206 protein-coding genes and 10 pseudogenes (1 of these 216 cut by a window edge) are annotated in these 230,686 nt (G+C 62.0%); 115 read left to right on the top strand and 101 right to left on the bottom strand.

The features are described 5' to 3' along the window. Positions 1-391: 391 nt before the first annotated feature. Both V1279_RS31835 and V1279_RS31830 read right to left on the bottom strand, forming a co-directional pair. A complete protein-coding gene (locus V1279_RS31835) occupies positions 392-766 on the bottom strand; it encodes a DUF2934 domain-containing protein (protein ID WP_334444261.1) in 375 nt (124 codons plus the stop codon). A 1,310-nt stretch (positions 767-2,076) separates the two neighbouring features. After that, the gene (locus V1279_RS31830; RefSeq protein ID WP_334444258.1) at positions 2,077-2,664 is read right to left on the bottom strand and encodes a hypothetical protein; all 588 of its coding nucleotides are present in this window, start codon (positions 2,662-2,664) and stop codon (positions 2,077-2,079) included. A gap of 504 nt (positions 2,665-3,168) precedes the next feature. Here V1279_RS31830 and V1279_RS31825 point away from each other — a divergent pair. Continuing rightward, the gene (locus V1279_RS31825; protein WP_334444255.1) at positions 3,169-4,230 is read left to right on the top strand and encodes a DMT family transporter; all 1,062 of its coding nucleotides are present in this window, start codon (positions 3,169-3,171) and stop codon (positions 4,228-4,230) included. Positions 4,231-4,332: 102 nt separating this feature from the next. Here the strand turns inward: V1279_RS31825 and V1279_RS31820 are convergent, their stop codons facing one another. The 6 genes from V1279_RS31820 to V1279_RS31795 form a co-directional block, all read right to left on the bottom strand. Further along, on the bottom strand, positions 4,333-4,908 hold the full coding sequence (locus V1279_RS31820; protein WP_334444252.1) for a hypothetical protein: 576 nt from the start codon (positions 4,906-4,908) through the stop codon (positions 4,333-4,335). 119 nt (positions 4,909-5,027) lie between these two features. Beyond that, positions 5,028-5,288, bottom strand: a complete 261-nt coding sequence (locus tag V1279_RS31815; protein ID WP_334444249.1) for a DUF1127 domain-containing protein — start codon at positions 5,286-5,288, stop codon at positions 5,028-5,030. 123 nt (positions 5,289-5,411) lie between these two features. Then, the gene (locus V1279_RS31810; protein ID WP_334444246.1) at positions 5,412-5,876 is read right to left on the bottom strand and encodes a chromate resistance protein ChrB domain-containing protein; all 465 of its coding nucleotides are present in this window, start codon (positions 5,874-5,876) and stop codon (positions 5,412-5,414) included. A 38-nt stretch (positions 5,877-5,914) separates the two neighbouring features. Continuing rightward, positions 5,915-6,811: a hypothetical protein gene (locus tag V1279_RS31805; RefSeq protein ID WP_334444244.1), complete on the bottom strand. Its 897-nt coding sequence runs from the start codon at positions 6,809-6,811 to the stop codon at positions 5,915-5,917. 193 nt (positions 6,812-7,004) lie between these two features. Next, the gene (locus V1279_RS31800) at positions 7,005-7,694 is read right to left on the bottom strand and encodes a glutathione S-transferase family protein (RefSeq protein WP_334444241.1); all 690 of its coding nucleotides are present in this window, start codon (positions 7,692-7,694) and stop codon (positions 7,005-7,007) included. 28 nt (positions 7,695-7,722) lie between these two features. After that, positions 7,723-7,971 carry a DUF1127 domain-containing protein gene (locus V1279_RS31795; RefSeq protein WP_334444239.1) on the bottom strand — a complete coding sequence of 83 codons (249 nt, stop codon included), beginning with the start codon at positions 7,969-7,971 and terminating at the stop codon, positions 7,723-7,725. Positions 7,972-8,089: 118 nt separating this feature from the next. Here V1279_RS31795 and V1279_RS31790 point away from each other — a divergent pair, with 118 nt between their 5' ends. The 7 genes from V1279_RS31790 to V1279_RS31760 all read left to right on the top strand — a co-directional run bounded on the left by V1279_RS31790 (position 8,090) and on the right by V1279_RS31760 (position 14,001). Beyond that, positions 8,090-9,019, top strand: a complete 930-nt coding sequence (locus V1279_RS31790; RefSeq protein ID WP_334444237.1) for a transcriptional regulator GcvA — start codon at positions 8,090-8,092, stop codon at positions 9,017-9,019. Between the two features lie 199 nt (positions 9,020-9,218). Further along, on the top strand, positions 9,219-9,473 hold the full coding sequence (locus V1279_RS31785; protein WP_334444235.1) for a hypothetical protein: 255 nt from the start codon (positions 9,219-9,221) through the stop codon (positions 9,471-9,473). Further along, positions 9,474-10,361: a DUF1259 domain-containing protein gene (locus tag V1279_RS31780; RefSeq protein WP_334444233.1), complete on the top strand. Its 888-nt coding sequence runs from the start codon at positions 9,474-9,476 to the stop codon at positions 10,359-10,361. Between the two features lie 35 nt (positions 10,362-10,396). Continuing rightward, positions 10,397-10,891, top strand: a complete 495-nt coding sequence (locus V1279_RS31775; protein ID WP_334444230.1) for a hypothetical protein — start codon at positions 10,397-10,399, stop codon at positions 10,889-10,891. 326 nt (positions 10,892-11,217) lie between these two features. Further along, positions 11,218-11,913, top strand: coding sequence for an ABC transporter ATP-binding protein (locus V1279_RS31770; protein WP_334444228.1), 696 nt, complete (start codon positions 11,218-11,220; stop codon positions 11,911-11,913). After that, complete coding sequence (locus tag V1279_RS31765; RefSeq protein WP_334446650.1) at positions 11,900-13,279, top strand: ABC transporter permease subunit; 1,380 nt, start codon at positions 11,900-11,902, stop codon at positions 13,277-13,279. The genes V1279_RS31770 and V1279_RS31765 overlap by 14 nt, the downstream gene beginning before the upstream one ends. Next, positions 13,276-14,001, top strand: coding sequence for a hypothetical protein (locus V1279_RS31760; protein ID WP_334444226.1), 726 nt, complete (start codon positions 13,276-13,278; stop codon positions 13,999-14,001). The genes V1279_RS31765 and V1279_RS31760 overlap by 4 nt, the downstream gene beginning before the upstream one ends. Before the next feature lie 168 nt (positions 14,002-14,169). Here the strand turns inward: V1279_RS31760 and V1279_RS31755 are convergent, their stop codons facing one another. Together V1279_RS31755 and V1279_RS31750 are read right to left on the bottom strand one after the other, a co-directional pair. Further along, complete coding sequence (locus V1279_RS31755) at positions 14,170-15,147, bottom strand: cytochrome-c peroxidase (RefSeq protein ID WP_334444225.1); 978 nt, start codon at positions 15,145-15,147, stop codon at positions 14,170-14,172. Between the two features lie 90 nt (positions 15,148-15,237). Further along, positions 15,238-15,675: a cupin domain-containing protein gene (locus tag V1279_RS31750; RefSeq protein ID WP_334444223.1), complete on the bottom strand. Its 438-nt coding sequence runs from the start codon at positions 15,673-15,675 to the stop codon at positions 15,238-15,240. Positions 15,676-15,878: 203 nt separating this feature from the next. Here V1279_RS31750 and V1279_RS31745 point away from each other — a divergent pair, with 203 nt between their 5' ends. From V1279_RS31745 to V1279_RS31735, 3 genes are all read left to right on the top strand, one after another. Next, entirely contained in the window at positions 15,879-16,556 is a 678-nt protein-coding gene (locus V1279_RS31745; RefSeq protein WP_334444220.1) for a response regulator, read from the top strand. After that, positions 16,553-17,944, top strand: a complete 1,392-nt coding sequence (locus tag V1279_RS31740; protein WP_334444217.1) for a sensor histidine kinase — start codon at positions 16,553-16,555, stop codon at positions 17,942-17,944. The genes V1279_RS31745 and V1279_RS31740 overlap by 4 nt, the downstream gene beginning before the upstream one ends. A 707-nt stretch (positions 17,945-18,651) precedes the next feature. Then, positions 18,652-19,125, top strand: coding sequence for a hypothetical protein (locus V1279_RS31735; RefSeq protein ID WP_334444214.1), 474 nt, complete (start codon positions 18,652-18,654; stop codon positions 19,123-19,125). Positions 19,126-19,508: 383 nt separating this feature from the next. Here the strand turns inward: V1279_RS31735 and V1279_RS31730 are convergent, their stop codons facing one another. Further along, entirely contained in the window at positions 19,509-19,709 is a 201-nt protein-coding gene (locus V1279_RS31730; RefSeq protein ID WP_334444212.1) for a hypothetical protein, read from the bottom strand. A 108-nt stretch (positions 19,710-19,817) separates the two neighbouring features. After that, positions 19,818-20,189 carry an SPW repeat protein gene (locus V1279_RS31725; protein WP_334444210.1) on the bottom strand — a complete coding sequence of 124 codons (372 nt, stop codon included), beginning with the start codon at positions 20,187-20,189 and terminating at the stop codon, positions 19,818-19,820. Positions 20,190-20,876: 687 nt separating this feature from the next. Here V1279_RS31725 and V1279_RS31720 point away from each other — a divergent pair. After that, positions 20,877-21,851, top strand: a complete 975-nt coding sequence (locus V1279_RS31720) for a dienelactone hydrolase family protein (protein ID WP_334444208.1) — start codon at positions 20,877-20,879, stop codon at positions 21,849-21,851. Positions 21,852-22,460: 609 nt separating this feature from the next. Here V1279_RS31720 and V1279_RS31715 read toward each other — a convergent pair. After that, positions 22,461-23,525: an IS110 family transposase gene (locus tag V1279_RS31715; protein WP_334444206.1), complete on the bottom strand. Its 1,065-nt coding sequence runs from the start codon at positions 23,523-23,525 to the stop codon at positions 22,461-22,463. A gap of 1,027 nt (positions 23,526-24,552) precedes the next feature. Beyond that, entirely contained in the window at positions 24,553-25,017 is a 465-nt protein-coding gene (locus V1279_RS31710; RefSeq protein WP_334444203.1) for a metallophosphoesterase family protein, read from the bottom strand. A 433-nt stretch (positions 25,018-25,450) separates the two neighbouring features. Between V1279_RS31710 and V1279_RS31705 the strand changes: the two genes are divergently transcribed. The 6 genes from V1279_RS31705 to V1279_RS31680 all read left to right on the top strand — a co-directional run bounded on the left by V1279_RS31705 (position 25,451) and on the right by V1279_RS31680 (position 30,596). Beyond that, positions 25,451-26,227 carry a bestrophin-like domain gene (locus V1279_RS31705; RefSeq protein WP_334444201.1) on the top strand — a complete coding sequence of 259 codons (777 nt, stop codon included), beginning with the start codon at positions 25,451-25,453 and terminating at the stop codon, positions 26,225-26,227. 542 nt (positions 26,228-26,769) lie between these two features. Beyond that, positions 26,770-27,432, top strand: a complete 663-nt coding sequence (locus V1279_RS31700) for a ParA family protein (RefSeq protein ID WP_334444199.1) — start codon at positions 26,770-26,772, stop codon at positions 27,430-27,432. Beyond that, a complete protein-coding gene (locus V1279_RS31695) occupies positions 27,401-28,432 on the top strand; it encodes a hypothetical protein (RefSeq protein WP_334444197.1) in 1,032 nt (343 codons plus the stop codon). The genes V1279_RS31700 and V1279_RS31695 overlap by 32 nt, the downstream gene beginning before the upstream one ends. A gap of 84 nt (positions 28,433-28,516) precedes the next feature. After that, positions 28,517-28,741, top strand: coding sequence for an ABC transporter substrate binding protein (locus V1279_RS31690; RefSeq protein WP_334444194.1), 225 nt, complete (start codon positions 28,517-28,519; stop codon positions 28,739-28,741). 177 nt (positions 28,742-28,918) lie between these two features. Then, a complete protein-coding gene (locus tag V1279_RS31685) occupies positions 28,919-29,341 on the top strand; it encodes a hypothetical protein (protein ID WP_011087400.1) in 423 nt (140 codons plus the stop codon). Positions 29,342-29,564: 223 nt separating this feature from the next. Next, positions 29,565-30,596, top strand: a complete 1,032-nt coding sequence (locus V1279_RS31680) for an IS110 family transposase (RefSeq protein WP_334444144.1) — start codon at positions 29,565-29,567, stop codon at positions 30,594-30,596. A gap of 500 nt (positions 30,597-31,096) precedes the next feature. Here the strand turns inward: V1279_RS31680 and V1279_RS31675 are convergent, their stop codons facing one another. The 7 genes and pseudogenes from V1279_RS31675 to V1279_RS31650 form a co-directional block, all read right to left on the bottom strand. Beyond that, the gene (locus tag V1279_RS31675; RefSeq protein WP_334444191.1) at positions 31,097-32,797 is read right to left on the bottom strand and encodes an IucA/IucC family protein; all 1,701 of its coding nucleotides are present in this window, start codon (positions 32,795-32,797) and stop codon (positions 31,097-31,099) included. Beyond that, a complete protein-coding gene (locus tag V1279_RS31670) occupies positions 32,760-33,509 on the bottom strand; it encodes a hypothetical protein (protein WP_334444188.1) in 750 nt (249 codons plus the stop codon). Before V1279_RS31670 ends, V1279_RS31675 begins: the two co-directional genes overlap by 38 nt. Before the next feature lie 25 nt (positions 33,510-33,534). Then, entirely contained in the window at positions 33,535-33,792 is a 258-nt protein-coding gene (locus V1279_RS31665) for a hypothetical protein (protein WP_334444186.1), read from the bottom strand. Between the two features lie 90 nt (positions 33,793-33,882). After that, entirely contained in the window at positions 33,883-37,128 is a 3,246-nt protein-coding gene (locus V1279_RS31660) for an ATP-binding protein (protein ID WP_334444184.1), read from the bottom strand. A gap of 6 nt (positions 37,129-37,134) precedes the next feature. Then, a pseudogene (locus V1279_RS38030) lies at positions 37,135-37,275 on the bottom strand (zinc-ribbon domain-containing protein); the annotation flags it as partial. Positions 37,276-38,343: 1,068 nt separating this feature from the next. Then, positions 38,344-38,577, bottom strand: a pseudogene (locus V1279_RS31655) (sigma factor-like helix-turn-helix DNA-binding protein); the annotation flags it as partial. Between the two features lie 218 nt (positions 38,578-38,795). Further along, positions 38,796-39,998: a PQQ-dependent sugar dehydrogenase gene (locus V1279_RS31650; protein WP_334367004.1), complete on the bottom strand. Its 1,203-nt coding sequence runs from the start codon at positions 39,996-39,998 to the stop codon at positions 38,796-38,798. Between the two features lie 426 nt (positions 39,999-40,424). Between V1279_RS31650 and V1279_RS31645 the strand changes: the two genes are divergently transcribed. Continuing rightward, on the top strand, positions 40,425-40,604 hold the full coding sequence (locus V1279_RS31645) for a hypothetical protein (protein ID WP_334444181.1): 180 nt from the start codon (positions 40,425-40,427) through the stop codon (positions 40,602-40,604). Positions 40,605-40,840: 236 nt separating this feature from the next. On the opposite strand, the gene V1279_RS31640 is transcribed toward V1279_RS31645, so the two are convergent. Beyond that, positions 40,841-42,007 (bottom strand): mannosyltransferase family protein, encoded by a 1,167-nt coding sequence (locus V1279_RS31640; RefSeq protein WP_334444178.1) that lies wholly within the window; start codon positions 42,005-42,007, stop codon positions 40,841-40,843. Between the two features lie 400 nt (positions 42,008-42,407). Then, on the bottom strand, positions 42,408-43,214 hold the full coding sequence (locus V1279_RS31635; RefSeq protein WP_334444176.1) for an LON peptidase substrate-binding domain-containing protein: 807 nt from the start codon (positions 43,212-43,214) through the stop codon (positions 42,408-42,410). A 1,168-nt stretch (positions 43,215-44,382) separates the two neighbouring features. Between V1279_RS31635 and V1279_RS31630 the strand changes: the two genes are divergently transcribed. Continuing rightward, positions 44,383-45,672 carry a hemolysin family protein gene (locus tag V1279_RS31630; RefSeq protein WP_334446649.1) on the top strand — a complete coding sequence of 430 codons (1,290 nt, stop codon included), beginning with the start codon at positions 44,383-44,385 and terminating at the stop codon, positions 45,670-45,672. Positions 45,673-45,942: 270 nt separating this feature from the next. Here V1279_RS31630 and nhaD read toward each other — a convergent pair whose 3' ends face one another. Next, a complete protein-coding gene (gene nhaD / locus V1279_RS31625) occupies positions 45,943-47,373 on the bottom strand; it encodes a sodium:proton antiporter NhaD (RefSeq protein ID WP_334444174.1) in 1,431 nt (476 codons plus the stop codon). A gap of 207 nt (positions 47,374-47,580) precedes the next feature. Here nhaD and V1279_RS31620 point away from each other — a divergent pair, with 207 nt between their 5' ends. Together V1279_RS31620 and V1279_RS31615 are read left to right on the top strand one after the other, a co-directional pair. Beyond that, positions 47,581-49,290, top strand: a complete 1,710-nt coding sequence (locus tag V1279_RS31620) for an ATP-binding protein (protein ID WP_334444172.1) — start codon at positions 47,581-47,583, stop codon at positions 49,288-49,290. Beyond that, complete coding sequence (locus V1279_RS31615) at positions 49,280-49,909, top strand: response regulator transcription factor (protein ID WP_334444170.1); 630 nt, start codon at positions 49,280-49,282, stop codon at positions 49,907-49,909. The genes V1279_RS31620 and V1279_RS31615 overlap by 11 nt, the downstream gene beginning before the upstream one ends. Before the next feature lie 59 nt (positions 49,910-49,968). Here the strand turns inward: V1279_RS31615 and V1279_RS31610 are convergent, their stop codons facing one another. Beyond that, the gene (locus V1279_RS31610) at positions 49,969-50,847 is read right to left on the bottom strand and encodes a universal stress protein (RefSeq protein WP_334446647.1); all 879 of its coding nucleotides are present in this window, start codon (positions 50,845-50,847) and stop codon (positions 49,969-49,971) included. A gap of 248 nt (positions 50,848-51,095) precedes the next feature. Between V1279_RS31610 and V1279_RS38025 the strand changes: the two are divergent. The 3 genes and pseudogenes from V1279_RS38025 to V1279_RS31600 all read left to right on the top strand — a co-directional run. After that, a pseudogene (locus tag V1279_RS38025) lies at positions 51,096-51,230 on the top strand (IS5/IS1182 family transposase); the annotation flags it as partial. Next, positions 51,173-51,474, top strand: a pseudogene (locus V1279_RS31605) (substrate-binding domain-containing protein); the annotation flags it as partial. The pseudogenes V1279_RS38025 and V1279_RS31605, both read left to right, overlap by 58 nt. Before the next feature lie 214 nt (positions 51,475-51,688). Continuing rightward, positions 51,689-52,477, top strand: a complete 789-nt coding sequence (locus tag V1279_RS31600) for a Crp/Fnr family transcriptional regulator (protein WP_442894842.1) — start codon at positions 51,689-51,691, stop codon at positions 52,475-52,477. A gap of 418 nt (positions 52,478-52,895) precedes the next feature. On the opposite strand, the pseudogene V1279_RS31595 reads toward V1279_RS31600, so the two are convergent. From V1279_RS31595 to V1279_RS31570, 6 genes and pseudogenes are all read right to left on the bottom strand, one after another. After that, positions 52,896-54,292 (bottom strand): annotated as a pseudogene (locus V1279_RS31595) (IS1182 family transposase). Positions 54,293-54,582: 290 nt separating this feature from the next. Beyond that, entirely contained in the window at positions 54,583-54,900 is a 318-nt protein-coding gene (locus V1279_RS31590; protein WP_334444164.1) for a hypothetical protein, read from the bottom strand. A gap of 383 nt (positions 54,901-55,283) precedes the next feature. Next, positions 55,284-55,478 (bottom strand): hypothetical protein, encoded by a 195-nt coding sequence (locus V1279_RS31585; RefSeq protein ID WP_334444161.1) that lies wholly within the window; start codon positions 55,476-55,478, stop codon positions 55,284-55,286. 819 nt (positions 55,479-56,297) lie between these two features. Beyond that, the gene (locus V1279_RS31580) at positions 56,298-57,362 is read right to left on the bottom strand and encodes an IS110 family transposase (RefSeq protein WP_334444159.1); all 1,065 of its coding nucleotides are present in this window, start codon (positions 57,360-57,362) and stop codon (positions 56,298-56,300) included. 118 nt (positions 57,363-57,480) lie between these two features. Further along, on the bottom strand, positions 57,481-58,641 hold the full coding sequence (locus V1279_RS31575) for a mandelate racemase/muconate lactonizing enzyme family protein (RefSeq protein WP_334444157.1): 1,161 nt from the start codon (positions 58,639-58,641) through the stop codon (positions 57,481-57,483). Between the two features lie 38 nt (positions 58,642-58,679). Beyond that, positions 58,680-59,642 (bottom strand): tripartite tricarboxylate transporter substrate-binding protein, encoded by a 963-nt coding sequence (locus V1279_RS31570; RefSeq protein WP_334444154.1) that lies wholly within the window; start codon positions 59,640-59,642, stop codon positions 58,680-58,682. A gap of 135 nt (positions 59,643-59,777) precedes the next feature. Here V1279_RS31570 and V1279_RS31565 point away from each other — a divergent pair, with 135 nt between their 5' ends. Next, positions 59,778-60,698 (top strand): LysR family transcriptional regulator, encoded by a 921-nt coding sequence (locus V1279_RS31565; protein ID WP_334444151.1) that lies wholly within the window; start codon positions 59,778-59,780, stop codon positions 60,696-60,698. 148 nt (positions 60,699-60,846) lie between these two features. On the opposite strand, the gene V1279_RS31560 is transcribed toward V1279_RS31565, so the two are convergent. The 3 genes and pseudogenes from V1279_RS31560 to V1279_RS31550 form a co-directional block, all read right to left on the bottom strand. Then, positions 60,847-62,208 carry an IS1182 family transposase gene (locus V1279_RS31560; RefSeq protein ID WP_334444148.1) on the bottom strand — a complete coding sequence of 454 codons (1,362 nt, stop codon included), beginning with the start codon at positions 62,206-62,208 and terminating at the stop codon, positions 60,847-60,849. Between the two features lie 218 nt (positions 62,209-62,426). Continuing rightward, positions 62,427-62,720, bottom strand: a complete 294-nt coding sequence (locus tag V1279_RS31555; protein WP_334444146.1) for a putative quinol monooxygenase — start codon at positions 62,718-62,720, stop codon at positions 62,427-62,429. A 185-nt stretch (positions 62,721-62,905) separates the two neighbouring features. Next, positions 62,906-63,164, bottom strand: a pseudogene (locus V1279_RS31550) (ATP dependent DNA ligase); the annotation flags it as partial. Positions 63,165-63,857: 693 nt separating this feature from the next. Between V1279_RS31550 and V1279_RS31545 the strand changes: the two are divergent. From V1279_RS31545 to V1279_RS31535, 3 genes are all read left to right on the top strand, one after another. Then, positions 63,858-64,274: a response regulator gene (locus V1279_RS31545; RefSeq protein WP_334446645.1), complete on the top strand. Its 417-nt coding sequence runs from the start codon at positions 63,858-63,860 to the stop codon at positions 64,272-64,274. Between the two features lie 435 nt (positions 64,275-64,709). Then, the gene (locus tag V1279_RS31540; RefSeq protein ID WP_334440626.1) at positions 64,710-64,955 is read left to right on the top strand and encodes a DUF6894 family protein; all 246 of its coding nucleotides are present in this window, start codon (positions 64,710-64,712) and stop codon (positions 64,953-64,955) included. Between the two features lie 344 nt (positions 64,956-65,299). After that, complete coding sequence (locus V1279_RS31535) at positions 65,300-66,331, top strand: IS110 family transposase (RefSeq protein ID WP_334444144.1); 1,032 nt, start codon at positions 65,300-65,302, stop codon at positions 66,329-66,331. A 392-nt stretch (positions 66,332-66,723) separates the two neighbouring features. Here the strand turns inward: V1279_RS31535 and V1279_RS31530 are convergent, their stop codons facing one another. Next, positions 66,724-67,242: a septal ring lytic transglycosylase RlpA family protein gene (locus tag V1279_RS31530; protein WP_334444142.1), complete on the bottom strand. Its 519-nt coding sequence runs from the start codon at positions 67,240-67,242 to the stop codon at positions 66,724-66,726. Between the two features lie 481 nt (positions 67,243-67,723). Here V1279_RS31530 and V1279_RS31525 point away from each other — a divergent pair, with 481 nt between their 5' ends. Continuing rightward, the gene (locus V1279_RS31525) at positions 67,724-68,161 is read left to right on the top strand and encodes a hypothetical protein (RefSeq protein WP_161855475.1); all 438 of its coding nucleotides are present in this window, start codon (positions 67,724-67,726) and stop codon (positions 68,159-68,161) included. Positions 68,162-68,262: 101 nt separating this feature from the next. On the opposite strand, the gene tnpC is transcribed toward V1279_RS31525, so the two are convergent. The 3 genes from tnpC to tnpA form a co-directional block, all read right to left on the bottom strand. After that, positions 68,263-69,879: an IS66 family transposase gene (gene tnpC / locus V1279_RS31520; protein ID WP_334446238.1), complete on the bottom strand. Its 1,617-nt coding sequence runs from the start codon at positions 69,877-69,879 to the stop codon at positions 68,263-68,265. A 95-nt stretch (positions 69,880-69,974) separates the two neighbouring features. Then, complete coding sequence (gene tnpB / locus V1279_RS31515; RefSeq protein WP_334433644.1) at positions 69,975-70,322, bottom strand: IS66 family insertion sequence element accessory protein TnpB; 348 nt, start codon at positions 70,320-70,322, stop codon at positions 69,975-69,977. Then, positions 70,319-70,693, bottom strand: coding sequence for an IS66-like element accessory protein TnpA (tnpA, locus tag V1279_RS31510; RefSeq protein ID WP_334433643.1), 375 nt, complete (start codon positions 70,691-70,693; stop codon positions 70,319-70,321). The genes tnpB and tnpA overlap by 4 nt, the downstream gene beginning before the upstream one ends. A 1,716-nt stretch (positions 70,694-72,409) precedes the next feature. On the opposite strand from tnpA, the gene V1279_RS31505 reads away from it, so the two are divergent. The 3 genes and pseudogenes from V1279_RS31505 (at position 72,410) to V1279_RS31495 (ending at position 75,881) form a co-directional block, all read left to right on the top strand. Beyond that, a complete protein-coding gene (locus tag V1279_RS31505) occupies positions 72,410-73,222 on the top strand; it encodes a nickel-binding protein (RefSeq protein WP_334444140.1) in 813 nt (270 codons plus the stop codon). Positions 73,223-73,868: 646 nt separating this feature from the next. Next, positions 73,869-75,265, top strand: a pseudogene (locus V1279_RS31500) (IS1182 family transposase). A 370-nt stretch (positions 75,266-75,635) separates the two neighbouring features. Further along, a complete protein-coding gene (locus tag V1279_RS31495; RefSeq protein ID WP_334444138.1) occupies positions 75,636-75,881 on the top strand; it encodes a hypothetical protein in 246 nt (81 codons plus the stop codon). Between the two features lie 652 nt (positions 75,882-76,533). On the opposite strand, the gene V1279_RS31490 is transcribed toward V1279_RS31495, so the two are convergent. Together V1279_RS31490 and V1279_RS31485 are read right to left on the bottom strand one after the other, a co-directional pair. Further along, positions 76,534-77,898 (bottom strand): integrase family protein, encoded by a 1,365-nt coding sequence (locus V1279_RS31490; protein ID WP_334444136.1) that lies wholly within the window; start codon positions 77,896-77,898, stop codon positions 76,534-76,536. 460 nt (positions 77,899-78,358) lie between these two features. Continuing rightward, entirely contained in the window at positions 78,359-79,702 is a 1,344-nt protein-coding gene (locus tag V1279_RS31485) for an aminotransferase class I/II-fold pyridoxal phosphate-dependent enzyme (RefSeq protein WP_334444134.1), read from the bottom strand. 270 nt (positions 79,703-79,972) lie between these two features. Between V1279_RS31485 and V1279_RS31480 the strand changes: the two genes are divergently transcribed. Then, the gene (locus V1279_RS31480; protein WP_334444131.1) at positions 79,973-80,764 is read left to right on the top strand and encodes an outer membrane protein; all 792 of its coding nucleotides are present in this window, start codon (positions 79,973-79,975) and stop codon (positions 80,762-80,764) included. A gap of 98 nt (positions 80,765-80,862) precedes the next feature. Here the strand turns inward: V1279_RS31480 and V1279_RS31475 are convergent, their stop codons facing one another. Continuing rightward, the gene (locus V1279_RS31475; protein ID WP_334444129.1) at positions 80,863-81,252 is read right to left on the bottom strand and encodes a response regulator; all 390 of its coding nucleotides are present in this window, start codon (positions 81,250-81,252) and stop codon (positions 80,863-80,865) included. Beyond that, positions 81,245-82,723, bottom strand: a complete 1,479-nt coding sequence (locus V1279_RS31470; protein ID WP_334444127.1) for a sensor histidine kinase — start codon at positions 82,721-82,723, stop codon at positions 81,245-81,247. Before V1279_RS31470 ends, V1279_RS31475 begins: the two co-directional genes overlap by 8 nt. Positions 82,724-82,930: 207 nt before the next feature. Between V1279_RS31470 and V1279_RS31465 the strand changes: the two genes are divergently transcribed. Together V1279_RS31465 and V1279_RS31460 are read left to right on the top strand one after the other, a co-directional pair. Then, positions 82,931-84,361 (top strand): sensor histidine kinase, encoded by a 1,431-nt coding sequence (locus V1279_RS31465; protein WP_334444126.1) that lies wholly within the window; start codon positions 82,931-82,933, stop codon positions 84,359-84,361. 2 nt (positions 84,362-84,363) lie between these two features. Then, positions 84,364-86,277, top strand: coding sequence for a putative bifunctional diguanylate cyclase/phosphodiesterase (locus tag V1279_RS31460; RefSeq protein WP_334444123.1), 1,914 nt, complete (start codon positions 84,364-84,366; stop codon positions 86,275-86,277). Positions 86,278-86,521: 244 nt separating this feature from the next. Here the strand turns inward: V1279_RS31460 and V1279_RS31455 are convergent, their stop codons facing one another. The 14 genes and pseudogenes from V1279_RS31455 to V1279_RS31390 form a co-directional block, all read right to left on the bottom strand. Next, positions 86,522-86,995, bottom strand: coding sequence for a BrnA antitoxin family protein (locus V1279_RS31455; protein ID WP_334444120.1), 474 nt, complete (start codon positions 86,993-86,995; stop codon positions 86,522-86,524). Positions 86,996-87,117: 122 nt separating this feature from the next. Continuing rightward, positions 87,118-87,447: a type II toxin-antitoxin system PemK/MazF family toxin gene (locus V1279_RS31450; RefSeq protein WP_334444117.1), complete on the bottom strand. Its 330-nt coding sequence runs from the start codon at positions 87,445-87,447 to the stop codon at positions 87,118-87,120. Further along, complete coding sequence (locus tag V1279_RS31445; RefSeq protein WP_334444114.1) at positions 87,434-87,646, bottom strand: antitoxin MazE-like protein; 213 nt, start codon at positions 87,644-87,646, stop codon at positions 87,434-87,436. Before V1279_RS31445 ends, V1279_RS31450 begins: the two co-directional genes overlap by 14 nt. 473 nt (positions 87,647-88,119) lie before the next feature. After that, positions 88,120-88,857 (bottom strand): SDR family oxidoreductase, encoded by a 738-nt coding sequence (locus V1279_RS31440; protein WP_334444111.1) that lies wholly within the window; start codon positions 88,855-88,857, stop codon positions 88,120-88,122. A gap of 57 nt (positions 88,858-88,914) precedes the next feature. Next, positions 88,915-89,346, bottom strand: a complete 432-nt coding sequence (locus V1279_RS31435) for a nuclear transport factor 2 family protein (protein WP_334444108.1) — start codon at positions 89,344-89,346, stop codon at positions 88,915-88,917. Positions 89,347-89,412: 66 nt separating this feature from the next. Next, positions 89,413-89,874: a hypothetical protein gene (locus V1279_RS31430; RefSeq protein WP_334444105.1), complete on the bottom strand. Its 462-nt coding sequence runs from the start codon at positions 89,872-89,874 to the stop codon at positions 89,413-89,415. Between the two features lie 121 nt (positions 89,875-89,995). Beyond that, on the bottom strand, positions 89,996-90,280 hold the full coding sequence (locus V1279_RS31425; protein ID WP_108512575.1) for a GYD domain-containing protein: 285 nt from the start codon (positions 90,278-90,280) through the stop codon (positions 89,996-89,998). 135 nt (positions 90,281-90,415) lie between these two features. Further along, positions 90,416-90,886 carry a methyltransferase family protein gene (locus V1279_RS31420; RefSeq protein ID WP_334444100.1) on the bottom strand — a complete coding sequence of 157 codons (471 nt, stop codon included), beginning with the start codon at positions 90,884-90,886 and terminating at the stop codon, positions 90,416-90,418. 824 nt (positions 90,887-91,710) lie between these two features. Further along, positions 91,711-92,133, bottom strand: a pseudogene (locus V1279_RS31415) (SRPBCC family protein); the annotation flags it as partial. A gap of 84 nt (positions 92,134-92,217) precedes the next feature. Next, positions 92,218-92,511: pseudogene (locus V1279_RS31410) on the bottom strand (ArsR/SmtB family transcription factor); the annotation flags it as partial. Between the two features lie 138 nt (positions 92,512-92,649). Then, on the bottom strand, positions 92,650-93,567 hold the full coding sequence (locus tag V1279_RS31405) for a hypothetical protein (protein WP_334444098.1): 918 nt from the start codon (positions 93,565-93,567) through the stop codon (positions 92,650-92,652). A gap of 13 nt (positions 93,568-93,580) precedes the next feature. After that, positions 93,581-94,909, bottom strand: a complete 1,329-nt coding sequence (locus V1279_RS31400; RefSeq protein ID WP_334444094.1) for an HlyD family type I secretion periplasmic adaptor subunit — start codon at positions 94,907-94,909, stop codon at positions 93,581-93,583. Then, positions 94,906-96,639, bottom strand: a complete 1,734-nt coding sequence (locus V1279_RS31395; RefSeq protein WP_334444092.1) for a type I secretion system permease/ATPase — start codon at positions 96,637-96,639, stop codon at positions 94,906-94,908. The genes V1279_RS31400 and V1279_RS31395 overlap by 4 nt, the downstream gene beginning before the upstream one ends. A gap of 131 nt (positions 96,640-96,770) precedes the next feature. After that, positions 96,771-97,061 (bottom strand): hypothetical protein, encoded by a 291-nt coding sequence (locus V1279_RS31390; protein WP_334444089.1) that lies wholly within the window; start codon positions 97,059-97,061, stop codon positions 96,771-96,773. A gap of 196 nt (positions 97,062-97,257) precedes the next feature. Between V1279_RS31390 and V1279_RS31385 the strand changes: the two genes are divergently transcribed. The 12 genes from V1279_RS31385 (at position 97,258) to V1279_RS31330 (ending at position 109,317) form a co-directional block, all read left to right on the top strand. After that, on the top strand, positions 97,258-98,502 hold the full coding sequence (locus tag V1279_RS31385) for an NAD(P)/FAD-dependent oxidoreductase (protein WP_334444086.1): 1,245 nt from the start codon (positions 97,258-97,260) through the stop codon (positions 98,500-98,502). 10 nt (positions 98,503-98,512) lie between these two features. Next, entirely contained in the window at positions 98,513-99,082 is a 570-nt protein-coding gene (locus V1279_RS31380; protein WP_334444083.1) for a CBS domain-containing protein, read from the top strand. Between the two features lie 186 nt (positions 99,083-99,268). After that, positions 99,269-100,147, top strand: coding sequence for an SDR family NAD(P)-dependent oxidoreductase (locus V1279_RS31375; RefSeq protein ID WP_334444081.1), 879 nt, complete (start codon positions 99,269-99,271; stop codon positions 100,145-100,147). 435 nt (positions 100,148-100,582) lie between these two features. Continuing rightward, positions 100,583-101,254: a phosphoribosyltransferase gene (locus V1279_RS31370; protein WP_334444079.1), complete on the top strand. Its 672-nt coding sequence runs from the start codon at positions 100,583-100,585 to the stop codon at positions 101,252-101,254. 198 nt (positions 101,255-101,452) lie between these two features. Then, positions 101,453-101,641 (top strand): hypothetical protein, encoded by a 189-nt coding sequence (locus tag V1279_RS31365; protein ID WP_334444077.1) that lies wholly within the window; start codon positions 101,453-101,455, stop codon positions 101,639-101,641. A 265-nt stretch (positions 101,642-101,906) separates the two neighbouring features. Further along, complete coding sequence (locus V1279_RS31360) at positions 101,907-102,995, top strand: sensor histidine kinase (RefSeq protein ID WP_334444074.1); 1,089 nt, start codon at positions 101,907-101,909, stop codon at positions 102,993-102,995. A gap of 511 nt (positions 102,996-103,506) precedes the next feature. Continuing rightward, positions 103,507-104,424 carry an ABC transporter permease gene (locus V1279_RS31355; RefSeq protein WP_334444071.1) on the top strand — a complete coding sequence of 306 codons (918 nt, stop codon included), beginning with the start codon at positions 103,507-103,509 and terminating at the stop codon, positions 104,422-104,424. Further along, positions 104,421-105,302: an ABC transporter permease gene (locus tag V1279_RS31350; RefSeq protein WP_334444067.1), complete on the top strand. Its 882-nt coding sequence runs from the start codon at positions 104,421-104,423 to the stop codon at positions 105,300-105,302. Before V1279_RS31355 ends, V1279_RS31350 begins: the two co-directional genes overlap by 4 nt. Further along, positions 105,299-106,279, top strand: coding sequence for an ABC transporter ATP-binding protein (locus V1279_RS31345; RefSeq protein WP_334444065.1), 981 nt, complete (start codon positions 105,299-105,301; stop codon positions 106,277-106,279). The genes V1279_RS31350 and V1279_RS31345 overlap by 4 nt, the downstream gene beginning before the upstream one ends. Beyond that, a complete protein-coding gene (locus tag V1279_RS31340; protein WP_334444063.1) occupies positions 106,276-107,226 on the top strand; it encodes an ABC transporter ATP-binding protein in 951 nt (316 codons plus the stop codon). Before V1279_RS31345 ends, V1279_RS31340 begins: the two co-directional genes overlap by 4 nt. A gap of 46 nt (positions 107,227-107,272) precedes the next feature. Continuing rightward, positions 107,273-108,802, top strand: coding sequence for an ABC transporter substrate-binding protein (locus V1279_RS31335; protein WP_334444060.1), 1,530 nt, complete (start codon positions 107,273-107,275; stop codon positions 108,800-108,802). 275 nt (positions 108,803-109,077) lie between these two features. Then, positions 109,078-109,317 carry a PilZ domain-containing protein gene (locus tag V1279_RS31330; protein ID WP_334444057.1) on the top strand — a complete coding sequence of 80 codons (240 nt, stop codon included), beginning with the start codon at positions 109,078-109,080 and terminating at the stop codon, positions 109,315-109,317. A gap of 92 nt (positions 109,318-109,409) precedes the next feature. On the opposite strand, the gene V1279_RS31325 is transcribed toward V1279_RS31330, so the two are convergent. Continuing rightward, on the bottom strand, positions 109,410-110,114 hold the full coding sequence (locus V1279_RS31325) for a glutathione S-transferase family protein (RefSeq protein WP_334444054.1): 705 nt from the start codon (positions 110,112-110,114) through the stop codon (positions 109,410-109,412). Positions 110,115-110,223: 109 nt separating this feature from the next. Here V1279_RS31325 and V1279_RS31320 point away from each other — a divergent pair, with 109 nt between their 5' ends. After that, positions 110,224-110,583 carry a winged helix-turn-helix transcriptional regulator gene (locus V1279_RS31320; RefSeq protein WP_334444051.1) on the top strand — a complete coding sequence of 120 codons (360 nt, stop codon included), beginning with the start codon at positions 110,224-110,226 and terminating at the stop codon, positions 110,581-110,583. Positions 110,584-110,600: 17 nt separating this feature from the next. On the opposite strand, the gene V1279_RS31315 is transcribed toward V1279_RS31320, so the two are convergent. Beyond that, complete coding sequence (locus tag V1279_RS31315; RefSeq protein WP_334444048.1) at positions 110,601-112,274, bottom strand: tetratricopeptide repeat protein; 1,674 nt, start codon at positions 112,272-112,274, stop codon at positions 110,601-110,603. A 295-nt stretch (positions 112,275-112,569) separates the two neighbouring features. Here V1279_RS31315 and V1279_RS31310 point away from each other — a divergent pair, with 295 nt between their 5' ends. Then, positions 112,570-112,821 carry a hypothetical protein gene (locus V1279_RS31310; RefSeq protein ID WP_334444046.1) on the top strand — a complete coding sequence of 84 codons (252 nt, stop codon included), beginning with the start codon at positions 112,570-112,572 and terminating at the stop codon, positions 112,819-112,821. A 68-nt stretch (positions 112,822-112,889) separates the two neighbouring features. Here the strand turns inward: V1279_RS31310 and V1279_RS31305 are convergent, their stop codons facing one another. The 7 genes from V1279_RS31305 to V1279_RS31275 form a co-directional block, all read right to left on the bottom strand. Further along, on the bottom strand, positions 112,890-114,293 hold the full coding sequence (locus V1279_RS31305) for a hypothetical protein (RefSeq protein ID WP_334444044.1): 1,404 nt from the start codon (positions 114,291-114,293) through the stop codon (positions 112,890-112,892). 101 nt (positions 114,294-114,394) lie between these two features. Further along, a complete protein-coding gene (locus V1279_RS31300; RefSeq protein ID WP_334444043.1) occupies positions 114,395-114,853 on the bottom strand; it encodes a hypothetical protein in 459 nt (152 codons plus the stop codon). 79 nt (positions 114,854-114,932) lie between these two features. After that, positions 114,933-116,408, bottom strand: a complete 1,476-nt coding sequence (locus tag V1279_RS31295; RefSeq protein WP_334444040.1) for an amidase — start codon at positions 116,406-116,408, stop codon at positions 114,933-114,935. Positions 116,409-116,534: 126 nt separating this feature from the next. After that, positions 116,535-116,813, bottom strand: coding sequence for a DUF1488 domain-containing protein (locus tag V1279_RS31290; protein WP_334444037.1), 279 nt, complete (start codon positions 116,811-116,813; stop codon positions 116,535-116,537). Positions 116,814-116,844: 31 nt separating this feature from the next. Next, positions 116,845-117,033, bottom strand: a complete 189-nt coding sequence (locus tag V1279_RS31285; RefSeq protein WP_334444034.1) for a hypothetical protein — start codon at positions 117,031-117,033, stop codon at positions 116,845-116,847. A gap of 85 nt (positions 117,034-117,118) precedes the next feature. Further along, positions 117,119-117,418 (bottom strand): hypothetical protein, encoded by a 300-nt coding sequence (locus V1279_RS31280; protein ID WP_334444032.1) that lies wholly within the window; start codon positions 117,416-117,418, stop codon positions 117,119-117,121. After that, entirely contained in the window at positions 117,411-117,680 is a 270-nt protein-coding gene (locus tag V1279_RS31275) for a hypothetical protein (protein ID WP_334444029.1), read from the bottom strand. Before V1279_RS31275 ends, V1279_RS31280 begins: the two co-directional genes overlap by 8 nt. A gap of 194 nt (positions 117,681-117,874) precedes the next feature. On the opposite strand from V1279_RS31275, the gene V1279_RS31270 reads away from it, so the two are divergent. Beyond that, entirely contained in the window at positions 117,875-118,681 is an 807-nt protein-coding gene (locus V1279_RS31270; RefSeq protein WP_334444027.1) for a transglutaminase-like domain-containing protein, read from the top strand. Positions 118,682-119,067: 386 nt separating this feature from the next. Here the strand turns inward: V1279_RS31270 and V1279_RS31265 are convergent, their stop codons facing one another. After that, positions 119,068-119,298 (bottom strand): hypothetical protein, encoded by a 231-nt coding sequence (locus V1279_RS31265; protein ID WP_334444024.1) that lies wholly within the window; start codon positions 119,296-119,298, stop codon positions 119,068-119,070. Positions 119,299-119,927: 629 nt separating this feature from the next. On the opposite strand from V1279_RS31265, the gene V1279_RS31260 reads away from it, so the two are divergent. From V1279_RS31260 to V1279_RS31235, 6 genes are all read left to right on the top strand, one after another. Further along, the gene (locus tag V1279_RS31260; RefSeq protein WP_334444022.1) at positions 119,928-120,863 is read left to right on the top strand and encodes a class I mannose-6-phosphate isomerase; all 936 of its coding nucleotides are present in this window, start codon (positions 119,928-119,930) and stop codon (positions 120,861-120,863) included. Further along, positions 120,860-123,145, top strand: coding sequence for a glycosyltransferase family 4 protein (locus tag V1279_RS31255; protein WP_334444020.1), 2,286 nt, complete (start codon positions 120,860-120,862; stop codon positions 123,143-123,145). Before V1279_RS31260 ends, V1279_RS31255 begins: the two co-directional genes overlap by 4 nt. A 39-nt stretch (positions 123,146-123,184) precedes the next feature. Further along, on the top strand, positions 123,185-124,480 hold the full coding sequence (locus V1279_RS31250) for a glycoside hydrolase family 130 protein (protein ID WP_334444017.1): 1,296 nt from the start codon (positions 123,185-123,187) through the stop codon (positions 124,478-124,480). 45 nt (positions 124,481-124,525) lie between these two features. Continuing rightward, on the top strand, positions 124,526-124,768 hold the full coding sequence (locus V1279_RS31245; RefSeq protein WP_334444015.1) for a hypothetical protein: 243 nt from the start codon (positions 124,526-124,528) through the stop codon (positions 124,766-124,768). A gap of 618 nt (positions 124,769-125,386) precedes the next feature. Continuing rightward, positions 125,387-125,626, top strand: coding sequence for a hypothetical protein (locus V1279_RS31240; RefSeq protein WP_334444013.1), 240 nt, complete (start codon positions 125,387-125,389; stop codon positions 125,624-125,626). Positions 125,627-125,686: 60 nt separating this feature from the next. Then, positions 125,687-125,821: a hypothetical protein gene (locus V1279_RS31235; protein WP_256467394.1), complete on the top strand. Its 135-nt coding sequence runs from the start codon at positions 125,687-125,689 to the stop codon at positions 125,819-125,821. Between the two features lie 104 nt (positions 125,822-125,925). On the opposite strand, the gene V1279_RS31230 is transcribed toward V1279_RS31235, so the two are convergent. Further along, on the bottom strand, positions 125,926-126,885 hold the full coding sequence (locus V1279_RS31230) for a VOC family protein (protein ID WP_334444009.1): 960 nt from the start codon (positions 126,883-126,885) through the stop codon (positions 125,926-125,928). Between the two features lie 888 nt (positions 126,886-127,773). On the opposite strand from V1279_RS31230, the gene V1279_RS31225 reads away from it, so the two are divergent. Beyond that, positions 127,774-128,340, top strand: a complete 567-nt coding sequence (locus tag V1279_RS31225; protein ID WP_334444007.1) for a thiamine pyrophosphate-binding protein — start codon at positions 127,774-127,776, stop codon at positions 128,338-128,340. Then, on the top strand, positions 128,337-128,936 hold the full coding sequence (locus V1279_RS31220; RefSeq protein ID WP_334444005.1) for a thiamine pyrophosphate-dependent enzyme: 600 nt from the start codon (positions 128,337-128,339) through the stop codon (positions 128,934-128,936). Before V1279_RS31225 ends, V1279_RS31220 begins: the two co-directional genes overlap by 4 nt. Positions 128,937-129,043: 107 nt before the next feature. On the opposite strand, the gene V1279_RS31215 is transcribed toward V1279_RS31220, so the two are convergent. Then, entirely contained in the window at positions 129,044-129,967 is a 924-nt protein-coding gene (locus V1279_RS31215) for a LysR family transcriptional regulator (protein ID WP_334444002.1), read from the bottom strand. A 182-nt stretch (positions 129,968-130,149) separates the two neighbouring features. Between V1279_RS31215 and V1279_RS31210 the strand changes: the two genes are divergently transcribed. Then, entirely contained in the window at positions 130,150-131,382 is a 1,233-nt protein-coding gene (locus tag V1279_RS31210; protein WP_334443999.1) for a rhodanese-like domain-containing protein, read from the top strand. Between the two features lie 72 nt (positions 131,383-131,454). Here the strand turns inward: V1279_RS31210 and V1279_RS31205 are convergent, their stop codons facing one another. Further along, positions 131,455-132,174 (bottom strand): DNA-3-methyladenine glycosylase I, encoded by a 720-nt coding sequence (locus V1279_RS31205; protein ID WP_334443997.1) that lies wholly within the window; start codon positions 132,172-132,174, stop codon positions 131,455-131,457. A 321-nt stretch (positions 132,175-132,495) separates the two neighbouring features. On the opposite strand from V1279_RS31205, the gene V1279_RS31200 reads away from it, so the two are divergent. The 3 genes from V1279_RS31200 (at position 132,496) to V1279_RS31190 (ending at position 136,353) form a co-directional block, all read left to right on the top strand. Next, positions 132,496-134,388, top strand: a complete 1,893-nt coding sequence (locus tag V1279_RS31200) for a DEAD/DEAH box helicase (RefSeq protein ID WP_334443995.1) — start codon at positions 132,496-132,498, stop codon at positions 134,386-134,388. Positions 134,389-134,442: 54 nt separating this feature from the next. Next, a complete protein-coding gene (locus tag V1279_RS31195) occupies positions 134,443-134,733 on the top strand; it encodes a DUF1330 domain-containing protein (RefSeq protein ID WP_334443993.1) in 291 nt (96 codons plus the stop codon). A gap of 363 nt (positions 134,734-135,096) precedes the next feature. Then, positions 135,097-136,353: an aminopeptidase gene (locus V1279_RS31190; RefSeq protein WP_334443990.1), complete on the top strand. Its 1,257-nt coding sequence runs from the start codon at positions 135,097-135,099 to the stop codon at positions 136,351-136,353. Here V1279_RS31190 and V1279_RS31185 read toward each other — a convergent pair whose 3' ends face one another. The 3 genes from V1279_RS31185 to V1279_RS31175 are packed head-to-tail and all read right to left on the bottom strand — an operon-like array spanning position 136,354 to position 139,336. After that, complete coding sequence (locus V1279_RS31185; RefSeq protein WP_334443987.1) at positions 136,354-137,406, bottom strand: amidohydrolase family protein; 1,053 nt, start codon at positions 137,404-137,406, stop codon at positions 136,354-136,356. A gap of 51 nt (positions 137,407-137,457) precedes the next feature. Continuing rightward, positions 137,458-138,447, bottom strand: coding sequence for an alpha/beta fold hydrolase (locus V1279_RS31180; protein WP_334443984.1), 990 nt, complete (start codon positions 138,445-138,447; stop codon positions 137,458-137,460). A gap of 58 nt (positions 138,448-138,505) precedes the next feature. Continuing rightward, on the bottom strand, positions 138,506-139,336 hold the full coding sequence (locus tag V1279_RS31175) for an MBL fold metallo-hydrolase (RefSeq protein WP_334443981.1): 831 nt from the start codon (positions 139,334-139,336) through the stop codon (positions 138,506-138,508). 211 nt (positions 139,337-139,547) lie between these two features. On the opposite strand from V1279_RS31175, the gene V1279_RS31170 reads away from it, so the two are divergent. Together V1279_RS31170 and V1279_RS31165 are read left to right on the top strand one after the other, a co-directional pair. Then, complete coding sequence (locus V1279_RS31170) at positions 139,548-140,432, top strand: alpha/beta fold hydrolase (RefSeq protein WP_442894925.1); 885 nt, start codon at positions 139,548-139,550, stop codon at positions 140,430-140,432. Between the two features lie 94 nt (positions 140,433-140,526). Further along, entirely contained in the window at positions 140,527-141,498 is a 972-nt protein-coding gene (locus tag V1279_RS31165; RefSeq protein WP_334443977.1) for a Bug family tripartite tricarboxylate transporter substrate binding protein, read from the top strand. A 35-nt stretch (positions 141,499-141,533) separates the two neighbouring features. On the opposite strand, the gene V1279_RS31160 is transcribed toward V1279_RS31165, so the two are convergent. After that, a complete protein-coding gene (locus tag V1279_RS31160) occupies positions 141,534-142,445 on the bottom strand; it encodes a LysR family transcriptional regulator (RefSeq protein ID WP_334443974.1) in 912 nt (303 codons plus the stop codon). A 70-nt stretch (positions 142,446-142,515) separates the two neighbouring features. On the opposite strand from V1279_RS31160, the gene V1279_RS31155 reads away from it, so the two are divergent. The 4 genes from V1279_RS31155 to V1279_RS31140 are packed head-to-tail and all read left to right on the top strand — an operon-like array spanning position 142,516 to position 145,631. After that, positions 142,516-143,145, top strand: a complete 630-nt coding sequence (locus tag V1279_RS31155; protein WP_334443971.1) for an HAD-IA family hydrolase — start codon at positions 142,516-142,518, stop codon at positions 143,143-143,145. 8 nt (positions 143,146-143,153) lie between these two features. Further along, a complete protein-coding gene (locus tag V1279_RS31150; protein ID WP_334443969.1) occupies positions 143,154-144,116 on the top strand; it encodes a tripartite tricarboxylate transporter substrate-binding protein in 963 nt (320 codons plus the stop codon). A 2-nt stretch (positions 144,117-144,118) separates the two neighbouring features. Further along, a complete protein-coding gene (locus V1279_RS31145) occupies positions 144,119-145,249 on the top strand; it encodes a DSD1 family PLP-dependent enzyme (RefSeq protein WP_334443967.1) in 1,131 nt (376 codons plus the stop codon). Continuing rightward, complete coding sequence (locus tag V1279_RS31140; RefSeq protein WP_334443965.1) at positions 145,239-145,631, top strand: RidA family protein; 393 nt, start codon at positions 145,239-145,241, stop codon at positions 145,629-145,631. Before V1279_RS31145 ends, V1279_RS31140 begins: the two co-directional genes overlap by 11 nt. A gap of 126 nt (positions 145,632-145,757) precedes the next feature. Here the strand turns inward: V1279_RS31140 and V1279_RS31135 are convergent, their stop codons facing one another. Together V1279_RS31135 and V1279_RS31130 are read right to left on the bottom strand one after the other, a co-directional pair. Then, positions 145,758-147,281, bottom strand: coding sequence for a permease (locus tag V1279_RS31135; protein WP_334443962.1), 1,524 nt, complete (start codon positions 147,279-147,281; stop codon positions 145,758-145,760). Further along, the gene (locus tag V1279_RS31130; RefSeq protein ID WP_334443959.1) at positions 147,278-148,030 is read right to left on the bottom strand and encodes an ABC transporter ATP-binding protein; all 753 of its coding nucleotides are present in this window, start codon (positions 148,028-148,030) and stop codon (positions 147,278-147,280) included. The genes V1279_RS31135 and V1279_RS31130 overlap by 4 nt, the downstream gene beginning before the upstream one ends. Positions 148,031-148,318: 288 nt before the next feature. On the opposite strand from V1279_RS31130, the gene V1279_RS31125 reads away from it, so the two are divergent. The 6 genes from V1279_RS31125 to V1279_RS31100 all read left to right on the top strand — a co-directional run bounded on the left by V1279_RS31125 (position 148,319) and on the right by V1279_RS31100 (position 155,150). After that, positions 148,319-149,194, top strand: coding sequence for a branched-chain amino acid ABC transporter permease (locus V1279_RS31125; protein ID WP_334443956.1), 876 nt, complete (start codon positions 148,319-148,321; stop codon positions 149,192-149,194). Between the two features lie 8 nt (positions 149,195-149,202). Beyond that, a complete protein-coding gene (locus V1279_RS31120) occupies positions 149,203-150,354 on the top strand; it encodes a branched-chain amino acid ABC transporter permease (RefSeq protein ID WP_334443955.1) in 1,152 nt (383 codons plus the stop codon). After that, positions 150,351-151,109: an ABC transporter ATP-binding protein gene (locus tag V1279_RS31115; protein WP_334443953.1), complete on the top strand. Its 759-nt coding sequence runs from the start codon at positions 150,351-150,353 to the stop codon at positions 151,107-151,109. Before V1279_RS31120 ends, V1279_RS31115 begins: the two co-directional genes overlap by 4 nt. Before the next feature lie 10 nt (positions 151,110-151,119). Next, positions 151,120-151,899, top strand: a complete 780-nt coding sequence (locus tag V1279_RS31110; RefSeq protein WP_334443951.1) for an ABC transporter ATP-binding protein — start codon at positions 151,120-151,122, stop codon at positions 151,897-151,899. 119 nt (positions 151,900-152,018) lie between these two features. Further along, complete coding sequence (locus tag V1279_RS31105; RefSeq protein ID WP_334443949.1) at positions 152,019-153,857, top strand: AMP-dependent synthetase/ligase; 1,839 nt, start codon at positions 152,019-152,021, stop codon at positions 153,855-153,857. Between the two features lie 93 nt (positions 153,858-153,950). Beyond that, positions 153,951-155,150, top strand: coding sequence for an ABC transporter substrate-binding protein (locus V1279_RS31100; RefSeq protein ID WP_334443947.1), 1,200 nt, complete (start codon positions 153,951-153,953; stop codon positions 155,148-155,150). 214 nt (positions 155,151-155,364) lie between these two features. Here V1279_RS31100 and V1279_RS31095 read toward each other — a convergent pair whose 3' ends face one another. Then, positions 155,365-157,545: a PQQ-dependent dehydrogenase, methanol/ethanol family gene (locus V1279_RS31095; RefSeq protein ID WP_334443944.1), complete on the bottom strand. Its 2,181-nt coding sequence runs from the start codon at positions 157,543-157,545 to the stop codon at positions 155,365-155,367. Positions 157,546-157,790: 245 nt separating this feature from the next. Then, positions 157,791-158,591 carry a transglutaminase-like cysteine peptidase gene (locus V1279_RS31090; protein ID WP_334443941.1) on the bottom strand — a complete coding sequence of 267 codons (801 nt, stop codon included), beginning with the start codon at positions 158,589-158,591 and terminating at the stop codon, positions 157,791-157,793. A gap of 678 nt (positions 158,592-159,269) precedes the next feature. Here V1279_RS31090 and V1279_RS31085 point away from each other — a divergent pair. Both V1279_RS31085 and V1279_RS31080 read left to right on the top strand, forming a co-directional pair. Next, positions 159,270-164,987: a VCBS domain-containing protein gene (locus V1279_RS31085; RefSeq protein WP_334443938.1), complete on the top strand. Its 5,718-nt coding sequence runs from the start codon at positions 159,270-159,272 to the stop codon at positions 164,985-164,987. A 77-nt stretch (positions 164,988-165,064) separates the two neighbouring features. Further along, positions 165,065-167,293, top strand: coding sequence for a CHASE2 domain-containing protein (locus V1279_RS31080; protein WP_334443935.1), 2,229 nt, complete (start codon positions 165,065-165,067; stop codon positions 167,291-167,293). A 137-nt stretch (positions 167,294-167,430) separates the two neighbouring features. Here the strand turns inward: V1279_RS31080 and V1279_RS31075 are convergent, their stop codons facing one another. Next, the gene (locus V1279_RS31075; protein WP_334443932.1) at positions 167,431-169,044 is read right to left on the bottom strand and encodes an ABC transporter substrate-binding protein; all 1,614 of its coding nucleotides are present in this window, start codon (positions 169,042-169,044) and stop codon (positions 167,431-167,433) included. A gap of 204 nt (positions 169,045-169,248) precedes the next feature. Here V1279_RS31075 and V1279_RS31070 point away from each other — a divergent pair, with 204 nt between their 5' ends. The 7 genes and pseudogenes from V1279_RS31070 to V1279_RS31040 all read left to right on the top strand — a co-directional run bounded on the left by V1279_RS31070 (position 169,249) and on the right by V1279_RS31040 (position 176,595). Beyond that, the gene (locus V1279_RS31070; protein WP_334443930.1) at positions 169,249-170,907 is read left to right on the top strand and encodes an ABC transporter substrate-binding protein; all 1,659 of its coding nucleotides are present in this window, start codon (positions 169,249-169,251) and stop codon (positions 170,905-170,907) included. Between the two features lie 168 nt (positions 170,908-171,075). Next, entirely contained in the window at positions 171,076-172,029 is a 954-nt protein-coding gene (locus V1279_RS31065; RefSeq protein ID WP_334443928.1) for an ABC transporter permease, read from the top strand. Positions 172,030-172,041: 12 nt separating this feature from the next. Next, the gene (locus tag V1279_RS31060) at positions 172,042-172,920 is read left to right on the top strand and encodes an ABC transporter permease (protein ID WP_374207519.1); all 879 of its coding nucleotides are present in this window, start codon (positions 172,042-172,044) and stop codon (positions 172,918-172,920) included. Between the two features lie 2 nt (positions 172,921-172,922). Further along, on the top strand, positions 172,923-174,011 hold the full coding sequence (locus tag V1279_RS31055; RefSeq protein ID WP_334443924.1) for an ABC transporter ATP-binding protein: 1,089 nt from the start codon (positions 172,923-172,925) through the stop codon (positions 174,009-174,011). Then, complete coding sequence (locus tag V1279_RS31050) at positions 174,008-174,205, top strand: hypothetical protein (RefSeq protein ID WP_334443922.1); 198 nt, start codon at positions 174,008-174,010, stop codon at positions 174,203-174,205. Before V1279_RS31055 ends, V1279_RS31050 begins: the two co-directional genes overlap by 4 nt. Continuing rightward, positions 174,202-175,615 (top strand): annotated as a pseudogene (locus V1279_RS31045) (amidase). Before V1279_RS31050 ends, V1279_RS31045 begins: the two are co-directional and overlap by 4 nt. Further along, a complete protein-coding gene (locus tag V1279_RS31040) occupies positions 175,612-176,595 on the top strand; it encodes an ABC transporter ATP-binding protein (RefSeq protein WP_334443920.1) in 984 nt (327 codons plus the stop codon). Before V1279_RS31045 ends, V1279_RS31040 begins: the two are co-directional and overlap by 4 nt. Before the next feature lie 111 nt (positions 176,596-176,706). On the opposite strand, the gene V1279_RS31035 is transcribed toward V1279_RS31040, so the two are convergent. Next, positions 176,707-177,033: a hypothetical protein gene (locus V1279_RS31035; RefSeq protein WP_334443918.1), complete on the bottom strand. Its 327-nt coding sequence runs from the start codon at positions 177,031-177,033 to the stop codon at positions 176,707-176,709. Positions 177,034-177,084: 51 nt separating this feature from the next. Between V1279_RS31035 and V1279_RS31030 the strand changes: the two genes are divergently transcribed. From V1279_RS31030 to V1279_RS31015, 4 genes are all read left to right on the top strand, one after another. Beyond that, a complete protein-coding gene (locus V1279_RS31030) occupies positions 177,085-177,354 on the top strand; it encodes a GlsB/YeaQ/YmgE family stress response membrane protein (protein WP_214493972.1) in 270 nt (89 codons plus the stop codon). 119 nt (positions 177,355-177,473) lie between these two features. After that, positions 177,474-177,848 (top strand): hypothetical protein, encoded by a 375-nt coding sequence (locus V1279_RS31025; RefSeq protein WP_334443913.1) that lies wholly within the window; start codon positions 177,474-177,476, stop codon positions 177,846-177,848. Positions 177,849-177,990: 142 nt separating this feature from the next. Continuing rightward, positions 177,991-179,733, top strand: coding sequence for a type I secretion system permease/ATPase (locus V1279_RS31020; protein WP_334443910.1), 1,743 nt, complete (start codon positions 177,991-177,993; stop codon positions 179,731-179,733). Further along, a complete protein-coding gene (locus tag V1279_RS31015) occupies positions 179,730-181,040 on the top strand; it encodes an HlyD family type I secretion periplasmic adaptor subunit (RefSeq protein ID WP_334443908.1) in 1,311 nt (436 codons plus the stop codon). Before V1279_RS31020 ends, V1279_RS31015 begins: the two co-directional genes overlap by 4 nt. Before the next feature lie 199 nt (positions 181,041-181,239). On the opposite strand, the gene V1279_RS31010 is transcribed toward V1279_RS31015, so the two are convergent. Both V1279_RS31010 and V1279_RS31005 read right to left on the bottom strand, forming a co-directional pair. Next, positions 181,240-182,130 carry a hypothetical protein gene (locus V1279_RS31010; RefSeq protein ID WP_334443905.1) on the bottom strand — a complete coding sequence of 297 codons (891 nt, stop codon included), beginning with the start codon at positions 182,128-182,130 and terminating at the stop codon, positions 181,240-181,242. 119 nt (positions 182,131-182,249) lie between these two features. Further along, on the bottom strand, positions 182,250-182,732 hold the full coding sequence (locus V1279_RS31005) for a CinA family protein (protein ID WP_334443902.1): 483 nt from the start codon (positions 182,730-182,732) through the stop codon (positions 182,250-182,252). A 131-nt stretch (positions 182,733-182,863) separates the two neighbouring features. On the opposite strand from V1279_RS31005, the gene V1279_RS31000 reads away from it, so the two are divergent. From V1279_RS31000 to V1279_RS30980, 5 genes are all read left to right on the top strand, one after another. Continuing rightward, positions 182,864-183,949 carry an amidohydrolase family protein gene (locus V1279_RS31000; RefSeq protein ID WP_334443899.1) on the top strand — a complete coding sequence of 362 codons (1,086 nt, stop codon included), beginning with the start codon at positions 182,864-182,866 and terminating at the stop codon, positions 183,947-183,949. After that, a complete protein-coding gene (locus V1279_RS30995) occupies positions 183,946-185,055 on the top strand; it encodes an amidohydrolase family protein (RefSeq protein WP_334443896.1) in 1,110 nt (369 codons plus the stop codon). The genes V1279_RS31000 and V1279_RS30995 overlap by 4 nt, the downstream gene beginning before the upstream one ends. Then, complete coding sequence (locus V1279_RS30990; RefSeq protein ID WP_334443894.1) at positions 185,055-185,468, top strand: Rieske (2Fe-2S) protein; 414 nt, start codon at positions 185,055-185,057, stop codon at positions 185,466-185,468. The genes V1279_RS30995 and V1279_RS30990 overlap by 1 nt, the downstream gene beginning before the upstream one ends. Before the next feature lie 1,118 nt (positions 185,469-186,586). Further along, entirely contained in the window at positions 186,587-187,738 is a 1,152-nt protein-coding gene (locus tag V1279_RS30985; protein WP_334443892.1) for an OpgC domain-containing protein, read from the top strand. Positions 187,739-188,085: 347 nt separating this feature from the next. Further along, positions 188,086-188,676, top strand: a complete 591-nt coding sequence (locus V1279_RS30980) for a DedA family protein (RefSeq protein WP_334443890.1) — start codon at positions 188,086-188,088, stop codon at positions 188,674-188,676. 231 nt (positions 188,677-188,907) lie between these two features. On the opposite strand, the gene V1279_RS30975 is transcribed toward V1279_RS30980, so the two are convergent. From V1279_RS30975 to V1279_RS30955, 5 genes are all read right to left on the bottom strand, one after another. Beyond that, positions 188,908-189,123, bottom strand: coding sequence for a hypothetical protein (locus V1279_RS30975; RefSeq protein WP_334443887.1), 216 nt, complete (start codon positions 189,121-189,123; stop codon positions 188,908-188,910). A gap of 960 nt (positions 189,124-190,083) precedes the next feature. Beyond that, positions 190,084-191,199 (bottom strand): tricarballylate utilization 4Fe-4S protein TcuB, encoded by a 1,116-nt coding sequence (gene tcuB, locus V1279_RS30970; RefSeq protein ID WP_334443885.1) that lies wholly within the window; start codon positions 191,197-191,199, stop codon positions 190,084-190,086. Between the two features lie 31 nt (positions 191,200-191,230). Beyond that, complete coding sequence (locus tag V1279_RS30965; RefSeq protein ID WP_334443883.1) at positions 191,231-192,256, bottom strand: esterase; 1,026 nt, start codon at positions 192,254-192,256, stop codon at positions 191,231-191,233. Between the two features lie 51 nt (positions 192,257-192,307). Then, positions 192,308-193,699 carry an FAD-dependent tricarballylate dehydrogenase TcuA gene (tcuA, locus tag V1279_RS30960; RefSeq protein ID WP_334446641.1) on the bottom strand — a complete coding sequence of 464 codons (1,392 nt, stop codon included), beginning with the start codon at positions 193,697-193,699 and terminating at the stop codon, positions 192,308-192,310. A gap of 195 nt (positions 193,700-193,894) precedes the next feature. Next, positions 193,895-194,794, bottom strand: coding sequence for a transcriptional regulator GcvA (locus V1279_RS30955; protein ID WP_334443881.1), 900 nt, complete (start codon positions 194,792-194,794; stop codon positions 193,895-193,897). Positions 194,795-194,908: 114 nt separating this feature from the next. On the opposite strand from V1279_RS30955, the gene V1279_RS30950 reads away from it, so the two are divergent. Both V1279_RS30950 and V1279_RS30945 read left to right on the top strand, forming a co-directional pair. Continuing rightward, the gene (locus V1279_RS30950; protein WP_334443879.1) at positions 194,909-195,112 is read left to right on the top strand and encodes a DUF1127 domain-containing protein; all 204 of its coding nucleotides are present in this window, start codon (positions 194,909-194,911) and stop codon (positions 195,110-195,112) included. A gap of 69 nt (positions 195,113-195,181) precedes the next feature. Next, the gene (locus V1279_RS30945; protein WP_334443877.1) at positions 195,182-195,802 is read left to right on the top strand and encodes a GNAT family N-acetyltransferase; all 621 of its coding nucleotides are present in this window, start codon (positions 195,182-195,184) and stop codon (positions 195,800-195,802) included. A 43-nt stretch (positions 195,803-195,845) separates the two neighbouring features. Here the strand turns inward: V1279_RS30945 and V1279_RS30940 are convergent, their stop codons facing one another. Further along, entirely contained in the window at positions 195,846-196,676 is an 831-nt protein-coding gene (locus V1279_RS30940) for an enoyl-CoA hydratase (RefSeq protein WP_334443871.1), read from the bottom strand. A 45-nt stretch (positions 196,677-196,721) separates the two neighbouring features. Beyond that, entirely contained in the window at positions 196,722-197,423 is a 702-nt protein-coding gene (locus V1279_RS30935) for an SDR family NAD(P)-dependent oxidoreductase (protein ID WP_334443868.1), read from the bottom strand. A 284-nt stretch (positions 197,424-197,707) separates the two neighbouring features. On the opposite strand from V1279_RS30935, the gene V1279_RS30930 reads away from it, so the two are divergent. Further along, positions 197,708-199,477, top strand: coding sequence for an acyl-CoA dehydrogenase family protein (locus V1279_RS30930; protein WP_334443866.1), 1,770 nt, complete (start codon positions 197,708-197,710; stop codon positions 199,475-199,477). Positions 199,478-199,528: 51 nt separating this feature from the next. After that, entirely contained in the window at positions 199,529-200,617 is a 1,089-nt protein-coding gene (locus tag V1279_RS30925) for a Zn-dependent alcohol dehydrogenase (RefSeq protein WP_334443863.1), read from the top strand. Between the two features lie 115 nt (positions 200,618-200,732). On the opposite strand, the gene V1279_RS30920 is transcribed toward V1279_RS30925, so the two are convergent. The 6 genes from V1279_RS30920 to V1279_RS30895 form a co-directional block, all read right to left on the bottom strand. Continuing rightward, positions 200,733-201,086 carry a nuclear transport factor 2 family protein gene (locus V1279_RS30920; protein ID WP_334443861.1) on the bottom strand — a complete coding sequence of 118 codons (354 nt, stop codon included), beginning with the start codon at positions 201,084-201,086 and terminating at the stop codon, positions 200,733-200,735. Positions 201,087-201,214: 128 nt separating this feature from the next. Further along, positions 201,215-202,687: an amidase gene (locus V1279_RS30915; protein ID WP_334443859.1), complete on the bottom strand. Its 1,473-nt coding sequence runs from the start codon at positions 202,685-202,687 to the stop codon at positions 201,215-201,217. A 97-nt stretch (positions 202,688-202,784) separates the two neighbouring features. Continuing rightward, entirely contained in the window at positions 202,785-203,756 is a 972-nt protein-coding gene (gene mbfA / locus V1279_RS30910) for an iron exporter MbfA (RefSeq protein ID WP_334443857.1), read from the bottom strand. Between the two features lie 88 nt (positions 203,757-203,844). Then, complete coding sequence (locus tag V1279_RS30905) at positions 203,845-204,999, bottom strand: alpha/beta fold hydrolase (protein WP_334443855.1); 1,155 nt, start codon at positions 204,997-204,999, stop codon at positions 203,845-203,847. Between the two features lie 150 nt (positions 205,000-205,149). After that, on the bottom strand, positions 205,150-206,688 hold the full coding sequence (locus tag V1279_RS30900; RefSeq protein WP_334443853.1) for an acyl-CoA synthetase: 1,539 nt from the start codon (positions 206,686-206,688) through the stop codon (positions 205,150-205,152). A gap of 223 nt (positions 206,689-206,911) precedes the next feature. After that, on the bottom strand, positions 206,912-208,084 hold the full coding sequence (locus tag V1279_RS30895; RefSeq protein WP_334443850.1) for an acetyl-CoA C-acetyltransferase: 1,173 nt from the start codon (positions 208,082-208,084) through the stop codon (positions 206,912-206,914). A 149-nt stretch (positions 208,085-208,233) separates the two neighbouring features. Here V1279_RS30895 and V1279_RS30890 point away from each other — a divergent pair, with 149 nt between their 5' ends. From V1279_RS30890 to V1279_RS30820, 15 genes are all read left to right on the top strand, one after another. After that, complete coding sequence (locus tag V1279_RS30890) at positions 208,234-208,899, top strand: TetR family transcriptional regulator (RefSeq protein WP_334443848.1); 666 nt, start codon at positions 208,234-208,236, stop codon at positions 208,897-208,899. Positions 208,900-208,983: 84 nt separating this feature from the next. Further along, on the top strand, positions 208,984-209,742 hold the full coding sequence (locus V1279_RS30885) for an SDR family NAD(P)-dependent oxidoreductase (protein WP_334443846.1): 759 nt from the start codon (positions 208,984-208,986) through the stop codon (positions 209,740-209,742). A 147-nt stretch (positions 209,743-209,889) separates the two neighbouring features. Next, positions 209,890-210,696, top strand: a complete 807-nt coding sequence (locus tag V1279_RS30880; RefSeq protein WP_334443843.1) for an enoyl-CoA hydratase/isomerase family protein — start codon at positions 209,890-209,892, stop codon at positions 210,694-210,696. Positions 210,697-210,737: 41 nt separating this feature from the next. Further along, positions 210,738-212,609 (top strand): AMP-binding protein, encoded by a 1,872-nt coding sequence (locus V1279_RS30875; RefSeq protein WP_334443840.1) that lies wholly within the window; start codon positions 210,738-210,740, stop codon positions 212,607-212,609. Positions 212,610-212,719: 110 nt separating this feature from the next. Continuing rightward, positions 212,720-213,847: an acyl-CoA dehydrogenase family protein gene (locus tag V1279_RS30870; RefSeq protein ID WP_334443838.1), complete on the top strand. Its 1,128-nt coding sequence runs from the start codon at positions 212,720-212,722 to the stop codon at positions 213,845-213,847. 112 nt (positions 213,848-213,959) lie between these two features. Next, positions 213,960-215,204 carry an acyl-CoA dehydrogenase gene (locus tag V1279_RS30865; RefSeq protein ID WP_334443836.1) on the top strand — a complete coding sequence of 415 codons (1,245 nt, stop codon included), beginning with the start codon at positions 213,960-213,962 and terminating at the stop codon, positions 215,202-215,204. Positions 215,205-215,358: 154 nt separating this feature from the next. Next, positions 215,359-216,603 (top strand): acyl-CoA dehydrogenase, encoded by a 1,245-nt coding sequence (locus V1279_RS30860; RefSeq protein ID WP_334443833.1) that lies wholly within the window; start codon positions 215,359-215,361, stop codon positions 216,601-216,603. Positions 216,604-216,733: 130 nt separating this feature from the next. Then, positions 216,734-217,429, top strand: coding sequence for a nitroreductase (locus V1279_RS30855; protein WP_334443831.1), 696 nt, complete (start codon positions 216,734-216,736; stop codon positions 217,427-217,429). Positions 217,430-217,630: 201 nt separating this feature from the next. Continuing rightward, on the top strand, positions 217,631-217,900 hold the full coding sequence (locus V1279_RS30850; RefSeq protein WP_442894841.1) for a hypothetical protein: 270 nt from the start codon (positions 217,631-217,633) through the stop codon (positions 217,898-217,900). A gap of 13 nt (positions 217,901-217,913) precedes the next feature. Then, positions 217,914-218,120 (top strand): DUF6494 family protein, encoded by a 207-nt coding sequence (locus V1279_RS30845; protein ID WP_334443829.1) that lies wholly within the window; start codon positions 217,914-217,916, stop codon positions 218,118-218,120. Positions 218,121-218,230: 110 nt separating this feature from the next. Then, a complete protein-coding gene (locus V1279_RS30840; RefSeq protein ID WP_334439521.1) occupies positions 218,231-219,403 on the top strand; it encodes an IS110 family transposase in 1,173 nt (390 codons plus the stop codon). An 836-nt stretch (positions 219,404-220,239) separates the two neighbouring features. Then, positions 220,240-221,658 carry a threonine synthase gene (thrC, locus tag V1279_RS30835; RefSeq protein WP_334443827.1) on the top strand — a complete coding sequence of 473 codons (1,419 nt, stop codon included), beginning with the start codon at positions 220,240-220,242 and terminating at the stop codon, positions 221,656-221,658. Further along, positions 221,655-222,944 (top strand): M16 family metallopeptidase, encoded by a 1,290-nt coding sequence (locus tag V1279_RS30830; protein WP_334443824.1) that lies wholly within the window; start codon positions 221,655-221,657, stop codon positions 222,942-222,944. The genes thrC and V1279_RS30830 overlap by 4 nt, the downstream gene beginning before the upstream one ends. Positions 222,945-223,042: 98 nt before the next feature. Continuing rightward, the gene (locus V1279_RS30825; protein WP_334443822.1) at positions 223,043-223,630 is read left to right on the top strand and encodes a GNAT family N-acetyltransferase; all 588 of its coding nucleotides are present in this window, start codon (positions 223,043-223,045) and stop codon (positions 223,628-223,630) included. A gap of 131 nt (positions 223,631-223,761) precedes the next feature. Then, positions 223,762-224,373, top strand: coding sequence for a hypothetical protein (locus V1279_RS30820; protein WP_334446637.1), 612 nt, complete (start codon positions 223,762-223,764; stop codon positions 224,371-224,373). A 52-nt stretch (positions 224,374-224,425) separates the two neighbouring features. On the opposite strand, the gene V1279_RS30815 is transcribed toward V1279_RS30820, so the two are convergent. The 5 genes from V1279_RS30815 to V1279_RS30795 all read right to left on the bottom strand — a co-directional run bounded on the left by V1279_RS30815 (position 224,426) and on the right by V1279_RS30795 (position 227,005). After that, complete coding sequence (locus V1279_RS30815) at positions 224,426-224,911, bottom strand: F0F1 ATP synthase subunit B family protein (protein WP_334443820.1); 486 nt, start codon at positions 224,909-224,911, stop codon at positions 224,426-224,428. A 4-nt stretch (positions 224,912-224,915) separates the two neighbouring features. Further along, positions 224,916-225,464: a F0F1 ATP synthase subunit B family protein gene (locus tag V1279_RS30810; RefSeq protein ID WP_334443817.1), complete on the bottom strand. Its 549-nt coding sequence runs from the start codon at positions 225,462-225,464 to the stop codon at positions 224,916-224,918. A 59-nt stretch (positions 225,465-225,523) separates the two neighbouring features. Continuing rightward, positions 225,524-225,754 carry a F0F1 ATP synthase subunit C gene (locus V1279_RS30805; RefSeq protein ID WP_016847054.1) on the bottom strand — a complete coding sequence of 77 codons (231 nt, stop codon included), beginning with the start codon at positions 225,752-225,754 and terminating at the stop codon, positions 225,524-225,526. A gap of 54 nt (positions 225,755-225,808) precedes the next feature. Next, positions 225,809-226,564: a F0F1 ATP synthase subunit A gene (locus V1279_RS30800; RefSeq protein WP_334443815.1), complete on the bottom strand. Its 756-nt coding sequence runs from the start codon at positions 226,562-226,564 to the stop codon at positions 225,809-225,811. A 69-nt stretch (positions 226,565-226,633) separates the two neighbouring features. Next, positions 226,634-227,005 carry an AtpZ/AtpI family protein gene (locus V1279_RS30795; RefSeq protein WP_334446635.1) on the bottom strand — a complete coding sequence of 124 codons (372 nt, stop codon included), beginning with the start codon at positions 227,003-227,005 and terminating at the stop codon, positions 226,634-226,636. 275 nt (positions 227,006-227,280) lie between these two features. Between V1279_RS30795 and V1279_RS30790 the strand changes: the two genes are divergently transcribed. The 3 genes from V1279_RS30790 to V1279_RS30780 all read left to right on the top strand — a co-directional run bounded on the left by V1279_RS30790 (position 227,281) and on the right by V1279_RS30780 (position 229,007). Continuing rightward, on the top strand, positions 227,281-227,904 hold the full coding sequence (locus V1279_RS30790; protein ID WP_334443813.1) for a 2-hydroxychromene-2-carboxylate isomerase: 624 nt from the start codon (positions 227,281-227,283) through the stop codon (positions 227,902-227,904). 64 nt (positions 227,905-227,968) lie between these two features. Next, entirely contained in the window at positions 227,969-228,508 is a 540-nt protein-coding gene (locus V1279_RS30785; RefSeq protein ID WP_442894840.1) for a hypothetical protein, read from the top strand. A gap of 25 nt (positions 228,509-228,533) precedes the next feature. Then, complete coding sequence (locus V1279_RS30780; protein WP_334443810.1) at positions 228,534-229,007, top strand: secondary thiamine-phosphate synthase enzyme YjbQ; 474 nt, start codon at positions 228,534-228,536, stop codon at positions 229,005-229,007. A 112-nt stretch (positions 229,008-229,119) separates the two neighbouring features. On the opposite strand, the gene V1279_RS30775 is transcribed toward V1279_RS30780, so the two are convergent. Continuing rightward, positions 229,120-229,284 carry a hypothetical protein gene (locus V1279_RS30775; RefSeq protein WP_213246392.1) on the bottom strand — a complete coding sequence of 55 codons (165 nt, stop codon included), beginning with the start codon at positions 229,282-229,284 and terminating at the stop codon, positions 229,120-229,122. A gap of 289 nt (positions 229,285-229,573) precedes the next feature. Next, positions 229,574-230,686, bottom strand: the 3' portion of a protein-coding gene (locus tag V1279_RS30770) for an MFS transporter (RefSeq protein ID WP_442894924.1). 510 nt of this gene lie beyond the right edge of the window; 1,113 of the gene's 1,623 nt are visible here — the last part of the coding sequence; its start codon lies beyond the right edge, outside the window; its stop codon occupies positions 229,574-229,576.

Below are 230,686 nucleotides of genomic sequence, written 5' to 3'. Positions count from 1 at the left end.
TCTATGGCAGATTCGATCGGCTGCTCGCGCAAAGGCACATTAAAACTGGTGCCTGGATCGAGAATGTCAGGAAAAGCCCGTCAGGCCGTGGCGGCAGACCTTTATGGCATTTGGGCGGCCAGCAGCCGGGCCAAGTCGTTATCGAGGGGGAGCGAACGAGGGAAGGGCGCTACTTAGCTTGCGTTAATGACCCAAGGCAAATTGGATTTGCGGCTAAATCGTCAGAAGCTTCTGAATGACTTCCATAGTAGTCATGCACAGCAACCCCGCGGCGTCCTGTAACCGCCGTGTACGGCTTCAAAGTACCAGCGACGCGCTGGACGCTCTCGGGAATTTCATCGCAATCGAGGTCAAATGCAGTTGTGGCAACAAATTCAGTAGCAGGGTAAAGTTAGAGACGTCCTTGAGACGGTGCCGGCGAGATTTTTGCAGTGATTGCATTTTCTGAAGCCTCGTTCAATTCTCGCTCAGCCTGAAGGTAAAACTCTTCGTCTCTATCTTTCGGCTCGCCTGCCTGCTGCCACAGTTCGTAAGCGCGCCTTGTGATCTTCATCTTCTGGGAATCTGCCACTGTGACCTCCTTCGAGCTGAGTCGGCACGACCAAAAGTATGGGTATTTCCCAAGTAGGCGCTCAACCACAGAGTTTCCGAGCAGGCGAAGTTTTACGGCTTGCACCTGAAACCAAAAATATCCTCTTCGACAACTGCCGTAGTTGCTATCAGCGGTGTAATTTCTCAGCACCGCAGACTGAATCTTTGTCGTCATGCCTTACTCGATGACTGTCACACATCATAACCACAGCGGATTGCGCATGGTAGTAAACACGAACAAAGAAGAGCTTAGAATTCGCCACAAATGGCATTGCGGGACATGTCAGGAATTTCCTTACACGAAGAGCAGCCCGCCTCCCAACCGGGACTGCTTAAACGTCGAACGGTCTGTCACGCATCAACACCGCTGGAAGCCTTACAGGGGCGCACACCCTTGTTTGTCGGGGATATCCTGACACAAGCGGAGGCCAAGGTCGGGTACAACACGGAACGATTCGATTGGTGGGATCTCGGGACAGGGCGATCGAATGGAAGAATGCGCGAGAAAGGCGTGGGTCGTAAGCATCGGCCGGCGCCAAAGAGGTGGTGTATTCTTTGAGTACTGCTTTTTCTACGTGGGGCATCCGACCAGGCAATCGGCAGTGGACGCAGTGCGCCGCAGTCTGAGTTCGCAAATCGATCTTCGGCGGGTGAAAGCAGAGCGGGAGTTGAGTTCATACGAAATCGCCAAGGAAGGCTTGCGATACCGGCAAGTGAAGTATGCTGCGAAAGGCTCCGCCCCGCCGTGAAGAAGCTTGGAGGATCGATTCCTCTCCTCCGGCCGGAGCGGCCATGGTTCGTCGTTTAGCCCCTTGTGCGACAGCCGTGGTCGCGTCTGGTCGCGGCTCGGTGCAAGCGCTTCTTTTGTGAACAGGAAAGCGGCGCTAAGGATAATCGCCGCGTTCTCACACCAACTTCTCACTGCGGCAGGCGATATCGTGATTGTGTCGGCTCTCGATCGTCTCACGCGGGGGGCGGCCCCCCTTCAAGATGCCGAGCGTCCTCGCCGAGATCACATCGCGTGGTGCAGCTAAATCCCTGGCGGAGCCGTGGGCGGACACCACGCACGAATTGGGCGAAGTGCTAGCCGCACTGGTCGGGTACATCGCTCAAAAGACACGAGAGGGCATTCTTAGGCGGACCGCCGCCGGCCGCGAGCGAGCCCGGCTGCGCGGTGTGAAGTTTGGCGCAGCCCAAGCTCTCGCCGGAGCAACAAAGTTAGGCGCTTCGCCGACGCCAATCCGGAGAGCACCTGAAGTCAATAGCGGCCTGTTTCAAGGTCAGCTCGACGATGATATCCAGGCTCAAGCCGAAAGCGTCTAGAAATGCCTCCTAGCGCGGTTTCCGGGTTAAGCCACGGGCAATGCCCGGACCTGGGCATTGCCGATGACCGGCCCATTGCGCCGTCACGGCGGCACGTCAGGGGCGGCTTGCCGCTCGTATCACCTTTGATGTGGCGACGGGACGGAACTGCCCCGGCAAGGATCACTCGGCGGAGTTCACGCGGATTTCGGATTGGACGAGCCTGCAACCCTTAGCTTCGGCGCAGCGGTCCATCGGAACAACAAGCATCTCCCTCAACCTGCGTTGCTTCTCTCCTTGGGAAAAAGCTGGCGCTAACTGGTCGGCTCTTCTCCGAATCTCACTTTCCAAAGCGGCTCGCTGGTCAGGAGTAAGTGCCTTCCCAGCCGTCATTAAAAGGAAACCAACTAGGTCATGCCGCTGTAAGTCCAAATCCAGAATGATGAGCCCGAAAGGACCATCGGGGATGCTCACCCGCTTGAAAATGCAATCATAGCTGTTCTGGCACAGCGAATATTGTTTCAAGTTCACATACCGCATGCTGCATTCCGGAGGCGTTTCCAAACGAACAACGCAGACCGCCAGATCCGGCGCATTTTTGTTGGGGATGGGAATGGCCGTCGGACCGCGCCCCCCGCCAAGGCCTGGAATGCCGTCCCAGGGTTCTCCGTTGGCCTTCGTGTGGTCGGCCGCCACGGTGATGCTGATGGGTTTCCCTTCACCGGCTAGGCAGTAGGCGGGGAACACCAAAATAAACAAAATGGCCCACAAGGACCGTCGGCTTATGCGCGAATGCCAACTAGCGACTCGGTAAGAGCGCCTGAACAAGCACAACTGGTGTATTTGCATATTGCGCATCCGACAGGTTTTTCCTGACCCGGGCTCGCGATTCATTGATGATCCCTTTGCGAGATCAACATATTCTCGCGTACGGATGCGTCAATGCCTGAGCGACAAGCTCTATGGCAGAGCGCCTGGGAGAGGTACTTGTGAATTAAGCGGGTTTTGATTCCGATCGCGTTTGTCCGGAAGGGTTTGGATACCGTATGTGGGAGACGACGATGGTTCGCCGCTTTCGACCAAAGGACATGCGCGGGCGCGCAACGGTTCAGGACAGTGGCAAGACGGTGACCGTTCCGCTTACCCCGCCAGCCCGAACATGATGACCGGAAAACTTCAGGCGGAGCTTACGCCAAAGGCCGTCGTCGTATTCTCAGCCAGCCTGCATGGTCATTCTCTGACGGCGAGATATACAGCGGAGTAAGGTCAAGCCCCATGCAGCTCAATCAATCAGCGGTCCAATTGCCGGGGGTCCCATTGGCCCTCGGCTCGGCCGTACTGTTTGGTGCTGCCGCGCCGTTATCTAAATTGCTGCTCGCCAGCATTGATCCTCAGATGCTCGCAGGCCTGCTCTACCTCGGAGCAGGCCTGGGCCTGGTCGCCGTGCACATCGCGCGCGCCGCGATTGGACTCTCGGCGCCTGAGGCCTCCTTAAGACGACACGACCTGCCCCGGCTCGCAGCCGTAGTTATCTCTGGGGGTATCCTTGGTCCAGTGTTTTTGATGCTTGGACTTGGCAAGACATCTGCCTCCTCCGGATCATTGATGCTAAATCTCGAGAGCCTTGCAACAATGGGAATTGCGTGGCTCGTCTTTCGCGAAAACGTCGACAGGCGTTTGTTGGTGGGCGCCTTGGCGATCGTCCTCGGCGCAATGGTCTTGTCGTGGGAAGGACAGGGCCTTTCGCTTGACGTAGGCGCGGCACTAATTGCTGCCGCTTGCCTGTGTTGGGGCATCGACAACAACCTGACCCGAAACCTGTCGTCGGCCGACCCGGTTACCATTGCAATGGTCAAAGGCTTGGTGGCCGGAGCGGCGAACATCGCCGGCGGATTTTGGCTTGGCGACGCCTTGCCTTCGGCCGGCGTCGCGACCATGGCTGCAGTTTTGGGATTCGTTGGGATCGGCGTGAGCCTTGTTCTTTTCGTGCTCGCCCTTCGTCATCTCGGCACCGCTCGTACCGGCGCCTACTTCTCGCTCGCTCCCTTTATCGGCGCACTGATCGCCTTGGGCTTGGGAGATCCATTTACGCTCAAGCTTGCCGTCGCCGCGCTGCTGATGGGGTTAGGTCTATGGCTGCACCTAACGGAAAGACACGAACACGAGCATGTTCACGACGCTCTGGCGCATGAACACCGGCATGTTCACGATGAGCATCACCAGCATCATCACGACGGGCCGTTTACTGATGAACCACATTCGCATTGGCACGATCACAAGCCGCTCCGACATAAGCACCCGCATTGTCCCGACCTGCATCATCGGCATCCGCACTAATTTACTCCGGGAGCAGGGCATTGGGAGCAGGGAATCAGCGACGTTATCCTCGGCCGCTTGGGCTAGGGTAAGCTTTGTCGTGTCTCCCTTGCGGAATGACGGTTACGGCAGCGGCGTGATCGCGATCTGGTTGAAGCGGGTCACGCTGTCGGCCTTGGTCCAGAGTGCCACTCCGCCTGGTTCGGCAAAGGTGCGGTCGGTCGCGCTGAACAGCGTCTTGCCGTCATAGGATACAGTGAACCGCTCACCCTCGGCGCGCAGGCCAAGACTGTGCCATTCGTTCGCCGTGACCGGCAAATCGACGCCTTTCAGCTGCTCGCGCCGGCCTTGGATGATGCGATAGAAGCGGACATTGTTCTCCAACGCGTTGGCGCGGACCACATAATAATTGTCCGCGTCCCGCAGCCGCACAGCGATGCCGGCGGCCTGATCGATCTTGCCGGCGACCGCCTTGAAGCGGAGCTCGACGGCGACATTGGCGGCCGAAAAACTTTGATGAATGGCGAGCGGAAAGCGGTAGTCGGTGCGATCCGTGTTGGTCTGCTCGATGGCGCGGCCCGTCGTCGCTGTCGGATCGGCGGTCACGGTCCATTCGCCCTCGGCACCCCGTCCGGTCCGTGCGAAGGTGAATCCTGAAGGCGGTGATCCCAGCGTCATGCGATCAATAGCAATCATCATGGCGGCTCCTGTTTGTGCGGACGCGAACAATCCCGCGTCCGCGAGGAAGCACGCGGCGAGAAATGCGCGAAGAACTGGTCTGAAGGGACAAGCCCGATGTCCGCTTTTGCCTTGGACTGTCATTTGCTGTCGCGCCACGCACGCTCGTACAAAGAAGACTTGCGTATTTCTTCGACGACCGTCCTAGAAATGCCGATGTCGGCGAGCAGCCGGTCATCAAGTTCGAGAAGTTCTCCGTACTGGTATCGTCGTCCCCACCACCGGGCTATTTCGACAAGCCACGTAAGAGGAACTTTCCAGGACCATCTAAGATCCGGGAAAATGGGTGAAGCTGCGCCGAGAGTGTTGGTTGAATTGCAGGTCGTGCTGCCGCAAGACATGTTTCACCTCCGTAATGGAGCGAAACAACGCTTGGCTGCGGGAGCTCATCGGGCGGTTGTCAATGGCCCGAGTGATTTCTCTATCATACCCACCCTTGGTGCTCAAGCGATTGTAAGCGAGCATCAACTCATGAAGTCGCCGTGCGGCTTGCCGCGCCTTATCATCTCCTGGCAATACGCATAGAGCGCGTCGTAGACGATCCACTCCGCCGCGTTTTGTGAGTGGTCATCCTTGAAGCCGAGATGCCGGAAGCCTTCGGCGACAGCTTCCAGGCCCGGTCCTTCCGGCTGATGGTACAACGTGTTGTCGGTGTCGGCGCCGTTAACAATCCGCCCCAGCAACACCAGAGCGGGGTCGCCGGTGAGTTTGTACTTCTTCAGGATGGCTTCGAACGAGCATTCCTTGCCGTGATGGCCAAGCTCGACGTCTTTGACGTCGTAGGGAATGGCATCGAGGCGCGTTGCCTCCATCATCACCTTCTCCGCAGGCACAAAGACGAACTCGGCGTCCTTATCGACGAACTTCTTGATGAGCCATGGGCAGGCGACGCGATCTACCTTGACCTTTTCGCGGGTGATCCATTTCATGCTGAGTCTCCTTTACGGTGCTTGTGTCCGCACGAACATCAGGTGTCCGAAAGGACGAGAATTCCGCTATGCGCGGGTGAGATCACGTACAATTGGTCCGGCGGCACCAGCACAGTCGTATGAGCGCCGGCGCCGGTAGTGGTCTGCATGCCTTGACCGGTGCGAGGATCGACGGTTTCGACAAGCCCAGGCTCCCCGATCGCGACGTGAACCAGGCCGGTCGCGGGGTTGAAGAACGTCACGTCCGGCGGGCCAGCGATCGGCCAGACGTTGGTGACCTCGCCCGAGCGGCTATCGACTTCGACCAGCGCGCCGTCGTCGCAGGCCGCGTAGAGGCGGCCGGCTGCATGGTCGATGTCGAGACCATGCGCGCCTCCCGAAGGCAGCCGCCATTGAGCGATCGGGCTCAAATCTGGCAGGCTCGTGACGAGAATCAACGAAGGTTCGCGAATGCAGAGGAACAGCCGTTCGGCCGCGGCATCGGTGACACACCAGCGCGGACGCCCCGGCAGATTCATTGTTTTCCCGCTGCCATCATTCAGATGGAACGCTTGCAGGGTCGGCGGGTGGCGCTCGTCCCCGATACAGGCGGCGATGCCGAGCGACAGCGATTTGACGATCGCCGCGCCATTCGGTCTCGGGCCGGTCTTGAGCACGGCCTTCGTTTGGAGCGTCGAGGCATCCAGCCAGGCAAGGGACGCTGAGCCGCGGTTGGTGACGAGGATTTCCCCATCGTCGGAAACGGCGCCGGCCGCGCCGGGAAAGCCCGGCAGTGTTGCAATGTGACGCCCGGCGTCGTGATCGATTACCTCGATCGTGCTGCGCGCGGTGTGCGCAATAAAGACGCGGCGGCTCTTGGCATCAAAGACGCCGTGATCGAACGCGCTGCCGGTCGCGTCCGGTATTTCGATCACTCTCACGGCTTTCAGCGACATGACAACCTCATGTCGCGACGCAGCGTTTGTCTGATAGCTGGCAGGGGTCCGTCCACGTGCAATCTCCTCCAAAATGCGGAGCGTTGCACAGGGCTTGGACGGCGGGCCGTCTGGCGGGGAGCCTGTGTTTCCCCGTATTCTCAAACCTAGCGGGGACAGTCGTCGGCCGCAAGGTTCCCCAGTCCTGGTACGTTCAATATTTCGGGCGGTGCGAATTCGCCCATTCGCGGGCGTGTTCGATCGGCAGGCGCGGCACGGCGGCGCGCACCTTTTGCGTCGCCGGCAGATTATCCATCCGTTCCCGCCAGCGGCAGAATGCCGGGAATTTCGGATACATCGACTGCCCCTCGGCGGTCAGGCTGAACGCAAAGGTGGCCGGCAGCAGATAGAAGTCCGCGATGGTGAGTTCCGGGCCGAGCAGGAAGTTTTCTCCATGCCCAAGCTGGCGTTCGGCGACCGCAAGCGCGTTCTCGACCTTGGGCAGCGCATGCGCAACGACCTCCTCGTCGGACGCAATGCCAAGTTCGGGGTAGACCAGGCGCTCGTGCGTCACGTGGTAGATCATATAGGGGTAGTAATAGGAATTGACCGCGCTGATCCACTGGTTCATGCGCGCCCGCGCGCGGGCATCCTTCGGCGTCAGGCGCGCACCGTCGAAGGCTTCATCGACATAGGTGGCGATCGCACTCGTTTCGTAGACCGTGAGATCGCCATGCTTGAAGATCGGGACGCGGTTGAATGGGTGCAGTGCCAGATGGTCAGGCTTGCCCATCACCGGCTCGAGGTCGTGGAAGCTGTAGGCCACGTCCTTGTGTGTCAAGATCAGGCGAATGATGTTGACGAAGGTGCTGCGCGGAAAACCGTAGACGATTGGATCGGACATCCGTTTTCTCCCCCTGTGATTTTGATGGTCAGCGCCAGAACGGTTTGTTGGCTTCGTCCAGCGCCTGCTCGCGCGTCAGGCCGAGGTCGTCGAGAAAGTGCTTGTCATCGGCAAGCTCCCGCAGCGCGAGGCGCTGCCGGCGGCGTTCGGCCCAGTCGAACCAGCGACCCCATCGAATGGCCGGGCTTGGTCCGGAATTTGATTGATGAACTCGGGCGGGTCGGTCACCCGCCTGACTGGTCGGGAATGAGAGGGGATCGGTAATGAAAGTTGACATCGACAAGTCCAAATCTCGTGAAATGCTGCATTGGAGCCGTCCAAATAGAGTGAGCGGGCCACTGCCCGCAAAGCATCCTTTCTCTTGCCTGACCTAATTTTTCTCATGAAGTCGTGCGATGCGCCCGCGCCTGCCATCACTGAACGCCCTGAAAGCCTTCGAAGCCGCGGCCCGGCATGAGAGTTTTACCCGCGCCGCGGAGGAGCTTTGCGTCACGCAGGGCGCGGTCAGCCATCAGGTCAAGGCGTTAGAGGCCGAGCTTGCCATCAAGCTGTTCAACCGGGAGCGCCAGCGTCTCATCATCACCGAGGCCGGCCGCGAGTATCTTGCAATCGTGCGCGATGCGCTGGATCGCATCGCGATCGGCACGGAGCGGCTGATCGAGCGGAAGAATGCCGGGGTCCTGACCGTAAGCACATCGCCGGATTTTGCCGCCAAATGGCTGGTGCATCGGCTCGGTCACTTTGCCGAGGCGCATTCCGGCATCGATCTGCGGGTGTCTGCGACGCTGCATCATGTCGACTTCGCGCGCGAGGAAGTCGACCTCGCGGTGCGGCACGGCGACGGCAACTGGCCGGGCTTCGATACGGTAAGGTTGAGTCCGGAAAAGCTGTTCGCCGTATGCAGTCCAACGCTGCTTTCCGGCCGCCGCCGCCTGAGCAAGCCCGCCGACATCCTCAAATTTCCGCTGATCCATATGGACAGCCGGGCCGACTGGAAGAACTGGTTGCAGGAGGCAGGCATCGACGATGCGGTCGTCACGCATGGCCCGGTGCTGAACCGCGCCAGCATGGTGATCGACGCCGCCATCAACGGACAAGGCATTGCGCTTGCGCGCACGACGCTGGCGGCGTGGGATCTCATCAATGGCCGGCTGGTACGGCCATTTCCGCATTCGCTGCCGCTCTCCCGGACGTACTGGATCATCTGCCCGAAGGCGACCGCGGCGCTGCCAAAAATCGTGACCTTTCGCGACTGGTTGCTGAGAGAGGCCGCAAGCGATCTGCGCCAGCTTCAGAAGAAAGGGCGGGCGGCCCGCTCGGCATAGTGATGTCGCGCGGGCTTCCTGCAGCCGAGAGTTCCCATTGTAACAAACAGATACGCACGGCCTTGTGATTTCCGCTGCGGCCGATTTCTTGCGCAAGCAGCGCGCTCCGCGGTAGAAAAGCCGTGGGGATACGCAGGCTCCCCAATAGACGGTGATCGTCCAAGCTCTGCGCAGCACTCGCTTGTCGAGGAGATTGCGCATGGACGAACGAACCCCACCCACTTCGGTCGCGACGGCGAGCTTCGATACAGAACTTGCTTCTGCGTCACCATCCGGTCAACTCAGCCACCAACCCGCAACCGCCGATGCCGACTCGACCGTCGTCTACTACGGCGATGCCGAAAGCGTTCGCGCAGGGTTCACGCTGGCGCTGAGCCTGATGCAGGCGAGCAGCAACCTGCTCCTGTCGGACATCGCGCCGCTTGCCGGCCGTCTCACGCAGGAGGACAATTAGATGCGCATCCTCAAATATCTCGCCGCGTCGCTCGTCGCACTTTCACTCAGCACGGCAGCAAGGTCGCAGGACATCGACTGGCAGAAGGTCGATGACGCCATGGGCAGAAAAGCGGCGGTGTCCGGCGACGTGCACCGCTACGGATTCCCGCGCAGTGACCTGTCGGTCACGCTGGACGGGGTGACGATCAAGCCCGCGCTCGCGCTCGGCGGCTGGGTCGCGTTCAAGCCGGCCCATGGCGGGGTGATGGCAATGGGAGATCTCGTCTTGCTGGAGACCGAGATCAATCCGGTCATGCTGAAGCTGATCGAAGGCGGGTTGGAGATCACGGCCGTGCATAATCATCTGCTGCGCGCCAGCCCGGCGACCTACTACATGCATGTCGGCGGCCACGGCGATGCTGTGAAGATGGCAACGGTGATCAGCGAAGCACTGGCGGTCAGCAAGACCCCGCTGACCGCAGCCGTCGGCGGCGCCCCGCCTCCGATCGATCTCGATACGGCGCAGCTCGATCAGATCATCGGAATCAAGGGGCAGAACAATGGCGGCGTCTACCAGTTTGCAGTGCCGCGCCGCGATCCGATCAGTGAGGGCGGCATGCAGCTTGTCCCTGTCGGTCCCATGGGAGTCGCGCAGGCGATCGGTTTTCAGCCGACGGGCGGCGGCAAGGCAGCGATAACAGGCGATTTCGTCCTCACCGGTAACGAGGTCAATCCGGTGATCAGGGCGCTGCGCAGCAACGGGATCGAGGTGACCGCGCTGCACAGCCACATGCTCGACGAGCAGCCACGCCTGTTCTTCTGCCATTTCTGGGCAAACGACGATGCCCTAAAGCTGGCGAAAGGCCTGCGTGCGGCGCTCGACAAGAGCGCAGTTGCGTTGCATTGACGAAAAAACGACCATTCACGTGGGATAGTAAAGCGATGCAACGATCTCTTCGCTGCCTGTGGGCGCTCCTTGTCACCCTGATGGCATTGATCCCCTTACCTTTCGCGCGGGCGGAGGGTGCGGCGAGCGAGAGCAAGACCATTGTCTTCGTCTGCCGGCACGGCGTCGTGAACAGCCAGATGGCGGCGGCCTATTTCAACAAGGTAGCGAAAGAGCGCGGGCTTCCCTTTACGGCCGTTTCGCGAGGCATCGACACGTACCGGTCGATTCCGGTTCGTATCCAGGATGGCCTCGCACTCGACGGCCTTGAACCGGCGAATGCGCCAGGTGCCTTGACCGCGGACGAAGCCGGCCGCGCAAGCCGGGTGCTGGCGTTCGATACGATCCCGGCCGAGCGAAAGGGCGATGCAAACGTCACCTACTGGTCCGGCATAGCCCTCGGTATCGACAACTATGAAGCCGCGCGGGACGAGATTGCCTGGCGTGTCGGCGAACTCATTCCGACGCTTGCCAAGGAGACAGCCAAGTGAGGTTGATTGTGCGAATCGCTGCAACTCCTTCGATGCTGGGCGGCTTTCTTGCTGCTGGGCGGTCGGCTTCAGCCACCGAACTGCAAGGTTTGCGCCGAGCAGCGCAAAGCATCATGAATAACTATGCGGGCCCCGCCTGCTCGACCGAATATCAATGTGCATGAAATCCTGCAGGGCAAAGCAGTGAGCGGAATTGCAGAACGCGACGATCAATTACGCCAAAAGAGGTGAACTGTGACTGATCTTCCAGCAAGCAAGACCGCCGCGCCGGACTTTGCGCAACTGCTGCCCCGGACCAACGTCTTGAGGAAGACGCACGGGTCCTGATGCAAGTCACCGATTTGACCAAAATGTATGGCGATCAGACTGCGCTCGCCGACGTATCTTTCTCCGTATCCGCCGGCGAAATTCTCGGCCTCATCGGGCCAAATGGAGCCGGAAAGACGACCCTGCTGGAGGCGATTGCCGGTCTTCTGCCGGCTGACCGCGGCCGCATTGTTTGGCGCGGAACGGTCCTGCCATTGGGGCAACGCCGAGAGTTCATCTTCTATCTGCCGGACGGACTTCGGCCCTGGGAGGACCAATACGTCGCGCGAGTGCTTGCGTTATTCGCGGGCGTCTACAGGCGTCCGGAAAGCCAGGTGGCAGGGACGGTGCGCGCCGTTGGACTGTCGCCGGTGCTGGAAAAACCCGTCTTCGCGTTGTCGAAAGGGTTTGGCCGCCGCCTGATGCTTGCGCTCGCGCTCCTCACGCCTCATCCGATGATTGTCATGGATGAGCCGTTCGATGGCTTCGACCTCAGACAGACCCGCGAGATTATGAATCTGCTCCGCCGCGTGGCGGCCACGGGTCGCACGCTTGTTCTCGCGATCCATCAACTCGTCGATGCCGAACGCGTCTGCGACCGCTTTGTGCTGCTCGCCGATGGCCGCGTCCGCGGCATCGGCACGCTCGACGAGCTTCGCGCGCACACAGAGCGGCCGTCGGCAGGACTGGAGGAGGTGTTTCTTGCACTCACCTGACACAGCGACGATCCGGTGGGCTCCCTTTCATCCCTTGGTCAACAAGGAGATGTGGGAAGTGTTGAGCGGTCGGGCGCTATGGACGATGCTGCTCATCCTTTGCCCGTTGGTCGGCTACAGCTTCGTTCAGGCCGTTTCGCTCTACAGCGAGGCCAGCTCGGCTGCGCGCGAATCAGCGGCGCTTGCAAGCGGGCTGTCGCCACTCGATGGCATTCTAGTGCCGACGTTCGGGGCTTTCTACGTCGCCGTCACGCTGCTGTTTCCTTTTGTTGCCATCCGCGTCCTTGGTCGCGAAAAGGAATCGGGTGCGCTGCGCTTGCTGGTTCAGTTGCCCTATCGGGCATCGACATTGATCGCCAGCAAGATCGTGGCTGTGGCATCAGCGTGGGCGGTCGCGACGATTCCTGTGATTTCCGCGCTCGTAGTTTGGGCAGTGCTCGATGGCCATCTCTATGCTGCGGAAACCATCAATTTGCTGTTGGGCCACCTGTTATATGGTCTGCTCATCGGCGCCATTGCGTTGTTCGCCGCATCCATCTCCGAGAGCTCGGCGACTGCGGCCATTATTACGCTTGCATTCACGATCGGCTCGTGGGTCCTGGATTTCGCCCTGGCTGGCCAGCCCGGTCTCCTCGAATGGATTTCCCGGCTGTCACTGACCCAGACGCTCCGTCCGTTCGAGCAAGGACTGCTTTCGGCAGGCCTTGTGTTTGGCATTGCGGGTACGATCGGCGGGTTTGCCGGGCTTGCCACCATCTGGCTGCATCCCGGTGTGGCGCTCCTGGCGAAGCTCGTTCGATCGCTTTTCTGCGTAGCGGTAGCGGGCGGCATAGTCGTTCTCGCGACGCAGGTCAGGACTTCGTTCGATCTCACCGAAGACCGGCGCAACTCGTTTCCTGCCGCCGACGAAAGCGCGTTGGCGACGTTGCGCGAGCCGCTCGTCATCACTGTTCGCTTGGCTCCCGAAGATCCGCGCTATGCCGATCTGCGGCGAAACGTTATCGCCAAACTCGAGCGCACGCTTGCGAACGTCAGCGTCAGGCTTGCCGCGAGCGGGCAAAGCGTCATCGGCAGCGCCAGCGAGGAGGCTTACGGAGAAGTCGAATATTCGTACGCAGGCCGCTCGGCCACCAGTCGATCAACCAGCCATCGCGAAGTCCTGCCGCTGCTCTACGAACTGGCTGGCATGCCTGTTCCGGCCCCTATCCCTGGCCAGGACTACCCTGGCTACCCGCTGGTCGCGAACGGGCAGACGGCGCTGCCGTGGTTCTTCGGCGTGCTTCCGCTCCTGATCGGCATTTTCTGGTGGTGGAGCTGCCGTACTCCGCGCGTCCTGCAGCTCTTCAACGACGGAGGTCAATCATGAAAATCAGCAAGGCCATGAAAGCGATCGCGGTTGCGAGTCTTGTCCTGGCGGTGTTGCTGCCACATGCGGATGCCGAGCAACCGAAAAAGATCGACTTTTCGGATGAAACGGTTGGCGCCGACCCGAAATCGTTCCTGGGCGTCGTCGGCGTCTGGCGGATCGAGGCGGAGGACAACAACAAGGTCCTGGTCGTCGATGGACGGCAATGGAAGGAGGGTCAGGCGTCGGCCGGCCTCGCGGACAAGGCAAGGGCGCTCTACGGGGACCGCTATGCCGAGTTCCTCGACCGCGTGCAGGCCTTTGCGTATTTTCCGTACGCGGTTGCCAACGACGTGTCGGACTTTCGCAATGGAGAGATTACCATTCGCTTCAAAGGGGTTTCCGGCCGCATCGACCAGGCTGCCGGCATCCTGTTCAATCTAAAACCGAATGGCGACTATTTGACGGTACGGGCCAACCCGCTCGAAAACAATCTCGTGCTTTGGAAATTCGAAAAGGGCAAGCGATCCTCGGTGAAATGGATTCGAAACACGCCGACACCGAGCCGCCAATGGCATGAACTCAAGGTTCGCATCGCCGGCAGCAAGGTTGAAGGCTATCTCAACGGCAAACGCTACCTGGAGCACGAGCTGCCCGGGCCTGTCTCGGGACGCATCGGGCTGTGGTCCAAGGCGGACAGCTACATGTACATCGACGATTTCGTGGTGGCACCGACCGATTGACCGCAGATCCGCAAAGCGGACAGCCGGCCTTTTCATCTCGGAACGGATGGCGACAGTGTGAAATCTCTTCGAAACGCCAGCGGAGTGGTGCTCGGAGGTGCCGCGGCGATTTTGGTCGCGATTATGTCACCCGGCCAAACGAAGTCGTAGTGCGTATCGGAGGAGAACCTAACGCGCCCCGCCAGCAGGCAACGTGGGCATGGTCGAAAAGTCCTTGGGGAGTTCGCCGGTGAGCGATTTCAAGAACGCCACGATTCCGTTAACTTCCTGGTCGGCGAGCGTCCTGCCGAGTTGCACCCTCGCCATCACGCGTACGGCTTCCGGAAGCGTGGCGACCGATCCATCATGGAAATACGGTGGCGTCATCGCGACGTTCCGCAGCCCGGGCACTTTGAACACGTACAGGTCCGCGTCGTCCTTCGTCACGTCGAAACGGCCCTTGTCGATGTCCTTGCTTCCGGTCGCAAGCCAGTAATCCATTTGCGCGCCGAATTTCTGGAAGATCGCGCCGCCGACACCGGCACCGTTGTGGCACGCGGCACACCCGACATCGACGAAGGTGCGCAGCCCCAAACGCGCCTGCGACGTCAACGCCAAGATGTTGCCGTCCAGGTACGCATCGAACGGTCCGGGTGTCGCGAGCGTCCGTTCATAGGCGCCGATCGCCAGACTGAGGTTGGTCGGAGTGATCGGGTCGTCGTCGTCGGGGAACGCGCGTCGGAACATCGCGAGATAGCCGCCGATCGATTTGATCTGCGCAATCCACGCGACGTGATCCGTATGTCCAGTGCTGAGCGCGCCGATCGCCGCTGTGATGGCTTGATCTTCGACGTCCTTGCGGTCGCCCCGCCAATTCGCAGCGAAGTCGCCGGCGATGTTCAATGCCGACGGCGCGTTGCGGGCGTGACGTCGGCCGCGCACGCCGATCGATTTTGTGAGCGCATCCGAGCCGTAGAGCGCGGGATTGTGGCAGCTGGAACAACTCACATTCTGATCGACCGACCAGCGCGGATCGAAGAACAACATTTTGCCGAGCACAACTCGTTCGGGCGCAAGCGGGCGCTCCGAGTCAGCAAAGTCGTGCGGCAGTTTCTTGAAGAGCGAACGAGCTTCCTGCAGCAGGGCCCGGTCGAGGTCTTGCGCCATCAAGGAAGCGGAGGTGAGCACGGCAATCGCGCATGCCGCGACCACGCCTGGCATCCAGAACTGCATGCCGACCTCCTGTTTGCGCCGCTCCTACGACTTCTTTCCGAGGATGATGAGCGGCTTGTCCTTGTTGCTTCGACTGTGAACCACTAAGACCTTTGCCGTAGCGTTCGTGCTCTCGTTTCGCGCCGTATGAAAGACGTCGCCGGGGATCACGCCAGTGTCGCCGATGTTGATGGTCTTGAGTTCCTGTCCGTTAACCTCGACCGTCAATGTGCCTTCGATTCCGAACAGGAGTTCTTGTGCGCCCGGATGTGCATGCCAAGGCGCAGCCGCGCCCGGCGGAAATTCAACGACCGTGACCACGGTCTCCTGAACCTTCTGGCCCTGGCCTTCCAGATCACTGCGCAAGATCTGGTTGGCCTTCGGTCCTCCTGTCGGCGTCTGCGGCCATGCCGCAGGCGCCACGGCGGAGGCGGTAAGAGCGGCACCGGCGATCTGCAGGAAGCGGCGGCGGACCTGCTGCATGGCGATCTCCTCGAGCGCAGTCTGTTCACGCGTACCACCGGACCTTATGGCTGTCCGTTTAAGGCAGTTTTATCGCCAGAACCCGGTGCGGCTGCCCACGCACACGAACGGGTGATCGAGCCCGCCTTAAATCTGCGTTAAAAGTCGCATGTTCGGCTGGCCCAGCTCCGGCGACTGCAATCCTGTCTACGCGCAGGTGACACTTGCGGCTGTTGCTGATCGAGGATGAAGCCCGCATCGTGCAGCTGCTCACGGCAGCTTTGGCGCACGCGAACTTTGTTGTCGACGCTGTCAGTACCGGTGTCGATGGCCGTGCGGCGCTCGCCGCCGCGCCGTATGACGCGGCGATCCTCGATCTCGGCCTGCCTGACGGCGACGGGCTCGCACTGCTTCTCGCGACGAGAGCGAGCGGAAATCAAATTCCGGTCCTCATCCTCACCGCCCGGGACGCCGTGGAGGACCGGGTCCGCGGGCTCGACAGCGGAGCGGACGATTATCTCGTGAAGCCCTTCGCCACGACCGAGCTGATCGCACGCCTCAAAGCGCTCCTGCGTCGCCCCGGAGGCGCTCTCGGTACCATCCTGCAGGCAGGCAACGTCGCCTTGGACACGATCGGACGCGATGTCACCGTCGGTCTGGTGCGCATCGTTCTGCCCCGACGCGAGAGTGCGACGCTCGAGCTCATGATGCGCCGAGTCGGGCGGGTCGTGCCCAAGACGATTCTCGAGGAAAAGCTCTACGGAATCGATTACGAGCTCGAATCGAATGCCGTTCCTGTGCACGTCCATCACCTACGCCGCAAGCTGCAGCGGGCGGGGGCGACCGTCGAAATCCATACCGTTCGCGGTGTCGGCTATCTGCTCGAAGAAACTAGGTCATGAGGCTGTTCCGCGTTCAATCGCTTCAACTCCAGCTCGCGCTGAGCCTCGCCGCGCTGTACGTCGCAGCGACTGCCATCGCGGTCGCCGGGCTCGTGTATCAGGCCTACTCGACCGCCGACGCGCTGAGCACGGAGGATTTAAACCGCCGGGCACGCCACTTGGCGAACCTCGTCACCGTCGACACAGCCGGAGAATACAAGGTCGAGCTTCCGGACTGGCTAGCATCGCTCTATCGGTCGGGGAGCTTTCTTTATGCCGCTCGGCACCCCGAAGGCAAAGTTGTCGCCGCATCGAACGCCGAGGTCGCCGATCTTGTATCCCGCTTGCCCGTACCCGGCGATCAGCCGGCCTATTTCCGCTTGCGGCACTTCGGCGCCAGCGAGCGGGACTATTTCGGCCTGACCGCAGGCATCGAAAGCCGTGTCGGGCCCCTGTGGATCACCATCGCGCGCGCGGCCGATGACGACGTCCTGGTTCAGTCGCTGCTCCGGGAGTTCATGTTCAACGTCGCTTGGCTGGTCCCGCTCGTCGTGGCCGCGACGCTCGCCATCGGCGTGGTGGCGATTCGGCGGGGGCTGCGACCGCTGCGGCAAGCATCGGCCAAGGCGGCGACCATAGAGCCGGGAAGCATATCCATACGATTGCCAGAGGAGAACGTTCCAAGCGAAGTTCGACCTCTCGTCGCGGCGGTAAATCAGGCACTGGACCGCCTAGAAAAGGGATTTGCGATGCAGCGCCAGTTCACGGCCAACGCGGCGCACGAACTGCGCACCCCTCTCGCGATCCTCACGACCGCCATCGAACAGCTCGCCGGCAGCCACGACGTCACCATGCTCAAGTCGGATGTCGCACGCATGAACCGCTTGGTAGAGCAGCTCCTCAGAGTGGCCCGCTTGGATGCGATCGCGCTCGATGTCTCGACCCCGGTCGATCTCTGCGGCATTGCCAAGGACGTGGTTGCGTACATGGCGCCCGTCGCGTTGGCGAACAGGCGCGTGCTCGCCGCGCAGGGCACGGAGCGACAGGTTCTCGTCAAGGGTAATCGATATGCGATCGAGGACGCGATTCGTAACCTCATAGAGAACGCTATCACTTACGCGCCGCCCGCCAGCGAAATCGTCGTCGAGGTCGATCCGAATGGCGCCGTCAAAGTCGCCGACCGGGGTCCCGGAATCGCCGTCGATGAGCGAAACCGCATTTTCGATCGATTCTGGCGCGGCAAGGGCAGCCAGGGGCAGGGCTCGGGGCTCGGGCTCGCCATCGTGTGTGAAATCATGAAGGCCCACCACGGGAGCATCGAAGTCGGCGACAATCCGGGTGGCGGAGCCGTCTTCACCCTTGTCTTTCAAGAGTTGCACCAGACAACCACTGTATGGCAAAGCGGGTGACAATTGCGCCGGGCTAATCGTGCTGAAACGCTGGTCCTGGCAGCGCGTGCCCGCTGGCCTGGACACTGCCTGACAAAGCCGTACTCGATCCGGGCCTACGCCTTCATAGCATCGAGTACCGTCTCCCGCATAAGCAGCCCGAAATCCTGCTCTGCGCAAAGCCGGACTACCGGAACAATCAGCGCATCGTTGACCCGTGTTGCACGGCGGAAGAAGTACTTACCGCGCCGTCGGCTGCTGATGGCACCTTTGAGACATGGCGACCGACCCTGACGATGTCCGTTTCCAGGGGAAGAACTGAAGTAGTCGGCCAACGACCAAAATGACGCGTTTGACCCACCCCGGACATCCGACCGCTTGCACAACGCGAGCCGCTCTGCAGGCAATAGTTCGCAAAAGTAGCTTGTCAGGTGCCACCGGCGATTGTGTCCGAGGATGTTGGACAAGAGGCGCGCGCTCAAACGCTCGGCCCCCACGACCTCGATCGGACGCACCAGCCGCTCACCAAGATCATCTCCAAGACCGAGGAACGCCGACTGTTTTGGATGATGCTACGGGGTTACTTGCAAACACGCGCGGCAACGCAAATACTCTCGCTAAAATCGGAGCACGCTATGATTACAACTCTTAGTCGGCGGACATTGATTTTCTTGGTCCTATCTCTCCTATCTCCGATACCAACCGTTCTGCGGGCCGCAGAATTGAGCTTGGGTGAAATAGCCACAGCGATAAAAGATCTCGTAATTTTCATGATCAAAAGGGGCGATCTAGAGACGAGGGAAAAGCGCAAAGTCAGTGCTGCTCTAATAGGCGCGCGGATGATTCGTATCGCTGCAATGAAACGCATTTTTGCGGATTACTTGCAGGGCAAGCCCGCAACGATGAGTGAATTTTCGCCCCACGATCAAATGTTAGTCGATCAGGAGCTCAGACGCATCGATCGCGAAATTGCGAATTTTGCGGAGGACCTACGCGAGATAGATCCTGCATGGGCAACTAAAAATCCGAAGCTCTACAATGAACTATTCGCGATCGGTCACGGAAAGGGATTGTGGTGGGCCGTTAGATTCGAACGCTACGGCGCAAACCAGGACGTTGGTCGGTTGCGAGCTTGGATGAATGCCGAAGCTAAGGAGCTCGAGATCGCAGCTGCCGGAATCCAATCAGGGCTAACTCCCTAACTGGCAACAACACGCACCCACCGGCCTTCAAATTTTTTCGGCCGCCCCTCGCCCGCTCCGCCACCCCCTTGCGCGCGCCGCCAGTGAAGGCTGACGCGCTGGGCGATTGAGCCGAAGCCGCGCTGCCGGCGGGGGGGCGCTGATAATGGGGGCGGCCCAATACATCCCGCCTAGCGGACCCACAGGGCTACGACGGCACAGGCGAAGCCCAACACCAAGATGCTGGCGGCCGTGACGGTGACTAGGTCAACTGACCAGTGCTGACCGATGAGATCGAGGTGCCTTGAGCGGTTTTCGTCCCGGTATGTGTGAAGGTGCATGGCAGCCTCCTGCGCGGTGGGGACGTTATTCAATCGTCTGCCGCTAGAACAGTTCACACCAGATTAGACGCCCGGCTTCGCCGATTTTTTTTGGGCGCGATTTTCGACCCCATCGATCAGCCGGTATCGGCCGCGGCCCACGTGCTTTACGCGCCCGGAGGCGAGCAGCATTTTGCGCGTCTTACTCGTCGACTTCAGTTTCTTGCCGAGCACTTCGAGCGCGTGGCACCACTGCGCAAATTGCAGGACTTTGCCGCGCTTCATCGCATCTCTCCTCGGCGGTCGACACCCGCACGCATCCCCGCCCGCCCAATTTTTCGCGCCGCGCTTTTGCCGCGCCGGGCAGGGACGACCTCAAACGACCTCAGCCTCTCAGCTGCCGGTGGTCAGCCGCGGCGGGATCTGGGACATCATCCAGAGCTCGATCGCTGCCAGGATCGCGACCGCCGCGCCGATGATCACATGCACCGTCATCGCGGTGGTTCCCTGGAAGCCCAATACCCAGGGCGATACCAACGCCCACAAGCCGACGATGAGGTTCAGCCATTCCTCCCACACCGCGAATGCCGCCAGCGCCGCGATCGCAAGGATCGCGATGGCGATACCGGTGATATAGGCGTTTTGAGAGACCGTCCCGGCATCGAAACCGAATATCGAGGGCGAAACGAACAGAATCGCGCCGAGGATCAGGTTCGCGACGTCACAAAATTTTGCGTTCGTCCAATTCTCTAGCCAATTCTGCATGACACCCTCCATTGGAGGTCTTCCCTGCCAAATCACCGTATGATCGCCGCGCCGGTTCCATCGCGGCCCGCGGCATAATGGCAAGGGAGCGGTGGACCTGCCGCGCCTGCCGCTGTCGCTGCTCGGCCGCGCCGACGTGATCGAATAGCGATGCAGTTTGTTGCAGTGCACGAGTCTCTTCCTGGCACGTTTGAGACATGCCGACCTGCACTGACGATGTCCGTTTCCAGCGGAAGACCGGAAGTAGTCGGCCGACAGCCAAAATGACGCGATTGACCCAAAGCCGCACTTAACCGGCCGCTTGGATCAAGGCGTCGATCGGAATTCCATGCTCGATCGAAGTCGAGCATGACCGTACCGCGCTTAATTCGGAATTTCGAGGTTTGAGGCGATATCGTATTCCGGCGCCTTTGCGTTTGCCCTTGCTGGTGCCCGTATCGGAAATGGGCTATTCTATGATGAGCTGCTCAAGACGAGATTGCCGAGACCTCGAAGAAGCCGGGCAGCGTGAATGCCGTCGGCAGGCTTTTCACTCGATAGCACACGACGTCCTTTTGACCGGTGCGAACGTGGATTTCGCGCGTGCCTACGCGCGCGTCGAAGGCCGCCACTAGCTCGGGGTGTCGCGAACCTCACAGCGTTGCCGCTATTGGGGGTCGCCTAGCCTCAAGATTTGGGAGGAAAGCTATGAAGAGTCCACTGCTGATCGCGTTGCCAATTGTCCTCTTCATTGGGGCTCAGGCGCAGGCGCAACTGGCCCGCCAAGAGTTTCACGCCTTGCAGTCAATCACGCTGTCAGATGCTGATTTCTTGAACGGCAAGAAGGATGGGGTCCCGGTCACCCTGGCAGGAGTACTGCGACTTCCGAAGTTGGGCCCCGAAAAGCTGCCGGCCGCCATCTTGCTTCAGGGCTCCGGCGGCGTCGGCGGTTCCGGTAGCATGATCGATGAGTGGACGAGAGAACTCAACGAGATCGGCATTGCGACATTTGCCGTTGATAGCTTTTCTGGCCGCGGAATCATCGAGACAGTGACCGACCAGACTCGGCTGGGTCGGCTAAGTATGATCGTCGATGCGTATCGCGCGCTGGAGCTCGTCTCCAAGCACAGGCAAATCGATCCCGTTCGCGTTGCTGTGATGGGGTTCTCGCGGGGCGGTCAATCTGCCCTCTATTCGAGCGTTGTGCGCTTCCGCAAGATGCATGGTCCGCCGGGAGAGCTCAACTTCGCAGCGCACATTGCTATGTATCCCACGTGTAACACAACGTTCCGAGACGACGACGATGTTGTTGCAAGGCCGATACGGCTTCTGCACGGCACTGCAGACGATTACGCTCCGATCGCTCCTTGCCGAGCCTATGTTGAGCGCCTCTCAAAGGCCGGAAAGGACATTCGATTAGTTGAGTATCCTGATGCACATCACGTGTTTGATGCGCCGGCCTTCAGGGAGCCAAGAAAGCTAGCAGCAGCGGCCACGGTCCGTCGTTGTCTGATGGCGGAAGCTGACAATGGTGTGATTCTGAACCAGGAGACGAAGCAGCCATTCAGCTATGGTGACGCCTGTGTCGAAAAAGGACCGACGGTCGCATTTAATGAGGTCGCCAGCGCTCAAGCGAGAGCTTTTGTTCGTGACTTCCTGAAGGAGGTCTTCGCTTCGAAGTGATCTTTTCCGACCTTTCGATCGCGCAGTTCATCTGGTATCGAGGCGGCGTTCGTCTGCCACCGGACCGAAATGTCGCCTCCTGGGCACTTTTCGGACCTCATAGGCCCGGCTCATGATGTCTGTTTTTGAAGGTCAAGCGGACTGCCGAGTTGAACGCCCGGACTTCCGAATTTGACCCAATGTATGGTCCGGCCGCGCGTTGCAAGAGGTTTCGTCAACCTGGCAGATGCGGTCTTGCATCAATGTATCCGGCCTCTGATTGGAGCATGTGGTGCTCCGGGCCATCATGGATATCAGCGCGCATGCGAGCTGATTAGCGGACAGGCCTCGAATGGGCCATTTGGGTCACCAGTGTTCGAATGCGCCGGGAAGACCGATCCTCCATCGTCGTCTCATCCTCTCGCAGACCTCGGATGTTGGTTACGTCATCGATAGCTCCTCACTTCGCGCTGTTCCTTTGTTCGTGCCTGGCGGTCGTTCCTTCGTCCCGGCCTGCGCGCGCAGACGCGCCGCGCGCAAGGGCCGTCAAGGCCGGCCGTCGTGCTGTCCTGACGTCTTGCTCTGCCACGGCCAGGCTGCGCCTTGACGGCCCCGAGCACGGCGCGACGATCAGGCAGGTCGGCACGCCGTCTCCTCCGTCTTGACGCATTCGAAGGCGCGTCCCTTGTTGAGAACCGCCCACGCGATCCGGGCGAGCTTGTTGGCGAGCGCAATCGCCAGCACGTTGTGGTGCAATCGTTTCTTGGCGGCTTCGATCCAAGATTTGAGGCCATAGCGCTCCAAACACTTGACCCTCACCAGCACGACCCACGCGGCTTGCACGAACAGCGCGCGCAGGTAGCGATTGCCGCGCCTTGATATCTTGCCGAGGATCGTGCGGTCGCCGGTGGAGATCTGCTTCGGCACCAGTCCAAGCCAGGCGCCGAAGTCGCGGCCTTTCGAGAACACCTCTCCGGTGCCGATCGCGGCCACCATTGCGCTCGAGATAAGCGGGCCAATGCCGGGCACCGTCATCAGTCGCTTGCAGGCCTGATCTTGACGGGCCAGCGTTTCGATCTCGCTAGATAGCCCCTCGATCCGCGCATCGAGCCGACGCCAGTCGCCCGCCAGATCCTCGACGATGCGCAACATGCGAGGCGAGAGCACATCGGTGCGCGTCGCGAGGATACCCCGCAACTCGGATCGCAGGGAATGCAGGCCTTGCCGCACGGCGATGCCCCGCTCCAGCAGGAACGCACGGATCTGATTGATGACGCCAGTCCGCTGACCGACCAACCGCTCTCGGACGCGGTGCAGCGCCTGAAGGTCGAGCTGATCGGCGGTCTTGGTCGCGACGAATTTCATGGTCGGGCGTTGCACCGCCTCGGCGATGGCTTCTGCATCTCGGAAGTCATTCTTCTGTCCCTTCGAATAGGGGCGCACGTATTTCGCCGGCATCAGGCGGGCGTCGTGGCCAAGCATTTGGAGCCTGCGACTGAGATGATGTGCGCCGACGCAGGCTTCCATACCGATCAGGCACGGCGGCAGGTTGGCGAGCCGCGTTTCCACCTGGCCGCGTAACCGCTTCTGCCGCAGCACGATGGCGCCGCGGTCATCATGACCCACGAGGTGGAACGAGTTCTTGCCGATATCGATGCCGATCACGGCGATCGCTGCGTTGAGTTTCTGAGACATGACGTGCTCCTCGTCTTGAGCGCCCCTTGCTAGTTTCTCGTACTGGCAGGGCCGGAGCACGGCCGGACCATTCCATTAGTGGATCTCGACAGCACATTACGCGGATCAGAGGGCCTCGAAATTCCGAGGAAGCAGCGGCGGCGCCTTCACCAAGACCGGCACCGTAACCGACTACACGCCGGGGCCTTAGCGCGCCAGGGGTAGGGCCGCCGGACGAAAAGCGGATTGAGGCCAGCGGCCCCCCGTCACGTAAGATAGGGACGCCCACGGGGATTTCAGGCGGCCAACCTTGACACGACATACGCAAAAGAGCGCAGCGCGATGAAGTTGCGGAGTGAGCCGCGCACCGGGGATTTATTTGAGACCAGACTTGTTACCGACGCGACGCCGGAGCTGTGTGAGGCACGAGGAGTGGGGCCGCCGGCGGAGGTAGAGGCCGGCGGCCCCCGCCGCGCCATAACTGAGACCCCGTGGGAGTGGGGACGCTCAGCGGCACGACCCTAGCCAACGAGCGCGACGAAGCGGAGTTGCGGAGTGTGCGGCGCACGCGGGGGATTTGTTTGATGGACGAATTCACAAAGACCGGTCCAGTTGCGGCGCTGTGCGAATGACTAGCGCCACACAACGTACTTTCCAAATGGTCAGGCGACTATTGCGGGAAGAGCAGACATAACCCAGTCGGTCAATTTAGGCCGGCTTTTGACCCCGAAGGAGACATTCCGCCAGGTGGCTGCCGAAAACTCGCAGAACTCATGATGGTGGGGTCATGTGAAGCGCCGCGTATTGATACAAGAATATACGCGCTCTCCCGTGAGCGCGCCGGCGCCCGCCCCGTCGCATAAGCACGAGGGCGTATCCGCAGCGCCGCTTGGCAAGGAAACTGTTTGTCGCCGAGGCGTTCGAATAAATGTGGCCGACTTCCGGTCTTGGCAGATTTTGTTGCAAAAGTCGCTTGAGACAGGCCGCGAACCGTGATTCCGTTGTGTTGATGGGCACTGCTCAGTGCTCCGTCGAAGGCACGTCCACATCACTCGGCGCGAGTAAGGTCGTGAATGACCGGCCGAAGGACGCTTGCGGTCAGTTCCAGAGTAGCCAGTGTGATAGGCAGCTTGAAACGCCGTGGCCCGGCGCTTCCAGGATTTAAATAGAGCACACCGTCAATAGTTTCGATCCGGGATCGATGCGAGTGGCCGGAAACGACCACGTCAATTCCGCAAGCTGCTGGATCGATCTGCAGTTCCTGAAGGTCGTGCAAGACATAGAAGGACCGCTCGCCGAGCTGTACCATCTGGGTGTCGGGATACTGTTCCGCCCAATCGCAGGTGTCGATGTTTCCTCTGATCGCAGTGACGGGCGCAATCCGACGCAGCCCAACGAGAACGTCCGCCCGACCGATATCGCCGGCGTGGATGATATGCGCAACCCCAGCGAGCCATCGCTCAGCCTCGGGCCGCAGGAGGCCGTGCGTGTCGGATATGATTCCAATCCTCATCACTGCGCCAGCATTCCTCGATGCCGCCGAACGGCGGGTCCGGATTAATTTTGATCACGCCGGAAACGCTTCCTGAACCAACAGATCCCCATTCTATGCGGCCCCGCAAATTCGTCATGCTGCCTCGGCAGTGCAATAGCTTCGCTTCCTGCATCCTGGCTCGCTGTGGATCAATGTAGCATCGCCATTGGCGCGAGCGGTATCTCCAACTAGTTGCGTGGGCCACCTTGGTCCCGAAGATGGTCCGTTGCTAGCAGAAAACGGACAACCACGGCCGCTGGAAGCCGTTCGTCAAACCGCTTGAACTGATCTACAACAAGGCGGCCATGTAGGTCACGCTCACCGGCAACTGCCGCGGGATTTAGCGCCATTCTGCTGCGGCCGGAGCGGATCATTTGAGATATTCCGCAGCAGGAACAGCACGGAGGCAGTGATGAGCGACTGGTTACACAATCTGCCGGTGCCATTGATGGCAATGGCTATTTTCGCCTTTACCTATCTGCTTGCCATAATAATTTTCGCAGCCGTTTCGGCGCTCGCGAGGGGAGAGCGAGCAAAATCGTTGCAGGCGATTTCTCCCGGTATGCTGCCGGTGCTAGGTATCCTATTCGGCCTGTTTGTAGCTTTCACGGCTGCACAGGTCTGGAGTGACAGCGATCGCGCTAATGCGGCGGTCAGCCGTGAAGCCAGCGCGTTGAGAGCCGTGATGCTTCTGGCGGCTGGCCTGCCGTCGGAACAGGAAAGCCGGTTGCGTGACCTGATTCGTGGCTACATTGAGCAAGCCGCAACGGTGGAATGGCCGATGATGGCGCGCCAAACGGCTTCACTGAAGGCGGCTCCCATTGCTCTAGCGGAGGCGCTGCAGTTCGTTGTCTCGATTGCCCCGCAGAATCCCGGCCAGCAGAGCGCGCAGCGAGAAATAATCAGCGCGCTGGGATCTGCGCTGGATGCGCGCAGGCAACGGATCATCGTCAGCCAAGCAGAAGTCAATTCGGTCAAATGGTGGAGCCTGTACCTGCAAGCAGTATGCGAGTTACTCGTGATTGCCGTCGTTCACTGCGGCAATCGACTGGCATCGGGGATAGCGATGGGGCTGTTCGCCACAGGAGTAGCTACTTCGGTACTGCTGATCGCCGCTCATGATCGGCCATTCACCGGTCAAATCTCGATCGGGCCAGAGCCACTTCTGCAAGTCATGCCAGGTAAGTAGGTGAGCCGGTGAGCGAGGGCCCTCCGCCAGTGCGATGAGATCGGAGGAGGCACTTTTGAGACATGACGACCGGCCCTGACGATGTCCGTTCACCGGGGTACACCGGAAGTCTTCGTCGGACGGTGAAAACGACGCTTTTGACCCAGAAGAGACATCACCCGGACGAGGGACGAGCCGCGGGGAGATCCGCGATCCCCTGTTATCCGACGCCGATCGATCGTATCGAGGAGGCTCGCCCTTTTCCGCGAAGAGTTCTCCGATCTCCATCCGGTGGTCCCCTCAACCTCGAGCGGAGCTTGCGCCATCTTTAAACGCACGGGCTTGGCCGTGCGATGTCCGCGAGTGGCCCAAATGTATGGACCGGCCGGCGTTGGGCAACGTATAGCGCGGTATATCGTTAGTGGCTGGGCCTTGATTTGGTTGTGAGTTCCACGCTCGCTCTTGATGCGATTCACGAAGGGGAGTGGTAGGTCACCGATTGGTAGGCCCAATTTTTTCGACGACTCGTGCGTTTCACGTCGTTGTCACCCGGGACGCGCGATATGTATGTCCTTGCTCTGGTCACCCAAAAAGGCGGAAGCGGCAAGAGCACGCTGGCGGTCGGAATTGCAGTCGCAGCGATGGGGAACGGGGAGCGCGTCGCAATTGTCGAGGCGGATCCACAAGGCACGATTTCAAAATGGATAGAGCGGCGCGGCCATCCCTATCCGCGGGTCGTTCGGGTCGCCGATCCCGCCGAAATAGAAGGGGCGCTCGTCAGCCTTGAAGCTGAGGGGATCTGGCTTACGGTCATCGATACCGCCGCCACGAACAATGCACTGGCCATGCGCGCCATCGCGAGGGCCGATCTTTGCCTGATCCCGGTGCGTCCGAGTCCGGCGGACATCGAAGCTGCGATACCGACGCTGATTGCTATTCGTAGGCTCAACCGCCGATTTGCTTTCGTCCTCAATCAGACGCCACCGCGGGGCTGCCGCTTGAGTGAAGCTGCAACGTCGCTCAATTCGCTCGGGGTGCTTGCGCTTCCCTATGTCGGACAGCGCAATGACCACCAGGACGCGCTTGGGGCAGGATTAGGCGTGACCGAGTTTGCACAAGAGGGAAGAGCCTCGGAGGAAGTTCGTGAGCTGTGGCGCTGGGTCTTGAAAAAGCTTGTCGAGGGGTCGTTAGATCATGAGCCACACGCAAAAAAGGCAGCGTGCTAGCCATACGCGCTGTGCGCGACGCTCGCTGGTGGAGCTTACCGCGGCGGCGAGCCGAGCCGTTGACGATGGCCTGTTTGTGTTGTCCAGCGGGCTTGCTGCTTCCAATCCGCGATCGGAGCACACAGGCGAGAAGACGTCTGATCAAACAATCCTTGCAAGGCAAGCGACGGCTCCGAGTCCCGTTGCGGTGCTTGAATCTCGGAATGCGGCGGCGCCGCGCAAGGACGAACTCCTAGATTCCGACACTACCACCGAGATGATGGTGAAGATTGCAAAGGACTATCAAAACAGAGCTTTTGAAAACATCAAAGCCAGCCTGAATGCTGCGTTGGACCATGCAAAGGACCTCGTAGAGACACGGGTGGGAGGCGAAGCGGCGTCGAAAGACATCGGCGGTTCCAGTCTTGAAAGCAATTTTTTGACCGTTCTCAAAGAAGCCGCAACGGAGTTCCGCGCGGATGCGGCCGAGTTGATTGTGCAGAAGGAACCAGCCGACAGCGCGGGGCAGCCGCAACTGCGATACATGCGGCGGCTCACTGACGAGGCGGTCAGATTGCTGGACGATCTTCGGAGCGGCAAGCTGGAGAATCAGGCGAACTTCATCCTGAGCGAATGCTTCAGAGAAGCCGCCAGCGCGTTCTCTATGATCAATCAGCAGCTCAAGAGCGACGGCTATGCCGCGAGCATTGATCCATCAATCTTCATCTGGCTTGCCAATATCACCGAACCGGAGACGCGCGACACCGGGACCATGCGGCTTGAGATCGTACCCAACCACCGAGGTCGTCCGAGCACGTACGCGCGCCAGGTCGCTCAATTCATCTGGCACCTTGTCGAGGGGCAGGGCTGCCGGCGACAGGCCGCCTATCGGGGGGCGCTCACGAAGTTCACCATAAGCGCGAGTTTCGCCGAGACGGCCTATTCCTTTTGGGAGCCGATCTTCAAACGGGCGGGACCGCACGTGAAGATGCTGACCCGCATTTCAGATCCAGAAATGTAAAGCTAAGCAGCGCGGGCACTTGGCGTCCGATTTGACTGAGGCCGAGGCCCGTGCGAGGACCGCCCCGGCAACTTCGTCCGAGCTTTGGACGAAGAAGACGCTGACGTTGGGGCCGCTCCTGCATGGCCCATGATTGCGCTGATAAGGGCCGGAGCGAAGCCGGCTGATCTGCCGGTGCAAACGCCGACCAAGTACGAGCTGGTGGTCAATCTGAAAACCGCCAAGGCGTTCGGCCGCGATCTGCCGGCATCGGTGCTCGCCCGCGCGGACGAAGTGATCGAACAGGGTTTGCTTTGTTGCGATGCATAAGTCCGGAAATGGCCCTTCGCGTCGACTGGCGCGGTGCCTCTCAGGCAATAGTCGCGCGGGTGTTGCAGCCGCACTTCCGATTATACGATCGTGCAGCGTTATATACACGGTAGCGAATCTCATATTGGTTTTGCAGGCCCGCCGCCCTAGAATTGCGGCGATCGCAGGACGGGCGAAATGCAGTATGTTTGCGACGCGCCGAAGGGTAAGACCTGGTTCCGTATCGAGACGGAAGGTGAAGCGGCGCATGAGTCGCGCCTGATGAGCCACACAGTCGAGAAATATTTCTGCCGCGAGCGGGAGAAGGCAGTCCAGTCCTGGCGTCCGGAGCGGCCCAACGCGATCGAGCGCGACATCGGCCTCGAGGCCCATGTACAGCGAGAGATGCCGCTTTTCCTCACGTTGCGCGACAGGGAGGGCAATGCACTGACTACAGCGATGCTGCCACCGGGTGGCAAGGATCGCGGCGGGTTCCGGATCATCATCGTTGCCGCATCCAATGCCGATCCTTATCCTCAGCAGGAAGCGGCCATCGCTGCGCTGGGAGCGCATTTCGGTCTCACACTCGATCGCAACCGCTGCTTCCCCTACGGCCGCTAAGGAGCCTGACAAGTATCGCTGCTTGATTGGAGCGATGTCGGCTCATGGGCACGAAACGGACCAACCGGGCCGGTCTAGAAATGTCCGTTGACGGGGGAAGATCGGAAGTGGCTGGCCGACCGTCAAACCGACGCGAATGATGTGGTGGACGACGCCCGCTCCCGGCATCGAATGTGCCAAAGGGTGATCGTTCAACAACGAATCACCGGAGGGGGTCGTCCACATGCAGGTTAGCACCATCGGCGTTGATCTCGCCAAGAACGTGTTCCAAGTGCACGGCGTGGATAGTGCGGGCAAGATCGTCATCACTCGTCAGTTGCGGCGCAAGCAGGTCATTGACTTCTTTAGCAAGATTCCCCCTTGCCTGGTCGGCATGGAAGCCTGCGGAACCGCTCATTATTGGGCGCGTGAAGTCTCCAAGCTCGGTCACACCGTGCGTCTGATGCCGCCGAGTTACGTGAAGGGCTATGTCAAACGGTCGAAAAACGATGCTGCCGACGCAGCCGCCATCTGTGAGGCCGTGACACGCCCATCAATGCGGTTCGTGCCGATCAAGTCGGCCGATCAGCAAGCCTTGCTGATGTTGCATCGAACGCGGGATCTTTTAATCCGTCAGCGCACGCAGCTGATCAATGCGCTCCGAGCCCACCTTGCCGAGTTCGGCCTCGTTGCGGAGACGGGGCGCGATGGTCTCGCGCAGCTCGCCGCGATCATCACGGACGAAAGTAACCGCGAAGCTCTTCCATCTGCGATGAAACAGGCGCTGCAGGCCATCGTCGATCAACTCGCTGCTCTGGAATTGCAAATCGGGACTCTGGATCGCGCCATTCACGCCCATCATCGTGCCAATGACATGAGCTGCCGCCTCGAGACCGTGCCCGGGATAGGCGTGATCGGGGCCACGGCCATTGCTTCTACTGTCACAGACCCGAGTGACTTCAAATCCGGTCGGGATTTTGCGGCATGGATCGGACTTGTGCCGCGGCAGCATTCGACGGGGGGCAAGGAGCGGCTCGGCGGCATCTCCAAGCAAGGAGATCGCTATCTCCGACGGTTGCTCGTCATCGGTGCAACAGCCGTTGTTCGACACGCCCGGCAGCAGCCGCAAAAGCATCCTTGGGTCATGAGGCTGCTGGCCAAGAAGCCGGCCAAGCTCGTCGCCGTTGCGGTTGCCAACAAGATGGCGCGCATCGCTTGGGCGATCATGGCCAAGGGAGGATACTATCGAGCGCCGGAGCTTGCTGCAGCCGCCTGAAGAGGCTTGGCAATGGGAGCCTGAGGCGACGGCGGAGCAAGACAACCGAATTGCGAGGGTGATGATGGCGTGATGCGAAACGGTCGAGCCGTCGATTGGGACAACCCGCTTCTGGGTCATGGGCGTCAAAGCCCGTGCGAATGATTGGGACCCGATCCGCGGACTACATCAGGGCCAGCGGTCATGGTGCCGCGCAAACAGGCCGGACACATGACTTGCACCCGACCGCAAGCCGAACGTCAGATTCTTCTTGCAACGCGGGCGTCGTCCACACATGACCCCAAAGCCGACGTTCATACGCGCCGGCCCCGCACCTCCGCCCGCCGTGCGCCTGAGCGTCGTTTGCCGCACGACGTATTGAATCCGCCTGCCAAAGCGGATTTTGAGGGGTTGTTGTCGAAACACCGCGAACCCAAGAAGTCCAGTGTAGAGTCGTACGCCTCGGCAGCGGGGGGCGCGATGTCAGCCTCTACTTGCCCCGCTACCTTCTTTGGTCATGATCAGCGGAACGTCGTGTGGTCTGCCCTCATGATCCGGCGCCATAGGACAGCCCCGACGGTGTCCGCCTGCTTGCGCAAGTTGCACACGCGCTTCCGGCACGCTGCCGACGGCGCTTGGGCGACCAGCTCGTCCCACGTCTCTTCCACCGCAACACTCAACTTGGCCAGATCGGCCTGCGCGGCGCGGGCCAGATAGGACATCACCTCGCCGAGGTGCCCATACATCATGGCGTGAGCCAGTCGCCGACCACCATAGGCAAAGTCCGGCATGTGTTTCCACGTTCCGCGCGCAAGCCGCACCCCGTTCGCCTGCGCTACTGGGCGGATCCGGAGAGGATCGAGGATTGTGCTGTCGAGGTCGCGCAGGATCATGCGCGACGGCATGCCGTTACGCAGCGCGACGTACACGTTCTGCAGGTGCGGCTCGAACGCCATGCCCCAGCGCGCATAAAAGTCGACCATACCGTGCAAGAGCACACGGCAGTAGACGCGGAAGAATGCGTAGGCGTGCTCTCGATCGCGGAGGTCCAACATCGTGCGCGCCTGCTGCGGCCCGCACCAGAGATTTAGCGCCGGGACCACCATCTCCGAGGCATCCGCCCATACCGGCGCCCGGACGATCATGGCGAGATGCGTGCCGACAAATGGATCGGCATGGGCAACTGAGGCCACGTCGCACTGGAAGTCTATATAGCTTTCTCCACTCTGCCGCAAAAGGATGCGGGCGAGCGACGAGAAAGCGGTCGCATTCGCGCGATTCAAGGGATAGAGCAGCCGGTCTTCCCCCGTCAGTATGACGGTCATCGGCAGCTTGACGTCGAAGCCGGATCGCAAAATGCGGCACGTCCGCTGCGACGCGAGGGGAATCGCCTTGAGGCGGGTGTCGAGGACCGCAATCCATCGCCGTTTTAAAAGCTCGCGGATTACTGGCGAGAGCTCGAGTTGCCACGGGTGCAGTGGGATCACGACGTCGACGTTTCGAGGAAGGGGAATGCCGGCCCAGGCGCGAAAGCACGTCCGATAATCCGCGTACGCGGTGGAATCGAACAGGCACGGCCGAGCGGCGACCAACGTCAGATCGATCGCCTCTCGGCAGAGATTCGAACACTCAGCCACCTGTCGGGGCGACGGTCCGAGCCGGAGCGCCGGAAACGGATAGTAATGATGGCCCTCATATGCGGGCTCGATGGCCTGCGCACCGGCATCGAGCCCCTGGGCCATGAGACGGTTCATCACCAGATTGGCGAAGCTGTTGTCGAAATCTGCGATGACCCGATCGAAATGCTGGGCGAGTTCCGAGGGCTCCACGCAGAGGCGAAGGGCGTTCAGGAAGGCCCGGGTGCTGCGTAGCGCGCGCCGTCTGCCCGCGACAATCTTCCATGGAAATCCGTTCAGTTCGAGCCGTCGGAAGGGCAGCGGGCCACCCACCGGCGCCCGCAGCATCGGCTCGTGGCCGAGATCGAGAAACCACTTGCCAGCCTCGCTCTGCCACAGCCGCGCGTGCGGCGCGTGGCCCTCCCGGAATATCCCCTGGAGCAGCCGCGACACAGCGACGAAAAACGCGGCCTTGTAGGCGCGCGCGAGTCGCGCCCCGCCGATCCGGCGCTCGCAGGCCCACTGTCTCACAGCGTGAAGCGTCATGCCACGCCGGATGCGGCGATGATCAGAGAGGCTCGAAGGCGCCTCTTCCAAGGTCTTCATTCGTGATCGCGTTGAAGTCGCTCATTCGCTCTTGCATGAGCCGCTTCACCGCGTCGGCCTTGCCCCGCTGCGCAAATTCCTCGATCAGCGTGGCGGTGTACCCGATGTGGCGGGCCTCGTCGACCCGCAGGCGGTCGTGCAGAAGGGCCAGGCGACGCCGCCGCTCGGGCGCGCAATATGCCAGCAACATCGGCCGTTGAATGATGTGGTGCACCAGCGTGCGGATCTCGGCGATGTTCATCTGGATGAGATCGTCGAGCGTGATCGCGCTCGCGTACGGAGAACTCGCGTGCGCCTCGAGCGGACTTCGCTGCGTGTAGCCGGGGGACAGCGAAACAAGCTGAGCACGGGATCCGTTGTCGACGACGTCCGGGAAAGTGATATCCAGCATCGCGACATAGGCCTTGGCGTGTCTGGACTCGTCGATCGCGTGCGCCTTGATCTGGGCGGCCACGTGGGCATCCGGTGTGGAGGCCGCGAGGTCCCACAGGTGCCCGGAGCCTTCGCCTTCCCCCTGCGCGTTCTGGATGAGCGACAGAGCCATCCAGTTCGGGTCCCTAGCCACGTCGCGGTAGGTCTTTTCGTAGTTCTTGGTCCCAAACGGTGGCGGTGCCTTGCGGCAGGCGGTGACCAGCGCGTCGCGATAATGAGGTCCCGCTGCCCGGTGGTGCGAGCGAAGGGATTTCAGGGTGAGCTCGGCGGCGATGTTCACAGGCCGGCCCTCATAGCGCGAGCGTCTAGCCCAGGGGGACTGCGGATCGCCTCTTGAACGGCGCATTTAGCGCCACGAAGCGGACCTTTCCCACGGCCGCTTTTCCCAACTTCTTTTTCAATGCTTCGAGGCTGTCCAGGTCGATTTCGGCAGTGCCATCCTTGTTTAACCTACCGAACTCCTGCTGAGGGACCCCCACACCTTTCAGCGCCTGCATGGCTTGACCGAACTTGCCCCCCTTGGCCTTCGCCTTTCTTGCTTTGGACTTCGGACTTTTCGCCATCGGTGAATCCTCCTCGAGGGACACATCAACGATTGCGCGCCATATGTCAGGCGCCGAGCATATGGAGCCTATGGTCGCGACAGGGTAGTGTCAACGGCGAGAGAGCGAAAAGGCGCCCGGGGTGGCCATGGCGACCTCAAGCGCCTGCATCTCAGCCTCGGCCTTCTCGAGCCAGAACCCCATGCCCATCTCGCGAAATAGGTTCATCGCCGTCGTGAGATGTTCTGTGGCACGCCAATCGCCAGCTCGCCCGAGGAGCTTGCCGACGCTGAAGCGACAATGAGCGACGAGCGGTCGCATACCGAGCTCTGAGGCCAAAGCTGTGGCGGTAACATAATGAGCTTCGGCTGCAGCAACGTCTGGGCAGTCACGATGTGACGCCGTCTCGCCGAGGAGCAGGTGGGCCCACGCTTCGTGACCGCGTTCTCCGCGCTCGCGGGCAAGCACCACGGCTCGGGTGCCAAACTCCCACGCCTCCTCCACGCGACCTGCGAGGAGATGCGCCTCGCCGAGCTGCAGAGTGCTCATCGAGTGCAGGTATCCGATCCCGGCGGATCCATAGCCGGCCAAGGCTTGCCGCAGCCAGGAGACGCCTTCCTCGATGCGTCCCGAGCGCGCGTAGACGTGCCCCAGGGCCGCCTGCGCGATCGGAGTCAAGTACGCTATGTCCCACTCCTGGGACAGAGCGACCGCACGCTCGAGCGGCATGATCGCCCGGGTGAAATCTCCGCGGAGGCCTTCGAGGCGTCCGAGGTTCAAGGAGGCCCAGATGAGGCTGAAGGGGTGATCGAGCACTTCAGCGAGCCGGACAGCCTCCTGTCCATGGTTGCGTCCCTCGTCGAACACTCCGAGTTCGGCGAGGGCGCGCGCCAGGAAGGCGCGCGCCACCACCGCCGGATACGCAACGAGTCCAAGACGCTTCCGCGACAGATCGCCGGGCAGCGCCTCTATCAATGTCCGGCAGAGGCGTTCGGTTTCGCGATAGTCGCCCGAGAGAGCCCCCAGCCAGACGCGGTAGTACCGGCCGGCAACCTGGAGCGAGACATCGTGGAGAGACGCGCCGATGGCCTCGACCTCTTCGGCGAACGCGCGCACGTCGCTCGCGCGACCACCCGTGTTCAGGTGAAGGCCGCTCATGTAGCCCGACACCGATGCCAGTCGGTGCCGATCATTGAACTTCTTGGCGAGAGCTTCAGCTTCCCGGAGGTACTCTTTGATCTTTCCCCATTCCACCAGCGGGAGCAGGGCGTTTCGAAGGTCGAAGCGAAGATCGATCCCCTGCTCCAGGGTCTCGCGAGTCACGGGTAGGTGGGTCAACGCCATCAGCGCTTCCTCGAAGCACCTGACAGCTTCCCGGTGGACCGAGCGGGCGAGAGCCTTGGCACCGGCTTGCTGAAGGTAGGTGACCGCCTTCGCCCAGTCCTGGCCCAGAAACGCATGATGGGACAGCCGGTCGACATATTCGACCAACCGGGTCGGATAGGTCCGCTCGATGGTCTCCACGATTCGCACGTGGAGGGCGCGCCGCCGGTTCTGGAGCAGGCTGCCGTAGGCAACTTCGTGCGTCAGCGCGTGCGCGAAGGCGTACTCCATGTCCGGCAAGAAGCCGACCTCGTACAGGAATCCCGCCGCCTGGAGGCGTCCGATCGCGGCATGCAACTCATCTTCGGCGACCTTGGCAATACCTTGCAGCAAGCCAAGCGGCACGTCCCTCCCGAGCACCGAAGCGGTCTGCAGGAGCGTCTTATCGGTGGAGGAGAGCCGGTCGATGCGGGCGGCGATCACGGCTTGGACCGTCGCGGGGACCTGGATGGATGGCTGCGGCCGCGCCAACCGGTAGGCCCCACGTTCGCCGAGCAGGGCCCCGGTCTCCGCGAGCGACCGCACGCTCTCCTCCAGGAAGAACGGATTGCCCTCCGTCCGCGCGATCAGTGTGTCCTTGAGCGGTTCGAGGCTGGCATCGGACCCGAGGAGGACGCCGAGAAGCTGCTCAGCGGTGTCCGATGGCAGAGGATCCAACCGGAGCTGCGTGTAATAGGTGCGGCTGCCCCACCGGTGCTGATACTCCGGGCGGTAGTTAACAAGCAACAGCAGCCGGGCAGCCGGCAGGCTCTCGATGAGAACATCGAGCAGTGCCTGGGTCTCGGAGTCGATCCAGTGGAGATCTTCGAAGACGACCAGCAGAGGCTGTTTGTGGCTTTCGCGCAGCAGCAACCGCTTCAGCGCGTCCAGTGTTCGGCGGCGGCGCTGGGGTGGATCGAGCTTGTCCCATTGCGCATCATCGGATGGCACGTTCAGCAAAGATAACAGGGCTGGCAAACTTCCTTCCTGTACGCGATCCTGTGTCGAGAGCTTCTCTCGCACGGTCTGCGGGTCGTCGCAGTCCACGATCGCGAAGTAGCCCTTGAGGAGGTCGATCACAGGCAAATAACTCGTTCCTTTGCCATACGAGACCGAGGCGCTCTCGAGGACCCGCCAGCCCAGCAAGTGATGCGAGTGGGTGAACTCGTAGAGTAGGCGCGACTTGCCGACCCCCGCTTCGCCGACGATCGCCGCGACCTGCCCGTGTCCGGCGGCAGCGAGTAGCAGCGCGCGGCGGAGTTGCTCCAGCTCAGCGTCGCGGCCAACGAACCGCGTGAGCCCCCTCCGTGCGCTCGCTTGCAATCTGTTCCGCGCCGGCCCAGCCTCCGTCACCTCGTAGACCTCGACCAGGTTGGCGAGCCCCTTCACTGGCACGGGACCGAGGGGCTTCACGCCGACATAGCCTTCCGCCAACCGGAAGGTATCGGCCGTTGCGAGCACGGAGCCGGGATTTGCCATCTGCTCCATGCGAGCCGCCAAGTGTACGGTCTGCCCCACGACGGTGTAATGCGTGTGGAGGTCGTTGCCGATGTCACAGACAACGATCTCCCCTGAGTTCAATCCGACGCGGATTGTGATGGACAATCCGTGAGAGCGCTGGAGATTTTCTGCATACCGTTTGACCGTCTCTTGCATCCTGAGCGCCGCATGACACGCGCGCACAGCATGATCCTCATGAGCGAGCGGTGCGCCGAAGAGGGCCATGATGCCGTCGCCCATGACCCTATTTACGGTACCCTCGTAGTGGTGCACAGCCTCAATCATGCATTCGAGCACCGGATCGATGAGTTTCTGTGCGTCCTCCGGATCGCGGTCGGCAATCAACTCCGTCGAACCCTTGATATCAGCGAAGAGAACCGTGACCTGCTTCCGCTCGCCATCTAGGTTTGCCTTGGCCGCGAGAATCCTGTTGGCGAGGTGCTGTGGTGTGTAATCTTTGGGCGAGGCAAAACGAGGCTCGGCCGCAACTGGCATCAGGGGATGGGCGCATTCTGGGCAGAACTTGGCTGTGGCAGAAACCCGACTCCCACAATTGGGACAGCCTATTATTAGACGTGCCGCGCACTCCTCACAGAACGTGGCTGTGGCGGGGTTTTCGTGCTGGCACTTCGGACACTTCATCACCGGCCCTCAGCGGGGCATAGGCTGGAAGCGGAGGGCAAGGCACGCAGCGCTCTCCGGTCCTGGATATGCTGTCAACTGAACTTACTGGAAGTGCGTCGGTCGCGATAGTCGAGTGTGAAAGCTTTCATTTGCAGCACTCTAGGGAATCCGTCAGTCGCGACAGTTTCGGAGCGTCCGGCGACCGACCTCCACCATCGGCAACGCCCAAGGCTCCACTTCCGCTGATGGCACTCTTGCGACATGCCGACGGACACCGAGAATGTCCGCTCATTGGGGAAGACCGGAAGTAGCCGGCGCCCAATGAAATCGACGCGAATGACCCGACCCGGAGTGCGCCAGGAAAGCTGGCAAAGAATAGGAGGTGAAAGTCCCCCATGGGGTAAGGACTAGCCATCCGCCCCGACCTCGAGTGATGCGCGGCGTCCCGCGAGGGCCGACGTGAAGCGTTCACAGGGGAGACCACGGGCCAAGTATTGAGCTGCGAAACGGGTCTAATTCCGAGGTGCCGATCTCCTTCCGTTGAAGAGAAGGCAACATCGTCCCATGGCGAATGGCTTGCATGGGAAGAACCTCGCGCAGTCGGAGATCTTGTGCACGTGGAGAAGTTCTTTGCACGGAACCTGGGAAGTCTCATCCGTGTCCGGACAGGCAAGCCGGGCCGGTTCATGAAGGCAACAGCCGAACGATGATCATGCACGCGGATGAGAATTCGGACGGGGTCATAGTACCCGAGAAGCGGCCGAACAAAGAGGGCTTGCCCTCGGCGGAGGCCGTGGAGGGAAGGACCCCGCCCAAGGGGAACGGCGACGAGACGGCCGCGGCCCGGACACTGCGTCGGGACAACGCGTCGAACGGACTCATCGCCGTGCGCCGAGCGGCGCGACAGAGCAAGAGTGTACGGTTCACTGCACTGCTGCATCACATCACCATTGATCTCCTGAAGCGGAGCTACCTGTCGCTTGAACAGGACTCCGCGCCGTGGCAGACCTACGGAGAGAACCTCGAAGAAGCTAGAGGACCTGCACGACAAGGTGCATCGGGGCAGTTACCGAGCGCGTTTCCGAAGGCCTGCGAGGCCGCCCGCGGCGCGGAGAAAAGCAAGAGTTCAAGATCTTCATCAGTCAGGCCATCTGGCAGCGGCCAACTGAGCCCGGCAGCGCCGGCCCGGCGCAGATAACCATGCACGACGCCGTTGCTGATGCCGATCGTGCGGGCAATCGCCCGTTCCGGTAGGCCTTGAACATGCTTGAGACGAAGAACTTCTCTGTTCCGGCGCATCGACAATCTCTGGGTAGGCATTGGGCTTCCTCGTTAAACGACGAGGCTGTCCTAAGCCGCTTGAGATGTCGGCCGAAGCGGGCGCGCGGGGCTGCTCACGATCCCGCGAAATCGGTGCTCACGATCGTCTGAAATCTATGCTCATGAAGCTGTGAAATCCGTGCTCACGATCCCGCGAAACGCGCACTTGATGGGATTTTTAAACTCGCGGAGTCTGGACTAGAGGCGCCCCTTGCTCCTCACCTCCGACGCCTTTCCTCTTGGTGTGCCTGTTCGACGACCGGCTCGAGCCGGTACACCTCCCCAGCAAGACCATCGGTAACAAAGTATACAAGGTTGTTGGAGTCGACGCGCACGTCACGAATGCGACCAAGTTCGCCACGGAGGAAACGCCGTTCGGAAGCGATCCGCCCCTCCTTCATGTCCAGGTTGACCAACGCTTCTCCAGCGAGCGCGCCAATCCAGAATCCGGTGATACGGTCGAGACCTTCGAGAGCCAATCCCGACGGAGCAATCGAGGGTGTCCAATGATAAACGGGCTGCTCCATACCGTGCTTGGCAGCACCCTCGCCAATCGGCTCGTCCGCATATCCGATACCGTGCGTAATGACGGGCCAACCGTAATTGCGGCCGGAGATGATCAAATTGAGCTCATCGCCGCCCTTCGGTCCGTGCTCATGCGACCACAACTGGCCGCTACGCGCATGAAAAGCGAGGCCTTGCGGGTTGCGATGACCATAGCTCCAGATCTCCGGCTTCGCCTCCGGCAGCGAAACAAACGGGTTGTCCCACGGAACCGAGCCGTCGGTGCGGATGCGAATGATTGACCCGGCGTGATCAGCAAGGTCCTGCGCGCGCTCACCCTCCCAGCGGTCACCAAGCGTCAAAAATAGGTATCCATCGCCGGTCACAGCGATCCGGCCTCCGAGTTGGTTCGGGCTCGGCGCGGGCGGCGAGCTCTCAAAGATGACCTGCTTGTGCTTAAGCTTCGAGCGCGGCTCATCGAGCTTGGCCCGGAGCACGCGGATCGTGGAGGATGACCCGGTTCCGTGCACATAAGACAGGTAGATAATGCCATTTTCGCCGAAACCTGGATCAACGGAAACGTCGAGAAGTCCGGAGTGCCCGCTGAACAGGACGGGAGGGACGCCGGTTATTTCGCGAGCACTTGACCCCGGCCGGATGAGTTGAAGGCGGCCAACACGTTCCGTGAGGAGAATGGAGCCGTTTGGCAGAACAGCGATGGACCAAGGGAACTCGAACGGACCCGCAATTTGCACGGCCCCGAAATCCGCGGGCACTTCGGGAGCGCTGAGTTCTCCGTTTTCGGGAGCGCGAGCAAGGGTGCTGTCGAGCGGGGCGCTAACACAGAGAGCGAGTGCCACCATAACGCTGAACGGCCCGCTCCGGCGCGCGCCGCGATGATTCGCGTTCCGGATCATTCCCCTATTCCCCCAATCTCAGACTTGGCGACCGGTAAGGTGGTGCGGCGTGATTGACTCCTCGCACCGCTGGTGTCGCGCCGCAGACGGCCGTTGATCTAGCCGACGGGCGGCGCCTCTCTGCTCCTGTTGGCAGCGATCCCGATGTTGCATCGGCCAAGCCGCGCGGTCAATTTGGAATCTCGGATTGAGACTCTTCGTTTTCTGTTGCGGTTGCTGTGGGCATGTGGGCAACGCGGCGGCGTTGTCCAAGCCTAAACTGAAATACCGGGTCGGTGGCAACCATGAAGGGGCTCGCGAAAATCTCGGCCGCGTCACGGCGGCGGCCGCGCTGAAGAAGGCCAGGCAGTTCGTGCAAGAAGGCTACCTCGACGTGAGGATCTGCACCCCGCGCGGGCAGGTCCTGTTGTCAGCGGGCAGGTCCTGTTGTCAGATGAATTCAATCATCTTGAAAAACAGGAGGAGACTGCCATGGTCAAAAGCCAGCAACGAGGCAACCGCGAAGCCAAGAAGCCCAAGAAAGAAAAGGTCAAGGTCATCGCCGCGGCGCCCAGCCAAAAGGCCGCGACCTGGCAGCCGAACTTCATGCCAGGGAGGAAGAAATAGCTCCGGTTGAACCGGCCAATCTCTCAACGATCGGCTCCTATTGGCACGAAACGGACCCGCCGGGCCGAGCTGACGATGTCCGTTGACGGGGGTAGAGCGGAAGTCGGCGGTACGCAGTCAAACCGACGCGATTGACCCGAAGCCCACATTCGGTCTGAACGATCTATAGCGGGGTATGCAGTGTGAAACTGGGTCGCTGCGGCTAGGGAAATGTCGCCGTGAGCGCTTTGTAGCGATCAACCAATCCAAATTCTCCGAGCAAACAGGGCGGTGTTCATGAACAAAGACGCACCGAAAAGTCCTATAACTCCTGCTAAAAGCCACTTCGCTCGCAATCCCAAATCAGCCAACACTACAAACAGAGGAAATGAAAGGAGATTAAATCGGCTCATTGAGACGAAGCCTGCTGGCCCACCGCTGAGTGTTAGATATGGCAACAACAGCACACCCATGGCAAACAGTGTCCAAGTTGAGGGCAGTCGAGACCAGCCCACAACAATCAGGACAACGAACAATAATGTAAACCAGCTAGCTTGCCCCCATGGATTCCAATCATTGAGGATCATTCGGGTGAAGGGCTCAAATTTGAGTGCCGCAACTAATCTTGTAGCTAGGGTCGTTCCTTGATGGAAAGCCACCTGCCCATCCGAAAAAGCAAACGGTGTTCCGAAAGAGCTCCAGAGATAGATCATGAATAGCCAGATGCCCGATGTCGCGAGAAGGATGCATGGCAAGAGAGCAGGAAGGAACGGCCTCTGATCGCGATTGAGCCACATCTCCCAGAGAAGGACGGGTAATAGGACAATGCCCGTTGATCGGTCAGAAATTACCAAGCCTGCAAGCAGTGCTGCTAACAAATAGCATTTTCGCTTCAAAGCAAGAAAAAACGAAACGATTAGAAGCAGTGCCAAGGGTTCGGTATACCCGGCCGATAGCAAAACCGAAGCCGGAAAAAAGCTGAGCAGCGCGGTTGTGGCGAGAGCGAGTTGATCACCAAATTCCTCGCGAACTAGCTTGAAAAGAACGCCGATGGCGAACAATCCCGCGAGATTCGATATCAACAGCAAAGCATCCGCAGGCGTGAGGCCGCTAAACGTCACCAGGCCCCGTGCGAGCATCGGATACAGCGGGTAAAACACGATATTCTGTTGAATAGTCGGATCGCCGTTATACCGATAGCCTTCTGTGACGATCTTGAAATACCATTCCGAATCCCATTGCAGCAATTGGTGGTACCAGAGCGGTCCCGCCGACCAGCGTTCGATCGAGCTGGGCACATATTTTTGCGAGAATACCAGTCCGAGCGCGACCACCACCCGCGAACAAGAGAATATCAAGATGGCCCAACAATAGGGAAGCCAAGAATGACCTTTCCAGTTCGGACACCGCATCTCCATGTCCATACTGTCGCTTGGTATAAGCCTAAGATCAATCGCCCTAGGCGTACCGAAAACCATTCCACTTCCGGTTTTGGTACTTTTCGGACATGGTAGGCCCGGCTGATCATGTCTGTTCTTGAGGGGATATTGTTGCAAAAGTCTTTTTGGGGGGGACGAACGAAATTTTTTAGAGCCGCTGATGCGTTTTACGAGCGGCGACGTGAGGGACCATATCGTTTCATCCAAAATCGACCAGGGATCTCCGTAGTGGCGCTGAAAAGCAACGCAGCGGCGGAGAAGTCCAAAGATCAACTTTCGCGAGATTTTCCGGGTCGCTCGATTTTCGACTTCTGCAACAATATCGAGGGTAAAGCGGACTGCCCAGTTGCGCGCCCTGATTTCCGAATTTGACCCTTAGCTGACCTCAAGCGTTACCCTGCAGGAGGTCCCCAACCCTTTCGAGCCGCCTTACGGGATCGAGGGTCGCGAGCAGCGCCTGCTTATCCGGGATCGAAAGCTCGATATGCGACGCAATCATATCGGCGAGCCGGCCAGGATCGCGGATCCGTTCAAACGGCGGCTTGATTTGCGGCACACGCGGATAACCTTGCTTTATTGCATCCCGAAATGAATGGGCAATGAAATACGCTTTGGTTTTCATCAGGATCAGGTCCGGCACATCCGGAGCAGGTTGTTCGTCGAGAACTTCGACATCGGCGACATAGCCGTCCGCCTCGCCGACGAAGTCTTTGATCATGACGCGCCGATGGATTTGGGTCAGCGCCTTCCATCTGCCGTCGGCCAGCTGGTCTAGGGTGAGGACGCTACCAAGAACACCGACGTCATAGACATCAGCAAGTCCGGGCTCGTCGACGTCGGAGCTTCTTTGGATCGCGACTATAATCTGCCGCGCGCCTTGAAAGGCCCGCCCAAGCGCCTGAATGGTTTTGGCGCGGTCGGTGTAAAACGGCACGATCCCGCCGGGGAACGGCGCGAAATCCCGGATCGGCATGGCGGGATGGCGTCCCGCCTCCGTGGCGTGTGTTGCGGCTGCGACCAACGGTCCCTCACGGCCCGCCTGGATCTGCGCCGACAGCGTGTTCCAGTCGGCGACGCCGAACATTTTTGAGACCAGCTCCAGGCTCTCGCTGTGGCTGATGGTGACCGTTTTGGCAGTCAGGGAGGCGCGCAGGGTCTGCGCCATGGCCTTTGCATCGCGAAAATCGCGCATGACTTCGTCCTTTGACTAGAGCGAACCAGGCATGTCAGGCGGTTGCGTTGCTGACCCGGTCGCTCGGGCAAAGGAAAGCCAATAAAGGGCTCGATACGTTCACCGTTCCCGTGAGGGTGCAACCAGCAGGTCGTATCAACCGCCACAAAATCTGGCCTGGAGGCGGCTTGGTGTCAATCACCTATCGCGCTGCAGTGAAGGAATTGCACTAGGTCGCCTGTTGGCACGAAACGGACATCGATCCGGCGATGGTCGATGTCCGCCATCGGGGGTAAAGCGGAAAATGCGGTAGCGGTGCCGTCAGACCTCTGAACGTCGTCGGCGCGCCGATTGGCACAAACGCGAGCTGTCTGCCCGCAGCTTTCGGGCGGAATAAGATCACGCTGGTGACGCACCGCTGCCATCCAATAAATGAGCGATAGTGATGCGGCGATCCAGCAGTCGCGTCTTTTTCGGCGCGATTCGAAACAGATGACGACTACGACAGCAGCGCTGTCTTGAAGTTGCCTCGCGACCAGCCACCTTACCTTAGTCGATGGGACGCGTAGGACTTATCGACATCACGGTTGGCAACGCGGCGCGCCTCGGCGCATCGCAACGTTCCACCACGCGACGCTGCGCGTCGCACCACATCGCTACGCAACGCGCGAGCCGCTGGGGACATCCCGGCGGCTCTCGCGCGTTTAGCGCGGACGGTCTCTAAGTTGCCGATCTGTTTCCTGTGCGCCCCAGGGGAAGATCGGAAGTAGTCGGCCGACGACCAAAATGACGCGATTGACCGACCCGAAGCGGACATTCGGACCGAGGGACCTGTAACGCTGTCCTCCAAGCTCCTATTAAGAAGCCGTCAGCGCACCGTTCCTGTGGTTGTCTCTACGGCTGGCGGTGGGGTCTGGTCTCGCACCGTGGATCCCGGTGTTCCGCTTGGTCCGGGATTGCTGGGAACATGCGTAGTATCGTCCCATGCGAGGGCGGCAATCGCCAGAATGATCGCTGCAGCGATAACGGCGAGAGTGCGAATACTGGTCGAGCCTTTCCGATCTTGATTATCTCGCATGCGACCCTCTCGGGTGACGGTTCCATTGCGTGCTCAAGGCAGGACATTACATATGTGCTGCGGCGATGTTGTGGTGGCGGTACGGCTGCGCGCCCAGAAGAAGGTTCCAGCGTGTTATATCTAGACCTCGGGATCGTCACGATCCTGATTGTCATCAATGGCCTACTCGCAATGTCGGAGTTGGCCATCGTATCATCGCGCCCGGCAAGGTTGGCCGGTCTTGTCGAAAAGGGCGTCAAAGGGTCTCGCCGTGCCCTCGCACTGGCATCCGATCCCGGCAAATTCCTGTCTACAGTTCAAATCGGCATCACGCTGATTGGCGTGCTATCCGGCGCTTTCTCGGGCGCTACGCTAGGGCTGCGCCTTGCATCTTGGCTGATCGAGGCCGGATTTTCGCCCGTCGTCGCAGAGACGATCGGTGTCGGCGTTGTCGTGACCGTCATCACCTATGCCTCATTGATTATCGGCGAGCTTGTTCCAAAGCAGATTGCGCTACGCGATCCCGAGGCGGTGGCGGCCAGGGTTGCGCCTGCGATGGTAGTGCTGGCCAAGATATCGTTGCCTCTGGTCTGGCTGTTGGATCGTTCCGGCAAGGCGCTGCTGTGGCTTCTGGGCCATCGTGGTGAAGCGGAAGAGAAAATCAGCGAAGATGAAATTCGCTCGCTTGTCGTCGAGGCCGAAAATGCCGGTGTGCTGGAGCCGGGCGAGAAAGAGATGATCGCAGGCGTGATGCGATTGGGTGATCTTCCGGTAGGGGCCGTCATGACGCCTCGCCGTGAAGTAAGCACGATCGATTTGACCGATCCGGCTCCGACGATTTACAGGGCTTTGCGAAGTAGCGATCACTCCTGTTTTGCGGTTTTCGAAGGCAATCGGGAACATGCGCTTGGAATCGTGCAAGCCAAGGATATACTCGATGTCTATTTATCCGGGCACAAGCCGAACATTCGGAAGCTGGTTCGGGACGCTCCTGTCATTCCTGAATCTCTCGACGCGCGAGACGTTATCGCGATATTGAGGGAGTCTCCTGTGCACATTGGGCTCGTGCACGACGAGTATGGCGTTTTCCAAGGTGTCGTGACGACCGCAGATATTCTTGAAGCGATTGTCGGCTCCTTCCATACGAAAGACGGGCCTGCTGAGCCTGCTGCCGTAAGGCGCGAGGATGGCTCTTATCTAATCTCGGGGTGGATGCCCGCGGTCGAATTTGCAAAATTGCTCGGGATCACCCTTCCTCCATCGCGGCCATATCAGACGGTTGCGGGGTTTTTGCTTCAGGAGTTCGGCACGATTCCTAGCATTGGCGATAGAATTGAAACTGAAGGATGGCGATTTGAAATTGTCGATCTGGACGGCAGGCGCATAGACAAGATGCTGGCCAGCCGATTGGAAGCCGCATGAATGTCAAAGCCCGCTTCTGGCACTTTTCGGACCTGACCGGTTGGGCTGACGATGTCCGATTATAGGGCAAAGTGTACTTCCCGGTTGCCCTTGGTCGTGGTCCGCCACCCAAAGCGGACAATTGAGGGTTCGCTCGTTCAACCAAAGCAGCGGCTAAAGGGCCGCCGCTCTCGCATGCATCGCAAACTATTCGCTTGTTTGGGGCTAAACCGCAACAAGCGCCTTTAGCGCACCGGTTCTCGCGACGACTGAGGCTTCTGTCTCGCCGCGCTACATGAGCGCGGCGTTGATCCACAGATGGGTGAGGATGCTTGCCATGTAGCCAAGCGCAATGGCCCAGGTCCATCGAAGATGGTTGATAAACGTGTAGTGGTTGCGCAGCAGTCCCATCAGCGCCACGCCCGCCGCCGTGCCGATAGACACGAGGCTCCCCCCGACACCGGTGCTCAGCGTGACGAGCATCCACTGGCCGCTCGACATATCCGGGTTCATGGTGAGCACCGCGAACATCAGCGGGATGTTGTCGAACGCCGCGCCCAGCACGCCGATGGCGATGTTGGCGGCGGTCGGTCCGAGGTCGCCATAGAGATAAGTCGACAACTGCGCGAGGTAGCCGGCAACGCCTAGTCCGGCGACGGCGAAGATGACGCCGAAGAAGAACAGCAGCGTGTCCCACTCCAGGCGCCTGATCTCCCGCAAGGAGTCGAACGCCATGTCCTGGTCGTCACGGCGGCGACCGATCTGCTGGAGGATGTAGCTGTACATTTGCAGGTATCCGAGACCCAGCATCATCCCGAGCGCGGGCGGCAAACTGAAAAAGGTCTTGAACGAAACGGCGGTCGCGATGGTGGCCGCGAACAGCCCGACTACAACGGCCGCGCCGTGCTTGAGTCTCCTCGTTTCGCTTACCGGCTCCGGCATTCCTTTCGGCAAGCTGAAATGCATGAGCGCCGCCGGCACGAGGAAGTTCGCCAGCGCCGGGAGGAAGAGATGGAAGAACTCCAGGAATTCCAGCTTGCCTTTCTGCCAGACCATCAGCGAGGTGATGTCGCCGAATGGCGAGATGACGCCGCCGGCATTGGCGGCCACCACGATGACAATGCAACCCATAACGATGAACTGGTAGCTGCCGACCCCGACGGCCACCACCACGGCGCCCATGACGAGCGCTGTTGTCAGGTTGTCGATGATGGGGCCGAAGACAAACGCAAGCCCCCCGATCAGCCAGAAAAGCTGCCGATAAGAAAGTTTTCTGCTGGCGAGCTTGGCCCTCACCGCGGCGAAGACGCGCCGCTCCTGCATCGTGTTCACATACGTGATCGCCACCACGAGGAACAGCATCAACTCGCCATAGTCGAGGATCACATGCTTGGCGGCAACTTCGAGCGCGGCGCTCTGACCACGCGCGGCGTAGACAACGCCGAGAAGCGCCCAGATGAGGCCCGCCGCCAGCATGACGGGTTTCGACTTGCGCAATTGAATGACTTCCTCGACGGCCACGAATCCGTAGGCGACGAAGAAGATCAGGAGCGACAGATAGCCGACGGGATGCTGCGTCAGGTCGATGCGCGCGCCCGCCTCCATGGCATGGAGCGGCGCGGGAGCGGACAGGAGCAAGACAAATACCGGAACGGCCAGCATCCACAGCCGTCCGGCAAAACGCACCATCGTCAGCCCCTGTCGACGAGAGTTGAACGTCATTACCTTGCGGCTTTCCACTATTGGGTTTGAGTAAGGCAGGCCCTGTTCCTGTCGCGAGGATCGTGCCTGCTGGAGACTAGGCGTAGCACGCCACGGCGCGACATGCGCCCAGTGCTACGTAGGGAATAGTGCCCACGGACTTATGGTGAGTACTACCTACGCGCTTGCGTACGAAGTTAGGGGGGCGCATTCTCGCTGGAGAAAAAATTGTCGCTTGGCGACGGAGGAACTGCATTGGGCGACGTCGTCCGCAGATCAAATAGCGCGGCTGCGGGCTTGTTGCGCTGGAGTGGCAGCTGGCCGCGCGAACTTGCGCCGGCGCAGTACGCCCTGATCGGCGGCATCTTCACTGCCGCCTATCTCGGGCTCGAATGGCTCACGCGCGTCCATGAACTCGAAGGCCTCGGCATCACGCTGTGGAATCCGGTGAAGGCGCTGAGCCTCGGCCTGTTGCTGCTCAAAGGCGTCGCTTATGCGCCGGTGCTGTTCCTGGCAGCGTTGCTGGTCGATCTCTTCATCTACGGGGCGGCTAAGAGCGTCGCTTCTACTGTTGCCACGAGCGCGGTTGTTGCGCTCGGTTATGCGGCGCTCGCCGCAGGTCTCACGCGAGGCCTCGGCTTTGCGGTTGGACGGTCCGACCTGCGCAGTGTGATTGCGCTGCTGGTGACGGTGCCGGCAGGGACATTCGTCATAGCCTGCCTCTATTGCGGCTTTCTCGTGTGGTTCGACGATCTGCCGGCGAGGCAGTATTGGGAAGCGGTGCAGCATCTTTGGGTCGGAGACACCGTCGGTGTCATCATCATCCTCCCCGTTGCCATGGCCGCGTCCGGGTCAGTTCAGCGTCTGGCTGAGACAAGACCCGCGGTACTGCTGATCGACTCAGGGGCCTTTCTGGCGGGGGTCCTGATCGCGTTGTGGCTGATCTTCTCCTTCGAGGGAGCCCACGAATACCATTTCTTCTATCTGCTGTTCCTCCCGGTGAGCTGGATCGCGATGCGCACCGGGTTCGTGGGAGCGGCAGCTGGCGTATGTGTCGTCCATCTGCTGCTGTTGGCTCTCATCAGTTGGGGTGGCTATCCCGCGAGCACTTTCATGGGCTACCAGCTCTTGGTGCTGGCGCTCGTGTTCAACGGGTTGTTGCTCGGCGCCGTCGTCGACGAGCGCCGCAGATCGGATGAGCTCCTGCGCGAGCAGCATGCCGAGGTGGTGCGCATGACAAGGCATGCGACGGCCGGTGCGATGGGCGTTTCATTGGCGCACCAAATCAGCCAGCCGCTGTCGAACGTGGCCATGTACCTTCACGTCGGCCGGCAGCTTTTGGCCGACAAGCCTGCCGACCCGACGTCGATTGCGGAGTCGCTTGAAAAGGCAACAAGTCAGCTGCGGCACGCGAAAGACATCCTCGAGCGTCTGCGGGATTTCGTCTCGCGTGGGACGCTTAGGCCAGCTCCCACTGACCTCGGTGCCCTGACGCGGAAGGTGGTGGCCCTAGCCGGGGATGATGCAAGGGCGCACGGCGTATCGGTGCGGCTTGAGGCTGCGTCCGTCCCGCCGGTCACCGTTGACGCGCTTCAGCTCGAGCAAAGCCTGATCAACGTGATCAACAACGCCATCGACGCCGCCGCGGAAGCGGGCCGATTGCCCGGCTGCGTCACCGTTCGCGTGGCGGCCCTAGACAAAGGGGTGCGGATCGAGATCGAGGACAATGGGCCAGGCGTGTCCGATGTTGTGGCCAAACACCTGTTCGAGCCGTTCGTCACGACAAAGCCGAGCGGTATGGGGCTCGGCTTGGCGCTATCGCGCGAGCTGATTGGCGCGCATGGAGGGACGATCGATTGGGAGCGCATCCGGCCAGATGGGGGCGCGCGGTTCACGATCGAGCTTCCCTTGAGCCCAGAGGTTGGCCATGGGGCATAAGCGCGTCGTGCACGTCATCGACGATGAATCCGATGTCTGCGAAGCCCTCAAAGTGCTGTTGCATACGGCGGGGATGGAAGCGCGCACCTATGCCTCGGCCGAAGAGTTCCTCGCGGAAGTCAGGTTGACCAAGCCAATATGCCTGCTCGTCGATGTGCGCCTGCCCGGAATGAGCGGGCTTGAATTGGTGCGCCAACTGCAACTGGGGCCGGTCCGGCCGGTCGTAGTCATGATCACTGGCCACGGCGATGTGCCGCTTGCCGTCAAGGCCATGCGAGCGGGCGCATTGCACTTTCTTGAGAAGCCGTTCGAGCCGGCGGAACTCCTTCAGACCCTAGAGGAAGCACACCACCGCGTCTGCGAAATCGCTGCCGAGGAAGCAACGTATGCGGCTATTGAAGCCAGCTATCGGTCGCTCACGGCGCGCGAACAGGAGGTGATGGCGCTTCTGGCTGAAGGAATGCCGACGAAGCTGCTCGCTACAAAGCTCGGGATCAGCACAAGGACAGCCGAGCATCATCGCGCAGCTGTCCTGCAGAAGATGGGCGCGCGGACGCTGTCGCACCTGGCGCGCATGAGCATGAGCCTGCAGGGGCGGAGTGCACCTATGCGGCCGTAGTAATCATCGCAATTCAGGGCGAGGCGGTCGCCGTGAAATGCAACTCCGAGCATACTCTGTTAGGTCTCGACTGCTGCGCGCGGTTCTCGGATAACGAGGGCATCGCAAGGTACGTCATCCACAATTGCTTTGGCGGCGCTCCCTAGAAACATCTCGAAGAGGGCACTCCGCCCGTGCGTACCAAGCACTAACAGGTCTACCTCTTTGTCTCGCACATAGTCGCGCAACAGAAAATTTGGTGCGCCATCCTCGATCAGCACATGCGGCTGTTGCCAACCGGGCGCCGATTTGTCCACTCCTGCCAAAAACGCCCGCACCTCCAGCTCGACTTCCATACGATATTGCCGATGCAATGCCGATTCAGTTATCAGTTCGGACGGTGGGCGGTACGCATGAAAAATTGTTAGCCTTTGTCCAGAGAAAAAGCGTGCGGTAGTTTCCAGGGCATAACGTGAGGAATCGGAGAGGTCGGTAGCGAAAACAATATTTTCGTACGGCTTGCGAGGACGGTCCTTCACAACAAGGAGCGGCACTCGAGACCGACGAAATAGCCGATCCGCGGTCCGGCCCAATATGAAATGTCCGAGCGACTCGTCTCTTCCGAGGCCGATCGCAATCAGGTCGCAATTTTCAGCGTCGGCACTGCACAGAATGGCTTCTACCGGATTTCCTTCGGCGATTCGCACGGTCGGCCGCGCTGGAAGTGCGTCGACATCGGCTAGGAGGTGTTTTCTGGCAACATCAAGCGGATCGGACGAGCGCCTCCACGACGGCAGTCCTGCTGCATCCGGGATGCTCAGGTCGCGATCTTCAACTACATGCAAGACTGTCAGCGACGATTGCCACTGCCATGCAAGCATGGCGGCTCGGCAAAGCGCGCGGTCACAGCGCGCACTAAGATCCGTCGCTAAGAGAATCTTTCTAGCTGGCCCGCTCATCCGGCTTGGCGCGTTCACACCGCACTGCTCCTGTCGTTCGGGACGTGCCTGCTGGGGATAGTACGTAGCACGCCGTGGCGCGAAATGCGCCCCGTTCCGCGTAGGGATTAATGCTTGCGGGCTTATGGTGAGAACTACCTACGCGCTTGCGTACGAAGTGAAGGAGGACGAATTCTCGCTGGAGCAAGAAATTGTCCGCCCGGAAATGGAATCCGGGAGCTCGTTACGGACACCCTGCCTAAGATCTGGTGGAGAGGTTCTTCAATCGGATCAAGCATTGCCGACGCATCGCCACTCGCTACGACAAGCTTGCAGCCAACTACCTCGCGTGCAAGCGGCTGAATCGAGATTTGCGATGGCCGACAGCATGCGCGCCGCGCTGACGCTGGTGGCACGCGGCGAGGCGTCGCTCGGCATCGTCTATTCGACCGACGCCAAGGTCGAGCCCGGCGTCAAGGTCGTCGGCATCTTCCCGCCCGATTCCCTCCGGCGATCATCTATCCCGTCGCGGCGACGACGACGGCGAAACCGGAGACCTCCGACTATCTTACCTTCCTGCGCTCGACCGCAGCGAAGAACATCCTTGAGAAATACGGCTTCAAGTTCCTAGTCAGCCCGTTGACCTGATGGTCGGTTCGCTCCTCGCTTGGGATGTCGCCTGTTGGCACTTTTGAGACATGCTCACTGGCCAGACGACGTCCGTTTACAGGGGAAGACCGGAAGTAGTCGGCCGACGGCCAAAGTGACGCGATTGACCCATCTCGGAAGTCGGGCGGCCAAGTTTGCTGCGCTGTGATAAAGTCACTTCCGGTAAGCTGGCCTCACCGGCTCCAAAGGAGATATGTCCATCATGCTGGACCGCATTCTCGATGCAGCAACCGACAACCTCAGGTTCGCGAAGATTCTGGTCCAAATGGGTCTCGATCCGAACAACGTGACCTGGGACGCCATCTTCAACCGCCTGCTGGAAATCTTTCTGCACAACATCACGCTTGCCAATATGTTCGCCCTGGTCGGCGCGATCTTCTTTGTCGCTACATTGCTGACGCACACGATGGTGCCGCTGCGGGTCGCGAACATGATCGGTTGCGCATTCTTCGCCATCTTCGGTGCGCTCACCGGAGCCGTCACGATCTTTCTTCTTTATCTCCTGATGATTCCCATCAATGCCTACCGTCTCCGTCAAATGCTCGCGCTGGTGAAGAAGGCGCGCACCGCAACACAGGGCGACATGTCGATGGAGTGGCTCAAGCCGTTCATGACCGACCGCAAGTATCGCAAGGGCGATATCTTGATGAAGAAGGGTGACGCAGCCAACGAAATGCTGCTGACCGTTACCGGCAAATTCCGGGTCATCGAAATCAACGTCGAACTTCCGCCGGGGCGTTTGATGGGCGAGCTTGGTTTCCTCACGCTCGACAACCGCCGGACCGCGACGATCGAATGTATCGAGGATGGCCGCGTCCTGACTATCAGCTATGAAAAGCTGCTTGAGATCTACTTCCAAAACCCGCAGTTCGGCTATTACTTCCTTGTCTTGACCAGCCAGCGCCTCCTGGAAAATCTCGCGCGGGCCGAAGCCATCATCGCGCAGAACAAGATCGCGCCGCAGACGCCTTTCGCCAACTGACAGCGGTCCGAGGAGATTGATCCCGGCCGTCGCCTGCTCCGCCGCCGTCCTAATTCCCACTGGCTTCGCGCGCACGGCGCAGAACTCGAATTCGGGGATCTTTCCAAACGGATCGAGCGCCAGATTGGTGAGCAGATTGGCAACAGTCCTCCCGCTCATCCTTCGCTTGGCAGGGCTTGAAGTACCGATCATTGCACGCTGCCTGCGGCCATCGCCTCCAAAGCGAAGCCGAAAACAAGAGCGTCTTGCTGCAGTGCCTGAGTCCGCTTGTGGCACTTTTCGGACCTGACAGGCCCGGCTGACGATGTCTGTTCTTGAGGGGATTGTGTTGCAAAACTCGTTTCTGTCTTTGGACAAGCTTGGCTTTTGAGTTTTGGCGATCTTTTGGCTCGGATGGTTCCGCGTTGGTTGTGGGTGTTCAGTAGGCGACTTCCAGAGGTGGCGGGGGACAGCAGGTTAGCTTGACCAGTCGCCTCAGGTTTTGCGCGATGGCTGTAAGCAGTACTTCGTCCCGGACGCCATTCAGGCCTCGCAGCCGAAGCCGGTCGAGCCTGAGAATGCGTTTCATATGAGCAAACCGCATCTCGACCTTTTTGCGCTCACGGTGCGACTGCTGGAAAGCTTCCGTATTGGCCAGCGCACGGACACGATCGCGCACATCCTCGTTGAGGTCGCGGGTAATTTTGCGCACGACCGCTGTCGTGCATTTGGGCTTCAAGGCGCAGCCAGAGCAGTCGCTCTTGCTGGCCCTGTAGTAGACGATGTGACCTTGATCGATGTTGCCAGTGCTGGTCAGCTCTGCGCCACCCGGACAAGCGTAAACATTGCGCTTCCGGTCGAAGGCGAAGTCGGCTCGGCTAAAGGTGCCATCGGGGCGGGCTGATTTGTCCCACACCGGAACGTGCGGCGTGATGTTGCGATCCACCAGCCATTTGAGCAGCCTGACCGCGCCGTAAGCCGTGTCACCTGCGAGCCTTTGGGGCCGCAGATCGAAGCGACGTTCAACACGGTCCACCATGGTCTGGGTGACAGCAATCTCCACTGCCCGGTTCGCGCGCGTGCCTACCGCATCGAGGATGATCCCGGCCTTGTTGTCGATCAGATAGTTCGCATCATAAGCAAAGAATGGGTCCACGCCCGGCCTGGTTACCCAAGTTGCTTGCGGGTCGGTGAGCGAGACTTCCTTGGGAGGCTTGCGTCGATGGCCGCCTTCATTTGAACCGCCGCCGTGTTCACCACCGTGCTCATCGCCACTTGCATCTAGGGCAGCGATGTACTCGCGAACCGCATGGGAGGCCTCTTCCGCCTTGGGCCATGCGATCGGCTGGTCGCCGGGGAGCCGCTTCATCTTGTCCACATCCGCCTTGATCAGGCTCGCGTCGATCGAGAACGCTTCGCCTCCGACGAGCCCCGCCGAAATGCACATTGCCACCACGCCCTCGAATACCCGGCGCAAGGCATCGCTCTCACGGAAGCGTTCGCGCAGCGCCCGGCAGAACACCGAATGATCAGGGATCTTGTCTTCGATCCCGAGCTTGCAAAACCACCGGTAGGCCAGATTGACCTGAACTTCAGCGCAGAGCCGCCGCTCGGACGAAGCGCAAATACGTAGCCCACAATCAGCATCCGGATCATGAGCACTGGATCAATCGAAGGCCGACCAGTGTGCGAGTAGAATATGGCGAGCTCGTCATGCACCCAGCTCAGGTCGAGCAAACCGTCGATTTGCCGTACCAGGTGATCCGGCGGCACGACCTTGTCGAGATCAAAGGAATAAAAGAACTGGCCCTGACCGCTCTCCTGCCGCCCTAACATCCGCCGCTCCCGCAAATGCCGTCTCATCAGACGGAATCACGGTTCGCGAGTCGCCTCAAGCGGAGTTTTGCAACACAATCGAGGGTAAAGCGGACTGCCAGTTGCGCGCCCGGACTTCCGAATGACCCCATACCGGAAGTCGTGCCTTTTGATGAACGGTCGCTGTTCCGTCGCAAAACATTGGGTCGCAAAATCTATACTGCACTAAACCGCTATCGCGGCAGCGCCCCATCTCATTGGGTGACAAAAGAAAAGCCGCCCCGAGGAGCGGCTAATCGTTCTCTATTCTATTACCAGCCACGGCTGCCGAAACTGAACCCAATGCTCGGGCCGCCGCCATAATAACCGTAACCCGGACCGCCCTCGTAGTATCCAGGGCCGCCGCCGTGGTAGCCATAGCTACGACGCACATAATAGCCGTCGTCGCCATAAATATAACGGGGACCGCGAACTCGGTAGCAGCGTCCGTATTCGTTACACACAAGTCGAACCTGATCGATATTCAATCCCTCAGCCGATTGGATTGCAGCGGGGTTCATGGGAGCCGCAACCGCCGCGGTCGACAGCAGGGCGGTTGCTCCAAGAACTGAAAGGACAATTTTCTTCATGGTGCTCTCCTATGCTAGAGTTGTAGATTAGTGCCATCCGCGAACCACCCGTAATGTCTCCAGTGGGGTAAGTCGGGCAAGACGATGCTGCGCCTGATCATGCGCCGCGGTATCGCGTCCGCGGGAGCGCCAGCCAAAGGCATGGCTGAAAATAATCCGGCAAAACTGGCGCTCACTTAACTCCGAGGGTGTCCTTGAGTTCTGCCACTTTTTTTCATGCACCCTTGTTCGCCGCCAGCCTCGGACATCTTGCGGGCTTCGGCCATCAGTTGGCTGGCATGTGCGGCACTCTGAGTGCTGCGTTTGCCGGTAACCTGCTCCTGATGCGGTGAAGCGGTGAAGTGGGCTCCACAGCTCCCGCCGTTGATCCGGTGGTTTCAGGCTCACCGCTCTTTTGCTTGCCGGCCAGAAGCTCCTCTTGGTGCTTCGTCGCCGGCACCCGCTTCGCTCGTGCTCGCGCCCGACCCCGCGGAAACAACATTCTGTTCGAGCGCCTTCAGTTCTTGGTTGCAATCAGCAAGCGCCGGCGAAGCGAAGGTAAGGGCGAATGCTGCTGCCGTCGCTATGCGTATGGACATCTGAACCTCCTGCTTGAGGTTGTCCCTCGCTCGAAATGAGGGATGCAGGGAAACGTCCACAGACACGAGGTGGTTCCTCCCGATCGGATTTGCAAACGTCGAACAGTCTTAGCAACGATGCCAGAGCGGCGCCGGTGCTCAGGCCCATTGGCTTCAGGCGCTGTTCTCGACCGCTCGATCCGGTATCTGGGCGGAGCGTAAGCGCTGCTCCATAGCCTAAGTCAATGACCGCCTCAGGTCGCAAGGCGACTACTCTCCCCACTCGTCCGACGATCGCTCATGGCACTTTTGCGAAGTGCCTACCGGCTCTGAGATTGTCTGCTTAGCTGCGTAGACCGGAAGTCGTCGGCCTAGCGTCAGGACAGCGCGATTGACCCAAATGTATGGTCCGGCCGCGCGTTGCAAGAGGTTTCGTCAACCTGGCAGATGCGGTCTTGCATCAATGTATCCGGCCTCTGATTGGAGCATGTGGTGCTCCGGGCCATCATGGATATCAGCGCGCATGCGAGCTGATTAGCGGACAGGCCTCGAATGGGCCATTTGGGTCACCAGTGTTCGCATGCGCCGGGAAGACCGATCCTCCATCGTCGTCTCATCCTCTCGCAGACCTCGGCGGGTAAGGGATGTTGGTTACGTCATCGATAGCTCCTCACTTCGCGCTGTTCCTTTGTTCGTGCCTGGCGGTCGTTCCTTCGTCCCGGCCTGCGCGCGCAGACGCGCCGCGCGCAAGGGCCGTCAAGGCCGGCCGTCGTGCTGTCCTGACGTCTTGCTCTGCCACGGCCAGGCTGCGCCTTGACGGCCCCGAGCACGGCGCGACGATCAGGCAGGTCGGCACGCCGTCTCCTCCGTCTTGACGCATTCGAAGGCGCGTCCCTTGTTGAGAACCGCCCACGCGATCCGGGCGAGCTTGTTGGCGAGCGCAATCGCCAGCACGTTGTGGTGCAATCGTTTCTTGGCGGCTTCGATCCAAGATTTGAGGCCATAGCGCTCCAAACACTTGACCCTCACCAGCACGACCCACGCGGCTTGCACGAACAGCGCGCGCAGGTAGCGATTGCCGCGCCTTGATATCTTGCCGAGGATCGTGCGGTCGCCGGTGGAGATCTGCTTCGGCACCAGTCCAAGCCAGGCGCCGAAGTCGCGGCCTTTCGAGAACACCTCTCCGGTGCCGATCGCGGCCACCATTGCGCTCGAGATAAGCGGGCCAATGCCGGGCACCGTCATCAGTCGCTTGCAGGCCTGATCTTGACGGGCCAGCGTTTCGATCTCGCTAGATAGCCCCTCGATCCGCGCATCGAGCCGACGCCAGTCGCCCGCCAGATCCTCGACGATGCGCAACATGCGAGGCGAGAGCACATCGGTGCGCGTCGCGAGGATACCCCGCAACTCGGATCGCAGGGAATGCAGGCCTTGCCGCACGGCGATGCCCCGCTCCAGCAGGAACGCACGGATCTGATTGATGACGCCAGTCCGCTGACCGACCAACCGCTCTCGGACGCGGTGCAGCGCCTGAAGGTCGAGCTGATCGGCGGTCTTGGTCGCGACGAATTTCATGGTCGGGCGTTGCACCGCCTCGGCGATGGCTTCTGCATCTCGGAAGTCATTCTTCTGTCCCTTCGAATAGGGGCGCACGTATTTCGCCGGCATCAGGCGGGCGTCGTGGCCAAGCATTTGGAGCCTGCGACTGAGATGATGTGCGCCGACGCAGGCTTCCATACCGATCAAGCACGGCGGCAGGTTGGCGAGCCGCGTTTCCACCTGGCCGCGTGACCACTTCTGCCGCAGCACGATGGCGCCGCGGTCATCATGACCCACGAGGTGGAACGAGTTCTTGCCGATATCGATGCCGATCACGGCGATCGCTGCGTTGAGTTTCTGAGACATGGCGTGCTCCTCGTCTTGAGCGCCCCTTGCCAGTTTCTCGTACTGGCAGGGGCCGGAGCACGGCCGGACCATTCCATTAGCGGACCAAGGGCGCGGGCTACATATTTCGCGGGGCTCCTTACGACGCTAGGCTTCGCATTTCGGTAATCAGGTCGGACTTGCCTTCGAAGCCGATGCCAGGAAGCTCCGGCATGGTGATATGCCCGGCTTCCACCCGTACCCCATCCGGGAATCCCCCATACGGTTGGAACAGATCGGGATATGATTCATTACCGCCGAGCCCGAGCCCCGCTGCGATGTTGAGCGACATTTGGTGTCCGCCGTGTGGAATGCAGCGGCTCCACGACCAGCCGTAGCTCTTCAACATTTCCAGCGTGCGCAAATACTCGACCAGCCCGTAGCTCAGCGCGCAGTCGAACTGCAGCCAGTCCCGATCTGGCCGCATGCCGCCGTAGCGGATCAGGTTGCGGGCATCCTGCATCGAGAACAAGTTTTCGCCGGTGGCCATCGGGCCGGGATAGTGCTCGGCCAGCTTCGCTTGCAACTCATAATCCAGCGGATCGCCAGCTTCCTCGTACCAAAACAGATCGTATTGGCGCAGCGCCTTCGCATAAGCCACCGCAGTATCGAGATCGAAGCGGCCGTTGGCGTCGACGGCGAGCTTGCAGCCCGCAGGTAACATTTTCAAAACGGTTTCGATGCGCTTGCAGTCGTCAGCCAGCGGCGCACCGCCGATCTTCATCTTCACGACCGTGTAGCCGCGGTCGAGATACCCTTTCATCTCCGCTGCCAGGCCTTCGAGGCCCTTGCCTGGATAGTAGTAACCGCCGGCCGCATAGACGAAGACACGCGGGTTGGCCTGCACTTTGGCGCGTTCCGCCAAGAGTCGAAACAGGGGCTTGCTCGCAATCTTGGCGACGGCGTCCCACACCGCCATATCGATCGTGCCGATGGCGACCGAACGCTCGCCATGTCCGCCCGGCTTCTCGTTAGTGAACATGGCCGCCCAGATTTTGCTGGGATCCAGAAGGCCACCTTCGTCAAGCAGGCTGTCCGGCGCAGCCGTCAGCACGCGCGGCGCGAAACGCTCGCGGATCAACCCTCCCTGCCCGTAGCGACCGTTCGAGTTGAAACCGTAGCCGATGACTGGCCGGCCATCGCGGATGACGTCGGTGACCACGGCAACCAGACTCAGCGTCATCTTCGAAAAGTCGATGAAGGCGTTGGCGATGGGAGAAGATATCGGAGCGGTACGCTCCCGGATGTCGACAATGCGCATGAGAAGGATGTCCGTATCGGAGGATGGAGGGCGGAAGCTTAATCGGCGTATTGGCCGACTGCGGTGATCATCGGACGCCAGCGGTCAATCTCGCTCTTCAGCGTTTCACGAAGGATTTGCGGCGTTGCCTTATCCGGCGTCGGATCGGTCGCGATATCCGCGAACCTGCCGGCCAGCGCCGGACTTTTGAGCGCCTCGGCCAAGGCTTTGGTTAGCACCTGCACGATAGGATCGGGCGTTTTCGCCGGCACATAGATACCGTGCCAAACGCTGATCTCCATGCCAGTCAGGCCGGCCTCGGCCGAGGTGGGCACGTTAGGCATCGATGGCAGCCGCTTGGCGCTGGTGACGGCGTAAGACTTCACGCTGTTGGCCTGGACCAGCGGCGCGGCGGTCGTGGCTTGTTCGCACCCAAGATCTATCTGCTTCCCCATCAGCGCCTGAAGAACCGGGCCGCCTCCGCGGAATGGAACGACGTTCATCTGCTTCTGAACAGCCGCCATGAATAGCATACCGCAAAGCTGCGACGCCGCACCCAGGCCCGAATGCGCGAAGGTGACGTGATCGCCTCGGGCCTTGATGTCTGCAATGACTTCGGCCAGCGTATTCGGGGCGTAGTCCGGGCGCGCAATGATTGCCATGTTGGCATCGGACACGACGCCGACAGGCTTCAGGTCGGTGGTCGGATCGAACGGAAGCTTCCGATACAGCGTGACGGCTGTGGCCAGTCCGAGATGATGAAGTAGAAGCGTATAGCCGTCAGGCTCAGCACGGACGACCCGATTGCTGCCCAGAGTGCCGCCCGCGCCGGCGACGTTCTCGACAATCACCTGCTGCCCGAGCAGACGGCCCATGTTCTCGGCCGTCACGCGCGCCACGGTGTCGGTAGGGCCTCCGGCGGCAAAAGGCACGATCATGGTGATGGGCCGCTTGGGGAAATCCTGGGCGATCGCCGCAGACGCCGTCAAGAACAGCAAAGAAGCACACACAACCGCACGCATGAATATCTCCCAGGATCATTTTTTGATCCACGCAATGTAGATGAAACGGCCGACTTGTCAGCCATCTCAGAAATGGTAAATTCTCACCTCAGCTATTCCCATAAAAGATGTCTAAATCTGACGGCAGGACAGATCATGCGAAATTTCGATCCCGTTTCGTTGCGGCTGTTCATCGCGGTCTGCGAGGAACGCAACATCGCCGTAGCCGCCCGGCGCGAGGCGATCGTGCCGTCCGCGGTGAGCAAGCGCATCAGCCAGATGGAGGAAGCCGCAGGCGTCACCTTGCTCGAACGCGGCAGGCGCGGCGTTGCGGTGACGGCGGCGGGGGAGGTGCTGTGCCGCTATGCGCGGGAATCGCTGCAATTGCTCGACCGGATGCAGGCAGAACTGGGAGCGTTTGCCGAGGGAGTGCAAGGTCACGTGCGTGTCTTCGGCAGTAAATCGGCGGTGGCGCAATTCCTGCCGGAAGATATCAGCCTGTTCGCGCAACGCTATCTCGACGTACGCGTCAGCCTGGAGGAGCGCGAAATCTGGGAAGTGGTGCGCGGCGTTGAGGAAGGGCGCGCCGATATCGGAGTGTGTTGGGACGCCGTCGACATGCGCGGCCTGCGGACCTTGCCATATCACCGCGACCATCTTGCGGTAGTCGTCCATCCCGCCCATCCATTGGCGAGAAAACGTTCTGTCTCCTTCGTCGACACGATTGACTACGAGCATGTCGACATCGTCGCTCGCAGCATCATGCAGACGACCCAGCGCAGTGCTGCGGCCGCCGCCGGCAAGCAGATGCGCTACCGCATCCAGGTCTCGACCGTGGACGCCGCTTACCGGATCGTGGCGGCCCAATTGGCAGTGGCGATTGTACCCGCTGAGGAGGCGAGCGCGATTCAGCAGGCGCTAGGGCTCAAGGTGATCCCCCTCAGCGATAAATGGGCCAAGCGCCAGTTCGTCGTTTTAGTGCGTGAGAAAGGCCTGAGCCTACCGGCGCAATTGTTGGTTCAGAGTCTGTCTTCTTCCGAAGGCATTCAACCGCGTCGGTCGGGTCGCTCTAAATAGTCTCGTATCGCGCACGCCGTTCGGAGCACATTCCAACGGGTAAAGAAGCGGTCCAGCGTCCGCTTCTGGCAGATTGTGTTGAAAAAGTCGGCCAATAGGCCGTTCGCAACGATGCCGAGAGGCAGGCGCGCGCGGGCTCTACTGTGCTTTAGGCGGGCTGCAACGCAGGGCTCGGGATCAGCTTTGCGAGCTTCCGGAGATTTTGGGCGGTGGCCGCCAGGAGGAACTCGTCTCGAGCACCCAATGGGCCTTTCAGCCTGAGGCGGTCGAGGCGCAGGATGCGCTTGAGGTGCGCGAAGAGCATTTCGATCTTCTTCCGTTCGCGCCGCGACGTCACGTAGGCATTGGTCTTGGCGATTTCGCGCGCAACGTCTCGAGCCTTTTCGTGGATTGAACGTGGGACCTTGCGGGAGGGCATCTTCGGACAACACCGGGGCTTGAGTTCGCAAGTGTCGCAGTCATGTTTGCTGGCCCGGTAGAGCAGCGTTGTCCCATCGTTCACAAGGGTGCCGGTGGAAGTCAGCACCTTGCCAGCTGGGCAGATGTAAACGTCGCTCTGTTGATCGTAGGCGAAGTCTTCCCGAGAGAACGTCCCGTCGGCACGCCCTGATTTATCGAAGACCGGAATGTGCGGCTCGATCGCGCGCTCGTTGACCAACCACCCCAGCATCTCCGCTGTCCCGTAGGCAGTGTCGGCTACAACGCGCTCGGGACGGAGTTCAAGGCGCTCTTCGGTACGCTCAATCATGGTGCGCGCCGCACCGACCTCGGCCTGCCGGATCGCTCGCGTCGCCTCGACGTCGACGATGATCGCGACCTTCAGGTCGATCAGATAGTTGTTGGCGTAGGCAAAGAAGGCATGTCCTTTGTGAGCGCCGGTCCATTGCGCGGCTGGGTCCGACTTGGCAATGAACTTCGGTACTGTGTCGCTCGCCGCGCCCCAGGCCGCTTCATCCAACGTATCGAGATACTCCCGGACGGATCGGCGCGTCCTCGCAATGGTCTCCCAGTCAACCTCATCAGTTCCAGCAACAGCGCGCTGCTTGTTAGCGTCGGCGGCAATCAAGCTGGCATCGACCGCAAAGGCGACGCCGTCGACTAATCCTTCTGCGATGCAGCGCTGGACCACCGTCTCGAACAGCTTTCGCAGCAGATCGCAGTCCCGGAAGCGGCCATGCCTGTTCTTGGAGAAGGTCGAGTGGTCCGGCACCTCGCCCTCAAGACCGAGCCGACAGAACCACCGGTAAGCGAGGTTCAAGTGCACTTCCTCGCACAAGCGTCGTTCGGAGCGGATGCCGTAGCAGTAGCCAACTAACAGCATCCGCACGAGCAGTTCGGGATCAATCGAAGGCCGGCCAGTGCAGCTGTAGAATGGCTCCAGGTGCCGTCGGATGTCCGATAAATCGACGAACCGGTCGATCGATCTCAGCAGGTGGCTAACAGGAACGTGTCGCTCAAGCGAGAACTCGTAGAACAGCGCCGCCTGATCAATCTGCCGCTGACCCATCATCGATTCGGCTCTCCCGCCCAACGGACGGAGTGAATCAGCGAGTCCGCTCGGCTTCAACGGCCGAGTTTTTCAACACAATCGGCACAAAACGGACATCGATCCGGCGATGGTCGATGTCCGCCATCGGGGTAAAGCGGAAATGCGGTAGCGGTGCCGTTACGATGTTCTTTGCCAAAGTATCGATGTGATGCTCAGCCTCCTAGTCTAGGAATTGTCGCTCATTCGACGAAATCGCAAGGCACGCCGCTGAGGCTAACCTGCAGGTCGGTCGTGTCCTGCTTGGCCTGCTGCATGGACAGGCCCTTCCAGTGCATCTCAAATGCTTCCGGGCTGGCATAGACCTCGTACAGCATGATCGTGTCGGCTTCCTTCTGCGGCACGAGGATTTCGAACTTCAAGGTGCCGGGTTCGGTCGCCAAGCAACGCTGAGCGTGAGCCTTTAGGTGTTTCAGGTATTCGTTCCGCTTGCCCGGGGTGGTCTTGATGGTTGCCACGATTGCTAGTTTGGCCATATGTTCATCCCCTTCTCGCTAGGCGATGCGCCACTTATGTAGTGTGCGCTCAAAGCGGACGTCAGCCAATGCCAGAGGTTCTTACGTCTCGAAAACGACGAGCCGGGCCGCCAAATAAAATACCGCGGCTGCGGCGCATGCCCCGCCTATCGTAGCGGCTGTGCGTCTAATTGTCCGGCCCCAGTTCATAGATCGTCCCTTAGGCCCTTGAAGAACGGATGCCGCACCGTGCCTTCTGCGGACTTCGCCCGGTACTCGATTTCGGCCAACAACTCCGGCTCCATCCCAGATGCCCTTGTGTGCAATCCTCTTTGCGTAGGGCTGTGTCTTGCGGATCAGCGGCGTCAGTCGTTTGCGCAGATCGGCAGCGGATGCCTTGTCGAAGCCGTGATCGACCTTACCCGCATAGATCAGGTCGTTGCCCTTGCGGCGGGCGAGATAGATGATCCCCGAATGCCGCTGCGAGCCGCTCCTTAAGGGATTGTTACTGGTTGTTTGTCAGCATACCGCCATTGCAGATAGAGCGCGACGAGCGACAGCGAATTCCGAAATGCTTTAACCCGACCAGCGTCTCTCATAGGAGGCCCACTTTGCTCAGGGGCTTCGTGATTGCAGCCTTGGTGCTGCTTGGTGCATCGCAGCTAGATCAGTATCTCACCCATGGTCGGTATACCGACGCGGCCATGTCGATGCTGCGACAGATCAGGCACTCGTTTGGCGTTTGAGGGTGGACGCCGTTTGCCAAAAGGGCGCTTCCCCCGCGCGCGTTGCATCGTAGCCGTTCCGGAATTGGCAATGAGATCGATTTTGCCGCTGCCTGACGCCTCCCGCGTTCGGAACCGCAACCTTTTTTGCCTAGGTGAATTTAGTTCATGGGTCTCGGGGCTTCGCAAAACTGCGAGGCGAGCCATGTTCCTACGGCCAATTGATGCTTTTCTTGCCGTTGTCACTCTAGGAACCGCAGTCCTGATCGAGATCGCTGCATTCATCGTCATAGGACTGATCTAGGGCGCACTGGCTCGCAACGCGGGGCACGCAATCGTCAGCGTGCCCGTTTTGTTCAACATTTCTATGGAACCAAAGGGGCTGGCGTTGGTAACCCCGTGTCAAGCGATCCCTCCAGCACCCGAGCGAAACGTGTCCAAGCCCCTAATCCTCGTCATCGAGGACGAGTATCCGGTGCAAGACATTGTCGAAGATGCGCTAACCGAAGGCGGTTTTGAAACCGATATTCTCTCCTCAGCGGAAGAAGCCCTGACCTTGTTCAAGAGCGGGAGCAAGAACTATAAGGCGCTCGTCACCGACGTTAGCTTGAAGGGCAGATTGAGCGGTTGGGAGGTGGCGAGACAGATCAGGGAAAAAGACCCTGCCTTTCCGGTCGTCTACATGACGGGCGCGGCTGCGGACGATTGGGCGTCGCAAGGCGTCCCCAACAGCATCCTGCTGCAAAAGCCGTTTGCGCCCGCGCAGCTTGTCACCGCCGCTTCCCAGCTTCTAAATAGCGCAAGCCAAAATCAAAGCATGGCCCCACCCTCGGCTTCCGAGGCCAAATGAGCAAGGCCCGCTGCGTGCACGGTCCCGCCTCGGATAGTGGGGCTGGGGGCTTTGGGACGGAACCGTGCCAGGCCGCTCGGGGTTGGCGGCCCGATCTGATAACGCGGCGCTGTTGGCTGTCGTTCCTGCGCAAATGCGCGCGAGGCCCGGATGAGGGTATCCGGGCCTCTGGCAAAAACCTCAACAGCACCCCTCCGTGCCGCTCGGTCGATGCTCGAATGAACGCTAGAGCATAGATCGGCGGGCGCGTATTGATCTGGGGCAAGCCACGGCCCGCGTTGATGTATGCGGACATCGCGCGCCGCGCGGCGGGGACCTTAGCGCCGCGCCCGCCGATGTCCGTGGTTCTCACAAATTTGGCAGGCTTGTCGGCGGCCAGACAGACGAACCGGACGACATTGATTAGTCTTTTGCCTGATCAATGTGAGGCTCGCCATGGGACGATTTTATTTTCACCTCCGTGCGGGCGACGAACTAACATCCGATGACGAAGGAATGGATTTACCGGATCTTTCTGCGGCTAAGCGCGAGGCTATGCTAACTGCCCGTGAACTTTTGGTCGAAGCAATCAAGAGCGGTAAGCAAACGGTTCCGGAGGCTTTCGTTATCGCAGATGATGAAGGTCGAGCGCTCGACACCATATCGCTCGCAGCGGTTCTGCCCGCGCCGTTCAACAAGTAAGCGCGTTCAGCGCCCTTTCGGGATATCTCGCTCACAGTATGCGGGCAATTCGCGCTCGGCCTTCGGCAATTTGATGATGTACTGCGCGGCGTCGCGGAGCGTGACCAGCGGCTTCCGACCCGGCACCATGATTGGATCGAAGAACCGCTGATCCCGTGATCACAGCTCACATCCCATTGCGTGGACAACCTCGGTGCGAACCATGTCCGAGATTTGCCATAACCGGACATGTGGCGGATATGTCAAAATCGACGCGAATGATGTGGTGGACGACGCCCGCTCCCGGCATCGAATGTGCCAAAGGGTGATCGTTCAACAACGAATCACCGGAGGGGGTCGTCCACATGCAGGTTAGCACCATCGGCGTTGATCTCGCCAAGAACGTGTTCCAAGTGCACGGCGTGGATAGTGCGGGCAAGATCGTCATCACTCGTCAGTTGCGGCGCAAGCAGGTCATTGACTTCTTTAGCAAGATTCCCCCTTGCCTGGTCGGCATGGAAGCCTGCGGAACCGCTCATTATTGGGCGCGTGAAGTCTCCAAGCTCGGTCACACCGTGCGTCTGATGCCGCCGAGTTACGTGAAGGGCTATGTCAAACGGTCGAAAAACGATGCTGCCGACGCAGCCGCCATCTGTGAGGCCGTGACACGCCCATCAATGCGGTTCGTGCCGATCAAGTCGGCCGATCAGCAAGCCTTGCTGATGTTGCATCGAACGCGGGATCTTTTAATCCGTCAGCGCACGCAGCTGATCAATGCGCTCCGAGCCCACCTTGCCGAGTTCGGCCTCGTTGCGGAGACGGGGCGCGATGGTCTCGCGCAGCTCGCCGCGATCATCACGGACGAAAGTAACCGCGAAGCTCTTCCATCTGCGATGAAACAGGCGCTGCAGGCCATCGTCGATCAACTCGCTGCTCTGGAATTGCAAATCGGGACTCTGGATCGCGCCATTCACGCCCATCATCGTGCCAATGACATGAGCTGCCGCCTCGAGACCGTGCCCGGGATAGGCGTGATCGGGGCCACGGCCATTGCTTCTACTGTCACAGACCCGAGTGACTTCAAATCCGGTCGGGATTTTGCGGCATGGATCGGACTTGTGCCGCGGCAGCATTCGACGGGGGGCAAGGAGCGGCTCGGCGGCATCTCCAAGCAAGGAGATCGCTATCTCCGACGGTTGCTCGTCATCGGTGCAACAGCCGTTGTTCGACACGCCCGGCAGCAGCCGCAAAAGCATCCTTGGGTCATGAGGCTGCTGGCCAAGAAGCCGGCCAAGCTCGTCGCCGTTGCGGTTGCCAACAAGATGGCGCGCATCGCTTGGGCGATCATGGCCAAGGGAGGATACTATCGAGCGCCGGAGCTTGCTGCAGCCGCCTGAAGAGGCTTGGCAATGGGAGCCTGAGGCGACGGCGGAGCAAGACAACCGAATTGCGAGGGTGATGATGGCGTGATGCGAAACGGTCGAGCCGTCGATTGGGACAACCCGCTTCTGGGTCATGGGCGTCAAAGCCCGTGCGAATGATTGGGACCCGATCCGCGGACTACATCAGGGCCAGCGGTCATGGTGCCGCGCAAACAGGCCGGACACATGACTTGCACCCGACCGCAAGCCGAACGTCAGATTCTTCTTGCAACGCGGGCGTCGTCCACACATGACCCATAAGAGACATGGTGGAGACTACTATCGAAGGGATGACGCACCCGCGGCTCATCTCCTGATACTTTGTCTCTCCATTCCTTGCTACGAGACTTCCCCTAGCAGACCACAAGCTAAAGTACCTGAGCGCGAACCTGGGCCACGCCGCGGTCCGTAATTCCCAAACTGCGCGCAGCGCCGAGCGAAAGGTCAAGGACGCGGCCGCGAACCCATGGCCCCCGGTCGGTTATACGAACTACTACGGACTTGCTGCTCGCAAGATCAGTTACACGAACTCTTGTGCCGAACGGCAGGTTGCGGTGGGCAGCGGTCAGTGAATCCCGAATGAACGACGTACCACTCGCTGTTTTTCCTGTCGGATATGAATAGTAAGAGGCTTTTCCGGAAAAAACCCGGTTTGAAGATCGAGGGGCTGAGCGATCTTCCGGACGACGAGTGGTCTCTCCTCCAGTCGAAGGTTGCTCTAGCGGATTTTGCCTGGTCTGGTCGAGTACCTCGGGAACCGGTTCTGCGTGCGCTTTTGGAATGATAGACCATCTATCATTGAAAGTCTGTGCTGCAGCAGAATCTACATGTACGCACAACCAAGCCGGGACTGTCGCAATCGCGACTATTCCAAAAATAAGACGCATGGACGGCCTCGCAAACGAATGGAAAACAAATGAACAATGCAAACTCTTGAGGCTCTGTTCCTACACATGCAGCAATTCTCGTGGCGGTAAAAGGTGAATAGATACCAATGCTTCCCGACTATCATATAGTTTGATGCTTAGGCGCACCGCAGCAAGAAACGCCTATTTCACTCGGTATTGTAAGTTGAGAGTTTGTTGCTCCTGATGCGACGCGGAGACAGCTGCGCATCGCACTCCCAAAGAGAAGCGCAGATTTAGATCAACCACGACACGGCGCAGCGCGACACCCTAGATGGCGCCCCATGTATTACGCATTACTCCTGGCCTCACTGCACGCGCGACATCGTAAGCATCCGCCCAAGGCCGCGGGAGACTCTGGTCCGAACTCCAGGCCGGCCGTGCAATGATGTGTGGACGGCGTATTTTCCGCGATTGACGGCCGGTTCGTGCGATGGCCTCGTTTCTATCAAGGAGCGAGGTTATGCTGATCGAAGAGCAGCTTCGGGAGCGGCTAAAGAAGGTGGAAGCGCTATATTTCGGCGCGACCACTGCGGGAGAACGTGATGCCGCCGAAGCCGCGGCAGAGCGGCTGAAGGCCAAGCTCGAGGAGGCCTGCCGCCGCGATCCCGCCGTCGAGATGAAGTTCAGCTTGCCGGACCAATGGTCGGTCCGATTGTTCATCGCCTTGTGCCGGCGTTATGGCATTCGGCCGTTCCGATATCCGCGGCAGCGCTCGACGACGATCATGGTCAGGGCACCGCGCCGCTTTTTCGACACCGTGGTGTGGCGGCAGTTTTCTGACCTGCACACGGACCTCTGGCTCTATTTCGAGCAGACGACGGAGCGGCTGATCCGGGAGGCTATCCACGCCGATACTGCGGACGCCGAGACCGCAGTCGAGCCGGCCAGCCTGCGATGATGCGCATCATGCCGCCATCCCAGTTCGTTCGGGTGCGACACTCCAATTCCACGCCAGAAGATCGCGCAGCCCGTCGATGCCGTTTTGACCCGACGTGATAGTTAGGCTGCCTGAGCGGCGGCGGGATTTGACGCCGTGCGTTTCCATTCCCAGGGCAGCAGCTCATGGAGCCGCCCCTGCGGGATGCCGGCGATGCGGCCGAGTACGTCGGCAAGCCAGGCCAGCGGATCGATATCGTTGAGCTTCGCCGTCATGATTAGCGTGGCCATGGCAGCGGCACGATCGGCACCGCGTTCGGAGCCGGCGAACAGCCAGGATTTGCGTCCCAGAGCAAAGCCGCGCAGCGCGCGTTCGGCCGCGTTGTTGGTGAGGCAGATCCGGCCGTCGTCGATGAATCGCGCAAACCGGTCCCAACGCTTGAGCATGTAGTCGATCGGCTCGACAACGGAGGCCGAGCGCGACAGGCGGGCACGCTCCTCCCGCAGCCAGGCTTCCAGGGCCGTCACAAGAGGGGCGCTCTGCTCCTTGCGGACGCGCCGCCGCTCGTCAGCGACAAGGCCATTGATGCCGCGCTCGATATCAAACAGCATATCGATGCGCCTGACGGCCTCCAGCGCGACAGGCGAGATCGCGGCTGCCTTCTTGCCACGCCGGGCATTGGCGGCAATATCAGCCAACTCGAAGAACTGCCGCCTTGCGTGCGCCCAACACAGCGCCGATGTGATCGGCCCCGGCAAGCGGAACGCCGCGTAAAGCTCGTTGTACCCGTCATAAGCGTCGGCCTGCAGAATGCCGGCGAAGTCGCGAAGATGCCGGACGGGATGTTCGTGCCGTCGGTCGCGCGAGGCGTAATACAGCGCCGCCGGCGGTGCCCGACTGCCGAAGGAACGATCGTCACGGACGTAGGTCCAGATGTGCCCCTTGACCGTCTTGCCCTTCGCCAGGATCGGGATCGTGGTGTCGTCACCGTGCAACCGTTCCGCGGCCAGGACATGGGCCTCGATCAGCGCGTGGAGTGGCTGCAGCACCGTCGTGCAGGCGCCCACCTGGTCGGCCAGTGTCGATACGCTCAGATCGATCCCCTCGCGGGCATATCGCTCGCTCTGCCGGTTCAGCGGCTGGTGCTGGCCGAACTTCTCGAACAGGATCATGGCCAGAAGGTTCGGCCCAGCGAAGCCGCGCGGCGTCACATGGAACGGTGCCGGTGGCTGCGCGATCGTCTCGCAGCTCCGGCAGGAGAATCTCTCCCGCACCGTCTGGATCACCTTCCAGGACCTGGGAACGACCTCCAGCGTCTCAGTGACGTCCTCGCCGAGCTTCGACAGCTTCGCCGAGCCGCAGCAGGGACAATTCTCGGGCGCAGCAATCACCACGCGCTCACGCGGCAAATGCTCGGGAAAGGGTTTGCGCGAAGGTCGCCTGCGCTCGAACGACTTGACCGTCTCCGTTCGCGCCGCCGCTTTCTCCGCTGCCAGTTCATCCTCGGTTGCGGCGGCCTCCAGGTCTTCCAGTTGCAGTTCCATCTGTTCGAGAAGCCGCGCCGTGCGTTCCGAGCGGCTGCCGTAGAGTTCGCGCCGCAGCTTCTCGATCTGGAGTTTCAGATGGGCGATCAGCGCTTCATGGCTGGAGAGGTCCGCCTGAGCGGTGGCCGCCTCGGCTTTGGCGCCCGCCGCAACAGCTTCCGCTTCCACTCGCGCGGCGCGCTCCGCGAGGATCATCGCGTGGGCGGCAGCAAGATCGGACGGAAGCGATTCAGACGCGGGTTTCACAAGGCGATGGAATCACATCCATCATCGCCTGCAAGCCAAATCCATCATCCCACCGACGTCGGACGCCAACTTTCCTGCGGATGGCGCCAATCGATCCCCGACAGCAGATAGCCGAGCTGCGCCGGAGAGATCGTTATCGCGCCGTCCGCCACGCTCGGCCACAAAAAGCGGCCTCGCTCCAGCCGCTTCGTGAACAGGCACGCGCCTTGGCCGTCGTGCCAGATCACCTTCAACAGATCGCCCCGACGTCCCCGGAAGCAGAACAGATGACCGCTCAGCGGATCGCGCCGCAGCACCTCCTGCACCAGCAACGACAGGCTCGCAAACCCCTTCCTCATATCGGTGTGGCCGGTCGCGAGCCAGACCCGCACCCCCTGCGGAAGTGGGATCATGGGCGCTCCAACACATCGAGAACCCGGCGAAGCGCCGCCGCATCGACACCAGTGTCGACGATCACGCGAGGCCCGTGCATCAGCACGATCTCGATCCGGCCTGATGCCGTGGTCAGACAGGACGGAGATGGCACGTTCTCCGCAGGGACGACATGTTCCGGCACCGACGTCTGACTGCCCGCCAGGGATTCGCCTCGGATAATCGCCGGTGCAAACACTGTGGTCTCATCCGCCTCGACAAGCCGGCCTTCCCGAGCCAGCCGGCGCCACGTGAACAATTGGCTCGCGGACAGCCCGTTTCGCCGCGCCGTCACCGACACAAGCCGTGGCCCGCTATAGCTCTCCGCCACGATCCGGTGCTTCGCGTCCAATGTCCAACGGCGCCGGGCTCCCGTCGAGATAACGTCAAGCCGAGAGGTCTTCGGAATAGGCGTATGCTCAGTCATACGCCTATGTCTTCACCGTCACATCATTTCAGGCAAGGCGGCCTTCGCCGGAGGAATACGCGACATCTGCTGTTGGCACAAACAGACATGGGCACGTCCCACGGTAGTCCGTTCTTATGGGTAAGGCAGACTTCGCCTACACCCGCTCGACCAGCTGAGGGTAGTTCGCGATGTGGCTGCTCCGCCAGAGCGCTTAGTGGCAAAGAAAAAGCCGCCCGGAGGCGGCTAGTTCTTGGTCAGCCCTATTGCGTTCGCCCGAACGTCCCAAACGGCAGCCGGGCTTTTGCGATGCTGCCGTGTCGCTGATTGAGCAGGATCGAATGCCACTAACGCCTCTTGTTCGGATTGGCGCAATCGTTCGATTTGCATTTTGAAATTCGCGGGCAACTCTCGATCTTCCTTTAATGATGACCTTAGTCTCTCGCCAATCTCTCGAACGATCGCGCGACTATGCCGGGTGTTAATGTCAACAGGGTTTCGCACAACAGTTCTCCGACACCAAGGTCAGTTCTAGCAACCTTGCAGGATTGAATGGAGACCGCCGCCTTTGGCTATCGTGCGCGAGCGCTTGCTCTTGAACAGCGGGTCCAAAGACCTTTGGCTATCCGCGACATGCGCCGTTTCGTAACGGCGGGCGACGGTCTCGCAACAACAATTCCGCGCTGAGGACTTTCGTTCCGGTTCCATTAACGGCTGTTCAGAGTTTTCTTCAGTGGACTTCCGACGAGCGTGTAGAGGCTCGTCACGTCACGCCGAGACAAACGTCGGGCCATAACGCGCTCGGACGGAAGCTTGATCGGTCTGGCGGGAACCGCACTTCTCATCGTAAGATTGCAACGTCTGCCCAATACTGAACAAAGGGCTTAATTGGAAGCAATCGGAGCGCCAAGAGCGCAGTTGCGGGATTGCTTTTTCGAGGACGATGCCGGCAGGGCCGAAGACAAAAGAACTGGCCTGAGCTGCCCTGATCATCAAGCCGCGCTGGCTAAGCAGTCTCTCAAACGCTGCGCCAACTACGCATACGATACGACCCATTTGGTGTGCACCGGCAGCTATCCGAACACCGTCTGGCATATCTCCTTTGGAGATATCTCGGGCGACACTGGCAGTTCCGCGCGTGTAGACCTCTGCGGGCCTTCGCTAAGAAGCATCTTCGCGAAAAGGCCGTCACCGGGTTGAGTGTGATGTCCGAAGGCGCAAGGGGAACAACCTAGCCTATGCCGGCAAGGTCGACGATGGCTTTCAACAAGTAGTCCGCCGCCGACTTGCGCAAGCGCCAAAGCCCAGCGCGGCGAGATCAAGCTCATCGACAAACACATCGATCGCCCGGACCGGATTGTCCTCGCCCAATTAGTCATCTAACCGCTCGGGAAACAATGTGCTCTAACTGCGGTCATCGCCAGCGAAAAGGCGCGTCATCGAATCCTCCGGCAAATCGCGGGAGAATCATATCATTGACGGCGTTTTCACACAGCCTGGACCCACAACGGACATCGGGCTGAAGGAATTGTCCCGGCTCGACCTTCCTGGACTTCCAAAGCTTTACCAAGCTGTTACATTAAATGGCGCTTGCGGCGAAAACACCATGCTTAGTGCAGATTTCAATCGAGTCCGTCTGAAGAAACGGGTGGAGCAACGCCAGTGCCAATTTTCCTCGACCGACACGATCTCTCGGGCCTAACAGCTTCCGATATCGCCGAGGCGCATCGAAAAGACCTGGAAGTGCAAGATCAATACGGAGTTCGTTTCTTGACCTATTGGTTTGATGAATCGCGCGGCACGGGCTTCTGTCTCATTGACGCACCGGATATCCAAACTGCGATGCGGGTTCATGACGAAGCTCATGGCGAAGTGGCGAAAGATGTGATCGAAGTGGACCTCTCAGCCGTCCAGGCGTTTCTGGGGCGAGTGTCCGATCCGGAACCGAGCGGCGAGGCAAACAACGTCACAATCGATTCGGCGCTGCGGGCCATTATGTTCACCGACATCGTTGGCTCTACCAGCATGACAGAGCGTCTTGGCGATGCTCGATCTGTGGAGATGGTTCGGGCACATGACGCGCTGGTTCGCCGCGCATTGAAGGACAAGGGTGGGCATGTGGTGAAGCACACTGGCGACGGCATCATGGCATCCTTCGCCGACGCGGCCGCCTCCGTGCAATGCGCCCGCGCCATCCAGCAAGCGTTTGAAGCCTTCAATCTGGCAAGCAAGGAGAAGCTTCAGGTGCGAATTGGTATTGACGTCGGAGAACCGATTGCGGACAGCAATGACCTTTTTGGTGCGACCGTTCAACTGGCTGCTCGTTTGTGTCAGTTGGCCGAGCCCGATGCCATTCTTGTATCAAGTGCCGTTCAGGATCGCATCCGGGATCGCTCGCATGTCACAAACATTGGTCCCTGCCATCTCAAAGGCTTCCTGCAGCCTGTTGACGTATACGGAATCGAATGGCGTTAACTGTCGCGACTGCGACGACGTGTCGAATGAGGCGACGACGTCCGCTGTTGGCACCTTTGAGACATGCCCGCCTATCCTGAGAATGTCCGTTCACCGGGGTAGACCGGAAGTCACGGTGGTCCGGCCAAACCGACGCCAAAGCGGGCATTACCCCTCCGGCACCCCGGCCATTCGCACCTCATAGGTGCGCTCGCGCCAGAGAAGCTGGTTCGGATTGTCACTCATCAATGCGCCAGCGAAATTGTTGTGCTGACGGCCCCTGCAACACTGTTCAAAACAGAAAAAAGCTCCCGATCAGCAGGCCCGCAGAAAAGGACCAAAGCCCCAAGGTGCAAGCTGACACGAGGCGCACGAGGTTGCGAACCTGCACCTCGAACTCCGCTTCTGTTGTCTCATGGAACTGAGCTGTCATTGGCGTGGCCCTGCCCAGTAGGCGCGGTCGGATGTACGCACAAATCATGGTGAAGGTGGGGCATTTGCGCCCCGCAGTGATGGCAATGGTGCTCAGGCTTGAGGGCTCCCAAGCGGACATGCGGCATCATTCCTCCGATGTCTGCTGTCGAGGGGATTGTGTTGCAAAACTCCGCTTGAGGCGACTCGCGAACCGTGATTCCGTCTGATGAGACGGCATTTGCGGGAGCGGCGGATGTTAGGGCGGCAGGAGAGCGGTCAGGGCCAGTTCTTTTATTCCTTTGATCTCGACAAGGTCGTGCCGCCGGATCACCTGGTACGGCAAATCGACGGTTTGCTCGACCTGAGCTGGGTGCATGACGAGCTCGCCATATTCTACTCGCACACTGGTCGGCCTTCGATTGATCCAGTGCTCATGATCCGGATGCTGATTGTGGGCTACGTATTTGCGCTTCGTCCGAGCGGCGGCTCTGCGCTGAAGTTCAGGTCAATCTGGCCTACCGGTGGTTTTGCAAGCTCGGGATCGAAGACAAGATCCCTGATCATTCGGTGTTCTGCCGGGCGCTGCGCGAACGCTTCCGTGAGAGCGATGCCTTGCGCCGGGTATTCGAGGGCGTGGTGGCAATGTGCATTTCGGCGGGGCTCGTCGGAGGCGAAGCGTTCTCGATCGACGCGAGCCTGATCAAGGCGGATGTGGACAAGATGAAGCGGCTCCCCGGCGACCAGCCGATCGCATGGCCCAAGGCGGAAGAGGCCTCCCATGCGGTTCGCGAGTACATCGCTGCCCTAGATGCAAGTGGCGATGAGCACGGTGGTGAACACGGCGGCGGTTCAAATGAAGGCGGCCATCGACGCAAGCCTCCCAAGGAAGTCTCGCTCACCGACCCGCAAGCAACTTGGGTAACCAGGCCGGGCGTGGACCCATTCTTTGCTTATGATGCGAACTATCTGATCGACAACAAGGCCGGGATCATCCTCGATGCGGTAGGCACGCGCGCGAACCGGGCAGTGGAGATTGCTGTCACCCAGACCATGGTGGACCGTGTTGAACGTCGCTTCGATCTGCGGCCCCAAAGGCTCGCAGGTGACACGGCTTACGGCGCGGTCAGGCTGCTCAAATGGCTGGTGGATCGCAACATCACGCCGCACGTTCCGGTGTGGGACAAATCAGCCCGCCCCGATGGCACCTTTAGCCGAGCCGACTTCGCCTTCGACCGGAAGCGCAATGTTTACGCTTGTCCGGGTGGCGCAGAGCTGACCAGCACTGGCAACATCGATCAAGGTCACATCGTCTACTACAGGGCCAGCAAGAGCGACTGCTCTGGCTGCGCCTTGAAGCCCAAATGCACGACAGCGGTCGTGCGCAAAATTACCCGCGACCTCAACGAGGATGTGCGCGATCGTGTCCGTGCGCTGGCCAATACGGAAGCTTTCCAGCAGTCGCACCGTGAGCGCAAAAAGGTCGAGATGCGGTTTGCTCATATGAAACGCATTCTCAGGCTCGACCGGCTTCGGCTGCGAGGCCTGAATGGCGTCCGGGACGAAGTACTGCTTACAGCCATCGCGCAAAACCTGAGGCGACTGGTCAAGCTAACCTGCTGTCCCCCGCCACCTCTGGAAGTCGCCTACTGAACACCCACAACCAACGCGGAACCATCCGAGCCAAAAGATCGCCAAAACTCAAAAGCCAAGCTTGTCCAAAGACAGAAACGAGTTTTGCAACACAATCGAGGGTAGAACGGACATGCTGTTCAGTTGGGCCAGCTTCCGCTTTTGTGAAGGTTTTCGGATGCCGGCCCCATGAAGGTGGCGCCGCGCACGGGGCCGGCGTCCGCAAACCTCCAACGGAGGAAGCAGAAATGACGGTGTTAAGCTGACATTTACGCTGGGAGTTTGGGCTTTCTAGTTTGCCACCATCGATGTGTTAGCCTAGGCGCTAGTTCCGCGATGATGGGGGTGATCGGTCACCCAATATGCGGTTGCGGTTTGGCTGGAGGCGTAGGTGATTTTCTTAGATTTCATTCTTGACGTCGTAGGGTACACGACAGCGCGTCTATTGCTTCCAACCTTAACCTTTCAGAAAGTCAAAGTTGACGTTCTTTCTTCAGACGAAGTCGGCTTCAACTGGTTGGGCTTCAAACGCTTACCCAACGGCGCATTGCTGTGCGACGCAGATTCGGCCGGATGGATAGGCGCGCTTTCTTGGCTGATCGTCCTCGCCGTAGCGATCACCGTCGCCCTGCGATAGACCGCCTCTTTTGGTGTCCTCTTTATCACGTCGGCTATTGACCCTTCGGAACTCGGCATCAGGGCCGTGCTAAACCCACTGCACCCTAAAATGTGGTACCGTCCTAGCTGAAATCGCGGAGGAGCTGCAATGAAGGCCCTTGATTCGCGATCTACGTTACGCCTTTCTTGATCATTGCGGTGGCCATCAAGCTTTTGATGAAACGATACGCCGTCGATCTGACCGATGTCCAAAAGCAGGGCTCCAAACCGAGGCGCAGGTTTCTGCTCGGAGCTTGGTATAGAGACGAATAGGGCGCCCCTTAGTTGATGGCTCCTTCCAATTCCAATGTCGCATGCTGGCACTTTTGAGACATGCCCGCCTGTCATGAGAATGTCCGTTCACCGGGGTAGACCGGAAGTCGGCAGTTCGCAGCCAATCCTGCAACGCATGATCTTGGTAGTTGATGCGCCCAGCGTGCAAATACTTGCACGGCTTATTGCTTGCTGCTGGTTCGGTAGATGGTCCTCGAGAAGCTTGTGTCGCGTGATTTGGCCCGCGTTCACGCCGGCGATGGCATAGTTCATCAGGAGTTTGGCGTCGATTTCTGAAACTCCCTTGCTTTGAACCTATTTCCGATTGCCTGGCTTGGAGCTCGCTCCGACCGCTAACTTCAGGCGGCCTTGCGGCCGAATGCCCTATCAGTCATCACGCGCGTGTTGGCTTTGATCTTAAGAGCTCGGCGTGAGGCTCTGTGACCAAGCCAATTACGAACTGCGGTCTGTCGGACAAGCGTTTCTCCCAGAGCCGCAAATACAGCCCCACTGATTGCTTGCTGTTGGCCGCGCAGATGATCTTCGAGGAGTTTGTGCCGGGTGATGTAGCCAGCATTCACGCCGGGAATAGCATGGTTCATCAGCAGCTTTGCATCGAACTCCGACACGCCGGCCGCGGTCGCAATAGTTCGGAAGCTCTGGCGAAGATCGTTGCCCCACTTCGAGAGCGTGCCTCGATCCTCCTTTTGCTCGACGAGGTGCCCTGATGCGCTGTCGGCGGGGAATATCCATTCTGCAGCCTGCGACGGGTACATCTGCCGCCCGAAACGCATTGCCCGAACCAGGCACAGGACCATTTCGCGTGAGAGCGGGATATCGAAAGCCCGCTTGGCGCCACCTTTGGGCTTGGGGATATGCACCATGCGCCGTCCAAAATTGACGTGGCTGGGTTGGATCTCCTGCAGAGCGGTAGGCCGACACCCGGAGAGCAACGTGAACAGGTGGAACTCACGACGAATCGGATTGTCGAGAGCCGCCAATTCGGCAAACCATCCTTTCAGGTCGCCTGTCCCCATCCCCGTGTCGCGGCGCTTCTCCCCGTTCCAATCAATCGCATTGACGGGATTGTCGGCGGGCAATGACTTGTTGGATTTGCGAGCGTGATTGTAGATGGCGCGCAAGGTCCGCATGCTGCCGTTAGCGATATAGGGCCCGTTCTCCTTCGTAATGTCGTCGTGCTTCGTCACCACTTTGGCTGGATCCAAACCAAGCTCCTGCAGCGGCGAATCGAGCCATTCCACGAATATGCGTTCAACGTGATCCCTATAGCTTTCGATGGTGCGTTCGCTGCGGCCCTTCCGGATCATGTGGGCGTCCCGGTATCGCCACCAGGCCTGCCGGAGGGTGATCCCTCCCGACGGAGCCGTAGCATTTCCCTCAGTGGTTGTTGGCTCACCCGTTGCCGAGTCGAGCTTGTTGGCTTTCGGGTGCTGTCCTCGGCTGATTTGAGCCAAATAGTCCTTGGCGGTAGCGCGTGCCGTGCGCGTCGATATTTCGCTAGCGTCGCCTATCGCCACCCGGATCGACGAAGCGCGCTTGCCTCCCTGCCGCAGGTCGCCCTGGACCGTAAACGTCCTCTTCCGCTTTCCGACGACAACGAAGAAGCCCTTCAGCTCGGTATCTCTGGCCAGGTACCAGCCCTCTTTCGGAGCGGGCAGTCGAGCGATTGCCTTGTCAGTGAGCAGAATCCGGACATCAGCCATGGGGTGATCCAGGGGCTAAAACGGTTTTCAAACGGTTTTGGCGAAGCGGGGGGTCCGGAGGTTTGGGCGCGACGGAGTGCGAAGATATGCGAGAAAGGCCCTAAAATAAAGGGTTACTTGCACTATCGTCGTACTGCGGCGTACACTTGAAAAGTGCAGCGAAGGGATATTTTTGAACTACGAATCTGGGGGTCAGGAGTTCGAATCTCTTCGGGCGCGCCAAATTGCCATTTGATACAAAACCACGAACAAGGAAGCCCTGACCGCCGTGGGTGCGAATTAGCGGCCATTCGACCGTCCCTCGCGCGGGCGAAGAGCGGCAAACATGTCAGCTTTCACCGAGTACCCGACGGAAGAGGGATGGTGCTGCAGGTCCGAGTCGGGGTACGAGCGCCTATTCTGCATCGCGCGAACCTGTCGGATCTGCTCCTGACGACCGACCTGACTGGGAGTCGCGGTGTCAAGCTGCGACGCTCTTTGCGTGTTTGATCCGCCGCAGCTCGTCGAATTCCAGTTCCGCTTCCGTCTTTGCAATGGTCAGCATTCGCGCAGCGTCGGCGATGTTTTCCTCGGAGTGATTGGCCATCACCTGCATGCGAATTCGGGCTGCACCCTTGGGAACGGCGGGAAACTCTACGAGGTTGGCGACCAATCCGAGTTCGATCAGGCGTCTGGAAACGAGACGTGCAAGGCCTTCCGAGCCCATTTTTACGCAAACGATTGCTGACGGGTCGCCGTAATAGTCGAGGCCCGCCTGCTTCAACTCGCGTCGCAACGACAGGACGTTGGCTAGCATCTTGCGCCGTAGCGCATCCCCCTCGGCGGACCCGATGATCTCGAACGCTTTGAGGACCGTCGCCGCCTGCGCCGGCGAGAGGGCATTGGAGAAAGTGGCAGGCGCGCTGTAAAAGCGCAGATATTCCTGCACCGCTCGGCTCTTGCAGGCGACAAACCCGCCGTTTGACGCAAAAGTCTTGGAAAAGCTCCCCATCACAAGGTCGACCTTGCCGAGCATGTTCTGCAGGCCGATGTGGCCGCGGCCGTCCTCGCCGAGACAACCAAGATCATGTGCGACGTCGACGACGAGCGTCGCATTGAATTCGTGGCAAAGCGCCTGCAGCGCAGCAAGATCGGGCGTGTCCGAATCCATCGAGAACAACCCCTCGGTGATCACGAGGATTCCGTTCTCATTGTCCTTGGCTCGGATTTTGGCGAGGATATTCCGGCAATAATCGTTGTCCAGATGCCGGAACAGATGAAGGTTTTGGGTTGCGGCGTGAGCGCCTTCCTGCAGGCAGGAGTGTGCCAGCATGTCCATCACGATATGGTCGGCCGACCTGACGAGACCCTTCACGACGCCGAAGCCCGCGGCCCAACCCGTCGGGTACAGCACCACATGGTCCATCGCAAGAAACTCGGCGATCTTGCGTTCGAGTGCAACCGAGTACGACGTGTTGCCGACGAGCGCCGGAGAACCTGCGCTATGTACCCCGCAGCGCTCGATCGTCTCGATGGCCGTTGCCTTGATGGCCGGATGCGATGCCAGGCTGAGATAGTCCTGCGAAGCAAAGTTGACGCCGAGCATCCTGTTGCCCCGGTCGTCCTGAGCTGAGCAAACGGTCTTGGGACCGTCCTCCGTGGCACGAGAGAAGGGCCAGAGGCCGTGATGCCGGCGCAGATCCTGCCAGCGGAAGAAACCTTCGGTGCGTCCCAAAAGGTCTGCCCCACCGGGGACGCGGAAGTCCCTCATGCTGCCCGTCAAGGCGGCCGGCGCAATACCGGTGTATGAATCGTTTGAAGCCATCCCGAACTCGTATTTTTTGGTTATTCTATTGAGCGTGCAGGATGCCCGGGACGAGATTAATTCCTGGTTGGATATTGGGAAGTTTTTTGGCCTTTTCCGGCGAAATTTGTGTTTGGTTTTCTGTACCTTAAGAGCTGCACAGAAAGTCATGCCGGACGCCAGAAAGGGCCGCGGGGGTCTTGGGCGCCCGCGCGCGTAAAGGCGGCGTTAACCATAGATGGCGCAATGTGTCTTCACGTTTCAAGGCCATCCGGAGCAAGCGAGGAATTCATGATCGGCGTCCTGAAAGGCCAGCCATTCCACAAAATTTCAAGCCGGGTCGCGGCGGCAGCGATGGTTGTCTGTGCGCTTTCCGCGCCCGCATTCGCTGCGGATTTGCGACTGCCTGTGAAGGCGGCCCAGCCCATCCCGCCTGTCCCGGAATTCTCATGGGCCGGCTTTTATATCGGCGCGAACGGCGGCTGGGGCTCTAGTCGCAACTGCTGGGATCTTGTTCCGCCCACGCCGGTGCCCCCTGCGCTGCTCGGCCCCGAAGGCTGCCACGATGCGACAGGCGCGGTAGCCGGCGGCCAGATCGGTTATCGCTGGCTGGCAGGCGCCGCCGTCTTTGGTCTGGAAGCGCAGGGTAACTGGGCTGACCTCAACGGCAGCAAGATCAGCCCGCCGTTCCCGACCACGACCAACCGGTCACGGATCGAAGCGTTCGGCCTGTTCACCGGCCAGATCGGCTGGGCCGTCCAAAATACGCTGTTCTATGTCAAGGGCGGCGGCGCCGTCACCGATAGCCGGTTTCGGTACACCGACAACGCGACCGGCATCGTTCTCGGCGCTGCGAACGACACGCGATGGGGAGCTACTGTAGGCGTCGGCCTCGAATTCGGCTTCGCCTCGAACTGGTCCGTCGCTGTGGAGTACGATCATCTGTTCATGCAGGACCGTACGTTTGACTTTACCAGCCCGGCTGGCGCTTACGCCGGCACGGTTGCCACCCGTCAAGATGTTGATCTCGTCACGGCCCGCGTGAACTACAGGTTTGGCGGCCCCGTGGTTGCGAAATACTGACCGCGCTGAAGTTCGACGCATAAAGAAAGGCAGGCCGAAAGCCCGCCTTTTTTTGTGGGCAATGTAAGCCGCTCGGCAGAATGCTTTTTAGCGCGGGCCTAGGCGGCCGGACTCTCACGAGCGACCGACGGCAGATGCGACCGCATCTTGCCAAGCAGCCGCTGCAGGTCGACGGGCTTCGTATCAAAATCGGAGCAGCCAACTTCGACGCTCTTGTCGCGATCGCTGGCGAGCGCATGGGCGGTCAGCGCAATGATCGGAATGGAGGATGTCGCCGGATTGGCCTTGATCCGCTGTGTTGCTTCCCAACCGTCCATTTCGCCGAGCGCCACATCCATCAGGATCAGATCGGGCAATTCGCTCGCTGCCATGTCCACGCCCGTTGGACCGTCACAGGCACAGCAGACAGAGAAGCCGTTGCGCTCGAGACGGCGCGTGAGCATGTCCCGGTTCATCTCGTTGTCTTCGACCAGCAGGATCCTATGCATGGGCAATCCCGGCTGACGCAGGCAGAGCCGTGTCGGAGAGGTCGGGGACGAGCGTCGCCGTGGCGTAACGGTCGGTCTTTCGCCGGCCTTCGACGAGCGGTATGCTGACCGTGAAGCGGCTGCCTTTCCCGGGCTCACTTTCCACGGTGACTTCGCCGCCCATCAACTTGCAGAGCCTTTGGCTGAGCGCCAGCCCAAGCCCCGTACCGCCATACTTGCTGGTGCTGGAGTCGTCGGCGACGGTGAATTTCTCGAACAGTTTCGCCATTTGATCCTGCGCGATGCCGATTCCCGTGTCCACAACGTCAACGACGAGTTGATCTCCCGCCGCGCTCTTCAGGCGTCGTGCGGCAATCACCACCTTCCCGTTGTGGGTGAATTTCGCGGCGTTATCGGTCAACTGTCCGACGATGTTGCGAAACTTGCCGGCGTCGCAGAGCCCGATCCCGAGATCGGGGGAGATCGAGCAGGCGAACCCGTTCCCGCTTGCTTCGACCGAGGTCATCGCCTTCTCAGCGATCTCGTGGAGCAAGGCGCAGAAATCCGTCTCTTCCAGGTGCAGCTCCATCTTGCCGGCTTCGATCTTCGAAAGATCGAGCACCTCGTTGACGAGCTTCAGGAGGTGTTGCCCAGCCATGTGGATCTTGGTCAGGTCGGCAATACCCTCGCGGTCGCCGTCGAGTTCGGCGTCTTCGAGCAGCATTTGGCTGTAGCCGATCACTGCGTTGAGCGGCGTGCGCAACTCGTGACTCATCTTGGCCAGAAATTCCGATTTCGCAGCTCCCGCGCGCTCGGCTTCTTCGGTAGCCGCGCGCAGCGCCGACGCCGTTGCCATGTGCTGGCGCATCTCGCTTTCAAGCTCGCTCTGCGATGCTTGGATCTTCGCGTAGTAGAGCGCCATCATCGCCACATAGATCGACGCTGCCGTCGTCGAGACGAGCCCGAGCCCCTGCATCGCAGCAACCGGCAGCTTGCTGTTGATTTCGAATGCATGGAAATAGAAAAAGCTGAAGATCGCGACATTGACTGCGAACATGATCATGACGATCAGTCGAAGCTTGCTCGAGGAGCCCAGATAGAAGAAAGCGAGCAACGGTATGACGAGCACCCAGGCGAGCGTGGGGGACGTCACGCCGCCATAGAAGAAGCAGCTCCAGAGGATACAGAAGATCAGGTTTTCGATCGAGACCAGCGCGAGCGTGTCGTAGGTCGCACCGGCGCGCAGGATGAACGGAAATACCCAGAACAACGTGATCGACGCCGCGAGCACTGCCACGTCATATCCGGGCGCGGGGTCAAGCAGATAGATCGAAATCGGAACGACGTTTCCGATGAAGGGACCCAGGATGTGACTGACGAGAAACACGTGAGCACGGTTTCGCGTATCGCGATCGGCGGCGATGCTGGGCGGAATGAAGTAGTTGACCAGCTTATCGAGGGCAGCAATCGCCCTTGCAAATTTTTCTTTCATGAAACTGAGCCAGCTTCTGCGCGTTGGTTTTTCGGTATTCCGGTCCGTCGTGCTTGCGCTCGTGCAAGCAGAAAATATGCAATTTCCGGGAGCTAACCTTTTCAGAGCTCAATTAAAACCCCGTTAATCGGCCAGACTTCCTGACTAAACCAAATTTTAAAGGGCCGGGGACTAGCCTGCGCCCAATTTGAATTGACGGGTGGCGACATGCCCTTTTTGCAAGAAGTCGTTAGGCTTATCGATTGGTTTATTCCGACACGGTCAAAGCTCGAGCGCTCGGAGCGGGGACTCGCGCAGAATTTCATATTCACTCATCTGTTCGGACCGCTGCTTTCGCAGCCCATCGGTATCTTTCTCTATCTCAGCGACCCGCACCGGGGCGCTGCCTGCTGGACCGTAATCGTCTGTATCTGGCTGTTCTGGACTCTCCCGTTCGTCTACAGGGCGAGCGGCAATCTGCAGCTCTCGGCGCTGATTTCCGTCGAGCTGCTTGCTTTCACCTCGCTGTTCGGCGCCTATTTTTACGGCGGAGTCAGTTCGCCATTTCTCCCGTGGTTGCTCGTCAGCCTGCTGCTCGGCTTCTTCTATATTTCGGAACGGCCGATCCTCATCGTTGGCCTGTTCACCTTCAACATTCTTGGCTTCGTTTTCGCCTACCTGCTGTGGGGCTTTCCGACGCTTCTGTCGCACGAGCAGCTTTCGATGGTCGGGTGGATCTCGATCCTGTCCGCCACGATCTACATGTCGTGGATGGCAATTTATTACGCCAACATGATCACCGTCGGGTCCGAGCTCGAGCGCGAGGCCGAAAGGCATCGGGAGACGGCGGTGCGCCTGCGCGAAGCCAAGGACATGGCCGATGAGGCGAACCGCGCGAAGTCGATCTTCCTGGCCAAGATGAGCCACGAGCTTCGGACGCCGCTGAACGCGGTGATCGGCTTCAGCGAGATCTTGCTCGAGGGTGTGGAATTCGAGGGCAAGAACAGCCGAAGGAAGCCGGATCTCGAACGGATCAACTCGGCAGGAAAGCATCTGTTGTCGCTGGTGACTGACGTCCTCGATCTGTCCAAGATCGAGTCCAACCATGTCGAGCTGAAGATCGAACAGTTTGATCTGAATGACATGGTTCACGAGGTTGTCGCCACGATTGAGCCGGCGGTGGCCGAAAAGAAGAACAAGCTCGTCGTCAGGTGCCCCTCCAACCTGGGCATCGTGTCCACGGACCAGACGAAGCTGCGGCAAGCTGCGCTCAATCTGTTGAGCAATGCGGCGAAGTTCACGGAAGGGGGCACGATCATCCTGTCCGCGCAGCGCCGCAAGCATCAGGCGGGCGACTGGATCGAGATCCAGGTGCAGGATACCGGAATAGGCATCAGCGAGTCCGAAATCGGACGACTCTTCCAGAATTTTGGTCAGGCCAACCAGGCGACATCTAGCAAGTATGGCGGAACGGGCCTCGGTCTTGCGCTGAGCCAGAAGCTCTGTGCCTTGATGGGCGGAGGCATCTCGGCAACCAGCGAGCCGGGGCGGGGATCCTGCTTCACGATACGCGTGCTGGCCTGGATGACCGAGCAGCGGCCGGCCGACGAACCATCCATCATGCCCGCGTTTGCGGCTGTCAGTCCATCGGCGGTGTAACGATGTCCATCCAGAACACGAATGTGACGCGTCTCGAGGACTTTGCGTCACAGGAGTCGAGCACCACCGACAGTAATGCTGAGGTGCGTCCACACTTGCTGATCGTCGACGACATCGGCGACAATCGCGCGATCCTTTCGCGGCGCTTCGAACGGCGCGGCTTTGCCGTCACGGAGGCGGAATCCGGGCTGGCCGCCATTGAACTCATCGAGAAGGAGGCGTTCGACCTCGTCCTTCTCGATGTCATGATGCCTGGAATTGACGGAATAGAAACCCTGAAACGGATTCGCGGTCGAAAATCGTCGTCCGCACTTCCCGTCATCATGGTTACCGCCAAGTCGGAAAGCGCCAACATCGTCGATGCCCTCGAGTGCGGCGCCAATGACTACGTCACGAAGCCGGTGGATTTTGCGGTCGCATTGGCGCGGGTGAATACGCAGATCAGCCGCAGACGCGCGGAGCAGCAGGTGGAGGTTGCGAATGACCAGCTTCGCCGGACGAACGAGGCATTGGAGGCGCGCGTGGAAGAGCGCACAAAGCGCCTCGCCGACGCCAATCAAAGGCTCAAGGAAGAGATCGCAGATCGCGAGGAACTGCAGGCGCAATCCCAGTACCTCGCTTATCATGATTCGCTGACCGGGCTCGGCAATCGGCTGCTGTTCAAGGAACAGCTCGAGGAGGCGCTTACAGACGAATCGGTGACACCGCATCCGCTTGCCGTTCTGTTCGTGGACCTCGATGGGTTCAAGGCGGTCAACGACACCGGCGGCCACTCGGTTGGCGATTTGCTTCTGAAGTCCCTTGCCGCCAAGCTTCGCGACCTGCTGCCGCCGACGGACCGCATTGCGCGACTTGGCGGCGACGAGTTCGCGATCCTGCAGGTATCAAGTGCCCAACCATCGTCGTCGATCACGCTTGCGGAACGGATCATCGAGGTTGCGGCACATCCGCAGACCATCGAAGGGCACGATGTGACTGTGGGCGCGAGCGTCGGAATCGCGATTCTGCAGCCGGGCGAAATGAACGCGGAAACCGCCCTCAAATGTGCAGATCTCGCGATGTACAGCGCGAAGTCCGGCGGCCGCGGCACTTTTCGCATGTTCGACCCGCAGATGGATGCCGCCGTCCAGACCCGGCGGTCGCTGGAGCGGGATATGCGCACCGCGCTCGCCCAAGGCGACTTCAGTCTGTTCTATCAACCGCTGGTCAACTTGCAGACCAGGAAAGTCACCGTCTTTGAAGCCTTGATGCGCTGGCATCACCCCGAGCGGGGCCCGGTGGCGCCGTCGGAATTCATTCCGGTCGCTGAGGAGATCGGCCTGATCCTGCCGCTGGGCGAGTGGGCCTTGAGACAAGCATGCATGGAGGCGATCCGCTGGCCGGACGAAATCAACCTCTCGGTCAATCTGTCTCCCTTGCAGTTCGCCAAGGGAAACCTTGTTTCCACGGTCATGAGCGCGCTGGCTTCATCGGGACTGCCGGCGAGCCGCCTCGAACTGGAGATCACGGAATCGGTCTTGCTCGAGAAATCCGACAGAAACATCGGGATCTTGAACCATCTGCGCTCGCTGGGCGTGCGGATCTCGATGGATGATTTTGGCACGGGCTATTCCAGCATCGGTTATCTGCGCAGTTTCCCTTTCGACAAGATCAAGATCGATCAATCCTTCGTCCGGGACGTGCTCGTCGACGAGGGAAGCCTAGCCATCGTTCGGGCGATCGCTGGGCTCGGTGTGAGCTTCGGCATGACGACAACCGCAGAGGGAGTCGAGACGGAAGAGCAAATGCGTTGCCTGAGCCGGGAGGGCTGTATCGAAGTTCAGGGATACCTGCTCAGTAGACCGGTGCCACCGGCTGAAGTGCCAGGATTGCTGGAGCGGCTTAAAGCCGGCGGAGCGCCAGCTTCCGATTCTTGAGGTGTGCGCTTCCACGGCTACATGGCGCCGTCTAACATCTCATGAATTGCTGGCGACACGGTAGCACCGGGCCAAGGTGGTGCCACCAAAGTTGACGATTTGCCTGCAGCCTTCCTGAGGGTTGTCTTAGCTGGACAGGCCAGTCCGCATAGGTCGATCCGCCAAGCGGGGAAATCGCAGCTGAAAATTATAAAGATATTTCAATAGTATACGAGTTCGTTGTTCTATTCTGAATGGCGCGCCACTATGCGATTTTGCGCGATGCAGTGCGATTTCGCCGCCATCGACCTACGAACACCGCCGAATCGTCTCCGCATCGCGAGTGTGCAGAAATGGCGCGTTTCGCGAGGTTAGGTCCTGGATCGCCGAGTTCGCTTGCCTGCCCCTGCACGTACTCACGCAGCGCTCGATTGATGCGTGTTTGATACCCCTCATTGGACGTCATGCGGCTCTTGAACCAAGCCACGACATCGGCATCGAGCCGAAGGGGCAGTCGCTGCTTGACGGGCCGATAGAAGAGGCCGCGCTTGGCGTCGGACCAATCGAGGATTTCCGGCGCGTCCGAGGTATCGATGGCATCATCGCGGAGCGCCGCCAGCGACTTCAGTTCCGCCCGCTGTTCACGCGTCAACGAAGGCGAGCGCTGCGTTGGTGACCGGACCGTGTGCCCAGCCACCACATCATAGCGCCACGGCGAAGCAATAGTGCCCATCTTCATCGGCCGTGGCGCGCCATTTACGATTTTGTGCGATATCGTTGTAGGGCGTCGGAAAATACCGCATTGAGCCGCCGGCAGCCGCGCTCGAGTCTTGCTGTCCGTCGCCCGGACCAAAAGCATCGCTAGTCCGCGAGCCCCAAGACAAACGCCAAAGCAATTCCGAGCCGCGCCATGTCCTGGTTGTTGAGACGCCCGATCTTCTGCCCGATCCGTTCGCGTCTGATGGTGACCGGCTTGTCGGCCATTATCTGCGATTTGAGCCGCAATCCATTTTCAGGGCTTGGCTCGATTGTGACGCGAAAATCCGGAGCGTCCGCCAGATCGGGCGTCAACTGGCAGATCACCACTGAAGCATGGCTCTCCGGAAAAGCGTCAGTCTGCACGATGACTGCCGAACGGGGCTTGCCATAATCACCAGCCGCGGCGACCGTCACCAGTTCACCGCGTCGCATCTGCGTCGAATTCGGAGACAGATTCGATCCATTGCAGCGCGTCGCGCTCGCGATCTGGGTCAAGGCCGGCGACCTGCTTCGCCACCCGTCGACGCACCGCCCGCGAGCGGGCGTCGGCGACAACGAGACGCAACTCGCGCAGGCCCCTGGCGCGCCGCCGCTGTCGCATCATCTTCATCCTCTCGGCAGGCGCTGCCATCCGGACTTCTCCTCTGTAACGCGTGACAATGTAACGCGTTACAGGCCGAAAGGCAGGGGGCGGGGCTCGCAAATCACAAGCCCGCAGAGTGCCTCGGGCGAAGCCGAAGCGTGCAGCAAGCTCGGATACTGTCTGGCTCTGGGCTGCGCTCGCGCGTTCCATCGCATTTCATCATAGTGCTACCGCGAAGCAGTAGTGCCCACCCTTCATCGGCCGTGGCGCGCCACTCTCCGCCGAAGCTGCGATTTCCTCCGATCGGCTGCGCGAGTTACGCCGGAAGGAATGGGGTGCCGTGGCGCGGGCAGTGTTCGGCGGCCTTCGGAGTTCTCATCAGTACATTGCTTTTCGGCTGGCAATGCAGCTTTGGGGAGGCTTACCACGGCGCTGTTCCCAAAGCGGTCGCAAGGAACAGTCCTTCGATATCGATGGCCCGGTAGCCGCGGTTGTGGACGCATCATCATCGCGACCGCTCCTCATTGTTGTGATGCAGCTTCGTGGCAGTCTGGCTTGAGCCGCTCTAAGAGCTGGTTCCAGGTCTGCTGTCTGGGGCCACTGCCCCACACGATTTCAAAGGTTGCCCTTGAGACGCGAGGATGTTCCATCGCCTCGACGAACGCTTCGGCGGCATCTGCGCGGGCAATGCGATGGCTGAGCACTAGCGGCAGGGCACCTTGGCTGACACTGACTGCATGCATGCCGCCACGCCGATCGAGAAGGAAGCCGACGCGGATGATTGTGTAGTCCAGTCCGCTGCCGCGGATTCTGTCTTCGACGCGCCGACGCCACAGGAGCGTATTCCTCTTTAGCAAGTTAATGAGAAGGGCCGCATACGAGGGCGTCTTGATCCCGATTGTGTTAAGATAGACAAAGCGGCCCTGGAACCCAGCGCTTTGCGCGGCTGCAAGGGTATCGATGACGCCGTCGTAGTCTGTCGCCTTGACCAGCGCTTCTGAAGCATACCGCCCGCTCGGTGCGCCGGCGGTGAAGATTATGTGGCCCACACCTTGTACCGCGGGACGAAGTGTGTCCGCTTTCGTGAGATCTCCAGCGACCACCTCAAACGCCGAGCCCAGCTGGGTTGAAGCTTTAGCAGGATCGCGCGCCAGTACGCGGACCCTGTAGCGTCGTTGATGCAGCAACCGCGCGATCTGGAGTCCGACACCGCGCGTGCCTCCGATAACCAGGACACGCTTCTGTCCGGCCTCGCTCATAGAACCTCCGGCTCAAGCACTCTCTGCCCCGGGGGCTGCAAATGCAGGAAGTGGGAATCAGATAATCCCGTGTTGCTTCAGAACGGCTTGCTCATCCCCCGATACCCATCCAAAGATCTTTGGCGCGTCTTCAAGCTGCTGCACCAGGTAATGGACCTCAAAATCAATGGAAATATCCGGCTCGCTGCCTCGGTCGTAGATGGCGGTCCAAGCGACGTGCGCCAGGCAGTGGTGCTCATCGATAGGTGCGATGCGGACATTACGAAGTCGCATGTCCTTCGTACCGATTCGGCGATAGTTTTCGAATCCCTGCTGCATCACTTGCTTCAGGTGCTCGTCATTCTGGCCGACACTGACGCCAGCCGGAGACGCCGCGACAAACGCAGCGGCGTATGAAGATGCCACCTTGTCCATGTCCACTTCATCCGTGAGCGCCATTCGGAACAGCTTCTCGTAGCGCTCAAACAACTCCTTTACGCTATTCTCCATATGGCGCCTCCCGAAGATCGCAGTCGTAATCCACGCTGGCGCGCCATTCTTCGACGGCATGCACTTTCAGGGGCGCTCGGCGCGGGGTTGTTCTCCCGGGCCAAACTCCCGCGTGATGAAGTCCTCAAGCCATAGCGACTCATTCCCCTCGGCGGGAACGCGCGTCGACTGCAACGGCCTCGTCCAGTTGCACGCTTGCGGGTGATAAAAGACTTCTCGACCGCCCTTCGCCAGGATCGCGAAAAAAACATAGCGCTGTCCAGGTTGAAAAAAGAACTCGCAGTCCAGCGTTGCGTAGACGTCCATCAGCTTGACAGTGCGAGTGAGCCTTTCATGGCCCTTCCACACGCGCTCGACCTCAATGAGCCAGGCATGGTTTTCTGCTCGGGCGACCTTGCCGGTGAACACGTACTGGGCGCGGTCGAAGCCGGCTTCGGGAGAGATGGGATCGCATTGACATGCGTGTGCAGCACCAGCGCCCCACATCCAACAGATCGCCGATATGAGGAGCCTCTCCAGCTTCTTCATTCTTCCCCACGATCTTCGCCGGTGCCGCTCCGTGCTACTGCGCCTGAGAAGAATGCCGCACCTCGCGCAAGCGAAGTGGCACAGGTGGCTGGCAGCAAATGCTGTGAGCCAGCACCCGCGCCTAGCTCGCCGCATCCTTGATGGCGGTTTCGAAGGTCTTTGCGTCGAAGGCCGGCATACTCTGGATCCGCCCCAGGCCCTGGGTTGCGTACCAGACGGAGAACGCGAGCATCGCCGCCTCATTCGGGGCATCGACGATGTCGACGAAATCGTAATAGCCCTGCGTGTAGTGGATCGACTCGATCTTGATGCCCAGCTTGTCGAGTTTTGCCTTGGCCTTGCTGGTCCGATCCGATTGCTTGCTTGCCCACTCCGGGCTCAGATTACCAAGCAGCACATATTTCATGGCTACCTCCATGTCATGTTGATCATGCGCGAAGGACCACAGGATTATACGCCTTCCGGGGACCCGTGCCATGCCGTTGTGCGTAGCGGGAACCGCAAAATACGGGCTCCGCAGCCCATATTTGTCCGACAAGCCCTACAGCCAGCGTCGTACCCGCGCGCGGTAGCGGCGATAGACGTCCCCGAACTTGCGCTCGAGATAGGCTTCCTCGCGGGTGATCACACCGTAGCGGATGACAAGTGCGAAGGGCACCAGCGTCATCAGCAGCCAGAGGCCGTTGAAGGCAACAGCCAAGCCGATGAGCCCCAGCACCATGCCGAGATAGATGGGGTTGCGCGTGAAGCGGTAGGGGCCCGTCTCCACGATGGTCTTGGTCGGCAGGTTGGTGGGCACGTTCGAACCGGCCCGGGTCATGGTAGAGATCGCCCACGCGACCAGCGCCAGCGCAAGGACGAACACCATTGCGCCGAGCCGGCCTGCAGATACCGCGGCCGGCACGAACGGCCAGGGCATGAGCCAGTTGAGCGCGAGCCCGGCCAGCACCGCGAGCGCCCACGCGATCGGCGGCCGGACAATGACGTCAGCGGTATCTGCCGGGTTAGCCATGACGGGACCGGTGAACCTGCGCTCCTTTTGATGTGGCCAGCCCGAAAACTATCTGCAAGCGTCGCGCAAAATCGGAGGCAGTCCAAGACTTGCCGGTTGGAGCGCGTGGCGCGCTGCAGCATCATCGCGCCACGGCGAAGCAGTGGTGCCGATCTTTATCGGCCGGGGCGGTGCGCGATCGCTTTCTGAAAGGGGCGGTACTCGGATGCCCAGACGTGGCCCGGCGCGCCATCCCTCGATCCTGGGATCAAGGCCGACCAGCAGCGATCGGAACGATTCAGTAGATGCCAACTTGAATCGCGGAGCTGTTGTGTGGGGCGGCACCTTCGCCCGACCTGGGGCGGTAGTCCAAACACGAAGTCCGTGCTTGCGCATCAAACCGGACCGAACAAGGGAGGAGTACGATGAGTTGGAATTGGGGCGAGCTGCTTGGGCTGAGCTTCGCTGTGTTGCTGTTCGGCGCTGCGTTAATTGCCAATGTCAGTGAAGGCCCTATGCAAGAAGTGCGTGGGGCTTGGGTGGCCAAGGTCCTGCGATAGGCTGGCCTGGCCTCTTGGCTGAGGTCAAAAGGCCGCGCTTGCGCCACGCTCGCTATTTCAACGTCTACTGCCGAAGCCTGATCTCCGACGCGCTCGTGCAAACGAACGCCACGGCGAGGTCGTCTACGATTGCAGCCGTACCTGTAGGCTTCGGCGGCATCGAGGAATTGCATTGTAATTTCAAATACATAAAAGCTTGTATCGCGGACTCCTCGCGCCCGATCCAGGACGGTGTGTGGCCGAGGCGATACGCCGTCGCCTCGACCAGCCGGGCTGACGCAGTCGTCAGCTCTCCTCGGCAAACAGCTTGGCGTAGCGCTCCAAATAGAGCGGCCAACCCCGATCTCCGGCCACGCCCTCGCGGACGCCCTGCCAGCCCTCGCCGTGGCGGTCGAGATTGCGGTGCTCGATCTCGACCCGCGTGCGTTGCGGGGTTTCGGCGATGAACCGTACTTCCCACTCGCTGGTTTTCTCCGGGTCGCCCTCGATCTGCCACCGCGGGCTGATGTCCCAGCTCAGCAATACCCGGCTGGGCGGCTCGTAGGCCAGCACCCGCGCCCAGCGGCATACGCTGCCGTCAACCCCGCGGTCGTAGAGAAAGCCGCCGACCTTCGGCTCGAACACGGTCTCGGCGATCGCGACGTTGAGCAGGTTGTGCTCGGCAGGCTTGAAGCTGCCGAAGTCCTCCGTGAAGACCTTGAATGCGCGCGCGATCGGAGCCTCGACCACGATCGACGTGCGCACGGATGTGTCTGCTGCCTGGATACTCATCGGATCTCCCTCTTTCGGTTGCTCGACGACCGTTTTGTAGGTCGCGAGCGTCTTGGTCCAGAAACGGTCGAGTTCGGCCCGAAGCGCTGCCAGCCCATTGCGGTCGACCTCGTAGATGCGCTGCTTGCCGGCTCGTCTGTCGACAACCAGACCGGCGTCCTTGAGCACCTTCAGATGCTGCGAGACCGCCGGCCGGCTGACGGGCAGCGCGCGGGCCAGCTCGCTGACCGCGCTGGGGTGCTCGATCAGCCGCTCAAAGATCGTCCGCCGGGTCGGATCACCCAGCGCCGTCCAGCCATTCGTTGCGTAAGTCATCACTTACGCGTAAGTATATACTTACGCGTTTCGCGGAGTCAACCCAGTCTGCTGGCTTCTTGAACACGTCCCAGTGGGCAGAGGCACGTTGGACGCGCCAGCTCGAGCCCTCTTGCCAGCGTAGTGCCGACTTCTTCTTCAGAAATGATGCACGCCCAGCGCCGAGAATGCGCCGTCATGCGGCTCGTGGCCGTCCATGGTCGGCTGACCGAGGAAGCCGAGCTGCAGCGGCATCGGATGCAACAGCGACGTCGGTATCGCGCCCGCGGTGTCGAGCAGCGGTATGTCATGCGGCGTGGCGCCGGAAATATCGGTGGCGCTGGATGTCAGCCCTGAAAGGTCCGTCGTCAGCGGCGCAAGCAGGCCGGTGGCGGGTGTGTCGTGGATCAGGCCGCTTACCGTGCCGGTAAGGCCGTCGACGAGGTGACTGACGGTATCCGTTAGCGTCGACGTCAGTTGCCCGACTGTGGCGCTCAGGCTCGATATCGTGCTCGATACTGTTGCGAGCGCGGTGTCGACGATGCCGGTGACGGTATCTGCGAGAGTGTGAACGGATGCGCCGAGATCGAACGAGGATGACGTGATGCTGCCGCCATGCGAGGCCGTGCTTACCGCTGTTGATGGCGCGTGATCGATGGAGGTGCTGAAGCTCGACAGTGCAGGCGACGATGTAAGAACGTTCGTGGCAAGCACGTCGCCCGCCGGCGTGTGGTCGATGGTCGCGCCCGCGTCCTGCGCCGGGATCGCCGCCGCATCGGCGTGGATCGTCGGCGAAAGATCTGTGGCCGGCGTTTCCGCTGCGCCGGCATGCTGGTCGTTATGTCCCGGTCCGGGATCGGCCGGCGCCAGCGCCGCTGGAGCGGTCGCTGCCGGGTGCGCGGCCGCCGGCGCTGCCGCGCGTGCCTCCCCCTCGTGCTCCAGCCGATGCAGCACTGCATCGGCGTCGTTGAGAAGGCCGAGCAGCATGGTCGCGAAAGCGACGGATTCGCTTGCCGAGATATGGCGGCTGCGTTCGGCTTCGTCGGAGCGGCGGGCGTTCTTTTCGGATTCGGCCATGGCCATCTCCTCGTCAGCGTTCGCGGAACGCACGGGTGATCTCGTCGCGCAACGGGCCGAGCAGATATTCGAACAGGGTGCGCGGCCGGGTCGGCACGATCACCTCGGCCGGCATGCCGGCCTGCAGATCGATGCGCGACTTCTTGACGTCGTTCGGATCGAGCGCGACCTCGACGGCGTAATAGCCCTGTCCGGACTTGTCGTCGGTCAGGCGGTCGGCGGACACCGTGTGCACGGTGCCATAGAGCCGGGGCCGCTCGATATAATTGACGCCGATGAGCTGCACTTCGGCGCGGTGGCCGACGGCGACGTCATTGATGTCGGACAGCTTTAGCTTCGCGGCGGCGATCAGCGGATTGTCGGTCGGCACGATGTCCATCAGCCGCGCGCCGGGCTGGATCACGCCGCCCTCGGTGAAGACGTCGAGGCCGACCACGGAGCCGGTCGCCGGCGCGGTAATCCGCGTGCGGGTCATCACGTCAGTGGCGGCGTCGATCCTGGGCGCCAGCTCGGCGAGCTTGTTTTCGGTCGCGCGCAACTGGTCCGTGATCTCGCTCATCCGCGCGCGCTCCACCCGGGCGATCTCGAGATCGTTCTGCGCGATCTGCTGCTGCATGCCGGCGATGCTGGCCTGCTGCGCGCCGATATCGGCCTGCAGCCTGGCGTCTTCGCGCTGCAAAGCGAGAATGCGGGTCTTCGGCGTATACCCTTGCGCGAACAGATGCTGCGCGCCGTTCATCTCGTCCGTCAGCAGCTCGCGCTGCTTCTCGGTGCCGGCAAGCTGCGCCTGCGTGCCCGCGATCTGCGATTCCAGTTCCTTGATCTTGCCGCGCAGCACCGCCGTCTCGGCCGCGAACTGGTGTTTTCGCGCCGCCATCATCGCCGTCTCGTTGGCCATCGCCTGGCGCACGGCTGATAGCTCGCTGCGCGCGCGGAGACCTTCGTCGAAATCCGGCGCATCGCTCTTGTCACGCTCCGCCATCAACCGCGCACGGGCGGCCAATGCAGCGTCGCGATCGGCGGTGAGCACGTCGAGCTTGGCGCGCGGGTCGCTGTCGTCGAGCCGGATCAGGAGCTGACCCTTTTCGACGCGCGCGCCGTCGCGCACCATAAGCTGGCGCACGACGCCGCCATAGGGGTGCTGCACGCTCTGGCGGCGGCCTTCGACCTGGAGGTTGCCGTTGGCGATGGCCGCGCCGGAAATCGGCGCGAGCGTTCCCCACATCGTCATCGCGGCCGCGAACGCCGCGACCACGCCACCGCCGAGCAACGCCGGCCGCCCGGGCAGCGCATAGCGCGCGCGGTCGCGCATCGGGCTGAGGCCATTGTCGATTGCGGTCATGACGCGCGCCCCGCCGCGGCCTGCTGCAAGGCGTGATAGACCTCACCCGGAGGCCCGAGCATGTCGAGCATGCCACCCCGCAGCACCATCATGACGTCGACGATGTCGAGGATGGTGGTCCGGTGCGTGATCACGATGACGGTCGCGCCCTCGCTCTTGGCCTGCAGCAGCGCCACCTTCAGCGCCTCTTCGCCGGGGGCATCGAGGTTGGCGTTGGGCTCGTCGAGCACGAGCAGCGGCGGACGTCCGAGCAGCGCACGCGCCAGCGCCAGACGCTGGCGCTGCCCGCCCGACAGGCCGACGCCGCCGGGACCCAACCGTGTGTCGTATTGCTTCGGCAGATCGAGCACCATCTCGTGAATGCCGGCGCGCTTGGCGGCGTCGATGATCTCCTCCGTCGAGGCGTCGCCGAAGCGGGCGATGTTCTCGCGCACGGTGCCGGCGAACAGGCCGACGTCCTGCGGCAGGTAGCCGACATGGCGGCCGAACTCGAGCGGATCCCAATGGCTATAGTCGAGCCCGCCGAAGCGCAATCGTCCGTCGGCCGGTGCGATGGCGCCGACCAAAAGGCGGGCCAGCGTGCTTTTGCCGGAGCCGCTCGGGCCGACGATGCCGAGCGCCTGGCCGCCGCCAAGCTCGAACGTCAGGTCCCTGATGACGGGCTCCTTGCGCGCCGGCAGCAGGCAGCGCAATTCACGCACCTCGATCGTATTGCGCGCGCGCGGCACGATGGTGTGCGGCGGCGTCAGGTCGATCTCGGCGAGCAGCTCGCGGACTTCCGCATAGGCCTCGCGCGCGCCGATGAATTGCTTCCAGGTGCCGACTGCCTGTTCCACCGGGACCAGCGCGCGGCCCATCACGATGCTGGCGGCGAAGATGGTTGCCGGCGTGATGGCGTGGTCGATCGCAAGCCAGGCGCCGGTGCCGAGCATCAGCGATTGCAGCAAAAGGCGGAAGAAGCGGATGGACGAGGTCATCACCGCGTTCTTGTCGCTGGCCTGCGCCTGCTGCACCAGCATCGACGAGCGCTGGCTCTGCCAGTTGCGCTCCACCGCCGGCTGCATGCCCATCGCGCGGATGACGTCGGCGTGGCGCAGGATGTTTTCGGTGAACACGTAGGACTGGTTGCCGGCGGCCTCCGCTTGCTTCATCGGCTCGCGGGTCATCACCTCGTTGAGGCCGGCGAGCCCGAGCAGCAGCACGGCGCCGATGGTCGCGACGATGCCGAGCAGCGGATGGATGAAGAACAACAGCATGAGATAGATCGGGATCCACGGCAGGTCGAACGCGAAATATATGCCTGGACCGGTCACGAAGGTGCGGAACTGATCGAGATTGCGCAATTGCTGCGCGCCGCGCGAGGCGCCGCGCTGCGCCGAGTGCACCACCAGCGCCTCGAACACGCGTGCCGACAGCTCCATGTCGAGGCGGATGCCGCAGCGGATCAGGATGCAGGAGCGCACCGCGTCCAGCGCCGCCATGGTGAGCAGCGCAATCGCGAGAATCAGGGTGAGGAGGACGAGCGTGGAAACATTCTCGTTGAGCAGGACACGGTTGTAGACCTGCATCAGATAGAGCGGCGAGCTCAGATAGAGCAGGTTGATGCCGCTGGAGAACAGCCCGGCCCAGAGGAAGTGCGGCCACAGCGCGACCAGCGCCTGGCGAACGTCATCGATCCGCCGCGCCGGCGCGACGGAGTCGTCGGGAACGGTCAACGAGCCTGCCGGCATTCGGCGATCACCTTAAGCGAGTTGATATGACGCTGCGCGATCTACTCGTGCAGTGCAGGCGGCCATGACGTGGCGTGGGGATGCGTTCCCCACGCCGCGCGTTTTCGAAAATGTCTGGACTCAAATTGGAGTTAGACGAGGCCGTTGAGCAGGCCGCCGGCATCGAGCTGGCCGACATCTGCGCTGGCACCGACCAGGGTCGGCGCGGAAACCGAGGCATCGATACCGTCGAGCCCGGCGGAGAGGTCGATGCTCGGGCTGGTTTCAATCAACGCGCCGAGATGGAGCGTGTTGGACAGATCCGCCGTGCCGCTGGCGCTGGCAGAGGCGCTACCGCTTGCGCTTGCGCCGCCAAGGACGCCGGTGGCGGTTCCAAGCAGGCCATCGACGGTACCAAGCAGGTTTCCGAGTAGTGCAGCCATATAGTCAACTCCTATGAAGGTTGGCTGGAATGCGACGAACGTCGCGGTGCACAAAGCCACGGCAACCAAAAAGGTTGCGGACTCACATGCGGCCTTTTGGTGATCATTTGTTGGGAAAGGAACTTTCTAGTGTTGCCGGTCGGCGGCGGGCCGACCATGATGTGAAATCTCCTTGGCGAAAATATTCGGAAAATCGATGTCGGAAGACAAAGCGGATGTCGTGGTGCTCGGCGCGGGCATCGTCGGCGTATCGACAGCCTACGCCGCACGGCAGCGCGGAATGTCGGTCGTTCTGATCGACCGCCGCGAGCCGGGCAGCGAGACCTCTTATGGCAACGCCGGCATCATCAGCAGTGGCTCGATCACACCGCTCAACAATCCGTCGCTATGGAAGTCGCTCCCGAAATACCTGACCAACCGCCACGCGGCATTGCGGTGGAATCCGCTTTGGGCGGTGCAGAACGCGAGCTGGGTCGCGCGCTTTCTGGCCGATTCGACCGCGTCGCGTTTCAGGCCGCGGGCGACCGCGCTGCACGGATTGATCGGCGCATCGGCAAAATTGCATCGGGAATGGATCGTGAAAGCGGAAGCGGGGCATCGCATCCGCGAGACCGGCTGGCTGAAGGCGTGGCGCAGCGATGCCGCCGCGGTGGCGAAGCAGGAGCAGGCCCTGCTGGCCGAATACGGCATCGCCAGCGAGTTGCTCGACCGCCAGGCCATCTCCGCACTCGAGTCTGATATCGTGCCTGTCTATAAAACGGGTCTGCTGCACACGCAGACCGCCTCGGTCGATTCGCCGGGCGCGGTGGTCAAGGCCTATGCGCGGATGTTCGCGAGTGCGGGCGGCGATGTCAGGCAGTCGGATATCAGGGCGATCGTGCCTGAGGGCGACCACTGGCGGGTGCTGCTGACCGCCGACGAGATTTCGGCGCGCCATGTCGTGGTCGCACTGGGACCCTGGTCCGCGGAAATTTTGCGGCCGCTCGGCTATCGCGTGCCGCTGGCGTTTGAACGCGGCTATCATCGCGAATTCAAGCCGAACCCGGCACGTGCTTTACAGCGTCCTATCTATGACATCGACGGCGGTTTCATCATGACGCCGATGGAGCAGGGCATTCGCGTCACCTCAGGCGTCGAACTGACCGGCCGCGATGCGCCTTCCTCATTCGCCCAGCTCGATCAGGTCGTTCCGCTCGCGCGCGGCGTAGTCGAATTCGGCGATGCCGTCGGCGAAACGTGGCGCGGCTCGCGTCCGACGCTGCCCGACAGCCTGCCGATGATCGGTGCGGCGTCCCGGCATGCCGGCCTGTGGCTTGCCTTCGGCAATCAGCACATCGGCTTCACGACGGGGCCTGCGACCGGCGCCGCCATCGCCGCCATGATCGGCGGCACGCCGCCTCCTTTCGACGTCGCACCGTTCGCGCCGGATCGCTACCTTTGACCTGAGCAGAGTGGAACAGTTTCGGCTCGGATCGCCGGAAAGACGTGTTGCCGCGCCCGACCCGCGCCTTCAGCGGTTCCCCGAGTATCCGCGAAACAAGCCCAAACTGCCGGCGTTAGCTTGCAGGTTCGTCAGCTTCAGGAGACCAGCCATGCAGGTCCGGGAAATCATGACGCCGGCGGTACGCATCGCGGATCCCAACATGACCATTCGTGATGCTGCAAAGTGCATGAAGGCCGACAATATCGGTGCCCTCCCGGTCGGCGAAAACAACCGTCTGATCGGTATGGTCACCGACCGGGATATCGCGGTGCGAGCGGTCGCCGAGGAGCGGTCGCCCGGCAACACGACGGTTCGAGAGGTGATGTCCGAAGGTATCTGCTACTGCTTCGGCGACGACGATGCCGAAGCCGCCGCGCAGATCATGGCCAAGCATCAGGTGCGGCGCCTGCCTGTTCTCAACCGAGACAAGCGGCTCGTCGGGGTCGTCGCGCTGGCCGACCTCGGCCGCTCGGAGGACGAAGCGGCGCGGGGCGCGTTGAAGTACATCTCGCAACCGACTGCGAAGGCGCGTCGATAAAATATCTGCCCCCGCAGCTGCAGTGGAGAGGTCGAATCGAGTGTTGGCCGAACAACCTGCCAGCTCGTCCGGGGGCCGTTTCTTGAGCCACAGCATCCGCCCGCCGTCGGCGCCGCGGCCGAAACGGTGGAACACTGCTTGTACGACGGCGTTCAACGCTCGGATCAACGCAATCGGAGACAACAGATGGCGGGTCGGCTGGACGGCAAGATAGCGATCGTGACGGGGGCGGGGACCGGTATTGGCGAAGCCATCGCGCACAAGTTCGCAAGAGAAGGCGCGAAAGTCGTGGCCGCCGGATTGTCCGAGGATCCCGTGGATGACGTCGTCCGGGCGATCCGGGCGCGCGGCGGCGCGGCCGAATCATTTCTCGGCGATCTCTCGGACGAAGTAGACGCCCAGGCCTGCGTCGCTCTGGCGGCGGATGCGTTTGGCAAGATCGACATTCTGATCAACAATGCCGGCGTGTTTCCCGAAATCGCCGAATGTCAGGATCATTCCGTCGAGATGTTCGATTACATCGTTCGGAACAACGTCCGTTCCGCGTTCCTGATGACCAAGTTCGCGCTGCCGCAGCTTCAACGTTCGCGCGGTGTCGTGATCTCGACCGGTTCGGAAGCCGGCGAGATGGGTGAGCCGACGGCTGCGCCCTACGGCGGCTCCAAGGGTTTTCTGCACGCTTTCATGCGGGGCGTCGCCTACGAGCAGGGCAAGTACGGCGTGCGTGCGCTGTGCGTGTGCCCGGGCCCGATCGACACGGCCTGGACGCACAAGGAGACGGGACCAATGGATGCGCAAATGGAAAAGCAGACCGTTGCCGGCACGGTGCTCGGCCGGCGCGGCACGCCCGAGGAGATGGCCAATGTATTCGCCTTCGCAGCCTCGGATGAAGCGAGTTTCCTGACGGGAGCGCTGATATTCGCCGATGGCGGAACCACGATTGCAAAAGGCGGCCCGGGAGAGATGGCAAAGAGCTTTGTGAGAGAGCAGCCAAAGCCGACGCTCGACCTCAGGCACTCGCACGACGGCCTGAAAGGCAAACCTGTCGGGAATCGCATGCACTAGAGCATGCACTAGACATGCACCAGAGAGGACTTACGCGCGACGTGTTCCGTTCCGGGTTCCGACCTCTATTCGTTCGGGACAGCCATTTTTTTGAATTCTTCGGAACGTAACCGCGTCCTGAGAGTTATCGAGACAAGGAGCAGGTAACCTTCAATCAATAAGAAGGTGAATGCTCCGAAAGCCCCGTCATCTCGCTAGAATGCGGATGGCGGGGTTTTTTTTGACGCTCGGTTTCGTCGATGAAGCACTGTATCCGCCAGTCCAATCTCTGGAACGCTCAACGGAAATCCCGGTTGTTTCGGTGCTGCAGGCAAGCCGGATCGGCAGCGCCTGCGGCGCAGCCGACCGGCTGCGGGCTCACAACGAGAAGCTCCCGCCCCGGCATTCGGGCTCTGGACATAGCAGATGCAGTCTGTCGCTCGCAAAGGAGCGCCCATGACGATTGGACAGGACAGCTTCAGCGATCGACGTGAGGCCGGGCGCCAGCTCGCGGCGGCGCTTGCGCACTTGCGTGACGCCAATCCGTTGGTTCTCGCGCTGCCGCGCGGCGGCGTTCCCGTCGCTTTCGAGGTCGCGAAGTCGCTCGCCGCGCCGCTCGACCTCCTGCTGGTGTGCAAGATCGGGGCACCCGGGCATGAGGAGCTTGGCATCGGTGCCGTGGTCGACGGCCGGAATCCGCAACTCGTGCTCAATTGGGAGGTCGTCGACATGGTCGCTCCGCCGCCGGGCTACATCGCCGCGGAACAGAAGCGGCAACTCGCCGAAATCGAACGCCGTCGACTTCTCTATCGCAGCGAGCAACTCGCCGCCGATACCAGCGGGCACACCGTTATCGTGGTCGACGATGGCATCGCCACCGGCGGAACAGTAAAGGCGGCGCTGCGAGGCGTGCGACAAAGCCGGCCGCGGCGCCTCGTTCTCGCCGTGCCGGTCGCTCCGCGGGACAGTCTCGATGAAGTCGCGACGGAATGTGACGAGGTCGTGTGTCTCCTGACCCCCGATCCGTTCTACGCCGTCGGTGCTTACTATGCCGACTTTGCCCAGACGACCGACGGAGAGGTGATCCGCCTGCTCAAGCAAGCGCAGCAGCAGCTGAGCCATTCATAGCTCGCCGCAAATCGACCAAGATCGGCAGGGGCGGCCGCTCGCCCCGCTTGCCTTTGAGCGCGGCTACCATCGCGAATTCAAGCCGAACCCGGCACGTTCTGGACGTCCCTCGATCTGCCGGCCGGCGGAAGAAAGCCTCGCTTGGCTGCTATACTCAAGTATGACGGAACGTGCGTCGTTGCCGTTCATTGACCGTTCATGGAACGGATCTTCCTCGCCGTTATCGTCTCAGCCCTGATGTTGCTCATCGGGTCGGCGACGATGCTCGTGTACGGCACGAGGGAATCGGCAGCTCTGCTGCGTCTTCCGGCACAGGAGCAAACGCCGGTTAAGCAGTCACCGCTCGCGGCTTTGCCGCTCGGCATCGCGGCGGCGGGCCGCCGGTAGAGATTTGCATGGTCCGCGGCTCCGGCTGCTTCGACCGCGGTGGTCCGGGAACCGAGAGATATCTCGATATCGCGACAAATGTCGCCCCGAAGCAGCTTCGGCAGACGACCTTTCCACGACCCTTCCCTTGGCCCCAAGGTGCGGTCGCGCGCCGCCGCACCGGATTTGACTGGCGTTGATGCGCCAGAGCCTTATTATTCTCCACGTGCGGTCTACATGGATAGCGGGACAGGAGCGAATCCCGGCCGCAATCAGGACAGGTAAAATGGGTGACCCAGAACAGGGTTCCGCGTCCGCTTCGCAGCAGGTCAATGACCTGTTCGATGCGCTCGATATCACAGAAGCGATCAACTCCCACGAATTCAGACTGTTCCTCGATCGCTTACCGATCGCGGTCGTCATCTCCAAAATAATCAGTGGAGACCAGCGCATAATTTTTGCGAACAAGTCCTATGAGGCGCTGACGGGACAAACCGCCTCGGAAATCAAGGGAAGCGGTTGGTCGGTCCTGGAGTCGTTCACGCTCGAAGGACAGCCTGATGTCACCTTCACGAAGTCGCTACTCAACTGCGATGACTTTATCGGGACATTTCAACGCGAGCAGCCGAAGCACCTATTGGTAGATGCATTTGCTGGCGTGATCCAAAACGAGGATGGAACGGAGGACTACCGCATTGTCGCGCTGATTGACATTACCGAGCGCGCAAAATCGCAGCGTGAGGAATTTGAGCGGCAATTGCGCGATAAGGATCTTTTGCTGAAGGAGTTGCAGCATCGAGTAAAGAACAATCTGCAACTGATCGCCGCCCTCATTCGCCTTGATATTCGCAATCAAGACAGCGCTGACCGGGCGGCGCTGGATCGTCTGGCTGGACGCATCGAATCATTGGCCATTCTCTACCGAGAACTTTCCGGCGACGGTCTTGGTCAAACCGTCGATCTTGGCCAGTATCTTACGCAAATTGCGTCCGCAGTGACGCGTACTCACGGTCTTGACGGCGTCAGACTGGACCTCAAAGCCGACCAAGCTCCGATTTCAATCAACGTGGCGATGCCCGTGGGGCTTCTCGTCAATGAACTGCTGACGAATGCATTCAAGTACGCCTTTGATGGACATGAATCTGGCACATTGACAGTCAGATGCCTGCAGGAGCGCGACAACTACTATCGGGTCGTGGTGGCAGACGACGGGAACGGACTTGCTGAAGGCGCTAAGTGGCCTGTGCCCGGGAAGCTTTCAGCACTCATGCTCAGTACATTGACGGAGAACGTCAAAGCGGATTTCTATGTCGACAGCGCCCCCGGCAAGGGAATGCGCGTGAGCATCGGATTATTCAAGGGCCTCGCACGTTGAGCTGAAACCCGCTCCATGCTGAGCTGGATGCTGCTTCACTACGCCGATTTCGTCCAGACAACGGACGGGGATCTGATCCGGCTAAATCAAGCGCAGCAGCAGATGAGCCATTGATCGCTCGCCGCTCTTCGTGCCCCCAATTGCTCCGGGAGGGCCGCCGCTCCGAAGCAAGGCCATTGATTTCGTTTGATTTTTTGGGCGCGAGGGCGTTGCGCTAATCTGGCGTCAGAACTCCTGCGATGGCATGCACATTGCATTCGCCTCCATGGCGTGTACGGGCGCAACGCTCGCACCACGTTTCTCAAACGCCTCGATCGGAACGCGGCAGGCAGCGAGCCGCGGCCCGAATCGATCTTAGGTGAGGCCAACATTACAAGACGTGCACACCCTGCACGAATATCGCCGCCTCTCTTGCAAGGGACAACTGTTTGATGACACCGTTACGTTCGCCTTGTTGTATGGCGGCCGATCTGAGAATGCGCGTCCCGGGTCGGTCGTGGAGTCCTGATATATGTTGCGTCTGATTGCCCGGCGTCTTGTTCTCGGTGTGCTGGTTGCGCTCACCGTGATGACGCTTGCGTTCCTGCTGACGCGGCTGTCCGGCGACCTCGCGGTGTCGATCGCGGGTCCGCAGGCGACGCAGGCCGACGTCGAGATCATCCGCAAGGCCTACGGCCTCGACCGCCCGCTCTACGTCCAGTTCTTCGCCTGGACCGGCCGCGCCATGGTCGGCGATTTCGGCCAGAGCTATTTCTTCAAGGACAGCGTGGCGAACCTGATCCAGAAGCGCCTGCCGATCACGGTCACGCTCGGCCTGGTGGGCCTCAGCCTCGCCTTGATTATCTCGCTGCCGCTCGGCATCCTGGCGGCGCTTCGCGAGAACACCTGGCTCGATCGCGGCGTGACCTTATTCACGATGGTGGGACAGGCAGTCCCGAGCTTCTGGCTGGCGCTGATCCTGATGATCGTGCTCGGCCTGCAGCTCGGCATCCTGCCCATATCGGGCACCGGCACCTGGCAGCATTTCGTGATGCCGGGGATCGTGCTCGCCTTCACGGCGATCCCGGCGCTGACGCGGCTGACGCGCTCGGGAATGATCGAGGCGATGGCCTCGGACTATATCCGCACCGCGCGCGCCAAAGGCCTGTCGCGGGCGCGCATCGTCTTCAAGCACGCGCTGCGCAACGCCGCCATTCCCGTCGTATCGATTGCCGCGGTCCAGCTCGGCTTCATGCTGGGCGGCTCGATCGTCATCGAGACGGTATTCGCGCTGCATGGCGTCGGCTATCTCGGTTGGGAGAGCATCGCCAAGAATGATTTTCCCGTCGTGCAGGCGGTGGTGCTGGTGCTCGCCGTGTTCTATATCGGCCTCACGCTGCTGGCCGACATCCTCAATGCGCTGCTTGACCCGAGGCTGCGGACCGGATGAGCGAACCGATTGCCATTCAGGCGCCGCAGCCTTCGAGCACAGGTAGCTCGCGCATCGGCACCGCCGGCTTTGCGATCGGGATCGCCATCGTCGCGATCGTCCTGGCCGCCGCGCTCGTCGGCAATGCGCTGGTGCCGCAGGATCCATTCACGCAGGACCTCGGCAACCGTCTCAAGCCGCCGTTCTGGATGGAAGGCAGCCAGGCGGGGCATCTGCTCGGCACCGACCAGCTCGGGCGGGATTATCTGGCGCGGCTGGTCTATGGCGCACGCATTTCATTGTTGATCGGCATCATGACGGTGATCACGTCGGGGTTGATCGGCATCACGCTCGGCGTGCTCGGCGGATTCTTCGGCGGCCGCGTCGATGATGTCGTGCTGTTTGCCATCACGACGCGATTATCGATTCCCGTCGTGCTGGTCGCGCTCGCGGTGGTCGGGCTGATGGGATCGGGCCTCGGGCTCGTCGTCGCGACCCTTGGGCTGCTGTTATGGGATCGCTTCGCCGTCGTGGCCCGCGCCACCACCATGCAGGTCCGTAACCACGATTATGTCAGCGCCGCCTGGTGCGCCGGCGCCTCGACGTCGCATATCCTCATCAAGGAGATCCTGCCGAACATCGCCAGTCATCTCGCCGTCGTGGCAACGCTGGAGATGGCGCTGGCGATCCTGCTCGAAGCCGCCTTGTCGTTCCTCGGACTCGGCGTGCCGCCGCCGCTGCCGTCCTGGGGGCTGATGATCGCCGAGGGCAAGGACTACATGTTCTTTTCGCCCTGGGTGATCATGATCCCCGGCGTCGCGCTGCTGGTTTTGGTGCTCGGCATCAATCTAGTCGGCGACGGACTGCGCAATCTGCTCGGTGCGGAGCGGCTACGATGAGCGCGCTATTGGAAGTCGATGAGCTCCAGGTGACGTTCGGCGGCCGCACCGCGGCGGTGCGCGGCGCCTCGTTCCGGGTCGAGAAGGGCGAGACCCATTGCCTGGTCGGTGAATCCGGTTGCGGCAAGTCGGTCACCGCGCTGGCGGTAATGAGCCTGCTCGCGCGCGGCGGCCACCGTTCGGCGAAACGGATGAGCTTTGCCGGCACTGACCTCACCTCGCTATCGGACCGCGAGATGGCGCGCCTGCGCGGCAATCGCATGGCGATGATCTTCCAGGAGCCGATGACCAGCCTCAACCCCGCCTTCACGATCGGCTCGCAGATGGCGGAAGTGCTGACGCGCCACAAGGGAGGCTCGCGGGCAGCGGCGCTGGACCGCGCCGCCGAACTGATGGGCCGCGTCGGCATCACCGCGCCCGGCATGCGGCTCGGCCAGTTCCCGCACCAGCTCTCGGGCGGCTTGCGCCAGCGCGTGATGATCGCGATGGCGCTGATGTGCGATCCCGAATTGCTGATCGCCGACGAGCCGACCACGGCGCTCGACGTCACGGTGCAGGCGCAGATCCTGCGGCTGCTCGCCAACCTCAAGCGCGAGTTCGGTCTGTCCATCCTTTTGATTACCCACGACCTCGGCATCGTCGCGCGCGTCGCCGATCATGTGTCTGTCATGTATGCCGGCGAGGTGGTCGAGCGCGCGACGACCGCGGAACTGTTCCGCGCGCCGCAACACCCCTATACGCGCGGTCTCCTATCCTGCGTGCCGGTGCCGGGCCGCGTGCAGCGCGACCGGCCGCTTGGTTCGATCCCCGGCGTGGTGCCGGCGATCGGGGCGGGCTTTGCCGGCTGCGCCTTTCGCTCGCGCTGCGCCCATGCCGACGAGACATGCGCGCGTGCAATTCCGCGGCGGCAGGCGGGCGACGCGCACGACTATCTTTGCCGGCTCGAGCCGGACTGGGCGGAGCTGCAACCCGCATGACCGCCGCGATCGAGGTTGAGAACCTGCGGTGTGAATTCCGCGTCAACACCGGGTTGATGTCGGCGGAAAAGCGCGTGGTCGCGGTCGACGATGTCACCTTCAGCGTACCGGCCGGCAGCGTGCTCGGCGTCGTCGGCGAGTCCGGCTGCGGCAAATCCACGCTCGCGCGCATGATCCTCGGGTTGCTCAAGCCGACGGCAGGGACCGTTCTGGTCGACGGCAAGCGCCTGTTCGACCTCGACCGCAAGGCGCGCGCCCGGCTGATCCAGCCGGTGTTCCAGGATCCGTTCGCTTCGCTCAATCCGCGCCGGCGCATCAAGGACATCGTCGCCCTGCCGCTGGCCGCCCAGGGCACGTTCTCGCGCGGCGAGATCGAGCGCCGGGTCGCAGGCATTCTCGAGCGTGTCGGCCTGTCGGCCGCGATGGGCGAGCGCATGCCGGCGCAACTCTCCGGCGGGCAACGCCAGCGCGCCGCGATTGCGCGCGCACTGGTGCTGGAGCCGCGGATCGTGATCTGCGACGAGCCGACCAGCGCGCTCGACGTCTCGGTGCAGGCGCAAATCCTCAATCTGCTGGCCGATCTGCGTCGCGATCTCGGGCTGACCTACCTCTTCATCAGCCACAATCTCGCCGTCGTGGAACACGTCGCGAGCGAGGTCGCGGTGATGTATCTCGGCCGGATCGTCGAGCGCAACGAAACCGACGCGCTATTTCGCGAGCCCCGGCATCCCTATACGCAGGTGCTGCTGGAAAGTGTGCTGACACCGGAGCCGGGCAAGGGTGTGCCGGACATCGGCCTCGGCGACGCCATGCCGGATCCGGCCAATATTCCGCCGGGCTGCCGGTTCAATCCCCGCTGCCGCATCGCGGTCGAACGCTGCCGCCATGAGGCACCAACACGCATGGTCCGGCCGCCCCTGGGAATGGTAGAGTGTCATCTGGCATAAGGCGTGCTTCACGCCACTTCACAAAACACTGATAATGGAGGGCGATATGCGTATGCAAAACAAACTCGGTGCTGCCATTCTGGCGGCAGCTCTGCTCGGCGCCGGTGCGGTGCCCGCGACAGCTCAGAAATCCGCCGACACGCTGCGGATCGTGATGCGCGACGCGCTTCCCAACGTCGATCCCTTCTACAACAATTTGCGCACCGGCGTGGTGATGCACCATCAGGGCTGGGACGCGCTGGTCTACCGCAACCCGGATACCTTCAAGCTCGAGCCGCTGCTCGCAACCGAGTGGAAGTTTCCGGATCCGACCACGATCGAGTTCACGCTGCGGCCGGGCGTAAAATTCCATGACGGCAGCGCGTTCACTGCCGACGACGTCGTCTACACCATCAACATCGTGGCCGATCCGGCGAGCCGCGTGTCGACGCCGTCGAACTACAACTGGATCGACAAGGCGGAGAAGACCGGTGACCTATCGGTGCGCGTCAAGCTGAAGCGGCCGAACCCCGCGGCGCTGGAATATTTCGCGCTGGTGCTGCCGATCTATCCCAAGGCCTATCGTGAGAAGGTCGGTGCCGAAGGCTACGCCAAGGCGCCGGTCGGCGCGGGTCCCTACAAGATCACCAAGGTCGAGTCCGGCGTCTCCATCGATTTCGAGCGGTTCGAGGATTACTGGGCCGGCAGCCCCAAGGGCAAGCCTGCGATCAAGAAGATGAGCGTGCGCTTCGTACCGGATGCCGGCACCGAGATGACGGAATTGCTCGCCGGCCGTGCCGACTGGATCTGGAACATGAACCCGGATCAGCTCGAGCCTGTGAACCGGATGCCGCATCTGCAGGCGGTGCGCAAGGAATCGATGCGGATCGGCTTTCTCTCGATGGATGCTGGCGGCCGCACCGGGGCCGACAATCCGCTGACCAAGCTCAAGGTGCGTCAGGCGATCTGGCACGCGATCGACCGCAAGGCGATCGCCGACAAGCTGGTCACCGGCGGCAGCCGCGTTCCTGCAGCGCCGTGTTTCCCGTCGCAATTCGGCTGCGATGCCGAAGCAGCCGTGACCTACGACTACAATCCGGCGAAGTCGAAGCAGCTTCTGGCCGAGGCCGGTTATCCCGATGGCTTCGATGTCGAGCTTGCCAGTTACGTGCTGCCGCAATGGGGCTCGTCGGTCCAGAACTACCTGCATGCGGTCGGTATCCGCGCCAAGCTCAATCAGCTCCAGACGGCGGCGCTGATCCAGCGTGCCAAAGCGGGTGAGCTGCGCGCGTATCTCGGAAGCTGGGGCAGCTACTCGATCAACGACGTCTCGGCTATCCTGCCGAACTACTTCGACGGCGGCGCCGACGACTATGCGCGCGATCCCGACGTGCAGAAGTGGCTGCTGCAAGGCGGATCATCCATTAACCCCGAGGTGCGCAAGGAGGCCTATTCGGCGGCAATCAAGAAGATCACCGAGCAGGCCTACTGGGCGCCGCTGCATACCTATGTGACGACCTATGGCCATTCCAAGCAGCTTGATTTCACGCCGTATCCGGACGAACTGCCGCGGTTTTATCTGGCGAAGTGGAAGTAAAGCCGGACCTCACTTGCGGTCGTTCGTCACGGGTGCACTGCGCGGGGCTTCGGCCCCGCGACCGAATGCCGTGGGCTCACCTCTCCGGCAGCCCCGCCGCCGCCATCGGCTCGGCGCCACCTAATCCCGGCCTGCGCTCGCGATTTGCGTCACATGAAGACTATTTCGGCGACCAGCCGGGCCGGCAGCCCGGAAATTCCCGAATATTTAATCTTTCGGCTGCATAGTACCCTTTTTGGATACTGTCTCCTTTGATGTCTCGCGGAGTTTTCGCGATGGTCGAAACCCGGATTGCGCCACGTGTGCGTGTTATGAAGGCCGCCAAAATCGAGTATGGCGGCGACAAGTATGCTTGTACCGTTCGCGATCTATCCGCTACGGGCGCGGCGCTGGATTTTCCGGACCTGATCCGTATTCCCAATGAATTCGCATTGATCCTCCCTGAGGACGGATTGAAGCTGCTTTGCCATGTCGTTTGGCGCAGGGAGTACAGGGTCGGCGTAGCATTCGACTAGCCCGGCGAGCATCGCGTGCCCGTTCGTCGACGGTTCGCCCTGTTTGTTTTTACCAACACCGAGGATGATGCTGCCGGGCCGTGCTCGTGACCTCAGTCGCCGAACCGCTCGATAACATCCGCGAGTGGGATGTGGCCGGCACAAGCGCCCGTTCCCGAACCGATGCCGCCATTCTCCAACGACGTTGCATAGATCACGGCGGGGTCGGCCTCAATGCGCCGGCGCAGGGCGGCGAGTTTTGGCCAGCGTGAGGGATCAGTGACCTGATGGAAATCGAGCCATCGCGCGACGCCGACCAGAAGTCCATCGGCCAGCGTCGGGCGCTCACCCATGAGAAAAGGCTGATCCCCGATCATGGCCTCGAGCCTGTCATGCCGCTCGATCACCCGCGCGGCGCCGAACTCACGCAGCGATGCCTGCATTTGCGGGTTCGGTTTCGCCATCTCCATCGCTGCCCATAGCGGCGAGAACGCGCTGGTGAATCCCGAGTTAACAAAGCCCATCAGCTGGTGCATCCGGTCTGCTTCCGGCGAAAGCGGTGCGAAGCTGATGCGCCGCTCGCTGTCTCTTGCCTCGAGCCATCCGGCGATCGCCATCGTCTCGGTCAGCACCCGCCCTGCATCCGTGATCAGGACCGGCGTTTCATGCCGGGCATTGATGCGGGCATAGGAAGGGTCGCGCATCTCGCCGAGCATATCGACCCGGCACAATCGATAGGGTTTGCCAAGCCATTCGAGGGCGGCGACAAGCCCCATCGAGCTTCCGGCCGGGAAGCCATAAACAAGAATCGGTTCCACTGTTATGTTCTCCGTGATTTCTGCTGATCACGCTGCGCAGCGTGACTGGAATCTACGGATCGCGCTGCCCAAGTAAATGACGCACCTTTTTGTAACCACGAGTAATCGGATGAAAGATCTCGTCTCCCGCTGCCCCATCGAAGAAGTGATGCAGGTCATGAGCGGCCGCTGGCCCACGCTGCTGATCTACTATCTGAAGCAGGGCACGAAACGCTTCAGCGACCTGCGCAGGGACAACCCCACCATCTCGCACAAGATGCTCACTTTGGAGCTTCGCAAGCTGGAGCGGGACGCCGGCATTGTCGCGCGCACTGAATTCGGGGGATATCCGTTGCGCGTCGAGTATGATCTGACGCCGGCCGGTCTCAAGCTCGTGCCGTTGCTTGACGCTCTCGGCGGTTGGTGGGAGACGACTGAAGCCGTCGGCCGCGGTCAGGCCGGCACGTTGCCGGTCGAGGCCACCAAATAATCACAGGGTGCGCTACCTCAGTTCTCCGGCAACCCCGCCGCCGCCATCGACCGCATGATGCGGTCGGAGGCTTCGAGATAGGCCTGGCTGGAATTCTTCGTGGGCGGCGGCACGTTGCCCATGGTCGAGCCGGGGCGCAATTCGCGCGCCTTTTCCATCGCCTCTCTGGCTTCCTCGGTCTTGCCGAGTTGCTGATAGGCCGCCGCCAGCAGCATATGCGTGCGTCCGCTGGCGGAGGTGATCGCGATCGACTTCTGCAGCCACGGGACGGCGTCTTCGGCGCGGCCCATCAACATGTTGGCCCAGCCCGCGCCGATCATCCATGTCCAGCGCGACACCTGCGGCGTGTCGAACCGGTCCGCCTGTTTGAACGTTGCCAGCGCATCCTCGAAACGTCCGGTTCGGATTTGGGCAAGGCCGATATGATACAGCGCGATCCCGTTCCACGGATCGAAGCTGAGGGCTCGCGCGCACGCGACAAGACTCGCGCGGAACTGGTTGGTGGCGCTGAGGAAGCGGCAATAGGCCTCGTGCGCCGGGATATGATTTGGTTTTGCGCGCAGCGTCTGCTGCAGCAGCACCTCGGCCTTGCTCTCCGACGCTTCGCGCTCGGCCGGGGTCAACCAGACCATCTGCACGCCGCGCATCAGCAGCGCGGCGAGCGCGATCTGAACCTCGACATTATCAGGATCTTCGGCGAGCGCCTTCTCCAGCATGGCCTGCGCCGCCTGAAAACGTTCCGGCGAGGTCTGGTTGATATGGGCGGTCGCCTGCTCGATCACGACCTTGCTCTTCGTAGACGACGGCGTATCGGCATTCAGCAATTCGTTGATGCGCAGCGCGAGAGCGTGGCCGACGCCCGCCGCGAGCCGGGACTGCTGCATCTGAAGGTCCGCATCCGCAGGGTTGACCGAGTATGACGCGGTCCACTTGACCTCACCGGTCGCCGCTTCCGTCATGCGCGTCCGTATGGTCCAGGCCTGCTCGCTTTTCTGCAGTTCGCCCTTCACCACGAAGTCGGCTTTCGGTGCGGCTGTATCCGAGGCCAGCACGCGAATGTTTTCGATCTTCGCCAGCCCGTCGGTCAGACGTCCGCTCACATTGGCGGCCATCCGGGTGACGGGGGGATCGCTGCTTAGGTCCGCGATCGGCATCACGGCGATGGTCGCGGGCCCGCGCGCAAGGATCAGGCCGGGGCGTAACACCCACACGGCGAGAGCGGTGCCCAGGATCGCCAGCCCCGCGATTGAAGCGAACGCGATGCGACGCCGGCTGAAGTCGAAAAAGCGCTTCCCGGGATCGCTGTTCGTTTCGGCTGTCGCCGTCGTGTTTGATGCGGCGGGCACAGGCTGGCCGGGCGGGGTTACTTTCGGCGCCGCCGGGACGGGGACCTCCGTCACCTCGGCCTGAAACAGATAGCCGCGGCCGGAGACCACCCGGACCACCTGGCGCTTGTCGTCGCCGAGCGCGGTGCGGATTTCGCGGATGCACTGGAACAGGCTGTCCTCGCCGACATGGACGTTCGGCCAGACCGCTTCCATCAACTGCTGCTTGCTCAGGACGCGCCCGGCATTGCCCGCGAGCAGCCGCAGTATCTCCAGCGTTTTGGGCCGGAGCCTGATCGTCCCGCCATCGGGCCGGCGCAGCTCGGCGCGCTCAGAATCGAGCTCAAAACCGGAAAAGCGCAGCACCCGTCCCCTCCCACCGGCAACTGTCCCCATTTGGTCCCCGGATCGGCCGAAAAAATGTGCCCAAACGCACAGGCGCGCCGAATATCAGAAAAATTTCAGAATGTCTCAACAGCCGCATCAGGACACCGCTGCCTCCCAGTGCGATGTTTGCCGGTGCCACTGAGGGCGGGGACGGGGGAGTTTCGGGTGAGATCAAAGGGCCTTCGAAGGCGAATTCTCCATGTCACCCGCAGCTAGGCAGGCAAGGGCGTCGTGCGCCATGTGTGGTAAATTTCACAATCGGACCAGCATTTTCATGCTCAAATCAATTCGCCCCGCCCACGACAGCGCCTTTGAAGAAGCCGATCAGCCCGCAGAGCAAGGATCGAACAGCATGGACGACGCCCTGAACTTTGCCCAGGTCAAGGCCGAGCTGTCCTATCTCAATCGTCTGGAGGAAAGACGCGGGACCAATGTGGCGAGTTTGAAGCGCCTGAAGGAAGCCCGTGACGCTCTTCTTGGCAAGGGAAGCGAAGTCGCGGAGATCTCGACCTCACGAAGATTATAGAGCAGCCGATTGCTTCGCAGAGCCCGTCATTGGGCGTTGGTTCGCAATGACGAAGCATGGTGGGCGATCTATCGTCTCAGGTCGGCGATGCCCAGTTCCGTCCACATCCAGTCGAAGCTGTAACTCGCCATCGCCCCGTCGGACTTGGCCGTCCGGTTTTCCATCATTTTGAGCCAGTCAGCGACCTTCGCGCGTCCGCTTTTGGTTTTGACCGCGGCGCGCGGCGATTTGTTTCCGAGCGACGGGACGGGCTGATCGAGCGTGTCGCGATAATGCCGGTCCAGGTAATCGTGGACGATGGCGCGCTGCTCTTCCTCCGAAAGGTCGACCGGTCGAGGCGCATCCGCATCGCGTGACGCCAACATTTGCTCGACGGTTTCCGTCACGACCAAGGGCTGCCCGATGCGCTCTCCGAGCATCGTGGACAATAGCTCGCTCCCCCGTTCCGAACGCTCCAGCGAATTGACCGATAGCACCAGGGTTCTGGCGTCAAGTTTCACGCTGCCGAGCACCAGCGCGCCGTCATCGCCCGTGGTTTCGATGGTCAGCGATTTCGACGGCAGGGCCCGGGCGGCCGATGCCGCGGCGCGTTTCTCCCGACGGATCCAGTTCCAATGCGTCGCGGTTGCCGGCCGGAGATCGGCGCATGAATCCAGTGCCGTGCGGACGTCGTCGTCCGCCGTGCCGTCGGCGAGCGGATAGCTGACCGTGCATTGAAGGATCTCATCGCCGTCGGCGTTGCGCAAATCGGGCATTTCCGGCTGTTCGGCTCGATCGATCGCGTCGATGAGCCAGCAGGTCGTGAATGTCGAGCTTACCGCGCGCAGCCTCTCGGTTTCCGAAAGGTTGGCGATGAGGGCCGCGTCGAAGTCTTCTCCGAACATTTTGGCCAACTCCTTCTTTTCCTTTCGGCTGAGATTGCCGATGCTGCGAAAGCCCTCGATGAGATTTTCCGATGTCTCGTACTCGTACGGCAACACGGCGCCGCTGATCTGCGTCCGTTGCTCCACCTGAACGATGCGCCCGGCGAAACGGTCCCATTGCTTGAGGGTGCGGGTTGCCGACCGCTCGCTGATCAGCACCGGCTCGCCGCCGCGCACGAGATCGCGCGCGCGGAACGATTTGTCGAGCACGACGTCGCTCACCTCATAGAGGCTGACCACCGAATTTCGCAAAGCGGCTATATAGGCGCGAACGGATGCCGTTTCCTTCCATCCTCGGCGCTTCAGATAGTCGTCGACGATGTTGCTGCCGTCGCCGAACTCGCGCGTCAGCATGTCCTCGAAGGCGCAGGCCCAGACCGTGCTCATGAACAGATCCTCGCCGAGGATCGAGACGACCTCGTCGGTCTCGAGGCCGGTCTCGTCGCAGGTCGGAAGCACGTGATCTTCGAGGACCGCTTCAAACCGGTCGCGCCATGGCTCGCGCGTCGTCCATTTCATCAGTCCTTCGAGCAGATGCTTGCGCGCCATACTCCAACTCCACCACGGGACCGCCGATCGCGGTCCGTGGCGTTATTTTATCGTTCCGATGATGGTGTGCAATCGCTCGCGGCGAAATCAACAGGGTCTTGTCAACGCCGGTCCGGTTCCGGCGCCGGGGTGGCTCCATGCTCGATCGTTATGCCGTTGACTTCGCACCATTCCCTCAGAGCCGCTTCGGTCGCCTTGGCCTCGAAATCGTACCATCGATCGAGCGCCTTTTTTCGTTGCAGCAGATCCTTGAACCGCGCATAGGCGCCCCTCCTATCGAATATCCGCCTGATTTCATTGAATTCGTCCGGAAGAAATTGTCTGGCGAACTCGAACACCAGCGGCTTGCCGAGATCGAGCTCCTTCTTGTGAGGGATCGAGAGATATTTTTTCTCGTCGTCGGCATCGTCCGGCCACGCTTCGATGTCCTCCTCCAGGTCGGTATGCCAGAGAAACTCGCCGGATTTCCGGCAGAGGACGGCCTCATGCTCGTGCGGCTGCCCGAGACTGACGAATTCGAACGTATGTAGCAGCTCCGTCCAATCAACAGACACCGGCATCGGTGTTCTCCCGCTTTCCGCCCGCAGCATCTCCGATCCAATGGCGCTTATATGGTCATTGCTTTGATTCGCGTGCCGCTCACTCCTTCGTCACATGCACGCCCGGCTTCTGCCCCGCATTCCACTTGCCGCCGATTGCCCGCTCGATCTGCGCCGCCAGTTGCAACAGCAGCCCGTCATTGGCCTGCTTGGCGATTGCCTGGATGCCGAGCGGCAGGCCGTGCTCGTGGGTCGCGAGCGGCAGCGAGATCGCGGGGATGCCGCAGAGATTGGCGAGCGGCGTAAAGGCAAAATTGCGCCAGAGATTGCCGAACCAGTCGAGCACGTCAGGATTGTCGCTGATGGTCAGATACTCCGTGGTGCCGACCTTCGGCGTCGGCAATGCCGTGATCGGCGTCAGGATGATGTCCCAATCCTCGAAGAACGCGCCGAAGCCGCGCGAGGTCGTGTTGAACACCGCCTGCATCCGTGCCCGGTCGGCATAGCTCGTGTTCCGGCCATGCTCCCAGATCTTGACGTTGATGGGCTCGATCAGATCTTCCAGTGGCCGCTCCAGGCCGCGCGCGGCCAGCATGTTACCGATGACGACGGCAAAATTGCTGATGTAGCAGGTGGTCTGCGCCGCAAAGGCTTCGCGATAGTCCAGCTCCGGCAGGGCGTAGTCGACGTGATGGCCGAGGCCTTCGAGGAAGCGTCCGACCTTCTGCAGCTCGGCTGCGATATGCGGCGTCGCGCGGTATTCGCCCCACTGGTACGACAGCGCGATTTTCAGCCGCGCCGGATCGCGCGTGATCATCCGCGTGTAGGGCTCGGGCGGACTCCAGAACGGCATGAATTCGCCTGGCGCCGGACCGCGACAGGCGTCGACGAAGGCGGCGGTGTCGCGCACCGTGCGCGACTGGCAGCCCTGAATGGAGACCAGCCCGCTCAGATCGGACAGAAGCGGCGACAGCGAGAACACACCGCGTGATACTTTCAGCCCGATATTGCCGTTGACCCCTGCGGGAATCCGGATCGAGCCGCCTCCATCGGTGGCATGCGCGATCGGGACAGTGCCTGCGGCGACCATCGCGGCGCTGCCGGCGGATGAGCCACAGGTGGTGTAGTCGGTATTCCAGGGATTGCGCGTGACGTAGACGGCGGGATTGTCCGCCGAGCTGCAGACCCCGAATTCCGGCGTGGTGGTGCGGCCGATCAAATTGAGTCCGGCCCCGCGCATCTTCGTCGTCATGAACGTGTCGGCCGTGGCGCGGTTGCCGCGCATGTAGAGCGAGCCCATTTCCTGGAGGCGCCCCTTCATCGTCGGACCGAGGTCCTTCATCAGGAACGGAAGTCCGGCAAACGGCCCGTCGAGATTGGTGCCGTCGGTGCCGGGGTCCGTGACCGTATCCGCGAAGATTTCGACGACGGCTGAAAGCGCGGGATCGACCTTGGCGATGCCGGCGGCCGCCTGCGCGGCCAGTTCCGCGGCCGTCAGTTCACCCTTCGCGACGCGCGCAGCCAGCGCAACGCCGTCGTGGTCAGCCCATTCGTCCCAGCTCATCGGCAAGTTCATGCAATCGGTCCCCTCGGAAAATAGCTCGGACCTTAAAACATGATCGGGGAAAGGCGGAACTTTTTTTCACCGGTCCGCAGGCCGGTTCACCACCACCTTTGCGACGGCCGCTGAGCGGCAGCGCCTTCAGGAACGGAAATCTATGCTGCGCACGATAATGCCGGGGGGAGTGCCTTCGAACTCCCGCGCCTCGAATTTGCGGGACGCGCACGCCTCGATCCGGTCCCGCAGCCGCGCGAACTGTTCCTCGCGCCGGTTGGCCGGCGTCCGCGGCACGTGTTCCAGATCATCCATGGCCGAAGCGCTGACGGCGCAGGGCACTTCCCTGCCGCCGTCCATCATGGAGAACAGCAGGACCATCCGGTCGTCGTCATAGCCTCGGATGTTGCCGCGCGCGAACGTCATCAGGCATTTCTCCCGGAGCGAAACGATCTTCTCATCCGGCTACCCTCTTTTTTACTACCGGCGGCGGATTGATTTCTGCGATCCTGCGCAGGCAGTCCGCTTCGGAAGAATGCGGGCCCGAGACGAAGGTTCCACTGACCTTGGTCGAGTACCAGCCGGACTCCACCCCGAGACGAAGCGATTCTTCCGTCATGACATGACGTGGCGAGAGATTTTGCATCAGTTGCTTTCGGTTTGCGCCGTTCGATCCTGGTCGGGACGGCTGGATGAAGTGTACAGTTCTTTTAGGCCGAACATCGGCTTGTTCAGGTCTCTTCTTTCGAGAGCCGGGTGAGGTCCGCAAGCACCGCGGACACGAGGTCGCGGTGATGGGTGTCGGTCGCCGGCAGACCGGCGGAATACAGATTGAGCACGTAACGCGCCTTGGCCACCGCCTCGGGCCACGAGGTGGCTGGCGCGGCGAGGATCTCGATTTCGACAACGCCCTGCTTGTCACGCAGCAGTTTTGCGTTGGCCTCGACGTCGGCAATCACACGACGGATATCGGTGGCCTTCTGCGCCGCCATGCCGCGATGTTTGTCGAGCTCGATCGGGGTCTCAGTCACGCGGCGCGCTCGCATCGATGCGTTGCGCGTCGGACAGATCAATCGAGCTGATCGAGATCATCTCCATCGCGGAACGTTGCGGCGGCGCACCGGGCACCATGATCATGGTGGCGACGCGCCGGAAGCACGGAAACGAAAGGCCCTCGATCATCTCCTCGTCGGTGACGATTTCGTAAGCCCCCGGCGCGAGCTGCCGGTCGATACCCCTGATGCGGAAGGGATGCCTGAAATGAACCGTTTCCCGTCGTGTGCGTGTGGTCATGCCGGCAGCCCAGCGCATCTGCGCTCGAAGTCATGAAGTTTTGCGGACATCGTCACAGCGTGCGCGCTTTTGCGGCAATTAGCTATCGTTTTCTCCGCTGCCGGCCGCATTTGGTCGAATGAGGCAGCCGGCGCCTTGTATTCGCCGGTTTCATCGCCACTTCGATCAGTCAGCACATGGAGAAGGGCTTTCGAGTGAAGATTCGCGTCGGATTCGAAATGCTCTACGATTTCCCGCAGCCGACGCCGATGATCATGGTGCTGGGCACACACTTCACCCGTGCGTCCGATGTCATCGTGCCGGATTTCCTCACCACCGACCCGGCGGTTGAAATCACGCCCTATCGCGACATGTTCGGCAATTGGTGCAGCCGCATGGTGGCGCCCGCCGGGCGCGTGTGTCTTGCCGCCGACGGCGTCGTTCGCGACAGCGGTCTGCCCGATCCGGTGTTTGCTTCGGCGGTTCAGCATGCGGTCGAGGACCTGCCCGCGGACACCCTGGTCTATCTGCTCGGCAGCCGCTATTGCGAGACCGACCGGCTTTCGGAAATCGCCTGGCAATTGTTTGCGAACACGGCGCCGGGCTGGGCGCGGGTCCAGGCGATCTGCGATTTCGTTCACCGTCACATCGCGTTCGGATATGAGCACGCGCGCGCTACCAGGACGGCGTGGGAGGCTTACGAGGAAGGCAAGGGCGTCTGCCGCGATTACGCCCATCTCGCCGTCGCGTTCTGCCGCTGCATGAACATTCCCGCGCGCTATTGCACGGGCTATCTCAGCGACATCGGCACGCCAAAGCCCTGGGCCGCAGGCGATTTCGCCGGCTGGTTCGAAGCCTATATCGGCGGGCACTGGCGTACCTTCGATCCGCGCAACAACGTGCCGAGGATCGGCCGCATCCTGATCGCGCAGGGACGCGACGCCTCCGATGTGCCGATCACCCAGACCTTCGGACCCAACACGTTGGCCGGCTTCAAAGTCTGGACCGACGAGGTTGCGTGACGACGACGCGTGCCGCGTCGACCTGCTTGAATTTGAAACTGAGACCCATCGGGAAGGAACTTCGGATGAAAACGACTCTCGCCGTGCTGGCATTGTGCGTGTGTGCGACGGGTGCTCTTGCGGCAGCACCAGAGTGCCGCGCGATCGAAAACGCCAATGCGCGCCTGTCGTGCTACGACGCTGCGTATCCTCCGAAAATGGAAAAGTCCGCAGTCCCCGAAAAGGACCCGTCGCGATCCGCCTACAAGGATCCTTTCAGCGCAGAAGACGCCAGGACCAGCGCCAAGCTGAATAATATCTGCCGCGGTTGCTGAGATCGAGGAGAGGAGCCTGCCTAGTCGGGGCCTTTCTCCGCCCGGACGATAACGGCGCGACAGCCGGCCTTGCTAGCTCAACAAGGTGCGCACCTTCATGGCGGCATCGTAGACCTGGACCTGAAGCATCGGATAAGCGGTCTTCAGCTTTCGGCCGGAGACTTCAGCGGCCTCGGCCGTGTCAAACTCCGACTTGAAATGGCCGTCGACAATCGTCGCGAACCCTTCGGTCGGAGGCCTGTCGGCCCGCACCGCCTTCTTCTTCGGCTCCGGCTCTTCAATGGAAAGCAGGGGTTTCTTCATCGTCATTCCTTTTCTTGTTCACCGCGATTTTTCGATCTGCGCGGAAGCTGGTTTCAAAAGCCGCGGCTGGCGCATCGTGATGCGCGTCCTTCATCACTGCAGAGTTACCACTGGACGATAACTGCTGCAGCGATCAGGAGACCAAGAACAACTGGCACCAGGATTGGAGGTACCAGCCACTCTCGCAGATTGAAGGGTTGGCTGGTGGACATGTTGACCGCCCGTCGTGTGGCGGGAGTACAAGTCCCTCAGTCACCGATAGCAGCCAATGAAGGGCGGTGATGCGCACAGCAGACGCTCTTTTCGTCACGATGTCGAGGGAAATCCCCAAAGCGAAGGCAAGGGTCGGCGTTCATGCCGCTTCTGATCCGATCGCGACGTGATCTGGAACCGGGATCGATTTCCAGCCCGCCGCCCAGGCTGTGCTCGGCGCGCCGTCGCGCACGATATCGACGGCGCGCGAAGCAAATGGTTGCTATTGGGTATGGCCGTATCCATATGACCAACAGCGTACCCGGTTCCGCAACAAGGCGTGTCCGGCAGACGCGACGCTTAGCCACACAATCCTGCAGACGATATCGACCAACGGCATGTCGCTTCGGCGTGCGCGTTACGGGTCAGGAGATCCCATGCCTATCGAACTCGCATCCGTGCGGGCCATGTACAAGCCTTGGGGCGTCAGCGATCTCCAGCCATGGAGCAGCATCGACGGTACCGGGGATGCGGTGGGCGAGCTCTGGTTCGAGCGCGCCGACAATAATGCTCCGATCCCTGCGTTGCTCCTCAAGCTGCTCTTCACGAGCGCGCCATTGTCGATCCAGGTTCATCCGGACGATACGTTTGCGCGCGCGATGGGGATGCCGAATGGCAAAAGCGAAGCATGGTACATCATCTCGGCGGAACCGGGCGCGCAGATCGGCGTCGGCCTGAATCGACGGATCACGCCACAGGAATTACGCGCGGCGATCACGAATGGCTCGATTGTTGATCTGGTTCAATGGCGCCCGGTTGCGAAAGGCGATGTCATCTTCATTCCGGCCGGCACCATCCACGCGCTCGGCGCCGGCATCGTGCTTGCCGAGATTCAGCAGCGCAGCGACACGACATTCCGCCTGTTCGACTACGGCCGAGCGCGCGAACTGCACATCGACAATGGCGTAGCCGTTGCCGACGTCTTCCCGCTTCGGCCGTCCCGTCATCCCACTCGCCTGACCCTTGAGCGGACGGTTCTGGTCGCGAGCCAGCATTTTGTGATCGAGCGGCTTGAGCTGCCCGAGGGTTCAAGCTGGGCGCTGCTCGCCGATTCGGAAACCTGGATTCTCGCTCTCGACGGCCATGCGGCGATCGGATTGGCCGCCCTATCCATCGGGCAGGCGATCTTCGTCGGGGGCGATCGCGCCAGCATCGAAGTCGGTGCCAACGGATTGACCGCCCTGGTCGCGTATCCCGCAAGCGCTCCGATCGGCCCCCTTTTGCACAGGCTTTCCGGGCGATCGACCAGGCCTGTTCAGGCCGTTACTGCCGACCTGACGGAACTCACCGGCCTGGCCGAGGCGCACGCATGACGCCGCTTCGCAAGATCGCCGTGATCGGCAATTCGCTGCCTCGCCGCTGTGGGATCGCAACATTTTCGACCGACCTGCAACGGGCGATCTCGAATTCACGGCCAGGCCTGCAAACCTGCATCGTGGCGATGACCGACCACGATCAGACCTATGATTATCCTGCTTCGGTCACATTGCAGATCAAGGACGCCAGCATCGAGGAGTATGTCGGCGCCGCGGCGTTTCTCAACGCCGGCCGCTTCGACATCGTCTGTCTGCAGCACGAATTCGGAATTTTCGGCGGCGACGCCGGGGCTCATATCCTGGAGCTGCTGTCGCGCCTGACCATGCCGGTCGTCACGACACTGCACACGGTGCTGGCTGCACCGTCGGCGGCTCAGCGCGCGGTGATGGAGCGCATCGTCGAGATGTCCTCGAAGGTCGTCGTGATGGCCAACAAGGGCCGTGAACTGCTGCGCAGCGTCTATCGGGTGCCGGACGACAAGATCGAGGTCATAGCCCATGGCATCCCCGACTTTCCGTTTGTCGCGCCGGACGCGGCAAAGGCCAAGCTCGGATTCAGCAACCGGTCGGTCATTCTGACGTTCGGCCTGCTGTCCCCGAGCAAGGGCATCGAGGTCATGATCGACGCCATGCCCTCGATCCTGAAAAGACGACCGGACGCGGTCTATGTGGTACTTGGTGCGACGCATCCCAATCTGGTTCGCGACCAGGGCGAAGCCTATCGCGGCAGCCTGATGGAGCGCGTGCGAAAACTTGGCGTCGAGGATCACGTCGTATTCCTCGACCAGTTCGTGGATCAGGCCACGCTGCTCGAATTCATTTCAATGTGCGACGTCTATGTCACGCCCTATCTCAACGAGGCGCAGATGACGTCGGGCACGCTGGCCTACAGCTTCGGCCTCGGCAAACCGGTGGTCTCAACGCCTTACTGGCATGCGCGCGAGCTGTTGGCCGACGGCCGCGGCGTGCTCGTTTCCTTTGGCGACGCGATGGAGGCCGGCGACGAAATAGCGTCATTGCTTACCGACGGTCCTCGCCGGCAGGCGATGCGCGAGCGTGCCTACGCTGCAAGCCGGTCGATGACATGGGAACGCACGGCCGAGCGTTACATGACCGCCTTCGAAAATGCGCGGCACGGCCACCGGCTGAAGGTGATCGCGCGTGCCGGGCCGGACGCGATCGCGCCGCACGGCCGCGCGGTGCCCGATATGCAATTGGGCCATTTCCTGTCGATGTGCGACGACACCGGCCTGTTCCAGCACGCCGTACATTCGGTGCCTGATCGTGCGCACGGTTACTGCGTGGACGACAACGCCCGCGCGTTGCTGTTGGCTTGCGCGCTCAATGAGCCGGGCGAGCACCCGCTTTCGGAAAGCCAGACCGGCCGCTTTGCCGCCTTTGTGCAGCATGCGTGGAATCCCGATACCAGGCGCTTTCGCAACTTCATGGGTTTCAACCGGACATGGCTCGAAGATGAAGGCTCCGAGGACAGCCACGGGCGAACTCTGTGGGCCCTTGGTGAGTGCGCGCGGAAGGATACCAGCCGGTCACGGCGTCGATGGGCGGCGGCCCTATTTGCCGAAGCCCTGTCGACCGCTGCGGCCTTTCGCTCGCCTCGCGCAATGGCCTTCACGCTTCTCGGTCTGGACGCCTATTGCGCCGTAGCTCCGGAGGATCGGCGCGCCCGTGAGATCAGGCATTCTCTTGCCGACACGCTGGTGTCCGCTCTCGCTTTGGTCGAGACGCCGGACTGGGTGTGGTTCGAGGAAGGCCTGGCGTATGACAATGCGCGCCTGCCGCAGGCCCTGATTGCGACAGGCCTCGCAACGCAAACGCCCGCCTATGTCGATGCCGGCTTGAGAACCCTGCGGTGGTTGATGACGCTGCAAACGACGTCGACCGGGCATTTCCGCCCGGTGGGTACGACGAGCTTCGGCGAACTTCGAAAGCCTCCCGGGGCCTTCGATCAGCAGCCAGTGGAAGCCACCGCCACGATTGCGGCGTGCCTGACCGCGTGGCGCGCTGACGGCGATGCCGCATGGAAGGCCATCGCGGCCGGGGTTTTCTTCTGGTTCTTCGGCGGCAACGACCTGTCGGTTCCGCTCGTCGATTCCGAGACCGGCAGTTGTCGCGATGGACTGCATCCCGATCGTGCCAATGAAAATCGCGGCGGCGAGTCAGTCGTATCCTATCTGCTGGCGCTGGCCGAGATGCGCCAGCTTGCGCGCGCCAATATCAATCCGACGAATCCCGTGGCGCTTCGCGCCATCGGCGCTTGAGTTAAGCGTCTACTCACGCAAACGCGAACAGAGGGCACCTTGTTACAAGCCACTTTTATCAATCGGCGGGCGCTTTATCTGCGTCCCGATCCCGCGCGCGTGATCGTGCGTCCGTTCAAGCCGACGACCGAACCGCGCGATCTCAACCCGACCGACAAGACCCGCGCCAACCATATTGTCGAGCGCGTTCTCAATCTCGATCCACAGGCCGCGGCCGGCCAGCTGGCCGACGTGCTGGAGAATTTCCAGGGCCGGCACCGCAACCTGCTGAAGACGTTTGAGCACCGGGCCGACGAAATGGAGGATGCGCTGCTGGCGCACTGTACGTTTTCCGAGGTACAGCGCCAGCTCATCGGCGCCTACTTCCTGAACGAATATTCCTTCGAAGCGTCGGCACTGTTCAATCCAAGCATCGTGCCGCACCCCGACCAGTCGGGAATCCCGAACGGCAGCCTGCGCTTCATTCTGAGCCTCCGAGCCGTCGGCGAGGGGCACGTATCGTCGCTGACGTTTCGCGCCGGCGCCATCGCGGCGGACGGCAGCATTACAGTGGATCCGACCGCCCGGCTCGCCACAAGTCCCCGCATCACGCATCGGACGGCCGGACCGGTCGGCGACGAAGTCGAATTCGCTTTCGAGCCGGCACCGGACATCAGCGAACGCGTGATCTTTCCGGTGACGGAATCGCAATCGAACGGCATCGAAGACGCACGCTTCGTCCAATTCAGCGATGGCGGCCGGACGACCTATTACGCAACCTATACCGCCTACAAGGGCACTGCGATCCGATCGGAGTTGATCGAGACCACTGACTTCCTCTCGTTTCGGATGACGCCGCTGCAGGGCGCAGCCGCGCGCAACAAGGGCATGGCGCTCTTCCCGCGCAAAATCGACGGCAGGTACGCCATGATTGCGCGACAAGACAACGAGAATCTCTACCTGATCTATTCGAACGATCTCTACAGATGGGAAGGCGGTCAGCCGATCCTGAAGCCGCAGTTTCCCTGGGAGTTCGTGCAGATCGGTAACTGTGGATCACCGATCGAACTGGAGGAAGGCTGGCTGATGTTGACGCACGGTGTCGGCCCGGTTCGAAAATATTCGATCGGCGCGGCACTGCTCGACAAACGCGATCCCTCCAGGGTGCTGGCGCGTTCGAGCGAACCGTTGCTGCGACCCGAACCATCCGAACGCGAAGGCTACGTTCCCAATGTGGTCTATACCTGCGGGGCGATGATGCACAATGATCAGCTCATTTTGCCCTACGCCGTATCGGATACGTACTCCAACTTTGCGACAATCCAGATTTCCGCGCTGATGCGATCGATGTCCTGAATCGGAAATCGCGCGGTGCGGCCTGCGTCCTCAAAGGAGAGACCCATGGCTCGCGAAACATGCTATTTCGTTCAGGCCTTCGACGCCGGCCGGGGAGGAAGCCTGAAAGCTGGCGCTCCAATCGCCTGCAAAACGGCAACGGGCGCGCTTCGCACCGCGGAGCGGCTGGCCTTGAGCAAGCTCGGGGTTGTTGCCTTTTCATCCACCGGCGACCCTGAAATGGGCGACTATGATGACGAGCCGACGGTCATCTTCCGCAAGGGAGAGCTGCCATCGGCCTTTGATTGAGGTAGGCCCGGCAAACTTTCCGCGGATCGGGCCTGCCTCCGGACCGAACACGTCGGCCTGCTTCGGGTTGGAAGCGACAGGATTGCGTCAGCAACCCTTCCGTAGTCGCGATTGCGGTCGGGACAGGTTAAGTGCGAGCATTGCCGCCGGAGGGGCGCTAGCGATTGTCGCCGCGGCGTTTTAGCGCTCGCTATTCCCGCGACGCGAGCCTAGGTTGGTCATCACCGCGTTTCCCACGGCGTCGATCGGTGACTGAGGGTTAGGAACGCTCCCGCCGCGACGGACGGAGCTTCTGTTGTCCCAGTTTTGCTTAGCCGGCCGGATCGTCCCGCCGCTAATCGTCCCACGGTTTCTTCCTTTGTCGGTGGTGGCCGTGGCATTCCTGCATGGATAGGAACGACCGAACTGCATTACCTGATCAGCGGCAACAATCAATTTGGCCGGGTCAATCTTAGCCGTGCGGCGGCGGGGGCGGCCGTCAGGAAGGCAAAGGAGCTTTTGCAGGAAGGCTATTTGGACGTGAGAATATCGACGCCCCGGGGCCGGATCCTGCTGTCTGATGAGTTCGATCAGCTTGAAGGATAGCGGAGCACCCACAAGAGGTCCGGCAGGCAAGCCATGAGCGCGAGAGCCTTCAAGACCGCCGATGAGCTCCAGGATATGATTGTCGAGCAGGCAAGTATTCTCCATGGTCCCTGGCCTCCGGGGATGACGATGTTTGTGTTCGACGATGCTTACGGGTGGAGCGCGAGCATCAGCCGGCCGATGTCGGAGGCCGACAATTTCTATCGCACCTGCACGCTCGATCTGATCGGGACGTTGAAAGTCAGATATGATCTGGACGCGCCTCACATCTAGTCGACGATATCAGCCGGCAGCATTAAGTTCCGACGTCACCATCAACCCAGGGAGATCGACATGGCCAAAGGCGAGCAAAGAGGCAATCGGGAAACCAAGAAACCCAAGAAAGAGAAGATCAAGGTGATCGCCGCGGCGCCAAGCCAGAAGGGTGCGGGCTGGCAGCCGACCTTGGGTTCCGGCAAAAAGAAATAATGACGGGATGCCCCTTGGTCGGGGCGGGCCCTCATTTCCGCCCCGCGGTCGCATGGCCTATCGGGCCATGCTGGGCGGGGGCAATCGACGATCGCTGCCCAGCATCAGACTTTGATCAGCCGCACCTTGGTGCCCCAGGGATCGGTGGTCTCGATGCCATCAGCGATCGCCGCAGCCGGCGCACCCGCCTGCCGCAGGCGCAGCGTTTGGGCCTGCAGGACTTCCTGCGCCGCGACCTCCAGCGAAAACCACGCAAGCCCCGTGGCTGTGTCGTCGCGCGGGCCGGCGCCGGCGCTCTGCCAGACGTTGATGCCGAGATGATGGTGATAGCGCCCCGAGGAAAGGAACGCGGCGCCGCTTCGTTTGCGGGTCGGATCGAAGCCGATGGCACCGCCATAGAAGCGGTCGGCCTGTTCGAGGTCGCCGACGCGCAGGTGCATGTGGCCGATCCGCAAGTCGTCGGGGGCCTTGGCATAGTTGGTCGTGCGCGTATCCGTCAGCGCCAGGAGGCCGTCGATGTCGAGCTGGTCGGTTGCCATCGCGACCGAGCCGCCATCCCATTTCCAGGTTTCCGGCGCGCGATCGGCATAGACCTCGATGCCGTTGCCTTCGGGGTCGTCGAGATAGACGGACTCGCTGACGAGGTGATCGGCGAAGCCGGAGAGCGGGACCTTGTTCTTCGCCGCGTGCACCAGCCAGCGCGCGAGATCCTTGCGCGTCGGCATCAGGAACGCGGTGTGATAGAGCCCCGCCGCGTTGCGCGCCGCGCGCGCCGCGCTTTCGCGCCGTTCGAGGTCGAGCAGCGCGACGCCGCCCGAGCCGAGACGCGCGTTTGTGGCCGAGCGCTGCATCACAGTCAGGCCGATCGCGTCACGATAATAGTCGGTGACCTTGTCGAGATCGCGCACGCGCAGCGTCACCATGCCGATCCGCATCGGCGTCCGGTTGGCAAAGGTCGGGCCGCCGCCGGTCCCCTCCGCCCGCGCCGCCGCGACGGCCGCCGCCGACAGCGAGGAAGCGCCGGCGAGATGCAGCAGCGTGCGGCGGGTGAGGTCGATGGTCATGAAAGCTCCTCCAACGATCGCTACAGCGAAGCAAATCTTGCGCCGGATTCCAAGCCGCAGCAATCCGCTCCCGTCATCATTCTCAGGTGCGCAATTGCGCACCTGAGGGCTTGATGCTGCGTATCGCCCGGAATGACAGCGGCTCACTGCGACAAAACCACTTGTCGGGCAAATCACCAAAAGTCTGTCCAGCCCCCTTTGCAAAAATATTCCGCTTAACTTGTCGGGCAAATCAGCGGCATAACTCCGCCCGTCTCACCCAATTGAGGGGCGGCTCGCGATCGTCACGAACGTGCGGTGAGATGCGATGGACGCAAATGGCGCGCTAGACGTACGCGCCTTAAGCGTACGGCGAAGTCGTGTGGTCCTGACGCCGCGGTGCTGGCGCTAAGCTGCGTGAAGTTTCCGCGCAGCGATGGTGGCAAGAAAGCCGTTCACCAGGGAGAGCACGAAGTAAGCCGTAAGGCCATTGCGCAGGGAAGGCCGGAATGCTCCCGCTGCCCTGTATGCTCGTGTGCACTTTTGTTTGCGCAAATCGCACGCGAGACCGCGGGTGCAGCAAGCACCCGGTCTTTCCTGCGCCCTCTGTTTTCGAGGAGGGCAAACGAAGATGCAAACCTCGGGCGATCAGCGCCGCGAGATCGCGAAATCGTTTTTTCGTAGGATGGGTGGAGCGAAGCGATACCCATCGCCACACGCACCGGCGTTGATGGGTATCGCTGCGCTCCACCCATCCTACGGTACCGCCGTCGCCCAAATTCCACGCCTCCCACCCCAGCCTTTCAATTTTGCGATAGAAGCCATGTCCACATTCAAATTCCTTAGGCTGCGGCCGCGCTCTATTGTCCGCCCCAATTACCTTAGGAATCGCAGAGGAAACTGAGCCCGATGGCGGAAGCAGCAAAATCACGGAGCGAGGCGCCAGTGGCGCTGCCGACGTGGCCGGACGAGATCTATCGCGTGCTCAAGGACGCCGGCATTCGCCAGGTCGCGATGGTGCCGGACGCCGGCCACAGCCGCCTGATCCGTTCCTTCGAGGCCGATCCCGAAACCCGCGTCGTGACGCTGACGACGGAAGAGGAAGGCGTGGCGATGCTGGCGGGCGCATGGCTCGGCGGCGAGCGCGGCGTTCTGCTGTTGCAATCGAGCGGCGTCGGCAACTGCATCAACATGCTGTCGCTGCCCGTCATCTGCCATATGCCGCTGTTGATGATCGTCACCATGCGCGGCGATTGGGGCGAGTTCAATCCGTGGCAGATCCCGATGGGGCAGGGGACGCGCCCCTCGCTGGAGGCCATGGGCGTGATCGTGAACAAGGTGGACGAGCCTGATCTCGTCGCTTCCACGGTGCAGGGCGCGGCGCACCTCGCCTTCAACACCTGGAAGCCGGTGGCGGTCCTGATCGGCCAGCGCGTGCTCGGCGCCAAGAATTTCAAGGAGCTTGCCCGCAGATGACCAACCCGAACGCGCTCCTGCATCGCCGCGACGTCGTCAACGAATTGTTACGCGACCGCGCCGATCTCCTCGTCATCGCCGGCCTCGGTGCGCCGAACTGGGATGTCTCGGCCGCCGGCGATCATCCCAACAACTTCCCGCTCTGGGGCGCGATGGGCGCCGCCGCCATGATCGGGCTTGGGCTGGCGCTGGCGCAGCCGAAGCGAAAAGTGCTCGTCGTCACCGGCGACGGCGAAATGCTGATGAATGTCGGCTCGCTCGCGTCAATCGCGGTGGAAGCGCCGAAGAATCTGACGATCGCCGTCCTCGACAATGAGCGTTTTGGCGAAACCGGCATGCAGAAAACCCCGACCGCCTCCGGCGTCGACCTTGCCGCCATCGCAACTGCCTGCGGCATTCGCACCTCGCGGATCGTCCGCACGATGGCCGAAGTCACCGAGCTCCGCGACCTCGCGCATTCGGGAAGGGGAACGGCGTTTGCGCAGATCAAGATCAATCCCGAGGCGCTGGTGTTCGTGATGCCGCCGGCCGACGGTGTCATCCTGACGACGCGCTTCCGACAATCGGTGTTGGGAGACGAGGCGCTGTTTAATTGAGGGCTTGGAAAACTGGTAGCTTGTCTCTCCGTCATGCCCGGGCCAAAGCGCGAAGACGCGCTTCGCGCTTTGGCCCGGCCATGACGGAGAGAGAAGGCTCGGCCGCGCTACGCCGTCATGTTGATCTTCCACACTCCTTCCCGGGAGAGCTGCTGAATCTCCGACACGATCAGCGTCGCAATCGTCGTCGTTGCAATCGACGGCGGATGGGCGATCGGCGATGCGAGAATCAGTTCGCGCGACACCGAGGGGCTGACGGCCGCCATCTCCAGGCGCTTCGCTGCCACCTCGGTGCGGATGGCGGAGGGCGGCAACAGCGTGTAGCCGAGCCCTTCCTCCATCAGGCTGATCTGCGCGCGGTAGGAATCGACCTCGATCATGGCGTCGAGCTTCAACTTCTCGCGCGCCAGCGCCTTCTCCAGCAGCGCCCGCAAGCCATGCGAGATGCTGGGCAGGATCAGCCTCTGCTTCACCAGCCACTTGAGGTCGACCTGCTTCCGCTTGCTGAGGCCCGATCCCGGCGGCCCGACCGCGACGATATCCTCGCGGCCAATGGACTGGACCTGAAGATGCAGATCGACCGCGGGGCCGTAGATGATCGCGAGATCCATTTCGCCGCGGTGCAGCCATTCCACCAGATGCCCGCCATAGCTTTCCACGATGCGCAGCGAGACGTCGGGAAATTCGGTAATGACGCGGCGGGCGAACCGTCCGGACAGCACCGCGCTCACCGTCGGCACCAGCCCGAGGATGACGCGGCCCGACGGATTGCCGTTTGCCGATTTGAGGTCGTCGCTGACCTGCTCGATCTGGCGGATCAGCCCGGTGGTGCGGTCGAGCAGCAACCGGCCGGCGCTGGTCAGGAGCATGCCGCGGCCGTTGCGGACGAACAGTTCGACGCGCAATTCATGTTCGAGCAGCTTGATGTGCCGGCTGAGCGCGGGCTGGGCGGCGCGCAGCCGGTCCGCCGCCTTGCTGAGGCTGCCCAGCTCGGCCACGGCGCGGAAGGTGCGCAATTGTTTGAGGTCCATCGGATGCCTAGGTGCTTAATTGTCAGGCATCATATGCCGTTTTCAGCGAAGTCGGTGCAATCAGTTCAATGTTCGATGACATGAGAGTTAATGGCCTCGCAGAGCTATTGGCCTGTCTGGCGTGACGCACGTCGCTCGATGCTGTTAATGGGGGAACGATCCCTATCCGGAATTCACGATCCATGACCATACCCTCCGTCACCCCTTCGCAAGTCCGCACCGCGCTGCTGCTGCGGGACGAAATCGCGCTGCTCGATGTCAGGCACGAGGCCGTCTTCGCCACCGGCCATCCCCTGTTTGCCGCCAACATGGCGGCCAACCGGATCGAACTCGAAGCGGAGGTGCGGCTGCCGCGCAAGGATGTGCCGGTCGTTATCTATGATGACGGCGAAGGCCTCGTCGTCGCAGCGGCGGATCGCTTGAAAGCCGTGGGCTACACCGATGTCCGCCAGCTCGATGGTGGGCTGCAGGGCTGGAAACAGGCCGGCTTTGAGCTATTCCAGGATGTCAATTCTTACGCCAAGGCGTTCGGCGAGCTGGTCGAGGCGCGGCGGCACACGCCTTCGCTGGCCGCCGAGGAAGTCAGCGCCCTGATTGCAAGCGGCGCCGACATTCAAATCCTCGATGTCCGCCGGTTCGACGAATACGCGACCATGAATATCCCGGGCTCGATCAGCGTGCCGGGCGCGGAGCTGGTGCTGCGCGCGGGCCGCGCTGCGCCGGATTCCGAAACCACCATCATCGTCAATTGCGCCGGCCGCACCCGCTCGATCATCGGCACCCAGTCGCTGATCAACGCCGGCATCACCAACAAGGTGCGGGCACTTCGCAACGGGACGATCGGCTGGACCTTGGCCAAACAGAATCTCGAACATGGCTCCAACCGGCGCGGCGGGATCGGCGCCATCGCGGGCGGTGAGGCCAATGCGCGCGACGTCGCCTATCGCGCCGGCGTCCGGCACGTCGGGCTTGCGGAGATGGCGGCGCTGCAGGAGCAGACCGATCGTACGCTCTATCGCTTCGATGTGCGCTCGGAAGAGGAATACACGGCCGGCCATCTCGCGGGCTTCCGCCATTATGCCGGTGGGCAACTGGTGCAGGAGATCGACATGGCAGCGCCGGTGCGCGGCGCGCGCATCGTGCTGACGGACAATAGAAGCGTCCGCGCCGACATGACCGCATCCTGGCTCGCGCAGATGGGATGGGAAACTTATGTGCTCGAAGGCGGCTATGACGGCACGCTCGAGATCGGCCCGCCGCTTGTGATCCCAAAGCCCGACCCGTCGCATCGCTACCGCCGTCCCTATGAGGGCACCGATATCAAGGAAAGCGCGATGCAGGCCTATCTCGACTGGGAGTACGGCCTCGTCGAACAACTCCGACGCGACGCCACGCATGGATTTTTCGTCATATAGTTCCAAACCGACGAATCCAACCGGATGGGGTGGGCAGGCTTGTCTCGCCGAAGCTCAAAGAGCGAAGGCGGATCATTCATCCCCGCCGAGCATGCTCTCAAGCTTCTCGGCGGCGTAATTCTCGCCAATCGACAACGCACAAATCCGCGAGAGCTGCACGTAAGCAAGCCCTGTCTCCTCGGCCCATGCGTTGAACTGCGCCTGCACCTTGGCGAGGTCGCGCTTCGAAGTCACCGCCTCCGCGATGTCGAGCCCGGCATCGCGCAGGCACAGCACGACGTCCCTTGAGGTGACGAAGCCGTCCCAGCCGAGGAAGCGCAGCATCATCTGTCCCGTATTGCCGCCGAGCCGGCTGCCGCGCTTGGCCAGCAGTTCCAGCAAGCCGGCCTCGTCGGATGAGGGCCAGTTCGCGAGGAACTTGCCGAAGCTGCCATGCTCCCTGGCGATGTCTCTCACGAAGCTTGCATTGGCGCGCACCGACATGATCTTGGCGCCGTTGCGGACGATGCGCGTGTCCTTCATCAGATCGTCCCAGAACTCGTCCGGCTTCAGCGACAGTGGGCCCGGCTTGAAGCCGAGAAACGCCTTCTCAAAGCCCGGCCATTTGCTCTCGATCACGCTCCAGGCAAACCCCGCGCAAAACACTCGCCTGGTCATTTCGGCGAGAATCCGATCGTCGCTGAGCCTGGCGAGCGCCTTTGGGTCGGGCTTCGCCGGCAGCAACTTGGCGAGTGCCTTGGGGCCGCCCTTGCGCTTCTCGGCCCGGGCGCGAATGGTCTTGAACGCGGTCACGGTACACGGCCCCCTTGAGCGACGGCTGATGTGAAAAACAGGCGCGAAACGCCTCAAAACCGCAGTGTAGCCGATCGTTCCGGGATTCCCAGCGTCGCGGTGCATGCCGCGTGAAGGTTAACCGCCGCAGAAGTGATCGGCTGATCTGCAAAGAATGGATGGCGTATTGGCTGGTTTTCGCCTAAAGCATCCCCACCTCAGTGAAATCGGTCAGGCCGTACGGCTGCGCTTCGTGAACCGCGCAAGCTTCGAGCCATTTTCGGTTCGGGGCAGTATTCAACATTTTCCGGCTGATAGAGCCAACCTAAGGTCTGACATCTCGTGACATTCTTGACCACAAGTCCGCCGCTCGCCCGAGCTTTGGCGGAACGCAACTTCGATCGGCTTACGCAGGTCCAGACCGCGGTGCTGGCCGACGCCGCCGCCGGCCGCGATCTCCTGGTTTCGGCGCAGACCGGTTCCGGCAAAACGGTCGCCTATGGTCTGGCGATCGCCAAGAATCTGCTTGATGGCGCCGAGCGGTTCGAACGGGCCGCTGCCCCCTTGGCCTTGATCGTTGCGCCGACCCGCGAATTGGCGCTTCAGGTGCATCGCGAACTGGCCTGGCTCTATCAATATGCCGATGCGCGCGTGGTATCCTGCGTCGGCGGCATGGACCCGCGCCGCGAGCAGCGTGAGCTGGCCGCGGGTGCGCATATCGTGGTCGGCACGCCCGGACGGCTCTGCGATCATCTGCGGCGAGGCCGGCTCGACGTTTCGGAGTTGAAGGCGATCGTACTCGACGAGGCCGACGAGATGCTCGATCTCGGCTTCCGCGAGGACATGGAATTCATCCTTGAGGCGACGCCGGAGGATCGGCGCACGCTGTTGTTTTCGGCGACATTGCCGCGCGGCATCGTCGCGCTGGCGAAAGAGTACCAGCAGCAGGCCTTTCGCGTCGAAGTCGCTGGCGACGAGGGCGGACACGCCGACATCGAGTACCGCGCGATCCGGATCGCCGCCGGCGATGTCGAGCACGCCGTCGTCAACACTTTGCGATTCTACGAATCGCCGAGTGCGCTGGTATTTTGCAACACGCGGGAAGCCGTTCGGCATCTGCAGGCGACGCTGCTGGAGCGCGGCTTCTCCGTGGTCGCGCTGTCAGGCGAATTGACGCAGAACGAGCGAACGATGGCGCTGCAGGCGTTGCGGGATGGGCGCGCCCGTGTCTGCGTCGCCACCGACGTGGCGGCGCGCGGCATCGACTTGCCGAACCTCGATCTCGTCATCCACGCCGACATTCCGAACGATCCGGAAGTCATGCAGCATCGCTCCGGCCGTACCGGCCGCGCGGGCCGCAAGGGTGTCAGCGTGCTGCTGGTGCCGCCGGCGCGCAGGCGACGCGCCGAGGTGCTGCTGAACCTGGCCGGCATCGATACGGTCTGGGGCACGGCGCCCCAGCCGGATGAAATTCGCAAGCTCGATCAGGAGCGCATGCTGAAAGATGCGCTGTTTTCGGAGGAGACGACCGCCGAGGATCTGACGCTGGCGCAGGCCTTGCTCGCCGAGCGGTCGGCGGAGGACATTGCCGCGGCGCTGGCGCGGCTCTATCGCGCACGGCTGCCGTCGCCCGAGGATATTCTCGATCCCGGCCAGGGCAGTGGCCGGTCCCGCGAGGATCGCGGCCGGGAAAGGGAAGGCCGTCCGCCGCGCGGCGACGATCGCAGCGCTGGGCCGCGATCGAAGAAGGGGAAATCATCGCCGCGTCACGGCATGGGCGAAGGCAGCGTCTGGTTCAGCGCCTCCATCGGCAGCCGTAAGAATGCGGAAGCGCGCTGGCTGTTGCCGATGATCTGCCGCCGCGGCGGCATCGACAAATCCGACATCGGCGCCATCCGCATCATGGACACCACCAGCGAATTCGAGATTTCCGCCCGCGCCGCGGAATCCTTTGCCGTCAAGATCCGACGTCCCGACAAGGAAGACAACATCCGCATCGAGGCGATGAAAGATGCGCCGCCGCGTGAGGAGGTTCGCAAGCAGGAGTGGACACCGAAGCCGCACGGCAAAAAGACTGGGAGTTCTGACCGAGCAGGGTTTGACAAGAAGGCGCGTTACGATGCGAAGAAGCCGCATCGGGACAAGCCGGCTCACGCCGGAAAGCCGCGGCACGAAACTGCAGCGCCTGCGAAGGCTGCCTTCGGAAAGAAGAAAAAGAAGAAGTTTCGCGCTTGACCAGCGGGGCCGTGACCTGAAGGCGCTGCCTGACACGCGAGGTGAGGAGCCGTCATGAGCGTCTACATTATCGCCCAGTTGAAATTCACCCGCCGCGAGCTTTATGATCGCTATCAGTCCCGCTTCATGAGCGTGTTCAGCAAATTCAAGGGCAAGCTCCTGGTGGCGGACGCGCATCCGGTCGTGCTGGAAGGCGAGTGGCCGCGCGACAAGATCGTGATCATGGAATTTCCTGATGATGCCGCGGCGAAAGAATTTCAGAATTCGCCGGAGTATCAGGAGATATCAGTCGATCGCAAGGCGGGCGCCGACGCCATTGTGCTGACGGTGAGGGGCTTGCGCTGACCGGCTCAGAAAGAGCAGCCGAAATACCCACGGAAATAACACACCCATCCGCGCCGACCGGAAGCCGGGCCACGACGCCGGGGCTCGATTCGCCTGAGGTGACGCCACTCAGCCTCACCGCGCTCGCTGCTGCTCGGGCGCCAGAGCCTGTTTTCCAAGCTCGTGATCGACCTCGCCGTCAGCCCTGTTTGCGGGTTCCCTGCTAAGCATTTGTTGCATTCCGGAACATCAACGAGGTCGGGTTTCGCCGGACTAATCTTGTGCTATTGCTGTTATCAGGCGCTTCGCTCGCCTTGGCTTGATGGTGTGATCACGCCGAAGGCTGCGAAGCTGGAAAATCCAAGAGCATCGGCCCAAAGAATCATGACTGCACATCAGCGCAACGTTTCCGTCTCGATCGATCCCGTGAAACTCGACCGCCTCGCCGAAGTCGCGGTCAAGGTCGGCTTGCGGCTGCAGCCGGGACAGGACCTGCTGCTGACCGCGCCCTCGGTCGCGCTGCCGCTGGTGCGCCGGATTGCCGAACATGCCTACAAGGCCGGCGCTGGAATCGTGACCCCGTTCCTGTCGGATGAGGCGATCACGCTGGCGCGCTATCGCTACGGCCATAACGAGAGTTTTGATCGCGCCGCCGGCTGGCTCTATGAGGGCATGGCGAAGGCGTTCACCGCCAACACCGCGCGGCTGGCCATCGTCGGCGACAATCCGATGCTGCTGTCGGGCGAGGATCCGGTGAAGGTGGCGCGCGCCAGCAAGGCCAATTCGGTCGCCTATCAGCCGGCGCTGGAGAAGATCGTCAATTTCGAAACCAACTGGAACATCATCGCCTATCCGAGTCCGTCCTGGGCCAAGCAGGTTTTCCCCGACGTCCCGGAGGATGTCGCGGTGGCGAAGCTGGCGGATGCGATCTTCGCAGCGTCCCGCGTCGATCAGGACGGCGCCGTCGCGGCATGGGAAAAGCACAACGCCGTGCTGCGCGAGCGGACCGACTGGCTGAACGGCCAGCGCTTCCACGCGCTGAAATATTCCGGCCCGGGCACGGATCTGACGATCGGTCTTGCCGATGGCCATGAATGGGAAGGCGGCGCATCGACCGCCAGGAACGGCATCACCTGCAACGCCAACATCCCGACCGAGGAAGTCTTCACCACGCCGCATTGCCGGCGGGTGAGCGGCCATGTCGTTTCCTCCAAGCCGCTGTCCTATCAGGGCACGCTGATCGACAACATCGCTGTCAGGTTCGAGGAGGGGCGCATCGTCGAGGCAAAAGCCTCGCGCGGCGAGGAGGTGTTGAAGAAGGTGCTCGACACTGATGAGGGCGCGGCCCGTCTCGGCGAAGTGGCGCTGGTGCCGCATTCCTCGCCGATTTCCAAGAGCGGGCTGTTGTTCTTCAACACCCTGTTCGACGAGAACGCCGCTTCCCATATCGCGCTCGGCCAGTGCTACTCGAAATGCTTCGTCGGCGGCGACAAGCTGAACCCGGAGCAGATCGCGGCGCAGGGCGGCAACAAGAGCCTGATACACATCGACTGGATGATCGGATCGGCCGAAACCGATATCGATGGCATTCACGCCGACGGAAGCCGCGTGCCGGTGTTCCGCAAGGGCGAGTGGGCGTAATCAGTCCAGCTTGAGCTTGTAGAATTCCGTCGCCGTCCCGGAGAGCAGCGCCGCCTTCTCCGCCTCGCTATATTGCGCGGCCAACCGCTTGAAGGCGTTGAAGATCACCTGATAGCTGCACTGGCCTTTATCCGGCGGAAAGTTGCTTTCGAACATGCATCGATCGGGTCCAAACGCCTCGATGCAGGTTTCGACATAGGGCCGCCACGCGGCGGCGGCTTCCTCGGAAGACGGCGGCTTCGGGCGCAGATGAAAATCGTAGCCGAGCAGGCGCATCGCGAGTCCGCCGAGCTTGACGACGACGTTTTCACATTTGGCGATTTCCTGGATCGAGGCTTTCCACACCGGAAAGATCTCCTCGCGCCGGCCGGCGTAGCGGCCGATGCCGACAGGGCCGCCGCAATGATCGAGCACGATTTTGGTGTCGGGGAAGGCGCGGGCGAGATCGGTGAGTTCGCCGATCTGCGGATGAAACAGCCAGGCGTCGAAGCTCAAGTCCAGTGGTGCGAGGCAGGCGAAGCCCTTGCGGAAGCTGCTGTCGAGCAGCAACCCTTTCGGCCGCGTCGCATACATGCCCGCCACGTCGGGATCGGCATCCCAGGCCGAGGAATGCCGGATGCCGCGGAAGCGGCCGTTGCCGGCAACGATCTCTGCCTCCAGCACCGGCTTCGCGCCATCGCCGAGCAGCAGATTGACGTGGCTGACGATGCCGGCGCAGATCGCGGCCTTGCCATAGCCACCGCTCGCCGCCATCGCCGCCACGCCATTGGCAAACTCGACCTCGCCGACGGGCCGGAACGCCTCAGGGCCGCGCGCACGGTACATCGAGCGGCAGTCGACATAGACGGTTGCAATAATATTGTGGCCGGAAGCGATGTCGGCCGCCATCTCCTCGATCATGTAGCGCAAGCCGCCGCGGTCCCAGAGATGGTGATGCGGATCGACGACGGGGCGGGCAGGGTCGATGATCTCCTCGGTGTACTGCGCCAGCCAGTCCTCGCGCGGATCGGCGTAGAGCCCGCTTCTGGAGGCGAGTGCAGTGCTGGCGGCCATGAGTTTCGCTCCTTTGATCTTTGTTTCTTGGCGGCCGCTGCCGTGAACACTTCAGTCCGGCAGGCCACGGATGAAATCGATGATCGCCGCGCTGACCTCGCTCGGGCGCTCCTGCTGGGTCCAGTGGCCGCAGCCGGGCAGAATTCGCACGTCACGCAGCGTGGTAACGAATTGCCTGAGGTTGGCGAGATGCTGGTCGATGCCAGGGGGAGCAGCCATCACCATGTCATGGTCGCCGGCGATAAAGAGTGCAGGGACCTTCACTGTGACGTCTGCAAACGCCGCCATCAGCTCCCAATTGCGGTCGAGGTTGCGATAATAGTTGAGCGGACCGCGGAAGCCGGTGCGTTTGAATTCGCCGGCATAGAAATCGATGTCCGCGTCGGTGAGCCACGCAGGCAACGTCGGTGGCGTCCCCGAGCCCTGCAACATGCCTCCGTCGCGCGGAACCATGCCGGGCGTTCGCGTGATGTCGCCGCGCGCTGTGGCGGCACGGAATGCAGCAGCGCCTTCGCCCGACGCGCCGTAGAGCATGCTGAGCACGGTGATCCGCGGATCTCGCTCCAGCTCCGCCTCGGCCACGCCGGGTTCCTGGAAGTACAGCTGGTAGAATTGCGCGTCCGCGGTCTGCGGCATCATGCTGGTCGGGCGCGCCGGGCCACGCGGCCGAAGTGGTACGCTGAGGCTTGCAACGGCGCGGAAACGGTCAGGGCGCAGGCGTGCCGCTTGCCAAGCGATAGCCGCGCCCCAGTCGTGGCCGACGATAACAGCGGTTGGCGCTTCGAGGGCATCGAGCAGCTCCACCAGGTCACCGATCAGATGGAAGATCGTGTATTGATCGATTGCCTCCGGCCGGTCGCTTTTGCCGTAGCCGCGCATATCGGGAGCCACCGCGCGGAAGCCCGCCGCGGCGAGTGCTGAGATCTGATGACGCCAGGAATACCAGGACTCCGGGAATCCGTGACACAGGATCACCGGGGGCCCGTTGCCTTGCTCGGCGACGTTGAGGCGTATGCCATTGCTCTCAATGATTCGCTGCATAGGTCCGCTCAAACTTCCCTCCCTCTGCACTTGTCCGCGCTGCGAAATTCCGGCGCGGTCACACCCCCTCCAGAATGATTACCGTGGGTGTGCCCGGCAGCGTCTCCCGCGAAATCTTCAGGGTGCGCTCGCTCCGCTGATCAATGACGAATTGCTGGCCGATCAGGCGCATGAATTCGTCGAGCGGGGTGGCGAAGCGATGCATCGGCAGCACCACGGAGGAGCGCAGGCGCCGCGTGATCTCGGAGACGCCGTCGAGCGACATCGTATAGGTGCCGTCGATCGGCACCATCAGGATGTCGAGCCGGCCGATCGCCGCGAAATGCGTATCGTCGAGCTCGTGGTGCAGATGGCCGAGATGGCCGATGCAGAGGCCGGCGACCTCGAAGATGAAGATCGAGTTGCCGTCCTTGAGCATCGCCCCGCCGGAGCCCTCGCCATAGTAGCGGCGGATGTCGGTGGGCACGTTGCGGATATAGACGTCGCCGACGCGCGTTGAGACCTGCGCGGCCTGTCCGTTCTCACCCCAGCCATGCAGGACGTGTGGAATTTTTGGATCGGGAAACAGCGTGTAGTGCGTCGAGTGCGCCCGGTTCATGGTGACGACATCGGGCAGCCTACCGGTCCGGTAGGCGCCGTTGAAATCGGTCGCGATCCGCACGCCGCCGGGTGTGTCGATGTAATAGGTGGAATGCCCGACATAGGTGATCGCGACCTCTTCGGCCTTGGCAGCCGTAAGGCGAAGGCTGACCGGCACGGCGCGGGGCGTGGCGTTCGCCATCGCCAGGCACTCGCTGCGCAACGGCTGCTGCTGAGCGGTTGCCGGGATGATCAGCGAACCGAGGAAAGTAAGGGCTGTGGCAAGGGATACGGTAAGCGATCGCAACATGGCATGACCCGTCTGCGGCAAAGACCACTAGCGACACTGTATCGCCGAATTCGGGGACGTCATGATGACATTCGCGCACGGCAGCGCGCCGGATTTGCTTCATCAGGAGCGGGCCATGCCATATTGTTAGAACAGACCTAAGGAGTTCGCCGTGACTGAAAAGACCGCCGCCCCGGCCCCGCGTGCCCCGTCATCGAAGCGGCTGGAGCCGCTGCGCCAGGTCGATGCCGGCGTCCTCAGCATCGCCTATTACGAGGCCGGTCCCGCCGACGGACCGGCGGTGATGCTCATGCACGGTTTCCCTTACGACATTCACTCCTATGTCGACGTCGCGCCGCAACTGGCTGCCCAGGGTTGCCGCGTCATCGTTCCCTATTTGCGCGGCTACGGCCCGACCCGGTTTCGTGATGCGAACACGCTGCGCTCGGGCGAGCAGGCGGCGGTTGGCGCGGACATGATGGCGCTGATGGATGCGCTTGGCATCCGCGGTGCGGTGTTCGCGGGCTATGACTGGGGTGGCCGCGCGGCCTGTGTCGGCGCCGCGTTGTGGCCGGAACGCTGCATCGGCCTCGTCTGCGTCAATTCCTACCTGATCCAGGATATCGCCAACGCCATGGCGCCAATGCGCCCCGAACGCGAGCTGGCGCTGTGGTATCAGCACTACTTCCAGCTCGAGCGCGGCCGCGCGGGCCTTGCCGCCAACCGGCGCGAGATCGCCAGGATATTGTGGACGCAATGGTCGCCGAACTGGCCGTTCGACGATGCCTGTTTCGAACGAACTGCAATCGCCCACGACAATCCCGATTACGTCGATGTGGTGATCCACAGCTATCGCCATCGCTTCGGCCTCGCTGACGGCGATCCGCAATATGCGGAGATCCAGCGCAGGCTGGCGGCGCTGCCTCCCATCATCGTGCCGTCAATGACGCTGGACGGCGCAGACGATGGCGTTGCCCCCGCGACCGATGGTGCTGCCAGCGCGTCGAAATTCACCGGGCGCCGCGTCCACCGTGTCGTGCCGGGCGCCGGGCACAATCTGCCGCAGGAAGCGCCCGAAGCGTTCGCCGCGGCGGTGATGGAGCTGATCAAAGCGTAGGTCGACTTTGCCGCATGGCAAGCCGTGCCGAAAGCCGTCATCCTCGCCGCGCAAGTCCTCTTCAGAAGGACAGAATTTTGCGGGGCGGAATTCCATGGCGAAGCGTCACGTCTTGTCCGCGATCCTGATCGCGTCCATCGCTATCATCACGTCGGCCTCGGCCGAGGAATTCCCCAACCGCCCGATCACCTGGGTCGTACCGTTCGCGCCGGGCGGCATCACCGACACGACATCGCGCATCGTCGCCGAGGAAATGTCGAGAACGCTTGGCCAGTCGGTCGTGATCGACAACCGTGGTGGCGGTGGCGGGACCGTCGGCACCGAACAGGTCGCGCGCGCCAAGCCCGATGGCTACACGATGATCTACGGCACGCAGGGCACGATGGCAGCCAATGTCACGTTGCGCAAGAACCTGTCCTACGATCCGCTGACGAGTTTCCTGCCGGTGCATCTGGTCGGCGAAAGCCCGAATCTGTTCGTGGCCTATCACGGCGCGCCATATAATTCGGTGTCCGAGTTCATCGCCTACGCCAAGCAGCATCCGGGCAAGGTGACGTTCTCCTCCTCGGGCGTCGGCACTGCGACGCATCTGGTCGCCGAACTGTTCAAGACGGTCGCCGGCATCGAGATGCTGCATGTGCCCTACAAGGGCAGCGCGCCGGCATTGAACGACCTGATCGCAGGGCGCGTCGATGTGATGTTCGATTACCCGGTTTCCGTCGGCCCGCATGTTGAGGCCGGCAAGTTGAAGGTGCTGGTGACGACCGCGCCGGAACGCCTGCGTGCATTCCCGAACGTACCAACGATGGCCGAGCTTGGCATGAAGGAGATGACGACCCAGAGCTGGTCGGGCCTCATGGTGCCGGCAGGAACGCCCGCGCCCATCGTCGACCGGCTGGCGGAAGCCGCGCATGCGGCGCTGACGTCCGAGCGCGTGCGCACGCATTTCGAAAAATTCGGCACCCGCCCGATGCTGCTGCAGAAAGCCGAGATAATCCCGTTCATCGAGAAGGAGATCAAGCGCTGGGGCGACGTGATCGAGCGGGCAGGGCTGGAGAAGCAGTAGCTTCCGTGCGGTCCGAGTAGCGGTTGGTCACACTGTCAAGTACTTCGCCAAGGCGGCTTCGGTTGAAAGCGGGTCTTCAGGCTTTCGACAAAATGCGAAAGACGAGCTGAGACCCCGCGACGCGTTGGCACCAAGGCCAGAATGTCGGCGCCTTCGAACTCATATTCAGCAAACAGCCGACGCAGTTCGCCCCGTTTGACGGATGGTGCCACGTCCCATTCGGACCTGAGAACTATACCCAACCCCGCGACGGCCCACTCGCGAACAACCTCGCCATTGTTGCTCGTGAGTGCCGGACTTATTCGAAGCGCCTCTGATCGCCGGGATGATGTGTGGCCGTTTTTGTAGCGCCACAGCGTCACGTCCTCTTCGTTTTCGCGAACGGAGAGACAGGCATGCTGCGCCAGCTCTCGAGGGTGTGACGGCGTTCCGCATCGTCGAAGATAGCTGGGACTGGCGCATACCCAGCGCGCGTTGCGGGCAAGAAGATGAGCAACCCACGAGGAATCCCGGACAGTTCCAATATGGATGACGACGTCAGCGTCGACATTGCTGTTCCAGGGCGCTTCGGAAAGATCCAACGTCGCACGCACTTGCGGGTGGTCGCGAATGAATGCCGCCATGACGGGCGCGACATGGATCCTGCCGAAACCAAACGGCGCGACAACCCGCAGGGGGCCGGCAAATACGCCACCGCTGAGACTGTCCGCCAGCCCATCGACACGCGCCAACAGCGACTGGGCTTCATGGACAAGTTGTTCGCCTTCCGGCGTGAAGCGCAGCCCTCGGGAGTTGCGAACGACAAGGTTGACCCCGAGAACAGCCTCCAGCTTCTTCAATCGCATGGAAAGAGCCGGCGGCGTGACATCGAGCGCCCTAGCCGCCGCGCTTAGCGAGCCGGTTCGGCTCAGGGCCACCACAAACCGCAAATCCTCAAGCGCGATCATTCAATTTTCCTGAAGGGGAGAGATAATCCTACTTAAACACAACTGATCACCGGGATGATAGAGGTTTGGCATGACCATGCCACGCGCCGTTCTTTTCGACCTTCTCACCGCGCTCCTCGATTCCTGGAGCGTCTGGAATGCCTCCGCCGGATCCGAAGCATCGGGCCGAACCTGGAGGGCCGAGTATCTCCGCTTGACATATGGTTGCGGGAGTTATGTCCCGTATGAGGATCTGGTCCGCCAGGCTGCGCGCACCACCGGTCTCGCTCCGTCGGTGGCAGACGCCCTCGAAGCAAATTGGCAGTCCCTCCCGGTCTGGAGCGGCGCGCAGGCTGCGCTCGACCGGTTGGCCGGACGAACGCGCCTGGCAGTCGTCACCAATTGCTCGACGCGCCTTGGACGAATGGCCGCCGCCCGCCTGCGCACGCAATGGGATGTCGTGATCACCGCGGAGGAGGCCGGCTTCTATAAGCCCGATCCCCGCCCCTATCGTCTGGCCCTGGACATGCTGGGCGTGTCGGCCGCGGACGCAGCGTTTGTCGCGGGCTCCGGCTACGACCTCATCGGCACCTCAGCCGTCGGACTGCGCACCTACTGGCACAACCGCGTGGGCCTGGCGCGTCCCGATGGCGCACCGGTAGCCGAGAAAGAGTCTGCGAACCTCGATGACCTCATTCCATGGCTGGAGGACTTTTCGTGATATCTCGCATGTTGGCGACCTTGCTCGCGGTCGGATTGAACATCTCTGCGGCAACGGCTCAGGGGTTTCCCGAGAAGCAATTGACGCTGATCGTTCCGTTTCCCGCCGGTGGCCCGAGCGATGCGCTTGGCCGGGCAGTGGCTCAGGCCATGGCGGCCCACTTGAAGCAATCCATCGTCGTGGAAAATATCGGCGGCGCCAGCGGCACCATCGGCCTGACCAAGTTGCTAAAGGCGCCTGCGGATGGATACTCGCTCGGCTTTGGCACTATCGGCACACATGTCGCGAATGTCGCGCTCTTCAAGCGGCTGCCTTACGATCCCGTCGCCGACTTCGAGCCTGTGGGCCTCGCTGGGATGGCCTCCACGCTTCTTGTCGCGAAGTTGGACTTGCCGGCGTCCAATCTACAAGACTTCGTCACCTATGCCCGTGCCAACCGCGAGAAACTCACCTATGGCAGCGCCGGCGTCGGATCGATTTCGCATTATGCCTGCGTTCTGCTGCTGTCGAACCTGAAACTGAACATCACCCATGTGCCATATCGGGGCGTTGCCCCAGCGATGAACGATCTCATGGGTGGTCACGTCGACTTCATGTGCGACCAGACCACCACCGCGCTACCCCAAGTGCTCGGCGGAACGATCAAGGCAATCGCAGCGCTGAGTGATCAGCCCCCGCCGCAGGCGCCTCAAGTATCCACTGCGGCAGCGGCCGGCTATCCGGGCGTGAACCTCCGCTCCTGGAACGCAATCTTCGTGCGGAAGGGAACGCCCGCGCCGGTGCGTCAGAAATTGAATGACGCCTTGCGTGCAGCACTCGCCGACCCGGACGTCATGCGGCAAATGACGGCGGTTGGTGTCGAACTGCCACGGGGAACGGATCTCGAGCCCGGCGCCGTCAGTGCGCTGATCGCTCAAGGGCTGGAGCACGACGTACCAGTGCTGCGCACCAAGGGCGAATATCTGGATTAAGCATGACATCTCTTTCGGATATCGAAACACCCGCTGCCGTCGTCGACGTCGCGCGCACGCAGCGTAATATCGCCCGCATGCAGGACCGGATGAACGCCTTGGGCGTCAGTTTCCGTCCCCACGTCAAGACGACCAAATGCGTCGCAGTTGCCGACAGGCAGCGCGCCGCAGGCGCGAACGGCATCACAGTCTCGACTCTCCGCGAGGCTGAGGAGTTTTTTGCCGCGGGCTACGACGATATTCTCTACGCGGTCTGCATCGCTCCGCACAGGCTCAGCCGGGCCCAGGGACTGCGTGATCAGGGTTGCCGTCTCAGAATTCTGGTCGACTCGGTCGAGGCCGCGCAAGCCGTCGTCGAGGCGCAGTCGCATCGCGATCCTTTCGAAGTCCTGATCGAAGTCGACACTGATGGGCACCGCTCGGGTGTAGGCCCCGAGGATGAGCGTCTCATCGATATCGGTCGCATTCTTCACACCGGTGGCGCCACACTTTGCGGCGTGCTGACTCATGCCGGAAACTCCTATGAACTCGACGATCCCGATGCCCTGGAGCGTTTGGCGGAGCAGGAGTGTGCCTTGAGCGTGCGCGCGGGCGAACGGCTTCGCGCTGTCGGCCTTCCCTGTCCGGTAGTGAGCGTCGGATCGACCCCGACAGCGCTGTCCGCCCGTGCCCTGGACGGCGTCACGGAAGTGCGCTGCGGCGTGTACGTGTTCTTCGATCTTTTCATGACGAATGTCGGCGTCTGCACGATCGACGATATTGCCCTTTCCGTGCTGACGACCGTGGTCGGCCATCAGTCGGAAAAAGGCTGGATCATCGTCGACGCCGGTTGGATGGCGATGAGCCGAGACCGCGGCACTGCTCGTCAGCACCATGATTATGGATACGGAATCGCATGCGACTCAGGAGGGCACCCGCTCGAGGAAGACCTGGTCATGATCGCGGCAAATCAGGAGCACGGGATCCTCGCCGCGACGAACGGACGTCTCGTCTCTCCTGAAAATCGCTTTCCGATCGGCACACGACTTCGAATACTCCCGAATCATGCCTGTGCAACCGGAGCGCAATTCTCCGAATATCAGGCAGCCACGGACAACGGCATCGAAACATGGCGGAGGTTTAATGGCTGGTGACATTGACTACTTGGAACCTCAGGGAATGGCGGCTCCTGGTGGGCACTACAGTCATGCTGTGAGAGCCGGTGCTTTTGTTTTTGTGTCTGGACAATTGCCGATCTCTGCCAATGGCGCGAGGCTTGCTGACGAGGACTTTCAGACCCAGGTGCGTCAGGCATTGGCCAACCTCGCGGCGGCCTTGGAGGCGGCAAACAGCGCTGTCGACAAGCTCATTCATGTTCGCGTCTACGTCACGGACATCAATGACTGGCCGGTCTTCGACAAACTCTATTCCGAATGGATCGGCGCCGTCCGACCGGCCCGTGCGGTCGTTCCCGTCCCGACGTTGCACTACGGCTTTCGTGTCGAGATCGAAGCAGTGGCGGGCATGGTTCAATAAAAGCGAGATCAGCGCACTACCTCGCCTGTAATGACTCGGTCGACACTACGCGGCTGATTCAACCGGATTTCTCGCGAGGATTGCCATCTGGTTCGTCATGCCCGGCCATGACGAAGGAGAGGGCGCTCAGTCCCGCCGCGGGCTGATCTTCCATGTCGTAACCAGGATCGCCACAGTGAACGCGCCGCTGATCACGGCGGCGATCGGGATCGTGACGGCGAGGGCTGCGGTAGCGGCCCAGCCGATCGAGCAGAAGGCTTCTGCGAATGTCGCCAGCCGCGACGAGGTCTGGCGGCGGCGGAACTGGCTGCGCTTGGCCTGCACGCGGAACCAGAGCTGGATCGCAGCCGCCGAGACGGTTGCGACGATGACGCCGAGCGCGGTGACGATCGCCTGCGTCACGGAGGCAAAGGCGAGTGCTGTAATCAGCGGCGCGAAGATGACGCCGATTGCGATCAGCATCACCTCGATCTTGGCGCGGATCACGCGCGACGGCGGCAGCGGCGCGGTCGCGACCAGGTCGGCGGCGTCCTCGCCCGATATTGTCAGCCAGGCGAGGCCGCCGGCAAGCTGGCCCGCCGCCATCACGATCACGGGCGTGATCAAAACGATCGCGGTCGAGCTTTCGGAAAAACTTCGCCACAGCAGCAAGGCCGGCGGCACCAGGTACAGCAGTTGCATCAGGCTTTGCGATAACAGCCATGGGTCGCGCCGCAGCAGCAAAAACTCCTTGGTGCGCAGCGCCTTTTGTCGCGTACCGCCGCGAAATGCCGTCGTGCGCGGTCCGCAACGGACAGGTCGGGCGGTTGCGGCGACACTGACGACGGTATCGGCAAATCTCGGCGAGAAGACTGCCATCACGACGCCGAGCAGCACGAGCCCGCCGGAGAGGAGCCACGACAGCACCATGCCATCGCCGATCGCCGCGCGCGCCGGCCACCACAGCGGACTGTCGAGATCAGGCGCATAGGCTGAAGCGGCATCGGATGTCAGCACCGTAAAGCGAGACAATGTACCGTAGGAAAGGATGGCTACGACCTGGAGCGCGATGACGAAGCCGGCGCCGATAACGGCGGCCACGACCTGCGCGACGAGGCGGGTGCGGCTCGGGCCGATCCACCTGAACAGCGCGACCGTGATCGCGATCGCCACGGCGGCAGCCGTGAGGCCAATGGCGACAACGACGCCGAACGCTGAGAGCCATCTAACGCCGCCGCCGATCACGAGAACGTCGACAAAGGGCGTCGACAGCAACAGCGCCATCCCGGTGACGGAGAGCGCAATTGCCGCGATCCGCACCGAGAATACGTTGGCGAGGTTCGCCGGCGACGACATGATAAGGTCGAGATCGGCGCGGGCGTAAAACACCCGCGTCACGGATTCGATGGCTTGCGACAGCATCAGGGCCCAGGCGAGGAAGATGGTCGCCGTGATGACGATCAGCTCGGGCTTGCCGAGCGGAGATTGCAAATCGGCGAAGCGGCCGATCACCGCATAGGCCGGCAGGTGCAGGATGGCGGCAAACACGATCAGGGCGATGATGGCGCGCTTTCGCTTTCCGCGGCTGCCGGTCATCATCGCCAGCCATTCGCGCCAGGCCAGACGGATCTCGTGCCGGGCAAACCAGCTGAGCGCCGCGGCCGAACTCATGCGGCGGCCGCCTCAGTGTCGACGAGCACGATGAACATGTCTTCGAGGCTGGTGTCGTTGCGGCCGTTCTGCTGGCGCAGCTCAGTGAGCGTACCCTCGGCCACCAGCCGGCCCGCGGCGATGACGCCGATGCGGTCGGCCATCCGCTCGGCGACTTCGAGAATATGCGTCGTCATGATCACGGTGCAGCCGGCACGGACGCGGTCCTGCAGCAGTCCCTTGACGTGACGCGCCGACAGCACATCGAGGCCGGTCAACGGCTCATCCAGGATGATCAGCCGGGGATCGTGAACCAGCGCGCCGGCCAGCGCGACCTTCTGGCGCATGCCCTTGGAGAATCCCTCGCAGCGTTCGTGCAGGTGCGGCTCCAGTCCGAGCGACACCAGAAGCTGCTGCGCCGAGGGGTCGGAAACCGCGGGATCGATGCCCCAGAGGCCGGCGACGAATTCGAGATATTCCAGCGGCGTCAGCTTGTCATAGATCATCGGCTCGTCGGAGACCCATGCCATGATCTGCTTGGCGGCGACGGGATCGGCGAGCGCATCGATGCCCAAAATTGAGACAGAGCCGGCGTCGGGCTTGAGCAGACCGGCGACCATGCGCAAGGTCGTGGTCTTGCCGGCGCCGTTGGGGCCGAGCAGGGCGTAGAACTCGCCGGTCCGAACGGTGAGGTCGAGCGCGTCGACCGCCGGGCGGTCAAAACGCTTCGTTAACTCTCGCACTTCGAGCGCCGATACATCTGACTTCATGACTTCAGGGCGGTCCCGTTGTTCATTGCGGACCATGGACCGAAGAACTTTCGGCGCGGTGAATCTTGCACGCCAAATCGCAGCAAACCCCGCAACTTCCCGGGCTGCGGCATTTCTCCGCAATTGTTAACGGCGTGGCACGCAGCGCTTTGTTGACAGGGGTCGGCGCTTTGGGCTCAATGCAGCGGGACATGTGCGGCTGCAGGCATCGTGGATGCCAGGCAGCGTGTAGACACAAGATGCGGAAAAGGCGATCGACAGAATCGCCTGGCATCGGGGAGGGAAATGATGCTGGACTTCGTTCAGCAGCTGGTGAGTGGCATCGCGCTCGGCTGCGTCTATGGCTTGATCGCGCTCGGCTTTGTGCTCGTTTACAAGGCAACCGAGGTCGTCAATTTCGCCCAGGGCGATTTGATGATGCTGGGCGGGTTCTTCGCCTTCACGTTCATCGGCATGCTCGGTCTCAATTACTGGCTCGGATTCGCCGGCGCGGTCGCGGCGATGGCGCTGTTCGGCATGCTGGCGGAACGCGTCGTGGTGCGTCCGATTCTCGGCTATCCGCAGTTTTCCATCATCATGGCGACGATCGGGCTTGGATACTTCCTACGCTCTGTGGTCGGCATGATCTGGGGCACCGACGATTTCAAGATCGAGACGCCGTTCAGCGACGGCGTGCTGCGGATCGGCTCGCTGGTCTTGGCATACGACAAGCTGTCGGTGATCGCAGCGACGATCATCCTTTGCGCGCTGCTGTATCTGTTCTTCAACCGCACCACGCTCGGCACCGCGATGCGCGCCAGTTCGGAGAACATGCTGGCCGCCTACTACATGGGCATTCCGGTCAAGCGCGTGGTGTCGATCGTGTGGGCGATCAGTGCGGCGGTCGCGACCGCTGCCGGCGTGCTGCTGGCGCCGATCACCTTCATTCACTCCAATGTCGGTCTTGTGCTGGGCCTGAAGGCGTTTCCCGCTGCCGTGCTCGGTGGCTTCGGCTCCATACCCGGCGCCGTGGTGGGCGGCGTGCTGATCGGCGTGATCGAGAGCATGGCCGGCTTCTATCTGCCGCAAGGCTGGAAGGACGTCGCGCCCTACATCGTTCTGCTGGCGGTATTGCTGCTCAAGCCCGAAGGCCTGTTCGGCGTTCACATGCGCAAGAAGGTCTAGGGGCAGTCATGCGCTTTATGTTCAAGACGGATTATGAAGACGACATCAAGCTGTTTCCGCACAGCGGCTACATCGTCACCTACGGCGTTCTGCTTGCGTTTCTGCTGATCGCGCCGTTCGTGCTGTCCAGTTATATCGTCAGCCAGCTGGTTTTCGTCTTCATCTACGCCACCGTCGGTGTCGGGCTGATGATCCTGACCGGCTTCACCGGGCAGGCGTCGCTCGGCCATGCCGCCTTTCTCGCCATCGGCGCCTATTCCGCGGCGTACTTGCAGCAGTTCAACGTACCTTTCCCGGTATATTTTCTCGTCGGCGGATTGTTGACAGGCGTCGTCGGCGCGATGGTCGGATTCCCGGCGCTGCGGCTGCAGGGCATCTATCTCGTGATCGCGACGATTTCCTTCGCCTTCATCGTCGAGGAAATCCTGGCGCGCTGGGAGAGCGTGACCCACGGCAACGAGGGCATGCGTGTCAAGGCCCTGCAACTGCTCGGCACCACGGTGTCGCGCGACAGCCCCTCGTTCTACTTCCTCTGTCTTGCAGTGCTGTTCCTGACCATCCTAGGCACGCTCAACCTGTTGCGCTCGCCGACCGGCCGCGCCTTCGTCGCGATTCGGGACAGCGAGACCGCGGCCCGCAGCATGGGCGTCAACGTATCGCTCTACAAGGTCAAGTCGTTTGCGATCAGCGCCGCCATCACCGGATTCGCCGGTGTCCTGTTCGCCCACAAGCTGTCGTTCATCAGCCCGGAAATGTTCACGCTGCAGCTCTCGATCGAGTTCATCATCGTGATCCTGATCGGCGGCGCGTTCAGCCCGCACGGCGCCGTGCTGGGCGCGATCTTCATCGTCATGATCGATCCGTTCCTGACCTACCTGAAGGACGACCTGCCGGGCATCATCGCGGGCATCTTCGCAACGTTCGGCGCGGACAGCGTGACCGCGTCGAAGATTTACAGCAACGTCGCCGCCATTGCCTCCGCCAACGGCCTCAAGGGCGCGATCTACGGGGTGATCATCGTGCTGTTCGTGCTGTTCGAGCCGCTCGGTCTGTACGGGCGCTGGCTGAAGATAAAACTCTTCTTCCAGCTGTTCCCGCTCTACAAGCGCGCCACCTTCAAGCGCCAGAAGATCTACGTGAAATCGGAGCGGAACCGATGAGCTATTTCCGCGCGGAAAACCTGTCCCTGCATTTCGGCGGCCTGAAAGCGGTCGATTCCGTCAGCTTCGCTGTTGAGAAGGGCGAGATCCTCTCGATCATCGGCCCCAACGGCGCAGGCAAAAGCTCGATCTTCAACCTGATCTCGCGGATCTACCCGCCCACGTCAGGCAGGATCTTTTTCGAGGATCAGGACATCACCGATCAGCCGGCCTACGAGATCGCCGGGCACGGCATTGCGCGCACCTTCCAGAACATCGAACTGTTCGAGAATGCGACCATGCTGAGCAATCTATTGGTCGGCCGTCACAGGCACTCCACCACGCAACTGTGGCAGGAACTGCTGTTCCTGCCGAGCGTGCGCGCGGGCGAAAAGCTGCATCGCCGCCGTGTCGAGCAGGTGATCGAATTCCTCGATCTCGAAGCCTATCGCGACAAGCTGATCTCGGGGCTGCCCTACGGCGTCCGCAAGGTGATCGAGCTGGCGCGTGCGCTGTGCTCGGAGCCGAAACTGATCCTGCTCGACGAGCCGTCGTCCGGGCTGAACGTCGAGGAGACCGACGACATGTCGTTCTGGATCCGCGACATGAAGACCGAGCTCGGTATCACCGTGCTGATGGTCGAACACGACATGACGCTGGTCAATCGCGTCTCCGACCGCGTGATTGCGCTCAACTACGGCCGCGTGCTCGCGATGGGGTCGCCGTCCGAGGTGCAGCGCCATCCCGACGTCGTCGCTGCCTATCTCGGCGCATGAGGATGATGCCATGAGCGCTTCCGACATCATCCTCAAGCTCAGCAATATCGAGAGCTATTACGGGCCGATCATGGCCATCCGGGGCATCAGCATCGAGGTGCCGCGCGGCCGTATCGTCACGTTGCTCGGCGCCAACGGCGCCGGCAAGACCACCGTGCTCAAGACCATCTCCGGCATTCTCGATCCCCAGAAGGGCTCGATCGAATTTCTGGGCAAGCCGATCCAGCGCATGGAGGCCGACAAGATCGTGCGGCTGGGCTTAAGCCACGTGCCGGAGGGGCGCGAGGTGTTTCCGTTCCTCTCGGTGCGCGAAAACCTGATGATGGGCGCCTATCCGCGCAAAGATCGCGACGGCGTCGCCGAGGATCTGGAGCGCGTCTACGGCTATTTCCCGCGCCTGAGAGAACGGATCAACCAGCCGGCCGGGCAGCTTTCCGGCGGCGAGCAGCAGATGCTGGCGATCGGGCGGGCGCTGATGAACCGGCCGACCCTGCTACTTTTGGATGAGCCATCGCTCGGGCTGTCGCCGATCCTGGTGAAGGAGATATTTACCATCATCAAGCGCGTTAACGAAGAGCAGGGCATGTCGATCCTGCTGGTCGAGCAGAACGCGAAAGTCGCGCTGGAGACCGCCCATTACGGCTATGTGCTGGAAATCGGCCGGGTCGTGATGAACGACACCTGCGAGCGGCTGATGAACTCAAAGGACATCCAGGAATTCTATCTCGGCGCCAAGGAAGAAGGCGCCCGCGGCGAGCGGCGCTGGAAAAAGAAGAAGACATGGCGTTAACCTTCGCAGTCAAAAGCATGGCGTTCAGAACGAGTTAGAGCTAGATTCAGGCCCTGCTTCAAGAAGCAAGACCGGCTGACAAGACCGGCGAAGCAGGCGACGAGAGGGAGGAAGAGAGCATGGCCAGACCGGCAGTGCTGACGGTCGCCGACACGATCGCGAAGAGTTTTCTGAAGTCCGTGGAAACCCGCGGCGACCGGCCGGCGATCCGCGAAAAGAAATTCGGCATCTGGCAGCCGACCAGTTGGCGCGAGTGGCTGCAGATATCCAGGGATATCGCCTACGGCCTGCATGCCACGGGTTTTCGTCCCGGCGACGTCGCCTCGATCATCGCGAATGCGGTGCCGGAATGGGTGTTCGCCGACATGGGCATCCTGTGCGCCGGCGGCGTTTCATCGGGGATCTATCCGACCGACTCATCCGTGCAGGTCGAATATCTGATCAACGATTCCTCGACCAGGGTGATCTTCGCCGAGGACGAAGAGCAGCTCGACAAGATCCTGTCGTGCCGTTCGCGTTGCCCGACGCTGCAGAAGATCATCGTGTTCGACATGGAAGGCCTGAGCGGCTTCAACGACCCGATGGTGTTGTCGCTGGCCGAATTCATGGCGCTCGGGCGCAACCACGAGCAGGGCAACGAGGCACTGTGGGACGAAATGATCGGAAGCCGAGCGGCCTCCGATCTCGCCATCCTCGTTTACACGTCCGGCACCACGGGCCCGCCAAAGGGCGCGATGCATTCCAATCGCAGCGTGACGCATCAGATGCGTCATGCCAACGACCTGTTTCCGTCCACCGATAATGAAGAGCGGCTGGTGTTCCTTCCGCTCTGCCACGTCGCCGAGCGGATCGGCGGTTATTACATCTCGCTGGCGCTGGGATCGGTGATGAATTTCGCCGAAAGTCCGGAAACGGTGCCGGACAATCTGCGCGAGGTGCAGCCGACGGCCTTCCTCGCGGTGCCCAGGGTCTGGGAAAAATTCTATTCCGGAATCACGATCGCACTAAAGGACGCGACCAATTTCCAGAAATGGATGTACCGCAACACGCTCGCCGTCGGCAATCGCGTGACGGAGTACAAGCTGCAGGGCGATACACCGCCATTGTCGCTGCGGCTCGCCAATAGCGCCGCCTACTATCTGGTGTTCCGCAACATCCGCCGCATGCTTGGTCTCGACCGTTGCCGGCTGGCCTTTACCGGTGCGGCGCCGATCGCGCCGGACCTGATCCGCTGGTATCTCGCGCTTGGCATCGATATGCGCGAGGTCTACGGCCAGACCGAAAATTGCGGCGTCGCCACCGTGATGCCGCCCGATCGCATCAAGCTCGGTTCGGTCGGAAAGGCCGCGCCCTGGGGCGAGGTAGCGATTTCACCGCAGGGCGAAATCCTGATCCGGGGTGACTTCCTGTTCATGGGCTATCTGAACCAGCCGGAGAAAACGGCCGAGACCATCGATGCCAAGGGATGGCTGCATACCGGCGACGTCGGCTCGATCGACAACGAAGGTTTCGTCAAGATCACCGACCGGATGAAGGACATCATCATCACCTCCGGCGGCAAGAACATCACGCCGTCGGAGATCGAGAACCAGCTGAAGTTCTCGCCTTACGTCTCCGACGCCGTGGTGATCGGCGATAAGCGGCCTTATCTGACGTGTCTGCTCATGATCGACCAGGAGAATGTCGAGAAGTTCGCGCAGGACCACGACATTCCCTTCACCAACTACGCCAGCCTGTGCCGCGCGCCCGAGATCCAGGACCTGATCCAGCGCGAGATCGAGGCCGTCAACGTCAACTTTGCGCGCGTCGAAACCATCAAGAAGTTCTACCTGATCGAACGTCAGCTCACGCCTGAGGACGAGGAACTGACGCCGACCATGAAGCTGAAGCGCAGTTTCGTGAACAAGCGCTATGCTGCCGAAATCAACGCCATGTATGGCGAGCGGGCGGTGGCGTAGCCGGACGGATACCTGAAGCGAAATTAACGAAGCGGCGAAGGACAAGAAGGCCCTACCCTTCGCTCAACACGGGCCAACAAGGAGGATATTGCAATGTCGAAATCGTTTAGGGCGTTGGGCCTTGCGGTGAGCGCCCTTGCGCTGACCCAACTGCCGGCCGCAGCCCAAACCAAGGTCACCAATGATGGCATCTCGGCAGCCGAGATCGTCATCGGCACCCATCAGGACCTGTCCGGCCCGATCAAGGTCTGGGGCGTTCCGGTTTCCAACGGCATGAAGATGGCGGTGGAAGAGGTCAACGCGGCCGGCGGCATCAACGGCCGCAAGATCAAGCTGATCCTGGAGGACAGCGGCTACGATCCGAAGCGCGCCGTGCTGGCGTCGCAGAAGATGGTCGAGCGCGACAAGGTCTTCGCCATGGTCGGGCCGATGGGCTCGCCGACGGTGCTCGCCTCGCAAGATATTCTGTTTGACGCTGGGGTGCTGCAGCTGTTTCCGCTGACGGCGGCTGAATTTACCTTCAAGTTCGATCCGGCGAAGCCGCAGGAGCGGCTGAAATTCAGCAACCTGCTGCCCTATGTCGAGAGCACGCGCGCCGTGGTCAAGTACATGATCGAAGCGAAGAACTTCAAGAAGCCCTGCATCCTGCATCAGGACGACGAGTACGGAAAGAACGTGCTCGATGGTTTCACCCAGCAGGTCAAGGCGATGAAGCTGGAGCCCGCTTCCGTCACCAGCTACAAGCGCGGTGCCTCCGACTTCAGCGCGCAGGTGGCCAAGATGAAATCCGACGGCTGCGATGTGGTCGTGCTCGGCACCGTGATCCGCGAGACCATCGGTGCGATGGGCGAAGCCAAGAAGCTCGGATGGGACGTCACCTTCCTCGGCGCTACGCCGACCAACGTGCTTGAAGTGCCGGCGCTCGGCAAGGAAGCCGTGGAAGGGCTTTACGCCGCGGCCGCTTTCGAGATCCCGTACGAGGATACGGCCAAAGGCAAGGTCAAGGAGTGGCTGGCCAACTACAAGAAGATGTTCGGCTCCGACGCCAACACCCAGGCCATCATCGGCTACAACTCCGTTATGACTTTCGCCCACTACGCCAAAAAGGCCGGCAAGGACCTGACAGGACAGAAAATGCTCGAGGCATTGGAGTCGGGCGACAAGTTCATGGACATCTTCAACTCGCCGCCCACCGTGTTCTCGAAGACCAATCATCTCGCCAGCACGATTACCCAGGTCCAGCAGATCAAGAACGGCCGCTGGGTGCTGGTGAAGGATAATTTGATGTTCTGACGGAGACGTCTTCTCCAGCGTTCAAAGGCCTCAACGACAACGGGCTGCGCGAGATACTCGCGCAGCCCGTTTGCTTTGAGGCCTGTTCTCCGTCATGGCCGGGCTTGTCCCGGCCATCCACGTCTTCCTTCGCCAAGCCCAAGAACGTGGATGCCCGGGACGTCTAGCGCGAAGACGCGCTTCGCGCTTCTGCCCGGGCATGACGGCAGCCCCGTCACTTCGGCCGGATCGCGTCGGCGGTGCCCTGGATGAAGGCCTGCAGCTTCGGGATATCCGCTTCCTTCAGCTTGCCGGTGAAGTCGGGCATGCCGCGGTCGCGGAACGGGCCCTTGAACACGATGTCCTTCAGGTTGGTGATGGTTTCGGGCGCGACATAGCCGAGGTTCCGGATGTTGCCGCCGTTGTCGACGCCGGGCACGCTGTGGCAGGCGGCGCAGGCGGCGACATAGATGGCGGTGCCTTCAGGGATATCCTTCGGGTCATACTTCACGCCTTTCAACAGCCCCTCGGTCTGGTACTTCACGAAGGCCGGCAGCGGCGCCTTGCCGTCGATCGCGAAGGTGTAGACCGTGCCGGGGCTCTGCAGTTCGGTGGCGCGAATCCACTGGCCGATCACGCCGCCCCAGCCGACCGCGATCGAGACATACTGCTTGCCGTCGAGCATGTAGGTCGAAGCCGCCGCGACCACGCCGGTGCCGGTCGGGCTTTCCCAGAGCTTCTCGCCCGATGTGGCGTTGTAGGCGACGAAGCGGCCGTCGGCCGTACCCTGGAACACCAGGTTGCCCGCGGTGGTAAGGGTGCCGCCATTCCACGGCGCCACGTGCTCGACGCGCCAGGCTTCCTTCTGCTTGACCGGATCCCAGGCTACCAGACGTCCGAAGGCCGGGTTCTTGGGAGGCGTAGCGTTCAGCAGGAAGCCGATATTCCAGCCCGTCGCACTGGCGAATTTGCCGGGTTCAACGGCATTGTGTTTGAAGGCCTTTTCCGGCGTGAGGTTGGTGGGGATGCCCTGCGCCGGAATGTAGACAAGACCTGTTTGCGGATTGAACGACATCGGATGCCAGTTGTGGGCACCGGCCGGACCCGGAATGCTGTCATAGGCTTCGTCGCTGCGCGCCTCCTTTATCTCAATGGGCCGGCCGTTGGCGTCGTAGCCGGTCGCCCAGTTCACGTCGACGAAGTTCTTTGCCGAGATGAACTTGCCGTTGGTGCGGTCGATGACGAAGAAGAAGCCGTTCTTCGGCGCATGCAGGATCACCTTGCGCGGCGCGCCGTCGATGTTGATGTCCGCCAGGATCATCGGCTGGGTAGCCGTGTAGTCCCAATGGTCGCCGGGCGTTTCCTGATAGTGCCAGGCATACTTTCCGGTATCGGCATTGAGCGCGACGATCGAGGACAGATACAGGTTGTCGCCGCCGGACGGACTGCGGACTTTCTGATTCCACGGCGCACCGTTGCCGGTGCCGATATAGACGAGGTTCAGGTCGGGATCGAAGGTGATGGTATCCCAGGCCGTGCCACCGCCGCCATTGATCCAGTATTTGCCGGCCGGATCCCAGGTCTTGGCTGCGGCCGCCATCGATTCATCCTCGAATGGCTTGGACGGATCGCCGGGCACGGTGAACCAGCGCCATGCCTGGTTGCCGGTCTTGGCGTCATAGGCGGTGACGTAGCCGCGCGCGCCGAATTCGGCGCCGCCATTGCCGATCACCACCTTGCCGTTGAACACGCGCGGCGCACCGGTGATGGTGTAGGAGTGCTCCTTGCTGGCGATGGTGTCCTTTTCCCAGACCACCTTGCCGGTGGCGGCGTCGAGCGCGAACAGCCGCCCGTCATAGGCGCCGAAATAAACCTTGCCCTTCCAGAGCGCGACGCCGCGGTTGACCACGTCGCAGCAGCCCTTGTAGCCCTTCTCGCGGTCGACCTTGGGATCGAAGGTCCAGAGCCGCTTGCCGGTGCGGGCGTCGATGGCGTGCACCACGCTCCATGATGCGGTCTGGTACATGATGCCGTCGACCACGACCGGCGTCGCCTCGACGCCGCGGGAGGATTCGAGCGGATAGCTCCACACCAGCCCAAGTTTCTTGACGTTGTCGGCGTTGATCTGGTTGAGCTTGGAAAAGCGCGTCTCGGCATAGTCGAGGCCGATGGTCGGCCAGTCGTTCGAGGTCGCGGTATTGGCCTTGATCGATGCGCCGTCGACCGCCGAGGTGACGGCCTTGATGTGCTCGGGCGATCCCTTGGCAGGGCTCTGCGCCAGTGCAGCGCTGCAGGATAGCGTCAGGCCCAGCCCGATTGCGATCGCGGTCTGTGCAAGGCGCGCCGATCGACGGGAAGTAACGGCAATTTCAGGAAACAAACGGCAAGCAGAATCAACGCGCGGCAAACGTGTCATCTCATTCACCTCCCAGTGATCTCTAGCGGATCTGCCGGAATGCTATGCCGGTGAGAAGGATCGCGTCAATCAATGCGGGGCGCGAAATGAAAAAGAGAAAATTTGTCTCGTCATGTTTTCACCGAACGAATGCAAGCTGGCATAGCGGCTGCGGCGCACCATCGGCCGCGAGGACAAGGAAGATCAGGCAAGGAAAGCAGATTGTTGTCAGTCGTCGCCGCGCAATATTTGCGCGCCGTCATTCGTCAGTCGACGCGTTCGAATGGCCGGGTCGCGGAGCCGGCCAGAGAACTCACGACGAGCGAAGCCACAGAATTATTGTCCGAGGTGTCGGCGAGCAGAGGGCCATCGGCGTATCGCATCACGCCGTGCTGGCCGATCACGAATGTCGGCCGGAAATTTCTGACGTCGGTATCCTCGATCATCGCCATGTGGCGGTTGTCGAGCGTCAGCCAGCGCCCGTCCAGCCGCGCGGCAGCCACCGCATGGTCCTCGCCATGGATGGTATCGTGCAGCACCACGATCCTGAGATCGTCGGGCGCTAGGCCGGCGCGGCGCAAGGCGATGAATTTCGCAATCGCATAATCCTCGCAGTCGCCGCCGCCACGCGCGAGCGTTGCGAGCGGCGGCGTCCAGGCGTCGATCTGGCCGTGTTGGGCGAGGTCGCTCATTGGCCGGATGGTGAGATTGATGGCGCGGTTGATTTCGCCGAGGCGGGCGCGGCCTTCGCGCAACCGGGCGTCGTCGACGATGTCGAGGAATTTCAGCGCGGCCGGAGACACGCAGCCGTCACGGTCGCCTTCGCAGAGCGCAAGCTGCACCATTTCGTCGTCGAGCCGGCGTTGCACGCCGAGCCATTTGTCGCGCAGGCCGCCGCTGGAGAGAGAGGATGCGGCAAGCCCGAACGGTTCGGCCGATTGCTGAATCAGCTCCGCCGGCGTGGACGGCTTCGCTGTCTCGGCCCGCAGGTCGGCTGGCCCGAACCATGCCAGGCCACACGCGACAATGCCCGCACGCCATGCGCGTGCATAGACTAACAATCCCATCTGACACCCCTTGTCCGGGTATCGGCGGGCTTGCTCTGCCTGCTCGCGCCCAGATCATTTCAGAATGGGCAGGATGGGCAACGGCACTTTTGATCCGTTTAAAACGAGGGGAGGCCTATCGGAAGTTTGCGAGGCAGCGTGAACGCGGCCTTGCCAGTTGCAGCTAATTTTATCGATCCACTCAGATCGGCGCTCATCAAAGCCGCTCGGATATCCCGGAAGGGCTGGGGACACCGCGCAGAGCTTACGGTTGCGAAAGGGTCACAGTGTCACCGAATTAACCTTGCTCGCAGGATCGCTCCGGTGGCGCGATTGCGCCCTGTCCTGGATGCTTCGAAGGGATGACGGCTTCCAGTGGACGGGAAGTGATCAGCCTTCAGGCGGCTGTCGCGTCCCTCAGGAAGCGTCACACGCTGCGCTGCGGCAAAGGTAAAGTATTATGACTGCTCATCTTTATGCCGCGGGAAGGCCGTGCCCATTTTTCGATCAGTCCGAGTTAAGGCCGGCCTTTTCCCTGCCACACTTTCGCCCGACACTTTTCCGGACCTTTTCGGTCCTGTTGCAGACTTACCCATATTAAGGGTGTGTGCGGCGCGCGTACTTTTTTGTTCCCTACCTGCGTGGTATGAAACCCTGCAGGGAAATTTCATACTTCTTAACCATTTAGATTGGTGCCCATTGAATTACGCCGGCAAATTCGGATCGGGTGACCTCGACCCTTTTTCCGGCGCGGATATTGGCCTCGGGCCTCTGCTGTCGCCGCACGGCCATCTTTCGTCTCCCGGCAAGTTCCATGTCGACCAGGTTTCGACACACGCGCCGACAGACGCGATCATTATTTCTGATGCCCATCTGCTGTTCCACGGGAACTTCAAGCGGTCGGGCGTCGACCTGATCCTCGCCGATGGCGATCGCGAACTCGTCCTGAATGATTACTTCAGGGGCGAGAAGCGCGCCGCGCTGGCTTCGCCCGACGGCGCCCACCTCACCGGTGACATCGTCAACGCGCTGGCCGGGCACATCCAGTTCGCGCAGGCCGACGGCAGCGCCAGCGTCGCGCCTGCGGTCATCGGCCATGTCACCAAGCTCGCGGGTAACGCGACCGCGATCCGCAACGGCGTCTCGATCATCCTGAACCAGGGCGACACCGTCCATAAAGGCGACGTGGTCCAGTCCGGCTCCGATTCGACGCTCGGCATCACCTTCATCGACGGCACCGTGTTCGGCCTCGCCTCGAACGCCAAGATGGTGCTGAACGAAATGGTCTACGACCCCAACGGGTCGGACAACAAATCGCTGCTCAGCCTGGTGCAGGGCACCATCTCGTTCGTCGCCGGCGCCACCGCCAAGAAGGGCGACATGAAGGTCGACACGCCAGTCGCGACCATGGGCATCCGCGGCACCGCGGTGCTGGTCGAGATCGATTTCGAGGTGCCGTCGCAGGGCGGTGCGCCGCCGGCGAAATTCCAGGTGCTGGTCGAGCCCGACGGCACCACCGGTTCCTACATCCTGTTCGACAAGACCACGCTGACGCCGATCGCAACCGTCAACCGGGCCGGCACCCAGACGATCATCAATGGCCAGGGCACGGTCAGCTTCCAGTCATCAGTGCAACTGTCGCCCGACGCGCAGAAGATCATCAGCGATGTGTTCTCGCTGAAGTTCACCGACCTGAACAACCCGAATACCAAGCTCACGAACAACTCGAACGGCTCGATCGATCCGCAAACGTCGTTCCTCAAGCTGGCCAGCAACGACTTCGTCCCGGTCACGCTTCAGTTCGTCAACGTCCCGGACAAGCCTGCGGCTCTTCCGAGCAGAGATCCCGGTCCCTCGGCTATTCACATTGCCGGGCCGCCGAAGGCTGACGCGAACGGCGGCGCCGTTGCGGAGCGGATCGATGTGACCGCGAGCCCGACGCTCGCCAGTATCTCCGGCACCGTCAGCTATGCCGACATCAACCCCGACGACGTTCCGAGCGTCCAGGCCGCGTTTTCCTCCTTTGTCTACGCGAATTCGCAGAAGGTCGACGTCACCGCGACGCTGACAGCGGCGCAACTGGCCGCGATCAAGGCGGTCGAAGTGCCGCTGGCCGTGGTGCAGGACCCCAACGGCAAGAACACCGGCAAGGCGACCTGGACCTACTCCATTGCCGATGGCGCGTTCGACTTTCTTGCCTCCGGCGAGACGCTGACGCTGACCTACATGGCGCGGGTCGACAACAATTACGCGCCCAGCAACGAGACGACGTTCGTGCCGTTTTCGATCGTCGTTACCGGCACCAACGACAAGCCGACGCTGTCCGCGACAGGTGGCACGATCACGGAGCGGATCGGCACCGGCAATGCGGCGGTCGATACCGTGACCGGCACCGTCACCTTCGCCGACGTTGACCTGACCGACCGTCCCGTCGTCAGCGCGGCGATCTCCACGACCGATCCGTTCCGGTACTACGATGCGGAGGGCAATGACGTCACCGCGACGCTGACGCCGGCCCAGCTGGCAGCGATCCTGGCCGTCGAGGTGCCGCTGAGCGTGGTGCAGGCGGCCGGAAACACTCACAACGGCTCGGCGACCTGGACCTACAGCATCGAGGACAGCGCATTCGACTTCATCGCCAAGGGCGAGACGCTGACCCTCAATTACGTCGCCCAGGTTGACGATGGCCACGGCGGCGTCATCTCCACGCCGATCACCGTCTCGATCAAGGGCGCCGACGTCGTCGTCATCGGCACCAACGACGTGCCGAGCATCGACACCACCAGCGATGCCTTCGCCGAACTTTCGAACGTCAACCAGCCGAACCCGACGGGGTCCACCGCGCTCGATACGGCGTCCGGCACGATCAGCTTCATCGACGTCGACCTGACCGACCGGCCGGTGGCGAGCGCCGCCTTCACTGCGTTCACCTACCTGAACCCCTACGACGTCGACGTCACCTCACAGCTCACCGCCACGCAACTTGCTGCGATCGCCGCGGTTGATGAGCCGCTGGCCGTGGTGCAGGCTCCCGGCAATACCAATAACGGTTCGGCGAGCTGGAGCTACAGCGTCGCCGACGGTGCGTTCGATTTCCTTGCCGATGGCGAAATCCTGACGCTGACCTACACCGCAACCGTCGATGACGGGCATGGCGGCGTGGTGGCCAAGCCGATCACCGTCACCGTCACCGGCAGCAATGATACGGCTGAAATTACCAGCGACCCACAGACCGCAGCCATCACCGAACGTGCCGACACCCACGATTCGGCGACGCCGGATACCGCAAGCGGTGCGATCACGTTCAGCGATGCCGATCTGACCGATACGCATGACGTCAAGGTCGCCAGCGTCAATGCCTCCGGCGTGATGATGACGGGCCTCGCCAACGGCACGGTCCAGCTCAGTTGGCTGTCGCTGGGGGCGCTTACCGATTCCACCGATGGCGTGCCGGGCTCGAAGAGCTGGTCGTTCTCGGCGCCGGACAGTTATTTCGACTACCTCGCCGATGGCGAGACGGTCACGCTGACCTACACCGTAGAGGTCGACGACGATCATGGCGGCGTCACGTCGCAGGACGTTGTCGTTACCATCGACGGCAGCAACGACGCGCCACTGATCGCGGCTATCGGGCAGCAGGGCCTCTCCGAGCAAACCGATACCGCGCCGTTGACAACGACAATATCTGTCACTTTCACCGATCTCGACCTTTCTGATGTCGGCCACAGCGCTGATATCACCGGCGCGGTGGCGTCCGGGACCACCACGGGCCTTGCGCTCGACCAGGCCGCGCTGATCGCGCTGGTGACGCCAGGCGCGGTGACGAAGAATTCCGGCTCATCCTCCGGCTCGGTCGCGCTGTCGTTCTCCGCCACTTCGACGGCGTTCGACTATCTGGCGAAGGGCGAGGTCCTGACGCTGACCTACACGGTCGCGATCGACGACGGCGATGGTGGCGTGACGCCGCAGACCTTCGTCGTCACCGTCACTGGCAGCGACGACGCGCCTGTTATGGCCGATATCGCGCAAAAGAACCTGACCGAGCAGGCCGACACCGCGGCGCTGACTGCGACGATCCCCGTGACGTTCGCCGACGTCGACCTGACCGACGTCGGCCACAGTGCTACGGTCACCCTAGCGGTCGCGACCGGCACCACCACGGGCCTTGCACTCGACGAAGCGGCGCTGAAAGCCCTGGTGACGCCGGGTGCGGTGACCAAGAATTCCGGCTCGTCGTCCGGTTCTGTCGAGCTGGCGTTCTCCGCTGGTTCGACGGTGTTCGACTATCTCGCAAAGGACGAGGTCCTGACGCTCACCTACACCGTTGCGATCGACGATGGCGACGGCGGCGTGACGACGCAGACCTTCGTCGTCACCATCACGGGCACCAATGATAACCCTGTGGTTGCAACGGCGGACGTAACCAGCGCGGTGACCGAGCTGGTTGTGCCGGTGGGCGATCTCACCGACAGCGGCACCATTGCGCTGGCGGACGTCGATCTCACGGATACCCACAATGTCGGTCCGACCGTCACGGCTTCCGCGGGTGCGCTCGGGGCGCTGACCGCCCTGGTGACCCCGGACACCGTCGATGGCGTGGGCGACACCATTAACTGGAATTACAGCGTAGCGGCTTCCGCCGTCGAGTATCTCGCAAAGGGCCAGACCAAGGTCGAGCAGTTCACGATTACGCTCGAGGACGGCAATGGAGGCACCGTCGATCGCACGATCGAGGTCACCATTACCGGCACCGAGGACGCACCTGTTATCGCCAATATCGCGCAAAAGAATCTGACCGAGCAGACCAATAGCTCAGCGCTGACCGCGACCATCCCGGTGACGTTTACAGACGTCGACCTGGCCGATGTCGGCCACAGCGCTGACATCACCGGCGTGGTGGTGACCGGTGCCACTACGGGCCTTGCACTCGGCCAGGCGGCGCTGATGGCGCTGGTCACGCCGGGCGGGGTGACCAAGAACTCCGGTTCGTCGTCCGGCTCGGTCGAACTGTCATTCGCCGCAGCCTCGACAGCGTTCGATTATCTGGCCGTGAGCGAAACGCTAACGCTGACCTACACGATTTCGATCGACGATGGCGACGGCGGCGCGACGTCGAAGACCTTCGCCGTCACCATCACCGGCACCAACGACGCGCCGGTGGTGACCGTATCGAACCCGACGCTGGCGACGGTTATGGAGGACGACGCTACGAATGCCGGCCAGACCGTTGCTTCGTTCGTCGGAACGAGCATTGCCGATGTTGATAAAGGCGCGGTGCAAGGCATCGCGATCACTTCCACGACCGGCACCAACGGTCACTGGGAATATTCGGCGGACGGAAACACCTTTTTTGCTTTCCCTGCGGTATCGACGACATCGGCCTTGCTGTTGGCTGCAACCGACGTGGTCAAGTTCGTCCCGGACGGAACGGACGGGGGAGCGGCCACGCTCACTTACGTGGCGTGGGATCAGACGACGGGAACCAGCGGGACGACGGCTGATGTATCGTCATCGGGCGGCTCCACGGCTTTTTCCTCGACCTCGGATACCGCAAGTCTGACGGTACTGGGCGCCAACCACGCGCCGGTCGTGCAATCGGGTGTATCCGCAAAACAGGCACAGTTGGCGAACACCAATGGGATCGCCGTCTTCGACGGTCAGTTCTTCTTCGGCAACGTCAAGCTCACGGTTAGCGATCCCGACGGCGACCCGCCTGGCATCGCTATCACCGGAGTCGACAACGGTAGCGCAGGGGGAAGTTGGCAATATGAGATCTCGGCCGGCGAGTGGATCGCGATCGAACTGGCCCCCGGCGAGGCATTGTTGCTATCCGCAGGCGACAACGTGCGCTTCAGCGGCTCCGGAAGCGGCGATACCGAGCACCTGACCTTCGTTGCCTGGGATGGCACCGATGGCTCGACCTCCCGCTCGATCATTGCAATGCCGTCGACGACAGGCGGTACGACGGCATTCAGTAGTGGGGTGTACAGCGTAGGCGCCAAGAACGACGCGCCGATTATCAACACCATCCAGTTCACCGTGGTCGAAGACCAGTTCAACGGGACGATGAACCTTTCGTCGTTTGCGACCTCGGGCAACGACGTGATCTTCTCGACCGCGCACGACGATATCCTGAAGGGCGGGGTTGGCGCCGACCAATTCGTGTTCGCCGAGCACATGGGCAACGACACGATCGCTGATTTCCTGCCCGGGCAGGACAAGATCGATCTTCTAACGAATCTCCCGTTCACTCCCGACAATGCGGCTTCCTTCCAATCCTGGCTCACCAGCAGCGCGGTCGCGCAGACCGGCGTGGACACGTTGATACAGTTCGATGGCCTGCTGTCGAACGTCGCCAAGGCGAACCTGCATATGAGTGACTTCATTCTTCACCCGGGCGGCAGCGGTAATATCTGATCCGCGGCAGTCGGGTAGAGCAGCCTTGCGCGCGAATCTAGCATGCCTGATCCGTCGATGCGTGATATCCAGACAGCATGAAACGACTGCGGGTATTGCGAAGGTGGTTCAAGCGGCGCATCGGCTATGCCCGGCTGCTGTGCCTTGCGCTGCTGATCGGGTTCGCCGCCCTTCGCGTCGCCGATCCGGCCCCGGTCGAGGAAATTCGTGTCAGGACTTTTGACGCTTTCCAGCGCATCGACCCGCGCAAGAAGACCGCGCGGCCGGTCACCATCGTCGATATCGACGACAAGAGCCTGGAGAAGCTCGGGCAGTGGCCATGGCCGCGCACCCGCATCGCCGATCTCATCACCGAACTGACGCGGCTCGGCGCGGTGGTGATCGCGTTCGACGCGGTGTTTTCGGAGCCCGACCGTCTCAACCCTGCCTTTGCTGCCGACACCTTCCGCAATCTCGACCCGGAAACCCGCGCCAAGCTGCGCGCGCTTCCGAGCAACGACCAGGTCTTTGCTGACGCCATAAAGGCTTCCCGCGTCGTGCTCGGCGAATCCGGGCTGCCGGCGGAAATCACGGCGCTCGACAAGACGCTGCCGGTCACCGGGCTTGCGATGCTGGGCGAGGAGCCGCAGCGCTTCATGTTCGATTTCCCCGGCCTGTTGCGCAATGTGCCGGTGCTGGAGCACGCCGCCGCCGGGCGGGGCCTGTTCACGATCAAGCCCGAGCGCGACGGCATCGTCCGGCGGGTGCCGATGATGATGCAGGCGCAGGGCCAGACCATGCCGTCGCTCACGTTCGAGATGCTGCGGGTCGCCAGCGGCTCGGGCACGATCCTGATCAAGGCCGAAAAGGCCGGCATCAAGAGCATCGGCGTCAAGGGGTTTCAGATTCCAACCGACCACAATGGCCAGATCTGGGTTCATTATGCCCGCAACGACGCCTCCATCTATGTCCCCGCGATCAATGTGCTGGAGAAAAATGTCGCGCCCGACATGATCGCCGGCAAGCTGGTGCTGATCGGCACCTCGGCGGTCGGCCTCAATGACATCAAGACCACGCCGGTATCGCGCGCCATGCCTGGTGTGGAGATCCACGCCCAGGTGCTCGAGACCACCTTGACCGGCGAGGTGATCTCGACGCCGATCTACGGCATCGCCATCGAGTTCGCGACCGCGCTTCTGTTCGGGCTTCTCGTGATCGCGTTTGCGCCGCTGTTCGGACCGGTCACGCTGGTTGCCCTCGGTGCAGCGTTTGCGACCGCCCTGATCGGAACGTCGGTGTATTTCTACACACAGCACCGGCTCTTGATCGACTTCACCTACCCCCTGATGTCGACGACGGCGATCTATCTCACGCTGATCTTTGCGAGCTTCGTGCGCGAGCAGGCGCAGCGCAAGCAGATCCGTGGCGCCTTCTCGCAATACATGTCGCCAGTGCTGGTCGAACAGCTCGCGCAGTCGCCTGAAAAGCTGGTGCTCGGCGGCGAGGAGCGCGAGATGACCATCATGTTCTCCGACATGCGCGGCTTCACCTCGATCTCGGAGACCTACAAGAACGATCCACAGGGCCTCACCGCGCTGATGAATCGCTTCCTGACACCGCTCACCAACGCGATCCTCGCGCGTAAGGGCTATATCGACAAATATATGGGCGACGCCATCATGGCGTTCTGGAACGCGCCGCTCGATGACAAGGATCACGAGCTCAACGCCTGCGAGGCGGCGCTCGACATGCTGGAGCACGTCGACCAACTCAATCAGGTGCGGGAGCAGGAGGCAAAGGAAGAGGGGCGCCCGTTCATTCCGCTCAATGCCGGCATCGGGCTCAATACCGGCATCTGCGTGGTCGGCAACATGGGATCCGATCTCAAGTTCAACTATTCGGTGTTCGGCGATAGCGTTAATCTGGCCTCGCGCCTCGAAGGGCAGTCCAAGGAATACGGATTCCCGATCATCGTCGGCTCCAGGACCGCGCTGGCGGTCAAGGAAAAGTTCGCGATCCTCGAACTCGACTTCATCATGGTGAAGGGCAAGAAGGAGCCCGAGGTGATCTATGCCATCGCCGGCCGCGAGGACACCGCGCAGTCCGGCCGCTTCCAGCGCCTGCGGAATCTAACGATCGAGATGCTCGCCTGTTATCGCAACCGCGACTGGGAAGGCGCGCTCGCGGCAATCGCGCGCGGCCGCAAGACCGACGACGCAAATTCGCTGGAGCTGCTCTACAATTTGTACGAGGCGCGAATCCGCGGCTACCTCGAAAACCCGCCGCCGGAAGATTGGAACGGCGCCTTCGCGCTGCTGACGAAGTAGCGTCAAATGCGGGATTTGGAGGGTGGGCAAAGCACAGCGTGCCCACCATCACGAGCAGGGCGTTAAATGGTGGGCACGGCGCTGCGCGCCTTTGCCCACCCTACGGGACTTTCGCAGGGACGACGGCGAGTTGTGTCCTACTCCAGCCCGATCGTCGTCAGGTCCTGAAACCAGTGCTGCGCCTGCACGAACTTCTTCACCTTCGGCGACAGCGCGTGTGGGTTGGTGTCGTGCACCACCCACACCAGCGTGGCGTCGTCGACGATCTCTGCGTGTGCCTGCGCCAACAGCTCGTCCTGCTTGGCGACATCGAACGTTTGCTTGGCCTCGTCGATCAGTGCATCGACCTTCGGGTTCTTGTAGCCGCCCCAGTTGACGCCGACCGGCGCGATCTGGCCGGAGTGGAAGAAGCGGACGATCGCGTAGAGCGGGTCTGACGTGACATAGGCGATGTTGTTCGAGGTGATGCCGGCATTCATCTCGTCGGCTGCGCCCTTGCGCCATGCCGTGTACAACGTCTCAAGCTCGACCACCTTGAAGTCGATCTCGATGCCGATTTCCTTAAAGCTCTGCTGCAAAAATTCGTTCATCGGCAGCGACAACATCTGCCCGGTGCCGCCTTGCGCGATGATGAAGGTCGTCTTCAGCGGCTTTTCCTTCGAGTAGCCGGCTTCCTGCACCAGCTTCTTCGCGGCCGCGACATCGTACTTGAGTTCGAAGGAGGGCTTGCCGAACCACGGGCTCGACGGGTCGACCTGGCCCTTGGCGGGTTTTGCGAGGCCGTTCATCAGGCCGACCACGGCCTCGCGGTCGATCGCAAGGTTCAGCGCCTTGCGCAGGCGGATGTCGGTCCAGGGCGAGCCGGGCAGCACGCTCAGATGATAGTTCCAGACATGCGGCGTGACGTTGTCGACGATCTTCATGCCGGCGGATTTGAGCTGCGGCACCGCATCCGGCGCCGGCGTCTCGATCAGATCGACCTGGCCCGCCAACAGCGCATTGGTCCGCGTCAGCGCTTCCGGCATCGGAATCAGTACGATCTTGTCGGCCTTCGCTATCCGCTTCTTGTCCCAATAGTCGGCGTTCTTGGTCAGCTCGGCCAGTTCGCGCGGGACCAGTTTGGTCAGCCTGAACGGCCCGGTGCCGGAGGGCTGGCTGGCGAACTTGTCCCAGTCCCTGCCGAGCTTTTCATACTGCGCCGGGCTGGACACCAGAAACCACAGCATCTGGTATGGGAAGAAGGAATCGACAGCCTTGGTCGTGATCTCGATGGTCGCATCGTCGATCTTGGCGTAGCTCGCCACTGAAGGCAGGCGGGTTTTCACCTGCGCGCTCTGGCGCTTGTCGAACTGCGGTGCCTTGTCATTGAGCACCTTGTCGAGATTCCAGATCACCGCGTCGGCATTGAAGCTGCTGCCGTCATGGAACTTGACGCCCTTGCGCAAGGCAAAGCGCCATTTCTTCTTGTCCGCCTCGTCGATCTTCCACTCGGTGGCCAAGCCCGGCACCAGTTTGCCGGGCCGGTCTGATACGTCCATCTCCCAGGCGACCAGGGGATCGTAGATCGTGTAAGCCGAGAACTGGTAGGCCCCGGCGCCGCGGTCCGGCTGGCCGGTGGTCAGCGGGATGTCCGCCATCGAAATGCCGTAGCGCACAACGGTTTCCGCCTGCGCCGAAATCGCGGACAGGCCAAGAGCCAGGCCGACTGCCAGAGTTGCGGCAGGAAGAAGCATCGAATTTCGGGTGCGCATGAATTAAGCTCCATCGGGGCAGGTTGGAGCTGGAAAATGCAAGCTTGGTGCCAGACCAGGCATCTGACATGCTCCTGTATGCGCGCTCACAAGGAGTTGCGCGCGCAAACGCATAGCCTCGAAGGAAGCGCGTCCTTTGGCACAGGCGTTGCATAAGTTTGCATAAGAATTAGTCACCCCAAGTTGAAAAAGGGATTGCTGCATATGCGTAACGAGAAATCCAAGAAGACGGCCACCGCGTGGCTGCTGGCGACGGCGCTGGTGGTCGGATTGCCGCAACTCGCAAGCGCCGAAACGGTGCTGCGGATCGGCATGACGGCTGCGGATATTCCGCGCACCCTCGGCCAGCCCGATCAGGGGTTCGAGGGCAACCGCTTCACCGGCCTCACCATGTACGACGCCCTGACGCTGTGGGACCTTTCCTCGGCCGACAAGGCGAGCGTCATGATCCCCGGGCTCGCAACCGAATGGAAGGTCGACGAGGCCGACAAGAAGAAATGGACGTTCAAGCTTCGTCCCGGCGTCACCTTCCACGACGGCTCGCCGTTCAACGCCGACGCCGTGGTCTGGAACGTCGAAAAGGTGCTGAAGCAGGATGCGCCGCAGTTCGACGCCAGCCAGGTCGGCGTCACCGCCTCGCGCATGCCAACGCTGGCCTCCGCCCGCAAGATCGACGACATGACGGTGGAATTGACCACCAAGGAGCCGGACAGTTTCCTGCCGATCAACCTGACCAATCTGTTCATGGCGAGCCCGACCAAGTGGCAGGCGTTTTATGACAAGGCTGAAGGCGCCGACGCCAAGGCAAAATCGCAGGCCGCGTGGGCTGCGTTCGCCCGGGACGCCTCGGGCACCGGCCCCTGGAAGATGTCGAAATTCACGCCGCGCGAACGGCTCGAACTCGTGAAGAACGAGGGCTATTGGGACAAGGCCCGCGTGCCCAAGGTCGACCGGATGGTGCTGCTGCCGATGCCGGAGGCCAATGCCCGCACTGCAGCATTGCTCTCCGGCCAGGTCGACTGGGTGGAAGCACCGGCACCCGATGCGGTCAAGGAAATCAAGCAGCGCGGCTTCCAGCTCAAGGCCAACGAATCCCCGCATGTCTGGCCGTGGCAGTTCTCGCGCGTCGAAGGCTCGCCGTGGAACGATATCCGCGTCCGCAAGGCCGCCAATCTCTGCGTCGATCGTGAAGGCCTCAAGGAGGGCCTGCTTGCCGGCCTGATGGTGCCGGCGACCGGCACCTTCGAGCCCGGCCATCCCTGGCGGGGAAAACCGACCTTCGAGATCAAGTATGACCTGAAGGCAGCCCAAAAGCTGATGCAGGAAGCAGGCTACGGCCCGAACAAGAAGCTGACGGTGAAGACCCAGACCTCGGCGTCGGGATCGGGCCAGATGCAGCCTTTGCCGATGAACGAATATCTGCAGCAGGCGCTGGCGGAATGCTACTTCGACGTCCAGCTCGACGTCATCGAGTGGAACACGCTGTTCACCAACTGGCGCCGCGGCGCCAAGGATCCGACCGCCAACGGCGCCAACGCCACCAACGTCACTTACGCGGCGATGGATCCGTTCTTCGCGCTGGTGCGCTTCCTGCAGTCGTCGATGGCGCCGCCGGTCTCGAACAATTGGGGCTATATCAACAATCCCAAGTTCGACGAACTGGTGACGAAAGCGCGCCAGACCTTCGATCCCGCAGCGCGTGACGCGGCGCTCGCCGATCTGCACGCGGCCTCGGTGGACGATGCGGCGTTTCTCTACGTCGCCCATGACGTCTCGCCGCGCGCGATGAGCCCGAAGGTCAAGGGTTTTGTGCAGCCGAAGAGCTGGTTCGTCGACTTCTCGCCGGTGTCGATGGCGCCGTAGCATCTATCTCAGTCGTCATGCCCGGGCAGAAGCGCGAAGCGCGTCTTCGCGCTAGATGACCCGGGTATCCACGTCTTACTTTTTGCTCGCGGCCAAGACGTGGATGGCCGGGTCAAGCCCGGCCATGACGGATGAGAGTTGGTTGTAGCTACCATTACTAGGTGATCTGTGCTCGTCTACATCGCCCGACGTATCGTCTATGTCATCCCGATCGTGATCAGCGTGGCGCTGGTGTGCTTCCTGCTGGTGCACATCACGCCCGGGGATCCCCTGGTCGCGGTGCTGCCGGCGGATGCGTCGCAGGAACTCGCGGCGCAACTGCGCACCGCCTACGGTTTCGACCGGCCGCTGCCGGTGCAGTTCGGCCTCTGGCTGTGGCGGGCGCTCCATGGCGATCTCGGCAGTTCGATTGCCACCGGCCGCCCGGTGCTGACGGAAGTTTTGCGCGCGGTCGGCAACACGGTCACGCTTGCGATTGCTGCAGCCCTGATCGGCTTCACGCTCGGGCTGCTGTTCGGCCTGATCGCCGGCTATTTCCGCGACACCTGGGTCGACAAGGTCGCAACCTCGATCGCGATTGCCGGCGTCTCGGTGCCGCATTACTGGCTCGGCATGGTGATGGTCATCATCTTCTCGGTGCAGCTCAACTGGTTGCCCGCGGTCGGCGCCGGTCCCGGCGGCTCCGGCGCCTGGGGCTGGGATTGGGAGCACATGAAATATCTGATCCTGCCGGCAATCACGACCTCTGTGATTCCGATGGGCATCGTCACCCGCACCGTGCGCGCGCTGACCGGCGACATCCTTTCGCAGGATTTCGTCGAGGCGCTGCGCGCCAAGGGTCTGCGCGAACTCGACGTGTTCAAACACGTTATCAAGAACGCCGCGCCGACTGCGCTCGCGGTGATGGGCCTGCAACTCGGCTACATGCTCGGCGGCTCGATCCTGATCGAGACTGTGTTCTCATGGCCGGGCTCGGGATTGTTGCTCAATTCGGCGATCTTCCAGCGCGACCTGCCGCTGCTACAGGGCACGATCCTGGTGCTGGCGCTGTTCTTCGTGGCCCTCAATCTGCTGGTCGATATCGCGCAAGCCGCGATCGATCCGCGCATCAAGCGGGGCTGATTCATGACTGTGATGTCGGATACCGCGCTGCAAGCCGCGCCCGCCACCAAGGCGCGCGGCTATTGGGCCACCGTCGGCCGCCGCATCGCGCGCGACAAGGTCAGCATGGTCTGCGCTTTCGTGCTGGTGCTGATCTTTCTTTCCGCGCTGTGCGCGCCGTGGCTGGGGCTGGCCGATCCCTACCAGGGGTCGATGATCCGCAGGCTTCGCCACATCGGCACGCCGAATTATCCGCTTGGCACCGACGAACTCGGTCGCGATATGCTGGCGCGGTTGATCTATGGCGGCCGGCTGTCGCTGATAATAGGCATTCTGCCCGTGATCCTTGCCTTCATGATCGGCACGTCGCTCGGACTCGTCGCTGGCTACGTCGGCGGCAGGCTCAACACCGCGATCATGCGCACCATCGACGTGTTCTACGCCTTTCCGTCGGTCTTGCTGGCGATTGCGATCTCGGGCGCGCTCGGCGCGGGCATCGTCAACTCCATCGTCTCACTGACCATCGTGTTCGTGCCGCAGATCACCCGCGTGGCGGAAAGCGTCACCACCGGTGTACGTAACATGGATTTCGTCGAGGCCGCGCGCGCCTCCGGCGCCGGGCCCTTCACCATCATGCGCGTACATATGCTCGGCAACGTGCTCGGGCCGATCTTCGTCTACGCTACGGGATTGATCTCGGTATCGATGATCCTCGCCGCCGGCCTGTCGTTCCTTGGCCTCGGCACCAAGCCGCCGGAGCCGGAATGGGGCTTGATGCTGAACACGCTGCGCACCGCGATCTATGTCAACCCATGGGTGGCGGCGCTGCCGGGCGTCATGATCTTTGCGGTGTCGATCTGCTTCAACCTGCTCAGCGACGGCATGCGCAGCGCCATGGACATCAGGAACTGACCATGAGTAAGACAAGCCCGTCAGTGGAATTATTGGAACCGGTCGAGGACGTCGGCGGCGCGGCGCAGCCGCTGTTGCAGGTCGTGGGCTTGACCAAACATTTCCCGGTGCGGGGTGACTTGTTCAGCCCTCGTAAAACCGTGCGCGCGGTCGATGATGTGTCCTTCTCCATCGCCAAGGGCGAAACCGTCGGCATCGTCGGCGAGTCCGGCTGCGGCAAGTCGACCACCGCTCGGTTGTTGATGCACCTGATGAAACGCGATGCCGGAGATATCATCTATGACGGTCTGCAGGTCGGCCGTGCGCTGTCGCTGCGCGAATTGCGCCGCGGCATGCAGATGGTGTTTCAGGACAGCTATGCCTCGCTCAACCCGCGCCTCACCATCGAGGACTCTATCGCGTTCGGCCCCAAGGTTCACGGCATGGCGGATGGCGCCGCGCGGATGCTGGCGCGCGAGCTGCTCGGCAAGGTGGGCTTAAGGCCCGAAACCTTCGCCAACCGCTACCCGCACGAGATTTCCGGCGGCCAGCGCCAGCGCGTGAACATCGCACGCGCGCTGGCGCTGTCGCCGCGGCTCGTGATCCTCGACGAGGCAGTGTCGGCGCTGGACAAATCGGTCGAGGCCCAGGTGCTCAACCTGCTCGCTGATCTCAAGCGCGAGTTCGGCCTCACGTACCTATTCATCAGCCACGATCTAAACGTGGTGCGCTACATCAGTGATCGCGTGCTGGTGATGTATCTGGGCGAAGTCGTCGAGCTCGGTCCGGTCGACAAGGTCTGGGATGCGCCGGCGCATCCCTATACCCAGGCGCTGCTGGCGGCCATGCCGTCGTCCGATCCTGATAATCGCACCGAGACGCCGCCGATCTCGGGCGATCCGCCCAATCCGATCGATCCGCCGTCCGGCTGCCGGTTTCACACCCGTTGTCCGTTTGCGGAGCCGCTCTGCGCAAATGCGACGCCAAAACTCAGCGATCTCGATACAATGGGCCATCAGGCGGCGTGCTACATGGCCATTGCCGGTTCCGGGCACAGCCGCGCACCGGCCAAAGAAAACAACAAGGATGAAAAGGGAGCAACTGCCGCATGACAAGACCCGATCCCAAGCAGGTCAAGGTAATGACCGATGTCGCCGGCGTGCCGCAGGATTCTGAAGTCTCCGCGCGCATCGCCAATTCCATCGGTCCGGCCTTCGACGGGTTTGCGCCCATTGCCGGCACGCTGCCGATGGATCTCGAGCCCGCGAGCTTTCTGCTGGTGCAAACCGCCAAGGTGTCGAAATGAGCGGCGAACCTGCCCTGATGTCGCTGGTGTCGGTCGCGAAAGCGATCGCCGGCAAGAAACTCTCCTCGCGCGAAGTGACGCAATCCTGTCTTGACCGGATCGCGCAATGGCAGCCGCGCGTCAACGCCTTCATGGCGATCGAGGCGGAGGGGGCACTCGCCGCCGCCGATGCTGCCGACGCCGCGCTCGCCAAGGGCACAAAATCTGGGCGTGCTGCACGGCGTGCCGATGGCGCACAAGGACATGTATTACGAGGCCGGCAAGGTCGTAACCTGCGGCTCGAAAATCCGGCGCGAATTCGTGGCTACGACGACCTCGACCGCGCTGCAGCGCCTGAAGGATGCAGGCTCGGTCAGGCTCGGCTCGCTGCAGATGGTCGAGTTCGCCTATGGGCCGACCGGCCACAACGTGCATTACGGCGCGGTGCGTAATCCCTGGAATGTCGATCACATCACCGGCGGCTCGTCGTCCGGCTCCGGTTCGGCGGTCGCGGCCCGGCTGACCTTCGCCGCGCTGGGCTCCGATACCGGCGGCTCGATCCGGATGCCCGCGCATTTCTGCGGCGTCACCGGTTTCAAGACGACGGTTGGCCTGATCAGCCGTGCCGGCGCAATGCCATTGTCGCAATCGCTTGATACGGTCGGCCCGCTCGCACAAACCGTCGAAGACTGCGCGCTCCTGATCGGGCTGATGGCAGGCGCAGATCCCGAAGATCCCACCGCCTCGACGCTCCCAGTGCCGAACTATATGGCCGCGACCACGGGCTCGCTCAAAGGCATGAGGATCGGCGTGCCGACCGCGTTTTATGTCGACGATCTCGATTCCGAAGTGGCGCGGGTGCTCGACGAGACCATTGCCACGCTCAAGAATGAAGGCGCCGAGATCGTCAAGGTCGAGCTGCCGGATCAGCGCCAGCTCACCGCCGCCTGCCAGATCGTGCTCGCCACCGAAGCCGCCGCCTTCCACAAGCGCTGGATGATCGAGCGTCCCCAGGATTACGGCGCGCAGGTTTTGATGCGGCTGCAGAACGGGCTCGCGATTCCGGCTGTCACCTATCTCGAAGCCATGCGTTGGCGCGGGCCAGCGCTTGCGGCGTACCTCGCGGCGGTCGAAGGCACCGATGCCGTGATCGCACCGGTGGCGCCGATGCCGGCGGTGACGATCGCCGAGAGCGATGTCGGCAACAGTCTCGACGCGGAAGCCGTGATCCAGCGGATCACGCGCTTCACCCGGCCGATCAACTATCTCGGCCTGCCGTCGCTTTCGATTCCCGCCGGCTTCACCGGAAAGGGTCTGCCGGTCGGCATGCAGTTGATCGGCCGCGCCTTCGATGAGGCCGGGCTCGTGCGGATCGGCGCCGCGTTCCAGCGCGCGACGGACTATCACCAAAGGGCACCCAAGTTGGCATGAGCAATCTCGTCGAAATCCACGACCTCAACATCCGCTTCACCGGCGAGCGCACGGTTCATGCCGTCAACGATATCTCGCTCTCGCTTGGCGAGGGCGAGGTGCTCGGCCTGCTTGGCGAATCCGGCTCCGGCAAGAGCGTGACCTTGCGCGCGCTGATGCGGCTGTTGCCGAAGAAGCGGACGCAGATTTCAGGGACTGTGAAGGTATTGGGCCGCGACGTGCTGGCGATGAACGACGAACAGCTTTCGGCGTTCCGCGGCCAGACCGTTTCCATGATCTTCCAGGAGCCCGCGCTGGCGCTCGATCCGGTCTACACGATCGGCCATCAGATCGCGGAAAGTGTGATGCGCCACGAAGGCAAGAGCCAGAAGGAGGCGATGGCGCGCGCGCTGGAAATGCTGGAGGTGGTGCGTATACCTTCCGCGAAGCGCCGTCTCGATGCCTATCCGCACGAAATGAGTGGCGGCATGCGGCAGCGTGCCATGATCGCGCTGGCGCTGGCCTGCAAGCCCAAAATCCTGCTGGCCGACGAGCCCACCACGGCGCTGGACGCCACCGTGCAGATCCAGATCCTGCTGCTGTTACGCGAATTGCAGCGCGAGTTCGGCATGTCGGTGATTTTCGTGACCCACGATATCGGCGTCGCCATCGAAATCTGCGACCGTGTCGCCGTCATGTATGCCGGCCAGATCGTGGAGCAGGGCAAACTGCGCGACATCGTTCGCACGCCGGTCCATCCCTATGCCAAGGGTTTGCTCGCTTCGACCGTCCATGGCGCCAAACGCGGCCAGCGGCTGGAAACCATCCCCGGCACGCCGCCGTCGCTCGACAAGGCGCCTGCCAGTTGCTCGTTCGCGCCGCGCTGCACGGTGGCAGAGCCGCGCTGCAGTGAGCGCTTGCCGCCGAATGTGCAGGTGTCGCCGGATCGAACCGCGCGCTGCGTGCTGGCGGAGCGGGCCGAAATTTCTGCGGCTACTTGAGGGGCGCTCCCCGGAACGCGCCGCGCTTCGCGGCGTGGTGCGCTGCTGATCCGGGGTCCAGACGTAGGTCCCGGCTCTGCGGTGCACCGCGTCCGGGACACGAGAGAGCAGTTATCCACCCAGCCCCGGATCGGCCCAGCGTTCGATCTGCGCCGGTCCCACGACCTGCTTCGGTTGATGGGGGTTGAGTGTGCCCGCGCTGGCGGACCAGCCCTTGGACAGGATCTGCATCGCAAAAAGCTTGGCGTCGATTTCCGATTTGAAGGTGCGGGTCGAGCGGGCCATGCTCTCCGCAGTCTCGTCCGTCTTGTCCGGACCAAAAGTCACATACCAAATGTCGCCTTGCTTCATGCCGACATAACGCGGGTGACGCAAAAAAGTTTCACTTCGCAGGCGAAGTTGAATGGTGCGCGGATTGCGGGTCGTCACGTCGGACAATAGTGGATAGGCTGTCATCCGGCCTGCGCTGCAAACCCGGGGGGACTTCAAATGCAGATTTCCAACGAAGGCATTCTCGTTATCCTTTTCGTCGGCCTGGTCGCCGGCTGGCTGGCCGGCAAGATCGTGCGCGGCACCGGCTTTGGCATCATCGGCGATATCCTGGTCGGCATCGCCGGCGCGCTGCTCGCAAGCCTGCTGTTTCCCAAGCTCGGCATCCGTATCGGCACCGGGCTGGTGTCCGAGATCGTCTACTCCACGATCGGCGCCATCATTCTGTTGCTGATCGTGCGGCTGGTCCGCACCGGTGGGCGGTTGTAGTCGCGCGCTATTTCGTCTGCGCCACTGCGTCAACAATCCAGCGCCGCACCGTGGCAATCCGGCCGCCAGCAAGGCTGTCAAGGGCGGGATCGCGCGCAGCGGCGAGGGCGCCGCCTCCAATGGGTGACGGCGTCGCCTGGTTTCGCATGAACCAGGCGATCATCGACGGCACAGGATCCTTGTCGAAGGTGCCGCTGTCCTCGGTCCTGGGACCGGCGGACTGGACCCATGGCATCGCCCGGCCGTTCCAGGACATGGTGGCGGATCCGAACCCCAATCTGACGGTTCAGTTGTTCCACCGGCCGGCCGGCGAATGGGTCGGCATTCGCGCGCAAGCCAGGTGGCGGTCGGCGGGCGGGGTGGGCGCCGGAAGCGGCGTCCTGCTCGATATCAACGGCAAGATCGGCCGGGTCTCGATGTCCGTGATTCTGGTGCCGTTTCCGCACCAAACGAAGCCGGAACCCGCCGAGGGGCCGGCGCCGGCGTCAAATTAACCGGCCAAAGGCGCGGCTTCCATCTCCGCCCGTTTCGTGGCGGGTGAATTGGATGCAGGTTAACGTGACTAAAAATAGACGGTGTCCCAAAACATCGCTAAAACCCGCACGTCACCTGATCCTTTTGAAGAGACACGCATTAATGGCAGCCGCTCCCGTCCGGCGTTCCGAGCTCGGTGAAGCGCTGCGCGCCTGTCGCAACGCCTTTATCGGCGTTGGCGTCATGAGTTGCATGATCAATCTTTTGTACCTCACCGGCTCGATTTTCATGCTGGAGGTCTACGACCGCGTGCTGCCGAGCCGCAGCGTGCCGACCCTGGTCGGTCTGGTGATTCTCGCCGGCGGCCTCTACATCGCGCAAGGCGGCCTCGATCTGATCCGCGGTCGCGTTCTCGGCCGCATTGGGACCGCGCTCGACGAAGCCCTCAACACGCGCGTGTTCGAAACCGTGGTGCGGTTGCCGCTGATGGTAGGCAGCCGCAACGAGGGTCTGCAGCCGCTGCGCGATCTCGACAATGTCAGGTCGTTTCTCGGCAGCATGGGGCCGGGCGCGTTCTTCGATCTGCCGTGGCTGCCGTTCTACCTCTTGATCTGCTTCGCCTTCCACTGGCTGCTCGGCGTCACCGCTCTGGCCGGCGCCATCATTCTGGTGACGCTGACGCTGATCACCGAGTTCCTGTCTCGCACGCCGGCGAAGGAGGCGATGACGCTGGCGGCGCGCCGTAACGATCTGGCCGCCACCAGCCGGCGCAACGCCGAGGTGCTGGTCGCGATGGGCATGTCCGGACGCCTGATGAAGCGCTGGAGCGAGGCCAACGAGACCTATCTGGCGGGCAATCAGCGCGCCAGCGATATCGCCGGCGGCCTAGGGGCGGTCGCAAAAGTCTTGCGCATGATGCTGCAATCGGCGGTGCTCGCGGTCGGCGCTTACCTCGTGATCCACCAGGAGGCCACCGCCGGCATCATCATCGCGGGTTCGATCCTCAGCGCGCGCGCGCTGGCGCCGGTCGATCTCGCCATCGCCCACTGGAAGGGTTTTGTCGCCGCGCGCCAGAGCTGGCATCGCCTGGCCAAGCTCCTGCAGCAAATGCCGGCGGCGAATGAACAGACGCTTTTGCAGGCGCCGTCGAAGCGGCTGTCGGTCGAGGCCGTCAGCATCGTGCCGCCGGGCGATCAGCGCGTCATCGTGCAGGACGTCAATTTCGCCGTCGAGGCCGGCACCGGCGTCGGCGTCATCGGTCCGAGCGGATCGGGCAAGTCGTCGCTGGTTCGCGCGCTGGTCGGCGTCTGGATGCCGGCCCGCGGCAAGGTGCGGCTCGATGGTGCGGCGCTCGACCAGTGGTCGTCGGACGTGCTCGGCCGCCACATTGGCTATCTGCCGCAGGACGTCGAATTGTTCGCCGGCACCGTGGCGCAGAACATCAGCCGGTTCGATTCCGAAGCGAAGTCGGACACGATCATCGCCGCCGCCAAGGAAGCCGGCGTGCACGAGATGATCATCAAGATGCGCGAGGGCTACGATACCCAGATCGGCGAGCAGGGCGCAGCACTTTCGGCAGGGCAAGCCCAGCGCGTGGCGCTGGCGCGCGCGCTCTACGGCAATCCGTTCCTGATCGTGCTCGACGAGCCGAACTCCAATCTCGACAGCGAGGGCGACGAGGCGCTGACCCGCGCGGTGCGCAGCGCGCGCGAGCGCGGCGCGATCGTGGTCGTGGTGGCGCACCGGCCGATCGGCATCGAGGCGGTCGATCAATTGCTGGTCCTGAAGGACGGCCGCATGCAGGCGTTCGGTCCGAAGGAAACCGTGCTCGGCCAGGTGCTGCAGCGGGTGCCGTCGCCGCCGCCGATCAAGATCGTTTCCGACGCAGGGGTAGCGAAATCATGACCGGGGAGCTGAACGCCGCGCACCGCTCGATACGCGCGCACCTGATCGTCGGCCTCTCGCTGATGCTGGTTCTGGCCGGCGGGTTCGGCGGCTGGGCGTCGACCGTGCAGATTTCGGGCGCGCTGATCGCGCCGGGTTCAGTGGTGGTCGATTCCAACGTCAAGAAGGTGCAGCACCCGACCGGCGGCGTGGTCGGCGAGGTCAGGGTGCGCGACGGCGATATCGTCAAGGCCGGCGACATCGTGGTGCGGCTCGACGAAACCGTGGTCAAGGCTGGCCTCGCCATCGTCGTCAAGACGCTGAACGGATTGTGGGCGCGCGCGGCGCGGCTGGAGGCCGAGCAGCGCGGCCTCGACAAGATCAAGTTTCCCCCACAGCTGACCGATCGCGCCGACGACCCTGATGTCCGCGACGTCATGGCGAGCGAAACCAAGCTGTTCGAGGTGCGCGTGTTCGGGCGTGCGGGGCAGAAATCGCAGTTGCGCGAGCGGGTGGCGCAGCTCAACGAGGAAATCGCAGGGCTGACCGCGCAGGAACAGGCCAAGGAAAAGGAAGTCGCGCTGGTCGAGAAGGAACTGGTCGGCGTCCGCCAGCTCTACGAGCAGCGCCTGATCCAGATCTCGCGCCTGACGGTGCTGGAGCGCGACCTCGCCCGGCTGTCGGGCGAGCGCGCGCAATACATTGCCGCCCGTGCGCAGGCGAGGGGCAAGATCACCGAGACCGAGCTGCAGATCATCCAGGTCGACAAGGACGTGGTCAGCGAGGTCTCCAAGGATCTGCGCGAGACCAACGACAAGCTCGGCGAGTTCGTCGAGCGCAAGGTCACCGCCGAGGATCAATTGCGCCGCATCGACATCCGCGCGCCGCAGGACGGCGTCGTGCTGCAGTCGACGGTGCACACCGTGGGCGGCGTCATCACCGCCGGCGACGCCATCATGATGGTGGTGCCGCGGGCCGACGATCTCTCGGTCGAGGCCAAGGTCAATCCGCAGGACATCGACAAGCTGCAGATCGGCCAGAAGACGCTGCTCAGGCTATCCGCCTTCAACCAGCGCACCACGCCGGAACTCAATGGTGTGGTGGCCCGCGTCTCCGCCGACGTCACCACCGACCAGCGCACCGGCCAGAGCTACTACACCATCCGCGTCTCATTGCCGCCGGCCGAAGTCGCCCGCCTCGGCGACAACGTCAAGATCATCCCGGGCATGCCGGTGGAAGCCTTCGTCCAGACCGGCGACCGCACCATGTTCTCCTATTTGATGAAGCCGTTCAGCGACCAGTTGATGCGCTCGTTCAGGGAGCGGTGAGGCGTAGTGCAGCCCCCGCTGTCGGCATTACCGGGAGCATGTCGGGCGGTGGTGGGTCCCGGCTCTGCGTCGCGTCACTGTGTGCCGCGCCGCGTCCGGGACACGAGCAATCGGCCTTCGTTCCCCGGACGCAGCGTAGCGCGCAGCGGTGCGCTGCAGAGCCGGGGCCCATGCGTGCGTGCGCAGCGCCGTGCGGCCGCTACCTCCTGTCATATTCATCCGGCCCCATCGCCCAAGCCCATTGCTCATGGCCCGGCGCGTAGGTGCGGTTGGTCTCTGCCGGGTTGCGGTTGACCAGCGGACGCATGAACATCGGGTGTGTGGCGCTGCGCACCTCGTGCTCGACGGTGAACAGGTGCCTGCCGCCGTCGAGATCGACGATGTCGCGAAAGCGGTATTGGTACTGGTTGTCTTCCTGCGAGATCAGGCCGCGCTCCCGCAGGCGGCGGTACGGGCCGGAGAAATCCGTGATGTAGATCTGCACGTGATGACCGTCGTATGCCGGCGGTGCGCGCTCAGTCTCGCGGAATTGCAGGTACTGATCCTTGCCGGCCTTGACCCGCGCCACGGCGCCGTCGCCGTTCAGGAGTTCGGCCGGCATCCCCATGATCTCGGGATAGAAGGCGCAGATCGCTTTCGCGGTCCCGGCCGGCACGTCGAACTCGACATGGGGAATGCCGAGCGCGATGCGCCCGAAGCGCGCGGCGTCCGGCTCATAGCAGCGCACGCGATTGCCCCAGGGACAGACGGCCTCGACATGGTCGTTATGCTCGGTGAATGCGAACGACGTTCCTTCCAGCTTCTTCGCGACCGCCGCCAGCCGTTTCAGCAACGCCTCACGGCCGGCGATGACGATGCCGGTATGGCCGCGAAGCACCTGCGGCGCGCCATCAGGCAGATGAAACTGGCTCCTGCCGACATTGACCCACATGTTGGTGTCCGACACCATCAGATAGGGATCGCGGGTCAGCCCGAGGCCGGCGATGTAGAACAGTGTCGCCAGCCGCTGATCGGGGATGGTGACGTTGACATGCTCGAAATGGATCGAGTTGCCGAGATCCTCTGCGGCGCGGTCGAACTGTTGTGGCATGGATGCGATCCTCGATAAGGGTGCCGTAGCCTGGATGGAGCGCAGCGCAATCCGGGAAACTTTCACGCGGCGGGCACTTGCCCCGGATTTCGCTGCGCTTCATCCGGGCTACAATCGTCTTACTTCGACAAATTCTCCAGCAGCAGATTCAGCGCCGTGCTGGCAAACTTCTGCATGTTGGCTTGCCGGTCTGCGCTGCCGGTCTCGAGCGTGAACACCGATTGCGCCGGCCCCGCCACCGCCATGCAGCTATGCCCGGCGGCATCGCCGTAACGGTTGCCGGTAGGCCCCGTCGCGCCGGTTTCCGACAAGCCCCAATCGGTCGCAAATCGCTGGCGGACCTGGCTCGCCAGCAGTTTCGCGTAGGGCTCCGACGCCGAGCGAATGCCCTTCATCGCCTCATCGGGAATATCCATCAGCAGCCGCCGCGCGTCACGCGTATAAACCACCGCGCCGCCGAGGAAATAGCCGGACGCGCCCGGCACCGACAGCAGCGCCGCCGAGATCAGGCCGCCGGTTGAAGATTCCGCAACCGCAATCGTCTGTTTCCGCGCGATCAGTTGAGCGGCAATCTTTTCGGCTATCGTTACGAGTTCTTTCATCTCAACTCCCAAAATCCCGCCAGTCATGTCTTCCTAGCACAGGAGGTCCACATTTGCCGAGTTGCGGGGTAGCGGCCGCCCTGATTGAATACCTCAAACGACCGCACTGATGCGGCACGCGAGGAAACACCATGACGTTGCCGCTTCCCGGCGGCGTGGATTGTGATCTGCATCCCGCCGTTCCTCATCTGACCAGCCTGTTGCCCTACATGAACGACTACTGGCGCGACCAGGTGACGACGCGCGGCATGACCGACCTGGTCTCGCAATCCTATCCGACCAATTCGCCGATCTCGTCGCGGCCGGACTGGCGGCCGGCGCAGGGCAAGCCGGGCGCGGATCTGGCCGACATGCAGAAGCAGGCGCTCGACCGGTTCGGGGTCGCCCACGGCATCTGCAATCCGCTCTACGGCGTACAGATGGTGTTCTCCGAAGACATGCAGGACGCGTTCTGCTGCGCCCTGAACGACTGGCTGGCCAAGGAATGGCTCGACAGGGACGAGCGGCTGCGCGGCTCGATCGTGATCCCTGTGCAAAGCGTCGAAAAATCAGTCGCCGAGATCGAGCGCTGCGCCAAGGACAAGCGCTTCGTCCAGGTGCTGATGCTGGTCATGGGCGACATGCCCTTGGGCAAGCGCGTCTACTGGCCGATCTACGCCGCCGCCGAACGGCTGGGGTTGGCTGTCGGCATCCACGCCGGCAGCGCCTATCACAACCCGCCGACCTCGATCGGCTGGGGCTCCTACCACATCGAGGATTACGTCGCGCAGGCGACCGCGTTCCAGACGCAACTCACCAGCCTGATCGTGGAGGGCGTGTTCGCCCGGCATCCGAATCTGAAGATGGTGATGCTGGAAAGTGGCTTCACCTGGCTGCCGGCCTATCTGTGGCGGCTGCACAAGTTCTGGCGCGGCATACGGATGGAAACGCCGTGGGTCGATCGCGCGCCGCTGGAGATTGTGCGCAGCAACATCCGTTTCTCGCTGCAGCCGGTCGATGCGCCGCCGGATCCCGCAACCCTGAACCGCCTGTTTGACCATATGCAGTCGGACGAATTGCTCCTATTCTCGACCGACTATCCGCACTGGCAGTTCGACGGCGACGAGGTGCTGCCGCCGGGGTTGTCGCCCGATCTTGTTCGCAAGATCATGATCGACAATCCGCTCGCGACCTACGGCCGCCTCGGTCAGGCGGCGATGAAGGAGACGACGCCATGAACGTCCAGTTCCGCGACCGTCCGGATCCATCAGCGCCTGTCGGCGTCAAGACCGCGATCGCCGATTGCGACATCCATCCGGCCCGCGCGACCGCGGACGAACTCTACCCGTACCTCGCAAAGCGTTGGCACGCGCATATCGAGGCCTACGGCAAGCAGGCCTATCACGGCATGATGGAAGGCCCGCCCTATCCGAAGGCGCAGCCGAATGCCTCGCGCCGCGACGCCTGGCCGCCGGAAGGCGGCCCGCAAGGCTCCTCGCTGTCCTTCATGCAGAAGCAACTTCTCGATCCCTACAATGTCGCGCTGGGCGTGCTCAATCCGCTCGCCAGCGGTCAGGGCCTGCGCAACCAGGATCTGGCCGGCGCAATCTGCACCGCGATCAACGACTGGCAGATCGAGAAATGGACCAGCAAGGACAAGCGGCTGAAAGCTTCGATCATCGTCGCCAATGAGGACGGCCCGACCGCCGCCACTGAGATCCGCAAGCGCGCGGGCGATCCGAATTTCGTCCAGGTGCTGCTGCTCTCGCGCAACGTCGAGCCGCTCGGCCAGCGCCGCTACTGGCCGATCTACGAGGCGGCGCAGGAGATCGGCCTGCCGGTCGGCGTCCATGCCTTCGGCTTCGGCGGCAATCCGCTCACCCCGTCCGGCTGGCCGAGCTTCTATATCGAGGAAATGGTCGGCCATGCGCAGTGCCAGCAGACCGCACTCGCAAGCCTCGTGCTCGAAGGCGTGTTTGAGCGTTATCCTGACCTGAAGATGGTCATGATCGAGGCCGGCTTCGGCTGGGCGCCGTCGCTTGGCTGGCGGTTAGATAAGAATTTCGAGCGGCTGTACAGCGAGGTGCCGCATCTGAAACGAAAGCCGTCGGAATACATCCGCGACCACATCTGGTGGACCACGCAGCCGATGGAAGATCCGGAGCGCCGCGACCATCTGTTCCAGGTGATCGAATGGATCGGCTGGGACAAGCTGTTGTTCGCGACCGATTACCCGCATTGGGATTTCGACGAGCCGTCGCGCGTGTTGCCGGCCGGTGTCAGCGACGCCAACCGCGAAGCCTTCTATCTCGGCAACGCGAAGAAGCTGTACGGAATCTCTTGATGGCGCGACATGTGATTGCCCCGGTGGACGAATTGCCGCCGGGTACGCGAAAATTCCTCGATATCGACGGGCGGCCGATCGCGATCTTCAACATCAAGGGCGAGTTCTTCGGCCTGTTGAACCGCTGCCCGCATCAGGGCGCGGCCTTGTGCGAGGGCCCGCTGATCGGGCTCGCGCAATCCTCCGATCCCGGCGAGATCGAATACACCAAGCTCGGCGAGATCATCCGCTGCCCCTGGCATGGCTGGGAATTCGACATCCGCACCGGGCAGTCCTATTGCGACCCCAAACGCTTTCGCGCCCGCGCCTATCCGGTCAATGTCGAGCCGGGATCGGCGGTGGTGAAGGGGCCGTATGTGGCAGAGACCATCGCCGTGTCGGTCGAAAGCGACTACGTGGTGGTGGATTTGTAGCGGTCGTCATTCCGGCGCGTCGCAAATGAAACCTGGATGTGTAATTGCACGACGGGCAATTCCCAAGATTCCTTCTCAGGCCCTCGAAACTCCTGGCTCGTTGCTGATGCCATAGAGTATGCGTCATTGTAATCAGCGTTGCGCCAGCAATTCCTGCTTGCGCACCCCGACGAGATACATGCCCTGGCTTGGAGCAGGGGACTGGATTGAGCCAGCGCGGGTTTCTCGCCGGAGCGCGCACACCTGTGCTTGGAGCCCTCCTTTGGTTGCGATACTATGAAAATTGAAGCGTTCGGAAAGCCGGCAGTCTGGATGTGCCAATTTTGGTGGTGTGGGTAGCGGCTGTCAGAACTGTTCTGTGATGTGGCTGTAAGCCGGGTGCGCGCCGGGTTTTTCACCTTGATCTCGCGGCTCCTGGATCGGATCGCTCGGCAGCGGTGCGGCATGAGAACGAGGAAGTCCACAATACGGTTATCCAAAGTCGCCGCTTTGGCGCTTGGCGTTGGTGCTACAGGCTCAATGTCCGCGTCTTTAGCGTTGGCCGCTTCTGACTGTCCAAAATTAGCGGAACTGGCGGATTGGGGCGAGAATTCGACCGGCGACATTAGCGTTCCGGAGTCAGGAATAGGTTGGATCCAAAGCGCATCATTGCTGCACCCGTGCGCATCGCCCGCGGCCCGTTGCAACGCTTCGTTGAGTCGTTAGGCGATTTGGTGGCGTGGCGGTGCGATCCGGCGTTCGTTCTCTTGTGCACCCTCTTGTGCGCTACCCAGCCGGAGCGCTCGCACGGTTAGGACGGTGCCGGGGTAGGCGACGTTCACAAAATCAAATTGAGCGCGGATGCCACCGGTGAATGAAGGCAAGCGCTTTCAAAGGAAGTTGATCGCGCTGATGCGAAACAGATCACATCAGCTGTCCGGCAGCCGGAATAGGGTTGCCGAGTAATCGCCGTTTACGCTCAGTGCGCCACGAACACATTCGCTCCCGTGACAGGCACTTTGTCACAACCCATCGGGGATGGGCGTCCCGTTATCACGATCCGGCCGCGCGGCGGTGATGCTTCCTGGTCATATGCAGTCCCTCTTAAGGCGTGCTTACACACGGGACGGGGCAAGCAGATGCATGATCGAACTGTCACCCCAAAACCATCGGTGGGCGAGCCCACGGAGCTGAAAGGCGTTGGCCGCGACCTGCGCATCGATGCCTGCCGCGGCATCGCGCTATGGTGCATCTTTCTTGACCATGTCCCCAACAACGTCGGAAGCTGGCTGACGCTGCGGAACTACGGCTTCTGCGATACCGCGGAAGTATTCATGTTCGTCTCGGGTGTGACCTGCGCGCTGGCCTACGGCAAGGCTCACTGGTGCGAGGGCTGGAGCGGCGTAATCAGCCGTACGCTGTGGCGGAGCTGGGACATCTATGTCGCATTTCTGCTGCTCACTCTCGCTTGCGCCATTATGGTTCACCTCGCAGGCGGCGGTAGGTTTGCCGACGACAGCAATACGCGCATTCTGTTGGAACATCCCGGCGCGACGCTCGCACATGCGGTGATCCTGCAATACCGTCCCGTCAACACCGACGTCCTGCCGATCTTTGTGGTTTATCACTTTTCGTTCGCGCTGCTGCTGTGGCTGCTGCTCCGAGTGCCGAACCTGGCGCTCGGCGCCTCGTTCTTGCTTTATGCGCTGGTGCACGTCTTCGGCTGGACTGTCCCGGCATGGCCGAACAATCACTGGTTCTTCAATCCGCTGGCCTGGCAGTTGCTGGTTGTGCTCGGCGCGTGGTGGATCACGGAGGGCAGGAAATTCTGGCCGTGGGTGACCTCGCGCCCGGCGCTTGTGCTTGCCGTTCTCTATCTGGTTTTCAGCCTGATCATCGCATTGAGTTGCAGCGTCAAACCACTGGAAGCGCTGGTCCCGCAGACGCTGGCAAGGTTGATCTATCCGCTGGACAAATCGAATCTCGATCCTTTGCGACTGTTGCATTTTCTTGCCCTTGCGATTTTGGCGACATGGCTCGTGCCTCGCGATTGGCGAGGGCTGACGACGCCGGTGATGCGCGGCGCGATCCGCTGTGGCGAGAACTCGCTGGCAATCTATTGCCTCGGTGTTCTACTGGCGCTCGCCAGCCAAATGGCGCTGGTCAACATCTCGGATGGGCTTGCGATGCAGATCGCGCTCAGCGTCGCTGGTACCCTGGTGATGGTCGCGGCCGCAACGCTGCTGAACTTGATCAGGATCAAACCGAAGCGGCAGCCGGACTTATTGTGATGGCCGCAATCCCGAGAAATGGCCGCGCGTCGAAGTGATCTTGCTGATAGTTGCGGCCCAGAAACTGAATGACTGCTGCTGGCACATCGCGTCATTTCGCTGCGCTCCGGAATTTGGTCGCTATCGGGGTATGGCGGACATCGATCAAGCCGCACCGATCAGGCTCGATTAGTGGGTCAGCGTCCTAACCCGTTGTGCGGCCCAGCTCACTCGCAACACGCTCGGCGTGCAAAGCTGGCGGCCGTAGGCCTTTCTATTGGCTTCCGTGGCCTTCCGCGGAGTGCTAGCGTCGATCCCGAACCCACTCGTCTGGGGGAACATTCCATGAGCGAGTGGGTGGGCTTACATTGCTGTTTCCGACGGATCTGACCTCGTTCCTCGACCTCATACGCCAGCACGGCGATGCGGCCTACAGCTTCATGTTTGCCTATGCGGCCTCGCATAGCCTGCTGCTTGCGCTGTTCGCGGGCTATGCGGCGCATTCGGGCGCGCTGGGTCTTGGCACGCTCATCGTGGTCTGCTGGTTCGGCAGTTTCGCCGGCGACGTCATTCGCTTCTGGATCGGGCGGCGCTATGGCGCCCGCTTGCTCGATCGCTTTCCGCGGTTCGAGCGTCCCGTACAGACCGTCGTCCGCCTGACGGACCGTCACTATGTCTGGATGATCCTGTTTCATCGTTTCCCGCATGGCATCCGCGGGCTCGCGGGGTTTGCTTACGGGATATCGCGGCTGCCCTGGTCCACATTCCTTGCGCTCAACTTCGTCGCGGCGGGCCTTTGGTCCGGCGCCGTTGTCTCTGCCGGCTATGCCTTCGGTCAATTCTCGGAGACGTCCATCAACAATGCCTCTTCGGGCCTGGGCATCGTGATGCTGGTCGCGTTCCTCGGCTTGTCCTGGTTACTCAGCAGGAAGCTCGAACAGATCGTGGAGCGATACTGACTCGAGTAGGGTGGGCAAAGGCGCTCTTGCCGTGCCCACCATGGCTCCAGCATATCCAGCGTGTTTGGTGGGCACGCTTCGCTTTGCCCACCCTACGATGCTGCGGTTTTAGCTACTCCTCGATCGGGCCGGCAAGGGTGCGACGAAGGCGCTGCGTTTCGCGCCATGTCTCACGAACCTCGTTCCAAAATCGAGCGAGCCTGGTTGCTACGTGGATGATGATGAGTGTGATCATGGCTGCTGGCTCGCCTTGGTAAGCAAACGACTGATTTGACGCTCTGCATCATCAGACAGCTCTTGCAGCCCGTGGGTAGCAATGTAGTTCTCGACAACGCGGTCAGCCCGTCGCTGATTGGATTCAACGCGAGCGCGCAACAATCGTGCAAAAAATGAGGGTTTTTTAGTCGGAGCAGAAAGCCAGGCCCCAGTGGTTATTACGTTCGCCATTAGATGGCTCCTTTGCGGAGTTGTCCTTGGGGCGAATTTCCTACCTGAATCACAGATAGGTACTGGTGAGCGCCAATGCGAGAGCAAATAGCGCGCATTCGTGCACTAATTTGTACCTCATCGTGCAAATGCGCGATGCAGTCACATTCCGGTGAATCAAATCGACGACTGCAAGGCGCGATAGCGCCGTGCCACCATCTATCGTCGCGCGCGCCTCCTGATGGTGGGTACACCTTCGCTTTGCCTACCCTACGGCTCTGCGAACTGATTTGCTTTACGCGCAAGCGCAATCTTGGTGCACAACTGCGACAAAACAACACGACGGGCAAATCACCCAAAACCTGTCCAGGCCTTCGCGCAAAAATATTCCGCTTAACTTGGCACCCAAATCACCGGCATAACTCCGCCCGTCTCACGGCAGATGAGGGGCGCTCGCGATCGTCACGAACGTGCGGTGAGATGCGATGGACGCAAATGGCGCGCTAGACGTACGCGCCTGACGCGTACGGCGAAGTCGTGTGGTTCGGGCGCCGCGGTGCTGGCGCTAAGTCCGAGAGAAGCGAAGCTTCTCGGGGGCGACGGAGGCAAAAGAGCCGTTCTCCGGGAAGAGCACGAAGTAAGCCGTAAAGCCATTGCGCAGGGAAGGCCGGAATGCTCCCGCTGCCCTGTATGCTCGTGTGCACTTTTGTTTGCGCAAATCGCACGCGAGACCGCGGGTGCAGCAAGCACCCGGTCTTCCCTGCGCCCTCTAATCGAAGAGGGCAAACGAAGATGCAAACCTCGGGCGCAATGCGCCGCGAGATCGCGAAGTTATGTCGTAGGATGGGTGGAGCGCAGCGATACCCATCACCACACGCACCGGCATTGATGGGTATCGCTTCGCTCCACCCATCCTACGGGACTCCCTTGCGCAAACGCTTCGCGTTTGTCGCAGGCAATGACGTGGAGAAACCGCCGGCCTTACTCCGGCACCCCATGCCCCATCGCCTTCCGCTCCATCGCATAGCGCACCAGCGCGGTGAAACGATAGATCCCGTGCACGAACTTGCCATAGGGCATGGTGACGAACAGCGCGAACACCACGCCGAGATGCAGCGCCAGCAGCGGACCCATCGCAGCGGTCTCGCGCAACAGCAACAGTGCCATGCCAGTGAGGCTCGTCAGGAACAGCATCACGATGAACGCGATATCCATGCCGTAGCGGGCTTCATCGACCAGCACGGGATCGCGCTTCCGTCGTTCGGCGAGCAAGCCGATCGGCCCGATCAGCAGCCCGATGCCGCCGAGCGTGCCGAGCACTACGGGCAGATCCCACCACGCATACGGCGCCTCGCGCGCCAGCAGATAGTGATAGAGCGTCGCGACGCAGGTCGAGGCGAAACACAGCGCAAAGCCGTAGAAGGTAAAGTGGTGATACAGCCTGCGGCGGTCGGTCGGGCGCTCGTCCTCGTTGAAGCAGCCGACCCCGCCGCCATCGAGATAGCGCAGCTCGCCGGCATCGCGGATCGCTTGCAGCAGCGCGGCCATGTCGGTCTTCATGCCGACGGGCTCGCCGATGTCGCGCCAGAACGCGCGCACGCCCATGATCAGCGCCACGATCGCATAAAGAAACGCCGCGCCGAACAACGCGGCCATCGCGTTGTGCGGCATCAATTTGTAGAACGCGCCGGGGCCGGTGTGCGTACCAAACAACACCTGCCGGTCGTGCAGAGCGGCAAAGCCGAGGATGAACGCGGCAACGCTGAGCGCCGCGATCAGGCTGATAACGAGCCCGTTGCGCGCGAACGCGCCCGCGAAGGCGCGGGGCCACGCATAGGCCGCGTAGGATTCTGCGCGTGCCACTGCCAGCATCTTCGGCACATTGACGTTGAATTCATGCGGCGGCGAGAACTGGCAGTCGGTGTAGCAGGCGCCGCAGGAATGGCAGAGATTGGCGAGGTAGTTGAGGTCGCCGTCGGAAAACGCGCGGCGCATTTCCATCGCCGGAAATACCGCGCACAGCCCTTCGCAATAGCGGCAGGAATTGCAGACCGTCATCAGCCGGTCGGCTTCCTCCAGGATCTTCGTTCCGTGCATGTTGCCTTGCTTTCTCCCTCAAGCGGCCCGGTTACTTCGTCAGCCCCTTGCCTTCGAGCCACTTCTGGATCAGGGCTGCGACCTCGGCATTGTTCTTGTCCATCATCACCATGTGCGAATTGCCCTTGATGCCGGCCTGCGGCAGGTCGACGACATCGACGCTGCCGCCAGCGGCCTTGATGGCGTCCGCAAAGGCGATGCCGTTGGCGCGGATTTTCGGCCAGCGCGAATCCTTCTCGATGTAGTCGCCATAGACGATCAGCGTCGGAATGTTTTTGAGGACATCGACCTTGGCGGGATCGCCGATGCCGGCGGGCTCGATCGCAATCAGCGCCTTGACCTTGTCGGGCCGCGCCTGCGCCACCTTGAAGCCGAAGCTGCCGGCCTGGCTGTGGAACAGGATGATGGACGGACCGACGCGGTCGATCTCGGCGATATAGGCGGCGATGATGGCGTCGTCGGTCGTGGTCCAGCGCGGCACGTTCTGCTTGACGAAATTCTCGTAGCCTTCATTGGGAAACTGGCTGCCGGGCATCAGCTTCCGCTTGGCCGGATCCGGATTGTAGGAGCCGGCGCCGTCGCCGATGCGAAAACGCTCGAACGGGTTGGCGGTCGTGAGAAACACCGGCTCGCTCTTGAAGATATCCGGGTATTGCGCCCAGCCGGCGCGGCCGCGCTCGACTGCGTCGGAATTGTAGACGGCCCAGCCCTTGCGCAGGAAATAGTTCAGCCAGCCCTCACGTCCGTCCGGCGTTGTCTCATACGTGACGCCGGTCAGCCCGCCGCCATGCCACATCAGCAGTGGATAGGCGCCCTTTTCGTTGGCGGGCAGAAAATACTGCACATACATCTGCTCGACCTGATAGGTGCCGTTGGGATCGACTTTTGCAGGTACGCCGCCGGGGGTGAACGTCACCTCCTTGACCGGCTTGCCGGAAATCTCGACCAGCCTTCCGCCAACATGGAACGAGCCCATATCGCGCAACGCGATCGGCTCGGCCGCGTGGGCCAGTGTCGTAGACATCAGAACAGCAGAAACAATCGCTACGCGCATCATCAATCCTCCCTTTGACTCCCTCTCCCCGCAAGCAGGGCGAGGTGCTTCGCGTTAATTTCTCGCATTCTTCGCCGCTTCCCGTCCCGCCACCCGGCCGAACACGCTGCCGATGGTCATGCCGATGCCGGCTGCGTAGCCCTTGCCGAGCACGTTGCCGGCCATGATTTCACCGGCCGCGAACATGTTGGCGGAAGGCTTGCCGTCCCTCATCACCATGCGCGACTGCCTGTTCACGCGGGTGCCGAGATAGGTGAAGGTGATGCCGGGTCGCACCGGATAGGCGAGGTAAGGCGGCGTCTCGATCCTGCGCGCCCAGTGCGTCTTCGGCGGCGTGATGCCTTCGGTGCGGCAATCATCCAGGATGGTGTGATCGAAGGTGCCGGGCTGCACCGCGGCGTTGAATTCGGTGATGGTCTTTTCCAGCGCGGCCGGATCGAGATCGAGCTTGCCGGCCAACTCCGCAATGCTGCCGCCCTCGATCGGCGGAAACAGCGTCGGCATAAAACTGTTGCGAACGGACGCATCGAAGATGATGTAGGCGATCTGGTCCGGCTGCGCGGCCACCAGCCGGCCCCAGATCGCGTAGCGCTTCGGCCAGATGTCCTCGCCCTCGTCGTAGAAGCGCTGGGCGTGCTTGTTGACGACGATGCCGAACACCACCGAGTCGTGCCGCGTGATGATGCCGCCGTCGAATTTCGGCGCGCGGGCATCGATCGCCACCGCATGGCATTGGGTGGGGTCGCCGATGTCCTGCACGCCCTTGTCGAGCAGGATCTTAAGAATGGAGCCGCGGTTATAGGGTGTGCCGCGGATCAGGAAATTGTCGGCCGCATCGCCCCAATACTGCTTCAGCCATTCGATGTTGGCTTCAAATCCGCCGGCGGCTGCCACCAGCGTCAAGGCGCAGATTTCGCTCGTGCCATCGATCGGCTGCTCCAGCGTCGCGGACAGAAACATGCCGTCCTCGATCGCGAGGTCGGTCACTTCAGCATCGTAGACGATCTCGACACCGAGTTTTTCCGCGGTGAGATAAAGCGCATTCAGCATCGCCCTGCCGCCGCCGAGGAAGAACGAGTTGGTGCGGCCAAGGCTCAGCGTGCCGCCGAGCGAGGGCTGCCAGCGCACGCCCTGTTCGACGACCCAGTTCAGGATGTCCTTGGACTCCTTGATCATGAACTTGGCCAGTTCCTCGTCGGTCTGCCCGCCGGTCAGGCGCAACAGATCGTCCCAGAACTCTTCTTCGGTGTAGGGGCCGGTGAGAATCTCGGTCGCAGCATCATGGGCGCAGCGCATGTTGCGGGTGTGGCGGGTATTGCCACCGCGATAGAACTTTGGTGCGCCTTCCAGCACCAGCACGGAGGCACCGGCGCGTCGGGCGCTGATGGCGGCGCACAAAGCGGCGTTGCCGCCGCCGATCACCAGCACATCGAATTTTTTGGTCAGATCGGCCATGCGCTCTTGTTGTCGTTGTTGGCCTGGAAATCAAACCGGCGCCCGGCCAGGCAAATCCATCCACCCCCGCGATTTTCTAGCCTGCTGAAGAGGCCGCGTCACGCTTCTCGTGCTCGAACTTTGTCGATCAGTGCAGCCGCATGCGACGATGTCGCATGCAACTCGCTATGCGGAATATCTGCGATGTCAGGGCTTGCTCTGCACGGATGCGAGCAGCCATTGCCGGAAGGCCGCGAGTTTGGGCGGATCGGTTCTGCCCGCAGGCGAGACCAGATAAAAGCCGGCATCGACCGGAAATGCGATGTTGAAGGGAACGACCAGCCGGCCCTTGGCGATGTCTTCCTGCACATAGGCGGTGCGGCCCATGGCGACGCCGAGGCCGTCGATCGCGGCCTGCACCGTCATGAAGATCAGGTCGAAAGTGACACCCGGCTGTTTCGAAAAATCGGCCGACAGTCCGGCCGCCGTCAGCCACAGCCGCCAGTCGTCGCTGTTGGCGTTGCTGGTATGCAGCAGCACGTGATCCCGGAGGTCCTCGGGGCATTTCAGCGGCTTGTTGCCTTTAAGCAGCGCCGGGCTGCACACCGGGAAGAGCTCGTCCGCCATCAGCCAGTCGGCGCGAACGCCCGGCCATTGGCCGCGGCCGTAGCGGATTCCGGCGTCGACATTGTCGCGCTGGAAGTCGACCAGGTTGGTCGAGGTGGTGATGCGCACGTCGATGCCGGGATGGGCTTCCTGAAATGCAGTCAACCGCGGCAGCAGCCATTTGGCGGCGAGCGAGGCCAGCGTCGAGACCGTCAGCACATGGTCGTCGTCTTTGCGCAGCAGACGGTCGGTCGCAAGCCTGAGATCGTTGAACGCGGCACGGATGCCGGGGAGGTAGTCTTGCCCCTGCTGCGTCAGCGTCAGCGAACGGTTCTGGCGGATGAACAGGCGAACGCCGAGTTCTTCCTCCAGCCGCTTGATCTGATGGCTGATCGCGGTCTGCGTGACATTCAGCTCGGACGCCGCCTGCGTGAAGCTCAAATGCCGCGCCGCGGCCTCGAAGGCGCGCAATCCATTCAGCGACGGCAGCCTGGCGGTCATTCTGCGATCCTCAGATACATGAGTTTATATCATCCGAAACGGTACAAAGTGTCGTTTGTGAAAGCTCAGATAGTGCAGATATTAGCGGCAACAGATTAGCTACAGGAGCTGAAAATGTCCACTTACACGCATGAATCGATGATAAATCATCATGATCCGGGGCTTTTGACCCGGCTCGCCGATACTCTCCATGTCTGGCTGCAGCGCTACCGGTCGCGCCGCGAACTGGCCAGCTGGTCCGAGCGGGAGCTGCACGATATCGGCATCTCCTGGAGCGACGTCGCTTACGAAGCCGACAAACCGTTCTGGCGGGCTTGAATGGCAGCCAGGCTAGCGTCGCCCTATCACGGGGACGCCAGCCGTTCTTTTGCTCCGCGGGAACGACCCATGACCACGATGCGGCTCGACGATCTCAGGCAATATTCCGACGTGCTCCGCGTGCGTAACGGCGAGGTGGTGACCGTGCGCTTCGTCGAGCCGCGCGATGCCGGGGCACTGCAGAACTATTTCCGCTCGCTGACGACGCGCTCCCGCTACAACCGTTTCCTCGGCGCGGCCAGCGAACTGTCGCCGTCCGAACTCGACCGCTTCATTCATGTCGGCGAGGCCGATCGATTCAGCGTGGTCGCGACCACGTTGGTCGATGGCCGCGAGACGATCGTGGGCGAGGCGCGCTACGCCTTCGACAGCGACACGGCCAGCATTGAATTCGGCCTGTCGATCGACGACCGCTGGCAGGGCCACGGCATCGGCAGGGCGCTGTTGAAAAATCTGGAATGCCGGGCTGCTTCATTCGGTGCCGCGCGCCTGTTCGGCGACACGCTGCGCTCCAATGATGCGATGATCGCGCTCGCCCGCAAGGCCGGCTACGCCTTCACCGCTACCCCTGGCGACTGGAAGCTGACGCGCTTCCAGAAGCCAATTCATGTCGAACCGCAGGAAATCCCATGCGCCAGTTGGCGGCTCGCCGCCGCCTCTCCCAGCGCAATGTCCTCGCTTGCGGTCTGACAACTGAGCCCGGTTCTGGCCACGCCAGAACCGGGCTATTTTCTCAATTGCCTGAAAATACCGGCTTGCGCTTGTCGATGAAGGCCTGCACGGCCTCCTTGTGATCGGCGGTGGTGGTCAGGCGGACCAGACGCTCGGCCTCATGGTCGCGTGCGGTGGCGAAGTCGAATTGCAGCGCTTCGTCGAGATTGTCCTTCATGTAGCGCAGCGCCAGCGTCGGCCCTTCGGCCATCGATTTGGCGAGCGCGCAGGCTTCGGCCTGCAGCTTGTCATCAGGCACCACGCGGTTGACGAGGCCGATCGCCTCGCATCTGGCGGCATCGACCTTCTCGGCGGTGAACATCAGTTCGCGCGCCCGCGACGTGCCAACCAGCCGCGTCAGCAGCCAGGCGATGCCATAATCTCCGGAAAGCGCCACGCGGAGATAGCCGGTGGAGACAAACGCCGATTGCGCCGCGATCCGGATGTCGCAGGCCAACGCGATCGCAAGGCCCGCGCCGACCGCGGGGCCGGGCAGCGCCGCAATCGTCGGCTTGCGCACCGAAGCCAGCGCGCCCGTCAACAGACGCTGCCGCTCCTGCAAATCGGCGACCTTCTCGTCATAGGACATCGCGAGCTTTTTGCTGTCGCGATGCGCGCCCATGCCCTTGACGTTGCCGCCGGCGCAGAACGCGGTGCCCGCGCCGGTGAGCAGCAACACGCCGACATCGGGATTCTCGCCGCAGGTCTTGATCATCGCGCGCAGGGCCGGCGTCAGCGCGTCCGACATCGCATTGCGCGCCTCGGGGCGGTTCAGGGTGATGATGGCGACGCGGTCGCGGATCACACACAGCAGTTCGTCGGTGCCGGTATCGATTTTGGTTTCGGTGGTCATGGTTGCCCCAGTTGTTGTTTCGTTATTCCAGTCCGTACGATCATGTCAAAACTTCTCCACCCACGGCCGCAATTCGACCTCCCAGGTCCAGGCGCTGCGCGGCTGCTGCAGTACGTTCCAGTAGCTCAATGCGATGGCGTCGGGATCAAGCATCGAGTCCGGCCTGTCGGCGGGCTCGGCGCGCGCCGCGCTGCGGATGCCGCCGTCGATGACGAAATGCGCGACGTGGATGCCCTGCGGCGACAATTCGCGCGCCATGCTCTGGGCGAGCCCGCGCAGCGCGAACTTGCCCATCGCGAACGGCGCCGATTGCGGATAGCCCTTGACGCTGGCGGAAGCGCCGGTGAACAGGATTGCGCCGTGCCTGTTGGGCAACATGCGTGTGGCCGCCTGCTGCGCCACCAGAAAGCCGCCGAACGCCGAAACGGCAATCGCCTGTGCGACATCTGCCGGAACCAGGTCGGTGAAAGCGCCGCGCGCCCGTCCGCTGGCATTATAGACGACGATATCGGGCGTTCCGATCTCGCGCTCGACCATGCCAAAGAGACGCTCGACTTCCTCGGCTTCGGTCGCATTGCAGGCAAAGGCACGGGCGCCGGTCTCGGTGCAGAGCGCGCCGAGCTTCTCGATCTTGCGCGCGGCGAGCGCAACCTTGATGCCTTCGCGCGCGAACAGCCGCGCCAGCGATGCGCTCAATCCCTCGCCGACGCCGACGATCAGGGCAATCTTGTAGCTGGGAATTTCCATGGGCGCTCTCCAGAGAAGGCCGGGACTGGGTATCTAGGCACGTAATCCCGCCAGGCAACCTGGGGCGGCGGAGATAGGCTCGAGATCGCGCTTATTGGCTGCGTTTCTCAAAATCCGTTGGAGCGGAATGTCCTTGTTGCGGAAATATCCCGGCGCCAATGATGCGATATCCGTCCACCATGGGGTGGTCCTCCAATTATGCTTGTTGACGGCTTGATCGCCTGCGTTATCGGTAGATGACCAATATCTGATGGAACGAACAAGGGCTAAAAATGCAGCCACGCATGCATGATCGCGCGACAGGTTCGGCCAATCAGCCGGGATTGCTCGCGCCTGATACGACGGGAATGAATTTCTACCGGGCCGATCCGGCGCTGACGGATCTGCTGCGGCTGCATCTCCCTGATGCGCTGTTCCGCCATATCGAGCCGCATCTCGATCGCCTCGGCGAAATGGCCGGAGGCTATCTCGACGAATGCGCGCGGCTCGCCGACCGTCACACGCCGGTATTGCATCAGCGCGACAAGTTCGGGCGCGATACCCAGTACATCGAATATCATCCGGCCTACCGCGAGTTGGAGAAGGCCGCGTTCGGTGAGTTTGGCATTCACGCGATGTCGATCCGCAAGGGCATCATGGGCTGGCCGGACAAATACCCTGTTGTGGCCAAGCACGCCTTTACGTTCCTGTTCAATCAGACCGAGTTCGGCATGGGTTGCCCGATCAACGTCACCGACGGCTGCGCAAAACTGCTCAACAATTTCGGCAGCGAGGCGTTGAAGGCGAGATATCTCGACGGCCTGACCCAGACCGACATGAGCAAGCTGACCCAGGGCGGCCAGTTCATGACTGAGAAGGAGGGCGGCTCCGACGTCGGCACGCTGACGACAAGAGCCGTGCAGGAAGGCGAGCACTGGCGGCTCTACGGCGAAAAATGGTTCTGCTCCAATGCCGACGCCAAGGTGGTGATGCTGCTGGCGCGCCCCGAGGGCGCGGGTCCTGGCACGCGTGGCGTCGGGCTGTTCCTGATGCCGCGGTATCTCGACGACGGCTCGCAGAACCACTACCGGATCGTCCGCCTGAAGGACAAGCTCGGCACCCGCTCGATGGCGTCGGGCGAAATCAAGTTCGAGGGCGCGATTGCCTATGCCGTCGGCAAGCTCGACCGCGGCTTCGTGCAGATGGCCGAGATGGTCAATTCGTCGCGGCTCTCCAACGGTGTCAAATCCACCGCGCTGATGCGGCGCGCGCACCATGATGCGATGACGGTGGCGCGAAACCGCGTGGTGTTCGGCAGCCGCATCATCGACCTGCCGCTGGCGCGGCGGCAATTGACGAAGATCATGCTGCCGACCGAGCAGGCGCTGTCGATGAGCTTCCTCACCGCAGATGCGCTGGACCGCGCCGAGGCCGGCAGCCAGGACGCCGCCGCGTTGCTGCGCATCCTGACGCCGACGCTGAAATTCCGCGCGACGCGTGACGCGCGAAAAGTCTGCGGCGATGCGTTGGAGATGCGCGGCGGGATCGGCTACATCGAGGAATTTGCAACCAGCAGGCTGCTGCGCGACGCCCATCTCGGCTCGATCTGGGAAGGCACCGGTAATATTGTGGCCATAGATGCGCTAACGCGCGCGGTCGGCCGTCACGGCGCCGATGCGGCGTTGGCAGCGGACCTGCACGCCCGTCTCGACGACAGCGCCAATGTGCCGCAGGCCTGGCGCAATCGTCTGCGGGAATTGACCGATCGCGCCGTCGGATTCGCGCGCGAAGTGGCCAGCCGGAGCGACAACGAGGGCGATGCGCGACGCGCCACCAGCCTGCTCTATCATGTCGCCAGTGCGGTCGCGCTGGCCTGGGAGGGCGGACGCATCCACGAGATGCGCGGCGACGCCCGGCGGCTGTTGCTGTCGCGGATGGTGATCGACCATCGCGTCTCGGCGGTCGACCCGTTCCGGCTTGCGGAAAATGCGACCCAGCGTGCCATCACCGATCAGTTGCTCGGTGAGCGCAGCGTCGGCATGGCCGAGGTTGGCGAATTGCTCGTCGCAGCGTAGGCTGGCTTCAGTTCTGGTTCAAAAATAACAGAAATTGAAGGGGAAGCACCGATGAAGGCCGCCGTCCTGCATGAAGTCAACAAGCCGTTGGTGATCGAGGATGTCAGCGTGCCGAATCCCGGCCCGCGCGAAGTCCTGATCCGCACGCGCGTCGCCGGCCTCTGCCATTCCGATTTGCATTTCATGGAAGGGCTCTACCCGCATCCGCTGCCGGCCGTGCTCGGCCATGAATCGGCCGGCGTGGTCGAGAAGGTCGGTTCCGACGTCACCTATGTAAAACCCGGCGATCACGTCGTGACCTGCCTGTCGGTGTTCTGCGGCACCTGCGACAACTGCGCCACCGGCCGCACGGTGCTCTGCACCGACACCACCGTGAAGATGCTGCCCGGCCAGTCCAACCGGCTGTCCTGGGCGCGTGAGGAGAAGCTCCATCAGTTCCTCAACCTCTCGTCCTTCGCCGAGCAGATGCTGGTGCACGAAAATGCCATCGTCAAAATCCGCAAGGACATGCCGCTGGAGCTGGCGGCGCTGATCGGCTGCGGCGTGATCACCGGCTACGGCGCGGTGGTGAACACGGCCAAGGTTCAGGCCGGCGAAACCGTCGCGGTGATCGGCTGCGGCGGCGTCGGCATGGCGGCGATCAATGGGGCTGCGATCGCAGGCGCCGGCCGCATCATCGCGATCGATACCAACCCGGCCAAGCTGCAGTTGGCCAGCAAGCTCGGCGCCACCGACATCGTCGACCCTGCGAGGGGCGACGTGGTGCAGCAGGTGCGCGAACTCACCGGTGGCGGCGTGCATCACTCCTTCGAGGTGCTGGGCCGCAAGGAAACCGCAGAGCAGTCCTTTGCGATGCTGGCGGCGGGCGGCACCGCGACCATCGTCGGCATGATCCCGTTCGGCCAGAAGATCGAACTGCACGGCTTCGATTTCCTGCGCGAGCGCCGGATCCAGGGCTCGTCGATGGGCTCCAATCATTTCCGCGTCGACATGCCCCGCCTCGTCGAATTCTACATGCGCGGCAAGCTGCACCTGGAGGACTGGATCTCGGCCAAGCTGAAGCTCTCCGAAATCAACGAGGGCTTTGCCAGCATGAAGGCCGGCAAAACGCTGCGCAGCGTGATCATGTTCGATACGTGAGATAGATCGAGCTCGTCATGCCCGGGCTTGACCCGGGCATCCATCGATCTTCACAAGAAGCCTTCCTTCGAAGCGGATGGATTGCCGGGTCAAGCCCGGCAATGACGGCTTTGACTTATCGCGACACGTGCGCGGACACCGCGAGCCACTTGCCGTTCTGTTTCGCCCAGCAATCGGTGTAACGGCCATGAGCCTGGTGGCCGTCAGCCGTCGTATAGCTCGTAGCGGCGTGGATGATGGCGAAGTCGCCCAGCACGCGGATTTTGACGTCGTGGGTCGTCAGGTTCCTGATCGTTACCGGCACCGCCGTCTGTTTCAGAAACGCTGCTCGGTCGACCAAGGTCTTGTCGGGATTCGAGCAATAGAAATCTGGCGCCAGAATCTCGTCGAAACGTTTGACGTCGCAATTCTGCACGGAGGCGACGTAGTCGCGGTTGAGCGCAGTTAGCTCTTCGACATCCTTGCTCATGACTTCCCCTTCAGTCTTTGCGTTTCGCGTCGCTGCGAGACGCGGGCGGCGAAGCAATCCGGCTTCCTGAGATGATTATGGATCGCTTCGCGCCGCACGCAATAACGTTGCAGGTAAGTTTTCGCCCCTCAATCATCAAACATAGGCGGCGGCTTGAAGCCGCCGAATTCGCGCTCGATCAGTTCCGCCAGCTTTAGCGGCGTGCGGTCCTCCAGCCAGGGCCCGACGATCTGCACGCCGACCGGCAACCCATCCGGCGAAAAGCCGGTCGGGATCGCGGTGGAGGGCAGGCCGGGCAAGGTGGCGATGCCGGGCCAGGAGAGCTGATCGGGATAGACGTAATCCTTGCCGTCGATCTTGATGCGGCGCTTCTCCTGGTCGTCGGAATGGTCGTGCGGATAGGCCGGCGTCGGCATGATCGGGCAGATCACGGCGTCATAGGTCTTGAACAGTTCGCGCCATTGCGCGCGCAGCCGCCCGCGCGCGACATCGTCCATCAGCCAGTTGCGGTGGCTTTGCGTCATGCCGCGCAGGCGTTCGGCGCGGAGGCTCAGGTCGCTCGCCGGCAGCGCGGCGAGGGCGGCCTCCGCACCGGCATGGGCTTCCGGCGGGAAGGAGGCGCCGAGGAACGCCATCAGCATCCGCATGTAGAGCCGGGATGTTTCGGCAAAGTCCGGCAGCAGCGGGCTGTTGCGTTCGACCATGGCGCCAACCTTTTCGAGATTGGAGACGAGGTTGCCGATCGTGCCACGCACCACGTTGTCGGTCGGCATCACCGGGTCGGTATCGATCACCAGCACGCGAAAGTCCTTCAGCGCGCCGTGACGCGACGGCGGCAGTGCGAGCTTGTAGCCCTTGCCGGCCTCCAGTGGATCGGGGCCTGCGATGGTGTCGAGCAGCAGCGAAAGATCGGCGGCGCTGCGCGCCATTGGTCCAATCACGGCAAGGTCGCGGTCAAGCGGCAACGGTTGGAATGGCGGCGGGGTATGGCCGCGGCCGGGGACCAGCCCAAACGTCGGCTTGTGCGCATAGACGCCGCAGTGAAATGCGGGCACGCGCAGCGATCCGCCGATATCTGAGCCGAGCGACAGCGGCCCGTAGCCCGCGGCGAGCGCCGCCGACGATCCGCCGGAAGAGCCGCCCGGCGTGCGGCCGAGATCGAACGGGTTGTTGGTGGTGCCGTAAATCTCGTTGTAGCTTTGCCAGTCGCCGAGCCCGAGCGGCACGTTGGTCTTGCCAAGGATCACGCCGCCGGCGTCCTTGGCGCGCGTGATCGAGAGTGCGTCCTCGGTCGGCGTAAAATCCTTCTGCGCCGGAATGCCCCATGTCGTCGGCAATCCTGCGATGTTGTAGGATTCTTTCACCGTCACGGGGAGACCGAGCAGCGGCTTCTTCACGCCGCGTGCCAGTTCGGCGTCGGCGCCGCGGGCGGCGGCAAGGCCGCGCTCGAAATCGCGAACGCAAATCGCATTGATCTTCGCGTCGTGCCGTTCGATGCGGCCGATCGCGTCCTCGGCCAATTCGACGGCTGAAACTTTTTTGGCAGCGAGGGCCGCCGACAATTCGACGGCGGTCTTGAAACTCCATTGCGATTTGGCCAAGGCGCGCTCCCGGTCTGTTGTTTTCGATGAAGGCCACAGATGATGCTCAGTTTATGCAGGGGTCGCAAGACGGATGCTTGACAGCAATTGCTGATAGCTACGCCCCGCCGATCAGTATCCCGACCGCGAGCACGATGCCGCCGCCGAGCACGATCTGGAACGCCGCCTGCAGGAATGGCGTGTCCATGTATCGCGCGCGGATAAAGGCGATCGCCCATAGTTCGAAGAACACCACGACACAGGCGATGGCGGTTGCGATCCAGAACGCGTTCGCCCAGGAATCCGGTACCAGATAGGGAAGCGTGTGGCCGACGCCGCCGAGTGCCGTCATTAATCCGCAAGTGACGCCGCGCAGCCATGGCGAACCACGCCCCGTCAGCGAGCCATCGTCGGACAAGGCTTCGGCAAAGCCCATGCTGATGCCGGCGCCGATCGAGGCGGCGAGTCCGACCAGAAACGTCGGCCAGTTCTGATGGGTGGCAAACGCCGCGGCGAACAGCGGGGCGAGCGTCGAGACCGAGCCGTCCATCAACCCGGCGAGTCCCGGCTGCACATATTGCAGCACGAACACGCGCCGGCGCGTCTTGTCTTCTTCCGCGCGAACGTCCGGACTGAGGATCTGGTCGGTCAACTTGGCGGCTAGGCTCTCGTGGCCTTTCTCCGCGTCGGCAAGATCGCCGAGCAAGCGGCGGACGTCGACATCCTGGCTCTGCTCGGCGGCCTTGATGTAGAAGCGCTCGGCCTCGAACTCCATCGTCTCGGCTTCCTTGCGGATGATGTCGAGCGATAGGTTCCTGGTCAGCCAGACCGGGCGGCGGCGCAAAAACCCTTTGACGTTATCGCGCCGGATCGGCGGCAGGTGCTTGCCGAAGCGCTCCTCGTACAACTCCAGCAGCCGGTGGCGGTGGCCTCGCTCCTCCTCGGCCATCTCCTCGAACACCTTGGCCGAGTCCGGATAGCGATCGGCGAGATCTTCAGCGAAACTCATGTAGATCCGGCTGTCTTCCTCCTCGGAAGAGATCGCAACAGCCAGCACTTCGCGCTCGGTCAGATCGGCGAAATTCTTCACGGGACAGCGCCTTTTTCTTACTTTAGAATTATTCTAATATTGGCTGTCGCCGCGGTCAATTGTTGGGCGTGGCCTGGTTCACCTTCGTCTATGCGCTCGCCGTCGCCCCTCGCAAGAATTGCACCAGCAACCAGCTCACCTCGTTAGCCTTTTCCTGCTGCACCCAGTGGCCCGCGCCATCGACGAGATGGCAGCCGATCATGCGCGTGCAGGCCTTCGACTGCATGGCCTCGTACACGCCGGGGCGTTGATAGGTGCCCCAGTCCTGCTTGCCCGAGATGAAGGCAGAGCGCACGTCGATGGTGCGGCCCGACCAGGTCTGCAGTTCGGGCAAGAACACGCTCGAGGTGCCGCAGCGATACCATTGCAGGCCGCCCTGAAATCCGGTGCGGGCATATTCGGCGCTATAGAAGGCAAGCTCGCTGTCAGGAAGCCATTTGTTGGCGGTGATTTCGGCGGACGATGGCATTTCCTTCGCGACGGTCGCGGCCATGTCATTGGCAAGGTCCATTACATAATAGGTCGGCAGTTTTGCGATTTCGTCCGCCGTCCATGATTTGAGCGGATAGGGCCGGTTGTCTTTCCAGTCCGCGCTCTTGTGATGGTAGTAGGCGCGCAGGAAATCATGCACGCCCTGTGGCGCCTGGTGCATGTCGTCGTTCGCCTCGCGCGTCGAATAGTACCATTGGTAGTGCTTGCGCGGCCGCGGCAGCGCGGCGAGGTCGCGATGAAGGGGATCTTCTGTTGCGGGTTTGACCGGACCGTCCACGGTGTTGAAGGGCAGCGACGGTGGACCGGCGAACGGCGCGCTCATCATGACGACCGAGCGAAACACGTCGGGCCGGATCAGCGCGCACCAGGCCGCGACCGACGAGCCGAAGTCATGCCCGATGACAGCGTCGACGCTGCGATAGCCGAACGCCGACACCAGCCCGAGTGCGTCGCGCACCAGATTGGTGAGCCGGAACGAGGCGAGATCGCCGTCGTAGTCCGGATCCCATCCGGTGGTGCGGCCATAGCCGCGCTGGTCCGGCGCAATCACGTGATAGCCGGCCGCTGCGAGAACCGGCATCACCTTGCGCCAGCTATAGGCCAGTTCGGGAAAGCCGTGCAGCAGCAGCACGCTGGGGCGACCGCGCGTCTCGAAGCCGGCTTCCAGCACGTGCATGCGCAGGCCGTTGATGCCGTCGACGTAGCGGGAGCGGATGGAGGAGGGGAGCGGGATCTCGGGGAGGGTGGTCATTGTGTTTCCTCGTCATGGCCGGACTTGTTCCGGCCATCCACGTCTCTTTGCCGTCAGACTCTAAAGACGTGGATGCCCGGGACAAGCCCGGGCTTGACGGAAATGCGCAACGTTCTTCACCCGCCCCCTCCAGGGGCGGGTGAACAAGCGCTACGGCTTCGCCACCTTCGGCCAGTACCTGTCGCGCAGATGGCGCTTCACGAGCTTGCCGGTCGGCGTGCGCGGCAATTCAGCCTCGAAGTCGATGCTCTTCGGGCATTTGATCGGCGACAGATGCTTGCGGCAGAACACGATCAGTTCGGCCTCGAGCTCTTTCCCGGCCCTGGACATGTCGTGCGGTTGCACCACGGCCTTGACCTCTTCGCCCATCTCCTCGTTCGGCACGCCGAACACCGCGACGTCGGAGACGGCGGGATGGGTGATCAGGATGTCCTCGGTCTCCTGCGGGTAGATGTTCACCCCGCCGGAAATGATCATGTAGCTCTTGCGGTCGGTGAGATAGAGAAAACCTTCCGCGTCGAGATAGCCGACGTCGCCGAGCGTCGACCAGCCCTTTTCGTTGTAGGCCTTCTTCGTCTTCTCGGGATCGTTGTGATAGGTGAAAACAGGCGCGTCGGCGAAATAGACCGTGCCGATCTCGCCCACGGGACGCTCCGCGTCGTTCTCGTCGAGAATTTTCACCTTACCGACCACCGCGCGGCCGACGGTGCCGCGATGGGTCAGCCATTGCTGGGAGGTCGAGACGGTGACGCCGTTGCCTTCGGAGCCGGCGTAATACTCGATCAGGATCGGTCCCCACCACTCGATCATTTTTGCTTTCACGTCGACCGGGCAGGGGGCCGCGGCGTGGATGGCGCCTTTCAACGAGGAGACATTATAGCGCGTGCGCACTTCATCGGGCAGCTTCAGCATGCGCACGAACATGGTCGGCACCAGCTGCGACTGGGTGACCTTGTATTTCTCGACCAGCTTCAGGAAATCTTCGGCGTCGAAATGCTCCATGATGATGGAGGTGCCGCCGAGCGTGATCGCCATCATGTTGAAGCGCAAGGGAGCTGCGTGATAGAGCGGCGCCGGCGACAGATAGATGCTGTCGGACGACATGCCGCACATGTCGGCGCAGAGAGTTTTCAGGAGCGGGTTCGGCACGTCGATCGCCTTGCCTTCGAACTCCTTTTTGATGCCTTTGGGCCGCCCGGTGGTGCCCGACGAATACAGCATGTCGTAGCCCGCCACTTCATCCGCAATCGGCGTGGCCGGCTGCGCGGCGGCTTCCTTGTCAAAGGAACGGAAGCCCGGCTCGGGCTCGTCCATCATGTAGAGCAGCGGGCCATCAGGCTGGCCGACAAGGCCCCTGACCTGTTCGGCGCATTTCGGCGTGGTGATGAAGACCTCTGCGCCGCAGTCCCTGACGATGTAGGCGATCTCGTCCTGCGTCAGATAGCGGCTGATTGCAGTGTAATAGAGACCTGCGCGCTGCGCCGCCCAGCAGATTTCCATGAAGGCGAGGCGGTTTTCCATCAACAGCGCGATGTGGTCGCCGGCCTTCAGCCCAAGCGAGCGGAACAGTTGCGCGCCCTGGTTCGAAAGCTCGTCGAGTTCGCGATAGGTGATCGACTTGCCGGTCCCGGCCATCTGGTAGGCGATCTTGTTCGGATAGGTGCGGGCGTGGACGGAGGGGTGGGTCATGGGTGTTTCCTCGGGTGATGCGTCGCCCCTGCCTTGTGCGCAATTGCGCACTTGGCGCAGGGGCCCATAACCACAGTTTTGATTGGTTGAAGGGAGCCGGAGCTACAGCTCAGCATAACCACAACACCCGTGGTTATGGGTCCCGGCTCCTGATGCGCAATTGCGCATAAGGGCCGGGACGACACTTTTTGTGGTGGACGCTTCTTACGTCCTGCAGCGGCTCTTAAAGCCGCTCCACGATCGTCACGTTCGCCATGCCGCCGCCTTCGCACATGGTCTGCAGGCCGTAACGCTTGTTGTTCTGCTTGAGGGCGTTGACCAGCGTGGTCATCAGCTTGGTGCCGGAGCCGCCGAGCGGATGGCCGAGCGCGATCGCGCCGCCATTGACATTGAGCCTTTCCGGATCGGCGCCTGTCGTCTTCAGCCACGCCACCGGCACGGCGGCGAAGGCCTCGTTGACCTCGAACAGGTCGATATCGTTGATCGACATGCCGGCCTTCTCCAACGCCCGCTTGGTGGCGTGCAGCGGGGCATCCAGCATGATCACGGGATCGCCGCCCATCATGGTCATGTGATGGATGCGCGCCAGCGGCTTGACGCCGAGTGACTTAAGGCCGCGTTCGTTGACCACCAGGACGCCGGAGGCGCCGTCGCAGATCTGGCTGGCGCTGGCGGCGGTGTGCTTGCCGTTCTCGGCGATCAGCTTGACGCCCTTGATGCCGTCGAGGCTGGCGTCGAAGCGGATGCCCTCGTCGATATGATGGGTATCGGTCGAGTTGTCAGCGCGGGTAATCTGCAGCGGAACGATTTCGTCCTTGAATTTTCCGGCTTGCGTCGCAGCGATCGCGCGCTGGTGGCTGTTGTAGGAGTATTCGTCGAGCTGGTCCTTGGAGAGCCCATACTTCTCAGCCATCATTTCCGCGCCGGTAAACTGGCTGAACACGATGTTCGGATATTTCGCCTCGAGGCCCGGACTCTTGTAATGGCCAAAGCCGTTCTTGGCGGGGAGCTGTGAGGCGAGGCCCATCGGGACGCGCGTCATCGATTCCACGCCGGCAGCGATCACGATGTCCATCGAGCCGGCCATCACGGCCTGCGCCGCGAAGTGCAGCGCCTGCTGCGACGAGCCGCACTGGCGGTCAACGGAGGTGGCGGGCACGCTCTCGGGAAGTTTCGAGGCCATCACCGCGTTGCGGGCTATGTTGTTGGACTGCTCGCCGGCCTGCATCACGCAGCCCATGATGACGTCCTCGATCTGGGCGGGATCGACCTTGGTGCGATCGACCAGCGTATCAAGCACGGAAGCGGCGAGATCGGCCGGGTGCCAGCCTGCGAGACGTCCGCCCTTGCGGCCACCTGCGGTACGCGCGGCGGCGACGATATAGGCCTCGGCCATGTCTGTTCTCCCTTGGATTGTTATGGATGGCGTTTGATGGATTGGCCGGATTTAAGGGGCGCGGCGGGATTTAGTCAATCAATCAATTAACTCTTGAGTGCAGCCGCGGCATGCGCTTATGTGCAGCCCGGATTTCCGGCAGGCAGGGAATGGGATCACCGTTGAATACCAGCGTACCGACCAGGCTTCCGGGCGGTAAAAACACCACCGCCGAGAAGCTGCTTGTCGCGGCGAGCGAGCTGATGATCGAGCGCGCCTCGATCGAGGTGTCGCTGTCCGACATCGCGCAGAAGTCGGGCGTCAACGCGGCGCTGGTGAAATACCATTTCGGCAACAAGGACGGGCTGTTGCTGGCGCTTTTGGCGCGCGACGCCGCGACCGAGATGTCGCAGCTCGAATACCTCATCAGCCAGCCGATTTCGCCGACGGCAAAACTGCGCCTGCATATCGGCGGCATCATCCGTGCCTATCACCAGTTCCCCTATATGAACCGGTTGATTCATTACCTCCTGCACGAGAGCAGCGCGGAAGCCGCCGACGAGGTATCGAAGTTTTTTGTAGCCCCCTTGCTGGAATTTCATCGCCGGCTGCTTGCGGAAGGGGTCAAGACCGGCGAGTTCCGCAACATCGATCCGGTGCTGTTCTACACCAGCCTGATCGGTGCCTGCGACCACCTGTTCTTCGGCCGCCACGCGATGTCCCGCGCGACCGGCGTTGGTCCCGTCACCGATGAAGTCTGCCGCGAATACATCAAGCATATGGAAGCGCTGATCTGCGGCGGAATGTTGAATGGGCAAATGGTGAGTAGCGAATAGCGAATGGTCATCTGCGCCATTCGCTACTCCCTATTCGCTATTCGCCGATCTAGAGAAGAAAACACCCAAGGAAAGGTCCTAAAGATGCAGTTGCAAGACGTAGCCGTTCTCATCACCGGCGGTGGCTCCGGCCTCGGCGCCGCGACCGCCCGCGCCATGGCCGCCAAGGGCGCGAAAATCGGCGTGATCGACCAGAACAAGGAAAACGCCGAAAAGGTCGCCACCGAAGTGAAGGGCGTCGCCCTGCACGCCGACGTCACCGACGAAGAGGCGATCAAGGCGGCGATTGCCAAGGCCGAAGCCGCGCATGGCATCGCCCGCGTGCTGATGAACTGCGCCGGCATCGGCGGATCGCAGCGCACCGTCGGTAAGGACGGTGTCTATCCGCTGGCGAAGTTCGTTCGCATCATCAATGTCAATCTGATCGGCACCTTCAACGTGCTCCGCCTGTTCGCCGAGCGGCTCGCCACTGCGCCGCCGGTCGGCGAGGAGCGCGGCGTCGCCATCAACACCGCTTCCGTCGCGGCCTATGAAGGCCAGATCGGCCAGATCGCCTATTCGGCCTCGAAGGGCGGCGTCGTCGGCCTCACGCTGCCGGCCGCCCGCGATCTCGCCAGCCTCAAGATCCGTGTCAACACCATCGCGCCCGGCCTGTTCCTGACGCCGCTCTTGATGGGTCTGAACGAAGAGGCCCGCAAGAGCTTGGGGGCTCAGGTGCCGCATCCGGCCCGCCTCGGCGATGCTTCGGAGTACGGCGCGCTTGCGGTTCACATCGTCGAGAACCCGATGCTGAACGGCGAGACCATTCGTCTCGACGGCGCGATCCGCATGGCGCCAAGGTAGCGTCCGCTCTGTCGTCCCCGCGAAAGCGGGGACCCATACTCCGCGGCGTCTCTGTGAGGCAAGGTAGCCGACGCCGTGCGTAACAACAAAGGCCTGTGGTTATGGGTCCCGGCTCAAGGCCGGGACGACGATGGATGGGAGCGCCTCGTGACTCAACCGCTGCGGATCGAACATCATGACGGCGTCGATTGGGTCACGCTCAATCGCCCGGACAGTCTCAACGCGCTCGATCCGAGCCTGATCGACGCGCTCAATGCCTATTTCGAAAGCCTGCAGCGTAACCGCTCGACCCGCGTCGTGGTGCTGAGGGGCGCCGGCGCGGCGTTCTGCGCCGGGCTTGACCTGAAGCATGCGATGCAGCGCCGCGCCGGCCAGCAGGAGCCGCCCGGCGTGACCGAGTCTTTGGATTCTCAGCGCCGCATTGCCGACATTGTGATGCTGATGCGGCGCTGTCCGCAGCCGATCATTGCGCTGATCCAGGGCGCAGCCGCCGGTGGCGGCTTTGCGCTGGCGCTCGCCGCCGACATCCGCATCGCGACCAGATCCGCGCGGATGAATTGCGCCTTCATCAAGCTCGGTCTCGGCGGCTGCGACATCGGCACCTCCTATTTCCTGCCGCGTCTGGTCGGCGTCTCGGTCGCCTCCGAATTGATTCTTACCGGTCGCTTCATCGGCGCCGAACGCGCGCTTGCGGTGGGGCTTGTCTCCGAAGTCGTCGAGGAAGGCGGCCTTGACGCAGCGGCCGAGCCCTATGTCGACGCGATGATGACGGCTTCGCCGGTGGGACTGCGGCTATCAAAGGAATGCCTCAACATGAGCGTCGATGCCGGCTCGATCGAGGCCGTGATCGCGATGGAAGATCGCAATCAAGTGTTGTGCAGCCGCTCGGAAGATTTCAACGAAGGCATCAGGGCCTTTCTCGAAAAGCGAAAGCCTGTCTATATCAAGCGATGACGACAAGATCCGCAAAGGACAAGAATTCCGGGAGACGCAATATGAGTGGGAGTGCTGCCGCAGTGTTGACCAGGCCGGCCTTTCGCAAGATCGAATGGCTGGCGCGCGACATCGCGGTCGAGCGTCGTCCGGATGGCGTCATCATCCTGAAATCGCGCATTCCGCTGCAGCCTTACGAGAAGCATATTCCGGCTTCGCTCGCGAAATGGGCCAAGCAGGCGCCTGAGCGCATCTGGCTGGCGCAGCGCGGCGGCGCCGATCGGCAATGGCGCAAAGTCTCTTACGGCGAAGCCAAGCGCATTGTCGATGGCTTGACGCAGGGTCTTCTCAACCTCGGCCTTACCGAAGGCCGCCCCGTTGCGATCCTGTCGGGCAATTCGATCGAGCACGCGCTGATGACGCAGGCCGCGATGCAGGCGCGGCTGCCGGCCGCGCCGGTGTCGCCGGCCTATTCGCTGATGAGCCAGGATCATCTCAAGCTCAAATACCTCTTCGACCTGATCAAGCCTGCGGTCGTGATGGTGCAGGACGGGCCGACCTTCGAGAAGGCGCTCAGGGCGATCGACCTAACCGGCGTCACCGTCGTGCATGTGTTGCGGCCCTGCGAAGGCATCAAGAGCGTATCCTTTGCCGATCTCGCGGCAACGCCGGTGACAAGCGCGGTCGAGGACTCGGTTTCGAAAATTACGCCAAAAACCGTCGGCAAGCTGCTGTTCACCTCGGGCTCGACCGGGATGCCCAAGGCCGTCATCAACACGCAGGAGATGATGTGCGCCAATGCGGCGATGATGATGCAGGTGCGCCCGCGCGATCCGAACGGGCCGCTCGCGACGGTGCTGGACTGGATGCCGTGGAATCACACCATGGGCGGCAATGCCGCATTCCATCCGATCCTGGTCGATGGCGGCACGCTGTATATCGACGACGGCCGACCGATGCCCGGCCAGTTCGACGAGACGATCCGTAATCTGCGCGAAGTGTCTCCGACCTATTATGCCAACGTGCCCGCCGGTTACGCGGCGCTTGCGGCTGCGATGGAAAAGGACGATGCGCTGTGCCGCAGCTTCTTCAGAAATCTAAGCATCATGGCCTACGGCGGCGCGCGGCTGCCTGATGATCTCTACGACCGCATGCAGGCGCTGGCGGTGAAGACCTCCGGCGAGCGCATCGTGTTCTACACCGGCTGGGGCTCGACCGAGACCGCGCCGACCTCGACTGGCACCTATTGGGACACTGAGCGTGTCGGCTTGATCGGCCTGCCGTTCCCCGGCGTCGAACTGAAGCTGGTGCCGTGCGGCTCGAAATACGAACTGCGCCTGCGCGGTATCAACGTCACGCCCGGCTATTTCGGCCAACCCGATTTGACGAAGAAGATGTTCGACGAGGAAGGTTTCTACTGCATCGGCGATGCCGGCGTCTTCGTCGATGAAAACGATCCGCTGCAGGGCATCATCTTCGCCGGTCGCGTGGTCGAGGATTTCAAGCTGACGACCGGCACCTTCGTCCATGTCGGCTCGCTGCGCACCGATGCGATCGCAGCCGCCACGCCTGTCGTGCACGACGCCCTGGTCACGGGGCAGGATCGTCCGTTCATCGGATTGCTCGCCTGGCCCAATCTGCATGCCTGCCGGCAGATGACAGGCAATCCCGATGCGACGTTTGAAGACGTGGTCAGGCATTCCGAAGTGATCGCCTGCCTGAAGCGCGGGCTGGAGGCGCACAACGCGTCCACCACCGGCAGCAGCATGCGGATCGCGCGGGCCATGCTGATGGCTGAGCCGCCCTCGATCGACGGCAACGAACTCACCGACAAGGGCTACATCAACCAGCGCGCCGGCCTCGAGCGCCGCGCCGCGCTGGTGGAGAAGCTTTACGCCGATCAGCCGGAAGAGGACGTGATCATTTTGAACTGACCGTAGGATGGGTAGAGCGCAGCGAAACCCATCAGCCGAACCAAACAATTGATGGGTATTGCTTCGCTCCACCCATCCTACAGAGCCATCATCAACGCGAGTAACCCGCCATGAACTTCGATTTCTCCGACGAACAAAAACAGATGCGCGATGCGGCGAGGAAGTTTCTCGCCGAAAAGTGCCCGCCGAAGGCCGTGCGCGAGGTGCTCGACGGCAAGGCGCCGTATGACAAGGCGCTGTGGAAGGGGCTCGCCGAGATGGGTTTTCTCGGCGTCGCGATCCCGGAAGAATTCGGCGGCGCGGGCGCCGGTCATCTCGAGCTCTGCGTGATCGCGGAAGAAATGGGGCGCGCGAATGCGCCGGTGCCGTTTTCCTCCACCGTCTATCTCGCCGCCGAAGCGCTGCTGCTGGCGGGCTCCGGCGCGCAGAAGCAGAAATGGCTGCCGAAGATCGCAAGCGGCGAGGCGATCGGCACGCTGGCGCTGTTCGAAGGCAAGGGCAATCCGTCGCCGAAGGCGATCAAGCTGCAGGCCTCCGGTGGCACGCTCAACGGCGTGAAGAAGCCGGTGCCGGATGGCGCCATTGCCGATTTCGCCGTGGTCGCCGCGCGCACCGGTTCCACCGGGCGCGATTCCGACATCTCGCTGTTCCTGGTCGACCTGAAGGCCGGCGGCGTCGAGACGAAGTCGCTGACCAATGTCGACCCGACCCGCGGCCAGGCCGAACTCACCTTCAAGAACGCCAAGGCCGAACCGCTGGGAGCAGCCGGCGACGGCTGGAGCATCCTCACTCAAGTGCTCGACCGCGCGGCCGTGCTGCTCGCGTTCGAACAGGTCGGCGGTTCAGACCGTGCGTTGGAGATGGGCCGCGACTATGCGCTGGATCGTATCGCGTTCGGCCGGCCGATCGGTTCGTTCCAGGCGGTGAAGCACATCCTGGCCGACATGTATGTTTCGGCGACGCTGGCGCGTTCCAATTGCTACTACGGCGCCTGGGCGCTCTCGACCAACGCATCGGAATTGCCCGAAGCGGCAGCGGCTGCGCGGATCAGCGCGACGCAGGCGTTCCAGCACTGCTCCAAGAATAACATCCAGGTTCACGGCGGCATGGGTTTCACCTGGGAGTTCGACTGCCACATGTACTACCGCCGCGCCAACGCCACCGCGCTGACGCTCGGCAGCCTGTCGTATTGGGAAGATCAGTTGATCGACCGCATGCGCAAGAAGAACGCGGCGTAAGGTTCGATTTGTAGGATGGGTAGAGCGCAGCGAAACCCATCAAACCACGAGCTGAGGACGATGGGTTTCGCTTCGCTCTACCCATCCTACGAAGCCGCCGAGGATTGAAAACATGAACTTCGACGACACACCGCAGGAAGCCGCGTTTCGCGCCGAGGCGAGAGCGTGGATACAAGCCAACGCGCCGAAGCAATACGAGGAGGAGCTGCGCAAATCCTCGCTCGGCCGAACCGTGCTCAAGGGCGCCAATATTCTGGAGGTTGCCAAGGCCTGGCAGAAGAAGAAGGCCGATGCCGGCTGGGCCTGCCTGCACTGGCCCAAGGAATATGGCGGCCGCGGCGCCTCGCCGATCGAGCGGGTGATCTGGCAGCAGGAAGAGGGCCCGTTCGGCAAGCTCTCCGGCATGTTCATCATCGGCCACGGCATGTGCGGACCGACCATGATGGCGTTCGCCGGCGAGGAGCAGAAGCGCAAGTACCTGCCGCCGCTGGCCTCGGGCGAGAAGGTCTGGTGTCAGCTGTTCTCCGAACCCGCCGGCGGTTCCGACGTCGCGGGCCTCCGCACCCGCGCCGAGAAGAAGGGTGACGACTGGATCATCAACGGCCAGAAAATCTGGACCTCGGGCGCGCACTACTCTGATTACGGTATCCTGCTCACCCGCACCGATCCGACCGTGCCGAAGCACAAGGGGCTGACCATGTTCTTCCTGGACATGAAGAGCCCGGGCGTCGAGGTGCGGCCGATCAAGCAGGCCAGCGGCCAGTCCGACTTCAACGAGGTCTACTTTACCGACGTCGTGATCCCGGATTCGCAGCGGCTGGGCGCCGTCAACGACGGCTGGAACGTCTCGCTGACCACGCTGATGAACGAGCGCATGTCGATCGGCGCCGGTGTTTCGACCGGCTTCCCGGAATTGTTCGACTTCTGCAACAGCCTGATGCTGGAAGAGGGACCCGCGATCGAGGACCGCAGCGTTCGTTCAAGGCTTGCGAACTATGCAGTGAAGGCCAGTGGCCTGAGATACACCAGCATGCGCGCGATCTCGGCGCTGTCGAAAGGCGAGCGTCCGGGTCCGGAAAATTCCATCGGCAAATTGGTCGCGGGATCGATGGTCCAGGAAGTCGCGATGTATGCGCTGGACCTGCAGGGCGCCGCCGGCGTGCTAAGCGGTCCGGAGGATGCCGAAGTCGCCGGCAAATTCCAGGCGATGCTGCTGCGCGCGCCGGGCACCCGCGTCGAAGGCGGCACCGATGAGATCATGCGCAACATCATCGCCGAGCGCGTGCTCGGCCTGCCCGGTGATATCAGGGTCGACAAGGACGTGCCGTTCAACCAGATCCCGACCAAGGGAAGATAGATCACGTGTTCCGGACGCGGTGCAGCGCACTTGGCGCTGCTCCGCTGAGCCGGGGCCCACTAGGCGGCCGGTTTAATAGGCCCCGGCTCTGCAGCGCACCGCTACGCGCTGCGCAGCGTCCGGGGCACGTGTCCGGAGACAAAGGAGAACAAGAATGAACTTCGACGATACCGCGCAGGAAGCCGAATTCCGTAGCCTCGCCCGCAAATGGATCGACGCCAACGCGCCGAAGCAATACGAGGCGGAGCTATCCAAATCCTCGCTGGGCCGTATCCGGCTGGAGAAGGAAGAGATCGTCGATGTCGGCAAGGCCTGGCAGAAGAAGAAAGCCGAAGGCGGCTGGGCCTGCCTGCACTGGCCGAAGGAATATGGCGGCCGCGGCGCGACCCCGATCGAGAAGGTGATCTGGCAGCAGGAAGAGGGCGTCTACGGCAAGCTGACGCAGCCGTTCCAGATCGGCGAGGGCATGTGCGGGCCGACGGTGATGGCGTTCGGCAGCGAGGAGCACAAGCGCCATTATCTCCCGAAGCTCGCGTCCGGCGAACATATCTGGTGCCAGTTGTTCTCCGAGCCGGCCGGCGGCTCCGACGTTGCGGGCTTGCGCACGCGCGCGGAAAAGCAGGGCGACAACTGGATCGTCAACGGTCAGAAGATCTGGACCTCGGGCGCGCACTATTCCGACTACGGCCTTCTGATCACGCGCACCGATCCCAATGTGCCCAAGCACAAGGGCCTGACGATGTTCTTCCTCGACATGAAGAGCAAGGGCGTCGAGGTGCGGCCGATCAAGCAGGCCAACGGCATGCAGGAGTTCAACGAGGTCTATTTCACCGACGTCGTGATTCCCGATCACCAACGCCTCGGCGCCGTCGGCGACGGCTGGAACGTGTCGCTGACCACGCTGATGAACGAGCGTATGTCGATCGGCTCGCGGCTCGCGACCGGTTTTCCCGAAATGTTCGAGTTCTGCTCGAACCTGATGACCGACGATGGGCTTGCGATCGACGATCCCGCGACACGTTCGAAGCTTGCCAGCTGGGCGGTGAAGGCGAGTGGGCTGAAATACACCAGCTACCGCGCGATCTCCTCGCTTTCCAAGGGCGAGCGTCCCGGCCCCGAGAATTCGATCGGCAAGCTGGTCTCCGGCACCATGCTGCAGGACATCGCGACCTACGCCATGGATCTGCAGGGTGCGGCCGGTGCGCTCACCGGGGCGGACGAGCAAGCGGCGAGCGGCCAGTTCCAGCAGATGCTGCTCTCGTCACCGTCGATGCGCATCGCCGGCGGTACCGATGAAATCCTGCGCAACATCATCGCCGAACGCGTGCTCGGCCTGCCCGGTGATATCCGCGTCGACAAGGACGTGCCGTTCAACAAGATCCCGACCAAGGGGCGCTAGTCTCGTGTCCCGGACGCGGTGCGGCGCGCAGCGCTGCTCCGCAGAGCCGGGACCTAGCCTTGATGGGCCCGGCTCTGCAGCGCACCGTTACACGCTGCGCTGCGTCCGGGGCACGAAAGCGAGCTGTGCTATGGACGCTACTGTGCACCAAAATGATCGCATCGGCGTGCTCGAGGAACTCTTGAACGAGCGCTATTCCGTTCGCGCCTTCCTGCCGCAGGAGGTGCCGCGCGCGACCATCGAGCACGTTCTGAGCGTGTCGCAGCGCACGGCGTCATGGTGCAACAGCCAGCCCTGGCAGGTACTGATCGCGAGCGGTGAGGCCAAGGAAAAATTTCGCAAGGCGATCTATGCCGAGGCCGCGTCCGGCGCCAAGGATGACCATGACTTCACGCCGCCGCGCGAATATCTCGGCGTCTATCTCGACCGCCGCCGCGAGAGCGGTTTTCAGCTCTACAACACGCTCGGCATCGTCAGAGGCGACAAGATGGCTTATGCCAAACAGGCGCTGGAGAACTACAACTTCTTTGGTGCGCCGCATGTTGCTGTTATCCACACCGATGAGCCGCTCGGCATCTACGGTGCGGTCGATTGCGGCGCCTATGTCTCTAATTTTATGCTGGCCGCCCAGGCGCTCGGCCTCGGCACTATTCCGCAGGCCGCTCTCGCCCGGCATTCCGGGCTGATCCGGCGCCACTTCAAGCTGGCCGACGATCGCAAGGTGGTTTGCGGCATTTCCTTCGGCTTCGCCGACCACGCCCACAAGGTCAACAGCTACCGCACTTCGCGGGCGAGCGTTGCCGATACCGTGACGTTCGCGGACTAGCGGGCAACAAAAAGTGGAACACAGAGAAATCAACGTCATGCGCCTCGTCTACAAACATTAAACCGGGCAGAAGCGGGCTTGACCCGGGCATCCATCGGCTTCAAAGCAGGCTGCCATCTTTTCGATGGATTGCGGGGGCATCCCCGATCAGGTCGGGGACAGGCGCCCGGCAATGACGAGATGAAAAACGGAAGGCCTCCAATGAAACTTGGACCCGCAAAGCACTTCATCGCGCTCCTGCTGGCAGCCCCGTTGCTGACCGGTTGTCTCGAACGCGGCCAGCCGACCATGGTCGACACCAGCGCCGACGACGACGCATTCTGCCGCGCCAACAATGTCGCCGCGGGGTCAAACGATTATGTCAATTGCCGCAAGAACCGCGACGTGCAGCGCGGCAATGCCAACGCCCGCGCCGACCGTTCCCAACGCAATCTCGCCGAGCAGATGCTGAACAATCCGACCAGGCCGTGATCAGGAGGCCCTCATGAACGAAGACGTCTTCAATGCCAGCCTGCGCAAGTTTCTGAAGAAAGTCGGCATCACCTCGCAGCGTGAAGTCGAAAAGGCAGTGCGCGACGCCATCGAGGCCGGCAAGCTCAAGGGCCATGAGAAGCTGCCGGCGAAGATGGTGCTGACGGTTGGCGGCGTCAGCCTGACGCATGAGATCGACGACGAGATCGAGCTCGGTTAGCACACACAACTGTCATCGCCCGCGAAGGCGGGCGACCCAGATGCTATGGGGGGAGCGGCGGCGAGGGTGTGGATACCCTCGAGCGCCGTGATCACGCAATGGAGCACCCCATGTCGCAATCGTTTGACGCCAGCAGGTCCCTCACCGCCTTCGAACAGGATAGCACGTTGGTCGCAGTGATCGAGATGAGCCAGTCGAAGTGGCTTGTTGCGGCTGTGATCCCGGGGGTCGAGCGCCAGCCCCTGAAGAAGCTTGGTGCAAATGCGGACGCTCTGCTGAAGCTGTTGCAGCGCTGGCAGGATGAAGCGCGCAAGGCCGGGCGGACGGTCAGGCGGATCGTCTGCGCCTATGAGGCCGGGCGAGACGGATTCTGGCTGGCGCGCTGGCTGCAGGCGCGCGCCATCGAGGCCTACGTCATCCATGCCGCAAGCATCGCAGTGTCCCGCGAGCACCGCCGGGCCAAGACCGATCGGATCGATACGGAACTGCTGATGCGCTCGTTTCTCGGCTGGCTGCGTGGCGAGAAGCGCCATTGCAGCATGGTCGCGATCCCGACCATGGCGGAAGAAGATGCGCGGCGGCCGAGTCGTGAGCGGGAGAGCCTCGTGGGCGAGCAAACACGGATCGTCAACCGGATCAAGGCTGTCCTCGCCCTGTTCGGCATCGGCGGGTTCAATCCGAGGCTGCGCAAGGCGGCGCAGAAGCTGGAGACACTGCACACCGCGGAAGGAACACCGTTACCGGAAAATGCCCACGCCGAATTGCGCCGCGATCTGGAGCGGCTGCGCCTGGTGCACGACCAGATCCACATCATCGAAAGTGAACGGTTGCGCCGGCTCGCGCTCGCGCCGGCCGCAACGACAAGGCCTCACGCGATGGTTCGTCTGATCGCAAGGGTTTTTGGCGTCGGCATTGCGACCGCCGACATGCTGGTAAATGAGGCGCTGGCGCGCAAGCTGCGCGATCGCAAAGCTGTTGCGCGCTATGCCGGACTGACCGGCGCGCCGGACGAGAGCGGCAAGCGCCGGCGCGAGAAGGGACTGGCCCGCGCCGGCAATGGTCGGGTCCGCCGCGGCATGATCCAACTGGCCTGGCGCTTTCTGATCTTCCAGAAGGATAGCCGGCTCGTCCGCTGGTTCCGCGAGCGCACCGCAGATGGCCGCAGCGCCACGCGCAAAACCATGATCGTGGCGCTGGCGCGCAAGCTGCTCATCGCGCTGTGGCGGCTGGCAACCACCGGCGAGATAACTGAGGGGCTCAGGCTGCGCCCGGCCGGCACCTGACCATGCAGCTTCCGCAACTCCAACACGATTGACGGTTCAGCAGCCGGCAGTCTGCCGACGACATCCGAGGTGGCGGTGATCCGCCGGAATACATGGCCTTTGCGCCGCGACCCAGAATGGACCCGCCGCCCCGGAGCTTCGCCCCCCGATGCGCATGCATGCATCATGGTTCTGGTCCCGATCGATCAACCGAATACAAGTCTGCGACGCGGTATCGCGTCCACGGTGGGCTCGCCTCGGAAATCGTCCCTATGCCGCTAACGCCAAACCTCGTCCCGCCCTCAAGCCTGCCGCCGGGCTCACGACCGTCAAGGGCTGCGTCGCTCCGCGATGGCCTGCGGCCACCCTTGACCGTCGTTCCGCCCAGGCGGCTAGTCGTCTCGGGGTCGGGACGAGGAGATGTCGGTCTTCGTCGAACAAGGAGACGATAGCAATGATCTGACAACGCTCACTCTTGATCACCCCCATACAAGTATTCCAGAGACGTCAATGATCGAACCGATAGGCCGCGGCGTACTGGATCCCCCGCCTACGCGGGGGACGACGATCGTGTGTTCGTCGCTATCTCCACGTCATTGCGAGCGAAGCGAAGCAAACCATTGTCACCCTCACGCACGGAAAGACGGATTGCTTCACTGCGCTCGCAATGACGGGGAAACAGCCGGGCTCCGGCGGGGCGGGGTGGCCGCCCCGCCATTCCTCGCTTTTTCACCCTCATGCCATTTCCCCTTCGCCGCAAAACGCTTTATGGTGCCCGCTCGCCTCGGACTTGGCGAAACCTAATTCATGATCAATAGCAAAGGCTTGGCATGAGGCTTGCGCCTTTGGAGGGTAGTTTGACGCGCTATATTTCGACGCGGGGGGAGGCCCCCGTCCTGGGTTTCTGCGATGTGATGCTGACCGGGCTTGCCCGCGACGGCGGCCTCTACGTGCCTGAGGTCTGGCCGCAGCTTTCGCATGAGACCATCGCCGGATTCTTCGGCCGGCCCTATTGGGAAGTCGCGGTCGACGTGATCAGGCCGTTTACCGCGGGCGAAATCTCCGACGCCGATCTCGGCCGCATGGCGAACGAAGCCTACGCCACGTTCCGTCATCCGGCTGTGGTGCCGCTCAACCAGGTCGGTCCCAATCAATTCCTGCTGGAGCTGTTCCACGGTCCGACGCTGGCGTTCAAGGACGTCGCGATGCAGTTGATCTCGCGGCTGATGGATCACGTTCTGGCCAAGCGCAATCAACGTACCACCATCGTGGTCGCGACGTCGGGCGATACCGGCGGCGCCGCGGTCGATGCGTTTGCGGGTCTCGACAATGTCGATCTGGTCGTACTGTTCCCGAACGGGCGGATCTCCGACGTGCAGCGGCGGATGATGACGACGACCGGCGCGGCCAATGTGCATGCGCTCGCGATCGAAGGCACATTCGACGATTGCCAGGCGATCCTGAAGGCGATGTTCAACCATCACGGCTTTCGCGATGCGGTCTCGCTGTCCGGCGTCAACTCGATCAACTGGGCGCGGATCGTGGCGCAGGTGGTGTATTATTTCACCTCGGCTGTCGCGCTCGGCGCGCCCGCGCGCACGGTGGATTTCACCGTGCCGACGGGGAATTTCGGCGACATCTTCGCGGGCTATGTCGCCAAGAAGATGGGGCTGCCGGTGCGCTGGCTGCGGATCGCCTCCAACGTCAACGACATCCTGCCGCGCACGCTTAAAACCGGCATCTATGAGGTCCGCGAGGTTCACGCCTCCGCTTCGCCCTCGATGGACATCCAGATCTCCTCGAATTTCGAGCGGCTGCTGTTCGAGGCAAGCCGCCGCGACGCCGACAGCGTCCGCCGGCTGATGGCCTCGCTAAAACAGTCCGGACGTTTCGTGCTGCCGGATGCCATGCTCGCCGCGATCCGCGAGGAGTTCGATGCCGGCCGTGCCGATGAGACCGAGACGTCGGCTGCGATCCGGGCCGCCTGGCGCGAGGCCGGCGACCTCGTCGATCCCCATACCGCGGTGGCGCTGGCGGTGGCGGATCGCGACACCTCGGATTCGAAGATCCCCAACATCGTGCTGTCGACCGCGCATCCGGCCAAGTTTCCCGATGCGGTGGAAGCCGCCTGCGGCGTGCGGCCGCAACTGCCGGCCTGGCTCGAGGGCCTCATGACCAAATCGGAACACATCACGGTGATGAAAAATGATTCAGCCGAAGTGGAGCGATTCGTGCGCTCGGTGAGCCGTGCCGCGAAGCAGGGAGTTGCCGGATGAGCGTTGACGTAACCAAGCTGCCATCCGGCCTGACCGTCGTCACCGACACCATGCCGCATCTGGAAACCGCAGCGCTCGGTGTCTGGGCCGGCGTCGGCGGCCGTGACGAGAAGCCGAACGAGCACGGCATCTCGCATCTTCTGGAACACATGGCCTTCAAGGGCACGACGCGGCGCTCCTCGCGCGAGATCGTCGAGGAAATCGAGGCGGTCGGCGGCGATCTCAATGCCGGAACCTCCACCGAGACGACGGCCTATTATGCGCGGGTGATGAAGGCCGACGTGCCGCTGGCGCTCGACGTGCTCTCCGACATTCTGGCCAATCCGTCCTTCGTGCCGGACGAGCTGGAGCGCGAGAAGAGCGTCATCGTGCAGGAAATCGGCGCGGCGCAGGATACGCCCGACGATGTCGTGTTCGAGCACCTCAACGAACTCTGTTTTCCGGACCAGCCGATGGGCCGTTCGCTCCTGGGCACCGCGAAAACCCTGAAGAATTTTGATCGCGACATGCTGCGCGGCTATCTCTCGACGCACTACCGCGGGCCCGACATGGTGGTCGCGGCCGCAGGCGCGGTCGACCACAAGCGTGTGGTGGAAGAAGCGGCGCAAAAATTTGCCACCTTCGACGCCACGTCCGCGCCGAAGCCGGTGCCTGCGATGTTCGGCAAGGGCGGCTCGCGGGTGGTGCATCGCGACCTCGAACAGGCGCATCTGACGCTGGCGCTCGAAGGGGTGCCGCAGACGGATCTATCGCTGTTTTCGCTGCAGGTCTTCACCAACACGCTGGGTGGCGGAATGTCGTCGCGGCTGTTCCAGGAAGTGCGCGAGAAGCGCGGCCTTTGCTACTCGATCTACACCTTCCACGCGCCCTATTCCGATACCGGCTTTTTCGGCCTCTATACCGGTACCGATCCCGGTGACGCGCCGGAGATGATGGAAGTGATCGTCGACGTCATCAACGATGCCGTCGAAACCCTGACCGAAGCCGAGATCGCCCGCGCCAAGGCGCAAATGAAGGCGGGGCTGCTGATGGCGCTGGAAAGCTGCTCCTCGCGGGCCGAACAGCTGGCGCGGCATATGCTGGCCTATGGACGGCCGCAGACGGTGGAAGAGCTGGTCGCGCGGATCGACGCGGTCAGCGTCGAATCGACCCGCAACGCCGCGCACGCGCTGCTGACCCGCAGCCGGCCGGCCGTCGTGGCGCTTGGCAGCGGCAGGGGTCTGGACACGGCGGTGTCTTTTGCGGAAGGATTGACCAGGTCGAAGGCGAAGACGCTGCTACATTAGAGCATGATCCCGGACCCGGAGGGCAGCGTTAGCGCAAAGCGGCTCCGGTTTTCCGTAAGGATCATGCTCCGATAGTTAGAGGGCGGGGAGTAAAGGGCATGGCCCTGTTTCGTTTGCCAACCAGCGGACCGGCCGCGCTCGTGCCGCGCGGCCACGGCCTCCTGCTGCGCGCGCCGCAAATGTCGGATTTCCTGCAATGGGCGCAGTTGCGCGAACAGAGCCGGGCCTACCTCACGCCGTGGGAACCGATCTGGCCGTCGGACGATCTGACCCGCGCCGGCTTTCGCCGCCGGCTGCGCCGCTACGCCGAAGATATCGCCGCCGACCGCTCCTATCCGTTCATCATCTTCCGCGAGTCTGATGGCGCCATGATCGGCGGTATCACGCTCGCCAATGTCCGCCGCGGCATCGTGCAGGCCGGCACCATCGGTTATTGGGTCGGCGAGCCCCATGCCCATCGCGGCTACATGACCGCGGCGCTCCGGGTGCTGCTGCCGACGCTGTTCGGCGAGCTCAACCTGCACCGCATCGAGGCCGCCTGCATTCCCTCCAATGCACCGTCGATCCGGGTGCTGGAGAAATGCGGCTTCACCCGCGAGGGACTGGCGCGGCGCTATCTCTGCATCAACGGCGTCTGGCAGGACCATTTGCTGTTCGGCCTGCTGCATGAGGATTTCCGCGGCTGACCCGTTGATTTCCAAGCCTTCTGGGTGCCTTGGGTTCGCCGCCATTGGACTGCTATAAGGCCGCCGGGAACAATGACGTGAGATGATGGGATCAGGGACGTCGCATGGGTGACAATCGTTTGGCCAAGGTGATGGCGGCTGTGGCGGTTGCGGGCGGGCTGGCCTGCCTGATGGTGGCGCCGGCATCGGCGCAATCGATCACCGATCGTTTCAAGAGCCTGTTCGGCGGCAAGTCGGACGAGCCGGCCGGGGCTGCTCCCGGGGCGCCGGAAGCCCAGGACACCGGCGACTTGAGCTGCCCGCCGGTCACGGTTCGGGCCGGCGCGGCGACCTATGCGGTGGCCCCGCCCGGCAAGCAACCCGTCGGCAACGACCTGCGCTTTCAGGCAACGATTACCAAGATGGCCCGCGAATGCAGCGTCAATGGCGGGGTGATCACCGCGCGGGTCGGCATTCAGGGCCGCGTCATTGCCGGCCCCGCCGGCGCCCCGGCGTCGGTTCAGGTTCCGATTCGCGTCGCGGTGGTGCAGGGCGGCGTGTCTGAGAAGACCATCGCCACCAAGGCCTACCAGACCACCGTCACCATGACGGAAGGCGGCAGCGAGCCGTTTACGCTGGTGGCCGAAGATCTCGCCTATCCGGCGCCTCCTGGCGCCGTCGGTGACAGCTACATCTTTTATATCGGCTTCGACCCGCAGGCCCTGAAGCCCGAACGCCCGGCGCCGAAAAAGAAGAGGCAATAAAAAAGCCGGCGCGATCGTCTCGCGCCGGCTTTGATTGGTGGGTCGAAGGCGCTCAGTTCAGCTTGGCGCGAACCTCGGCAATGCCCTTGGCGAGCAGGTCGTCGGCGACCGAGCCCTTGACCGACTGCGACAGGATGGTCGAGGCGGCTTCGACCGCGGCGTTGGCGGCGGCGGCACGGACGTCGGCCAGTGCCTGGGCCTCGGCAAGCGCAATTTTGCCCTCGGCGGTCTTGGTGCGGCGGGCGACGAAGTCTTCCATCTTGGCCTTGGCCTCGGTCGCGATGCGCTCGGCTTCGGCCTTGGCGTTGCCGATGATCTCCTCGGCTTCGCGCTCCGCGCTGGCGCGGCGGGTCTGGTACTCGCCGAGCAGCTTGGCGGCCTCCTCCTTGAGACGGCGGGCGTCGTCAAGTTCGGCCTTGATGCGCTGGGCGCGATGATCGAGTGCCGTCAGTACCGTCTTGTGGATGCCGAGATAGGCAAACAGCACCATCAGGATGACGAAGGCGATCGCGACCCAGGTTTCCGGTTGGGTGAACATCGGTCTATCCCTTCAACGTAGCATCGACGGCGCGGTTGATGGTTTTCCCGTCGGGCAGCACGCCGGTGAGCCGCTGCACGATCGCGCCGGCTGCATCCGCGGCGATGCCGCGGACATTTTTCATCGCGGTCTCGCGGGTCGCCGCGATCTGCTTCTCGGCGGCGGCAAGCCTGGCGGTCAGCTGGTCTTCCAGCTTCTTGCGCTCGGCTTCCGAGGCCGCGTTCAGCTTCTCGCGGGTCTCGTTGCCGATGGCCTGCGCGCGGGAACGCGCCGAAGCGAGTTCCGTCTCATACGCCTTCAGCGCAGCGTCGGACTCATCCTTCAGCTTCTGTGCTTGCGCCAGATCGCCCTCGATCGCGTTCTGACGTGCGTCGATCACGCTTTCGACGCGCGGCAGCGCAAAGCGGGACACGATCACATAGAGCGCGACGAATGCTATGACGAGCGATACCAGCTGCGAAGCAAACGTGCTCGACTCGAACGGAGGAAATCCTCCGCCGTGTCCGCCATCTGCTCCGGTGTGGGCGCCGGTACCATGACTCTTTTCAGCCACGGAGTTCTCCTGTTGCTGTCAGCGCGCCGCCCGGACCGGGCGGCGCGATAGGGTGCAGCTCAGAGCGGAACGAACAGCAGCAGCAGCGCGATCAGCAGCGAGAAGATGCCGAGCGCTTCGGTCACGGCGAAGCCGAAGATCAGGTTGCCGAACTGGCCCTGGGCTGCCGAAGGATTGCGCACGGCCGCGGCGAGGTAGTTGCCGAAGATGATGCCCACGCCGACGCCCGCGCCGCCCATGCCGATGCATGCGATGCCCGCGCCGATAAGTTTAGCTGCTGCCGGTTCCATTTCTAGAGCTCCTTGAGAGATAAGACAGAGTGAGGGTGGAAATTCCCCGGACGCTTAGTGTCCCGGATGAATGGCGTCGTTGAGGTAGATGCAGGTGAGGATCGCGAACACGTAGGCCTGCAGGAATGCGACCAAGAGTTCGAGCGCGGTCAGCGCGACGGTGAGCGCCAGCGGCAGCATGCCGCCGACCCAGCCGAGCGCGCCGAGCGAGACGCCGAGCATGGCGACGAAGCCCGCGAACACCTTCAGCGCGATGTGACCGGCCAGCATGTTGGCGAACAGACGTACGCTGTGCGAGACCGGCCGCAGGAAGAACGACAGGATCTCGATGAACATGACCAGCGGCAGGATGTAGATCGGCACGCCGGAGGGCACGAAAATCTTGAAGAACTTGAAGCCGTTCTTGTAGATCCCGTAGATCAGGACGGTGAAGAAAACCAGCAAGGCCAGCGCCGCGGTGACGATGATGTGGCTCGAAACCGTGAACGTGTAGGGGATGATGCCGATCAGGTTCGAGATGCAGATGAACATGAACAGCGAGAAGATCAGCGGGAAGAACTTCATGCCTTCCGCGCCGGCGGTGCTGCGGATCGTGGTGGCGACGAACTCGTAAGAGATTTCCGCGATCGATTGCAGCCGCCCGGGAACCAGTTGCCGTCCCGCCATGCCGCCGATCATCAATAGCGAGATCACCGCTACCGAGAGGAACATGTAGAGCGACGAGTTGGTGAAGGCGATCGTGTGGTTGCCGATATGGCCGATCGTGAAGAGGGGTTCGATATTGAACTGGTGGATCGGGTCGATTTTCATCCGCGCGGCTCTTTATCCACCGGCCTGGCCGGCAATCGAATTTCAAATGTCGTGACTTCCGGTCGACGCTCAGCGCCTGCCTGGACCTGCGCCTGCAGTTCTCACCACGTTGACCACGCCGGCGACGAAGCCGAGCAGAAGAAACACGATGAAACCGAACGGCGATGTCGACAACAAACGGTCGAACCCCCAGCCAATCGCCGCTCCGACAACAACGCCCGCGACCAATTCCGAGGAAAGCCGGAAACCCAGCGCCATCGCAGATGCTCTGGCAGCCCTGTCTCCGCTTTCAGTTCCGGGTTGATCAGTCTTGGGTTTCCGGCTGTCACGAATTTCGGACAACCGTTGATCCAGACTTCCGAGCCTTGCGGAAAGCGCAGCTTCGTCGGAAGACGGCTGATCGTGATTTCCACTTGCGTTGTCGTTCTTGTCTTCGGCCATGCCCAAGACAGTAAACGATGCCAACGGTTGATGGAAATTACGCCCGTCACCCTTGAAAGCCGCGCGGACCATACTTACCGCGTCTATTCAAGTCAAGATTAGGCCGTAACCAGTTAGTTCGTTGATTCGATTGGATTTATTCAAGTGTCGCCTGCGACGCTGTGGAGCCGTCATCGCAGTGCAGCAGCTATTCCCGCATGGATCGATCTTGCGCCGGTTTGGGCGGTCTGCTGGGATGCTCCGAGTGAAGCGAAAGTCCTCGTGCCGGAGCCCGCATGCCGCGTCAGGTCGATTACTATTTCTCGCTCCAATCACCATGGGCCTATATCGGGCATCAGTCCTTTCGGCGTCTGGTAAGTACTTATGATCTCAAGGTAAATCACAGGCCGGTGGTGCTGGTCGATCTGTTTTCGGAGACCGGCGGCCTGCCCTTGATGAGGCGCCACCCGGTACGGCAGCGCTACCGGATGGTCGAACTGCAGCGCTGGCGCGACAAGCGCGGACTGAAATTTCATCTGCAGCCGGCGAACTGGCCATTCAACGCACGCCTCGCCGATGGCGTCGTGATCGCGGCGCTCGAGGCCGGCCACGATCCCGACCGCTATTTGCGCCGGGCCTTTGCCGCCGTTTGGGAAGATCAGCTTAATCTCGCCGATCCCGTAACGATCGCGAAACTCGCCGACGAATCAGGGCTGCCCGGCAAGCAATTGGTGGCGCGCTCCGGCGCGGAGGAAATCAGCGCGGCGTATGAGCAGAACCGGCAGGACGCGCTGGCAGCCGACGTGTTCGGCTCGCCAGTCTATGTGCTGGAGGGCGAAGTGTTCTGGGGACAGGACCGCCTCGAATTGCTGGAAGACGCGTTGAAGTCCGGCCGAGCGCCCTATAGCTCTAGAGTCTAGGGACGCCTTGAAAGCGCCCCGGCGGTCGAGGAAACCGGTACTGTCCTGAGGCGGGAGCAAGCCCATGAGCACAGCGAAATCGTCCTCGAAATTTGCGGTCGCCATCATGCTGGCGTGTTGCCTCGGCGGTTGCGGTCACGCGCTGGCGGGCGCGATGCCGGAGACCGAGAACGGCCGTTACGCCTTGTCGCCGGCGGGCGATGGCGTGCTTCGTCTCGACACCCGCACCGGCGCGGTTTCGACCTGCAGCAATTCTGGCGCGGGCTGGGCCTGCTACGCCGTACCTGATGAACGCGCTGCGATGGACACTGAAATCGGCCGGCTGCAGGCCGACAACGAGAGGCTCAAGGCCGAGAATGAAAAGCTCAAGGCGGACCTCGCCTCGCGCGAGCCCACCGTGACCGGCAAGATCGAAGAGCCGCTGCCGAAATCGGACTCGCTGAAGAAGGGCGAGCCGAAGGTGGCAGAGGGCGAGCGCAAGATCGAAATTCCGCTGCCGAGCGACCGTGACATGGATCGCATGATGTCGTTCCTGGAGCGGGCCTGGCGGCGCTTGATCGAGATGGCGAACCGGGTGCAGAGGGACGTCAACGGCAAGATTTGACTGGGACGATGTGTGGAGAGTGTTCGTGACATCGCCAAAATCCGTTTCCCGAACCGCTTCCTCGTCCGTCAGTGCCACCACCATCACATCCTCGCTGCTGACCGTGCAAACCTCGGGCACGGGCTTTACCGATCTCACCGCCGAGGTCACGAAATTCGTGCGCGACGCACATGCGCGCGAAGGCGCGGTGACGCTGTTCATTCGTCACACCTCGGCGTCGCTGACGATCCAGGAAAATGCCGATCCGGCCGTGCTCGTCGATTTGACGACGGCGCTGAACCGGCTCGCGCCCGAGAACGCCGGATGGCGCCATGACACCGAGGGGCCGGACGACATGCCGGCGCATATCAAGACCATGCTGACCGCGACCTCGCTGCACATCCCGGTGCTGCAGGGCGCGCTCGCGCTGGGCACATGGCAGGCGATCTATCTGGTCGAGCACCGCGCGCGGCCGCACCGGCGCGAGATCGTGCTGCAGTTCGCAGGCGCCGCCGGCTGAGCACCTCGCGGCTTGCCTTCGCCAAAGGCCGTTGGCCACAAACCTGCAATTTGCCGGCGCGTCGAGCTTGCAATCGAGCCAGCCGCGAAGCGACTGCAGCCGGATTGAGAGATCAGCGATTGGATTGCATATAGGCAAGCCCGGCAGCGCACGCACCGAAGGTAAGCGCCCAAAGCAGGCTTGAATCAAGCGACGCGTTCAGCCCATACCGCTGCAGCAGGAAAATGAAGGCAGCAGCCGCCGCGGTGTGCATAGCGATATAGCGCCAATTTTTCATCGACCGTCTGCCTTTGGAGATGCCCCGCCATTGATGTCTAGCCTGATCATGGGTCCCAAACAACGCCATTGCGCTCGGTTGTTGGTCTCGCTGCACATGCCGTTCGCCCGAAACGCAAGGCCACATTGGGAACGTAGCGGTCATTCGATCGGCATCGCGGCTGCCGCGCGCGTGAGATCGCCCGCAGTCGTCGGAGAGCCCGCCTCAAAAAACTAGCCGGCCGCGGAGCGATCCGCGGCCGGCTTTGTTGGGAGTGTCATACCCCGCGGCTTTGCCGCCGGTAAGACTGTTACTTTGTGATGTCGACGTCCTTGGTCTCGGGCAGGAAGAAGAAGCCTACCACCGCGGTGATCGCCGCGAAGATGATCGGGTACCAAAGGCCTGCGTAGATATCGCCGGTCGAGGCCACGATCGCGAACGAGGTCGCGGGCAGCAATCCGCCGAACCAGCCGTTGCCGATGTGATAGGGCAGCGACATCGAGGTGTAGCGGATCCTGGTCGGGAAGAGCTCGACCAGCATCGCCGCGATCGGTCCGTAAACCATCGTGACGAAGAGCACCAGCACGAACAGAAGTCCGATGATCGCCGCGACTTGCGGCCTGAAGATATCGATCGGATTCGACATCTTCACGATCTGGGCGTCGCCAGCCTTCGGGTAGCCAGCCGCCTGAACCGCTGCCAGCACCTGCGAGTTGGAGGTCTTGGCGTCGGTGTAACCAACGTCCTTGCCGTTGACGACGACCTTCACGCCGGAACCTGCTGCGCCGTAGGTGGTCGAGTATTTGACCGACTGCTGCGACAGGTAGGCGCGGGCAGTGTCGCATGGTGCGGAGAACACGCGGGTACCGACCGGGTTGAACAGATCGCCGCAGCCTTTTGGATCGGCGACCACCTCGACCTTGACCGACTCGATGGCCTTCTCCAGCGCCGGGTTGGCGTTGCTCGTGATCATCTTGAAGATCGGGAAGAAGGTCAGTGCCGCGATCAGGCAGCCCGCCAGGATGATCGGCTTGCGGCCGATCTTGTCGGACAGCGCGCCGAACACGATGAAGAAGCCGGTGCCGAACAACAGCGACCAGGCGATCAGCAGGTTGGCGGTGTAGCCGTCGACCTTCAGGATCGATTGCAGGAAGAACAGCGCGTAGAACTGGCCAGTGTACCAGACCACGCCCTGACCCATCACGCCGCCGATCAGCGCCAGGATGACGATCTTGGCATTGCTCCAGTTGGCGAAGGCTTCGGTCAGCGGCGCTTTCGAACCCTTGCCCTCGTCCTTCATCTTCTGGAATACCGGCGATTCGTTCAACTTCAGGCGGATCACGACCGAGACGCCGAGAAGAACTACGGACAGCAGGAACGGGATGCGCCAGCCCCAGGCCGCGAACGCAGGCTCGCCGAGCGC

The sequence above is a fragment of the Bradyrhizobium sp. AZCC 1610 genome, assembly GCF_036924515.1.
In the GTDB taxonomy this organism is placed as follows: domain Bacteria; phylum Pseudomonadota; class Alphaproteobacteria; order Rhizobiales; family Xanthobacteraceae; genus Bradyrhizobium.
Note: the sequence above shows the minus strand (reverse complement) of the source record. Positions and strands in the feature narration are given on the sequence as shown.

What these genes read in the sequence shown, in the direction of transcription:
- V1279_RS31835 (WP_334444261.1), bottom strand. Translation starts at nt 766, where the DNA reads ATGACGACAAAGATTCAGTCTGCGGTGCTGAGAAATTACACCGCTGAT.
- V1279_RS31825 (WP_334444255.1), top strand. Translation starts at nt 3,169, where the DNA reads ATGCAGCTCAATCAATCAGCGGTCCAATTGCCGGGGGTCCCATTGGCC.
- V1279_RS31820 (WP_334444252.1), bottom strand. Translation starts at nt 4,908, where the DNA reads ATGATGATTGCTATTGATCGCATGACGCTGGGATCACCGCCTTCAGGA.
- V1279_RS31815 (WP_334444249.1), bottom strand. Translation starts at nt 5,288, where the DNA reads ATGTCTTGCGGCAGCACGACCTGCAATTCAACCAACACTCTCGGCGCA.
- V1279_RS31810 (WP_334444246.1), bottom strand. Translation starts at nt 5,876, where the DNA reads ATGAAATGGATCACCCGCGAAAAGGTCAAGGTAGATCGCGTCGCCTGC.
- V1279_RS31805 (WP_334444244.1), bottom strand. Translation starts at nt 6,811, where the DNA reads ATGTCGCTGAAAGCCGTGAGAGTGATCGAAATACCGGACGCGACCGGC.
- V1279_RS31800 (WP_334444241.1), bottom strand. Translation starts at nt 7,694, where the DNA reads ATGTCCGATCCAATCGTCTACGGTTTTCCGCGCAGCACCTTCGTCAAC.
- V1279_RS31795 (WP_334444239.1), bottom strand. Translation starts at nt 7,971, where the DNA reads ATGTCAACTTTCATTACCGATCCCCTCTCATTCCCGACCAGTCAGGCG.
- V1279_RS31790 (WP_334444237.1), top strand. Translation starts at nt 8,090, where the DNA reads ATGCGCCCGCGCCTGCCATCACTGAACGCCCTGAAAGCCTTCGAAGCC.
- V1279_RS31785 (WP_334444235.1), top strand. Translation starts at nt 9,219, where the DNA reads ATGGACGAACGAACCCCACCCACTTCGGTCGCGACGGCGAGCTTCGAT.
- V1279_RS31780 (WP_334444233.1), top strand. Translation starts at nt 9,474, where the DNA reads ATGCGCATCCTCAAATATCTCGCCGCGTCGCTCGTCGCACTTTCACTC.
- V1279_RS31775 (WP_334444230.1), top strand. Translation starts at nt 10,397, where the DNA reads ATGCAACGATCTCTTCGCTGCCTGTGGGCGCTCCTTGTCACCCTGATG.
- V1279_RS31770 (WP_334444228.1), top strand. Translation starts at nt 11,218, where the DNA reads ATGCAAGTCACCGATTTGACCAAAATGTATGGCGATCAGACTGCGCTC.
- V1279_RS31760 (WP_334444226.1), top strand. Translation starts at nt 13,276, where the DNA reads ATGAAAATCAGCAAGGCCATGAAAGCGATCGCGGTTGCGAGTCTTGTC.
- V1279_RS31755 (WP_334444225.1), bottom strand. Translation starts at nt 15,147, where the DNA reads ATGGCGCAAGACCTCGACCGGGCCCTGCTGCAGGAAGCTCGTTCGCTC.
- V1279_RS31750 (WP_334444223.1), bottom strand. Translation starts at nt 15,675, where the DNA reads ATGCAGCAGGTCCGCCGCCGCTTCCTGCAGATCGCCGGTGCCGCTCTT.
- V1279_RS31740 (WP_334444217.1), top strand. Translation starts at nt 16,553, where the DNA reads ATGAGGCTGTTCCGCGTTCAATCGCTTCAACTCCAGCTCGCGCTGAGC.
- V1279_RS31730 (WP_334444212.1), bottom strand. Translation starts at nt 19,709, where the DNA reads ATGAAGCGCGGCAAAGTCCTGCAATTTGCGCAGTGGTGCCACGCGCTC.
- V1279_RS31725 (WP_334444210.1), bottom strand. Translation starts at nt 20,189, where the DNA reads ATGCAGAATTGGCTAGAGAATTGGACGAACGCAAAATTTTGTGACGTC.
- V1279_RS31720 (WP_334444208.1), top strand. Translation starts at nt 20,877, where the DNA reads ATGAAGAGTCCACTGCTGATCGCGTTGCCAATTGTCCTCTTCATTGGG.
- V1279_RS31715 (WP_334444206.1), bottom strand. Translation starts at nt 23,525, where the DNA reads ATGTCTCAGAAACTCAACGCAGCGATCGCCGTGATCGGCATCGATATC.
- V1279_RS31710 (WP_334444203.1), bottom strand. Translation starts at nt 25,017, where the DNA reads ATGAGGATTGGAATCATATCCGACACGCACGGCCTCCTGCGGCCCGAG.
- V1279_RS31705 (WP_334444201.1), top strand. Translation starts at nt 25,451, where the DNA reads ATGAGCGACTGGTTACACAATCTGCCGGTGCCATTGATGGCAATGGCT.
- V1279_RS31700 (WP_334444199.1), top strand. Translation starts at nt 26,770, where the DNA reads ATGTATGTCCTTGCTCTGGTCACCCAAAAAGGCGGAAGCGGCAAGAGC.
- V1279_RS31695 (WP_334444197.1), top strand. Translation starts at nt 27,401, where the DNA reads ATGAGCCACACGCAAAAAAGGCAGCGTGCTAGCCATACGCGCTGTGCG.
- V1279_RS31685 (WP_011087400.1), top strand. Translation starts at nt 28,919, where the DNA reads ATGCAGTATGTTTGCGACGCGCCGAAGGGTAAGACCTGGTTCCGTATC.
- V1279_RS31680 (WP_334444144.1), top strand. Translation starts at nt 29,565, where the DNA reads ATGCAGGTTAGCACCATCGGCGTTGATCTCGCCAAGAACGTGTTCCAA.
- V1279_RS31675 (WP_334444191.1), bottom strand. Translation starts at nt 32,797, where the DNA reads ATGAAGACCTTGGAAGAGGCGCCTTCGAGCCTCTCTGATCATCGCCGC.
- V1279_RS31665 (WP_334444186.1), bottom strand. Translation starts at nt 33,792, where the DNA reads ATGGCGAAAAGTCCGAAGTCCAAAGCAAGAAAGGCGAAGGCCAAGGGG.
- V1279_RS31660 (WP_334444184.1), bottom strand. Translation starts at nt 37,128, where the DNA reads ATGCCAGTTGCGGCCGAGCCTCGTTTTGCCTCGCCCAAAGATTACACA.
- V1279_RS31650 (WP_334367004.1), bottom strand. Translation starts at nt 39,998, where the DNA reads ATGATCCGGAACGCGAATCATCGCGGCGCGCGCCGGAGCGGGCCGTTC.
- V1279_RS31640 (WP_334444178.1), bottom strand. Translation starts at nt 42,007, where the DNA reads ATGGACATGGAGATGCGGTGTCCGAACTGGAAAGGTCATTCTTGGCTT.
- V1279_RS31635 (WP_334444176.1), bottom strand. Translation starts at nt 43,214, where the DNA reads ATGCGCGATTTTCGCGATGCAAAGGCCATGGCGCAGACCCTGCGCGCC.
- nhaD (WP_334444174.1), bottom strand. Translation starts at nt 47,373, where the DNA reads ATGACGTTCAACTCTCGTCGACAGGGGCTGACGATGGTGCGTTTTGCC.
- V1279_RS31615 (WP_334444170.1), top strand. Translation starts at nt 49,280, where the DNA reads ATGGGGCATAAGCGCGTCGTGCACGTCATCGACGATGAATCCGATGTC.
- V1279_RS31610 (WP_334446647.1), bottom strand. Translation starts at nt 50,847, where the DNA reads ATGAGCGGGCCAGCTAGAAAGATTCTCTTAGCGACGGATCTTAGTGCG.
- V1279_RS31600 (WP_442894842.1), top strand. Translation starts at nt 51,689, where the DNA reads ATGTCCATCATGCTGGACCGCATTCTCGATGCAGCAACCGACAACCTC.
- V1279_RS31590 (WP_334444164.1), bottom strand. Translation starts at nt 54,900, where the DNA reads ATGAAGAAAATTGTCCTTTCAGTTCTTGGAGCAACCGCCCTGCTGTCG.
- V1279_RS31585 (WP_334444161.1), bottom strand. Translation starts at nt 55,478, where the DNA reads ATGTCCATACGCATAGCGACGGCAGCAGCATTCGCCCTTACCTTCGCT.
- V1279_RS31580 (WP_334444159.1), bottom strand. Translation starts at nt 57,362, where the DNA reads ATGTCTCAGAAACTCAACGCAGCGATCGCCGTGATCGGCATCGATATC.
- V1279_RS31575 (WP_334444157.1), bottom strand. Translation starts at nt 58,641, where the DNA reads ATGCGCATTGTCGACATCCGGGAGCGTACCGCTCCGATATCTTCTCCC.
- V1279_RS31570 (WP_334444154.1), bottom strand. Translation starts at nt 59,642, where the DNA reads ATGCGTGCGGTTGTGTGTGCTTCTTTGCTGTTCTTGACGGCGTCTGCG.
- V1279_RS31565 (WP_334444151.1), top strand. Translation starts at nt 59,778, where the DNA reads ATGCGAAATTTCGATCCCGTTTCGTTGCGGCTGTTCATCGCGGTCTGC.
- V1279_RS31560 (WP_334444148.1), bottom strand. Translation starts at nt 62,208, where the DNA reads ATGATGGGTCAGCGGCAGATTGATCAGGCGGCGCTGTTCTACGAGTTC.
- V1279_RS31555 (WP_334444146.1), bottom strand. Translation starts at nt 62,720, where the DNA reads ATGGCCAAACTAGCAATCGTGGCAACCATCAAGACCACCCCGGGCAAG.
- V1279_RS31540 (WP_334440626.1), top strand. Translation starts at nt 64,710, where the DNA reads ATGGGACGATTTTATTTTCACCTCCGTGCGGGCGACGAACTAACATCC.
- V1279_RS31535 (WP_334444144.1), top strand. Translation starts at nt 65,300, where the DNA reads ATGCAGGTTAGCACCATCGGCGTTGATCTCGCCAAGAACGTGTTCCAA.
- V1279_RS31530 (WP_334444142.1), bottom strand. Translation starts at nt 67,242, where the DNA reads ATGCGTCTTATTTTTGGAATAGTCGCGATTGCGACAGTCCCGGCTTGG.
- V1279_RS31525 (WP_161855475.1), top strand. Translation starts at nt 67,724, where the DNA reads ATGCTGATCGAAGAGCAGCTTCGGGAGCGGCTAAAGAAGGTGGAAGCG.
- tnpC (WP_334446238.1), bottom strand. Translation starts at nt 69,879, where the DNA reads ATGATCCTCGCGGAGCGCGCCGCGCGAGTGGAAGCGGAAGCTGTTGCG.
- tnpB (WP_334433644.1), bottom strand. Translation starts at nt 70,322, where the DNA reads ATGATCCCACTTCCGCAGGGGGTGCGGGTCTGGCTCGCGACCGGCCAC.
- V1279_RS31490 (WP_334444136.1), bottom strand. Translation starts at nt 77,898, where the DNA reads ATGGCTGATGTCCGGATTCTGCTCACTGACAAGGCAATCGCTCGACTG.
- V1279_RS31485 (WP_334444134.1), bottom strand. Translation starts at nt 79,702, where the DNA reads ATGGCTTCAAACGATTCATACACCGGTATTGCGCCGGCCGCCTTGACG.
- V1279_RS31480 (WP_334444131.1), top strand. Translation starts at nt 79,973, where the DNA reads ATGATCGGCGTCCTGAAAGGCCAGCCATTCCACAAAATTTCAAGCCGG.
- V1279_RS31475 (WP_334444129.1), bottom strand. Translation starts at nt 81,252, where the DNA reads ATGCATAGGATCCTGCTGGTCGAAGACAACGAGATGAACCGGGACATG.
- V1279_RS31470 (WP_334444127.1), bottom strand. Translation starts at nt 82,723, where the DNA reads ATGAAAGAAAAATTTGCAAGGGCGATTGCTGCCCTCGATAAGCTGGTC.
- V1279_RS31465 (WP_334444126.1), top strand. Translation starts at nt 82,931, where the DNA reads ATGCCCTTTTTGCAAGAAGTCGTTAGGCTTATCGATTGGTTTATTCCG.
- V1279_RS31460 (WP_334444123.1), top strand. Translation starts at nt 84,364, where the DNA reads ATGTCCATCCAGAACACGAATGTGACGCGTCTCGAGGACTTTGCGTCA.
- V1279_RS31455 (WP_334444120.1), bottom strand. Translation starts at nt 86,995, where the DNA reads ATGAAGATGGGCACTATTGCTTCGCCGTGGCGCTATGATGTGGTGGCT.
- V1279_RS31450 (WP_334444117.1), bottom strand. Translation starts at nt 87,447, where the DNA reads ATGCGACGCGGTGAACTGGTGACGGTCGCCGCGGCTGGTGATTATGGC.
- V1279_RS31445 (WP_334444114.1), bottom strand. Translation starts at nt 87,646, where the DNA reads ATGGCAGCGCCTGCCGAGAGGATGAAGATGATGCGACAGCGGCGGCGC.
- V1279_RS31440 (WP_334444111.1), bottom strand. Translation starts at nt 88,857, where the DNA reads ATGAGCGAGGCCGGACAGAAGCGTGTCCTGGTTATCGGAGGCACGCGC.
- V1279_RS31435 (WP_334444108.1), bottom strand. Translation starts at nt 89,346, where the DNA reads ATGGAGAATAGCGTAAAGGAGTTGTTTGAGCGCTACGAGAAGCTGTTC.
- V1279_RS31430 (WP_334444105.1), bottom strand. Translation starts at nt 89,874, where the DNA reads ATGAAGAAGCTGGAGAGGCTCCTCATATCGGCGATCTGTTGGATGTGG.
- V1279_RS31425 (WP_108512575.1), bottom strand. Translation starts at nt 90,280, where the DNA reads ATGAAATATGTGCTGCTTGGTAATCTGAGCCCGGAGTGGGCAAGCAAG.
- V1279_RS31420 (WP_334444100.1), bottom strand. Translation starts at nt 90,886, where the DNA reads ATGGCTAACCCGGCAGATACCGCTGACGTCATTGTCCGGCCGCCGATC.
- V1279_RS31405 (WP_334444098.1), bottom strand. Translation starts at nt 93,567, where the DNA reads ATGGCCGAATCCGAAAAGAACGCCCGCCGCTCCGACGAAGCCGAACGC.
- V1279_RS31400 (WP_334444094.1), bottom strand. Translation starts at nt 94,909, where the DNA reads ATGACCGCAATCGACAATGGCCTCAGCCCGATGCGCGACCGCGCGCGC.
- V1279_RS31395 (WP_334444092.1), bottom strand. Translation starts at nt 96,639, where the DNA reads ATGCCGGCAGGCTCGTTGACCGTTCCCGACGACTCCGTCGCGCCGGCG.
- V1279_RS31390 (WP_334444089.1), bottom strand. Translation starts at nt 97,061, where the DNA reads ATGGCTGCACTACTCGGAAACCTGCTTGGTACCGTCGATGGCCTGCTT.
- V1279_RS31385 (WP_334444086.1), top strand. Translation starts at nt 97,258, where the DNA reads ATGTCGGAAGACAAAGCGGATGTCGTGGTGCTCGGCGCGGGCATCGTC.
- V1279_RS31375 (WP_334444081.1), top strand. Translation starts at nt 99,269, where the DNA reads ATGGCGGGTCGGCTGGACGGCAAGATAGCGATCGTGACGGGGGCGGGG.
- V1279_RS31370 (WP_334444079.1), top strand. Translation starts at nt 100,583, where the DNA reads ATGACGATTGGACAGGACAGCTTCAGCGATCGACGTGAGGCCGGGCGC.
- V1279_RS31365 (WP_334444077.1), top strand. Translation starts at nt 101,453, where the DNA reads ATGGAACGGATCTTCCTCGCCGTTATCGTCTCAGCCCTGATGTTGCTC.
- V1279_RS31360 (WP_334444074.1), top strand. Translation starts at nt 101,907, where the DNA reads ATGGGTGACCCAGAACAGGGTTCCGCGTCCGCTTCGCAGCAGGTCAAT.
- V1279_RS31355 (WP_334444071.1), top strand. Translation starts at nt 103,507, where the DNA reads ATGTTGCGTCTGATTGCCCGGCGTCTTGTTCTCGGTGTGCTGGTTGCG.
- V1279_RS31350 (WP_334444067.1), top strand. Translation starts at nt 104,421, where the DNA reads ATGAGCGAACCGATTGCCATTCAGGCGCCGCAGCCTTCGAGCACAGGT.
- V1279_RS31345 (WP_334444065.1), top strand. Translation starts at nt 105,299, where the DNA reads ATGAGCGCGCTATTGGAAGTCGATGAGCTCCAGGTGACGTTCGGCGGC.
- V1279_RS31340 (WP_334444063.1), top strand. Translation starts at nt 106,276, where the DNA reads ATGACCGCCGCGATCGAGGTTGAGAACCTGCGGTGTGAATTCCGCGTC.
- V1279_RS31335 (WP_334444060.1), top strand. Translation starts at nt 107,273, where the DNA reads ATGCGTATGCAAAACAAACTCGGTGCTGCCATTCTGGCGGCAGCTCTG.
- V1279_RS31330 (WP_334444057.1), top strand. Translation starts at nt 109,078, where the DNA reads ATGGTCGAAACCCGGATTGCGCCACGTGTGCGTGTTATGAAGGCCGCC.
- V1279_RS31320 (WP_334444051.1), top strand. Translation starts at nt 110,224, where the DNA reads ATGAAAGATCTCGTCTCCCGCTGCCCCATCGAAGAAGTGATGCAGGTC.
- V1279_RS31310 (WP_334444046.1), top strand. Translation starts at nt 112,570, where the DNA reads ATGCTCAAATCAATTCGCCCCGCCCACGACAGCGCCTTTGAAGAAGCC.
- V1279_RS31305 (WP_334444044.1), bottom strand. Translation starts at nt 114,293, where the DNA reads ATGGCGCGCAAGCATCTGCTCGAAGGACTGATGAAATGGACGACGCGC.
- V1279_RS31300 (WP_334444043.1), bottom strand. Translation starts at nt 114,853, where the DNA reads ATGCCGGTGTCTGTTGATTGGACGGAGCTGCTACATACGTTCGAATTC.
- V1279_RS31295 (WP_334444040.1), bottom strand. Translation starts at nt 116,408, where the DNA reads ATGAACTTGCCGATGAGCTGGGACGAATGGGCTGACCACGACGGCGTT.
- V1279_RS31290 (WP_334444037.1), bottom strand. Translation starts at nt 116,813, where the DNA reads ATGACGTTCGCGCGCGGCAACATCCGAGGCTATGACGACGACCGGATG.
- V1279_RS31285 (WP_334444034.1), bottom strand. Translation starts at nt 117,033, where the DNA reads ATGCAAAATCTCTCGCCACGTCATGTCATGACGGAAGAATCGCTTCGT.
- V1279_RS31275 (WP_334444029.1), bottom strand. Translation starts at nt 117,680, where the DNA reads ATGACCACACGCACACGACGGGAAACGGTTCATTTCAGGCATCCCTTC.
- V1279_RS31265 (WP_334444024.1), bottom strand. Translation starts at nt 119,298, where the DNA reads ATGAAGAAACCCCTGCTTTCCATTGAAGAGCCGGAGCCGAAGAAGAAG.
- V1279_RS31260 (WP_334444022.1), top strand. Translation starts at nt 119,928, where the DNA reads ATGCCTATCGAACTCGCATCCGTGCGGGCCATGTACAAGCCTTGGGGC.
- V1279_RS31255 (WP_334444020.1), top strand. Translation starts at nt 120,860, where the DNA reads ATGACGCCGCTTCGCAAGATCGCCGTGATCGGCAATTCGCTGCCTCGC.
- V1279_RS31245 (WP_334444015.1), top strand. Translation starts at nt 124,526, where the DNA reads ATGGCTCGCGAAACATGCTATTTCGTTCAGGCCTTCGACGCCGGCCGG.
- V1279_RS31240 (WP_334444013.1), top strand. Translation starts at nt 125,387, where the DNA reads ATGAGCGCGAGAGCCTTCAAGACCGCCGATGAGCTCCAGGATATGATT.
- V1279_RS31235 (WP_256467394.1), top strand. Translation starts at nt 125,687, where the DNA reads ATGGCCAAAGGCGAGCAAAGAGGCAATCGGGAAACCAAGAAACCCAAG.
- V1279_RS31230 (WP_334444009.1), bottom strand. Translation starts at nt 126,885, where the DNA reads ATGACCATCGACCTCACCCGCCGCACGCTGCTGCATCTCGCCGGCGCT.
- V1279_RS31225 (WP_334444007.1), top strand. Translation starts at nt 127,774, where the DNA reads ATGGCGGAAGCAGCAAAATCACGGAGCGAGGCGCCAGTGGCGCTGCCG.
- V1279_RS31220 (WP_334444005.1), top strand. Translation starts at nt 128,337, where the DNA reads ATGACCAACCCGAACGCGCTCCTGCATCGCCGCGACGTCGTCAACGAA.
- V1279_RS31215 (WP_334444002.1), bottom strand. Translation starts at nt 129,967, where the DNA reads ATGGACCTCAAACAATTGCGCACCTTCCGCGCCGTGGCCGAGCTGGGC.
- V1279_RS31210 (WP_334443999.1), top strand. Translation starts at nt 130,150, where the DNA reads ATGACCATACCCTCCGTCACCCCTTCGCAAGTCCGCACCGCGCTGCTG.
- V1279_RS31195 (WP_334443993.1), top strand. Translation starts at nt 134,443, where the DNA reads ATGAGCGTCTACATTATCGCCCAGTTGAAATTCACCCGCCGCGAGCTT.
- V1279_RS31190 (WP_334443990.1), top strand. Translation starts at nt 135,097, where the DNA reads ATGACTGCACATCAGCGCAACGTTTCCGTCTCGATCGATCCCGTGAAA.
- V1279_RS31185 (WP_334443987.1), bottom strand. Translation starts at nt 137,406, where the DNA reads ATGGCCGCCAGCACTGCACTCGCCTCCAGAAGCGGGCTCTACGCCGAT.
- V1279_RS31180 (WP_334443984.1), bottom strand. Translation starts at nt 138,447, where the DNA reads ATGCAGCGAATCATTGAGAGCAATGGCATACGCCTCAACGTCGCCGAG.
- V1279_RS31175 (WP_334443981.1), bottom strand. Translation starts at nt 139,336, where the DNA reads ATGTTGCGATCGCTTACCGTATCCCTTGCCACAGCCCTTACTTTCCTC.
- V1279_RS31165 (WP_334443977.1), top strand. Translation starts at nt 140,527, where the DNA reads ATGGCGAAGCGTCACGTCTTGTCCGCGATCCTGATCGCGTCCATCGCT.
- V1279_RS31160 (WP_334443974.1), bottom strand. Translation starts at nt 142,445, where the DNA reads ATGATCGCGCTTGAGGATTTGCGGTTTGTGGTGGCCCTGAGCCGAACC.
- V1279_RS31155 (WP_334443971.1), top strand. Translation starts at nt 142,516, where the DNA reads ATGACCATGCCACGCGCCGTTCTTTTCGACCTTCTCACCGCGCTCCTC.
- V1279_RS31150 (WP_334443969.1), top strand. Translation starts at nt 143,154, where the DNA reads ATGTTGGCGACCTTGCTCGCGGTCGGATTGAACATCTCTGCGGCAACG.
- V1279_RS31145 (WP_334443967.1), top strand. Translation starts at nt 144,119, where the DNA reads ATGACATCTCTTTCGGATATCGAAACACCCGCTGCCGTCGTCGACGTC.
- V1279_RS31140 (WP_334443965.1), top strand. Translation starts at nt 145,239, where the DNA reads ATGGCTGGTGACATTGACTACTTGGAACCTCAGGGAATGGCGGCTCCT.
- V1279_RS31135 (WP_334443962.1), bottom strand. Translation starts at nt 147,281, where the DNA reads ATGAGTTCGGCCGCGGCGCTCAGCTGGTTTGCCCGGCACGAGATCCGT.
- V1279_RS31130 (WP_334443959.1), bottom strand. Translation starts at nt 148,030, where the DNA reads ATGAAGTCAGATGTATCGGCGCTCGAAGTGCGAGAGTTAACGAAGCGT.
- V1279_RS31125 (WP_334443956.1), top strand. Translation starts at nt 148,319, where the DNA reads ATGCTGGACTTCGTTCAGCAGCTGGTGAGTGGCATCGCGCTCGGCTGC.
- V1279_RS31120 (WP_334443955.1), top strand. Translation starts at nt 149,203, where the DNA reads ATGCGCTTTATGTTCAAGACGGATTATGAAGACGACATCAAGCTGTTT.
- V1279_RS31115 (WP_334443953.1), top strand. Translation starts at nt 150,351, where the DNA reads ATGAGCTATTTCCGCGCGGAAAACCTGTCCCTGCATTTCGGCGGCCTG.
- V1279_RS31110 (WP_334443951.1), top strand. Translation starts at nt 151,120, where the DNA reads ATGAGCGCTTCCGACATCATCCTCAAGCTCAGCAATATCGAGAGCTAT.
- V1279_RS31105 (WP_334443949.1), top strand. Translation starts at nt 152,019, where the DNA reads ATGGCCAGACCGGCAGTGCTGACGGTCGCCGACACGATCGCGAAGAGT.
- V1279_RS31100 (WP_334443947.1), top strand. Translation starts at nt 153,951, where the DNA reads ATGTCGAAATCGTTTAGGGCGTTGGGCCTTGCGGTGAGCGCCCTTGCG.
- V1279_RS31095 (WP_334443944.1), bottom strand. Translation starts at nt 157,545, where the DNA reads ATGACACGTTTGCCGCGCGTTGATTCTGCTTGCCGTTTGTTTCCTGAA.
- V1279_RS31090 (WP_334443941.1), bottom strand. Translation starts at nt 158,591, where the DNA reads ATGGGATTGTTAGTCTATGCACGCGCATGGCGTGCGGGCATTGTCGCG.
- V1279_RS31080 (WP_334443935.1), top strand. Translation starts at nt 165,065, where the DNA reads ATGAAACGACTGCGGGTATTGCGAAGGTGGTTCAAGCGGCGCATCGGC.
- V1279_RS31075 (WP_334443932.1), bottom strand. Translation starts at nt 169,044, where the DNA reads ATGCGCACCCGAAATTCGATGCTTCTTCCTGCCGCAACTCTGGCAGTC.
- V1279_RS31070 (WP_334443930.1), top strand. Translation starts at nt 169,249, where the DNA reads ATGCGTAACGAGAAATCCAAGAAGACGGCCACCGCGTGGCTGCTGGCG.
- V1279_RS31060 (WP_374207519.1), top strand. Translation starts at nt 172,042, where the DNA reads ATGTCGGATACCGCGCTGCAAGCCGCGCCCGCCACCAAGGCGCGCGGC.
- V1279_RS31055 (WP_334443924.1), top strand. Translation starts at nt 172,923, where the DNA reads ATGAGTAAGACAAGCCCGTCAGTGGAATTATTGGAACCGGTCGAGGAC.
- V1279_RS31050 (WP_334443922.1), top strand. Translation starts at nt 174,008, where the DNA reads ATGACAAGACCCGATCCCAAGCAGGTCAAGGTAATGACCGATGTCGCC.
- V1279_RS31040 (WP_334443920.1), top strand. Translation starts at nt 175,612, where the DNA reads ATGAGCAATCTCGTCGAAATCCACGACCTCAACATCCGCTTCACCGGC.
- V1279_RS31030 (WP_214493972.1), top strand. Translation starts at nt 177,085, where the DNA reads ATGCAGATTTCCAACGAAGGCATTCTCGTTATCCTTTTCGTCGGCCTG.
- V1279_RS31025 (WP_334443913.1), top strand. Translation starts at nt 177,474, where the DNA reads ATGGGTGACGGCGTCGCCTGGTTTCGCATGAACCAGGCGATCATCGAC.
- V1279_RS31020 (WP_334443910.1), top strand. Translation starts at nt 177,991, where the DNA reads ATGGCAGCCGCTCCCGTCCGGCGTTCCGAGCTCGGTGAAGCGCTGCGC.
- V1279_RS31015 (WP_334443908.1), top strand. Translation starts at nt 179,730, where the DNA reads ATGACCGGGGAGCTGAACGCCGCGCACCGCTCGATACGCGCGCACCTG.
- V1279_RS31010 (WP_334443905.1), bottom strand. Translation starts at nt 182,130, where the DNA reads ATGCCACAACAGTTCGACCGCGCCGCAGAGGATCTCGGCAACTCGATC.
- V1279_RS31005 (WP_334443902.1), bottom strand. Translation starts at nt 182,732, where the DNA reads ATGAAAGAACTCGTAACGATAGCCGAAAAGATTGCCGCTCAACTGATC.
- V1279_RS31000 (WP_334443899.1), top strand. Translation starts at nt 182,864, where the DNA reads ATGACGTTGCCGCTTCCCGGCGGCGTGGATTGTGATCTGCATCCCGCC.
- V1279_RS30995 (WP_334443896.1), top strand. Translation starts at nt 183,946, where the DNA reads ATGAACGTCCAGTTCCGCGACCGTCCGGATCCATCAGCGCCTGTCGGC.
- V1279_RS30990 (WP_334443894.1), top strand. Translation starts at nt 185,055, where the DNA reads ATGGCGCGACATGTGATTGCCCCGGTGGACGAATTGCCGCCGGGTACG.
- V1279_RS30985 (WP_334443892.1), top strand. Translation starts at nt 186,587, where the DNA reads ATGCATGATCGAACTGTCACCCCAAAACCATCGGTGGGCGAGCCCACG.
- V1279_RS30975 (WP_334443887.1), bottom strand. Translation starts at nt 189,123, where the DNA reads ATGGCGAACGTAATAACCACTGGGGCCTGGCTTTCTGCTCCGACTAAA.
- tcuB (WP_334443885.1), bottom strand. Translation starts at nt 191,199, where the DNA reads ATGCACGGAACGAAGATCCTGGAGGAAGCCGACCGGCTGATGACGGTC.
- V1279_RS30965 (WP_334443883.1), bottom strand. Translation starts at nt 192,256, where the DNA reads ATGATGCGCGTAGCGATTGTTTCTGCTGTTCTGATGTCTACGACACTG.
- V1279_RS30955 (WP_334443881.1), bottom strand. Translation starts at nt 194,794, where the DNA reads ATGACCGCCAGGCTGCCGTCGCTGAATGGATTGCGCGCCTTCGAGGCC.
- V1279_RS30950 (WP_334443879.1), top strand. Translation starts at nt 194,909, where the DNA reads ATGTCCACTTACACGCATGAATCGATGATAAATCATCATGATCCGGGG.
- V1279_RS30945 (WP_334443877.1), top strand. Translation starts at nt 195,182, where the DNA reads ATGACCACGATGCGGCTCGACGATCTCAGGCAATATTCCGACGTGCTC.
- V1279_RS30940 (WP_334443871.1), bottom strand. Translation starts at nt 196,676, where the DNA reads ATGACCACCGAAACCAAAATCGATACCGGCACCGACGAACTGCTGTGT.
- V1279_RS30935 (WP_334443868.1), bottom strand. Translation starts at nt 197,423, where the DNA reads ATGGAAATTCCCAGCTACAAGATTGCCCTGATCGTCGGCGTCGGCGAG.
- V1279_RS30930 (WP_334443866.1), top strand. Translation starts at nt 197,708, where the DNA reads ATGCATGATCGCGCGACAGGTTCGGCCAATCAGCCGGGATTGCTCGCG.
- V1279_RS30925 (WP_334443863.1), top strand. Translation starts at nt 199,529, where the DNA reads ATGAAGGCCGCCGTCCTGCATGAAGTCAACAAGCCGTTGGTGATCGAG.
- V1279_RS30920 (WP_334443861.1), bottom strand. Translation starts at nt 201,086, where the DNA reads ATGAGCAAGGATGTCGAAGAGCTAACTGCGCTCAACCGCGACTACGTC.
- V1279_RS30905 (WP_334443855.1), bottom strand. Translation starts at nt 204,999, where the DNA reads ATGACCACCCTCCCCGAGATCCCGCTCCCCTCCTCCATCCGCTCCCGC.
- V1279_RS30900 (WP_334443853.1), bottom strand. Translation starts at nt 206,688, where the DNA reads ATGACCCACCCCTCCGTCCACGCCCGCACCTATCCGAACAAGATCGCC.
- V1279_RS30895 (WP_334443850.1), bottom strand. Translation starts at nt 208,084, where the DNA reads ATGGCCGAGGCCTATATCGTCGCCGCCGCGCGTACCGCAGGTGGCCGC.
- V1279_RS30890 (WP_334443848.1), top strand. Translation starts at nt 208,234, where the DNA reads ATGGGATCACCGTTGAATACCAGCGTACCGACCAGGCTTCCGGGCGGT.
- V1279_RS30885 (WP_334443846.1), top strand. Translation starts at nt 208,984, where the DNA reads ATGCAGTTGCAAGACGTAGCCGTTCTCATCACCGGCGGTGGCTCCGGC.
- V1279_RS30875 (WP_334443840.1), top strand. Translation starts at nt 210,738, where the DNA reads ATGAGTGGGAGTGCTGCCGCAGTGTTGACCAGGCCGGCCTTTCGCAAG.
- V1279_RS30870 (WP_334443838.1), top strand. Translation starts at nt 212,720, where the DNA reads ATGAACTTCGATTTCTCCGACGAACAAAAACAGATGCGCGATGCGGCG.
- V1279_RS30865 (WP_334443836.1), top strand. Translation starts at nt 213,960, where the DNA reads ATGAACTTCGACGACACACCGCAGGAAGCCGCGTTTCGCGCCGAGGCG.
- V1279_RS30860 (WP_334443833.1), top strand. Translation starts at nt 215,359, where the DNA reads ATGAACTTCGACGATACCGCGCAGGAAGCCGAATTCCGTAGCCTCGCC.
- V1279_RS30855 (WP_334443831.1), top strand. Translation starts at nt 216,734, where the DNA reads ATGGACGCTACTGTGCACCAAAATGATCGCATCGGCGTGCTCGAGGAA.
- V1279_RS30850 (WP_442894841.1), top strand. Translation starts at nt 217,631, where the DNA reads ATGAAACTTGGACCCGCAAAGCACTTCATCGCGCTCCTGCTGGCAGCC.
- V1279_RS30845 (WP_334443829.1), top strand. Translation starts at nt 217,914, where the DNA reads ATGAACGAAGACGTCTTCAATGCCAGCCTGCGCAAGTTTCTGAAGAAA.
- V1279_RS30840 (WP_334439521.1), top strand. Translation starts at nt 218,231, where the DNA reads ATGTCGCAATCGTTTGACGCCAGCAGGTCCCTCACCGCCTTCGAACAG.
- V1279_RS30830 (WP_334443824.1), top strand. Translation starts at nt 221,655, where the DNA reads ATGAGCGTTGACGTAACCAAGCTGCCATCCGGCCTGACCGTCGTCACC.
- V1279_RS30825 (WP_334443822.1), top strand. Translation starts at nt 223,043, where the DNA reads ATGGCCCTGTTTCGTTTGCCAACCAGCGGACCGGCCGCGCTCGTGCCG.
- V1279_RS30820 (WP_334446637.1), top strand. Translation starts at nt 223,762, where the DNA reads ATGGCGGCTGTGGCGGTTGCGGGCGGGCTGGCCTGCCTGATGGTGGCG.
- V1279_RS30815 (WP_334443820.1), bottom strand. Translation starts at nt 224,911, where the DNA reads ATGTTCACCCAACCGGAAACCTGGGTCGCGATCGCCTTCGTCATCCTG.
- V1279_RS30805 (WP_016847054.1), bottom strand. Translation starts at nt 225,754, where the DNA reads ATGGAACCGGCAGCAGCTAAACTTATCGGCGCGGGCATCGCATGCATC.
- V1279_RS30800 (WP_334443815.1), bottom strand. Translation starts at nt 226,564, where the DNA reads ATGAAAATCGACCCGATCCACCAGTTCAATATCGAACCCCTCTTCACG.
- V1279_RS30795 (WP_334446635.1), bottom strand. Translation starts at nt 227,005, where the DNA reads ATGGCCGAAGACAAGAACGACAACGCAAGTGGAAATCACGATCAGCCG.
- V1279_RS30790 (WP_334443813.1), top strand. Translation starts at nt 227,281, where the DNA reads ATGCCGCGTCAGGTCGATTACTATTTCTCGCTCCAATCACCATGGGCC.
- V1279_RS30785 (WP_442894840.1), top strand. Translation starts at nt 227,969, where the DNA reads ATGAGCACAGCGAAATCGTCCTCGAAATTTGCGGTCGCCATCATGCTG.
- V1279_RS30775 (WP_213246392.1), bottom strand. Translation starts at nt 229,284, where the DNA reads ATGAAAAATTGGCGCTATATCGCTATGCACACCGCGGCGGCTGCTGCC.